Origin of the sequence: Pseudomonas putida (assembly GCF_026625125.1) — a bacterium.
GTDB lineage: Bacteria > Pseudomonadota > Gammaproteobacteria > Pseudomonadales > Pseudomonadaceae > Aquipseudomonas > Aquipseudomonas putida_X.
Window position 1 is genome coordinate 4,740,866 of record NZ_CP113097.1, and the last position, 230,686, is coordinate 4,971,551.

Sequence of the window (230,686 nt, forward strand, 5' to 3'; positions counted from 1 at the left end):
AGCCGAACAGCTCGCGCCCGCAGCCCAGGTCGTTGCCCTGGGGCGGCGGAGGCAGGTCGCGGCTGGCCAGTTCCTCGGCCGACACCTTGAGCTGCAGCGTGCCTTCGACACCATCCACCCGCACGATATCACCATCGCGCACCCGTGCCAGCGGCCCACCATCGAAGGCTTCAGGGCAGACATGGATAGCGGCCGGGATCTTGCCGGATGCACCCGACATGCGCCCATCGGTGACCAGTGCGACTTTATAGCCGCGGTCCTGCAGCACACCGAGGAACGGCGTCAGCTTGTGCAGCTCCGGCATGCCGTTGCAACGCGGCCCCTGGAAGCGCACCACAGCCACGAAGTCGCACTCCAGTTCGCCGGCCTTGAACGCGTCAGCCAGCGCATGTTGGTCCTGGAACACCCGTGCCGGGGCCTCGACCACCTGATGCTCGGGGGCCACCGCAGACACCTTCATCACGCCGCGCCCAAGGTTGCCTTCCATCACCCGCAGCCCGCCTTCGGCCGAGAACGGCCGCGCCACCGGCCGCAGGATGCTCTCGTCCAGGCTCTGCTGCGGGCCTTCGCGCCAGACCAGCTTGCCGTTGTCGAGGAACGGTTCCTGCGTGTAGCGGCGCAACCCATGGCCGGCGACGGTGTTGACGTCTTCGTGCAGCAAGCCGGCATCGAGCAGCTCGCGGATCAGGAACGACATGCCGCCGGCAGCCTGGAAGTGATTGATGTCGGCCTTGCCGTTGGGGTAGACGTGGGACAGGGTCGGCACCACCTCGGACAGGTCGGCCATGTCCTGCCAGGTGAGCTGGATACCTGCCGCCTGGGCGATCGCCGGCATGTGCAGGGTGTGGTTGGTAGACCCGCCGGTGGCATGCAGGGCCACGATGGAGTTGACCAGCGATTTTTCATCGACGATCTCGCCCAAGGGCATGAAGCTGCCACTGGCCTTGGTCATGCGCGTCACTTGCTGCGCGGCCTCGGCGGTCAGCGCGTCGCGAAGTGGCGTGTACGGGTTGACGAAGGAGGCGCCCGGCAGGTGCAGCCCCATCACCTCCATCACCAACTGGTTGGTGTTGGCGGTGCCGTAGAAGGTGCACGTGCCCGGGCTGTGGTAGGACTTCATCTCCGACTCCAGCAGCTCCTCGCGGCTGGCCTTGCCCTCGGCATAGCGCTGGCGCACATCGGCCTTCTGCTTGTTGGAGATACCGGAAACCATTGGCCCACCCGGCACGAAAATGGTCGGCAGATGGCCGAAGCGCAGCGCGCCCATCATCAAGCCGGGAACAATCTTGTCGCAAATGCCCAGCATCAGCGCAGCGTCGAACATGTTGTGCGACAGTGCCACTGCAGTGGACATGGCGATCACCTCACGGCTGGCGATGGCCAGTTCCATGCCAGGCTCACCCTGGGTCACGCCATCGCACATGGCCGGCACACCACCGGCGAACTGGCCGACGGAGCCAACCTCGCGCAGGGCCTTCTTGATCTGTTCGGGGAAATGCACGTACGGCTGGTGCGCTGAGAGCATGTCGTTGTAGGCCGAGACGATGGCCACGTTGGCAGCGTTCATCAGGCGCAGGCTCTGCTTGTCGTCGGCGCCACACCCGGCCACGCCATGGGCGAAGTTGGCGCACTGCAGGCTGGCCCGCATGGGTCCGTCACTGGCCGCGCCGCGAATCAGCTGCAGGTAGCGTTCACGGGTGGCACGGCTGCGTTCGGTCAGCCGTTGGGTGACCTCAAGGATGCGCGGGTGCATGTACTGGACTCCAGGCTAGCGGTAAGGGCGGTTTACCAGGCATTTCCCCTCCAAACGATTGCGGCCTAGGCTCCTGTGTAAGAGACCCTGCGCATCGAGACGGCGGCATGCCCGACCACTCGTTGTATATTTAAACAAAATACTGCCAGTAAAAAGGCTTGTTTTCTATCGCTCAGTGAATAATCTTGTAATTCCAACAACAAAACCGTTTCAGTGAAGCTGCTTCGTGCCAAAGGTTTCACTCGAACTGCCAGAGGTACTGCCATGACACTACGTATCGCCATAAACGGATTCGGCCGCATCGGTCGCAATGTCCTGCGCGCACTGTATACCCAAGGCTACCGCCACGACCTGCAGGTCGTCGCCATCAACGACCTGGGCGACAGCAGCATGAACGCCCACCTGCTCAAGTACGACAGCGTACACGGTACATTCGATGCGTCGGTGCAAGCCGATCACGAGAGCCTGACGGTCAATGGTGACCGTATCGCGGTAAGCGCCATCCGTAATCCGGCCGAGCTGCCCTGGAAGGCGGAGGCGATCGACGTGGTGTTCGAGTGCACCGGGCTGTTCACCGACCGCGCCAAGGCCGCAGCGCACCTGGCAGCGGGGGCTGGCAAGGTGATCGTCTCGGCACCGGCCAAGGGCGCCGACGCCACCGTGGTGTACGGCGTCAACCACGACATTCTGCGTGCCTCGCACCAGGTCATTTCCAACGCCTCCTGCACCACCAACTGCCTGGCGCCGATCGCCCAGGTACTGGACCGCGAGTTCGGCATCGAGCAGGGGCTGATGACCACCATCCATGCCTACACCAACGACCAGGTGCTGACCGACGTCTACCACAGCGACCCGTACCGGGCGCGCTCGGCCACCCAATCGATGATCCCGAGCAAGACCGGCGCCGCCGAAGCCGTGGGCCTGGTCTTGCCAGAACTGGCCGGCAAGCTCACCGGCATGGCGGTACGGGTGCCGGTGATCAACGTGTCGCTGGTCGACCTGACCGTCAACCTCAAGCGCGAGGCCACGGCCGAGCAGGTGAACCAGCTGTTCCTCGAAGCCAGCCGGCACTCCAAGGTGCTCGGCTACAATGCCCTGCCGCTGGTCTCCTGCGATTTCAATCACAACCCGTTGTCATCGATCTTCGATGCCAACCATACCCGCGCCAACGGCAGGATGCTCAAGGTGCTGGCCTGGTATGACAACGAGTGGGGCTTCTCCAACCGCATGCTGGATAACTGCCTGGCGTTGTGCAGCGCCCGCTGAGCACGCCCGCTGCGCCAGGAACGACGTTGGGGCTGCTCAGCAGCCCTTACGCGCCTTTACGCCGCGCCCTCAGACAATCTTTACCTTTTCCTAACAATTCCAGGCTTGACCTCCAGGCAAGATGATAAGCATTATCATTAACCTTTCGTCGGCCAGGTCCCCCTGTGAGTCAGTCCCGGTTCAATTCTGTCTTCCTCGTTCAGCGCCTCCCCCTACTGCGAACCTTGCAACGCATGGTGGGCAACCCCAGCACCGCCGAGGACCTGCTTCAGGAAACCTACCTGCGGGTGTCCCGCGCCTTGGGGGAGCGGCCCATCGAACACCTTGAGCCTTTCGTCTTCCAGACCGCGCGCAACCTGGCCCTGGACCATCTGCGCGCACGCCGGGTGCAGGCGCGCATGCTGGTGGACGATGTGCCCGAAGAAATCCTCCACAACGTCGCCGCGCCGCTGAGCAGCAGCGAAGATGCCGCACACGCCGAGCAACTGCTCAAACACCTGAGCGTCAGCCTCAACCAGTTGAGTGAACGTCAGCAGCGTATTTTCATCCTCAGCCGCCTGCACGGTGCCAGCTACCTGGAAATTGCCGAGCAACTGAATGTCTCGGCCAGCACGGTCCAGAAGGAACTGAAGCTGATCATGGCAATCTGCATGGGTGTGGCCGAACGCTTGAAGTGAGGCGACCGCTGGCCACCCTACTTCGGCGAAGCGCTTGCCACGCCCCGCCTAAGCCTTGATCATTCGGGAAAATCATTTCAAGGATTCACCGTGACCGACAGCTGCGCCCCTCGCCCGCCCACCAACGGGCCCAATGCCCGTGCCCGAGCGATGGACGAAGCGCTGGACTGGCTGGTACGCCTGCAATGCGCCACAGAAGCCGACACCCTGGCCTTCGAGCAGTGGCTCAGTGCTGCGCCGGAAAACGCCGAAGCCTACGTCGAAGCCGAAGCCCTGTGGAACGGTTCCCCCCTGCGTCAGGCTGCCATGAAGATGGACCAGGGCCGGCGACGCTCGGTAGGCGGGCGCCTGCGCGCCCACTGGAAACCCCTGGCCACTGCCGCAGTGCTGCTGGTCGGCCTGTTCACGGTCGGCAACCTGCCGATGCGCCTGCAAGCTGATCATCTGACCGTGGTGGGCGAGCGTCAGCGCCTGCAACTCGATGACGGCGCCAAGGTGCTGCTCAATACCGACTCGGCCTTCGCCAGCGACCTGCGCGACGGCCGTCAGGTGGCCCGGCTGCTACAAGGCGAGGCGTATTTCCAGGTACCCGGTGGCAGCCACCCCCCCCTGGAAGTTCAGGCCGGCCCGCTACGGGCACAGGTGCGCGACACGGATTTTGCCGTGCGCTACCTCGATGGCGAAGCACAGGTCCGGGTACAGCGCGGCGATGTCGACCTGCAGGCCGCCAGCGACCAGCGGATCCGCCTGAGCGCCGGCGACAGTATCAGCGTCGGCCCGAAAGGCTTCGGCCAGCGCCAGCGCCCGGACATGCACAAGGACCTCGCCTGGGTCGATGGGCGCCTGGTGTTCGAAAACTGCCCACTTAGCCAGGTGCTGGCCGAGGTGCGGCGCTATTACCCTGGCTGGATCATCAACCGCAACGCCCACCTGGGCGATATCGCGGTCACCGGCAACTACCGCCTCGACCAGCCGCTGGAGACCTTGCGGGCGCTGGCCCATATCACCTCGGCACAGCTGCACGAATACCCCGCCGTGGTCATCCTCAACTGACCTGAAGATTATTTTTACGCGATCGCCCAGGCCCGCCCGTCTCGTTATAGCCAATGCAACTGATTCTTGTTTGAAAACAGGAACGGTAATCACCTATAACAGTTCGCGCGTCAGGGAGCGCTTTCGATGTCCACAGGTCCAACTCGCCCGTCCCACCTTCCCCGCCGTACCGGCCAACTGTCCCTGCTGACCCTGGCCCTGCTCGCCAGTGGCGCCTGCAGCCTGCCGGCGCTGGCCGCGGACCCTGCGCAGGCAACAACCCCGCGCATGGGCGGCTACCGCTTCAGCATCGCCCAGCAGCCCCTGGTCGAGGCCGTCAACGCCTTCAGCCAGGTGACCGGCTGGCAGGTAGGCTTCAGCGCCGAACTGGCCGAGGGTGTGGATTCGCCAGGCGTCCGCGGCTCGCTGCCTCCGGAAGCAGCGCTGAAACAACTGCTGCAAGGTACCGGCCTGGGCTATCGCAAGATCAGCAACGGTAATGTGGTGCTGGAGCGTCAGGCGGGCAACGCCATTGCCCTGCAGCAAATGACCGTCAGCGCGACCCGCAGCGCTCAGGATGTCAGCCAGGTACCCAGCACCGTGAGCGTGCAGACCCGCGAACAGCTGGACCGGCAGAACGTCAATGACATCCAGGAACTGGTGCGCTACGAGCCTGGCGTGTCGGTCGGCGGCGTGGGCCAGCGCAGCGGCCTGAACGGCTACAACATCCGCGGTATCGACGGCGAGCGCATCCTCACCCAGATCGACGGTGTGTCGATCCCCGACAGCTTCTTCTACGGCCCCTACGCCCAGACGCAGCGCAACTACGTCGACCCGGAAATCGTCAAGCGCGTGGAGATCCTGCGCGGCCCGGCCTCGGTGCTGTATGGCAGCAACGCCATCGGTGGCGCGGTGAGCTACTTCACCCTCGACCCGGACGACATCATCAAGCCCGGCAGGGATGTGGGCGCGCGCCTGAAGACCGGCTACAGCTCGGCCGACGATAGTTGGCTGACCTCTGCCACCGTGGCCGGCCGCCAGGGCGACTTCGACGGCCTGCTGCATGTGAGCCAGCGCAATGGCCACGAAACCGAATCGTATGGCGAACACGGCGGCACCGGGCTGTCACGCACCGAAGCCAACCCGGAAGATGTGCGCACCACCAACGTGCTGGCCAAGCTGGGCTGGAACTATGCCGACGACGCACGCTTTGGCTTGACCTATGAGCGCTACAAGGACGACCGCGACCAGAACATCCTCAGCGCCGTGGGAGGGCCGTTCATTCCAGGCTTTGGTGCCATGAACTCCTACCGCACGCGCCAGGGCAACGACACCGTCACCCGCGAGCGCTTCGGCATCAACCACGAGTTCGGCCTCGACAGCCTGGTCGCCGACCACGTGAAATGGAGCCTGAACTACCAGATCGCCAAGACCGACCAGCGTACCGATGAGCTGTATGTCGCGTCGGGGCGGCAGGTGCTGCGCGACCGCCAGACCACCTACAAGGACCGCCAATGGGTGTTCGATGCCCAGCTGGACAAAGCTTTCAGCATCGGCCAGACCGATCACCTGCTGACCTACGGCACCACCATAAAGCATGAAGAAGTGACCGGCTCACGCAGCGGCTCCGGCACCTGTGTGGCCATTGGCGGTACCTGCACCGCCATCGGCCAGGACAGCTCGCGCGACGGCCAGGCCCTGGTCAGCGATTTCCCGGACCCGACCATCAACACCTACAGCCTGTTCGTGCAGGATGAGATCCGCTGGAACAACTGGACCTTCCTGCCCGGTGCCCGCTACGACTACACGCGCATGGAGCCGAAATTCACCGACGAATTCCTGCGGGGCATCCAAGGCTCCGGAGCCGCACCTGGCAGCCTCGATGATTCGGACAAGAAGTGGCACCGCTTGTCGCCCAAGTTCGGCCTGACCTACGCCTTCAACGAAAACTACACCTGGTACGGCCAATACGCCGAAGGCTTCCGCACACCGACTGCCAAGTCGATGTACGGCCGCTTCGAGAACCCGACACTGGGCTACAGCGTGCAGGGCAACCCCGGGCTTGAGCCGGAGAAGAGCAAGAGCTACGAGACCGGCCTGCGCGGCAACTTCGACGCCGGTAACTTCAGCGCTGCGGTGTTCTACAACAAGTACCGCGACTTCATCGACGAAGACGCCGTGCAGTCGGCCAACCTGGAAACCACCTTCCAGGCCAACAACATCAAGCACGCCACCATCAAGGGCGCAGAGGTCAAAGGCCGCCTCAACCTCGACCATTTCGGTGCTCCGGAGGGGCTCTACACCCAAGGCTCGATCGCCTACGCCCACGGCCGCAACGACGACAACGGCCAGCCGCTGAACAGCGTCAACCCACTGACCGGCGTGTTCGGCCTGGGGTATGAGCAGCCCAATTACGGTGGTCTGTTGAGCTGGACCCTGGTCAAGCGCAAGACCCGCGTCGACGACACTACGTTCTTCGCCCCGGACGGACAGAGCTCGCAGTTCCGTACCCCTGGCTACGGCGTGCTGGACCTGAGCGGTTTCTACAAGGTGACCGACGACGTAACGGTCAACGCTGGGCTGTACAACCTGACCGACAAGAAATACTGGCAGTGGGATTCGGTGCGCGGCTACGACGGCCAGGGTGAGGCGGGCGTGACCCAGCCGGCCAACCTCGACCGCCTGACCATGCCAGGGCGCAACTTCGCCATCAATGTGGTGTGGGATATCTGACTGAGCTGATCGGTACTGGCCCTATCGCCGGCAAGCCCCCACAGCTACGCCACTGAACCTGAGGGCAGTGGCTACCCTGTGGGAGCCGGCTTGCCGGCGACAGGGCCGTTACTGACAACACGAAAAACCAGTTTTTTTACTCTCCCCACGCCGCTGTTTCGTCTTGTCCCTAGACGCCACCCATTCCCAAGGAAACACCATGACCGACCGCCCAGCCCTGCGCTCGCAACGTCTCAACCAGGTCACCCACGCACCGCACACCGAGCTCGATGCGCTGGTCAAATCGCATGCGCCGTTCGACAGCCGCGAGAGTTTCGCCCGCTTCGTCGTCGCCCAGTACCTGTTCCAATCCGAACTGCAGGCCCTGTACAACGACCCGAAACTGATCGCCATCGTGCCTGACCTGGCCCAGCGCTGCCGCGCCGAACAAGCCCGCCTGGACCTGGCAGACCTCAACACCGAAGTACCGGCTGCAGTACCCGGCGCCTTGCGCGACCCAAGCCTGGCAGAGGCGTTGGGCTGGATCTTCGTCTCCGAAGGCTCCAAACTGGGCGCCGCATTTCTGATCAAACGGGCCGTGGCCCTGGGGCTGTCCGACAGCTTTGGCGCACGCCACCTGGGCGAACCGGCCGGAGGCCGCGCCGAAGGCTGGAAGCAGTTCACCCGAACCCTCGATGGCCTGGCGCTGTCTGCCGAAGACGACGCTGCAGCCGAGCGCGGCGCTGTGGCCGCCTTCGAGCGCTTCACCGAACTGCTCAAACATGCCTACGCCGCCGACCGCGCGCTGGCCTGATATGCTCTACCCGGCCGCCCTTCCGGTGGCCGGACCGTTTTCTGCAGTGAGACCATGACCCGACCTGCCCGCTCGAAACTTTCGCGCCTGCTCTATGGCATTCTGGCTTACGTGAGCCTGGGTATCGGCCTGGTCGCCATCGTCATTCCTGGCCTGCCGACCACCGAGTTCATCCTCCTGGCTGCCTGGGCAGCGACACGCAGCTCGCCGCGCCTGTCGGCATGGCTGGAGAACCACAGGCTGTTCGGCCCCATCCTGTTCAACTGGCGCAATGGCAAGGTCATCCAACGCCGAGCGAAGGTCAGCGCAACCCTCAGCATGCTGCTGTGCGCTGGCCTGATGCTGGCGTTCCTCGACCATCACTGGCCGGTGTTTCTGGCCATCGCCGGCATGGCCCTGGGCAACCTGTGGATCTGGTCACGGCCAGAGCAGGCATGCCCGCCTGCGTCACAGGCTCAGTAGCCCTGAATACAGCGCATAAGCGGCCAGGGCCGCGCCAATCAGCACCGCGGCAAAGATCACCTTCTCCCACGTGGTGAACAGCACCTGGCCTTGCTCACGCTTGGCCCGGGCGAACAGGATCACCCCTGGCGCGTACAGCAATGCCGAGAGCAGCAGGTACTTGAGCCCACCGGCATACAGCAGCCACACCGCATAAACCAGCGCCACCAACGCCACCAACAGGTCCTTGCGGCGCAGCGCCTCCTGCCCGGCATAACTGTCCCCGCGCAGCGCCAACAGCACCGCATAGGCAGCCGACCATAAGTACGGCACCAGGATCATCGACGACGCCAGGTAGATCAGGCTGGTGTAGGTACCCGCCGAAACCAGGGTGATCAGCAAGAACCCCTGGATCATGCAGTTGGTCAGCCACAGGGCATTGGCCGGCACATGGTTGGCATTTTCCTTGGCCAAAAAGCGCGGCATGGTCTTGTCCCGGGCCGTGGCGAAGAGGATTTCTGCGCACAGCAGCGCCCAGGAGAGCAAGGCGCCGAGCAGCGAAACTGCCAGGCCGATGCTGATCAGCAACGCGCCCCATGGCCCGACGATGTGCTCAAGCACCGAGGCCAGTGAGGGGTTCTGCAAGCCGGCCAGTTCCGGCTGGGTCATCACCCCCAGCGACAGCACGTTGACCAGCACCAGCAGCGCCAGTACCCCGAGAAAACCGATCACCGTGGCCTTGCCCACATCCGTCCGGCGCAGCGCCCGCCCCGAATAGACGCTGGCGCCTTCGATGCCGATGAACACGAATACGGTGACCAGCATCATGTTGCGCACCTGGTCCAGCACATTGCCGAACTGCGGGTTGCTCACGCCCCAGATATCCCGAGTGAAGATGTCGGCGCGGAAGGCGAAGGCGGCAATGACGATGAAGATCAGCAGCGGCACCACCTTGGCCACGGTGGTCACCTGGTTGATGAACGCCGCCTCCTTGATGCCACGCAGCACCAGAAAGTGCACCGACCACAGCAGCAACGAGGCACAGCCGATGGCAATGGGCGTATTGCCCTCACCGAACACCGGAAAATAGAAGCCAAGGGTACTGAACAGCAGCACGAAGTACCCCACGTTGCCCAGCCAGGCGCTGATCCAGTACCCCCACGCTGACGAAAAGCCCATGTAATCGCCAAACCCTGCCTTGGCATAGGCATACACCCCTGAATCCAGCTCAGGCTTGCGGTTGGCCAAGGTCTGGAACACGAAGGCCAGCGCCAGCATGCCCACCGCCGTGATACCCCAACCAATCAGCACGGCACCGACATCCGCGCGCGCGGCCATGTTCTGTGGCAACGAGAATATACCGCCGCCGATCATCGAACCGACCACCAGTGCTATCAACGCGCCTAAGCGCAGTTTCTGTCCTGGTTCGCCCATGCGATTCCCCGTCTGTCGTTCGTGTTGTCATACCGCTGAAACAGCTTTATCAGTATATGAATAAGGCTGCTTATAATAGACAAAGCCATTAAAGCTATAGCACTCATAACTCTTTTGTCTATACCAGCTATCCCAGATAAACGCTTGTCCGACGTGCAACTTTAATCCCTCGATCACCCCTGGGATTTGTTGAGAAAAGTTTGCGAAAACTGCAAAAGCGACTAGCGTCAGAGTTCGCAGGCTGAACACGGCGTTTGTTTTGGTTGTGCATGGAGGTGCCAGGGTACAGGGCCTGCAACAGGGCTGTCGGCACGCTCCAGGAGTCAAGTGAAGGAAATTTCCTACTTCACAACGCCATGAACTGATCCATGTCAGATCATGGCCACGGCGACGGATTTATTCTGTCGTCAACGTTCTCCTGGTATGGAGTTGTTAAATGTCTGATTCTTCCGGAAAATTAAAACTTGGCGCACTCGTTGCCCTCGTCGTCGGTTCGATGATTGGTGGCGGTATATTCTCGTTGCCACAAAACATGGCCGCGAGCGCAGGCGTCGGCGCCGTACTGATCGGCTGGGCAATCACCGCAGTGGGCATGCTGACCCTGGCCTTCGTGTTCCAGACCCTGGCCAATCGCAAGCCTGATCTGGACGGCGGGGTATACGCCTACGCCAAGGCCGGCTTCGGTGACTACATGGGTTTCTCCTCGGCCTGGGGCTACTGGATCAGTGCCTGGCTGGGCAACGTCGGTTACTTCGTGCTGCTGTTCAGCACCCTAGGCTACTTCTTCCCCATCTTCGGCGAAGGCAACACCCCGGCCGCCATCATCGGCGCATCGGTGCTGCTGTGGGCAGTGCACTTCCTGGTCCTGCGCGGCATCAAGGAAGCGGCGTTCATCAACCTGGTCACCACCGTTGCCAAGGTGGTACCACTGGTGCTGTTCGCGCTGATCTGCCTGTTCGCCTTCCGGCTCGACATCTTCACCGCTGACATCTGGGCCACCGGTACGCCGGAACTGGGCAGCGTGATGAACCAGGTGCGCAACATGATGCTGGTCACCGTCTGGGTGTTCATCGGCATCGAGGGGGCGAGCATTTTCTCCTCGCGAGCGGAAAAACGCGCCGACGTCGGCAAGGCCACGGTCATCGGCTTCATCACCGTGTTGCTGTTCCTGGTGCTGGTCAACGTGTTGTCGCTGGGTGTGATGACTCAACCGGAACTGGCCAAACTGCAAAACCCGTCGATGGCGGCCGTGCTGGAGCACGTGGTTGGCCATTGGGGCGCGGTGCTGATCAGCGTCGGCCTGATCATCTCGCTGCTCGGCGCACTGCTGTCGTGGGTGCTCCTGTGCGCCGAGATCATGTTCGCCGCAGCCAAAGACCACACCATGCCGGAGTTCCTGCGCCGCGAAAATGCCAACCAGGTGCCGGCCAACGCCCTGTGGCTGACCAATGCCATGGTGCAGATCTTCCTGGTGATCACACTGTTCTCCGCCAGCACCTACCTGTCACTGATCTACCTCGCCACCTCGATGATTCTGGTGCCCTACCTGTGGTCGGCAGCCTATGGCTTCTTGCTGGCCATGCGCGGTGAAACCTACGAGCAGGCCGCCAGCGAACGCAATAAAGACCTGCTCATCGGCGCCATCGCACTGATCTACGCCATCTGGCTGTTGTATGCAGGCGGCATGAAGTACCTGCTGCTCTCGGCCTTGCTGTATGCCCCTGGGGTCATCCTGTTCGCCAAGGCCAAGCGTGAAATTGGCCAACCGATCTTCACCAACGTGGAAAAACTGATCTTCGCGGCTGTGGTCACCGGCGCCCTGGTGGCGGCCTATGGCCTGTATGACGGCTTCCTGACCCTGTGACCCACGTCATCGCTCAATTGGAGGAAAGAACCATGTCCGCTGAAAAACAGAAGTACGGTGTGCACTCCGAAGCCGGCAAACTGCGCAAGGTAATGGTGTGCGCCCCAGGGCTTGCGCACAAGCGCCTGACCCCGAGCAACTGCGACGAACTGCTGTTCGATGATGTGATCTGGGTCGACCAGGCCAAACGCGACCATTTCGACTTCGTCACCAAGATGCGCGAGCGCGGCGTGGATGTGTTGGAGATGCACAACCTGCTGACCGATATCGTGCAGAACAAAGACGCGCTGAAGTGGATCCTTGACCGCAAGATCACCCCTGACACCGTAGGTGTGGGGCTGACCAACGAAGTGCGCAGCTGGCTCGAAGGCCTGGAGCCGCGCCACCTCGCCGAGTTCCTGATCGGCGGTGTGGCCGGCCAGGACCTGCCGCAGAGCGAGGGCGCCGACGTGGTCAAGATGTACAACGACTACCTGGGCCACTCCAGCTTCATTCTGCCACCGTTGCCGAACACCCAGTTCACCCGCGACACCACCTGCTGGATCTACGGCGGGGTTACGCTGAACCCGATGTACTGGCCGGCACGACGCCAAGAAACGCTGCTGACGACCGCCATCTACAAATTCCACCCGCAGTTCACCGGTGCCGACTTCCAGGTCTGGTACGGCGACCCGGACAAAGAACACGGCAACGCCACCCTTGAAGGCGGTGACGTGATGCCGATCGGCAAAGGCATCGTGCTGATCGGCATGGGCGAGCGCACTTCACGCCAGGCCATAGGGCAACTGGCGCAGAACCTGTTCGCCAAGGGCGCAGTGGAGAAGGTCATCGTTGCCGGCCTGCCGAAATCGCGCGCGGCGATGCACCTGGACACCGTCTTCAGCTTCTGCGACCGCGACCTGGTGACAATCTTCCCCGAGGTGGTGAAAGAAATCGTGCCGTTCATCATCCGGCCGGACGAAAGCAAGCCCTACGGCATGGACGTGCGCCGCGAGAACAAGTCGTTCATCGAAGTGGTGGGCGAGCAACTGGGGGTCAAGCTGCGCGTGGTCGAGACCGGCGGCAACAGCTTCGCCGCCGAGCGCGAACAGTGGGATGACGGCAACAACGTGGTGGCGATGGAGCCTGGCGTGGTCATCGGCTACGACCGCAACACCTACACCAACACCCTGCTGCGCAAGGCTGGCATCGAGGTCATCACCATCAGTGCCGGCGAGCTTGGCCGGGGCCGTGGCGGCGGCCACTGCATGACCTGCCCGATCGTGCGTGACCCCATCGATTACTAACGACCATTTTCCCGGCTGCCCCCACAAGGCGGTGGCCGGGCCGATTACCGAACTCAAGGAGAATCACCATGGCGTTCAACATTCACAACCGCAACCTGCTCAGCCTCGAACACCACACCACCCGCGAGCTGAAGTACCTGCTGGACCTGTCCCGCGACCTCAAGCGTGCCAAGTACACCGGGACCGAGCAGCAGCACCTGAAGGGCAACAACATCGCCCTGATCTTCGAGAAAACCTCGACCCGCACCCGCTGCGCCTTCGAAGTGGCCGCTTATGACCAAGGTGCCAACGTCACCTACATCGATCCCAACTCTTCGCAGATCGGCCACAAAGAAAGCATGAAGGACACCGCCCGGGTACTGGGGCGCATGTACGATGCCATCGAGTATCGCGGCTTCAAGCAGGAAATCGTCGAAGAGCTGGCCAAGTTCGCTGGGGTGCCGGTGTTCAATGGCCTGACCGACGAGTACCACCCGACCCAGATGATCGCCGATGTGCTGACCATGCGTGAGCACAGCGACAAGCCGCTGCACGACATCAGCTATGCCTACCTGGGCGACGCCCGCAACAACATGGGCAACTCGCTGCTGCTGATCGGCGCCAAGCTCGGTATGGACGTGCGTATCGCTGCGCCAAAAGCGCTGTGGCCTCATGACGACCTGGTCGAGCGCTGCAAGAAATACGCGGAGGAAAGCGGTGCACGCATCACCCTGACCGAGGACCCGAAAGCCGCGGTCAAAGGTGTGGACTTCGTGCACACCGACGTCTGGGTGTCGATGGGTGAGCCGATCGAAGCCTGGGGCGAGCGCATCAAGCAGCTCAAACCCTATCAGGTGAACACGGAACTGATGAAATCCACCGGCAATCCGCGGACCAAGTTCATGCACTGCCTGCCGGCCTTCCACAATTCCGAGACCAAGGTCGGCAAGCAGATCGCCGAACAGTACCCGGACCTGGCCAATGGCATCGAAGTGACCGACGACGTGTTCGAGTCGCCCGCCTGCATCGCTTTCGAACAGGCGGAAAACCGCATGCACACGATCAAGGCGATCCTGGTGTCGACCCTGGCTGATCTTTAAACGCTGAATAGCTGCAAGCCTCAAGCTCCAAGTTACAAGAACAGCGGCACATGACTGCAGCCCGCCTCATCTTGAGCTTGTAGCTTGGCGCTTGAAGCTGCCCACACAAGGACATTCCCATGCGTATCGTTGTAGCATTGGGCGGCAACGCCCTGCTGCGTCGCGGCGAGCCCATGACCGCTGACAACCAGCGCGCCAATATCCGCACCGCCACCGAGCAGATCGCCAAGATTCACCCTGGCAACGAGCTGGTCATCGCCCACGGTAACGGTCCCCAGGTTGGCTTGCTGTCATTGCAGGCCCTGTCGTACAAACCTGATGAAGCCTACCCGCTGGACGTGCTTGGCGCCGAAACCGAAGGCATGATCGGCTACATGATCGAACAGGAGCTGGGTAACCTGCTGGCGTTCGAAGTGCCGTTCGCCACCCTGCTGACCCAAGTCGAAGTCGATGCCAACGATCCGGCCTTCAAGGACCCTACCAAGTTCATCGGCCCGGTCTACAGCAAGGAAGAAGCCGAACGCCTGGCCAAGGAAAAAGGCTGGGTAGTCAAGGCCGACGGCGACAAGTACCGCCGCGTGGTGGCCAGCCCCAAACCCAAGCGCATCTTCGAGATCCGCCCGATCAAGTGGCTGCTGGAAAAAAACAGCATCGTGATCTGCGCCGGCGGTGGCGGCATCCCCACCATGTACGATGAAAACCGCAAGCTCAAAGGCATCGAAGCGGTCATCGACAAGGACCTGTGCTCGGCGCTGCTGGCCGAGCAACTGGAAGCCGACCTGCTGATAATCGCCACTGACGTCGATGCGGCTTACATCGACTGGGGCAAGCCCACGCAAAAAGCCATTGCCCAGGCCCACCCCGACGAACTCGAACGCCTGGGCTTCGCCGCCGGCTCCATGGGGCCGAAGGTGCAGGCCGCCAGCGATTTCGCCCGCGCCACCGGCAAGGTCGCGGTGATCAGCTCGCTGGAGAATATCGAGGATATCGTCAAGGGCACCGCCGGCACCCGTGTTTCAACCGCCAAGCCAGGCATCAGCTACCGTTGACTGCAGTAGGCGGGCGCCGGCCGCCCGCCATTTTCGACCCTTCGGAGGATTCCGCCATGGCCCAGTTCGAACCTGGTCACGTGCATATCGAGCGCACTGCGCTGAATACCAATGACCACAGCTACGACCTCAACATCGAGTACGAAGCGACCCAGGATCCCAAGGAAGGCCGAGGTGTGCAGTTTCGCCTGCATGGAAGCATCGAGGGCAAACCGGTGGATGAAACGTTCTTCCTGGCCAAAGACCAGGTCTTGCCGAGCTTTTTGATGGTGCTCAGCCGCAAGGCGCAGAATCACCTCACACCACCCAAGAAATTTGAAACGCTCAGTTCACCGCACAAGATCTACGACCAGATGTTCGAGGACATCCGCGCCAAACTGGATGTGAAGTCCGGCGATCCGATCAAGCCTGAACATTTAGAGTGAAGCCAATCGCCGGCAAGCCGGCCCCCACAGGCACCCCGCCGAGCCTCAGGCAAGCGGGGTATCTGTGAGAGCCGGCGTGCCGGCGATTGGGTTCAACCCTGCTCCCAAGGCATACTACCGCCCTCCCCGGCCATGACCCCCGCCTCCCCATGCGCATCCACGTCAGCTTCATCGACCGCGTCGGCATCACCCAGGAAGTCCTCGCCCTGCTCGGTGCCCGTAACCTCAACCTGGACGCCGTGGAGATGGTCCCACCGAACGTCTACATCGACGCCCCAACCCTGAGCCCAGCCGTGCTCGAAGAACTGCACGACGCGCTGTTCGAGGTACATGGCGTGCAGTCGGTAGACGTGGTCGACATCCTCCCCGGCCAGCGCCGCCACCTGCAGCTCGATGCCCTGCTGGCCGCCATGAGTGACCCGGTGTTGGCCGTCGACAGCGCAGGCCTGGTGCTGCTGGCCAACCCCGCGTTGATAGCCTTGTGCGGGCGTGAGTCAGCGGGGCGGTCTGTTGGCGAGCTGTTCGGTGACCCCGGCCTGCTGCAGGCCCTGCTGGACAACAACTTCCATCTGCCGATGCGCGAGATGCAGCTCAACGGCCAGAGCCTGCTGCTGGACGCTACGCCCATCACCAACGCCGGTGGCCTGTTGACCCTGTACCCGCCCAACCGCATGGGCGAACGCCTGTCGGCCCTGCACCACGACCATGCAGAGGGCTTTGATGGGTTGCTCGGCGAGTCCCCGGCGATCCGCACCCTCAAGGCCCGCGCCCTGCGGGTAGCGGCCCTGGATGCGCCCCTGCTGGTCAATGGCGAGACCGGCACCGGCAAGGAGCTGGTGGCCCGTGCCTGCCATGCCATCAGCAGCCGCCAAGCGGCGCCTTTCCTGGCCCTAAACTGCGCCGCGCTGCCCGAAAGCCTGGCCGAGAGCGAGCTGTTCGGCTATGCCCCCGGCGCCTTCACCGGCGCCCAACGGGGTGGCAAGCCCGGGCTGATGGAGCTGGCCAACCAGGGCACGGTGTTTCTCGACGAGATTGGCGAGATGTCGCCGTACCTGCAGGCCAAACTGCTGCGGTTTCTCAGCGATGGCAGCTTCCGCCGCGTGGGCGGCGACCGCGAGGTAAAGGTCGATGTGCGCATCATCAGCGCCACCCACCGCGACCTGGAACGCATGGTTGCCGAGGGCACGTTCCGCGAAGACCTGTTCTACCGCCTCAACGTGCTCAACCTGCAGGTGCCGCCACTGCGTGACCGCGGCCAGGACATCCTCATGCTCGCGCATTACTTCATGCAGCAAGCCTGCACACAGATCCAGCGCCCCGCCTGCCGCCTGACCCCTGCCACCCACTCGGCTCTGCTGGCCAACCCTTGGCCGGGCAACGTGCGCCAGCTGCAGAACGTGATTTTTCGGGCGGCGGCCATCTGTGAAAGCAACCTGGTGGACATCGGCGACTTGGACATCGCCGGCACCTCGGTGGCGCGTGGGCAGGATGGCGAAGTAGCGAGCCTGGAACAGGCCGTGGGTGATTTCGAACGCCAGCTACTGCAGCGGCTATATGCCAGTTACCCTTCGACGCGGCAGCTGGCGGGACGCCTGCAGACATCGCATACCGCGATTGCCCAGCGCCTGCGCAAGTACGGCATTCCAAACAAACTCTGAAGGGTTCGCCACCCGCCCCTGTATTTTCGGCGTAAATTCCGAGTGTTTATCAGGTTTTTCCTACCCGCATAACGCAGGCACTGCACCTACACTCGCTCCCCTCAGGCGCACCAAGGACTGTTCGCCGCTAAACAGAGCAGAGAGTACCTTGCATGCTTGCACTCGATTTCTACGGCACACTGGCGGCCGCTTCGCTGGTGCTCCTACTGGGGCGCGTCCTGGTAAAACGCGTCGGTTTTCTGCGCACTTACAATATTCCCGAACCGGTAGCCGGCGGTTTGCTGGTTGCCCTGCTGCTTCTGGGCCTGCGCGCCATGGACATCCAAGTGCAGTTCGATACGTCCTTGCAAACGCCCTTGATGCTGGCATTTTTTTCCACCATCGGTTTGAGTGCCGACATCGCCAGCCTGAAAAAAGGCGGGCGAATTGTCGGTGTCTTTCTGATGGCGGTCACCGGGCTGCTGGTGGTGCAGAATGCCCTGGGCATTGGCCTGGCCAAGGCGCTGGGGCTCGACCCGCTGATGGGTTTGCTGTCCGGTTCGATTTCCCTGTCGGGCGGCCACGGCACGGGCGCTGCCTGGGGCGCCACCTTCAGCGAGAAATACGGCCTGGTTTCCGCCACCGAGCTGGCACTGGCCGCTGCCACGTTTGGCCTGGTGCTGGGTGGGCTGATTGGCGGGCCTGTCGCCCGCCTGCTCATCAGCCGTGTGCAGACACCGGAGTTGGAACAGGAAATACCCCGTGCACCCAAGGGTTTCGAGCAACCGAACCAAGAACGCTTGATCACGCCATTTTCAATGATCGAAACCCTTACGCTGATCGCCGTCAGCTTGATGGCGGGCACCCTGTTGAACAAGCAGCTGCATGAGACCGCATTCGAATTACCGACATTCGTATGTGTCTTGTTCGTCGGTGTCATGCTGCGCAATGGGCTTTCAGCATTCGGCCGCTATCAGGTCTTCGAGCGCGAAGTATCGGTACTGGGCAATGTCAGCTTGTCGCTGTTCCTGGCGATCGCGCTGATGTCGCTGAAACTCTGGGATCTGGCGGCACTGGCTTTGCCATTCTTCGCGCTGCTGGCAGCGCAGACCTTGCTCATGGCGCTTTTTGCCATATCCGTGACATTCCGGATCATGGGCAGCAACTACGATGCAGCCGTACTGGCGGCAGGACATTGCGGTTTCGGGCTGGGCGCAACGCCAACGGCCATTGCCAACATGCAAGCGGTCACGCAACGCTTCGGGCCTTCGCAAATTGCCTTCCTGGTGGTGCCGATGGTCGGGGCGTTCTTTATCGACATCATCAATGTGGTGGTGATCAAGCTGTACCTGGCGCTGCCGTTTTTTGGCGCAAGCTGATAACGCTAGGTCACGATGCTTACGTCGAAAGTAGAAATACTATGAGTCGGAATCTCCCGGCCTGAGGCGACCGGGAATTCCTTGCTGCAATTATGAATGTTTGAAGCCCGGCAAACCTTGCTCAGCTCGCCACCTCTTCACTTCATCGACCACACTTTGAGGGGAATCTTTAATGCCTACTTTTGAAGGGTAAAAAATCAGATCAGAACCCAATGGGTGCTCAGACAGCCGCTCAAATTTCATCATACCGTCTGTGTGTTTTCGATCCGTGGGGTAAAGAACCGGATCTCCATGGTAGATCCCATAAACAAGCCGGAAAAATGCTTCTTCCGTGTAATCAGATATTGTCTCTTTCATAGCTCTTTTTTCTCCACATGTGCTTCAATGTGAAACTTTGGCGACAGGATAGTCATGTTCTCCACATCATAAACCGCGCCCCCATCAACAATTCGCTTTATGTGATGGATCTCAAATTTCCACCGTTGCCCTACCCGCTCATTTTTCCGTACAGGAGGTGCCAAACCACGACGCATAATCAAGAGTTCACCTAAATCAAACTGCCCCTCAAACAACGGGCTGCGCCCAATCAGCTGCCATAGCCGCCTGCGAAATGCACCGAAACTGCTGAATTTCTTCCCTCGCAGTTTACTGGCTATCTGAGCAGGAATCGGAGCCCCCTCTCGATTCCCTTCATACAGAAATTGACCCTGTATCAGCCGCCCTTTACCTGTCACCACCCCTGGCATGTTCCGGGGGCTTTTGAACATCACATAGAGCGGCGGCAACCCGGAGTCGGCCGGGAAGATGATGACATAGTCATCGAACCCAATATCTGGCAGGTCAGGATAGATGTCGAGCCGGCCTTCAAGCGGCTCCAGCATCGGCCCAACCAGCGCCGTTATGGGAGGCGGTAGGGCCGGCAAGGCTGTGGAACTGTCAGTCGGCTCGACTGCAGGCGTCCAAACCAGCGTTCTGGGTGGCACGTCATCAGTGGTGACGATGTACTGACCGTTTTGCGCGTCGTACTGCGCCGCCAGGACCGGTACGGCGCAAGAGATGACGGCGCCATCAGTACGGGCGGCGAACAGTTCGGTTGGCCCGATCTGCTCGCGCTTGTCGCCCATCCGTATCGGCAGGTCGACCGCACCTCGCTCGATGGCCGCAGCCTGAGCAGCAGCATCGAGTTCGACCGTGAGGTCAGTCAGCGGCGCGCTCAGAACGTAGTTGTGTTGCAACTCCCCATTGCCCAGCTTGGGGGAATACAGCAACGCAAAAGTCCCCACCAGGAACGGCCCCACCACCGCTTCGATCGATGCAGCGCCCAGCGATGCAACTGCAGCGCGTATCGCTGTGCCCAGCGTCAAACCGGCGTCAAGCACTGGCGCGGCGCCTCGGGCCATGACGACCGCCGGATTTACCGCAAGCCCAGTGAGCAGGACTTCGTAAGTGTTGGCCTCACGAATGGCCTTCTCTGCCAACGTCCGCTCGACCGCTGCCTTGGCAGCGACCTCACGCGCTCTGGCTTGTGCTTCAGCAATGGCGCGTACCCGCGCCAAAGCCTCTTCATGGTCTCTCTTCAGCGCCTCTTCATGGGCTCGGGCCATCGCTTCGGTATGGGCCTGTCGCTGAGCTTCGGCTTGCACTTCAGCGTTCGCAACAGCCTGTTCTAACGTCGCGATCTGAGCGTGAAGTATTTGAATTTCTGCTTCACGTAGCTGAACGGTATAGGCCGCCTTGTACGCGTTTTTCAATGCTTGTTTCAGCGCTGGGGGCCCTAAGCGCGACTGTTGGATAAGTCGATGCGTCGCCATTGCGTAGTCGACGGGGCTTTTGCCGAAAGGACTGGAACCGAAATAACTGTTGGCTGCGACGCGTTGCGCATTTAAGTCATTGACCTTCCTTTCAATAAGCACGTGACGTGCGGCAATGTCACCTCTCAGCGCATCAATAGGGGATGAAGGGTGCCCTCCCAACGTCTGGCGAATCGTCCGTGCATCGGAATCGATGTGCTGAGCGGCCACGGACAAATTTACCAGGTATTCATTTCTGGCATCACCATCGGCGCCCTTCATTGCATAAGGCGCTTTGTGATAGAACTCAATTTTCTGCCGCCCATCCTTACTGCGTACATCCAGCCCTCTGAACCAATCTTCTTGGTGACCCTTAACGAACGGCGGCAATGGCCCTGAGTGCCCAGGCGGTATTACAGAACCGCCCACCGGAGGCTTTCCCCCTATAAACGTATAATCCAACTCAATTTGCCTGCGCTTTCTCGACATGCATCCTTCCTTGAAAACTCATTTTTACAATATTCAACTGCGTGCTTTGGCGTGCGTATCGACCCAAGCACTTGCGCAATCACGCAAATTAGCACCAACACTTACAGCCAGCTGTTAAGCTGCATTAAATGAGCGAATCCATTACAGCAGGTAAAAATTCCGAGCCAATAATAACTGACGTCAAACGGCTTTTGGACTTGAACGCGGCGAGGTACAAAAAAATAGAAATAGCCTACACATTTTTATACTTACAAAGTTATGAGGGCATCGACCCTGTGTCTCTTTATACGTATTGAGCTGAGTACTGCCGCGCTGATTCAAACATCAACACGAGACCCGCTCGTAACGAAAAAAATACACTGTATCTAAATCATTACAGACACATTTCAAGGAGTAAACGTAAGGGTTTGATCTGCTGTTTTTTTTCTGTGCCACGCGAAGCGGAACGATTTCGCTCCAGCTCCATGTTGAAGACAGGTGCAAACCTCAATTAAGTATTTGATATATATATGAATTTTAAAATTGGCCGCATTTTTGCTTAGGTAAATCCAACCCAAGAGCGCGAACCGACCGCGCCCAACGCCCTGCTTCCCGAGGATTCCCCATGAGCGAGTTGCGTTTCACTGAAGATCACGAATGGCTGCGCGTCGAAGCCGACGGTAGCGTCACCGTAGGCATCACCGCCTACGCCCAGAACGCTCTCGGCGATGTGGTCTACGTGCAACTGCCGGAGCTGCAGCACTACGACAAAGGCGCCGAAGCCTCCACCGTCGAGTCGGTCAAAGCCGCCAGCGGCGTATACATGCCCCTGAGCGGTGAAGTGGTCGCCGTCAACGACGGCCTGAACGACAACCCTGAACGGGTCAACGAAGACCCGCTGGGCGAAGGCTGGTTCTTCCGCTTCAAGCCTGCCGACATGAGCGAAGTCGGAGCCCTGCTCGACCAGGACGCCTACGACCGCCTGATCAAAGCCAACGACGACGCCTGAGGAGCCCGACCATGACCATCAACCTCGGCACCGCCAACGAATTCATCGCCCGCCACATCGGCCCGCGCGCCGCAGATGAGCAGGCCATGCTGGCCACCTTGGGTTTCGACTCGCTGGAGGCAATGACCGCCGCAGTCATCCCCGACACCATCAAGGGCACCAGTGTACTGGGCGCCGAAGACGGCCAGAGCGAGGCCGATGCCCTCGCCGCGCTGAAAGCTATCGCCGGTAAAAACCAGCTGTTCAAGAACTACATCGGCCAGGGCTACTACAACACCCACACCCCAGCGCCGATCCTGCGCAACCTGCTGGAAAACCCGGCCTGGTACACCGCTTACACGCCTTACCAGCCAGAAATCTCCCAAGGCCGCCTGGAAGCCTTGCTCAATTTCCAGACCCTGGTCAGCGACCTGACCGGCCTGCCGATCGCCAACGCCTCATTGCTCGACGAAGCGACCGCCGCCGCCGAAGCCATGACCTTCTGCAAGCGGCTGTCGAAGAACAAGGCCAGCCATGCCTTCTTCGCGTCCGTGCACTGCCACCCGCAGACCCTCGACGTGCTGCGCACCCGTGCCGAGCCGCTGGGTATCGAGATCGTGGTGGGCGACGAGCGTGAGCTGGGCGATGTCAGCGCCTTCTTCGGCGCTTTGCTGCAGTACCCGGCCAGCACCGGCGAAGTGTTCGATTACCGTGAAGTCGTCGAGCGCTTCCACGCCGCCAACGCCCTGGTCGCCGTGGCCGCCGACCTGCTGGCGCTGACGCTGCTGACCCCACCAGGCGAGTTCGAAGCGGACGTGGCCATCGGCAGCGCCCAGCGCTTTGGCGTACCCCTGGGCTTTGGCGGGCCGCACGCGGCTTACTTCGCCACTCGCGACGCCTTCAAGCGTGACATGCCGGGCCGCCTGGTCGGTGTGTCGATCGACCGCTTCGGCAAGACCGCCCTGCGTTTGGCCATGCAAACCCGCGAGCAGCATATCCGCCGCGAAAAGGCCACCAGCAACATCTGCACCGCCCAGGTGCTGCTGGCCAACATTGCCAGCATGTTCGCCGTGTACCACGGCCCTGCGGGCCTCAAGCGCATCGCCGAACGCACCCACGCGCTGACCGCGATCCTCGCTGCCGGCCTGAAAACCCTCGGCGTGCAAGTGGTCGGCGAGACCGCCTTCGACACCCTGACCCTGGCTACCGGCGGCGCTACCGCCAGCCTGCACGACAAGGCACGCGCCCAGCGCATCAACCTGCGCCAGATCGACGCCGCGCACCTGGGCCTGTCGCTCGACGAGACCAGCACCCAGGCTGACGTCGAGGCGCTGTGGCAGCTGTTCGGTGGCCAGCAGGCCCAACCGGACTTCGCCGCCCTGGCCGCCAGTACCGGCTCGCGTCTGCCTGCCGCCCTGCTGCGCCAGTCGGCCATCCTCGAACACCCGGTGTTCAACCGCTACCACAGCGAAACCGAGCTGATGCGCTACCTGCGCCGCCTGGCCGACAAGGACCTGGCGCTGGACCGCAGCATGATCCCGCTGGGCTCGTGCACCATGAAGCTCAACGCCGCCAGTGAAATGATCCCAGTGACCTGGGCCGAGTTCGGTAACTTGCACCCGTTCGCCCCGGCCGAGCAAAGCCAGGGTTACCTGCAGATGACCACCGAGCTGGAAGCCATGCTCTGCGCCGCCACCGGCTATGACGCCGTATCGCTGCAACCCAATGCCGGCTCGCAGGGTGAATATGCGGGCCTGCTGGCCATCCGCGCCTACCACCGCAGCCGCGGCGAAAGCCATCGCGACATCTGCCTGATCCCGTCCTCGGCTCATGGCACCAACCCGGCAACCGCACACATGGCCGGTATGCGCGTCGTGGTCACCGCGTGTGACGCGCGTGGCAACGTCGATGTCGAGGACCTGCGTGCCAAGGCGATCGAGCACCGCGAGCGCCTTGCCGCGATCATGATCACCTACCCGTCGACCCACGGCGTGTTCGAAGAAGCGATCGGCGAGATCTGCGCGATCATTCACGACAACGGCGGCCAGGTGTACATCGACGGCGCCAACATGAACGCCATGGTGGGCCTGTGCGCACCGGGCAAGTTCGGCGGCGACGTCTCGCACCTGAACCTGCACAAGACCTTCTGCATTCCGCACGGCGGTGGTGGCCCAGGCGTCGGCCCGATCGGCGTCAAGTCGCACCTGGCGCCATTCATGCCCGGCCACGCGCAACTGGACAACCGTGACGGCGCGGTATGCGCCGCACCGTTCGGCAGCGCCAGCATTCTGCCGATCACCTGGATGTACATCCGCATGATGGGCGGTGCCGGCCTCAAGCGTGCCTCGCAGATGGCGATCCTCAATGCCAACTACATCGCCCGCCGCCTGGAAGAGCACTATCCTGTTCTGTACACCGGCGGCAATGGCCTGGTCGCCCACGAGTGCATCCTCGACCTGCGCCCGCTCAAGGACACCAGCGGCATCAGCGTCGACGACGTGGCCAAGCGCCTGATCGACTTCGGTTTCCATGCCCCGACCATGTCCTTCCCTGTGGCCGGCACGCTGATGATCGAGCCGACCGAAAGCGAGGCCAAGGAAGAACTGGATCGCTTCTGCGATGCGATGATCCAGATCCGCGAAGAGATTCGCGCGGTGGAGAACGGTAGCCTGGACAAGGATGACAACCCGCTGAAGAACGCGCCGCACACCGCTGCCGAGCTGGCTGGCGAGTGGGCCCATGGTTACAGCCGCGAACAGGCGGTGTACCCGCTGCCAAGCCTGGTGGAAGGCAAGTACTGGCCGCCTGTGGGCCGGGTCGACAATGTGTTCGGCGACCGCAACCTGGTGTGCGCCTGCCCGTCGATCGAGAGCTACCAGGACGCCTGACCGCGTGGGGCCGCTGCGCGGCCCATCGCCAGCAAGCCGGCTCTCACAGGTTACGCGGCAGGTTGCAGCACCTGTGGCAGCTGGCTTGCCGGCGATGGGCTGCGCAGCAGCCCCAATGGGATAACCGGATACCTCTGGAGCAAGCACCATGTCACTGAGCGTCTTCGACCTGTTCAAGATCGGCATCGGCCCCTCCAGCTCACACACGGTCGGCCCGATGCGCGCTGCCGCGCGGTTCGCCGAAGGCTTGCGCCGCGACGGCCTGCTGGCCAGCACCGCCAGCGTCAAGGCCGAACTGTATGGCTCGCTGGGGGCCACGGGCAAAGGCCATGGCAGCGACAAGGCGGTATTGCTTGGCCTGGAAGGCGAGCACCCCGATACCGTCGACACCGAAGCCATTCCCGCCCGCCTGCAGGCAATCCGTGAAAGCGGCCACCTGCGCCTGCTGGGTGAACACAGCATCGCCTTCGTCGAGAAGCAGCACCTGGCGCTGATCCGCAAGCCTTTGGCCTACCACCCCAACGGCATGATCTTTCGCGCCTTCGACGCGGCCGGCCTGCAAATCCGCAGCCGGGAGTACTACTCGGTAGGCGGCGGTTTCGTGGTCGATGAAGAGGCCGCCGGGCTGGACCGTATCGTCGAAGACAGCACCGTTCTCACCTACCCGTTCAAGACCGCCAAGCAACTGCTCGGGCATTGCACCGCCCATCATCTCTCGGTGAGCCAGGTGATGCTGGCCAACGAGGCGGCCTGGCGCCCCGAGGCCGAAACCCGTGCAGGTCTGCTGCGGATCTGGCAGGTGATGCAGGATTGCGTCGCCGCCGGTTACCGGCACGAGGGCATCCTGCCGGGCGGGCTCAAGGTCAAACGCCGGGCACCAGCACTGTACCGCCAACTCAGCCAGCACCCGGAAGCCAACCTTCGCGATGCGTTGTCGGTACTTGACTGGGTCAACCTCTATGCCTTGGCGGTCAACGAGGAAAACGCCTACGGCGGGCGCGTGGTCACTGCCCCGACCAACGGTGCAGCGGGCATCGTACCGGCGGTACTGCACTACTACATGCGCTTCGTCCCCGGCGCCAGTGAAGACGGCGTGGTGCGTTTTCTACTGACTGCCGCGGCCATCGGCATCCTGTACAAGGAAAACGCCTCGATCTCCGGGGCCGAGGTCGGCTGCCAGGGCGAAGTCGGCGTGGCCTGCTCGATGGCAGCCGGCGCCTTGTGCGAGGTGATGGGCGGTAGCGTGCAACAGGTGGAAAACGCCGCCGAGATCGGAATGGAGCACAACCTGGGCCTGACCTGCGACCCGATCGGTGGGCTGGTACAGGTGCCCTGTATCGAGCGCAACGCCATGGGCTCGGTCAAGGCCATCAATGCGGTGCGCATGGCCCTGCGTGGCGACGGGCAGCACTACGTCTCGCTCGACAAGGTCATCCGTACCATGCGCCAGACCGGCGCCGACATGAAAAGCAAATACAAGGAGACCGCCCGCGGCGGTCTGGCCGTCAACATCATCGAATGTTGACCCGACAACAAAACCCAAGGAGTCACCGATGTCCGAAACACTGCACAAGACCCCGCTGCACGCCCTGCACCTGGAACTGGGCGCGCGCATGGTGCCATTCGCCGGCTTCGACATGCCGGTGCAGTACCCGCTGGGCGTGCTCAAGGAGCACCTGCACACCCGTGAGCAGGCCGGGCTGTTCGATGTCTCGCACATGGGCCAGATCATGCTGCGCGGCAAGGATGCCGCCCAGGCCCTGGAAAGCCTGGTGCCAGTGGATATCATCGACCTGCCGGTGGGCATGCAGCGCTATGCGATGTTCACCAACGAGCAAGGTGGCATCCTCGACGACCTGATGGTTGCCAACCTGGGCGACGACACGCTGTTCCTGGTGGTCAATGCCGCCTGCAAGGCGCAGGACCTGGCCCACCTGCAGCAGCATATCGGTGACCGTTGCCAGATTCAGCCACTGTTCGAGGAGCGTGCCCTGCTCGCCCTGCAAGGCCCGGCCGCAGTCACCGTGCTCGCGCGCCTGGCCCCGGAAGTGGCCGGCATGACCTTCATGCAGGTACGCCCCGTCACCCTGCTGGGCGAAGACTGCTACGTCAGCCGCTCTGGCTACACCGGCGAAGACGGGTATGAGATTTCGGTGCCGGCCAAGGCCGCCGAAGCCCTGGCCCGCCACCTGCTGGCCGATCCGCAGGTGCAGCCGATCGGCTTGGGCGCGCGCGACTCTCTGCGCCTGGAAGCTGGCCTGTGCCTGTATGGCCACGACATGGATACCGCCACCACGCCGGTCGAGGCCAGCCTGCTCTGGGCCATGTCCAAGGTTCGCCGTGCCGAAGGGGCGCGTGCCGGCGGCTTCCCAGGCGCCGAGGTGATCTTTGCCCAGCAGCAAGCAGGCGTGGCCCGCAAGCGTGTGGGCCTGCTGCCACAGGAACGTACACCGGTGCGCGAAGGCGCAGAGATTGTCGATGCCGCTGACAAGCCTGTGGGCAACGTCAGCAGTGGCGGCTTCGGCCCGACACTTGGCGCGCCGGTGGCCATGGGTTATGTCGATATCGAACATGGCGCGCTGGACACGCCACTGTTTGCCTTGGTGCGCGGCAAGAAGGTTGCCCTGAAAGTCAGCAAAACGCCTTTTGTGGCGCAACGTTACTATCGCGGTTGAACGCGGTACATGAGGTTTGCGGGCAGGTCGACTTATTCGTTTTCGAACCTGCTCCATAACTTATGAACATGGCGCCAGGCCAGGCGTCATGCCGTTTGCGACGAATTTTCCAGTTATCGAAAAAAGCCCGATTTTCCAGCTGACCAAGGGCTTGTTTTTTTCTTGGGAGTTGGCGTAGAGTCAATGCACTGTGTTTGCATGGGTCGCAACAGTTCGTGACCTGGGCCAGTAGCCGCAATCTGCTACAACCCGTTCGACGTGACTTACTTTCCTGCAACCCAGCCCAGTACTCTTTCACTTTCGATAACGTGAAAGTAACTGTCATTCAAATTTAAGCTTCATAGGAAATAAGACAATGGCTGAGCGTCAGAACGGTACCGTCAAGTGGTTCAATGACGAGAAAGGTTACGGCTTCATCACCCCAGAAAGCGGTGCTGATCTGTTCGTGCACTTCCGTGCCATCGAGGGCAACGGCTTCAAGAGCCTGAAAGAAGGCCAGAAGGTCACCTTCGAAGCAGTTCAGGGCCAAAAAGGCCTGCAGGCTGACAAGGTTCAAGTCCTCGGCTAAGCCGGTCGCGACTTCGAAGAAAGCCCCTGCCCTGTGCAGGGGCTTTTTTTTGCCCGTAGAATGACGGCTTCATCCTTCGGAGCTGTCCTGCATGCCCAAGCCTCTGCTTTCACCCCAAGGTGATTTCCCGCCGGTCGGCCTGGGCCGGCGCCTGGCGGCGATGTTCTACGATTTCCTGCTGTGTACGGCCCTGCTGATCGTCACCGCAGGGGCTTACAAGATGATCCAGATGGCGATCATCGGCGAGGCGCGTATGCGCGAACTGACCGAGGCTGGTGCCCTGGACGGCGACCCGCTGCTGTCGACGATCCTGCTGTTTGCGCTGTTCGGTTTCTTTGCCAAGTTCTGGACCCACGGCGGGCAGACTCTGGGCATGCAGGTATGGGGCGTGCGCGTGCAAAACCCTGATGGCAGCGCAATCAGCCTGTGGCAGGCGCTGCTGCGCTTTATCGTGTCGATCGCCTCATGGCTGTGCCTGGGGCTGGGGTTTCTCTGGTCGCTGATCGACAAGCGAAAGCGCGGCTGGCATGACATTTATTCGCAAACCGAGTTGGTGCGGGTGCCAAAACAGACGAAATGACAGCCAAGCAATTAAGGGACCGCTTTGCGGCCCATCGCCGGCAAGCCGGCTCCCACAAGTACCGCGCCTCGCTTGAGGGCTGCGCTGTACCGGTGGGAGCCGGCTTGCCGGCGATGGGCTGCATAGCAGCCCTGCTAACGCTACCTGACCGGCATCAACCTCAAGGTCGGCTTTCTCACCTCAGCAGGCCATCATCCCGCCCGGCGCAGTAACCATACGCCGGCCAGCGCACACACACCGGCCGGGATCACCACCGCCAACAGCGGCGGGAAGCCGAACACCTGGCTCGAAGGGCCAAGCAGGTCGCCGGCAATACGGAACACAAAACCCACCAGTACGCCAGTGAACACGCGTTGGCCGAGGGTCACCGAACGCAGCGGCCCGAAGATGAACGAAATCGCCATCAACACCAACGCCGCTGTCACCGCCGGCTGCAGCACCTTGGTCCAGAACGCCAGCCAGTAACGGGCATTGTTCAGGCCTTGCTCGGACAGGTAGTGGATGTAATCCCAAAGCCCGGTGATCGACAACGACTCCGGGGCCAGCACCACGGTATTGAGCAATTGTGGGGTCACTGAGACATCCCAGCGTTCTTCCGGGCTCTTCACCACTTCGGTGTGATCGCCACGGAAGTAGGTGGTACTGACATCGCTGAGTATCCAATGATCGGTCTCGTAACGTGCCCGGCGCGCGAAACTCGAGGTGACGATCTTGCGCGCTTCGTCGAAGCGGTAGCGGGTCACGCCCAGCAGCAGGCCATTGGGCTGCACCGAGTTGATATGCACGAACTCATCACCCTGACGGTGCCACATACCGCGCTTGGAGCTCTGCGCCTCACCGCCGCCCTGGGCCAGGGAACGGTCGGCCTGGGCCTTGTTCTCGCTGATCGGCGCCACGTACTCACCAATCAGCAGGCCGACCAGCATCAGCACCAGCATGGGCTTCATCACCGCCCATACGATACGCCCGATGGACACCCCGGCGGCACGCATGATGGTCAGTTCGCTGCTGCTGGCCAGGCTGCCCAGGCCGATCAGGCAGCCGATCAATGCCGCCATCGGCAACATGTCATACAGCCGGCGGGGGGCCGTGAGCAGTGTGAACCAGCCCGCATCCATGACGGTATAGGTATCGCTCAGGTCGCTCATCTCATCGATGAATGCGAACAACGAAGCCAGGCCCAGGATGATGCCCAGCACTGCCAGGATGGCCAGCAACACGCTCTGGCCGATGTAGCGGTCGAGCTTAACCATGCGCCACCTCCGCACGACGGGCGGCACGCTTGAGGCGCAGCGGCTCCCAGTACATCAGCCCCAGACCGATGAGCAGGAACAGGGCATGCACCCACCACATGCCCAGGGCGATCGGCAGCTTGCCTTTCTCCAGAGCGCCACGTACGGAAATCAGCATCGTCAGGTAGGCCATGTACAGAAGGATCGCCGGCAGCAGCTTGAGGAAGCGGCCCTGGCGTGGATTGACCCGGGACAGCGGCACTGCCAGCAGGGTCACGATGAATACCAGGATCGGCAACGAGATGCGCCATTGCAGCTCGGCACGTTCCCGTAGCCCGGCATTGCCGATCAGTTGGGAGGTAGGAATGGCTTCACGCTCGGTCACTTCCTCGCTGACTTCAGGCTTGGGCAACAGCACGCCATAAGTGTCGTACTTGATCGCCCGGTAATTGGCCTGGCCAGGGTTGCCGTCATAGCGGTAGCCATTCTGCAGCACCAGATAGCGATTGCCGTCGGCCTGTACTTCCTGGTGGCCCTTCTCGGCTACCAGCACCGACGGTGCACGGTCCTTGGTCTTGTCCTGGCTGAAGCGCTTCTCGGAGATGAACACACCGGTGAGGTTGCTGCGGTCATCGGTCAACTGCTCGGTGTAGGTCACCCGCGAACCGTCGCGCAGGGTCTGGAAGCGGCCCGGCACCAAGGTATCGAATTCGGTCAGGGCATCCTGCTGGCCAATGATCTGCTGCACCTGGGCAACGCCCAGTGGCGCCAGGCTCAGGCTCAGCCAGGCGACTACCAAGGCGACCAGCGCCGCGGGTGCCAGGGTAAGGCCGAGCAGGCGCTGCTGGCTCATGCCAGTGGCCGACAGCACGGTCATCTCGCTTTCCAGATACAGCCGGCCATAGGCCAGAAGGATGCCGAGGAACAGCCCCAATGGCAGGATCAGTTGCAAGAAACCGGGCAGGCGGAAGCCCATGATCAGGAACAGCACGCTCGGGTCGAGCACGCCCTGGGCCGCCTGGGCCAGGTACTTGATGAAACGCCCGCTCATGATGATCACCAGCAGCACTGCGCTGACGGCGCTCAAGGTCACCAGGACCTCGCGGGAGAGATAACGAAAGACGATCAAACCAGACACTCCTGGGTTGTCAGGGGCGGACTGCCAAACAAAGGCTTACGACAGCCAAGACCAATGCCGGTTCGCCAGGGGCGAACCTCCTTGTAAAGTGCGCGCATTATCCTGTGATTGACCGCGCCTGTCACTTGGCCGCGCATCCAGGCTGACAACGGGGTTGTCAGCACGCTTGCCGCAGGCTCAAACTGGCAGCTTTTCCACTGGCGCGCGACCACGCGGCCAGGCCCGCCCAGAGCGCAAGTACACAAAGCGCCAACTGCACAGATCATTCGGGGACCCTGACATGGAACTGGTTGTAAAAAGCGTAGCTGCTGCATCCGTAAAAACTGCCACCCTGGTCGTACCGGTCGGCGAAGGGCGCAAGCTCGGCGCCGTTGCCAAAGCTGTAGACCTGGCCACCGACGGCGCCATCAGTGCCATACTCAAGCGTGGCGACCTGGCAGGCAAGCCTGGCCAGACGCTGCTGCTGCAAAGCCTGCCTGGCCTGAAGGCCGAGCGCGTACTGCTGGTGGGCAGCGGCAAGGACGACGCCCTCGGTGACCGCGCCTGGCGCAAACTGGTCACCAGCGTTGCCGGCGTACTGAAAGGCCTCAACGGCAGCGACGCGGTGCTGGCACTGGACGACATCGCCGTCAGCAACCGTGATGCCCACTACGGCAAATATCGCCTGCTGGCCGAAACCCTGCTCGATGGCGAGTACGTGTTCGACCGCTTCAAGAGCCAGAAAGCCGAGCCACGCGCGCTGAAAAAGGTCACCCTGCTGACCGACAAGGCCGGCCTGGCCGAAGTGGAGCGGGCGGCAAGCCACGCCACCGCCATCGCCACCGGCATGGCCTTCACCCGCGACCTGGGCAACCTGCCGCCAAACCTCTGCCACCCAAGCTACCTGGCCGAGCAGGCCAAGGAGCTGGGCAAGGCTCACAAAGGCCTCAAGGTCGAAATCTTCGACGAAAAGAAGATCAAGGACCTGGGCATGGGCGCGTTCTACGCGGTCGGCCAGGGCAGCGAGCAGCCGCCACGCCTGATCGTCCTGCAATACCAGGGCGCCAAGAAGAGCGACAAACCCTTCGTGCTGGTCGGTAAAGGCATCACCTTCGACACCGGCGGCATCAGCCTCAAGCCCGGCGCCGGCATGGACGAAATGAAGTACGACATGTGTGGCGCCGCCAGCGTGTTCGGCACCCTGCGCGCCGTGCTCGAACTGAAGCTACCGATCAACCTGGTGTGCATCCTGGCCTGCGCCGAGAACATGCCGAGCGGCAACGCCACCCGGCCTGGCGACATCGTCACCACCATGAGCGGGCAGACCGTTGAAATCCTCAACACCGACGCTGAAGGCCGCCTGGTGCTGTGCGATGCACTGACCTACGCCGAACGCTTCAAGCCACAAGCGGTGATCGACATCGCCACCCTGACCGGCGCGTGCATCGTGGCCCTCGGCAGCCACACTGCTGGCCTGCTGGGCAACAACGACGAGCTGATCGGCCAGTTGCTCGATGCCGGCAAGCGTGCCGACGACCGCGCCTGGCAGCTGCCGCTGTTCGATGAGTACCAGGAGCAACTGGACAGCCCGTTCGCCGACATCGCCAACATCGGTGGGCCGAAGGCCGGCACCATCACCGCAGCCTGCTTCCTGTCGCGCTTCGCCAAGGCCTACAACTGGGCGCACCTGGACATCGCCGGCACCGCCTGGGTCAGCGGGGGCAAGGACAAGGGCGCCACTGGCCGGCCGGTGCCGCTGCTGACCCAGTACCTGCTCGACCGCGCCAGCGCCTGATGCCGTGAGGCCGGTGATGCCCCAAGGCGTCACCGGCCGACGGAGCGAACCATGAGTAAAGTCGATTTCTACATCCTGCCTACCGACTCGCTGTCGGCACGGCTGGATTTCGCCTGCAAGCTGTGCGAGAAGGCATGGCGCCTCGGGCACCGGGTCTACCTGCATTGCCAGGATGCCGAACAGCGCAGCGAGCTGGACCAACGCCTGTGGCAGTTCAAAGGCGAAGCGTTCGTACCCCACGACCTGGCAGAGGCCCACGCTGACGCCACCGTGGCCTTGGGTTTGGCCGACAACGCCGGCGAGCACCGGGATCTGCTGATAAACCTGGGCGCTGCTGTCCCCGGCTTTGTCGGGCAATTCGAGCGGGTTGCCGAAATCGTCGTCGAGCAAGCGGATATCCGCCAATCGGCCCGCGAACGATTCCGTTTCTACCGCGAACAGGGCTATGCTCTGCAAGACCACCGCTTACAGCGACTTTGACGACGATGGACAAGCCTTCCGCCCTACCCGATTCCGCCCATCTGCTTGACGACCTCGAGTCGATCCGCCAGCTGCTGGGCGACGCCGACCTGCAACCACCGCTGCTCACCGAGACGGTGGAGCAGATTCCGCTGCTGCTCGATACCCCGGCCGGCAACACCCTGCCAGCACCTGAGGCGGCTGCCGCACCGGCCGAAGCGGAGCCCGAAGAAAACCCGCAGACCCGCCGCCAGGACACCCTGCTGCACCTGGAAGCCGAGCTGCGCGCCGCAGCGCAATTGATCATGCAGGACGTGATCAACGACTTCACCCCGCATATCGAAACCGAGATCAAGCGCCGGCTCGATGCGCGTATCGAGCGGCTGATCAAGCGCTCTGAGTAAGCCTTGCCAAACGCGGCGGATTCTTCGCGGGTTTACCCCGTGAAGAGTGCCCATAGGTCTTGCAGCTTGTCGCTTGAAGCTCGCAGCTCCGTTATACTTCCCGGCTTTCCCGAATTAATGCACAGGGTCCCGCCGCGCATGGATAAGACCTACCAGCCGCACGCCATCGAAACTTCCTGGTACAACACCTGGGAGTCCGAGAACTATTTCGCTCCACAAGGTGCAGGTGAGTCCTACACCATCATGATCCCGCCACCGAACGTGACGGGCAGCCTGCACATGGGCCACGGTTTCAACAACGCGATCATGGACGCTCTGATCCGTTTCCGTCGCATGCAAGGCCGCGACACCCTGTGGCAGCCAGGTACCGACCACGCCGGTATCGCCACCCAGATGCTGGTCGAGCGCCAGCTCGAAGCCAAGGGCCAGAACCGTCACGACCTCGGCCGTGAAGCCTTCCTGGACAAGGTCTGGGAATGGAAAGAGCAGTCCGGCGGCAATATCAGCCGGCAGATCCGTCGCCTGGGCTCGTCGGTGGACTGGAGCCGCGAACGCTTCACCATGGATGACGGCCTGTCCGAAGCGGTCAAGGAAGCCTTCGTTCGCCTGCATGAAGACGGCCTGATCTACCGTGGCAAGCGCCTGGTCAACTGGGACACCAAGCTGCACACGGCCATCTCCGACCTCGAAGTGGAAAACCATGACGAGAAAGGCCACCTGTGGAACCTGCGTTACCCGCTGGCCGACGGCGCCAGAACTGCCGATGGCCAGGATTACCTGGTGGTTGCCACCACTCGCCCGGAAACCCTGCTGGGCGATGCGGCGGTAGCGGTCAACCCGAACGATGAGCGCTACCAGGCCCTGATCGGCAAATTCGTCGAATTGCCGCTGGTCGGCCGCCGCATCCCGATCATCGCCGATGACTACTGCGACCCCGAGTTCGGCACAGGCTGCGTGAAGATCACCCCGGCCCACGACTTCAATGACTATGAAGTCGGCAAGCGCCACAACCTGCCGCTGCTCAACATCTTCGACAAGAACGCCCTGGTGCTGCCCGCCGCCCAGGCATTCAACCTCGATGGCAGCGTCAATGAGCAGGCGGACACCCGCCTGCCCGCCCAGTACGCAGGCCTGGACCGGTTCGTTGCGCGCAAGCAGATCGTCGCCGACCTGGACGCTCAGGGCCTGCTGGTCAGCATCGACGACCATGCACTGAAAGTACCGAAAGGCGACCGCTCCGGCACCATCATCGAGCCGTGGCTGACCGACCAGTGGTACGTTTCCACCAAGCCGCTGGCCGAACCTGCGATTGCCGCCGTTGAAGATGGCCGCATCCAGTTCGTGCCCAAGCAGTACGAAAACATGTATTTCTCCTGGATGCGCGACATCCAGGATTGGTGCATCAGTCGTCAGCTGTGGTGGGGCCACCGGATCCCGGCGTGGTACGACGAGGCCGGCCAGGTCTATGTCGGCCGCAACGAAGCCGAAGTGCGCACCAAGCACAACCTGGGCGCCGACGTGGTACTGCGCCAGGACGACGACGTGCTCGACACCTGGTTCAGCTCGGGCCTGTGGACCTTCTCCACCCTGGGCTGGCCGGAACAGACCGAATTCCTCAAGAAATTCCACTCCACCGACGTGCTGGTCACTGGCTTTGACATCATCTTCTTCTGGGTTGCCCGGATGATCATGCTGACCATGCACCTGATCAAGAACGAGGATGGCACCCCGCAGGTCCCGTTCAAGACCGTGTATGTGCACGGCCTGGTACGTGACGGCCAGGGCCAGAAGATGTCCAAGTCCAAGGGCAACGTGCTCGACCCACTGGACATCGTTGACGGCATCACCCTGGACGCCCTGCTGGAAAAACGCACCAGCGGCATGATGCAGCCCAAGCTGGCCGAGAAGATCGCCAAGCAGACCAAAGCCGAGTTCCCAGAAGGCATCGCCAGCTACGGCACCGACGCCCTGCGCTTCACCTTCTGCTCGCTGGCCTCCACTGGCCGCGACATCAAGTTCGACATGGGCCGCGTCGAAGGCTATCGCAACTTCTGCAACAAGATCTGGAACGCTGCCCGCTATGTGCTGGACAAGGGCGAGGACTGCGGGCAGAACGGCGAAGCCTGCGAGCTGTCGCTTGCCGACCGCTGGATCATCTCGCAGCTGCAACGCACCGAAGCCGAAGTGACCCGCCAGCTCGAGCAGTTCCGTTTCGACCTGGCCAGCCAAGCCCTGTACGAGTTCATCTGGAACCAGTACTGCGACTGGTACCTGGAACTGTCCAAGCCGGTACTGTGGGACGAAAACGCTCCGGTAGAGCGCGCGCGCGGCACCCGTCGCACCTTGGTGCGCGTGCTGGAAGTGGCGCTGCGCCTGGCTCATCCGTTCATGCCGTTCATCACCGAAGAAATCTGGCAGCGCATCGCGCCGCTGGCAGGCATCAACGGCAAGACCATCATGCTGCAGCCGTGGCCAGTGGCCAATGAAAGCCGCATCGATGCCGCCGCCGAAGGCGATATCGAATGGCTCAAGGAACTGATGGTCGGCCTGCGTAACATCCGCGCCGAAATGAACATCGGCCCGGGCAAGCCCCTGCCACTGTTCCTGAAGAACGCCAACGCCGACGACCAGCGCCGCCTGCAGGAAAACGAAGCCCTGCTCAAGAAGCTGGCCAAGGTCGAGTCGTTCACCGTGCTCGGCGAGGCCGAAGAAGCGCCGCTGTCGGCCACCGCACTGGTGGGCGATCTGCAGGTGCTGGTACCGATGGCTGGCCTGATCGACAAGGACGCCGAGCTGGCTCGCCTGAACAAGGAAATCCAGCGCCTGCAAGGTGAAGTGCAACGCGTCGGCGGCAAGCTGTCGAATGCTGCCTTCGTCGACAAGGCACCGCCTGCGGTGATCGAGAAGGAGCGCGCCAAGCTGGCAGAGGCCGAGCAGGCCCTGGCCAACTTCACCGAACAGCATGCGCGGATCGCTGCGCTGTAACCTAAAGTGAAGCCATCGCGGGCTGCTTTGGCAGCCCATCGCCGGCATGCCGGCTCCAACACGTACAGTGGTGTACCTGGGGGAGCCGGCTTGCCGGCGATGCTTTTTCAGGACACCCACCATGACCCAGAAACCCACCCTGCACCCGCGCAACCGCCATCAGGGGCGCTACGACTTCCCCAGCCTGATCAAGGCCCACCCGGACCTGGCTCGTTTCACCATCACCAACCCTCACGGTAAACCCAGCATCGACTTCGCCAACCCCGAAGCCGTGCGGGTGTTCAACCGCGCCTTGCTCAAGGCCCAGTACGGCATCCAGCACTGGGACATTCCCGCCGATTACCTGTGCCCGCCGATACCGGGCCGCGCCGACTACATTCACGTCGCCGCCGACCTGCTGGCCGAAGACAACGCAGGTGAAGTGCCCAAAGGCGCTCAGGTGCGCGCCCTGGACATTGGCGTGGGTGCCAACTGCATCTACCCGCTGCTCGGCCACAGCGATTACCGCTGGCGCTTCCTTGGCTCGGACATCGACCCTGTGGCACTGGCCTCGGCCAAGGCCATCGTTCAGGCCAACACGCTGAGCAAGGCCATCGCACTGCGCCAACAGAACGATCCCAAGCTCATTCTCGGTGGCCTGCTGGAGGAAGACGAACGCTTCGACCTGACCTTGTGCAACCCGCCCTTCCACGCCTCCCGCGATGAAGCCACCCGCGGTAGCCAGCGCAAGTGGAAGAACCTCGGTAAACAGGACCCCAAGCGCAAGCTGCCCGTGCTCAACTTCGGCGGGCAGAACAACGAGCTGTGGTGTGAAGGTGGCGAGATCCGCTTCGTCAGCCAGCTGGTTGGCGAAAGCGTGCAGTACGCCTTGCAGGTATTGTGGTTCACCAGCCTGGTGTCCAAGGCCAGCAACCTGCCGGGCATCGAAGCGGCGCTGAAAAAAGCCGGGGCCAAGGCCGTACGCATCGTTGAGATGGGCCAGGGGCAGAAACAAAGCCGTATGGTTGCGTGGAGCTTCCACGACCATGGCCAACGCCAGGCCTGGAACGCCCGACGCAAATCACAGGCATGAAAAAACCGCGCCCGGGCAAGCCGGGCGCGGTTTCGTCAATGCATCAACGAATTACTTGTTGATAGCGTCGGTCAGCGACTTGGCCGGCACGAACTTGACGACTTTCTTGGCAGCGATTTCGATGGCGGCGCCAGTCGAAGGGTTGCGGCCGGTACGGGCAGGACGCTCGGAGACTTTCAGCTTGCCGATGCCTGGCAGAGTGATTTCAGCGCCGTTTTCCAGCTGGTCGGCAACGATCTGGCCCAGTTGCTCCAGAGCGTTTTTGGCGGTGGCTTTCGGCTGAGCGATCGACTCGGCGATATCGGCAATCAGTTGGTCTTTGGTCAATGCCATGGTGGTGTTCCTTCCCTATCAAATTCAGTGGTTATGCAGCGCTCTACGACGTTATCGGGCCAGCCCCTGAAGTCTGGAGGGCCGCGCCAATCGGGCATGTAGATGCACAAATCGGCGTTTGGTTCGACACGGCGCAAGTGCGCTGCCAGCAATGCGCCACCCGAGGTGCGCAAGACCGCGCAAAGCTACCACAGGAATGGATAAATATCCGCTGCTCGCTTCAATTTAGTGCAGGTTTTTCGGGGGTTTTAGCCAAATTCGCTAAAAATTGAACAAAAAAACAACAACCGGCATTTCTGCCAACATCCGGCCACTGCATCACCTGCCGTCTGCGGTAAACTTCCCCACTTTTGCAGCGCGGCGCCTGGCCGCCCACGACTGACCGAGAATTCCATGCCAATCCGTCATTGCATCGTTCACCTGATCGACAAGAAGCCCGATGGCAGCCCCGCCGTGCTCCACGCACGGGATACCGAGCTGGGTGCATCGGACGCTATCGAAAACCTGCTGGCCGACCTCAACGACAGCTACAACGCCAAGCAGGGCAAAGCCTGGGGCTTCTTCCACGGTGAATCCGGCGCCTACCCGCTGAGCGGCTGGCTCAAGCAGTACCTGGAAGAAGAAAAGGACTTTGCCGCCTTCAGCCGCGTTGCCGTTGAGCATCTGCAAAAACTGATGGAAGAATCCAACCTGTCCACTGGCGGCCACATCCTGTTTGCCCACTACCAGCAAGGCATGACCGACTACCTGGCCATCGCTCTGCTGCACCACAGCGAAGGCGTGGCGGTGAACGCCGAGCTGGATGTGACGCCTTCGCGGCACCTGGACCTGGGCCAGTTGCACCTGGCGGCACGTATCAACTTGTCGGAGTGGAAGAACAACCAGAACTCCAAGCAGTACATCTCGTTCATCAAGGGCAAGAATGGCAAGAAGGTTTCGGACTACTTCCGTGACTTCATCGGCTGCCAGGAAGGCGTCGACGGCCCAGGCGAAACCCGTACCCTGCTCAAGGCGTTCAGCGACTTCGTTGAAAGCGAGGACCTGCCGGAAGAAGCCGCACGCGAAAAGACCCAGACCCTGGTCGACTACGCCACCACCCAGACCAAACTGGGCGAGCCGGTAACCTTGGAAGAGCTGTCCAGCCTGATCGACGAAGACCGCCCCAAGGCCTTCTACGACCATATCCGCAACAAGGACTACGGCCTGTCGCCAGAGATCCCGGCGGACAAACGTACCCTCAACCAGTTTCGCCGCTTCACCGGGCGTGCCGAAGGCCTGTCGATCAGCTTCGAAGCGCATCTGCTGGGGGACAAGGTGGAGTATGACGAGGCGGCGGGTACACTGATCATCAAAGGCCTGCCGACGCAGCTGGTGGACCAGCTCAAGCGCCGCAAGGACTGATCAACCGTTGGCATAGGAGGCGACCAACGCCTCCTTGGCTGCTTTGCGCAACTTCTTCACCAGGCGCTCCTGGCGCAATGCCTCGCCCTTGTCCGGCCATTGCTCGACGTAGACCAGCGCCTGCGCCGGGCTGGTCTTGAAATACCGCGCCCCCTGCCCTTTCTGATGCGCCACGAAACGCCGCTGCGGATCATCACTGATGCCGCAGTACAGCGATCCATTGGCAGCGCGCACCAGGTAGACATACCAAGGTTTGCAGATGGGTTTTTCCGATACGTCGCTCACGATGCTTGTGCCTGGCTGCGAAGCGCACAGCTTAACCGCTCACTTCGCCTGCTGAAACGCACGCAGCCCTTTGAATGCCTGCTGGCGCACTTTGTTCTGCAGCATGGGCGACCACCCCAGCAACACACCGGGGGCACCCAACGCCTGACGCGACCAGCGCCACAGGTCGAAGCTGTCATCGTGCTGGCAGATCAACCCGTCGCGGATGACGAAGCGCGCCTGAATATCGTTGACCACGGTACGGCCGGTCTGGCTGAACAGGTACGTCGCCACCCAATGTGCGCAGGCGCTGCGCTCGTCTGCGCGGACATGGTCGAATGTCAGAGAGAAATCCTTGGCCCGTGTGGTGAGCATCCGCCACATGTCACCGGCATCACGGCCGCGCAGGGTACCGAAAACCGGGTCACTGAAGACGATGTCCTCGCTGTAGCAAGCCACCATCGCTTCAGCGTCCAGGCGCTGGAAAGCTTGATAGAAGCGGGTGATCAGGTCACGGTTGGCATCGCTCATGGGCAGGCCCGTCCTGGGAATGGAAAGCTGCACGATAATCTGTGGGCAGCGGCAATGCCATGCCCATTTGCAACGTGAATGCAGGCTGGATCACTGCACGCCTCAAAGCCTTTCGCTGCTCACGTTGACATGCCGCGCCCGCCCCGCCCCAAGGCCGAACACAATGGCTCCCACGCCCAGCACGGCAAAGATCCAGCCCACGGCGGCCCAGCCGCCCGTCATGTCATGCACCAACCCCACGGCAAAGGGGCCCATCGAGGCAAGGGTGTAGCCCACGCCCTGGGCCATGCTCGACAGGTTGGCCGCCACGTGGGCGTCTTTGGAGCGCAGCACGATCAGCGTCAGCGCCAAGGCAAACGTACCGCCCTGCCCCAGCCCCAGCAGCACCGCCCAGCCCCACAGACCAGACAGCGGCGCATACAGGCAACCGAACAGGCCGGCGAGGGTGATGAGCATGACCAGCACGATTGCCAACCGCTGGTCTTTGCCCCGTGTGGCCAGCCAGGGCGCACTCAGCGAGCTGACCAGTTGCACGATCACCGAACCGGAGAGCACCAGGCCCGCCTCGGTCGGGCTCAGGCCACGGCCGATGAGGATAGACGGCAACCAGCCGAACACGATGTAGGCCAGCGATGACTGCAGGCCCATGTACAGGGTTACCTGCCAGGCCAGCGGATCACGCCACAGCCCTTTCACCCGGTAAGCCACCTTGTGCATGCCGTGCCCTTGGTGCGCCTGGGGCGACCAGACCAGCATGGCCAGCAATGCCGGGATCATCCAGAACCCCAGGCCCAAGGCCCAACTGCCGTGCAAGTGCTCGGTCAGCGGCACCGTGGCGCCTGCCGCCATGGCTGCGCCCAGGCAAAGGGCCATGGTGTAGACCCCCGTCAAGGTGCCGGCGTGGCTGGGAAAATCACGCTTGACGATACCAGGCAACAGCACGCCGATGATGCCAATGCTGGCGCCGGCCATGATGCTGCCAAGAAATACCCCGGTGGTACCCAACGCACTGCGCAGCACGATGCCCAGCGCCAGCGTCAGCAAGATGCCGAGGATCACCCGCTCGCTGCCCCAACGCCGCGCAAGCAGCGGTGCAAGGGGCGCGAACAGCCCCAGGCAGAGCACTGGCAAGGTCGTCAGCAGCCCCGCTTCAGAGGCACTGAGGCCAAGGCTTTCACTGACCAGGCCAAGTACCGGGGCCATGCTGGACAGCGCCGGGCGCAGGTTCAAGGCAACCAGTACCAGGCCCAACAACAGCAACCAGGGCCGCTGCAGCACCACAGGCCGGCCCTGCACTTGCGCATCATCGGCTTCGGCATCGATCAGCAGTTCATCCAGCTCGCGCTCGCGGGCAGGTGTGTCACGGGTCATTGGTTCAGCCATGGCCTTCTCGTGGTCAGGATTCGATGAGGGTCCGGCTCAGGCTCTTGGCCCGCTCCGGATCGCGTTGTTCGATGGCGTCGAGGATCTGACCATGCAGATCGAAGGTGGCCTGGCAGCGCGGGACAGTGGCCATGTTGTGCTGCAACGCGGCAGCCACGACACCCGAGAAATAGCGGTACAACTCGCTTAGCGCCGGGTTGTGAGCAGCGTCGATAAGGCGTTGGTGAAACGCCAGGTCGCAACTGACGTAAGCATCCACATCACCATGAAAATGTTCGGCGCTGCCCTGCAACGCGATGCGCAGGGCACGCAAGTCGTCGTCGGTGCGGCGCAGTGCTGCCAAGCCTATCGCCTCGGTTTCCAGGATGTGCCGCGTTTCCCTCGCCTGTTCCAGCGTGCAGCGCGACATTGCCTGGACCGCCTGCAGTGGGTCCAGGCAAGTACGCAGGTAGCTGCCATCGCCCTGGCGGATTTCCACCAGGCCACTGAAGGCGAGCACGCGCATGGCCTCACGCACGGTATTGCGGCTGATGCCCAATTCCAGGGCCAGCTCCGGCTCGGTGGGCAAGCGCTGCCCTACCCGCCAGTCACCTTGGAGAATGCGCTCACGCATGCGCTCCACCGCGAGCTCGACCAAGGATCGCTTGGCCAATTCATTGCCCATGCCTATTCAACCAATCATCCGACGAATTTGCGTATGTTAAGCCAGCGTGGATAGCAGATCAAATCAGCGTGCCGGCCAAACCAAAGGGGCCGCAGTGCGGCCCCTTTGGGTATCAGTTCAACGCGTCGATCAGCGCCTGGTTCATGTCTGGCGTACCAATGGTGATACGCAGGAACTGAGCAATCCGCTGTTGCTTGAAGTGGCGCACAATCACACCTTGCTCACGCAGGCGCGCCGCCAGCTGCGCCGCATCCTCCTGCGGGTGGCGGGCGAAGATGAAGTTGGCCGCCGATGGCAGCACCTCGAAGCCCTTGGCAGTCAACTGTTCAACCAGTGCCTCACGGCTTTCGATCACCTTGCAGCAGGTGTCTTCGAAGTACGCCTGGTCCTCGAACGCTGCAGCAGCGCCGACGATCGCCATGCGGTCCAGCGGGTAGGAGTTGAAGCTGTTCTTGATCCGCTCCAGCGCCTCGATGAGGTCCGGGTGCCCTACCGCCAGGCCGACCCGCAGGCCGGCCAGCGAGCGCGACTTGGACAAGGTCTGGGTCACCAGCAGGTTGTCGTAGCGGTTAACCAGGCTGATCGCCGTCTGGCCACCAAAGTCGATATAGGCTTCATCCACCACCACCACCGAGTCGCGGTTGGCCTGCAACAGCTGCTCGATCGCCTGCAGCGGCAACAGGCAACCGGTCGGCGCGTTCGGGTTGGGGAAGATGATCCCGGCATTGGGCTTGTGGTAGTCCTCGACACGGATCTGGAACTGGTCATCCAGCGCCACCGGCTCGAACGGGATGCCATACAGGCCGCAGTACACGGGGTAAAAGCTGTAGCTGATGTCCGGGAACAACAGCGGGCCACCGTGCTGGAACAGGCCGTGGAAAATGTGCGCCAGCACTTCGTCCGAGCCGTTGCCCACGAACACCTGCCCAGTGGTAACGCCGTAATACTCGGCCACCGCCTGCTTGAGCCGGTCACCGTTAGGGTCCGGGTACAAACGCAGGTTGTCGTTCAGCTCGCCGCGCATGGCTTCCAGGGCCTTGGGCGACGGGCCATAGGGGTTTTCGTTGGTGTTGAGCTTGACCAACCGGGCCAGCTTGGGCTGTTCACCGGGGACGTAAGGCACCAGGTCCTTGACGAAGGGGCTCCAGAATCGACTCATGCTCAGTTCCCCTTGTCTTGGGTCAGGATACGGTATTCGGCGCTGCGGGCGTGGGCGGTCAGGGACTCGCCACGGGCCAGGACCGAGGCGGTGTGGCCCAGCTCGGAGGCCCCCTGCTCGGAGCAGAAGATGATCGACGAACGCTTCTGGAAGTCATAAACCCCCAGTGGCGACGAGAAACGCGCGGTACCGGACGTCGGCAGCACATGGTTGGGGCCGGCGCAGTAGTCGCCGAGCGCCTCGCTGGTGTGACGGCCCATGAAGATAGCGCCGGCGTGCCGGATCTGCCCCAGCCAGGCCTGCGGATCGGCGACCGACAGTTCCAGGTGTTCAGGGGCAATACGGTTGGCCACCTCGATGGCTTGCTGCATGTCGCGCACCTGGATCAACGCGCCCCGGCCATTGATCGATTTCTCGATGATCTCGGCGCGCTCCATGGTTGGCATCAGCTTGTCGATACTGGCGGCCACACGGTCGAGGAACCCGGCATCCGGGCTGACCAGGATGGCCTGGGCGTCTTCGTCGTGTTCGGCCTGGGAGAACAGGTCCATGGCGATCCAGTCGGGGTCCGTCTGGCCGTCACACACCACGAGGATTTCCGAAGGGCCGGCGATCATGTCGATACCGACCTGGCCAAACACATGACGCTTGGCGGTGGCCACGTAGATGTTGCCTGGGCCGACGATCTTGTCCACCTGCGGCACGCTCTCGGTGCCATAGGCCAGGGCCGCGACTGCTTGAGCACCACCCACGGTGAACACGCGGTCGACACCCGCAATGCAGGCAGCAGCCAGTACCAGCTCGTTGACTTCACCGCGCGGCGTCGGCACCACCATGACCACTTCAGCCACACCCGCGACCTTGGCCGGGATGGCGTTCATCAGTACCGACGACGGGTAGGACGCTTTACCGCCAGGTACATACAAGCCGGCGCGATCGAGCGGGGTCACCTTCTGGCCCAATACGGTACCGTCGGCCTCGGTGTACTGCCAGGAGTCCTGCTTCTGCCGCTCGTGGTAGATACGCACGCGCTCGGCGGCTTTCTCAAGGGCTGTACGCTGGGCGTCGGTGATGCGGGTCAGGGCCAGTTCCAGGCGCTCGCGACCCAGGATCAGGTCTTCGATGCTGTTGGCGGCAACGCCGTCGAAACGCTGGGTGAATTCCACCAGCGCCGCATCGCCGCGCTCACGCACGGCCTTGATGATGTCGAGCACGCGCTGGTTGACCGCGTCATCGGACACACTTTCCCAGCTCAGCAGATGATCCAGATGTCGGGCGAAATCCGGATCAGCGGCGTTGAGACGGGCAATTGCAGTAGACACGGTCATGACGAGGGCCTCGATTATTAGCGAATGCTCAGGCGCCCTAGGCTACCAGTCCATCCGCGCGGGCACCCGAGAAAAGTGGCTATGACGCGGATAGACGGGCGCGACAGCAGAGGTCGCGCGTTCGAGTCAGCCGCGGTGTCGCGATTCGACAGCTTGACGCAGGGTGTCGATCAGGCTCTGGATGCGGGCGTGCTGCATCTTCATGGACGCCTTGTTGACCACCAGGCGCGAGCTGATCGTGGCGATCAGGTCCTGGGGCTCCAGGCCGTTGGCGCGCAGCGTGTTGCCGGTGTCGACGACGTCGATGATCTTGTCGGCGAGATTGATCAGCGGCGCCAGTTCCATCGAACCGTACAGCTTGATGATGTCGACCTGGCGACCTTGCTCGGCGTAATAGCGCTTGGCTACGTTGACGAACTTGGTTGCAACGCGCAGGCGGCCCTTGGGCTCGGGCGCACCGACCACGCCTGCGGTCATCAGCTTGCAGCGGGCGATCTGCAGGTCCAGCGGCTCATACAAGCCCTGGCCGCCGTACTCCATCAGCACGTCCTTGCCCGCCACACCGAGGTCGGCGGCACCATGCTCGACGTAAGTCGGCACGTCGGTGGCGCGCACGATCAGCAGCCGTACGTCGTCCTGGGTGGTGGGAATGATCAGCTTGCGGCTCTTGTCCGGATTCTCGGTCGGCACGATACCGGCCTCGGCCAGCAACGGCAGGGTATCGTCGAGGATGCGGCCTTTGGAAAGCGCGATGGTCAACATTGGAACGTCGGTCCTTAAGCGGCTACAACCGGCCCGGTCATCGACCCGGCCGTGTTCAATTCAATGGGCGCATCCTTGCGCCGACGAGGCATTAGCCCGGTACGCGACGGATCTTCGCACCCAGCATCTGCAGTTTCTCTTCGATGCACTCGTAACCACGGTCGATGTGATAAATGCGATCGATCAGGGTATCGCCTTCGGCGACCAGCGCTGACAGCACGAGGCTGGCGGAAGCCCGCAGGTCGGTGGCCATGACCGGGGCACCCTTGAGTGCCGGCACGCCGGTCACGATGGCGGTATTGCCCTCGACCTGGATCTGCGCGCCCATGCGGTGCATTTCGTACACGTGCATGAAGCGGTTCTCGAAGATCGTCTCGATGACCGCGCCGGTGCCTTCGGCGATGGCGTTGAGCGAGATGAACTGCGCCTGCATGTCGGTCGGGAACGCCGGGTACGGGGCGGTACGCAGGTTGACGGCTTTGGGCCGCTTGCCATGCATGTTGAGCTCGATCCAGTCCTCGCCGGTGGTCAGGTCGGCACCGGCTTCCTTGAGCTTTTCCAGCACGGCTTCAAGGATGGTCGGATCGGTGTCCTTGACCTTGACACGGCCACCGGTGACGGCCGCAGCGACCAGGTAAGTACCGGTCTCGATACGGTCGGGCATCACGCGGTAGTTGGCCGAATGCAAACGCTCGACGCCATCGATGGTGATGGTGTCGGTGCCAGCGCCTTGCACTTTGCCGCCCATGGCGTTGATGAAGTTGGCCAGGTCGACCACCTCCGGCTCGCGTGCGGCGTTCTGCAGCACACTGCGGCCCTTGGCCAGGGCAGCAGCCATCATGATGTTTTCGGTACCGGTCACGCTGACGGTATCGAAGAAGAAGTGCGCGCCGCGCAGGCCACCTTCAGGCGCCTTGGCCTTGATGTAGCCGCCTTCGACTTCGATCTTGGCACCCATGGCCTCCAGGCCGCGGATGTGCAGGTCGACCGGCCGCGAACCAATAGCGCAACCGCCTGGCAGGGCTACTTCGGCCTCGCCGAACCGGGCAACCATCGGGCCAAGCACCAGGATCGAGGCGCGCATGGTCTTGACCAGCTCGTACGGCGCGACCAGGGTCTTGATGGTACGTGGGTCGATTTCCACCGCCAGCTTTTCGTCGATCACAGGCTCGATGCCCATGCGGCCGAACAGCTCGATCATGGTGGTGATGTCGTGCAGGTGTGGCAGGTTGCCCACGGTGACCGGGCCGTCAGCCAGCAGAGTCGCCGCCAGAATCGGCAGGGCCGCGTTCTTCGCGCCCGAAATGCGGATCTCGCCGTCAAGGCGAGCGCCGCCAGTAATAATCAGTTTGTCCATTGGAGTCTCGCCGCCAAGTTGGCTCAGGTGCGCTCAGCCCAGGCTGCGCTGCTGAAAAATTTCATGGTTACTGCATGGATGCTACCGTTGGCGATCCAGGGATTAAGGTGAGCATAGATCGCCTGCTGACGCTTGACCGGGCTCAGGCCAGCCAACTCGTCGCTGATCACGTTCAACTGGAAGTTGCAGCCTTCGCCTTCAACTTCGACCCGGGATCCCGGCAATTTTTCTTCAAGGAAGCTCTTAACTTCTACGGCCTGCATGCTCAACCTCAATCGGCGCCCGATGCGCACGGGTCAGCCATCATACAAAAAAGCCCCTCGCCTGCGAAGCCCACCGAGGGCGTGCGCTGACCGAGGGGCCTCCAATCAGTGGCAAGCCATCAGCTCGCCAGCACTTCATCGAGGTCATAGACCTCGGCGATTTCCCGCATGTCGTCGGGCATCCCGCGTACCTCACAGGCCTTGCCGCCGGCTTGGCCATCGCGGATGAACGCCAGGAGCAGCGACAGACCGACACTGGAAGATTTTTCCACCGCGGTGCAGTCGATGATAAGGCGTGGCTCGCGGGAAGCCTCGATCAACGCCTTGCCTTGCTTGCGCAAGGCGGGGCCGCTGCGGTAATCCAGTACACCGACCAGGCGCAACACGCCCGGCTCGGCCATGCTCACGCCACCCTCACTCATTTAACGGCCTTTTCGGGCGAAGAGTCGGCGGCTTCCTTGGCCTTGGCCACTTCGCCGGCCCAGCCGTCGATGGTCTTGTCCAGGTCGTTGCCGTTGCGCTGCATGGCGTCGGCGAACTGGTCGCGGAACAGCTTGCCGATGTTGATACCGTTGACGATGACGTTACGTACCTTCCACTCGCCACCGTGGTTTTCCAGAGTGTACTGCACCGGGTACACGGCGCCGTTGTTGCCAGTCACCTTCATGCCAACGCTGGCGCGCTTGCCGTCATTAGCCTGGGCCGGGTCGACGGTAATGCCCTGGTTGTTGTACTCCAGCAGGGCGTTGCCATAGAACTGCATCAGGCTGCGCTTGAAGTTTTCCTGAAAGCGCTGCATCTGCTCAGGCGTGGCCTTGCGCGAGTACTTCACGGTCATGATGCTTTTCGAGATGCCGTCGGCATCGACCACCGGGCCCAGGATGCGATTGAGCGCATCGTAGAAGGCCTGCGGGTTGGACTTGTACTGCTCCTTGTTGGATTTGAGGTCACCCAGCAATTCGTTGGTCGTGCCCTGCACCACCTCGTGCGGAGACTGCCCGGGCGCTGCCAATGCCAGCAGAGGGAAGGCCGCCAGCAGGACCAGCAGGCCACGTCGCAGGATCGAAATCATGGAAACTCCTTAATTAGCCGGTTGTGCTTCTTTCGGTTCCTTGCTCACGGTGTTGAGCAGGAACTTGCCAATCAGATCTTCCAGCACCAGCGCCGACTGGGTGTCATGGATGGTTGCGCCATCCTTGAGCACCTCTTCCTCGCCGCCGACACTGATACCGATGTATTTCTCGCCAAGCAGACCGGCGGTCAGGATCGAAGCAGTGGAGTCTGTCGGCAGGTTGTCGACTTTGCTGTCCAACTGCAGGGTCACCCGGCCAGTGTAGGAATCACGGTCCAGATCGATGGCGGTGACCTTGCCGATCGTCACACCCGCCATGGTCACTTTAGCTCTGACCGTCAAACCGGCGATATTGTCGAAGTAGGCGTAAACTTTGTAGGTATCGCTGCTCGGGCTGGCCGATAGCCCGCTGACACGCAGGGCCAGCAGCAGCAACGCCAGGATCCCGGCCAAAAGGAACAGGCCGACACCGATTTCCAGGGTGCGGTTTTGCATCAGAAATCTCCAAACATCAAGGCGGTCAGAATAAAGTCCAGACCCAGGACAGCCAACGAGGCATAAACCACGGTCTTGGTGGTGGCACGGCTGATCCCTTCTGAGGTGGGCTCGCAGTCATACCCTTGGAATACGGCGATCCAGGTCGTGACGAAGGCGAACACCAGGCTCTTGACCAGCCCGTTGAGCACGTCATCGGTAAAGGAAACGCTGTTCTGCATGTTGGCCCAGAACGAGCCTTCGTAGACGCCCAGCCAGTCCACGGCGACCCACGAGCCGCCCCAGATGCCGACCACGCTGAAGATCAGCGCCAGCAGCGGCAACGAGATGAAACCGGCCCAAAGGCGCGGCGCAACGATGTACTTGAGCGGGTCGACACCGATCATTTCGAGGCTCGACAGCTGCTCGGTAGACTTCATGTTGCCGATTTCGGCGGTCAGCGCCGAACCTGCCCGGCCGGCGAACAGCAAGGCAGTGACCACCGGCCCCAGCTCGCGCAGCAGGGTCAGGGCGACCATCTGCCCCACCGCCTGCTCCGAACCGTACTTGGTCAGAATGCTGTACCCCTGCAGTGCCAGCACCATGCCGATGAACACACCGGACACCGCGACGATCGCCAGCGACAGCACGCCCACCGAATACAGCTGCTTGGTCAGCAGCTGGAAGCCGCCGCCGATGCCGCCACGACCGACCAGTGCATGGAACAGGAACAGGCAGGAACGCCCGAGCACGGCCAACACGTCGATCGCCGAGCGGCCGAACAGGCGGATACGTTCAAGCAAGGATTTTCTGCGCATCAACGCGCCCCCAACAAATCGGCGCGGTAGTCTGGCGCAGGGAAATGGAATGGCACAGGGCCGTCCGGATCGCCCTTCATGAACTGGCGAATGCGTGGATTGTCCGAGCCCATCAGCTCATCGGGCGTACCCTGGCCCAGCACCTGGCCGTCACCGACCACGTAGATGTAGTCGGCGATGCTGGCGGTTTCGGCCAGGTCGTGGGATACCACGATGCTGGTGATACCCAGCGCATCATTGAGCAATCGGATCAGGCGCACCAGTACCCCCATGGCGATCGGGTCCTGGCCGACGAACGGCTCGTCATACATCAGTATCTGCGGATCGAGCGCAATCGCCCGGGCCAGCGCCACGCGCCGCTTCATGCCGCCGGACAGTTCGTCGGGCATCAGATCGATGGCACCGCGCAAACCCACGGCCTGCAATTTCATCAACACGATGTCGCGGATCATCTCGTCCGACAACTGGGTGTGCACGCGCAGCGGGAAAGCGACGTTCTCGAACACATCGAGGTCGGTGAACAGGGCACCGCTCTGGAACAGTACGCCCATCTGCTTGCGCGCATCGAACAGGTCGCTGCGCGACAGGCTCGGCAGGTTCTGCCCGGCGACCCAGACTTCACCAACGGACGGACGCAACTGCGCGCCCATCAGGCGCAGCAGCGTGGTCTTGCCGCACCCGGACGGCCCCATGATGCCGGTGACCTTGCCACGCGGAATGCGTATGTCGACATTGCTGAAAATGCTGCGCGAACCGCGCTTGAAGGTGACGCCCTTCAACTCGACCGCGTAGGCGCTATCCACACTCATCTAGACTCCTTGCTAGTACAGCCATGTCCTAATGGACGCCGGCCCTCATCGTGAAGACACACGCGCCCCTGGCGGGCCGAATAGCGGCGAACTATAGCACCGCTGACAGGGTGGCCCCAAGGCCATGGCGCGAGTCGTTCAGGCCAGCGACAGGCTACGACTTCTTTTCATTGCACAATCGAAAGGGTGAGGCTTTTTTCCATTGCGGCTATAATCGCCGCCTTTTCATCAGGCATTGCTTTTCGACATGAGCCAATCCAGTGAGCTGATCCAGTCCGCCCAGCGCACCCTGCGCCTGGAAATCGAGGCCGTACAAGGTTTGACGGCCAGCATCGATGCCAACTTCGTCAAGGCCTGCGAGCTGATCCTGGCGAGCAAGGGCCGCGTCGTTGTGGTCGGCATGGGCAAGTCTGGGCACATCGGCAACAAGATCGCCGCGACCCTGGCCAGCACCGGCACGCCGGCGTTTTTCGTGCATCCGGCCGAAGCCAGCCATGGCGACATGGGCATGATCACCCGTGGCGACGTCATCCTGGCCCTGTCCAACTCCGGCAGCACCGCCGAAATCGTCACCTTGCTGCCGCTGATCAAGCGCCTGGGCATCCAGCTGATCAGCATGACCGGCAACCCCGACTCGCCACTGGCCCAGGCCGCCGAGGTCAACCTCGACGCCCGTGTCGCCCATGAGGCGTGCCCGCTGAACCTGGCGCCCACCTCATCGACCACCGCAGCACTGGTGCTGGGCGACGCCCTGGCCATCGCCCTGCTCGAAGCGCGCGGGTTTACCGCAGAAGATTTCGCCTTCTCGCACCCCGGTGGCGCGCTGGGCCGCCGCCTGCTGCTCAAGGTCGAGAACGTCATGCACGCGGGCGCCGACCTGCCTCAGGTACAACGTGGCACGCTGCTCAAGGACGCGCTCCTCGAAATGTCCCGCAAAGGCCTGGGCATGACCGTGGTCGCCGAAGCGAACGGCAAGCTGGCCGGCATCTTCACCGACGGTGACCTGCGCCGCAGCCTGGACCGCAACATCGACGTGCACACCACCCTGATCGACCAGGTCATGACCGTGCACGGCAAGACAGCCCGCGCCGAGATGCTCGCCGCCGAAGCCCTGAAGATCATGGAAGACCACAAGATCAGCGCCCTGGTGGTGGTGGACAAGGACGACCGCCCGGTCGGTGCCCTGAACATGCACGACCTGCTGCGCGCAGGCGTGATGTAAATGAGAACGACGCAAATGACCCAGAACCTGATGCAGCGCGGCAAGGCCATCAAGCTTGCCGTGTTCGATGTGGACGGCGTGCTCACCGATGGCCGCCTTTATTTCCTCGAAGATGGCAGCGAATTCAAGACGTTCAACACGCTCGACGGCCAAGGCATCAAGATGCTGATGGCGTCGGGGGTGACCACGGCGATCATCAGCGGACGCAAGACCCCGGTGGTCGAGCGTCGCGCGAAAAACCTCGGCATTCCCCACCTGTTCCAGGGCCGCGAGGACAAACTGGTGGTACTCGACGGCCTGCTCGCGGAACTGGGCCTAAGCTATGAGCAGGTCGCGTACCTGGGCGATGACCTGCCAGACCTGCCAGTCATTCGCAAGGTCGGCCTGGGTATCGCCGTGGCCAACGCCGCACCCTTCGTTCGCCAGCACGCCGACGGCGTGACCCAGGCACGCGGTGGCGAGGGTGCCGCTCGCGAGTTCTGCGAGCTTATCATGCAGGCCCAGGGCACCCTGGACGCTGCCAACGCCAACTACCTGTAGGTTGCCCATGTTCAGCAAGAAAGCCCGCAATATTGCGCTGCTCGCGGTGATCGCCGCCCTGCTGGCGGCAATAGGCTACTGGAATGTCAGCCCCGAGAGCTTCCTCGACAAGCCGGTAGCTCAGGTCGACGAAAGCGCGATCGACTATTATGCGATCAACGCCCACAGCGTACAGTTCTTGCCAGATGGCAAGCTGCAGTACGAAATGACCGCCGACAAGGTCGAACACCTCAAGGCCACCGAGGTCACACTGGTGACCACGCCCGACCTGCACATGTACCGGGGCACCGAATACCCCTGGCACATCCAGAGCGTGCGCGCCGAGGTCAACCCGGACGGCACCGAGGTCGAGCTGATCGACAAGGTGCGCGTGGCCCGCACCGATGAGAAGCAGCGTGAAACCATCATTACCAGCTCACGCATGACCGTGTTCCCGCAGAAGCAATATGCGCAGACCGAGCAAGCCGTTAGAATCGACGGCGCCGGTGGCACAACTACGGGCAAAGGAATGAAAGCGTATTTGAAAGAAGGCAGGATGGACCTGCTCTCTAACGTAAGAGGACAGTATGAGGCTCGTTAAAACCCTCCCCCTTTTGCTCAGCCTGAGCGCAGCACTGGGAAGCGCGAGCGCCTTCGCCCTGCCGACCGACCGTGACCAGCCTATCCGCATCCAGGCCGACAACGCGCACCTGGACGACAAGCAAGGCGTAGCCACCTACACCGGTGACGTGATCATCACTCAGGGCTCGATGATGATCAAAGGCAATACCGTGACCATGACTCGCGCCGCCAACGGTGACATCGACGTGGTCACTTCGGTGGGCAACCTGGCTTATTTCGAGCAGCAACAGAGCGCTGCAAAGCCTGACAAGATGAAAGGCTGGGCTGTGACCATCCAGTATCAGGCGCAGAAGGACACAGTGATCCTCACCGACCGCGCCAAGGTCGAAAACGAAGGCAACACCACCGAAGGCGAAAAGATCGTCTACAACACCAAGTCCCAGGTTGCGACCGCCGGTCGCGGCGGCAACGTGACCCAGCCACGTCAGCGCATCGACATGGTGATCCAGCCGAAGAAGAAGGCCGAGTAAATGGCAACCCTCAAAGCCCAGCACCTGGCCAAGAGCTACAAAGGGCGTCAAGTCGTGCGTGACGTCAGCCTGTCGATCGACAGCGGCCAGATCGTCGGCCTGCTCGGCCCCAACGGCGCCGGCAAGACCACCTGCTTCTACATGATCGTCGGCCTGGTACAGGCCGACCAGGGGCGCGTCCTCATCGACAACCTGGATGTCAGCCACCAGCCCATGCATGGCCGTGCACGCGCCGGCATCGGCTACCTGCCGCAGGAAGCCTCGATCTTCCGCAAGCTGTCGGTGGCCGACAACATCATGGCCATCCTCGAGACCCGCAAGGAACTCGACCGCGAGGGTCGTCGCAAGGAGCTGGAGAGTCTGCTGCAGGAGTTCCACATCAGCCACATCCGCGACAACCTCGGCATGAGCCTTTCCGGCGGCGAGCGTCGCCGTGTCGAGATCGCACGCGCCCTGGCGACAGCCCCCAAGTTCATCCTGCTGGACGAACCCTTCGCTGGCGTCGACCCGATTTCGGTCGGTGACATCAAGCAGATCATCCACCACCTCAAGGCCAAGGGTATCGGTGTACTGATCACCGACCACAACGTGCGTGAAACCCTGGATATCTGTGAAACCGCCTACATCGTCAACGACGGGCAACTGATCGCCGAGGGCGACGCGCAGACCATCCTGGCCAACGAACTGGTCAAGGAAGTTTACCTGGGTCACGAGTTCCGGCTCTGATTCAGGACGCGCCTGGAGCACTGATTTAGCGCCTTGAATGGGCTTAAGTTGTTACAGTACTCTAGGCAAACGCTACAATTTAAGGCATAAAACTTGCTTGAAATTGGCGCTCCGGCGCCCTCGTGTAGTGGATGGCGCATGCGCGCCGGCGAACAAGGTATTAGCCCCTGCCATGAAACCATCGCTCGTCCTAAAAATGGGCCAGCAACTGACGATGACCCCGCAGTTGCAACAGGCCATCCGCCTACTCCAGCTCTCTACCCTGGACCTTCAGCAGGAAATCCAGGAAGCGCTGGAGTCCAATCCGATGCTCGAACGCCAGGAAGACGGCGAAGACTTCGACAACAGCGACCCGATGGCGGATAACGCCGAGAGCAAACCGGCCGCCGAAGCCCAGGACAACAGCTTTCAGGAAAGCACCGCCAGTGCCGAGAACCTGGAGGACGGTGAGTGGAACGAGCGCATCCCCAACGAGCTTCCGGTCGATACGGCCTGGGAAGACATCTACCAGACCAGCGCGAGCAGCCTGCCGAGCAACGATGACGACGAGTGGGACTTCACCACGCGCACATCCGCCGGCGAAAGCCTGCAAAGCCACCTGCTGTGGCAACTGAACCTGGCACCGATGTCCGATACCGACCGCCTGATCGCCGTCACCCTTATCGACAGCATCAACGGCCAGGGTTACCTGGAAGACACGATCGAAGAGATCTGCGCCGGTTTCGATCCGGAGCTGGACATCGAACTGGACGAAGTCGAAGCGGTACTGCACCGTATCCAGCAGTTCGAGCCAGCAGGTGTCGGCGCACGCAACCTGGGCGAGTGCCTGTTGCTGCAACTGCGCCAACTCCCGGCCAACACACCGTGGATGGCCGAGGCCAAACGCCTGGTCAGCGAGTTCATCGACCTGTTGGGCGGGCGCGACTACAGCCAGCTGATGCGCCGCATGAAGCTCAAGGAAGACGAACTGCGCCAGGTGATCGAGCTGGTTCAGAGCCTCAACCCGCGCCCAGGTTCGCAAATCGAGTCCAGTGAGCCGGAATACGTGGTGCCCGATGTAATCGTCCGCAAGGACAGTCATCGCTGGCTGGTCGAGCTGAACCAGGAAGCGATCCCGCGCCTGCGGGTCAATCCGCAATACGCCGGCTTCGTCCGCCGGGCCGACACCAGCGCCGACAACACCTTCATGCGCAATCAGTTGCAGGAAGCACGCTGGTTCATCAAGAGCCTGCAAAGCCGCAACGAAACGCTGATGAAAGTCGCCACGCAGATCGTCGAGCATCAGCGCGGCTTCCTCGACCACGGTGACGAGGCCATGAAACCGTTGGTGTTGCATGACATCGCCGAAGCCGTGGGCATGCACGAGTCGACCATCTCGCGGGTGACCACCCAGAAGTTCATGCACACCCCACGCGGCATCTACGAACTGAAATACTTTTTCTCCAGCCACGTCAGCACCTCCGAAGGCGGAGAATGCTCGTCCACGGCAATCCGCGCGATCATCAAGAAACTGGTTGCGGCGGAAAATCAGAAAAAGCCATTGAGTGACAGCAAGATCGCTGGTTTACTGGAGGCACAAGGCATCCAGGTAGCCCGTCGCACCGTCGCCAAGTACCGCGAGTCCCTCGGCATCGCACCGTCGAGTGAGCGCAAGCGACTGATGTAGCGCCTGAGATATGCCACAGCGTTTGTGGGGCAGGTGCAAGACCTGCCTCTTTATGCACGGGCAACAAAGGAGAAGCTGTATGCAAGTCAATATCAGTGGACAGCATGTAGAAGTCACCCAGCCGCTGCGCGATTACGTGCTTGAAAAGCTCGCCCGGGTGGAAAGTCACTTCGACAAGATCACTAACGTGCAGGTCATCATGAAGGTCGAGAAGCTGCAGCAGAAGGTCGAAGCGACCCTGCAGATTCCTGGCTCAGAAGTGGTTGCCAACGCCGAACACGAAGACATGTATGCAGCGATCGATGCCTTGGCCGACAAGCTCGACCGCCAACTGAAAAAACACAAGGAAAAACAGCAAAGTCTGCTGCAAGGTGCAGCTGCCCGCTGATCCCCTCATCCATGATCCGACTTGAAACCATCCTGACCCCCGACCGTTCCTTGGTGAACGTGTCGGGTGGCAGTAAGAAGCGCGCTTTGGAAAAAGTCGCCAACCTGATTGCCAATCAAAAAACCGAGCTGAAGATGCCCGAGCTGGAGATGCAAGACGTCTTCGAAAAGCTGATCGCTCGTGAAAAGCTCGGCTCCACAGGCTTCGGCAATGGGATCGCCATACCTCACTGCCGCCTCGCAGGCTGCACTTCGCCCGTTAGCGCACTGCTGCACCTGGATGCTCCGATCGACTATGACGCCATCGATGGCGCGCCTGTCGACCTGCTGTTCGTCCTGCTGGTGCCGGAGGCTGCCACCGACGCCCATCTGGAACTGCTGCGCCAGATCGCCAGCATGCTGGATCGCAAGGAAGTTCGCGAGCGCCTGCGTGCCGCCAACAGCAGCGAGGCCCTGTACCAGGTAGTCCTGGACGCACAGAACGAGCACTGAACATGCGCCTGATCATCGTCAGCGGCCGGTCCGGCTCCGGCAAGAGTACCGCCCTCGACGTGCTGGAAGACAACGGCTTTTACTGTATCGATAACCTCCCTGCCGGCTTGCTGCCGCAGTTGGCGGAAAACGCGTTGATCCATACAGAATTGCTGCAGCCGAAAGTGGCAGTGTCCATCGATGCCCGCAACCTGCCAAGCCACCTGTCACGCTTCCCCGAATTGCTCGCCGAAGCGCGTGGCCGGCATATCCAGTGCGATGTGCTGTTTCTCGATGCCGACGAGGACACGCTGCTCAAGCGCTTCTCCGAAACACGCCGGCGCCATCCGCTGACGAATGCGGATCGCTCACTGGCCGAAGCGATCCGCGTTGAAAGCGAATTGCTGGGGCCAATCTCCGATCTTGCCGACCTGAAGATCGACACCACCAGCCTCAACCTTTACCAGCTGCGCGACTCGATCAAGTTGCGCCTGCTCAATCAGCCTGAGCCGGGCACCGCATTCCTGGTCGAATCGTTCGGCTTCAAGCGTGGCATGCCGGTCGATGCAGACCTGGTTTTCGATGTGCGCTGCCTGCCGAACCCATACTGGAAGCCCGAACTGCGTGAGCATTCCGGCCTGGATCAGCCGGTTATCGATTACCTTGCCGCGCAGCCGGATGTCGAAGAGATGTTTACCGACATCTCGACCTACCTGCTCAAGTGGCTGCCCCGCTTCGCTGCCAGCAACCGCGCCTATGTCACCATCGCCATTGGCTGCACAGGCGGCCACCACCGCTCGGTGTACCTCACCGAGCGCCTCGGCCAACTGTTGCAACAGTCCCTGAAAAACGTCCAGGTCCGCCACCGCGACCTCTAGCCCACAGGATCAGCACCACGATGCCCGCCCGCGAAATCACCATCATCAACAAGCTGGGCCTGCATGCCCGGGCGGCCGCCAAGTTCGTCGGCGTGGCCGGGCGCTTCCCCTGCCAGGTGCGGGTGGGCCGCGCACCAGACAAGCTGGTGGACGGCAAGAGCATCATGGCCGTGATGATGTTGGCGGCAGGCAAAGGCACCCAGGTGCACCTGCACACTGAAGGCGAGCAGGACGACGACGCGCTGGAAGCGCTGGTAGCCCTGATCAACAACTACTTCGACGAAGGCGAATAAGCCGCTAACTCCAGGCTGGCCTCATCGCTGGCAAGCCGACGCCCTCATCGTGGACTGCCGATTCGGGGGGCCGGCTTACCGGTGACAGAGCAGTTGATGCCAATTCAAGACATCGCCGTGTCCATCACCATCATCAAGCAAAAACCGACGCACAGGCCGACGCTGGCCAAACGGTGATGCCCATTGCTGCGCGACTCGGGGATGATTTCCTGGGTCACCACCAGCAGCATGGCCCCGGCCGCACAGGCCAGGCCCAACGGTAACAGCAGCTCGGCGACATTCACCAGCCAGGCACAGACCACCGCTGCCAGTGGTTCCACCAACCCCGACGCCGCACCGATCAGAAACGCCTTGAACCGAGGCATCCCCGCCCCCGCCAGCACCAGCGCAATGACCAACCCTTCGGGAACATCCTGCAAGGCAATGCCCATGGCGAGGCTGTCAGCATCGGTCATGCCGCCACCGGCCGACACGCCGATGGCCATGCCTTCGGGGATGTTGTGAGCGATGATCGCGATCACGAACAGCCAGATCCGCGCTGCAATCACCGGTTGGTTCCCGGTGCCGACCAACGCCTCGGGCGAAGCACCGGACACTTTCAGATCGACGACGAACAGGCACATCGCACCGAACAACAGGCCGAAGCTGACCAGGCCACCCGCCCCCCAGGGGCTGAATCCGATGGACTGAGCGGCATCCAGGCCAGGAATGATCAGCGAGAACGCCGTCGCCGCCAGCATCACACCGGCACCGAAACCCAACAAGGTATCGGCCAGGGCCACCGGCATATTACGAATCACCAGCACCGGCACTGCGCCCAGCGCTGTTCCCAGCGCGCACACTGCGCCGCCCTCGAGGGCGCGCAACATGCGCGGATCCAGGTCCAGCCAGGCGATGCCCCGGGCCACCAGCAGGGCCGTGCCAACCAGGAGCAGCACAGTACCCAGTGCCAGCCGGAACAGGCGCACACTACTGACAGACATCACCTCTGAACGCATACCGGTCCGACTCATTGGCTGGCTTCGATATAACGACGTTCCACTTCGGCCCAGTCAATTACGTTGTAGAAAGCCCCAATGTATTCCGGGCGACGGTTCTGGTACTTCAAGTAGTAGGCATGCTCCCACACATCCAGGCCGAGGATCGGTGTGTTGCCATGCATCAGCGGGCTGTCCTGGTTGCCGCTGCTCTCCACCACGAGTTTCTGTTCACCATTCACGCTGAGCCAGGCCCAGCCGCTGCCGAAGCGGGTCAGCGCGGCTTTGGTGAAGGCCTCCTTGAACGCCTCGAAACCACCCAGCTCAGCCTCGATGGCCTTGGCCACCAAGCCCTGTGGCTGGCCGCCGCCCTTGGGCGACATGACTTTCCAGAACAGCGAATGGTTGGCGTGACCACCGCCATGGTTGGTCACCGCCCCTCGCAGGTTTTCCGGTAGCTGTTTGACCGCAGCAACCAGCTTCTCAACCGGCCAGTCAGCCCACTGGGTACCTTCGACCGCAGCATTGAGGCCGTTGACGTAAGTCTGGTGGTGCTTGGTGTGGTGTATCTCCATGGTCTGGGTATCGATATGCGGTTCCAGCGCATCGTAGGCATAGGGCAAAGCAGGCAAGGTATGAGACATATCAATGGATTCCGTAAGCGGGGGTTGGGGGCGGCAGGTCCGTCTGGGCAGCCAGTCCACTGGCCAAGGGCGAACGGCGATAGAGCAGGCGCTCGGCGCGCGGGTACTGCCCGTACTCGGCAATGAAGCTCAGCAATTGGGTGTAGGTGCGCCCGCTGTGGCGCAGCGCGGCATCACGCAGCGCCTGCGGCAGGCGCGCTTCCTGGCTGGCCTGGAGCAGACGCTGGTGAATGGCGCACAGGTAGTCGGCGCTCTCATGCGGCTGGTTCAGGCGCAGGTGCAGGTCGGCCAGGTTGTGGTGGGCAATGACCAAAGCGGCCACTGCTTCGTCGACGTCATGCCAGCGCTCGAACAGCACCTGGGCCAGCGCCAGGGCTTGCAGGTACAGTTCCCGGGCATCGACCAGCTCGCCCTGGTCGAACAGCCGGTTGGCGGCCTCGGTGGTTCGTTTCCAGTGCTGCATGACAGGCCTCCTGGGCGCTGACGCGGGTCAGATGCCCCCAGCGGTGAGTTTTTCCGGGTCCAGCAGCGCTTCGAGCTGATCGCGCGACAGGTCGGTATGCTCCAGCGCCACGTCGATGATCGGCCGGCCCTGCTTGTACGCGGTCTTGGCGATCTCGGCGGCCTTGAGGTAGCCGATGATCGGGTTCAGGGCGGTGACCAGGATCGGGTTGCGTGCCAGGGCTTCCTTGAGCTTGCCCTCATTGACCTTGAAGCTGGCGATGGCCTGGTCGGCCAGCAGGCGGCTGGCGTTGGCCATCAGCTCGATGCTCTCCAGCAGGTTGCGGGCTATCACCGGCAGCATCACGTTGAGTTCGAAGTTGCCCGACTGGCCGGCAATGGCGATGGTCGCGTCGTTGCCGATCACCTGGGCGGCGACCATGGCGGTGGCTTCCGGGATAACCGGGTTGACCTTGCCCGGCATGATCGAGGAGCCAGGCTGCAGGGCTTGGAGTTCGATCTCACCGAGGCCTGCGAGCGGCCCGGAATTCATCCAGCGCAGGTCGTTGGCGATTTTCATCAGTGCCACGGCAGTGGTTTTGAGCTGGCCGGACAGCGCCACCGCGGTGTCCTGGGAGCCGATCAGGGCGAACAGGTTCTGGCCGGGGGTGAACTCGACCTGGGTGAGGCCGCTCAGCTGGCGAGCGAAGCCTACGGCGAATTGCGGGTGGGCGTTGATCCCGGTGCCCACGGCAGTGCCACCCTGGGCCAGGGCCTGCAGGCACGGCAGGGTCGCTTCGATATGCGCCTTGGCGCCATTGATCTGGGCCGCCCAGCCATCGAGCACCTGGCTCATGCGCACCGGCATGGCATCCATCAGGTGGGTACGGCCAGTCTTCACGTACTGATGCACTTGCACCGACTTGGCCTCGATCACCTGAACCAGGTGAGCCAGGGCGGGCAGCAACTGCTCATGCAGCGCCAGTGCAGCGCTGACGTGAATGGTGGTCGGGATGATGTCGTTGCTGCTCTGGCCGCAGTTGACATGGTCGTTGGCATTGACCGGCTCACCGAGCAGGCGGCTGGCCAGCGTGGCGATCACCTCGTTGGCATTCATGTTCGAGCTGGTGCCGGAGCCGGTCTGGTACACGTCCACCGGGAAGTGCTGGATGAAGTCTTCGGCGAGCAGTTGCTCGACCGCCTTGACGATGGCTTGGCCCTGGGCGGCAGAAATCTGCTCCAGCTCGATGTTGGCCTTGGCGGCAGCCGCCTTGGCCAACAGCAGGGCACGAATGAACTGGGCCGGCATACGCTGGCCGCTGATCGGGAAGTTGTCGACCGCGCGCTGGGTCTGGGCGCCATACAGGGCCTGGGCCGGCACCTGCAATTCACCCATGCTGTCACGCTCGATACGGGTATCACTCATCATCAGATCCTTGCATCAGTTCATCGGGGGAAATGGACGGCAGCAACCGGCAGTTGGCCAGTTGCAGGGCGTAGGGTTGCCAGCGCTGGTTCTGTTCGCGGCGGTCGAGCTTGCGCAGCTCAAGCAGGGGGCGCCAGGCCTGATCCAGGCACTGGCAACGCCAATGCCATGGCAACATGCGATCGCAGGCGGTATCCAGCAGCAGGCGGAACGAGGTCAGCGCTACGGTCCATGGCGAGGTGTCCGTGCAGCACGCCAGGTAGCGGCCTTCGGCCAGATAGTGCTCGATCAGGCGCGGCTCGTCGGGCTCGAGCGCGCAGCGGATGCGCCGGCTGAGCCAGCGCCAGTTTTCCAGGTAAGGCAATTCGCGCAGGACGGGTTTCATGAACATCATCACCGGAGCTCTTGGGTAATGATATTCATTATTAAATGATAAACGTAATCACTTCAAGCACGGATTGAGCAAATAAAAAACCCGGCGCAGGGCCGGGTTTCGAGGTTATCGCTCAGCGCTTCAGGGTTTCAGCTACCCGCAACGGTCATCCTCTCGATCAACACCGAGCCCGTATGAATATTGCTGCGGGTTTCAAGATCACTGCCAATCGCGACAATCTGCTGGAACATGTCCTTCATGTTGCCGGCAATCGTCACTTCCTGCACCGCATGCTGAATCTCGCCATTCTCGACCCAGAAGCCTGCAGCACCCCGCGAGTAGTCGCCTGTGACCATGTTCAGGCCATGGCCCATCAGCTCGGTCACCAGCAAACCGCGCCCCATGCGGCGGATCAGGGCCGCCTGGTCTTCGATGCCATGGGTGACGTACAGGTTGTGCACACCCCCGGAGTTGGCCGTACTTGGCAAGCCGAGCTTGCGACCGGAATAGGTACCCAGCAGGTAAGACACCAGCTCCCCTTTGTCGACGAACGGCTTGGCATAGGTCGCCAGGCCATCACCGTCGAACGCCGCGCTGCCAAGGGCACGCGGAATATGCGGGCGCTCATCCAGCGTCAGCCAGCTGGGGAACAGCCGCTGGCCAAGGGCACCATCGAGGAACGACGACTTGCGGTACAGGTTGCCACCCGAGATGGCCGACAGAAAGCTGCCGAACAGGCCACCGGCCAGCTCGGCGGAGAACAGCACCGGCACTTCGCATGTCTTGACCGGACGCGCACCGAGCCGGCTGGCTGCGCGCTGTGCAGCGCGCTGGCCAATGCTGCGCGGGTCGGCCAACAGGTGGCCCTGGCGGTTGACGTCGTACCAGTAATCACGCTGCATCTGGCCTTCACCTTCAGCGATCATCACGCAGCTCAGGCTGTGCCGGGTCGATGCGTAACCGCCGATGAAGCCATGGCTGTTGCCATAGACACGGCAGCCCTGGTGGGTATTGAGGGTGGTGCCATCGGCGTTGAGAATGCGCGGATCAGCGTCGAATGCCGCCGCCTCGCAGGCCAGGGCCATCTCGATGGCTTTCTCGGGCTCCAGATCCCAGTCATGGTAAAGGTCCAGGTCCGGAATCTCGCGCGCCATCAATGCCGCATCAGCCAGCCCCGAGCAATCGTCTTCGGAGGTGTGCCTGGCAATGGCCAGGGCGGCGGCAACGGTTTCGCGAATGGCCTCAGGGCCACTGGCCGAGGTGCTGGCCGAGCCCTTGCGCTGGCCGACATAGAGGGTGATGCCAAAGCCCTGGTCGCGGTTGAACTCTACCGTCTCGACCTCACGCTGGCGCACCGTGGTGGACAAGCCCTGCTCCAGCGATACCGCCACTTCACAGGCGCTGGCACCCTGCCGGCGCGCCTCGGCGATGATCGCTTCGACCTGCTCCTGCAATGCTGGCAGGTCCTTGGGGCCTACGCTCTGGACTGCACTCATGGTTTTCTCCACTCAAATTCTGCATTCGGCGAGGGTCATTCTACGACCGGGCCGGACAAGCGGCCCCCGGGTGGTTATCATGGCGGCAATTTCTATGCCTTCTACGAAAAGTGCCTGCGCGGCGACTTTTCATACAACTCAAGCGGACTGCGCACCATGGTTGATTCATACGACGACGCCTTCGACGGCGAAAAAAGCAAAACCCAGATCAAGCGCGAGTTGCATGCGCTGGTCGAACTCGGCGAACGCCTGACTACGGTCAAGGCCGATACCCTGGCGCGCCTGCCGTTGACCGATGAGCTGCGCAAAGCCTTGGCCGAAGCCTGCAAGCACACCGCTCATGGCGCACGCAAACGGCATATGTCGTTCGTCGGCAAACTGATGCGCGACCAGGACCTGGACGCCATCCACGCGGTGCTCGAGCAGATCGACAGCTCCAGCCGCCAGTACAACGAACGCTTCCACAACCTGGAGCGCTGGCGGGACCGCCTGATCGACGGTAATGACGAGGACCTTGAACGCTTCGTCAACGAATACCCCGACACCGACCGTCAGCAGCTGCGTTCGCTTATCCGTCATGCCCAGCACGAGAAGGCGCGTAACAAGCCGCCTGCCGCTGCGCGCAAGGTCTTCAAATACATCCGCGACCTCGACGAACTGCAGCGCGGCCTGCGCTGATCCCCGCCACCTGGGGCTGCCCTGCAGCCCCGGGGCATGCATCACGCGCCGGTACCACCGACGGTGATCGCGTCCAGCTTCAAGGTTGGCTGGCCTACCCCTACCGGCACCGATTGCCCATCCTTGCCGCACGTCCCCACGCCGCTGTCCAACGCAAGGTCGTTACCGACCATCGACACTCGGCTCATGGCCTCGGGCCCGTTGCCGATCAGTGTCGCGCCTTTGACCGGTGCGGTGATCTTGCCGTCTTCGATCAGATAGGCTTCGCTGGTCGAGAACACGAACTTGCCGCTGGTGATGTCCACCTGGCCACCGCCCAGGTTGGCGCAATAGATCCCTTTCTTCACCGAAGCGATGATTTCCTGTGGGTCGCTTTCGCCGGCACGCATGTAGGTGTTGGTCATGCGCGGCATCGGCAGGTGGGCATAGGATTCGCGGCGGCCGTTACCGGTCACGGCCATCCCCATCAGGCGTGCATTGAGTTTGTCTTGCATGTAGCCCTTGAGCACGCCGTTCTCGATCAGCGTCGTGCATTCGGTCGGCGTGCCCTCGTCGTCGACGCTCAGCGAGCCGCGACGGCCCTCGAGGGTGCCATCGTCTACGATAGTGCACAGGCTCGAAGCCACCTTCTCGCCGATCCGGCCACTGAACGCCGAGCTGCCCTTACGGTTGAAATCGCCTTCCAGGCCGTGGCCGACCGCTTCGTGCAACAGCACACCCGACCAGCCGGAACCCAACACCACCGGCAAGGTGCCCGCTGGCGCAGGAATGGCCTCCAGGTTCACCAGGGCCTGGCGCAGCGCCTCACGGGCATAACCCATAACCCGTTCCTCGGTGAAGAAGCGGTAGTCGGTACGCCCGCCGCCGCCCTGCCCGCCCCGTTCACGCCGACCATTGTGCTCGACGATGACACTGACGTTGAAGCGCACCAGCGGCCGCACGTCAGCGGCCAGGCTGCCGTCGGCCGCAGCGATCAGAATGCGCTCCCACACCCCGGCCATGCTCACGCTGACCTGCTGGATACGCGGGTCGAGCGCCCGCGTGGCGGCATCGACACGTTTGAGCAGCTCGACCTTTTCAGCACGGCTCAGCACGTCCAGCGGGTTATCCGGGGCATACAGGGCCGTCACGTCCTGGCTGCGGAACGCCTGAACGGTGCCGTTCTGCCCGGCGCGGGAAATCGACCGCGCCGCCCGGGCTGCCGAAGTCAGAGCCTCGAGGTTGATCGCGTTGCTGTAGGCGAAACCGGTTTTCTCACCCGACTGGGCACGCACGCCCACGCCTTGGTCAAGGTTGAAGCTGCCCTCTTTGACAATGCCGTCCTCCAGCGCCCAGGTTTCCGAGATCTGGCCCTGGAAGTACAGGTCGGCGGCGTCGATGCCCGGCCCGGCCAACTCGCCCAGTACAGCCTGCAGGCTGTCCAGGGTCAATCCGCCTGGGGCCAGGAGCTGCTCGCTGACGGTGGATAACATCTGGCTCATAGTCACTCCGAGGTGTGCGCAGGCCGCAAGGCGTCCTGCGAAAAAAAGCGCCGGTGCAAAGCGACCGGCATACGCGCCCGAATGGACGCTTGTTCATCACTGTCGCGCTCGGCAAGCAATACCGCTTCGCCTTGCGCCTGTTCGGCGACGATCCGCCCCCAGGGGTCGACGATCGCCGCGTGCCCATGGGTCTCCCGTGGGCCTGGATGGGTGCCGCCCTGGGCTGCGGCCAGCACATAGCACTGTGTTTCGATGGCCCGGGCACGAATCAGCACTTCCCAGTGCGCCGCGCCTGTGACCGCCGTGAACGCCGCAGGTGCCGTAATCAGTTGCGCGCCGGCACTGCGCAGCGCGCTGTAAAGTTCCGGAAAACGAAGGTCGTAGCAGACGCTCAAACCCAGGCGCCCTACCGGCGTGTCGGCCACCACGACTTGCGCGCCATGGGCGTAGTCGTCGGACTCACGGTAACGGCCACGGGTATCGGCCACGTCCACGTCGAACAGGTGCAGCTTGTCGTAGCGCGCCACCACCTCGCCATGCTCATCGACCAGAAGCGAGCAGGCATGCGCCTTGGCATCAGGCTGATCGGCAGGTGGCAGCGGCAAGGTGCCGGCAACAATCCATAATCTGAGGTCGCGGGCGGTGCGTTTCAACCAGGGCAGTATCGGCCCCTCACCCAAAGCCTCGGCCCGGCCGATCGCAGCGGCATCCCTGCGCCCCATGGCGGCAAAATTTTCTGGCAGCACCGCCAGCCTCGCGCCGCCGAATGCCGCCTGTTCCAGCAAGGCACCCGCACGCTGCAAGTTGGCCAACACATCGTCCTGGCTGACCATCTGGATGACCGCTACTTTCATCGGCACTCCTGGCACTACTTGTTGAACGGTTTCACAAAGGTGATTCTAGGCTCTTTCCACGGCCCTTCGATGCGATAGTGCACGCTGGCGAAGCGCGATACGCGATCACCGATCAGCTGGTCGACCAGGAACAGCGCCCCACCGACCGCCGGTGCGCCTACGATCAGCGCGGCCAGGGGCAGGTTGTTGGTCACTGGCAGGGAGACCTGAAGGTTGGCGTCCACCCGGTCGCGAACGAGGTCCAGCGTACCGTCGAGCTCGAAGTTGCTCGAAGGCCCGGTCACGCTGATCGGCTCGCGGGTCACGTAGACGCCGTCACTGGCTACCAGCAAGCCTTTTACCCGATCATAGGCCAGGCCCTTTTCAAACAGGTCGGAGAAGTCCAGGCGCAGACGCCGGCCGATGGAGTTGAAGTTGAGCAGGCCAAACACCCGCAAGGCTTGAGCGCCGCCCTCCACTTCCACGAACTGCCCTGTGCGCAATGCCGCATCCATGCTGCCCGAGAAGCGCTTGAGGCCAACCCAGGCTGGCGAGCCGGGCCAGCGGCCATCCACATCCAGACGAAAGTCGCGACTGGTCACGGTAGGCGCGAAGCCCCAGGCCTTGAGCACGTCGGCCAGGTTCTTGCCATCCAGGCGGCCCTTGTACCAGCTGCTGGTGGCACCGCTGTCACCTTCCCAGCCGCCGCGGCCGTCGATGTGCAGGCCTTTGAAGACCAGGTCGATATCCTGAGCGGATACGCCTCGGGCGGTCGGGCGCAACTTCAGCGCCAGGTTGCCATACAGGTCATCGCCGCGGTACAGCTTGTCGATGGTCAGGTCCAGTGCCGGTACCTTGCGTGGATCGAACGAGGCCAGCGGATCCGGGCCTTCCTCGGCCTGTGCTTGGACCGGGTCCGCTGCTGGCAGGCGCAAGGTCTGCAGGCGCACGGTCATCGGTGCGCCCTTGGCATCGGGTAACCGTGCATTGCCGATGACTTCCTTGCTATCCAGGCGCAGATCCCACGCAGGGCCGCCCCTGGCCAGACGCACGACAGCCTGGTTCAGCTCCATGCCAAGGGCCTTCAACTGGCCGATGCTCAGGTCTACGCTCTGAAGCGTCTGGCGGGCACTGGCGCCTGGGTCGTCGCCACTGATCTGCGTCATCTTGGCCTGCCAGGGCGCCAGGTCCAGGCTCTCGAGCCGCCCCCGTACGCGCAGGCCCTGCTCAGCTGGCACCTGCGCCTGCCCTGCCCCCAGCAGCAGCTCGCCGCGGCCTTGCCCAAGGTTGTTGCTGGGCGCTGCATAGGCAAAGCGGGCAAGGTCGGCATAGGCAGCATCCAGGCGCCGCTCCGGCCCTTGCAGGCTCATGCTGAATCGGCTATCACGAGTCTCTGCTGCGGCCTTGCCGAACGGTGCCGGCAAATCGATCACCAGGCCTTTGAGCGACGAATTCACGCTCAGGCTGTTGTCGCGGCTGCCAAGGTTGAGTTGCAACTGGTAGGGCAGCTCACCAGACGCCGGCAAGGGCTGCTTGAACTGCAGCCAGTCGGTCAAGGCCGCAAGCGCCACCTGGCCATTCGCGCTGATACGCGTCTGCATCTGCCCAGGCTGGCCCTCGGCGGTGATCTGCGCGGTCACCGGTTTGCCAAAAGCCTGCAGGGCGATGTTCTTCCCACTCAGGCCCTTGTCGAGGTCGAAACTGAAGTCGCCCTTGAGTCGGCTCAGCTCCAGGGTCGGCGGCGCAACCTTCAGGCGTGCATCGGCGGTGGCAAAGTCGACCTGTACCTTCGGGCGTTGCCCGTGGGCCAAGGGGATGTCGAGCTTGAGCTTGCCCTTGAGCGGCCCCTCGCCCTCCCATCCTGCGAACATTTCGCCGGTGCCGATGGGCGCCTCTTTGAGAATCCTCAGACCATCGCCGAGGCTACCGTCGAACTTGCCATCAAGGTACAGGTGGCTGTGCTCGTCGCCCTCGACATGGGGAATGTTGACACTGACGTCGCTTACCTGTGTGTCGAGCAACCGGCCTTGATTGGCCTTGATGCGCACGCCACTGTCCTCGATCAGCACATCGCCAGCGACGTTCTGCACCTGTGGCCAGCCAGGCTGGAAGTCCAGCGCAGCGTCGTGCACCTTGAAGAACAGACTGATACTGCGCGATTCGGGGCTGGCACCGTGGTTCAGCGAACCTTGGTACTGGAAGTAGCCTTCATCGACGCTGCCCTTGACGATGGCACTGCGCAGCCATTCATCGAGCGCCGGGCTGAGCACCTCAGGCAGGTATTTGGCAGTGTAGCGCCCATCGCCTTCGGTCAGGCCGACGCGCAGGTCCATATAGCTCTCGCTGCCTTCTTCAAACAGCAGGCGAATCAGGAAATCCCCGGCGATCTTGCCCTCCTCACCCAGCACTTTCAGGTAGGGCGCAGCCAGGGTGAATCCTGCTTTGTCGAGGGTGTAGGTCAGGCGGGCGTTGGCTTTCTGATAATGCCAAGGTTTGGCGAAGATCGGATAAAGATGCAACATGAAGGCCTCGGTATCCAGGCGTAGTTCGCCATGGCCGAGGTCTCCACTGATGCTCCCGCTGACGTTACCGGCAGCCGGTGCGCCGTGGTAGGCGTCAAAGCCCACTTTTTCCAGATTGGCAGCGAATTGAAGCCGTTGATCACCGTCGGCCTTGGGCCGCACGTCCAGGCGCAGATTGCGCACGGCACCGGTCACCTTAAGCCCATCGACTACCGTCATGAGCTTTTCCGGCAGCGGCGCCAGTGCATCTATCAAAGGCGTCAGCGGCGTAAGATCAAGGCGATCCGCCTGCACCTGCCAGGTTTCTCCGGCAGGCTCCTCGCCTGCCCGCTGACGCAGCTGCAGCTTCGACTCCCAGCGGGTCTTGCCAAGGTCGGCTGCCAGTGAATCGACCACCACATCGAACCCCTGCGCGTTGCGCTGGAACCAGGCCGACACCGCCAGGTTATCCAGTGTCACCGCCTGGCGCTCGGCATAGCCACCGCGCAACTGAGGGGCATTGAGCCGGACCACTGCCTGCTGCAACCGGCCCTCACCCCAGTCAACCCAGAACTCACCACCGGCGCGCAAGGCCTGGGCTTGCCACTGGCCGAGCAGACTTGGCGGCAGCCAACGCGCCCAGTCGCTCTGCGGCAGGCTCAGGTAAGCCTCTGCCTTACCGTCGCGCCAGGCCTTGGCATTTACCCGGCTGCGAAGGTTCAGTGCCAACGGCTGGCCGTCAGGCAGGGTCGCACGCAGGTCCAGCGCCTGGCGTGAAGCGCCGGCCTGCAGGCCAAGGCTGACATAGGTAAGCGTCAACGGGTCACGCTGCCAGGGCTGCAGGGTGACTTGGCTGTCGAATGCATCGATACGGCCCAACTGCTGCAAACGCTGCAACACTTCGGCCGGGTCCAGCGGCGCATCATCCTTTTTCGGTAAGCCTTCCAGCGCCCAAACGCCCTGCTCGTTCTCACGCAGGATCAGTTGCAGGCCCGCCAGCTGGACACGCGCCAGGCGTACTTCGCGTGCAGTGAGGCTGGCCCACAGGTCGGGCACCAGCTTGACGTCATCCAGACGCAACGCCGAAGCCCCCTCGCCCAACTGCAGGTCGCGCACTTGCAGCACCGGCGCCAGGCCACTCCAGCGCCCTTCCAGGCTGCCCACATGCACCGGCATCCCCAACGCCTGCTCGGCCTTGCTTTCGAGGTCGGCGCGGTATTCGGCCACCAGTGGCACCAGGTACCGGCCGAGGCTGACGTAGAGCGCCACCAACACCGCCAGCAGGGCGCAGATGCCCAGCCCCCAACGGGTCAAGGCGACAAGAACGCGGGTCAGACGTCCCATGGCCATGGCCCTCCAGGTCGTTTATCCATGATGGCTCGAAGCAGCGGTTTTGCCAGCCCGGGCACCCTGGACTGGGTATCAGAACGCCTCAGAGCAGCACCACATCGTATTGTTCCTGCGAGTACATCGACTCGACCTGGAAGCGAATGGTTCGACCGATGAAGGTTTCCAGCTCGGCCACGTTGCCGGATTCTTCGTCGAGCAGGCGGTCGACCACTTTCTGGTTGGCCAACACCCGATAGCCTTCTGCCTGATAGGCGCGGGCTTCACGAAGAATCTCGCGGAAAATTTCGTAACAGATAGTTTCTGGGGTTTTCAGCTTGCCACGCCCCTGGCAGGCGGAGCAGGGTTCGCACAGCACCTGCTCCAGGCTCTCGCGCGTGCGCTTGCGGGTCATCTGCACCAGGCCCAGCTCGGTGATGCCGATGATGTTGGTCTTGGCATGATCACGTTCGAGCTGCTTTTCCAGCGTACGCAGCACCTGCCGTTGATGGTCCTCATCCTCCATGTCGATGAAGTCTATGATGATGATCCCGCCAATGTTGCGCAGGCGCAGTTGCCGGGCGATTGCCGTGGCCGCTTCCAGGTTGGTCTTGAAGATGGTTTCTTCAAGGTTGCGGTGGCCGACGAAGGCGCCGGTGTTCACATCGATGGTAGTCATTGCCTCGGCCGGGTCGACCACAAGATAGCCGCCGGACTTGAGCGGCACCTTGCGATCGAGTGCGCGCTGGATTTCGTCCTCTACGCCATACAGGTCGAAAATCGGCCGCTCGCCCGGGTAGTGCTCCAGGCGGTCGGCGATCTCCGGCATCAGTTCGGCAACGAACTGTGTGGTCTTCTGGAAGGTTTCCCGGGAGTCGATGCGGATCTTCTCGATCTTCGGGTTGACCAGGTCGCGCAGTGTGCGCAAGGCCAGGCCAAGATCCTCGTAGATGACCGTCGGGGCGCCGCAGGTCTGGATCTGGCTGCCAATCTGCTCCCACAGGCGGCGCAGGTAGCGGATGTCCTGCAGGATCTCTTCGGCCCGCGCGCCCTCGGCGGCCGTGCGCAGGATGAAACCGCCGGCGTTCTTGATGTCTTCGCTGTCCATGCAGTCACTGACCACCTGTTTGAGGCGATCACGTTCGGCTTCGTCCTCGATCTTCAGCGAAATGCCGACATGGCTGCTACGCGGCATGTACACCAGGTAACGCGACGGTATCGACAGCTGAGTGGTCAGCCGTGCGCCTTTGCTGCCGATGGGGTCTTTGGTCACCTGCACCACCAGGGCCTGGCCCTCGTGTACCAGTGCGGTGATGGTCTCCACGGCAGAACCTTCGCGCTGGGAAATCTCCGAGGCATGGATGAACGCGGCGCGCTCCAGGCCGATATCGACGAACGCGGCCTGCATGCCGGGCAGCACCCGTACGACTTTGCCCTTGTAGATATTACCGACGATGCCGCGACGCTGGGTGCGCTCGACGTGCACTTCCTGCAGCACCCCGTTTTCCACCACCGCCACACGCGACTCCATCGGGGTGATGTTGATCAGGATCTCTTCACTCATGGCAGGCTCTCGTCAAAGGTCTTCGGTCATCATGGATCGCGGGCGCCGGGCTGGCTACTGCTGCTTTGTTACCTCTGGAGAAAGCGCCGGCACCTGCCAGCAGGCGATACCGAATTGGGCGAGCAGTTCGGCCGTCTCGCTCAGGGGCAGGCCGACCACCGCCGAATAGCTGCCCTGAAGGCCGGTCACGAATACCGCCCCCAAGCCCTGGATGGCATAACCGCCTGCTTTATCCACCGGCTCGCCACTGGCCCAATAGCGCTGTGCTTCTTCCGGGCCGATGGCACGGAAACGCACATTGCTGGTGACACAGACGCTCAGGCAGCACTGGCCATCGCTCAGTGCCACTGCCGTCAACACCTGATGTTCGCGCCCTGCCAGGTCCGCCAGCATGGCCAAGGCATCTTCACGGTTTTCCGGCTTGCCGAGAATTCGCCCGTCGAGCACCACCGCAGTGTCTGCGCCAAGGACTACGGCCGGGCCGGCGAGACTGGCAAGGCCAGCCTCAGCCTTGCTCCTGGCCAGGCGTTCGACGTAAGCCACGGCGCTTTCATCTGGCAGTGCGCTTTCATCGATGGGGGCGCTGATAACGGTGAACGGCACACCGATCTGGGCCAGCAGTTCACGACGACGGGGCGAGCCTGAGGCCAGGTAAAGTGGTTTCATGCAGACATCTCCCTGTCGGTGACGGCGGTGCCGTCAGTTGATATGCAAACGCCGGCGCAGATCACGCAAGGCGAAGCTGATCCACGGCCAGAGCAAGGCACTGATGACTGCCGACCAGACCAGCGCAAGCGTGGGCAGCCGGTTGCCGGTGAGCGCGCTGAGCCACAACTGGACCAGTTGGGCGATACCGAAGATCACCAGGATTACCAGGCTCTGCTGCCACATCGGGAACATGCGCAGACGCTGCTGCAGCGACAGCACCAGGAAGGTGATCAGGGTCAGGACCAGGGCGTTCTGCCCGAGCAACGTGCCATACAGCACATCCTCGGCCAGGCCCAGTACGAACGCAGTGGTCATGCCAACCTTGTTCGGGACCATGAGCGTCCAGAACGATACCAGCATCGCCAGCCACATTGGCCGGAACATCTCGAGAAACGGCGGCATGGGCGAGACGCTGAGTAGCAGGCCAATGGCGAAGGTCAGCCAAATGACCCACCCGTGGTTACGGCGCGTTTTGGCCATCATTGCCTCCGAGGCTGGGCAGGTGCCGCAGGCGCTGCGGCAGGGCTGGCGGGGGCTGCAGCCGGTGCAGCGGCCGGGGCCGGTACTGCACCGGCTGGGGCGGCGGGCGCGGCCGGGGCAGGCGCTGCCGTTGCAGGCGCGCCGGGGGTGGCCTGTTCGCCATTGGTACCAGGCTCTGCGGGGGCGGCTGCGCCCTTGCGGTCTGCCTCTTCCTGGGCCAGCGCCGCATCGGTGGCGCGCTGCTCCGGCGAACGCCGGTCGCTGAACACCAGCAGCATGTAGCGGCTGCGGTTGAGCGCGGCGGTAGGAATGGCACGAACGATTGCGAACGGCTGGCCGGAGTCATGGATCACTTCGTTGACCGTGGCCACCGGGTAGCCGGCCGGGAAGCGCTGGCCCATGCCGGAGCTCACCAGCAAGTCGCCTTCCTTGATGTCGGCCGTGTCGGCGACATGGCGCAGCTCCAGGCGCTCAGGGTTGCCTGTACCGCTGGCAATCGCGCGCAGGCCGTTACGATTGACCTGTACCGGGATGCTATGGGTGGTATCGGTCAGCAGCAGCACCCGTGAGGTGTAGGGCATCAGCTCGACCACCTGGCCCATCAGGCCGCGGGCGTCGAGTACCGGCTGGCCAAGGAACACCCCATCGCGCTCGCCTTTGTTGATCAGGATACGGTGGGTGAACGGGTTGGGGTCGACGCCGATCAGCTCGGCCACCTCGACCTTCTCGTTGACCAGTGCGGAGGAGTTGAGCAACTCGCGCAGGCGCACGTTCTGCTCGGTCAGGGCCGCCAGCTTCTGCAAGCGCCCCTGCAACAGCAGGGCTTCGGTCTTGAGCTTCTCGTTTTCCGCGATCAGTTCGTTACGGCTGCCGAACTGGCCCGCCACACCTTGCCACATCCGCTGAGGCAAGTCGGTGATCCAGTACGATTCCATCAGAACCAGGCCCATCTGACTACGCACGGGCTTGAGCAGGTCAAAGCGTGCATCGACCACCATCAGCGCGACCGAAAGCACCACTAACACGAGCAGGCGAACGCCCAGCGAAGGGCCCTTGGAGAAAAGCGGTTTAATGGGCCGTTCCTCGTGGACGACTCAGGAGGTCATTGGACATGGGACAACGCACCAGCCTGGTTGCGGGTTGACAGAAGCGGCGCCGCAACGGACGCCAGCCCAACGCATACAGGTAGCACTGCGCGCGCCACCTGTAAACCGGGCGCTCGATCACTCGCTGGAGAGCAGGTCCATCGCGTGCTTGTCCATCATCTCCAGGGCGCGACCGCCGCCACGGGCCACACAGGTCAGCGGGTCCTCGGCAACGATCACCGGCAAGCCGGTTTCCTGGGCCAGCAGCTTGTCGAGGTCACGCAGCAGCGCGCCACCACCGGTCAGCACCAGGCCACGCTCGGCGATGTCAGAGGCCAGCTCCGGCGGAGACTGCTCCAGGGCGCTCTTGACGGCCTGAACGATGGTCGCCAGCGACTCCTGCAGGGCTTCGAGCACTTCATTGGAGTTCAGGGTGAAGGCACGTGGCACGCCTTCGGCCAGGTTGCGGCCGCGCACGTCGACTTCACGCACTTCGCCGCCCGGGTAGGCGGTACCGATTTCCTGCTTGATGCGTTCGGCAGTGGATTCGCCGATCAGGCTGCCGTAGTTGCGGCGCACATAGGTGACGATGGCCTCGTCGAAGCGGTCGCCGCCAACGCGGACAGACTCGGCGTAGACCACGCCATTGAGCGAAATCAGGGCGATTTCAGTGGTACCACCACCGATATCGACGACCATCGAACCACGGGCTTCTTCGACCGGCAGGCCGGCACCGATGGCCGCGGCCATGGGTTCTTCGATCAGGAACACTTCACGGGCACCGGCACCCAGAGCCGACTCGCGAATGGCGCGGCGCTCTACCTGGGTCGACTTGCACGGCACGCAGATCAGCACACGAGGGCTTGGCTGCAGGAAGCTGTTCTCGTGAACCTTGTTGATGAAGTACTGCAACATTTTTTCACAAACGCTGAAGTCGGCAATCACGCCGTCCTTCATCGGACGAATGGCAGCAATGTTGCCGGGCGTACGGCCCAGCATGCGTTTGGCTTCGGTACCGACGGCGACGACGCTTTTCTGGTTGCCGTGGGTACGGATGGCAACTACCGAGGGCTCATTCAGGACGATACCGCGCTCACGCACGTAGATAAGGGTGTTGGCAGTACCCAGGTCGATGGAGAGATCGCTGGAAAACATGCCACGCAGTTTCTTGAACATGGGAAAGGGACCCTGGGGAAAGCGTGGGTAAAAAAGTGCGGCAAACTCTAACAATGGCAGGGATTTTGGGCAAGGAGCCAATATGTTAAATTGGTCGTTTTTCCGAGCACGCCAGCAGATGATCGCGGCCGTATGACCGCCAGAATGCCGACATGTTCCTCATCACGGACCTTATTCCGTTCTTTGTTTCCCCTGGAGATACCCATGGCGCTTGAACGCTGCGACGTGGAAAAGATCGCCCATCTGGCCCGTCTGGGCCTGAATGAAGGCGAACTGCCACGCACTACCGATGCACTGAACAGCATTCTCGGGCTGGTCGACCAGATGCAAGCGGTCGACACCACCGGCATCGAACCCCTGGCCCACCCCCTGGAGGCCAGCCAGCGCCTGCGTCCCGACCAGGTCACCGAAAGCAACCAGCGCGATGCCTACCAAGCCATCGCACCGAAGACCGAAAGCGGTCTGTACCTGGTTCCCAAAGTCATCGAGTAAGGGATAGTGCCTGCCATGCATCAATTGACCCTGGCCGAGATCGCCCGCGGGCTCGCCGACAAGTCGTTTTCTTCCGAAGAGCTGACCGACGCCCTGCTGGCGCGCATTCAGCAACTCGACCCGCAACTCAACAGTTTCATCAGCGTCACCGAGGAGCTGGCCCTGAGCCAGGCTCGTGCCGCCGACGCCCGTCGCGCCGCCGGTGAGACCGGCGCACTGCTGGGCGCCCCCATCGCCCACAAAGACCTGTTCTGCACCCACGGCGTACGTACCAGCTGCGGCTCGAAGATGCTCGACAACTTCAAAGCGCCGTACGACGCCACCGTGGTCGCCAAGCTGGCCGAGGCCGGCATGGTCACCCTGGGCAAGACCAACATGGACGAATTCGCCATGGGGTCTGCCAACGAATCCAGCCACTACGGCGCGGTGAAGAACCCCTGGAACCTCGAACACGTGCCTGGCGGCTCGTCCGGTGGCTCCGCTGCGGCCGTGGCCGCCCGCCTGCTGCCGGCGACCACCGGCACCGATACCGGCGGCTCTATCCGACAGCCGGCGGCACTGACCAACCTCACAGGCCTCAAGCCGACGTACGGTCGTGTTTCGCGCTGGGGCATGATCGCCTATGCCTCCAGCCTCGACCAGGGTGGCCCGCTGGCCCGCACTGCTGAAGACTGCGCGCTGCTGCTGCAGGGCATGGCCGGTTTCGACGCCAAGGACTCCACCAGCATCGACGAGCCGGTGCCGGACTACAGCGCCAACCTCAATGCCTCGCTGCAAGGCCTGCGCATCGGCCTGCCAAAAGAATACTTCGGCGCCGGCCTCGACCCGCGCATCGCCGAATTGGTACACGCCAGCGTCAAGGAGCTGGAAAAGCTCGGCGCAGTGGTCAAGGAAATCAGCCTGCCGAACATGCAGCACGCAATCCCTGCGTACTACGTGATCGCGCCGGCCGAAGCCTCTTCCAACCTGTCACGCTTCGACGGTGTGCGCTTCGGCTACCGCTGCGACGCGCCCAAAGACCTGACCGACCTGTACAAGCGCTCCCGTGGCGAAGGCTTCGGTGCCGAAGTGCAGCGCCGCATCATGGTCGGCACCTACGCCCTGTCGGCAGGCTACTACGACGCCTACTACGTCAAGGCGCAGCAGATTCGTCGCCTGATCAAGAACGACTTCATGACCGCCTTCGAAGGCGTCGACCTGATCCTTGGCCCGACCACGCCGAACCCGGCCTGGAAGCTCGGCGCCAAGAGCAGCGACCCGGTCGCGGCATACCTTGAAGACGTCTACACCATCACCGCCAACCTGGCGGGCCTGCCGGGCCTGTCGATGCCAGCCGGCTTCGTCGATGGCCTGCCGGTCGGCGTGCAGCTGCTGGCTCCGTACTTCCAGGAAGGCCGCCTGCTCAATGTCGCGCACCGCTACCAGCAGGTCACCGACTGGCACACCCGCGCCCCCAACGGCTTCTGAGGAATTCACACATGCAATGGGAAGTTGTGATCGGGCTGGAAATCCACACCCAGCTGGCCACCCAGTCGAAGATCTTTTCCGGCAGCGCCACCACCTTCGGCTCCGAGCCGAACACCCAGGCGAGCCTGGTTGACCTTGGCATGCCTGGGGTATTGCCGGTACTGAACCAGGAAGCCGTGCGCATGGCCTGCATGTTCGGCCTGGCGATCGATGCCCAGATCGGCAAGCGCAACGTGTTCGCGCGCAAGAACTACTTCTACCCCGACCTGCCCAAGGGCTACCAGATCAGCCAGATGGACCTGCCGATCGTCGGCAAGGGCCACCTGGACATCGCCCTGGAAGACGGCACCATCAAGCGCATCGGCGTAACCCGCGCGCACCTGGAAGAAGACGCAGGCAAGAGCCTGCACGAAGACTTCAGCGGCTTTACCGGTATCGACCTGAACCGGGCCGGCACGCCGCTGCTGGAAATCGTCTCCGAACCGGACATGCGCAGCGCCAAGGAGGCCGTCGCCTACGTCAAGGCGATCCACGCGCTGGTGCGCTACCTGGGCATCTGCGACGGCAACATGGCCGAAGGTTCGCTGCGCTGCGACTGCAACGTCTCGATCCGGCCCAAGGGCCAGGCCGAGTTCGGTACCCGCTGCGAGATCAAGAACGTCAACTCGTTCCGCTTCATCGAGCGTGCGATCAACAGTGAGATCCAGCGCCAGATCGACCTGATCGAAGATGGCGGCAAGGTGGTTCAGGAAACCCGGCTGTACGACCCGAACAAGGACGAGACCCGCTCCATGCGCAGCAAGGAGGAAGCCAACGACTACCGTTACTTCCCCGACCCGGACCTGCTGCCGGTGGTGATCGAGGACAGCTTCCTCGAGACCATCCGTGCCGGCTTGCCGGAGCTGCCACCGCAGAAGGTAGAGCGCTTCCAGAGCCAGTATGGCCTGTCGGCCTACGACGCCAACGTGCTGGCCTCCAGCCGTGAACAGGCAGACTACTTCGAGCAGGTGGTGAAGATTGGCGGTGACGCCAAACTGGCAGCCAACTGGGTCATGGTCGAACTGGGCAGCCTGCTGAACAAGCTGGGCATCGAGATCGACCAGGCACCGGTCAGCGCCGAGCAACTCGGTGGCATGCTGCTGCGCATCCGCGACAACACCATCAGCGGCAAGATCGCCAAGACCGTGTTCGAGGCCATGGCCGCCGGTGAAGGCGATGCCGACAGCATCATCGAGAGCAAAGGGCTGAAACAGGTCACCGACACCGGCGCGATCGACAAGATGCTCGACGAAGTGCTTGCCGCCAACGCCGAGCAGGTCGAACAGTACCGCGCTGCCGACGAAGCCAAGCGCGGCAAGATGTTCGGCTTCTTCGTCGGCCAGGCGATGAAGGCCTCCAAGGGCAAGGCCAACCCGGGGCAAGTGAACCAATTGCTCAAGGCCAAGCTCGAAGGGTGAGCTGAAACCAGCGGCGAGGGCTTTGCCCTCGATCGCCGACAAGCCGGCGCCCACCTGTTCAACGCCGCCCCATGGGACGGCGTCTTGCCTGTGGAAGCCGGCTTGCCGGCGACGGGCCGCACAGCGGCCCCACTGGCAGCACCGGAGCTCCTGATTTGCTAAAACGATCCCTCGGCACCCTGGCCCTGTTTTCCCTGTTGGCCGGCTGCGCCAGCCACGACATCGATCCCCGAGGCTACAACCAGACCGGCACCGCCTCCTATTACGGCGCCCGCCACCACGGCAAACGCACCGCCAGCGGCGAAGCCTTCAACCAGCATGGCTTGACCGCCGCGCATCGCAGCCTGCCCTTCGGCAGCCGGGTATTGGTCACCAACCTCGCCAACCAACGCAGCGTGGTGGTCCGCATCAATGATCGCGGCCCGCACACGCGCGGCCGGCTCATCGACCTGTCGCGCGCTGCAGCAGAAAAAATCGGCATGATCCGTAGCGGAACGGCGCGCGTGCGGGTACAAGGTCTAAGCGACTGACGCAACGGAGTTACAACCATTTTCGACCTGGCCACCCTCCCCACCTTCAGCCTCCTGCAACTGGGCATCGCCTTGCTGTTGCTGGTGGCCGGCGCCGAACTCCTGGTGCGTGCCGCCCTTCGCCTGGCCCAGCGCGTGCACGTACGCCCGCTGATCATCGGCCTGAGCCTGGTGGCATTCGGCAGTACCGCGCCACAGCTGACCGTCAGCCTGCAGGCCGCCTATCAGGGCGCGCCCGATGTCGCCGTGGGCAGCGTGATCGGCAGTAATATCTTCAATGTTCTGGTGATTCTTGGCCTGGCGGCTTTGATCATCCCGCTCCGCGTCTCGCGCCAACTGGTGCGCCTGGACATCCCCCTGATGATCGTCGCCAGCGTACTGGTCTACGCGCTGGCCGCGAACGGCCACCTGGGGCGGGTGGAAGGGTTGGTGCTGCTCTCGGGCCTGGTGGGCTATCTGGTCATGCTCTGGCACCAGTCGCGCCACTATGCCCGCACCTACCCGGCACCACGTGCGCTGGCCAGCAGCGCCGGGCGCTTCTGGACCGGTACGCTGCTGCAAGTGGCGTTCGGCTTCGGCCTGCTCAGCCTGGCCGGCCACTTGCTACTGGAAGCGGCGGTCGACGTCGCGACGGACCTCGGTTTGTCTGAACGCATCATCGGCCTAACCGTTGTCGCGGTGTGCACGTCCCTGCCCGAGCTGGCTGCGGCGCTGATTGCCGCCCTGCGAGGAGAACGGGAGATCGCTGTGGGCACGGTGATCGGCAGCAACCTGTTCAACCTGCTGGCAGTGCTCGGCCTGACCGCACTGACCGCACCCGAGCCGCTGACCATATCGCCAAACGCACTGGGCTTCGACCTTCCGGTGATGCTCGGCGTCGCGGCGCTGAGCCTGCCGGTGTTCTACTCCGGGTACCGGATTACCCGCGCCGAAGGGTTGGTATTCCTTTGCCTGTACCTTGCCTACGGGCTGCACGTGGTGGCGTTCACCACCGGCATGCCGCTGGCCGGCCGCCTGGAACGGCTGATGCTGTTCTATGTATTGCCAGTGCTTGGCCTGGTGCTGCTGTACACCACTGTAAGGGCATGGCAGCGACAGCACTAATGGCGGCAAGGTCGTGGCGCGGCGAAGGGCATGTTGCGGGTAGCGCGCCTGGCCACCCACGACAGGCCCCATGACTCAAGCCTGCCGAGCTTTCTTCAAGCGGAACGCCACCCACAGCAGCGCAATCCAGCCGGGGATCAGCATCACTGAAATACGGATCGGCGGGGTCAGGTACATCACCACCAGAATCAGCACGATGAATGCCAGGCACAGGTAGTTGGTGAACGGGTGCCCCCAGCTTTGATAGAACGGGGTAATACCTGCCGCCAGCTTGGCCTTGCGGAACTTCAGGTGGGTGATGCTGATGCTCGCCCAGTTGATCACCAAGGCCGAGACCGCCAGCGCCATCAGCAGGCCGAATGCCTCACCGGGCATCAGGTAGTTGATCACCACGCACATGCCCGTAGCGAATGCCGACACGCCCAACGCAGTCAATGGCACGCCGCTGCGGCTGACCTTGAGCAGCTGGCGTGGTGCATCGCCCTGGCTCGCCAGGCCGAACAACATGCGGCTGTTGGCGTACACGCAACTGTTGTAGACCGACAGCGCAGCCGTGAGCACCACGATATTGAGGATGGTCGCCACCAGATCGCTGTCCAGTTCGTGGAAGATCATCACGAACGGGCTGCCACCCTGAACGACCTTCTGCCACGGGTACAGCGACAACAGCACGGCCAGCGCGCCGATGTAGAAAATCAGGATGCGGTAAACCACCTGGTTGGTAGCCTTGGGAATGCTCTGGCGCGGGTTGTCCGCTTCGGCGGCCGTGATACCCACCAGCTCCAGGCCACCAAAGGAGAACATGATCACCGCCAGGGCCATCACCAGCCCGGTGACGCCATTGGGGAAGAACCCACCGTATTGCCACAGGTTGGCCACACTGGCGTCCGGGCCGCCATGACCGCTGCTCAGCAGCCAGGCGCCGAAGCCGATCATGCTGACGATGGCCACTACCTTGACCAGCGCGAACCAGAACTCCATCTCACCATAGACCTTCACCTGGGTCAGGTTGATGAGGTTGATCACCACGAAGAAGATCGCCGCCGTGGCCCAGGTCGGAAACTCCGGCCACCAGTACTGCACGTAGATGCCCACGGCGGTAAGCTCGGCCATGCCCACGAGCACATAGACCACCCAGTAGTTCCAGCCCGAGACGAAGCCTGCGAACTCACTCCAGTACTGGTGTGCGAAGTGGCTGAAACTGCCGGCTACCGGCTCTTCGACCACCATTTCGCCCAACTGGCGCATGATGAAGAAAGCCATCAGGCCAGCGATGGCATAGCCCAGCAAAACGGAGGGGCCCGCCAGCTGGATGGTCTGGGCGATGCCCAGGAACAACCCGGTACCGATGGCACCCCCCAGCGCGATCAGCTGGATATGGCGATTCTTCAGCCCGCGCTGCAACCGCTCGGGCGTGCTCTGGTCTTGCATGAAGTGTCCTTAAGCTCAGTGAGGCAGTGTTTTTGTGATGTATGCAGTCAAGGATCTAGATCCATCCGCCCCACTGCAAGATGAAAATACCAATATTGGTGGTGATCGCCGCCATTAGCGTAGTAATCACGATGATCGAGGCCGCCAGTTCGTGGTTGCCGTTGGCTGCCCGTGCCATGACATAACTGGCCGCCGCCGTTGGGCTGCCGATGTACAAGAACAGAATGCCCAACTCGGCCCCGCGAAAACCGCAGAGCCAGGCACCGAGCGTGCCGAACAGCGGCAACCAGAGCATCTTCACCAGGCTGACGTCGATGGCCAGCTTGCCACTGTCGCGCAGGGCGTTGAGCGACAAGGTGCCACCGATACAGATCAGCGCCAGCGGCAGGGTCATCTGCGCGAGGTAGTCACCCGAGGTGAGTAACCAGTTGGGCAGCGGTACCTGGCCGTAGGCCATGGGCGTGGCCAGCAGCACGCTGATGATCAGCGGGTTGCTGATAATGCTCTTGCAGATGCTCCACGGGTCGGATTTCAGGTCCGGGCTGTATACCGCCAGCACCACGGCTGAAAGTGAGTTGTACAGCAGGATCACCAGGCCGGCGAGCACTGCCCCCAGGGAGATACCGTAGTCCCCGTAAAGGCTCGCGGCCAGGGCCAGGCCGATTACGCCATTGTTGCCGCGGAACGCCCCCTGGGTGTAGATGCCGCGGTCGGCCAGCGGGCTGCGCCAGATGGCCAAGCCCCAGGCCACGGCGAAACCGACCAGGGTGGCAGCGACGAAATAGAGGATGACCCCTGGTTTGACCGCCGCTGCCAGGTCGGCATGGTAGATGCCGAGGAACAGCAGCGCAGGCATGCAGACGTTGAACACCAGTTGCGAGGCAACACGGTTGAAATTGTCGTCGATCAGGTGAATGCGTTTGAGCAGCACGCCCAGGAACAGCATGGCGAAGACGGGCGCCGTGATGTTCAGCGTCTGGATAAGAAGGGCGAGCATGCGCTAGCGATCCTGAAGAGGTTGCCGTTAGGGGGCTAATGATACGCCAACAGGCCAGGAGTTGCGGGGATCAGCTGCAATATAAAGAAATTTCTGCAAGGCCCTATCGCCGGCAAGCCGGCCCACCATGGACTGCCCCCAGGAAGTTGAACACCAATCCACTAGCTTGGGGCAGCTCACTGTGTTGAAGCCTGCGCCCGCACCTGGGGGAGCAGGCTTGCCGGCGATAGGGCCAGCACTGCCAGGAATAAGCTCAGCGCCGCACAGGCCGCTTCTGCAGTTTGCGCTGCAATGTGCGCCGGTGCATGCCCAGCGCCCGCGCGGTCGCGGAGATATTGCCCTCGTGCTCGCTGAGCACGCGCTGGATGTGCTCCCACTGCAAGCGGTCCACCGACATGGGGTTTTCCGGCACCAACGTGTCCAGGTCCGTATGCTCCGAGAGCAGTGCGGCCAACACATCATCGGCATCGGCGGGTTTGCACAGGTAGTTGCACGCCCCGCGCTTGACCGCCTCGACCGCCGTGGCAATGCTCGAATAGCCGGTGAGGATCACCACGCGCATTTCAGGGTCCAGTTCCAGCAGCTTTGGCAGCAGTACCAGGCCGGAGTCGCCTTCCATCTTCAAGTCCAGCGTGGCGTAGTCCGGCAGGTCGTTCTGCGCCAGGGCCAAGCCTTCCTCGGCGGAGCCTGCAGTGCTCACACGGAAACCGCGTCGGCTCATGGCACGGGCCATGACCCGCGTGAAGGTGGCATCGTCATCCACCAGCAGCAGGTGCGGCAGCTCTTCGCTTTCGACCTGGTTTTCTTCGCTCATCATTCATCTCCTCGCTTGCCATGGGGCAGGCGCAGTTCGGTCAGGGTGCCACCCTGCTCATGACTATAGAGTTTCACCGAACCGCCCGCACGGGTCACGCTGGCTTTGCTCAAGAACAGGCCCAGGCCGAAGCCTTTGCCTTTGGTGGTAATGAAGGGTTTGCCGATCGCTTCGGCAATGGCCGGCGGCACGCCGGGGCCATGGTCGCGGATGCTGATGACGATATCCTGGGCGTCCCAGTCCAGGCGCACCTCCAGATCGTCAGGGCACGCATCGGCGGCATTGTTCAACAAGTTCAGCAGTGCCTGGGTCAGGTCCGGTGGCGGGGTCAGGCGCGGTACCTGGCCATCGCGCAGACGCTGGAAGCGATAGCTGGCTTCGGGGCGCATCAGGTGCCAACGGTTCAGCGCCTCATCCAGCCATTCGGTCACGTCCTGCTCCACCACCGCAAGGCGGCGGTTGGCTTCGGCGGCACGCACCAGCTGCTGCAGGGTTTCCTTGCACAGCTTGACCTGGTCCTGAAGGATCTGCAGGTCTTCCTGCAACAATGGGTCGGCGTGGTCCTGGCGCATTTCGTTGAGCAACACGCTCATGGTCGCAAGCGGCGTGCCCAGCTCATGGGCCGCACCGGCGGCCTGGGTGGCCACGGCCAACAGTTGTTCGTCGCGCAGGCTTTCTTCGCGCCGTTCAGAGCGCAGTTTTTCCTGGCGGCGCAGCTCTTCGGCCATGCGCGCGGCAAAGAAGGTGATCACCGCAGCCGCCAGCGCGATGCTCAACCACATGCCGTAGACCTGCATCTTGTCCCGCGCCATCGGCAGCCCCTCGAGCGGGTAGAACTGGACCAGCAACAGGCTGTAGGCGGTCAGGGCGATACCCGAAAGGATCAGCGAGTAGAGCCAGGGCAAGGTTACGGCGGCGATGGCCAGCGGCACCAGGTAATAGGAAACGAAAGGGTTGGTCGAGCCGCCCGAGTAATACAGCAGCGCGCTGTGGATCAGCAGGTCGCAGGCCAGCTGCAGCGCGTATTCCAGTTCGGTGACCGGCAGCGACAGGCGCAAGCGCAAGGCGGTGAAGGCGCACAGCAGGGACGACAGGGCCAGGGTCGCAGCCAGGGAAAACCACGGCAGCGGCAGCAGTTCGGTCCAGTAGGCGACGCCCACCGAGCCTGCCTGAGCGGCCAGGACCAGAACGCGAATGACAGTCAGGCGCCAGAGGTTCTGGCGGGTAGCGGACAGCGGTTGTGCGGCGGCGAGCATGAGCTCTCCTGATGAGTGCTCCAGGACAATCGGCTGGAGTATACCGAAGCCAGGCGCCGAGCTGCAGCGATGCGGCAAAGCGCCACAGTTTGTCACAGGTTCATGATGGCACTTTTGAACCCACTACACTGATCCCGGTCTCATGGGCCATGCGTGGGATGGATGGCCAGGACCCACGCCTTTCATTGCCAAGGAGTATCACATGCCTAACCCTCGTCGCGGCGCTGCCCTGATCCTTTCCTGCGGCCTGCTTGCCAGCCTGCCGGCGCTGGCGGCTGATGAGCCGCGCTACAACCAGGTATCGCTGCGTGCCGAAGTCAGCAAGGAAGTGCCGCGCGACCTGATGGTCGTGACCCTTTATAGCGAAGCGCAAAACACCGACCCGGGCAAGCTTGCCAAACAGATCACCGAAACCATGAACAAGGCCGTGCAGCAGGCCCGCCAGGTCAAGGACGTGAAGATCAGCCAGGGCAGCCGTAACAGCTACCCGGTCTATGACAGCAAGGGGCAGAAGATCACCGGCTGGCGCGAGCGTGCCGAAGTGCGCCTGGAAAGCGCCGACTTCCCGGCCCTCTCCCAGCTCAGCGCCGACCTGCTGCAGGACCTGAAGATGGGCGGCATGGACTTCTCTATCGCCCCGGCCACGCGCAAGGCCAGCGAAGACGCCTTGCTCAAGGATGCGGTCAACGCCTTCAAGGCGCGCGCGCAACTGGCCACCGAAGCCTTGGGTGGCAAGGGCTATAAGGTGGTCAGCCTGAACCTCAACAGCAGTGGCTACCCACGCCCCTATCTGCGCAGTGCGCCGATGGCCATGAAAGCCATGGGTGCCGACGAAGCAGCACCGGCGCCGGATATCGAGGCAGGTACCAGCGAAGTCAGCATGAACGCTGACGGCCTGATCGAAGTGCAGATGCCTTGATCGAGGCTGGCGATTCACGGGGCGCTTGGCGCCCCAGCAGCACCATTAGAGACATTTCCTACGCACTGAAATAGTGCCTCCTACAAATTCCCTCCCGCGAAACATCCTGCAAAAAGCCATCATTTTGCCCTCGCAAACGTTCAACTTCTCCGAAAGTTATACAAATGCGACATCCATGTACGCTCGTACTACTTTTCTGACGCCAACTATCCTTAGCAGTGTTGCATTGGGAACACCCCCTGCATAAGTATCCGCAGGTCGGCTCACGAGGCCACCTCGAATCAGAAAAATGACAACAATGAGGCCACCATGCTCAAACACGCAGTCATTCCGTTCCTGCTCGGCGCAGGCTTGCTGACCGGCGCTCCGCTCGCCCACGCCGCGTCCAACCTGGTGTTCTGCTCCGAAGGCAGCCCCGCCGGCTTCGACCCGGGGCAATACACCACCGGAACCGACTTCGACGCCTCGGCCGAGACCGTGTTCAACCGCCTGACCCAGTTCGAACGTGGCGGTACCGCTGTCATCCCGGGCCTGGCAACCAAATGGGAAGTGTCCGACGACGGCAAGACCTACACCTTCCACCTGCGCGAAGGGGTCAAATTCCACACCACCGACTACTTCAAGCCAAGCCGCGAATTCAACGCAGACGACGTGCTGTTCACCTTCAACCGCATGCTCGACAAGAACCACCCCTTCCGTAAGGCCTACCCCACTGAATTCCCCTACTTCACCGACATGGGCATGGACAACAACATCGCCAAGGTGGAGAAACTCGATGAACACACCGTCAAGTTCACCCTCAACCAGGTGGACGCCGCGTTCATCCAGAACCTGGCCATGAGCTTCGCCTCCGTGCAGTCGGCCGAGTACGCCGACCAGTTGCTCAAAGAAGGCAAGGCTGCAGACATCAACCAGAAACCGATCGGCACCGGCCCCTTCGTGTTCAGCAAGTACCAGAAAGACGCCCAGATCCGCTTCAAGGGCAACAAGGACTATTGGAAACCAGAAGATGTGAAGATCGACAACCTGATCTTCGCCATCACCACCGACGCCTCGGTGCGCATGCAGAAGCTGAAGAAGAACGAGTGCCAGGTTACCTTGTTCCCACGCCCTGCCGACATCGAGCCGCTCAAGGCCAACGATAAGCTGCAGATGCCGCACCAGGCCGGGTTCAACCTGGGGTACATCGCCTACAACGTGATGGACAAGCTCAAGGGCAGTGACCAACCCAACCCGCTGGCTCAACTGAAGGTGCGCCAGGCACTGGACATGGCCGTCGACAAGCAGAAGATCATCGAGTCGGTGTACCAGGGCGCCGGTCAGCTCGCCGTCAATGCCATGCCGCCGACCCAGTGGTCCTACGACGACAGCATCAAAGACGTACCGTACGACCCGGAAAAGGCCAAGCAACTGCTCAAGGAAGCCGGGATCAAGGAAGGTACCGAAATCAGCCTGTGGGCCATGCCGGTGCAGCGCCCGTACAACCCCAACGCCAAGCTGATGGCCGAGATGCTGCAGGCTGACTGGAGCAAGGTCGGCATCAAGGCGAAAATCGTCAGTTACGAATGGGGCGAGTACATCAAGCGCTCCAAAGGCGGCGAACAAGGCGCCATGCTGATCGGCTGGAGCGGCGACAACGGTGACCCAGACAACTGGCTAGGCACCCTGTATGGCTGCGATGCGGTCGACGGCAACAACTTCTCCAAGTGGTGCTACAAGCCCTACGACGACCTGATCAAGCAGGCCAAGGCCACGCCTGACCAGGCCAAGCGCACCGAGCTGTATCAAAAAGCGCAACATATCCTCAAAGAGCAGGTGCCGATCACGCCGATCGCCCACTCCACGGTCTACCAGCCGATGAGTGCCAAGGTTAAGGACTTCAAGATCAGCCCGTTCGCACTGAACTCCTTCTACGGCGTCAGCGTGGAGAAATAGCGCCGGGCACTCGCAGCACCCTCGCCCACTTCTACTGTTCACACTCACCCCGGCGCTACCCGCGCCGGGGCTGGGGGGCCTGTTGCCGCATTTCGTATCCCGAAGCGGCAAAAACAGACGGAAAAAAGGATTTGCCATGCGCCATACCTCACTGGTTTCCACACTGCTCGCCTTGGGCCTGCTAAGCCAGGCGCCGGCCCTTCAGGCCGCTAACCTGGTGTTCTGCTCCGAGGGCAGCCCGGCTGGGTTCGACACCGCTCAATACACCACTGCCACCGACAACGATGCGGCAGAACCGATCTACAACCGCCTGGTGGAATTCGAACGCGGCGGTACCGCTGTGCACCCCGCTTTGGCAACGAAGTGGGAAGTATCCGATGACGGCCTGCGCTACACCTTCCACCTGCGCGAAGGGGTGAAATTCCACGCCAACAAGGCATTCACACCCAGCCGCGACTTCAACGCCGATGACGTGCTGTTCACCTTCAACCGCATGCTCGACCGCGAGCACCCGTTCCGCCAGGCCTACCCCACCGAGTTCCCCTACTTCGTCAGCATGGGCCTGGACAAGAACATCGCGGGCATCGAAAAGACCGGCCCGATGACCGTGGTGTTCACCCTGAACAAGGTCGATGCCGCTTTCGTGCAGAACCTGGCGATGAGCTTCGCGTCGGTGCTTTCGGCTGAATATGCCGAGTATCTTTTGGCGAGCGGGCGCCCCAGCGACATCAACCAGCAGCCCATCGGCACCGGCCCATTCGTGTTCCAGCGTTACCAGAAGGATTCGCAGATCCGTTTCAAAGGCAACAAGCACTACTGGGCCCCGGATGAGGTGAAGCTCGACAACCTGGTGTTTTCGATCAACACCGACCCCTCGGTGCGCATCCAGAAGCTGCGCCGCGGCGAATGCCAGGTCACCCTGCACCCACGCCCGGCCGACCTGCCAGCACTCAAGCACGACAGCAAGCTGCAGGTGCTGCAACAACCAGGTTTCAACCTCGGCTATATCGCTTACAACACCCAGCACCCACCGTTCGATCGCCTGGAGGTACGCCAGGCCCTGGACATGGCAGTGAACAAGCAAGAGATCCTGCAAGCGGTGTATCAGGAGTCCGGCCAACGCGCAGTCAATGCCATGCCACCGACCCAATGGTCTTACGACGACAGCGTCAAGGACGCCCCCTACGACCCTGAAAAAGCCCGCCAGTTGCTCAAGCAGGCCGGGGTCAAGGAAGGCACCGAAGTCACCCTGTGGGCCATGCCTGTGCAGCGCCCGTACAACCCCAACGCCAAGCTCATGGCCGAGATGCTTCAGGCCGACTGGAGCAAGCTCGGCTTGAAGGTGCGCATCGTCAGTTATGAATGGGGCGAGTACATCAAGCGCATGAAAAGCGGCGAGCACGACATCGCCCTGATCGGCTGGACCGGTGACAACGGCGACCCGGATAACTGGCTGGGCACCCTCTACAGCTGCGATGCCATCGGCAGCAACAACTACTCGCAGTGGTGCGACCCGCAGTACGACAGCCTGGTCAGGCAGGCCAAGCAGGTAACCGACCGTGAGCAGCGCACGGTGCTGTACCAGCAAGCCCAGCAACGCCTCAAACAGCAGGTGCCGATCACCCCGGTGGCGCACTCCACCGTGAACCAGCCGCTGAGCGTCAAGGTGGCCGGGTTCAAGGTCAGCCCCTTTGGCCGCAACGACTTTTCCGGAGTGAGCGTCGATTGAACGCTAGCCCGTAACGGCCCTTTCGCCGGCAAGTCGGCTCCCACACACCTTGCACCAGGCCGGGGATCTCTAGCGATCCCCGTGGGATCCGGCTTGCCGGCTTACGGGCCAGCACTGGCCACACAGCTCCACCCGATTGGCCCGGCAACCCCGGGCAACCCAGGCAACACCGTAACAACCCGGCCCACAAGGCCAGGCAATAACTAAAAGAACAGAAAGGGAGCTTTCAACTTGAGACTATTCACGCTTACCGCACTGGCGTTATCCATCGCCACCTTCAGCGCCGTGGCCCAGGCCGACACCCAAAGCCAGGACTACGTACCGTTCAGCTTCAAAGGCACCAGCGAACAGGATGAGGCCAAAGGTTTCATCGACGGCCAGAGCCTGTCCGGCAATACCCGCAACTGGTACGCCCGCGAACGCGCCACCCGCGCACCGTTGTTCAAGTACTACAAAAGCGACGGCACACGCCACGACAGCCACAGCCGCGACAACTGGCTGCAGGGCACCATCCTCAACTACAGCTCGGGCTTCACCCAAGGCACCGTAGGCTTTGCCGTGGAAGCAGCCGGCTACAACGCCATCGCCCTGGAGCAAGGCCGTGCCGCAGTCGCCGGGCCGAACAACCGTACCCTGACCCATAGCGATGGCGACCCCATCGGGCAGTGGAGCAAGATGGGCCTGGCCAACGTCAAGGCCCGGGTGTCCAACACCACCCTCACCGTCGGCCGCCAGTCGGTGGACACGCCCATGATCGCCTACATCGGCAACCGCGCCCTGCCCTCAAGCTTCCAGGGCGCATTCCTGCACAGTGCCGAGTTCGACAACCTGTCATTCGACCTGGGCACCTTCGACCGCGTCTCGCCGCGTACCGAACAGAGCCTGAGCAAGTTCCGCAGCGAGTATGGCGCCGCTGGCGTGGAAACCGACCGTGCCAGTACCGCGGGGGTCAACTACCAGCCGCTCAAGAGCCTGACCACCAGCCTGTACGCCACCAAGGTCGACGACTTCTGGAACCAGTACTACTTCGGCGCCAGCCACGTGCTGGGCGATAGCGCGGTGCTCAGCCTGACCACCGGCCTGAACTACTACAAGACCGTGGACGCAGGCAGCCAGAAGATGGGCGATATCGACAACGACACCTACAGCCTGTCGTTCGGCCTGACCCACCAGGCCCACACCCTCAGCGCTTCGTGGCAGCAGGTCAACGGTAACGAGTACTTCGACTACCTGCACGAAACCAACGGCATCTACCTGGCCAACTCCCTGCTCTCGGACTTCAACGGCCCGAACGAGAAATCCCTGCAGATTTCCTACGTGCTGAACATGGCGCCGTACGGCGTGCCGGGCCTGAAGTTCAACCTGTACAACGCCCGCGGCTGGGGCATCGATGGCACCCACTACCGCGGCACGGCCTATGACGTGAACGGCCTGGATGGCGAAACCCACTATGAGTGGGGTATCGGCACCAGCTACGCGGTGCAGAGCGGGCCGCTGAAAGACACCAGCATCCGCGCTACCTACACCGCGCATCGCGCCAGCAAGGCACAGGCCGATGGCAGCCTGGACGAGTTGCGCGTGGTGACCACCATTCCGTTCAACATTCTCTGACCACGTGCGCCCAGGCCCGCTTCATCGCGGGCCTGGGCGGCTACGCTGGAATCATTGCAAGCAAGGAGGACACATGACATCGCTACCGCTCCGCGCTGCCCTGGCAGCAGTCATCCTGGGCGCCGCCAGCAACCTGGCGGCCAAACCGCTGGTGGTGTGCACCGAAGCCAGCCCGGAAGGCTTCGACATCGTTCAATACACCACGGCGGTCACTGCCGATGCCTCGGCTGAGACGGTGTTCAACCGCCTGGTCGACTTCAAGCCCGGCACCACCGACATCCAGCCAGCCCTGGCCGAACGCTGGGACATCTCGGCCGATGGCCTGACCTACACCTTCCACCTGCGCCAAGGGGTGAAGTTCCACACCACCGACTACTTCAAGCCTACCCGCGATTTCAATGCCGACGACGTGCTGTGGAGCCTGCGCCGTCAGCTCGACCCCAACCACCCGTGGCACGACAAGACCAGCGTCGGCTACCCGTATTTCGAGAGCATGGCCTTCAAGGACCTGCTCAAATCGGTGGACAAGACCGACGACCACACTGTGGTCATCACCCTGACCCGCCCGCAAGCACCGTTCCTGCGTGACATGGCCATGGCCTTCACCTCGATCTACTCCGCCGAATACGGCGACCAGTTGCTCCAGGCCGGCAAGACCGGCGACCTCAACAGCAAGCCGGTTGGCACGGGCGCGTTCATCTTCCAGCGCTACAACAAGGACGCCCAGGTGCGCTTCAAGGCCAACCCGGACTACTTCCGCGGCAAACCGCCGGCCGACACGCTGATCTTCGCCATCGCCACCGACAACAACGTGCGCCTGCAGAAGCTGCGCGCCAACGAATGCCAGGTGGCCCTGTACCCGAAGCCGGACGACGTGCCATCGATCAAGGCGGACCCCGCGCTGAAGGTCGCCGAGATCGAGGCCCTGGTCACCGGCTACATCGCCATGAACACCGAGCACAAATACCTCAGCGACGTGCGCGTGCGCAAAGCCATCAACATGGCCTTCGACCGCCAGACCCACGTCGACCAGCTGTTCGGCAAGGGCAATGCGCTGGTGGGCGTAAACCCTTACCCACCGACCATGATCGGCTACAACAATGACAACCAGAACCCACCCCGTGACCTGGCCAAGGCCCGTGAGTTGCTCCAGCAAGCCGGCGTGCCGCAAGGCACGGTCATCACCCTGTTCACCCGCAACGGCGGCGGCCCGACCAACCCCAACCCGCGGCTGTCGGCGGAAATGCTCCAGTCCGACCTCGCCAAAATCGGCCTGAAGCTGGACATCCGTGTGATGGAGTGGGCCGAGATGCTGCGCCGTGCGAAAAACGGCGAGGCCGACCTGGTCTCCACTGGCTGGGCCGGTGACAACGGCGACCCGGACAATTTCCTCAGCCCCCTGCTCAGCTGCGAGGCTGCCAAAAGTGGCGAGAACTACGCCCGCTGGTGCAACTCGAAGTTTCAGGACCTGATCACCCGTGCCCGTGAGGTGATCGACAATGACGAGCGTGCCAGGCTCTATGCCGAGGCATTGAAGGTGTACGATGACGATCAGCCCTGGATCAGCATGGCGCACCCGAAGATGTTCACTGCCATGCGTGACAACGTGGAGGGTTATGTGATCAACCCTCTGACCAACAACAACTTCGCCACCACCAAGGTGAAGTAGAACAACAACGACCGCCGGCAACCCACACGGGCACCGGCGGCACCGCCGTACAACGGCTGATGAGGTAACCCTGACAATGTTGAGTTTTATTGCCCGGCGCCTGGGCCTGCTGATACCGACGTTTTTCGGCATCACCTTGCTGACCTTCGCGCTCATACGCCTGATCCCCGGCGACCCGGTGGAAGTGATGATGGGCGAGCGCAGAGTCGACCCCGAAATGCATGCCCAGGCCATGGAGCGCCTGGGCCTGAACAAGCCACTGCCAGCACAGTACCTGGATTACGTGGGCAAGCTCGCCCAGGGGGACCTTGGCGAGTCGCTGCGCACCCGTGAAAGCGTGTGGCGCGAGTTCCTCACCCTGTTCCCCGCCACCCTGGAACTGGCCCTCGCCGCGCTGCTGTTCGCCGGCATCGTCGGCCTGCTGGCCGGCGTGATCGCTGCGCTCAAGCGGGGCTCGCTGTTCGATCATGGGGTCATGGGTATCTCCCTGGCCGGCTATTCGATGCCGATTTTCTGGTGGGGCCTGATCCTGATCATGTTCTTCTCGGTGAGCCTGGGCTGGACGCCGGTCTCCGGGCGTATCGACCTGCTGTACGACATCGAGCCGAAAACTGGCTTCATGCTCATCGATACCCTGCTCAGTGACGAAGAAGGCGCGTTCAAGGATGCGGTGATGCACCTGATCCTGCCAGCCATCGTCCTCGGCACCATCCCCTTGGCGGTGATCGCCCGCATGACCCGCTCGTCCATGCTCGAAGTGCTGCGCGAAGACTACATCCGCACCGCGCGCGCCAAAGGCCTGTCGCCAGCCCGGGTGGTGTTCGTGCACGGCCTGCGCAATGCGCTGATCCCGGTGCTGACCGTGTTCGGCCTGCAGGTGGGCACGCTGCTGGCCGGTGCGGTGCTGACCGAAACCATCTTTTCCTGGCCGGGCATCGGCAAGTGGCTGATCGAAGCCATCGGCGCCCGTGACTATCCCGTGGTCCAGAACGGCATCTTGTTGATCGCCTGCCTGGTGATCCTGGTCAACTTCGTCGTGGACATCCTCTACGGCCTGGCCAACCCACGCATCCGTCATCAGCGCTGAGGCCTTCGTCATGACTAGCCCGATTCCCAATTCCGTGACACCGGCCAGCCCGGTGGACCAAAGCCTGCTCTACCCCTCGCCCTACAAAGAATTCTGGCATGCCTTCTCGCGCAACAAAGGTGCGGTGATGGGCCTGGCCTTCATGTGTGTGGTGGTGTTCTGCGCGCTGTTCGCGCCGTGGGTAGCGCCGCATGACCCGAGCGAACAGTACCGTGACTTCCTGCTGACCCCGCCGGTATGGCTGGAAGGCGGTACCTGGCAATTCATCCTCGGCACCGACGAACTGGGCCGTGACATGCTCTCGCGGCTGATCCAGGGCGCCCGGCTGTCGTTGCTGATCGGCCTGTCGTCGGTGGTGATGTCGCTGATCCCGGGCATTCTGCTGGGCCTGTTTGCCGGCTTCTTCCCGCGCTTGCTCGGCCCGTCGATCATGCGCCTGATGGACGTGATGCTGGCCCTGCCGTCGCTGCTGCTGGCCGTGGCGATCGTCGCCATCCTCGGCCCTGGCCTGATCAACACCGTGATCGCCATCGCCATCGTCTCGCTGCCGTCCTACGTGCGCCTGACCCGTGCTGCCGTGATGGGCGAACTGAACCGCGACTACGTGACCGCCGCGCGCCTGGCTGGCGCAGGGTTGCCACGGCTGATGTTCGTCACCGTGCTGCCCAACTGCATGGCGCCGCTGATCGTGCAGGCGACCTTGAGCTTCTCCTCGGCCATCCTCGACGCCGCTGCGCTGGGCTTTCTGGGCCTGGGTGTACAACCCCCGACCCCGGAGTGGGGCACCATGCTGGCTTCGGCCCGGGACTACATCGAGCGCGCCTGGTGGGTAGTGAGCCTGCCTGGCCTGACCATCCTGCTCAGTGTGCTGGCAATCAACCTGATGGGCGACGGCCTGCGCGATGCGCTGGACCCGAAACTCAAGAACGCCGCCTGAGGAGAACGCCATGCCACTTCTACAAATCGACAACCTCAACGTGCGCTTCGGCGATGCCAATGCGGTGCCCGTGGTGGACGGCCTTGACCTGATGGTCGACGCCGGCGAAATCCTGGCGATCGTCGGTGAGTCCGGCTCGGGCAAATCGGTCACCATGATGGCCCTGATGGGCCTGATCGATGCCCCTGGGCGCATCACCGCCGACGCCCTGACATTCGACGGCACCGACATGCTCAAGCTCAGCGGCCGTCAGCGGCGCAAGGTGGTGGGCAAGGACATCGCCATGGTCTTCCAGGACCCGATGACCGCGCTCAACCCCAGCTACACCGTAGGCTTCCAGATCGAGGAAGTGCTGCGACAGCACCTGGGCCTGAAGGGCAAGGCTGCGCGCCAGCGTGCCCTGGAGCTTTTGAAGAAGGTCGAGATCCCGGCCGCCGAAAGCCGCCTGGACGCTTACCCGCACCAACTGTCCGGTGGCATGAGCCAGCGGGTGGCGATTGCCATGGCCATTGCCGGCGAACCCAAGCTGCTGATCGCCGACGAGCCGACCACGGCGCTGGACGTGACCATCCAGGCGCAGATCATGGAACTGCTGGTCAACCTGCAGAAGGAGCGCAACATGGCGCTCATCCTGATCACCCATGACCTGGCCGTGGTCGCCGAAACCGCCAAGCGCGTCTGCGTCATGTACGCCGGCCAAGCCGTGGAAGTGGGCCAGGTGCCTGAGCTGTTCGACGTGCCCGCGCACCCGTACAGCGAAGCGCTGCTGGCGGCGATCCCTGAACACAGCATCGGCGCCGAACGCCTGGCCACGCTGCCCGGCATCGTCCCCGGCCGTTACGACCGCCCGGCCGGCTGCCTGCTGTCGCCACGCTGCCCATACGTGCAGGACAACTGCCGGCGCCAACGCCCGCCCCTTGTCCCTCAGGCCCATAGCCTGGTGCGTTGCTTCTACCCGCTGAACCAGGAGGTGGCGTGATGAGCGTCGTTCTAACCGCTCGGGAGCTGACCCGGCATTACGAAGTGTCCCGCGGGCTGTTCAAGGGCCACGCCCTGGTACGCGCACTCAATGGCGTGTCATTCGAACTGGAAGCCGGCAAGACGCTGGCCGTGGTGGGTGAGTCCGGTTGTGGCAAGTCCACGCTGGCGCGCGCACTGACATTGATCGAAGAGCCCTCCTCCGGCTCCTTGCAGATCGACGGCACCGAGGTCAAAGGCGCCAGCAAAAGCGAGCGAAAGCAGCTACGCCGCGACGTCCAGATGGTGTTCCAGAGCCCCTATGCCTCGCTCAACCCACGGCAGAAAGTCGGCGATCAGTTGGCCGAGCCGCTGCTGATCAACACCTCGTTGAGCAAGGCCGAGCGCCGCGAAAAAGTGCAGAAGATGATGGAGCAGGTGGGCTTGCGGCCTGAGCACTACCAGCGCTACCCGCACATGTTCTCGGGCGGCCAGCGCCAGCGCATCGCCCTGGCCCGGGCGATGATGCTGCAACCCAAGGTGCTGGTGGCCGACGAACCGACCTCTGCGCTGGACGTTTCGATCCAGGCGCAGGTGTTGAACTTGTTCATGGACCTGCAGAAGGAGTTCAACACCGCCTACGTCTTCATCTCGCACAACCTGGCGGTGGTGCGGCATGTGGCGGACCAGGTGCTGGTGATGTACCTGGGGCGGCCGGCAGAGATGGGGCCGAAGGAAGATATCTACGAAAAGCCGCTGCACCCGTACACCCAGGCACTGCTTTCCGCGACACCGGCGATTCACCCGGACCCGTTGAAGCCGAAGATCCGCATTGCCGGTGAGCTGCCCAATCCGCTCAATCCCCCGGATGGGTGCGCATTTCACAAACGCTGCCCGTATGCGACCGAGCGGTGTGGCAAGGAAGAGCCAGCGTTTCGGCAAGTGGGGAGCCGGCAGGTGGCGTGTCATTATGCCGAGCAGTTTCTTTAAAGGGGCTTAGCCTCCATCGCCGGCAAGCCAGCTCCAGATAGTGCACTGCTTCGTCAACAGCACTGAACCTGGAGCTGGCTTGCCGGCGATGGGCCGCACTGCGGCCCCTAATGCCTCAATGCATGAATATCGCGATCAGAATGATCACCGGAATCGGTACCCCAAGCATCCACAGCAGTATCGAGCGCATGGTAATTCTCCTTGTTTAACGTTGAACGGTGCGGTGTGGAACGTAGTCGCCCTCAACCCACTGCACCCGGTCGCGCAGACGACCGCCATACAAGGCAGCCAAGCTGGCGAAGAAGGCCCCACACAGCAACGCGACGAAGGTCCACAGCGCTGTCCAGGCAGCGACCTTGGCAGCGGTGTCGGCTGCTTGTTTGGCATCGGTCTTCAGTTGTTGTACCTGGGCCATCACCTGGTCCACGCGCGCTTCAGCTTCGGCCTGGCTCAGGCGGGTACGCTGTGCGACCAACTGCGCCAGGTAAGCGCGGTCCTCGGCGGGCAACGCGCCGTCTCCTGCAATACCCTTAGCCAGAATGCGGGCCGCTACACCATTCGCAGCATCCTCGCTGACCGGCGCCGGGCCGTCGCCACGGAACAGGCTATCGACGAAGTAGCCCATCGAGTCATTGTCACTACTGGTGGCCGACGAAGCACCTGCGGCAGCAGATACGGTGGCCGCCTGGGAAGCCGCACTGGCACCTGCGCCCACCAGGTTACCGGCAGCACCCAGTATCAGCATCGCTGCTACCAAAGTGGCCACCGCCCAGGATAGGAAGCCATGCGCGGTATCACGAAAGTACACTTCATCGCCGTGCAAGTTTGCCCACTTCACACGCAGCCGACCCGCGATGTAACCGCCGAGGCCTGAAGCAATGATCTGGGTCACCAGCAGCCAGACGATGGTCGAAACGCCCAGCGCTTTTGCACTCGCGCCTTCGTCAGCCCACGGCGAGGTGGCCGCAAAGCCAAGGCCGGCGCCCAGTACCACAAGTATCAGGGACACCGACGCAGCGGCGGCCGCGCCAGCGAAGATCGCCGCCCAGGAAACACCTGAGCGGCTTTGCGTATCTACAACGGGATAGTCGGCAGGGGTGATCATGATGTGTGCGCCTTTATGTTGTTAGCGAAAATTCCATTCGCGCATTAACCATTGCAGCGGCTGTGCCAGTTGTGTCAAAAAATGACATGTAGCCAAATCAATGGCTTAGCTCAATCGCGCGTCCTAGGACCGTGCAAAACACCCGAATCGAGGCACGCGACTCAGGGTTTATGCAACGCTCGCGAAGGCCGCCCCACGCATCCCAGGGCCCACAGACTTGCCTGCTTGCCCCCTCCCCGGCACTATCAACCCATGACCCCAATCCTCCTTGCCGACGGCCCTGAGCAAACGCCCATCACCGCCGAAACCGTCCTGCGCTACCACCTGTGCTGGAAGCACCGCGACCTCGACGGGGTGATTGCGCTGTATCACCCGGACGTGCAGTACCATGACTTTTTCCAGAACCGCGTACTCGGTTACGACGCGTTGCGTGACTACGTCCGCGCCAGCCTGCCCCACGAGGCTGGCGAGGACATCGTCCATGGTGACCGCATCCGCGTAGATGGCAGCACGGCATTCATCCAATACCAGGTCACGGTGCAGGGCGGTGAAGGCTTGGTGGCCTTTCAGTCCAGCGAAGCGATCACGGTCAAGGACGGGCTGATCTGGCGGGTCAACGAGTACGCCACCCTGGTGCGCCATGGCACCGCTGCCACGGTCAGCCATGGCCCGCGCCCGGCGACCAGCCGCCTGGGCCTGTCACCGCGGCAGCTGTCGACCATGGCCCAGGACCTGGAGCACTACTTCCAGCGCCAGCGCCCCTACCTTGACCCGGACCTGGACCTGCAACAGGTCGCCGACGCCAGCGGCTACAGCCGCAACCAGATCTCCTACCTGCTCAACCAGGTGCTGGGGCAGAGCTTCTACCGCTACGTCAACCAGGCCCGGCTGCAGCACCTGATGGCCAGCCTGGATGACGCAAGCGTCGAGGCGCCGATCGACGACCTGGCGTTCAGCGCGGGCTTCAACTCCCTGTCGGCGTTCTACAAGTGCTTCCGCGAACATACCGGGCTTACGCCCAAGGCCTATCTGAAGCAAATTTCCCTGCGTGCACGCACGTAAGACAGCCATCCCCCAACGCCACTAGGATCGCCCACAGACCTTGACGGATGTGGAGCCGAACCCGATGCAACCTTTGCGCACGCTCAGCCTGTGGATGGACCAGCTCGAAGAGCCGCTGTGCGCCCGCCCCGCCCTGCGCGAAGACCTCGACGTCGATGTGTGCATCATCGGCGCTGGCTACACCGGGCTGTGGACCGCCTACTACCTCAAGCGCCAGGCGCCACAGCTGAACATCGCCGTGATCGAGGCCAACATTGCCGGCTTTGGCGCCTCTGGGCGCAATGGCGGCTGGCTGATGGGCAACATGCTCGGTGAAGACCGCCTGCTCGCCACCCTGTCGCCGCAACAACGCCGCGCCAGCATCGACCTGCTGCATGGCATCCCCGACGAAGTCCACAGCGTGCTGCAACGCGAAGGCATCGATTGCGACTACCGCAAAGGCGGCGTGCTGTATTGTGCGGCGCGCTACCCGGAACAGGAGCGCAGCCTGCGTGCGTACCTCGATGACCTTTACCGCCAAGGCATGACCGAGGATGACTACCGCTGGCTGCGCCCCGAGCAACTGGACCTGCAGCTGCGCGTGAGCAACGCCTACGGCGCGATCTACAGCCCGCATACCGCGACCATCCAACCGGCCAAGCTGGTGCGTGGCCTGGCCCGGGCGGTGGAAGCGCTGGGCGTGCCGATCTACGAAAACACCCCCGCCGTCGACTGGCAGCCCGGTGAGGTCCGTGCCCCCCTGGCGCGCATCCGCTGCCAGTGGATGGTCCCTGCTGTAGAGGGCTACGCTGCCAGCCTACCACCGCTGGGCAAGCATCAACTGCCGGTGCAGAGCCTGCTGGTAGCCACCGAGCCCTTGCCCGAATCGACCTGGGAGCAGATCGGCCTGTCACAGGGCCAGGCCTTCAGCGAAAGCAGCCGCCAGGTCACCTACGGCCAGCGTACCGCCGACAATCGCCTGGTATTCGGCGCCCGCGGTGGCTACCGCCTCGGCGGCAGGCTGCGTGAAGACTTCACCCTGACAGAGGCCGAAGTCGAACTGCGCCGCTACCTGTTCAGCGAGCTGTTCCCACAACTCAAGCATGTGCGTATCACCCATTCGTGGGGTGGCAACCTGGGCATGGCCCGGCGCTTCCGCCCGCACATGCTGTGTGACCGCCAGCGCGGCATTGCCCTGTCCGGCGGTTATGGCGGAGAAGGTGTCGGCGCCACCAACCTCGGTGGGCGCACCTTGGCCGCGCTGATCCTCAACCAGCACAACGAGCTGACCGCACAACCCTGGGTACTCGACAACCGCCCGCTGTCAAGCCTGGCCAGTTGGCCGCCCGAACCCTGCCGCTGGCTGGGCTACAACGCAATCATCCAGAGCTTCGTGCACGAAGACCGAACCCTCGCCAACCCCGCCACAGTGCCATGGCGGCGGCGCCTGGCCAGCTCGCTGGCGGACTTCATGGAAGGCTTCATGCGCTGACTTTCCTTTCACCCACACAGGATCCAACGGTAATGAGCATCACCCAGTTCAAACACACCGAAAGCGCCGTGCTGGACAGCTCCAACCCGGTTGCGGTGCCGCTTGGCGAACCCGTGGCAGTGACCTCGGTCACCTGCGTGGAGCGCAGCGATGGCGTGGAAACCGGCATCTGGGAATGCACGCCCGGGCGCTGGCGGCGGCAGATCGCGCAACAGGAGTTCTGCCACTTCATCAAGGGCCGCTGCACGTTCACCCCCGACGGCGGCCAACCCCTTCACATAGAAGCCGGAGACGCACTGATGCTACCGGCCAACAGCATGGGCATCTGGGATATCCAGGAAACCGTGCGCAAGACCTACGTACTCATCTTCTGATCCGCTGATCGCCTGCCTTCGAAAACAACAGACAAAGCAAGGTACTCCCGACATGCGCACCCTTCTCCTCGCTCCACTGATGCTGGCCGCCAGCGTGGCCAATGCCGCCGACTCGGTAAAAATCTACAACTGGTCCAGCTATGTGGCCCCCGACACCTTGCAGAAATTCCAGCAAACCACCGGCATCACCCCGACCTACGACGTGTACGACAGCAACGAAACCCTCGACGGCAAGCTGATGACCGGCAACTCCGGCTACGACGTGGTGTTTCCTTCCAACCACTTCATGGCCCGACAGATTCAGGGCAAGGCGCTGAAGAAGCTGGACAAGTCGCAGCTCCCTGACTGGAAAAACCTCAACCCGGTGCTGCTCAAGGCGCTGGAGGTCAACGACCCTGGCAACCAGTACGGTTTTCCATACCTGTGGGGCAGTACCGGGATCGGCTACAACATCGACAAGGTCAAAGCCGTGCTCGGTGACAACGCCCCGGTGGATTCGTGGGACCTGATCTTCAAGCCCGAGTACATGAGCAAGCTCAAGAGCTGTGGGGTTGCCGTGCTCGACAACGGCCCTGAACTGCTACCCATCGCCCTGCACTACCTGGGGCTGCCGCACCACAGCAAAGACCCGAAGGACTACCAGAAGGCCAAGGACCTGCTGATGACGGTGCGCCCGTACATCAGCTACTTCCATTCCTCCAAGTACACCGGTGACCTGGCCAATGGCGATATCTGCGTGGTTGTAGGGTTCTCGGGTGATGTGCTGCAGGCGAAGAACCGCGCCGATGAAGCCAAGAATGGGGTGAAAGTCGGCTATTCGATCCCCAAGGAGGGCGCGCCGATGTGGTTCGACATGGTTGCCATGCCAGCCGATGCACCGGATGAGAAGGCGGGCTATGCCTACATGAATTACCTGTTGCAGCCGCAGGTGATGGCCAACATCAGTAACCATGTGCAGTACGCCAACGGCAACCTCAAGGCCGACGCCCTGGTGGACCCGAGCCTCAAGGGCAATACCATGATTTATCCGAGCGAAGAGATGATGGGCAAGCTGTACGCGCTGGAGGCGATGCCGGCAAAGATCGACCGCATTCGTACGCGGATCTGGACCAGCATCAAGGCAGGGAACTGACGGCAGCGGCAAGCGGCAAGCTACAAGCGGCAAGCTGCAAGAAAAGCGGGCCAACGCAGGCTCGCTTCCTCTTGCAGCTTGAAGCTTGAAGCTTGCCGCTGCCCTTAGTGGTGCTCGCGAGTGGCGCGGAACTTGACGTCCGGCCAGCGCTCTTCCATCAGCGACAGGTTGACCCGGGTCGGGGCCAGGTAGGTCAGGTGACCGCCACCGTCGATCGCCAGGTTTTCCATGGCCTTGACCTGGAAGTCTTCGAGCTTCTTCTTGTCGTCGCAGCTGATCCAGCGTGCCGACCACACGGTGATAGGCTCGTAGGCGCACTCGACCTTGTACTCTTCCTTCAGGCGGCTGGCGACCACGTCGAACTGCAGCACACCCACCGCACCGAGGATGATGTCGTTGCTGCGCTCAGGGAAGAACACCTGGGTCGCACCTTCTTCGGCCAGCTGTTGCAGGCCCTGGCGCAGCTGCTTGGATTTCAGCGGGTCCTTCAGGCGCACGCGGCGGAACAGTTCCGGGGCGAAGTGCGGGATACCGGTGAAGCCCAGCGCCTCGCCTTCGGTGAAGGTGTCGCCGATCTGGATGGTGCCATGGTTGTGCAAGCCGATGATGTCGCCGGCATAGGCTTCTTCGAGCTGCTCGCGCTCGGACGAGAAGAAGGTCAGCGCGTCACCGATACGCAAGTCCTTGCCGGTACGCACGTGACGCATCTTCATGCCCTTCTCGTACTTGCCCGAGCAAATGCGCATGAAGGCGATACGGTCGCGGTGTTTCGGGTCCATGTTCGCCTGGATCTTGAACACGAAGCCAGTGAACTTCTCCTCGACCGGCTCCACGGTACGCTCGTGGGCTACACGGGCCAGCGGGCGCGGCGCCCAATCGACAACGGCGTCAAGTACATGGTCGACACCGAAGTTACCCAGTGCGGTACCGAAGAACACCGGCGTCAGCTGGCCACTGATGAACTCGTCCTGATCGAACTCATGGCAGGCGCCCTGCACCAACTCGAGCTGCTCCAGGAAGCGGTCATACTCGTCACCCAGGTGAGCACGGGCTTCATCAGAGTCGAGTTTCTCGATGATCTTCGCCTCGGTACGCTCATGGCCGTGGCCCGGGGTGTAGACAATGATGTAGTCGCCGGCAAGGTGGTACACACCCTTGAAGTCGCGATAGCAACCGATCGGCCAGGTGATCGGCGCCGCCTTGATCTTCAGAACTGCTTCGATCTCGTCGAGCAGTTCGATCGGGTCGCGGATGTCACGGTCGAGTTTGTTGATGAAGCTGACGATGGGCGTGTCGCGCAGGCGGCAGACATCCATCAAGGCGATGGTCCGCGGCTCTACACCTTTACCGCCGTCGAGCACCATCAGCGCCGAGTCCACTGCCGTCAGCGTGCGGTAGGTGTCTTCCGAGAAGTCTTCGTGGCCGGGGGTGTCGAGCAGGTTGATCATGTGCTCGCGGTACGGGAACTGCATCACCGAGGTGGTGATGGAAATACCGCGCTGCTTCTCCATTTCCATCCAGTCGGAGGTGGCGTGGCGGTCGGACTTGCGCGACTTCACGGTACCGGCGACGGCAATGGCCTTGCCCATCAGCAGGAGTTTCTCGGTGATGGTGGTCTTACCGGCGTCGGGGTGGGAAATGATTGCGAAAGTGCGGCGCTTCGCGACTTCGGCGGCCTGGTTGGTCATGGGAAATCGCCTGACTGGGGGATTCAAAAAGGGGCGATATCATACCTGATGTTGGGCAGGGACCAAAATCTGATCCCCGCCGTTGGTCAACGATGCTCGATCGGGCACGATTCGCCTGCTGCTCAGAAAAGTTGTCCAGCGTCACAGGTGGGGCAGATAGCAGGTAAACCAACGCCTTTAGGCAAGATTCACGTTGTTTTTTAGTACGAAAAAACACTCGCCCCAGTGATTAACACTGGCCAAATGCCGCCCCAGATGGGAACCTTTACGCCCTCGGAGACGTCCACTCCCCTGCAACCCGCTTCGCTTGGGGACTGGTTTGATCAGCATTTTCGGGCCCGACGGGGTTCGGCTCATGGTCTGATTGCTGCCTTGCGCAAGCGTCACGCTGCTAATCGCGAACACACCACTCGCCGCCAGCCATGGCCGGCCATAAAAAGAGTGTGCTCGCCGACAACACAAGGAGTCCACCTGTGGCTACACGCTACGGAAAAGGGCTGTTGGGATGGGCCGCCGTGCTCGTCATCCTGGCCCTGCTGATCCACTGGATCGGCATCGACACGATCGCGCGTTATCGCGATGATCTTGGGTTCTACCTGCAAGCGCACCTGGTATTGGTGCTGGCTTCGATGGCGGCGGCGTTGGCCGTGGGCATCCCCGCCGGCATTGCCTTGAGTCGACCGCACCGGGTCGACAAAGCCGAGCGCTTCATGCAGTTCTTCAACGTTGGCAACACCATTCCCCCTCTGGCCGTTCTGGCCATCGCGCTCAGTGTCCTGGGCATCGGCGCCGGGCCCGCGATCTTCGCGCTGTTCCTCGCCTCCCTCCTGCCAATCGTACGCAACACCTACGAAGGCCTGAAAAACGTCCCCGCCTCGCTCAAGGAAGCCGCCACCGGCATCGGCATGACCCCGCGCCAGCGACTCTGGCAAGTGGAACTGCCCAATGCGGTACCGATCATCGTCGGTGGAGTGCGTGTGGCTCTGGCGCTGAACGTGGGCACTGCGCCCCTGGCGTTCCTGATCGGTGCCAACAGCCTCGGCAGCCTGATCTTCCCCGGCATTGCCCTGAACAACCAGCCACAGCTGCTGCTTGGCGCGGCCTGCACGGCGTTGCTGGCCCTGGCGCTGGATGCCGCGGTGAGTTTCTCCAGCAAGCGCTGGCTGGAACGTGGCCTGGCCCAATAAAAAGAGGGAACGTATGAAGAAGAGAATCGCCTTGCTGCTGGGCGCGGCCCTGCTGTTCGCAGGCTTTGCCCAGGCGGCGGAAAAACCCGTGGTGCGCATCGGCGCACGGGTGTTCACCGAACAGACCGTACTCGCCGAAATCACCGCCCAATACCTGCGCGCCAATGGCTTCGATGTGCGCGTCACCGGTGGCCTTGGCAGCAGCCTCGCTCGGCAGGCCCAAGAGACTGGCCAGCTGGACTTGATGTGGGAGTACACCGGCGTGTCGCTGGTGTCCTACAACCACATCGAGGAGCGCATGCCCAGTGCCGAAGCCACCTACGCCAAGGTCAAGGCGCTGGACGCCAAGAAAGACCTGATCTGGCTGACCCCGACCAAGTTCAGCAACACCTACGCCCTGGGCCTGCCTGAACAGGTCGCTGAGGCCTACCCACAAATCAACACGATCAGTGACCTCAATCAGGTGCTGCGCGACGAACGCGAGCGCAACCACCTGATCGCCCTGGACACCGAGTTCGCCAACCGCCCCGACGGCCTGGTCGGCCTGAAGGAGATGTACGACCTGCAAGTCGGCCGTGCCAACATCAGGCAGATGGACGCCGGCCTGGTCTATACCGCCATGCACAACAACCAGGTGTTCGCAGGCCTGGTCTACACCACGGACGGCCGCCTGAGTGCGTTCAACCTCAAGCTGCTGGAAGACGACAAGCACTACTTCCCCGACTACACCGCTGCCCCGGTGGTGCGCAAGGCCGTGCTCGACGCCAACCCGCAACTGGTCGCCCTGCTCAAGCCCCTGGCCGAGCAGCTCGATGACCAGACCATGCGCCAGCTCAATGCCAAGGTCGACGTCGAACACCAGAGCCCGACTGCCGTGGCGGCAGCATTCCTGCGTGAGCACCCACTCAAGGAGGTGCAGCCATGAGCCTGCTCGATACGTTCGCCCACCTCGACTGGGCCCTGGTGCTGCAACTGACCTGGCAGCACATCATGCTGGTCGGCATTGCCGTTGGCCTGGCAATCCTGGTCGGCGTGCCGCTGGGCATCCTGATGACCCGCTTCCCGGTGGTGGCCGGCCCACTGCAGGCCAGCGCCACAGTGCTGCTGACCATCCCGTCGATTGCCCTGTTCGGCCTGCTGCTGCCGTTCTACTCCAAGTTCGGCCAGGGCCTGGGGCCATTGCCTGCGATCACCGCGGTGTTCCTTTATTCACTGCTGCCCATCCTGCGCAACACCTATCTGGCCCTGACCAACGTCGAGCCCGGCATCCGTGAAGCCGCACGCGGTATCGGCATGACCTTCGGCCAGCGCCTGCGCATGGTCGAGCTACCGATTGCCGTGCCTGTCATCCTCGCCGGCGTGCGCACTGCCGTGGTGATGAACATCGGCGTGATGACCATCGCCGCGACCATCGGTGCCGGTGGCCTGGGCGTGCTCATCCTCACCTCCATCAGCCGCAGCGACATGTCGATGCTGCTGGTTGGCGCCGTACTGGTCAGCCTGCTGGCAATCATCGCCGACCTGCTCCTGCAAACCCTGCAACGTGCCCTGACTCCAGAAGGACTGCGCTCATGATCGAACTCAAGAACCTCAGCAAAACCTTCAACGTCAACGGCAAGGACGTCAAAGCCGTCGATGCGGTCAGCCTGACCGTCAACGAAGGCGAAATCTGCGTGTTCCTCGGCCCCTCGGGCTGTGGCAAGAGCACCACGCTGAAGATGATCAACCGCCTGATCACGCCAACCTCCGGGCAGGTGTTCATCAATGGCGAAGACACCAGCGGCCTGGACGAAGTGACCTTGCGCCGCCACATCGGCTATGTGATCCAGCAGATCGGCCTGTTCCCCAACATGACCATCGAGGAAAACATCACTGTGGTCCCGCGCCTGCTCGGCTGGGACAAGCAAAAGTGCCACGACCGCGCCCGCGAGCTGATGCACATGATCAAGCTCGAGCCCAAGCAGTATCTGCAACGCTACCCGCGTGAACTGTCCGGTGGCCAGCAACAGCGCATCGGGGTGATCCGTGCGCTGGCCGCAGACGCGCCGGTGCTGTTGATGGACGAGCCGTTCGGCGCCGTCGACCCGATCAACCGCGAAATGATCCAGAACGAGTTCTTCGAGATGCAGCGGGCGCTGAACAAGACCGTGATCATGGTCAGCCACGACATCGACGAAGCGATCAAGCTGGCCGACAAGATTGCCATCTTCCGCGCCGGCAAGTTGCTGCAGCTGGACCACCCGGACACCTTGCTGGCCCACCCGGTCGATGACTTCGTCAGCAACTTCGTGGGCCAGGACAGCACCTTGAAACGCCTGTTGCTGGTGCGCGCCGAAGATGCGGCGGACAACGCCCCTTCGGTAAGCCCACAAACGCCGGTGGGCGATGCGCTGGAGCTGCTGGACGAGCACGATCGCCGCTATGTGGTGGTCACCGATGCGCAGAACAAGGCGCTGGGGTATGTACGCCGGCGCGACATGCACCGCCAGCAAGGTACCTGTGCAGACTTCCTGCGCCAGTTCAATGCAACGGCTTCGCACGATGAGCACCTGCGCATCCTGCTGTCGCGGATGTACGAGTTCAACCGCGCGTGGTTGCCGGTGCTGGATGCCGAGCAGGTGTTCCTGGGCGAGGTGACGCAGGAGTCGATCGCGGCTTACCTGAGCTCGGGGAGATCGCGCGGGGCCAAGACCAGTATCGTGTCACCGGCCGAGGCGGCGGTTTCCTGATCAACGGGGGCGCTTCGCGCCCCAATCGCCGGCAAGCCGGCTCCCACCCTGACCGCGCAATTCTTCAGGGCTGTGCTTTACCTGTGCAAGCAACCGTCTTGCCCATTTTCTAAAAGCCGGCGCAATCCATGTGTGAGCCGGCTTGCCGGCGATTGGGGCGATGGGGATATCGGAACCCTAAACCGGCCTGCCCAAAGGCTCGTCAAAGAAGTGCTTCACCCCCGCCGCCAATCTCAGGTTGACCATCGTCGGTCCGTAGTCAATGGCGAAAATTAGCAGTGCTCCTCATAAAACGCAGGAAATCCGCCAGTCGGTAACAAAAAATTTATGTGGTATTTCAGGCACTGCAGTGGCCATGACCGTGGCCATTAATATGAACACCTGCGCTTTTTTTTGCAGGCCAGGCCACTTTGCAGAAAGCCCGCCAAGCCTATGGAAACGGGCTTGCCCGAAATGGGCCAAAGACGGTCTATTCCACAATTTTTTACGCCTGCCAGGGTTCAGGGAACATCTGCTGGTCACACGAGTCGGTTATTCAAGTGGCAGCGCGTCGATCGTGGGCCGACACGCCCTGATTGCCTGTTGATCTTGGGTTCTTCACGCCCTAAAGTGCGCGCCGAACGTCCATGCTGGAAACGATCCATCCGGCTCAAGTACTGAGTAGGCGAACCAAAGTGGGGATACGGAGGACGTTCAGTTTGCAGCCACTTATCTTTTCAGTTTGCCCATGGAGTCCCTGAGCATGTCGATCCAGGTCGAAGACTATTTCGCGCGTGACACCTTCCAGAAAATGAAGGCGTTCGCCGACAAGCAGGAAACCCCGTTCGTACTCATCGATACCCAGATGATCAGCCAGGCCTACGACGACCTGCGCGCCGGTTTCGAGTTCGCCAAGGTCTACTACGCGGTCAAGGCCAACCCGGCGGTCGAGATCATCGACCTGCTCAAAGAGAAAGGCTCGAGCTTCGACATCGCCTCGATCTATGAGCTGGACAAGGTCATGGGCCGTGGCGTCAGCGCCGACCGCATCAGCTACGGCAACACCATCAAGAAGTCCAAGGACATCCGTTACTTCTTTGAAAAAGGTGTGCGCCTGTACGCCACCGATTCAGAAGCCGACCTGCGCAACATCGCCAAGGCCGCCCCGGGCTCCAAGGTCTACGTACGCATCCTGACCGAAGGCTCCACCACCGCCGACTGGCCGCTGTCGCGCAAGTTCGGCTGCCAGACCGACATGGCCATGGACCTGCTGATCCTGGCCCGCGACCTGGGCCTGGTGCCATACGGCATTTCCTTCCACGTGGGTTCGCAACAGCGCGACATCAGTGTGTGGGACGCCGCGATCGCCAAGGTCAAAGTGATCTTCGAGCGCCTGAAGGAAGAAGACGGCATCGAGCTGAAGCTGATCAACATGGGTGGCGGCTTCCCGGCCAACTACATCACCCGCACCAACAGCCTGGAAACCTACGCTGAAGAGATCATCCGCTTCCTGAAGGAAGACTTCGGTGACGACCTGCCGGAAATCATCCTTGAGCCAGGCCGCTCGCTGATCGCCAACGCCGGTATCCTAGTCAGCGAAGTCGTGCTGGTTGCGCGCAAATCGCGTACCGCTGTCGAGCGCTGGGTGTACACCGATGTGGGCAAATTCTCCGGCCTGATCGAAACCATGGACGAGTCCATCAAGTTCCCGATCTGGACCGAAAAGAAAGGCGAGATGGAAGAAGTGGTCATCGCCGGCCCGACCTGTGACAGCGCCGACATCATGTACGAGCACTACAAGTACGGCCTGCCGCTGAACCTGGCGATCGGTGACCGCCTCTACTGGCTATCGACCGGTGCCTACACCACCAGCTACAGCGCAGTGGAATTCAACGGCTTCCCGCCGCTGAAGGCCTACTACCTATAATGCAGAACGGGGCCGAAAGGCCCCGTTTTCATTGGTGCCTGGCTTGGCCCCATCGCCGGCAAGCCGGCTCCCACCCCGACCGCGCAGTTCTTCAGGCCTGCGCTTTGTCTGTGGAAGCAATTCCTAATGGCCGGCGCAAATCCATGTGGAAGCAATTTCTAAAGACCAGCGCAAATCCATGTGGAAGCAATTTCTAAAGACCAGCGCAAATCCATGTGGAAGCAATTTCTAAGGGCCGGCGCAAATCCGTGGGAGCCGGCTTGCCGGAGATGGGGCCAGTGCCGACACCATCACACCTGGCGCTGTTCTATCTCAGCGGCATACCGCGCCGCAAAGGCCATCAACCCTGGCCCAGCCCCCTGCAAGGTCACCAACGCACTGCGCAAAAAATTCAGGTTGCCCTCAACCCGCGCCCGCTCCAGCCACGGCCCCACTTCGGCCATCTGGCCACGCTCGGCCAGCACCATCGCCAAACTGAACATTCCACGAAAATCCCCCGCCTCGGCCGATCGCCGATACCAGCGCACCGCCCGCACCGGACTTGGCGCCGTAGCGATACCCTGCTCCAGGTAACGCCCATACAGGTTCATCGACTTGGCATGCCCCAGCTGCGCAGCCTTCTGGTAGCACATCAATGCCTGCGCCTGATTGGCCGGCACCCCACGCCCGGTAGCCAGCAGGTTGCCCAGGTTATACAACCCCCAGTCCAGCCCGGCATCGGCCGCGCGGGCATAGTGAACCGCAGCCTGTGCCACATTCACCTCGCCACCCCAACCATGCTCCAGGCACCGCCCGAGCATATTGTGCGCCATGGCACTGCCACCCTGGGCGGCAATACCGAACCAGCGCCGGGCCACTCCGGCATCCGCTTCGATGCCGCGGCCGTCGAGCAGGATCTGCCCGAGCAGCAACTGCGCCTCGATCACGCCCTGCCCTGCCGCCGCGAGAATGGCCTGGGCGGCTTTGCCCGGGCTATCTTCGAGCATGGCCTTCAGGCCGGCGACATCCACCACTTCTTCACGGCGCAACGGATAGGACACGGCTCAGACCTCTGCCCAGCGGCGCAGCAGGTTATGGTAGGTGCCAGTCAATTGCAGCAACGAGGGGTGCTCCGGCACATCGGCAGTGAGTTGCTGGATGGCATTGTCCATCTCGAACAGCAACGCACGCTGGCTGTCCTCCCGCACCAGGCTCTGGGTCCAGAAGAACGCCGCATAACGCACGCCGCGCGTCACCGGGTTGACCTTGTGCAGGCTCGTGCCCGGGTACAGCACCAGGTCACCGGCCGCCAGCTTGACCTGTTGCTCGCCATAGGTGTGTTGGATCACCAACTCGCCACCGTCGTAGCTGTCCGGATCGCTGAGAAAAAGCGTAGAGGAAAGGTCAGTGCGCACCCGCTCCGGGCTGCCTTTGGGCTGGCGCAGGGCATTGTCGATGTGGAAGCCGAAGTTGCCACCCTCACGGTAGCAGTTGATCAGCGGCGGGAAGACTTTGTGCGGCAGCGCCGCCGACATGAACCGCGGCGTTTTCCACAGGCGGTCGATCAGCGCGCTACCGATTTCCTTCGCCAGCGCGTGGCCTTCTGGCAGCTGCAAGTTGTGCTTGGCCTTGGCCGACTGATAGCCGGCCGTGACCTTGCCATCGGCCCAGTCAGCCTGCTCCAGTGCCGCGCGAATGCGGGCAAGCTCGTCGGCGTCGAACAGGCCGGGAATATGAAGCAGCATGGCGGCAGCACCGTAACGAATTGTAAAGAAGCCAATGATATTGATTCCCTTTTACGCCGCACAAGCCCTTTCTGCACCCGAGACGTTTCAGCTTCCTTTGACCGTAAAGAAAATTTGTAAAGATTGTAAATTCGCAGTGAATGGTAACGACTCTCAATTGTGACCTACAATCACTTGCATTATGATCCGCGGCCTTCACACCTTGGGGAAGGTCCATAACAATGCGTCAATACGTGCCATCTGCAGTGAGTTCGCCACGCCTGGTCGTGTCCGCCATCGGCGTCGCCCTGAGCGCTTCGTCCGCCTACGCCGCCGATCCCGCTACCAGCAGTGCCATTACCCTCGATGCCACCAGCGTCAACGGCAAGGCCGAGCAGGCCAGCACCGATTACAAGGTCGAGAAGGCCTCCTCGCAGAAGTACACCGCACCGTTGGTGGACACCCCGCGCTCGGTTACCGTCATCCCCCAGCAAGTCATCAAGGACACCAACGCCCTGAGCCTGCAGGATGCCCTGCGCACCGTACCGGGCATTACCTTTGGTGCAGGCGAAGGCGGCAACCCGCAAGGCGACCGCCCGTTCATTCGTGGTTTCGACGCCCAGGGTGACACCTACCTGGACGGTGTCCGCGATACCGGCGCGCAAACCCGTGAAATCTTCGCCATCGAATCGGTGGAAGTGGCCAAAGGCCCCAACTCGGCCATCGGTGGCCGCGGCGCGGCAGGCGGCACCATCAACCTGGTGAGCAAGCGTGCACACCTGGGCAACTCCCTGGACGGTGCCTGGACCTGGGGCAGCGACCAGACCCAACGCTACACCTTCGACGGCAACTACCAGTTCAGCGACACCGCTGCCGGCCGGCTCAACCTGATGACCCACGAGAGCAACGTCGCCGGCCGTGACAAGGTCAACTATGACCGCTGGGGTATCGCCCCCTCCCTGGCCTTCGGCCTGGGCACGCCAACCCGCGTCAACCTCGACTATTACCACCTGGAAAGCGACGACCTGCCGGATTCGGGCATCCCGTACAGCATCCCGACCGGAGGCAGCGGCGCACGTACCTCGGCGCACCCGAGCAAGCCGATCGACGGCGGCGACAGCGACAACTTCTATGGCCTGACCGGTCGCGACTTCCGCAAGACCCGTGTGGACATCGCCACTATCGCCGTGGAACACGACCTGAGCGAATCGTTGACCATCAAGAACACCCTGCGTCATGGCAACAGCATGCAGGACTATATCCTGACCCAGCCAGACGACAGCATTGGCAACGTCAACAACAACGGCGTATGGCGGCGTGCCAACACCCGTGTGGGCAACACGGCCACCACCACCAACCAGACCGACCTGTTCGGTGAGTTCTTCGTGGGCGGTTTCAAGAACAGCTTCTCCACAGGGGTCGAGTTCAGCAAGGAGGACTCGGACCGCCAGAGCTACACAGTGTCGCCAAACAGCAAGCTCACCTGCACCGGCCCGAGCAATGGTGGCAGCTGTACATCGCTGAGCGACCCGAACCCCGACGATGTCTGGGATGGCACTATCTCGCGCAACTACGCCGGCACCAAAACCAGCAGCAAGACCCGTGCAATCTACGCCTTCGACACGCTGGAGCTGACGCCTGAGTGGTTGTTGAACATGGGCCTGCGTTACGACCACTTTGACACGAAGTTCCGCACGTACGATGCCTCGGGCGCGACAGTGGTGAACAAGAACGGCGTTCAGACCAAAGGCCGCGACACCAGCGAGTTCTTCACCGGCCAGCTGGGCCTGGTCTGGAAACCGGCTGAGAACGGCAGCATCTACGTTTCCTATGCCACTTCCGCCACCCCGCCCGGGGCGATGCTCGGCGAGGGAACCGAAGGCAACCCGCTGTCGGGCACCACCGACCGTGGTGGCAACATCCTGGCCAGCGACATGGAGCCGGAAGAAACCACCAACTACGAAATCGGCACCAAGTGGGATCTGCTCGACGAGCGCCTGTCCCTGGCCGCCGCGTTGTTCCGCACCGAAAAGGAAAACGCCCGTGTGCAGGTGGACACCACCACCTACGAAAACGTCGGCGAAACCCGCGTGCAAGGCATCGAACTGTCGGCCAGCGGCAAGCTTACCGACAAGTGGCAAGTGTTCGCCGGCTACACCTACCTGCAGGCCCGCCAGGTCGACGGCGGCCCGCTGGGCAAGGCCAACGACGGCAACCAGTTGCCGAACACGCCGAACAACAGCGCCAGCCTGTGGACCACGTACTCGATCACCCCGAAACTGACGGTCGGCGGCGGCGCGTTCTATGTGGATGACGTCTACGGCAACGTGGCCAACACCACCATGGTCGACAGCTATGTACGTTACGACGCCATGGCCGCCTACAAGCTGACCAAGAACATCGACCTGCAACTGAACGTGCAGAACCTCACCAATGAGGTGTACTACGACAAGGCGTTTTCCACCCACTTCGCCAACCAGGCGGCGGGCCGGACCGCATTGCTGACCACCAGCGTCCACTTCTGAAGCAACAGCCCGGAGCCCCGTTCATTCCTGTGAGCGGGGCTTTTGCGTATCAAGGCATAATGCACGCCGCGCCAGGCGCGGCAGCAATACAAGGTGATCGATGTGGTGAAGAAGACACTGTTCCAATTGCACTGGTTCTTTGGCATCACCGCCGGCCTGGTGCTGGCCTTGATGGGCATTACCGGGGCGCTCTATTCGTTCCAGGAAGAACTCCTGCGTGCCTTCAACGCCGATGTCTTGAACGTCGAGGTCCGCGCCGAGGGTGTGCTGCCTCCGGCTGAGCTGGTGCGCCGGGTCGAGGCCGCTCAAGGCGACAAAGTGTCGATGCTGTGGGTAGATGTACGCGAAGGCAACGCCGCACGGGTGTTCTTCACACCACCACCGGGCGAGCGCCGCGGTGAGCTGCGCTATGCCGACCCCTATACCGGTGAGCTCAAGGGCCAGGCCGCAGGGCAAGACTTCTTCAAACTGATGCTCACCCTGCACCAGTTCCTTGCCATGGGTGACACGGGCCGGCAAATCACGGGGGCCTGCACCCTGATGCTGGTGTTTTTCTGCCTTTCCGGCCTGTACCTGCGCTGGCCGCGCAAAGCCCTGAACTGGCGCACCTGGCTGACCTTTGACTGGGCAAAAAAAGGCCGCGCCTTCAATTGGGACCTGCACGCCGTTGCAGGCACCTGGTGCCTGCTGTTCTACCTTCTGTTCGCGCTGACCGGGCTGTTCTGGTCCTACGAATGGTACCGCGAAGGCCTGAACAGGCTGCTGGCCGACGCCCCTGCCGCAGGGCAGCAGCACAAGCGCGGCGAAGGCCGTGGCCGCCATGGGCCGCAGAAGGTGGACAAGAACGCGCCGCCGCTGGTGGTCGACTACGACGCCATCTGGGCCAGCCTGAAAAACGCTGCCGGCCCACGCCTTGCCATGTACAACCTGCGTCTTCCCCCTGCCGGGGGCCAGCCCGCCAGCCTGTTCTACCTGCTCGACAGCGCTGCGCACCCACGCGCCTTCGATACCCTGACCCTGGACCCGGCCACCGGCCAGGTGAAAAGCCACGACCGCTACAGCGAAAAATCCTTCAAGGCCCAGCTGTTGCAAAGTGTCTATGCCTTGCACGTGGGTGAATACTTCGGCCTGCCGGGGCGGATCATCGTCACCCTCGCCAGCCTGACCATGCCGCTGTTCTTCGTCACCGGTTGGCTGCTGTACCTCGATCGCCGCCGCAAAAAACGCCAGGTCCGCGCGGCCCGTGGCAGCGTCGACAGCACTGCCGGCACCGGCGACAGCTGGTTGATCGGCTTTGCCAGCCAGAGCGGTTTCGCCGAGCAACTGGCCTGGCAGAGCGCCGGCCAGCTGCAGGCGGCAGGGTTGCCGGTGCAAGTACGTGCGCTTGCCGATCTGGGCGAAGAGGACCTGCGCCAGACGCGCCGCGCGCTGTTCGTCGTCAGTACGTTCGGTGACGGCGAGGCGCCTGACAGCGCCCGAGCCTTCGAGCGCAAGGTGCTGGGCCAGCCTTGGGCGCTGAGCGGCCTCAGCTATGCCGTGCTGGCGCTCGGTGATCGCCAGTACCCGCACTTCTGCGGCTTTGCCCGGCGCTTACAGGCATGGCTCGGCGAGCGCGGTGCCAGCACGGCGTTCAGCCCGGTGGAGGTGGACAACGCCGACCAGGCGGCCCTGCAGCAATGGCAACAGGAGCTGGCACAGCTGACTGGCGCCCAGCCCGTCGCTGCCTGGCAACCGCCAAGTTTCGGCAACTGGACCTTGGTCAGCCGCGAACGGCTCAACCCTGGCAGCCAAGGGCAAGCGGTCTACCTGATCGGTCTGCGCTGCGAAGCGCCCGCCAGCTGGGAGGCCGGTGACCTGGTTGAAATTCTGCCGCTCAATGGCCAGCCACGCGTGGAGGCATTCCTCAGCGGCCTGGCCGTCGACGCCAACGCTACGGTGCAGCTTCACGGCCTGAACGAGACCCTCGCCCAGGCCCTGGCAGGCCGCCAGCTACCCACCCAGCGGGAGCACCTGATCGGCTTGCAACCACAAGCCCTGATCGATGCGCTGGTTCCGATCGGCAGCCGCGAATATTCCATCGCCTCGATCGCCAGCGATGGTGTGCTGGAACTGATCGTACGCCAGGAGCGTCACCCCGATGGCACCCTTGGCCTGGGCTCTGGCTGGCTGACTGAATACCTGCCAGTCGCTGGCACCCTTGGCCTGCGCCTGCGCCGCAACAGTGGTTTCCATTTGCCCGAAAGCGCCGCGCCGATGATCCTGATCGGCAACGGCACAGGCATTGCGGGCCTGCGCAGCCTGCTGCGGGCGCGGGTCAATGCCGGCGAGCAGCGCAACTGGCTGTTGTTCGGCGAGCGTAACCGCGCGCATGACCTGCTGTGTGGCGATGAGCTGCAAGGCTGGCTGGCTAACGGCGACCTGGCGCGGCTGGACCTGGCGTTCTCGCGCGATCAGGCCGAGAAGGTGTATGTGCAGGATGTATTGCTGCAGCAGGCCGAAGCGTTCAAGCGCTGGGTTGCCGATGGGGCTTATGTGTATGTCTGCGGCAGCCTGCAAGGGATGGCGGCCGGTGTCGATGCGGCGCTCAAAGGCATGCTCGGCGAAGCGGTTGTCGAGCAGTTGATCGAAGATGGGCGTTATCGGCGGGATGTTTACTGATCAGGGGTTGATGCAGCCAGCACCGGCACCATCGCCGGCAAGCCGGCTCCCACTCTAATGTGGACTGCCCCCAAGAAGTTGGACAGCAATCCAATGTCTTGGGGCAGTCCGCTATCTTGAGCCTGCGCCGCACCGGTGGGAGCCGGCTTGCCGGCGATTGGCCGGTGCAGACTCAGTGCAGCTCGAAGGTATCGGCATCCAGGTTGGCCGGGAAGCGGGTGCGGTAGTTGGCGAGCTCCGCTGCCCGCAGCACCACCGTGAACACGCCATCAGCCTCACCCGCGCTGAGCAGGCTTTCACCCTGAAAATCCAGCACCTGGCTGTCGCCTGAATACGCGAAACCCTTGCCATCGGTGCCCACCCGGTTCACCGCGGCCACAAAGCACAGGTTTTCGATACCCCGCGCCGGCAGCAGCCGGTTCCAGTGCTGGCGGCGTGCTGCCGGCCAGTTCGCGGTGTACAACAGCAGGTCGGTATCCTGGGCATCGCGGCTCCACACCGGGAACCGCAGGTCGTAGCAGATCAGCGGGCGTACCCGCCAGCCCTTGATCTCGAACTGCACCTGACGCTCACCCGGGGTGTAATGCTTGTGTTCACCGGCCATGCGGAACAGGTGGCGCTTGTCGTAGAACAGGATCTCGCCGTCCGGCCGCGCCCACAGCAAGCGGTTGCGGTGGCTGCCATCGGCGGCCTGGATGATCACGCTGCCGGTAACCACAGCGTTGATGCGCTTGGCCTGCGCCTTGAGCCATTTGTACGTCGGGCCGTTCTCAGGCTCGGCCAGGCTTTCCGATTCCATGGAAAAACCCGTGGTGAACATCTCGGGGAGGATCACCAGGTCGGCGTCTCCAGCCTGGTCGAGCAAAACCTCGAAATGAGCGTAATTGGCCTCGCGGTCGTGCCAGGCCAGGGCCGTTTGCACCAAGGCGATTTTCAGGTTGGGCAGTGCACTCAGATCGCGCATAGTTTTTCCGCTGCCTGACGCAGCGTCTCCTCACGTTTGGCAAAGCACAGGCGTATCAGGCGTTGCTCGGGGATGGGTCGCTGGTAGAACACCGACACCGGAATGGTCGCAACGCCGTGTTCACGGGTGAGCCAAAGGGCCATTTCGACGTCGTTCAGGTCTGGCCGGATCTGCGAATAGTCCACCAGCTGGAAATAAGTGCCCGCCGTGCGGGTAAAGTTGAAACGCGAACCCTCCAGCAAACCGCAGAACACGTCACGCTTGCCCTGGTAGAAGGCCGGCAACTCGTCGATATGCTCGGGGTGCTCGGCCATGAAGTCGGCCAGGGCGCACTGCAGCGGCGTCACGCCACAGAAGTTGACGTACTGGTGCACCTTGCGCAGCTCTGCACTCAACGCCGCAGGCGCGATCACGTAGCCGGTCTTCCAGCCAGTGACGTGGTACGTCTTGCCGAACGAGCTGACCACAAAGGCACGTTGATACAGCTGTTCGTGGGCCAGCACGCTGGCGTGGCGGACGCCGTCGTAAACCAGGTGCTCGTAGACTTCGTCGCTGATCAGGTAGATATCGCGGTCGGCAACGAGCGTTGCCAACTGCTCAAGGTCTTCGCGGGTGATCAGCGCGCCACTGGGGTTGTGCGGCGAATTGAGGATGACCATGCGGGTGCGCGGGCTCAGGGCATCGCTGAACTTCTGCCAGTCGATACGGAAGTCGCCGTCGCTCAGTTGCACATGCACGCAGCGACCACCGGCCAGCTCCACCGAAGGCTCATAGCTGTCGTAACACGGGTCGAAGACAATCACCTCGTCACCCGCATGCACCACTGCCTGGATGGCACAGAAAATCGCCTCGGTGGCACCGGGGGTGATGGTCACTTCCTGGTCGGCATCCACCTGTGCGCCGTACAGCCGCGCCACTTTGGCAGCCACCTGCTGGCGCAAGGCCGGCAGGCCGGTCATTGGCGAATACTGGTTATGCCCGGCAGCCACGTGCCGGCCCACTGCATCGAGCAGGGCCTGCGGGCCATTGAAGTCAGGGAAGCCCTGGGACAGGTTGAGCGCGCCCGTCTGCACAGCGAGCTGGGACATGGTGGTGAAGATGGTCGTGCCGACGTTCGGCAATTTGCTGCGGATCATGGAGCCCTCTTTCCTGCGGGACGGAGAGCTATAAGCTACAAGCTCCAAGCCACAAGAAAAAGCGACATGTATCAGCGTCCGCTCATTCTTGTGGCTTGCGACTTGAAGTCTGCCGCTTGTCAGCGCTTGTCGCGGCGCTTCTTCTCGGCCTTCTTGTGGTGCGACATCAAGCGGCGCTTCTTGTTGACCTGGCGGTCGGTGAGGGTGTTCTTCTTGCCCTCGTACGGGTTCTCACCGCCCTTGTACTCGATACGGATCGGCGTACCGACCAGTTTGAGCACGCGGCGGTAGGTGTTTTCCAGGTAACGCGAGTAGGACTTGGGGATCTTCTCGGTCTGGTTGCCGTGGATCACGATCAGCGGCGGGTTGGCACCCCCGAGGTGGGCATAGCGCAGCTTGATGCGGCGGCCATTGACCAGCGGAGGCTGGTGCTCACTGACGGCGTCTTCGAGGATCTGCGTCAGACGGCTGGTTGGCCAGCGGGTGACCGCCGATTTGAACGCGGCCTGCACCGACTTGTACAGGTGACCCACGCCGGTGCCGTGCAGCGCCGAGATGAAGTGGATGTCGGCAAAGTCGACGAAGAACAGCCGGCGCTCCAGTTCGGTCTTGACGTAGTCGCGCTCACCCGGCTCCATGCCGTCCCACTTGTTCAGGGCGATGACGATGGCGCGGCCCGCTTCCAGGGCGAAGCCCAGCAGGTTGAGGTCGTGGTCGACCACGCCCTCGCGAGCGTCCATGACGAAGATCACCACGTTGGCGTCCTTGATCGCCTGCAGCGTCTTCACCACCGAGAACTTTTCGACTTCCTCGTGAATCTTGCCGCGCTTGCGCACACCCGCGGTGTCGATGAAGGTGTACTTCTCGTTATCGCGCTCGAACGGGATGTAGATACTGTCACGGGTGGTACCCGGCTGGTCGTAGACCACCACGCGCTCTTCGCCGAGCATGCGGTTGACCAGGGTCGACTTGCCCACGTTGGGGCGGCCGATGATGGCGATCTTGATGCCATCCTTTTCGCTCGGGCCGGGGATGCGTACCGCTTCCTCGCCTTCGGCAACCTCCTGGTCGAGGGCTTCTTCCTCGGCATCGCGAGGAATGTGACCCAGCACCGACTCCATCAACTGATTGATGCCACGGCCCTGGGAGCCTGCCACCGGAATGGCATTACCCATACCCAGCGGCGAAAACTCGGCGCGGGCGACGTCGGCGTCGATGTTGTCGATCTTGTTGGCCACCAGAATGGCCGACTTGTTCCGCTTGCGCAGGTGCTCGGCGATCATCTGGTCGGCGGCAGTCATGCCGGCGCGGGCGTCGACCAGGAACAGCACGTAGTCGGCTTCTTCGATAGCCATCAACGACTGCTCGGCCATCTTCTCGTCCATGCCCACTTCGTCACCGGTGATACCACCGGTGTCGATCAGGATGAAGGAGCGACCCTGCCAGCTGGCATCACCATACTGGCGGTCACGGGTCAGACCCGACAGGTCACCCACGATGGCATCGCGGGTTTTGGTCAGGCGGTTGAACATGGTGGATTTGCCGACGTTCGGCCGTCCCACCAGGGCGATTACGGGAACCATGCGGCTCTCCACTCTTGAATTCTTGAAAATGCAAAGGCCGCTGCAAGGCAGCGGCCGGAGTTCGGGCGGCGTGTCCTACGCCGCAACTCAAGACCTGTCGTGGTCTTGAGCATAGCTTCAGCGGATGGTCAGTGCCTCGAGCTTGCCGCTGTTGCCAAAGACATAGATGGTGTCGCCGACCACCAGGGGCCGGGCGCGCAGGCCATCGCTGTCGATACGCTCACGTCCGACGAAACGGCCGTCGACCTGGCTGAGCAGGTGCAGGTAACCTTCGAAGTCACCTACAGCCACGTAACTGGAGAACACTTCCGGCGCCGACAATTGACGGCGGGCCATCGAGTCGTTGGTCCACAGGGCGCTGGAAGAGCGCTCGTCGACACCTTCGACACTGCCTGAGGCCTCGCTGACATAGACGTTGCCGAAACCTTGGGCGACACCCACGTAGCTCGACGCATCACGCTGCCACAGCACACGGCCGCTCTCCAGGTCCAGGCCCGCTACGCGGCCCTGGTAGGTGCTGACGTACAGCGTGCCACCGGACAGCAGCAGGCCGCCGTCGATGTCGACCACACGGTCCAGCTCGGAACGGCCCTGCGGGATGGCCACACGGCTCTCCCACACTGGCACGCCATTGTTGATGTCGACCGCCACCACCTTACCGGTGGAAAGGCCGGCGACGGCCAGGCGGTTGGTGACAATCGGCGCACCGGTGCCCCGCAGGGTCAGGACAGCCGGAGTGCTCTCGTAGATCCAGCGGCGGTCGCCGGTAGCGGCATCGAGCCCGATCAGGCGGTCGTCCTGGGTCTGCACCACCACAACGTCACCGTTGTTGGCAGGCGGCGCCAGCACTTCGCTGGTGACGCGGGAACGCCAGCGCTCTTCACCGGTGCTGGAGTCCAGGGCAATCACTTCACCCTTGAGCGTGCCGAGCATGACCAGGCCATAGCCAACGCCGACGGCGCCGGAAACCGGCAGCTCCAGGTCCTTCTTCCACACGACGTCGCCAGTGATGCGGTCGAGGGCGAAGACTTCGCCATTGACGTCGCTGGCGTAGATGCGGTCGTTCTCGATGGCGGGTACCAGGGTATTGTAAGTCTCGCCCTGGCCGTCACCGATCGAACGGCTCCACTGTTTTTTCAGTACCACTTCTTCGGTGAACTTGGTCAGCTCGGCCGGAGGCAGTTCCTTCTTGCTGTTGCTGCTGCACCCTGCGGCCAGTACGGCCAGGGTCAGCACTGCTGCTTGTTTCCAACCGATCACGTCACGCGTCCCCTTTGGCCAAGTCATCCAGCTTCAGTTGCAAGCCACCGACCGCCGCCTCATCGGACAGCGCGGCCTTGGCTTTTTCATAAGCGCTGTGAGCATCGTCGGCACGACCCAACTGCACCAGCAGGTCGCCCTTCAATTCTTCACGGCTGGCCAGAAACGCCTTATCAGCGTCACCGTCGAGCAGCTTGAGCGCATCTTCGGCCTTGTTCTGAGCCGCGAGCACGCGTGCCAGGCGCTGGCGCGAAATTTCGCCCAGGGTGTCGTCAGCAGGCTTGTCGAGCACATTCTTCAGCTCGGCAGCGGCGTCGTCGAGCTTGCCGCTCTCGACCGCGACCTTGGCCACGAACAGGCTGCCGTACTGGGCGTAGGCGGTACCACCAAACTCGCTCTTGAGCTTGCCGGACAACTCAGCGACCTTGGCCGCGTCCGGCTGCCCGCTCGGCGTCAGGCTGGTTTCAAGCAGGGCCTGATACAGCTGCGATGCGCCTTGCGACTGGTTGTCCTGGTACTTGTGCCAAGTGTTCCAACCCAAAACCACCACGCCCGCCAGCAGCGCACCGGTCAGCAGTGGCTTGCCGTTACGGTTCCACCAGTCCTTGACCCCTGCCAGGTCATCATCATCGGTACTCGACACCCCAATACTCCTTTTCGCCTATTCGCTTGTTGAACCGCGTTACGCCTGAGCGATCGCGGTTTCCAGGTGCTCAGCCAGAGCATCCCAGGCAATGTTCTGTTGTTCGCCCTGACCACGCAGGGGCTTGAGACCAATCTCTTGCTTGGCCAACTCGTCGTCACCCAGGATCAGGGCGAACAACGCGCCGCTCTTGTCGGCTTTCTTGAACTGGCTCTTGAAGCTGCCGCCACCGGCATTGACCGCCAGGCGCAGGCCCGGCAGACGGTCGCGCAGGCTTTCGGACAAGCGCAGGCCAGCCAGCTCCGCCTGTTCGCCAAAGGCGCACAGGTACACATCGATCTGGCGGTTGATGGATTCCGGGACCTGGCCCAGGGTCTCCAGCAGCAGGATCAGGCGCTCGATACCCATGGCGAAACCAACGCCGGTGGTCGGCTTCCCACCCATCTGCTCTACCAGGCCATCGTAGCGGCCGCCTGCGCAGACAGTGCCCTGGGCGCCAAGCTTGTCGGTGACCCACTCGAACACGGTCTTGCTGTAGTAGTCCAGGCCACGCACCAGCTTGGTGTTGATCACGAACGGAATACCGGCAGCATCCAGACGGGCTTTGAGGCCCTCGAAGTGCACCCGGGAGTCTTCGTCGAGGTAGTCTTCCAGCTTCGGCGCGCCGACCAGCACCGCCTGAGTATCAGGGTTTTTGCTGTCGAGGATGCGCAGCGGATTGCTCTTGAGGCGGCGCTGGCTGTCTTCGTCGAGTTGCTCCAGGCGCGCCGAGAGGAACTCGACCAGCGCGTCACGGTAGCGGGCGCGGGCCTCGCTGGTGCCCAGGCTGTTCAGCTCGAGCTTGACCGCATCCTGGATGCCCAGCAGGCCCCACAAACGCCAGGTCAGCATGATCAGCTCGGCATCGATGTCCGGGCCGTCCAGGTTGAACACCTCGACGCCAATCTGGTGGAACTGGCGGTAGCGGCCCTTCTGCGGGCGCTCGTGGCGGAACATCTGGCCGATGTACCACAGTTTCTGCACCTGGCCGTTGCCGGTGATGCCGTGCTCGAGCACGGCACGTACGCAGGCAGCCGTGCCTTCGGGGCGCAGGGTCAGCGAATCGCCGTTGCGGTCCTCGAAGGTGTACATCTCTTTTTCGACGATGTCGGTGACTTCACCGATGGAGCGCTTGAACAGCTCGGTGAACTCGACGATCGGCGTGCGGATCTGGCTGTACCCATAGGTGTCCAGCAGCCCGGCGACGGTGCCTTCGAAGTAGCGCCACAGCGGCGACTGCTCTGGCAGGATGTCGTTCATGCCACGGATGGCTTGCAGCGATTTGCTCACGAAAAGTCCTTACGAATCTGTGTGTCAGCCGCGGGCGATCAGCGCCGCGTCGGCCTCGACCTTTTCGGCCGCTTTCTGGCGGATGAGCTTTTCCAGCTCATCGACCAGGTTGTCATTGGTCAGCTTCTGCGCCGGCTTGCCATCGATGTAAATCAGGTTCGGCGTGCCGCCGGTCAGGCCCACGTGGGCTTCCTTCGCTTCGCCAGGGCCGTTGACCACACAACCGATCACCGCCACATCCAGCGGTACCAGCAGGTCTTCCAGGCGCCCTTCCAGTTCGTTCATGGTCTTGACCACATCGAAATTCTGCCGCGAGCAGCTCGGGCAGGCGATGAAGTTGATGCCACGCGAACGCAGGTGCAGCGACTTGAGGATGTCGTAGCCGACCTTCACTTCCTCGACCGGGTCGGCCGCCAGCGAAATGCGGATGGTATCGCCGATGCCTTCGGCCAGCAGCATACCGAGGCCGACGGCGGATTTCACCGTGCCGGAGCGCAGCCCACCAGCCTCGGTGATGCCCAGGTGCAGCGGCTGGATGATCTGCTTGGCCAGCAAGCGATAGGCTTCGACGGCCATGAACACGTCGGAGGCCTTGACGCTGACCTTGAAGTCCTGGAAATCCAGGCGATCGAGGTGCTCGACATGGCGCAGGGCCGATTCGACCAACGCCGCCGGGGTCGGCTCGCCATATTTCTTCTGCAGGTCCTTTTCCAGGGAGCCTGCGTTGACACCGATACGGATCGGAATACCACGGTCACGAGCGGCATCGACCACAGCACGAACACGGTCCTCACGGCCGATGTTGCCCGGGTTGATACGCAGGCAGTCGACGCCCAGTTCGGCCACGCGCAACGCGATCTTGTAGTCGAAGTGGATGTCAGCGACCAGCGGTACGCTGACCAGTTGCTTGATTTTGCCGAACGCCTCGGCGGCGTCCATGTCCGGCACCGAAACCCGGACGATGTCGACACCGGCATCGACCAGGCGCTGGATCTGGCCCACTGTGGCGGCGACATCATTGGTGTCGGTGTTGGTCATGCTCTGCACCGCAATGGGGGCATCACCACCCACCGGTACATTGCCGACCCAGATTTTGCGGGATTCGCGACGTTTGATCGGAGATTCGCCGTGCATGACTTACTGTCCCAACTTCAGGCGAGCGGTTTCGCCACTGGTGAACGGGGCGACATCGACGGCTTGGCCGTTGTAGCTGACCTGGGCGCCGCGGGCAAAGCCCAGGCGTACCGCGAACGGCGGCTTGCCGGTCAACTCGAGGTTGTCGCCCTTGCGCTTGATGGCGCTGAACAGCACCTTGCCGTTGCCATCGGACACCTGGGTCCAGCAATCGGCGGTGAACTGGATGGCTACCTTGGCGCTGCCGGCAGGTGCGGCGGCAGGCTCGGCGGTACTGGCCGGCACGCTGGCCTCGGGCGCAACGGGGGCGGCCTGGGCTACGGGTGCGGTTGGCGAGGCCGATGCAGCCGGTGCGGCTGCCGTTGTCGGCGCGGGCGCTGCAGCTTGGGCAGGTGCCTGCTGGGCCGGTGCGGGCGCTGCGGCGTCAGGGGCGGCGGCACTGGCGGCCTCGGGGGCGGCCCCGGCGACCGGCTCGGCAGGTGCCTGCTCCAGCGGCAGCGGCGCGCTTTCGCCCTGCTGGCCCAAGGTAACGGCCTGGTCTTCAGGCTCGTCCAGCGGGTGGATCTGGGTGGTACCGTCGGCGCTTTCGACCTCGACGTGCTCCAGGGCGATCTTGGCCAGGTCCTTGCCGCGCAGGCTGCCCTGGTCCTGCCACCACAGGAAGCTGCCACCGACCACCACAAGCAGCAGCAACAGGCTGACGCCGCGCAGAATGTTGTGCGAAAGGCGCACCGGCTCTTCGATGCGGCCCAGTGAATGCACGTCGCTGCCCTTGGCATGGGTGCCGGTGTACTGGTCGAAGGCCTCGACCAGCGGCGCCTGGTCCATGTCCATCAGCTTGGCGTAGGCACGGATATAGCCACGGGCGAAGGTATGCCCTGGCAACTTGTCGAAGGCACCGGTTTCCACGTGGTTCAGCGAACTGACGGTGAGGTTGAGCTTGCGGGCCACCTCGGCTTGCGACCACTCCCGTCTTTCGCGGGCCTGGCGCAACAATTCACCGGGGTTCTGGCCAGTCGCTGCTGCTACTTCGGGATGCGCGGCTTTCATCGTTGCTCCGACAGGTATTGCTGATATTCCGGCGTACCGGGATAAAGTCGTTGTAGTTGCTGGCCCAATTCGGCCTGTGTGCCCTGCTCGTCGAACACCCGGGCAAGACGGCTGCCCAGCAGGAGACTACGGGCATTGTGATCGCTCAACTGGCTGAAACGATCGTAGAAACCCCGGGCCGGCACATAATGCCTGTTTTCGTAGGACAACTCAGCCATTTCCAGCAACGCCCTGGGTTGCCGCTGATTGAGTTGCAGAGCCTTGCCCAGGTACGCCTGCGCCTGGTCACGGTCGCCGAGCTTCAGGGCTGTCAGGCCGAGGTTCTCGTAAACGCGCGAACGTTCAGGATACAGGGTATCGGCGCTGGCGAGGCGAAACATCTGCTCGGCTTCGGCGAAACGCTGCTGAGCATATAGGAAACTGCCGTAATTGTTGCGAATTCGCGTGTCACCGGGGCGTGCCGACAACGCTTTCTGGAAGTGTTGCTCGGCCAGCGCAGCTTCACCTTGGGCCTGAAACACCAGCGCCAAAGCCGCGTGCGCATCGGCATCCTTGGCATCCAGCGCCAGTGCCCTGGCCAACGGCGCCTTGGCCTGCTCGGTCAAACCTTGTTGCAGATAGCCAAGCCCGAGCTGCACGTAAGCGCGCCCCGCCTCCACTCGCCCCTGGTGCGTGGCCAGTGGGTCGCTTGCACCACCCGACACGCAGCCGGCCAGCAGCGAAAGTGCAAGGATCGACAGCGCGGCGCGCAGGCTCATGGCGGGCCCGGACTCAGTGGCGCACAGCGCTGTCTTGCAGCTCGGCGTCGGCAGACAGCTGACGTACGGCGATGTAGCGCTCGCTGCGGCGGGTACGGTCATTGACCTGGCCGACCAGCTGGCCACAGGCGGCATCGATGTCATCGCCACGGGTGGTACGGGTGGTGACGTTGAAGCCACCATGGTGCAGCAGGTCCTGGAAGCGGCGGATAGCGTTGTTGCTAGGGCGCTCGTAACCGGAATGGGGGAACGGGTTGAACGGGATCAGGTTGATCTTGCACGGTACATCGCGCAGCAGTTCGATCATCTGCGCGGCATGCTCTGGCTGGTCGTTGACGTCCTTGAGCAGGGTGTACTCGACCGTCAGCACGCGCTTGCCACCCAAGGTGGCCATGTAGCCCATGCACGACTCCAGCAGCATCTTCAACGGGTACTTCTTGTTGATCGGCACCAGCTGGTTGCGCAGCGCATCGTTAGGCGCATGCAGCGACAGGGCCAGGGACACGTCGATGTGCTTGGCCAGTTCGTCGATCATCGGTACCACGCCGGAGGTGGACAAGGTGACGCGACGCTTGGAAATGCCATAGCCCAGATCATCCATCATGATCTTCATGGCAGCGATGACATTGTCGAAATTCAGCAGAGGCTCGCCCATGCCCATCATGACCACGTTGGTAATCGCGCGGTCGATCTTGGCCGGGACGGTCCCGAAGGATTTGTTGGCAAGCCACACCTGGCCGATCACTTCGGCGGCGGTGAGGTTGCTGTTGAAGCCTTGCTTGCCGGTGGAGCAGAAACTGCAGTCCAGGGCACAGCCGGCTTGCGACGACACGCAGAGGGTGCCGCGATCGTCGGTTGGGATGTAGACGGTCTCGACGCAGCTGCCGGAGGCAACGCGGATCACCCATTTACGGGTGCCGTCTGCGGAAATGTCTTCACTGACCACTTCCGGAGGACGAATTTCGGCAACGGCCTCGAGCTTTTCGCGCAAGGCCTTGCCGACGTTCGTCATGGCGGCGAAATCATCGACGCCAAAATGGTGAATCCATTTCATCACCTGGCCGGCACGGAAGCGTTTCTCCCCGATAGAGTCGAAGAATTGTTCCATTTCCGGCTGGGTCAGGCCCAACAGGTTGATTTTGCCAGTAGATGTCGTCATGGATTCACCCTCACCCGTAAGCTTTCGCTTAGCGAGTGGTTACCTCGGTAGCAGCGAAGAAGTAAGCGATTTCGCGAGCAGCAGCAGCTTCGGAGTCCGAACCGTGAACGGCGTTGGCGTCGATCGACTCGGCGAAGTCAGCACGGATGGTGCCGGCAGCCGCTTCTTTAGGGTTGGTAGCGCCCATCAGCTCACGGTTCAGAGCGATGGCGTTTTCGCCTTCCAGAACCTGAACGACAACCGGGCCGGAAGTCATGAAGGCAACCAGGTCACCGAAGAAGCCGCGCTCGCGGTGCTCAGCGTAGAAACCTTCGGCTTCGGCTTTGGACAGTTGCTTGATTTTCGAAGCAACGATTTTCAGGCCGGCTTCTTCAAAGCGAGTGGTGATCTTGCCGATGACGTTTTTGGCAACTGCGTCAGGCTTGATGATCGAGAAAGTACGTTGAACAGCCATGGAAAACTCCAGAATATGAGTGTTGCGAAAAATTAAACCCGCGAATTATACGCGGGTTCCAGGGGATTGCCTAACCTGCAGCGTCACGCTTAGTCGGCTTCGTCTATCCAGGCCGCCTGGATGGCCTCGAGCACTTTCTCACCGCCGCGTGACGGATCGTCGCTGAACTCCGGCAAGGCCAGCACCCAGCGATGCAGATCGACGAAATTCACATAACGAGGATCGACGTCCGGCTTGCTTTCTGCAAGCTGGATAGCGATCTCAAGTACATCAACCCATTTCAGACTCATTGAAAAATCCTCAGTGGGGCGCTTCGGCAGCGTGGTTGAGCGAATATTTCGGGATCTCGATGGTCAGGTCCTGATCACCGACGACCACCTGGCAGCCGAGACGCGATTGCGCCTCCAGGCCCCAGGCCTTGTCCAGCATGTCCTCTTCGAGTTCGTCGGCTTCTTCAAGCGAATCGAAACCCTTGCGCACGATGCAGTGGCAGGTGGTGCAGGCCTTCACGCCACCGCAAGCGCTTTCCATCTCGATGTGATGGTCGTGGGCCAGCTCCAGGATATTGGTCCCGGGCTCGACCTCCACGCTCAGCCCCTCTGGGCAGAACTTCTCATGCGGCAGGAATGTCACCAGCGGCATCGGTTACTCCTCGATCTCATTCAGGTTGCGCCCGGCCAGTGCGGCTTTGACCGTCGAATCAAGGCGACGGGCGGCAAATGCATCGGTCACCTGCGACAGACGCTTGGTCTGTTGCTCGATGGCAGGGCCATCGGTGCCGTTCAGCAAATCACGTAGTTCTTGCATCTGGAATTCGATGGCTTCGCGCTCTTCACTGCTGAGCAGTCGCTCGCCATCAGCGTCCAGGGCGCCCTGCACAGCTTCAAGCAGGCGCTCGCCGTCAACCTGGTGTTCACGAAGCTGACGCGCCTGCTTGTCGGAGCCGGCATGCTCGAAGGAGTCCTTGAGCATGCGCGCGATCTCGCCGTCGGTCAGGCCGTAGGATGGTTTGACCTGGATGCTTGCCTCTACGCCAGAGCCCAGCTCACGCGCCGCGACGCTGAGCAAACCATCGGCATCGACCTGGAAGGTCACGCGGATTTTCGCGGCGCCGGCAACCATGGCCGGAATACCACGCAGCTCGAAGCGCGCCAGCGAACGGCAGTCGCTGATCAGCTCGCGCTCACCCTGCAGAACGTGAATCATCATGGCCGACTGGCCATCTTTGTACGTCGTGAATTCCTGCGCGCGGGCCACTGGGATGGTGGTATTGCGCGGGATCACCTTTTCCATCAGCCCGCCCATGGTCTCAAGACCAAGGGACAGCGGAATGACGTCGAGCAGCAGCAGCTCACCGCCTTCGCGGCGGTTGCCGGCCAGGGTGTCAGCCTGAATGGCGGCGCCGATGGCGACCACCTGGTCGGGGTCGATCGAGGTCAGCGGGGTACGGCCGAACAGCGTGCCGACCGCTTCACGGACACGCGGTACGCGGGTCGAACCACCGACCATGACCACCGCACCCACCTCCTCCAGTTCGACGCCACTGTCGCGCACGGCGCGGCGGCAGGCCTTGAGGCTACGGGCAATCAACGGTTCGATCATGGCTTCGAAAGCGGCGCGGCTGAGCTCGCCCTGCCAGGCGCCATGGCTGACGCTGACCAGGTCGGCGTCGGTCAGGGCTTCCTTGGCGGCGCAGGCAGCCTGAAGCAGCTGGCGCTGGGTAGCCGGGTCGAGGTCGGCGGACAGCCCGGCCTGCTCGATGATCCAGCTGGCAATGGCGTGATCGAAGTCGTCCCCGCCAAGGGCCGTGTCACCACCGGTGGCAAGCACTTCGAACACACCTGCGGTCAGGCGCAGGATGGAAATATCGAACGTACCGCCGCCCAAGTCATAGATGGCCACCAGGCCTTCGGCATTCTGGTCAAGGCCATAGGCAACGGCAGCGGCGGTTGGCTCATTGAGCAGGCGCAGCACGTTGAGGCCAGCCAGTTTGGCGGCATCCTTGGTCGCCTGGCGTTGGGCGTCGTCGAAATAAGCCGGCACGGTGATCACCGCGCCCACCAACTCGCCGCCCAAGGTCGCTTCGGCGCGCTCGCGCAGCACCTTGAGGATATCGGCGGACACTTCCACCGGGCTCTTGGGCCCCTGGACAGTCTCGATGAACGGCATGTGCGACTCGCCGCCAATGAAGCGATACGGCAGCTGCTCACCCAGTTGCTTGACGTCGGCCAGGCCACGCCCCATCAGGCGCTTGACCGAAAGCACGGTGTTCAGTGGGTCGCTGGCGGCAGCTTCTCGCGCTGCCAGGCCGACCTCATTGTGGCCAGCCAGATAGCGCACTGCGGAGGGCAGAATGACGTTGCCCTGCGCATCGGGCAGGGGTTCGCTGCGACCGCTGCGCACGGCAGCGACCAGAGAATTGGTAGTACCCAGGTCAATGCCCACCGCCAGACGACGCTGGTGCGGCTGGGGGGTTTGACCGGGTTCGGCGATCTGCAGTAGGGCCATGCTTATCTGAATACCTTAGGCGTCATCACGGGCAACGCCGGGTTAATCGTCGAGGCGCTCTTCTAGTTGGCGCACTTCCTGGGCGAGCTTGTCGAGGAACTGCATGCGGCGCATCAGGCGCTCGGCCTTGTCGCGCTCGGCAGGCACATCCCAGCAGGCGGCGAAATCCTCGTTGAGCGTGTCCTGGGCAGCCTTCAGGCGCTTCTTGAACACGGCGACACCGTCGAGGTCGGCTTCGTCCTGCAGCTCTTCGAGTTCCTCGCGCCACTGCATCTGCTGCAGCAGGAAGTCAGGGTCGTGGACCGTGACTTCCTGAGGCACCTCGTGGCCACCGATGGCCAGCAAATAGCGGGCACGGCGCGGGGCACTGCGCAACGTCTGGTAGGCGTCGTTGAGGGCGGCGGATTTTTCCAGCGATACCCGCTGCTCCCGCTCGGAAGCGTCGGCGAAGCGGTCAGGATGAACCTCGCGGGCCAGCTCGCGATAGCGAGTGGCCAGCTTGTCGAGGTCCAACCGGAAGCACGGCTGGAGGTCGAACAGAGCGAAATGACAAGGAGTACCCACAGCCAGCCTCAGACGTTGAAGCTTTCGCCGCAGCCACACTCACCGCGTACGTTGGGGTTGTTGAACTTGAAGCCTTCGTTCAACCCTTCCTTGACGAAGTCCAGCTCAGTGCCGTCAAGGTAAACCAGGCTCTTGGGATCGATGATCACCTTGACGCCATGGTTTTCGAACACGGTGTCTTCGTCCGCCAGTTCATCGACGAACTCCAGCACGTAGGCCAGGCCCGAGCAACCGGTGGTGCGCACGCCCAGGCGGATGCCCTCGCCCTTGCCGCGCCCTTCGAGGGAACGCCGCACGTGGTTGGCGGCGGCTTCTGTCATGCTGATAGCCATCGGTACTTATTCCTCAACGTCGGTACTTCGCAACAGGCGACTTAGATCAAGCCTTTCTTCTGCTTGTAATCGCGAACGGCTGCCTTGATGGCATCTTCGGCGAGTACCGAGCAGTGGATCTTGACCGGCGGCAACGCCAGTTCTTCCGCCAGCTGGGTGTTCTTGATGGTTTCGGCTTCGTCCAGGGTCTTGCCCTTCATCCACTCGGTGGCGAGGGAGCTGGAAGCGATGGCCGAACCGCAGCCGTAAGTCTTGAACTTGGCATCTTCGATGATGCCTTGCTCGTTGACCTTGATCTGCAGACGCATCACGTCACCGCACGCCGGGGCGCCGACCATGCCGGTACCGACATCCGGGTCCTCGGCATTCATCTTGCCGACGTTACGTGGGTTTTCGTAGTGGTCGATGACCTTTTCACTGTATGCCATGGTGCAATTCCTTCCTCATCAGGGAGCCGCTCTTGCTGGCGACTGCTTAGTGGGCGGCCCACTCGATCTTGGAGATGTCAACGCCGTCTTTGTACATGTCCCACAGCGGCGACAGCTCACGCAGTTTGTTTACAGCCTCGCAGACTTTCTGCGCGGCGTAGTCGACTTCTTCCTCGGTGGTGAAGCGGCCGAAGGAGAAGCGGATCGAGCTGTGCGCCAGCTCGTCGTTGCGGCCCAGAGCGCGCAGTACATACGACGGCTCGAGCGAAGCGGAGGTGCAAGCCGAACCGGACGATACCGCGATGTCCTTGAGCGACATCAGCAGCGACTCGCCTTCGACATAGTTGAAGCTCAGGTTCAGGTTGTGCGGTACGCGGGCAGTCTGGCTGCCGTTGACATACAGCTCTTCGAGGTCCGAGACCTGCTTGAAGAAGCGGTCGCTCAGGGCCTTGATGCGCTGGTTTTCCGCGGCCATTTCCTGCTTGGCGATGGCGAATGCTTCGCCCATGCCGACGATCTGGTGGGTCGGCAGGGTGCCCGAACGCATGCCGCGCTCATGGCCACCGCCGTGAATGATCGCTTCCAGACGCACGCGAGGCTTGCGGCTGACATACAGCGCGCCAATGCCCTTCGGGCCGTAGACCTTGTGCGCGGAGAACGACATCAGGTCGACTTTCAGCTTCTGCAGGTCGATTTCGACCTTGCCGGCCGACTGGGCGGCGTCAACGTGGAACAGCACGCCGCGCGAGCGGGTCAGTTCACCGATGGCGGCGATGTCGTTGATCGAGCCGACTTCGTTGTTGACGTGCATCAGCGAGACCAGAATGGTGTCGTCGCGCAGCACCGCTTCGACCTGGGCCGGGGTGACGATGCCGTCTTCACCGGGCTCCAGATAGGTGACTTCGAAACCTTCACGCTCGAGCTGGCGAGCGGTGTCCAGGACCGCCTTGTGCTCGATCTTGGAGGTGATGAGGTGCTTGCCCTTGGTCTGATAGAAGTGCGCCACGCCTTTGAGGGCGAGGTTGTCGGACTCGGTTGCACCGCTGGTCCAGACGATCTCGCGGGGGTCGGCGTTGATCAGCTCGGCAACCTGGCGACGGCCGTTTTCGACCGCTTCCTCGGCTTTCCAGCCGAACACGTGGGAGCGCGAAGCCGGGTTACCGAAGTTACCGTCGACCAGCAGGCAGTCGGCCATCTTCTGGGCGACACGGGGATCGACCGGTGTGGTCGCGGAGTAATCGAGGTAGATCGGCAACTTCATTGAGTATCTCCTATCAGGCGGTGGCGTCGCTCGTCACTGTAAAAGGTCAGTCGACGGCGGACGTCTCAATCTTGTCCAGCTGGGCAGAACGGCCTGCGACACGACGCAGGTCCTGGCGCTGGGCGACTTCCTGCACCTCACGGCGCATGACGAGGTCAGCCAGGCTGATGCCGCTGAGGAATTCGTGGATCTGCTGGCTGAGGTCGCACCACAAGTGGTGGGTCAGGCAGGTGTCACCGGCATGACAATCCCCAAGGCCCTGGCAGCGGGTGGCATCGACCGATTCGTTGACCGCGTCGATAACCTGGGCCACCTGGATGGTTTCCATGCCACGAGACAGCTGGTAACCACCGCCCGGGCCGCGCACGCTGGATACCAGGCTGCTGCGGCGCAGCTTGGCGAACAGCTGTTCCAGATAAGAGAGGGAAATGCCCTGGCGCTCGGAAATGTCGGCCAAAGACACAGGCCCATGCTGCGCGTGCAACGCCAGGTCAAGCATGGCTGTCACGGCGTATCGGCCTTTGGTAGTCAGTCGCATGGCTAAATGGATACCACGAGAGTTACAGGATGTGAGCGAGTATGCGATTCCCGAGCATTTAAGTCAACTATTAGACCTACTGCTTTAGTCGGGTTTGCATCTGGGAGGCGGGCGCGATTGTAGCAGCAAAGGGGCGTGAGCACACGCCCCCTATGCCAACCTGCCGTCACTGTGGCGCGATCAATGCGACCGAGCGTCGCGTGGGGCCGCTGCCGCGGTCTCGCTGAAGTCGTCTTCAGGAAGGGCCGGCAGCTCCTTGGCGCAGTAGTCACTGCCCATCTTGGTCAGTGCGCCGCACATGCCTTCCAGGCGCTCGTCGACAGCCTGCAGGTGGTCGAGCATCTGGCCGATGGCGCGCGCCACCGGGTCAGGCATGTCGCCACTGACACCGTAGGCATCGAAGCCGATCTTTTCCGCCATGGCCTTGCGCTTGGCCTCGACTTCGCTGTCTTCGCGCTTGACGATGATGCGCCCCGGGATACCGACCGCCGTGGCACCTGCCGGCACCGCCTTGGTCACCACCGCGTTGGAGCCGATCTTGGCCCCGGCACCGACGGTGAACGGGCCGAGCACCTTGGCCCCAGCACCCACCACCACGCCGTTTTCCAAGGTCGGATGGCGCTTGCCTTTGTTCCAGCTGGTGCCACCCAGGGTCACGCCCTGGTAAAGCGTCACGTCGTCACCGATCTCGGCGGTTTCGCCGATCACGATACCCATGCCGTGATCGATGAAGAAGCGCCGGCCGATGGTGGCGCCGGGATGGATCTCGATACCGGTCATCCAGCGGCCGAAATTCGACACCAGGCGAGCCAGCCACTTGAAATCGCGCCTCCACAAGGCATTGCCCAGGCGATGCAGCCAGATGGCATGCATACCCGGGTAGCAGGTCAGCACCTCGAAGGCGTTGCGCGCCGCCGGGTCCCGATGGAAAACGCTTTGAATATCTTCACGCAGACGTTCGAACATCTGTCAGTCCTTTCTTTTATGCGGCTCGCCCCGCGCGACCTTCTGGGTCTCGGTGAGGATACCGCGCAAAATGCTCATCTCCGGACGCTCCACCGAGCTGCGCCCATATAGCCGGCGCAGGCGCGCCATCAGGTGCTTGGGCTTCGCGGGGTCAAGGAAGCCGATGTCCACCAGGGTTTTCTCCAGGTGTTCATAGAACAGCTCCATTTCGTCCATGGTCGCCAGCTCGCTGGCGTCGACCTTTTCGACTTTCTGCGCCGTGCCTTCAACCGCCAGCCAGGCCATGCGCACCTCATAAGAGAGCACCTGGACCGCTGCGGCCAGATTCAGCGAGCTGAAGTCGGGGTTCGAGGGAATGTGCACGTGGAAGTGACATCGCTGCAGTTCTTCGTTGGTCAGGCCGGCGTGCTCGCGCCCGAACACCAGGGCGATCTCCTCTCCCCCGACGGCATGCTCCACGGCCTTGGCCCCGCATTCACGGGGGTCGATCAACGGCCAGGGGATACTGCGCTCTCGGGCGCTGGTGCCCATGACCAGGCTGCAGCCGACCAGTGCCTGCTCGAGGCTGTCGACCACCTGGGCACCGGCCAGCACATCGTCGGCACCGGAGGCCCGCGCACTGGCGTCCGCGGCGGGGAATTCTTTTGGCTGCACCAGCACCAGACGCGACAAGCCCATGTTTTTCATGGCTCGCGCAGCGCCGCCGATGTTGCCGGGGTGGCTGGTATTGACCAGAACAACACGAATATTTTGCAGCAAGGTGTTGTGCTCACAGATGCGGGTTTTGGGGGATCCGATCTTACAGAACCGACCAGCGTAACGCCATGAAAGCAAATGTGACACTTCTGCCGCCAAACTTTTCTGCTAGAATGTTCGGCTTTCTTCTTTAACATCTCCAGGTGACCCGCCCATGCAGCCTATGCTGAATATCGCCCTGCGCGCCGCTCGCAGCGCCAGTGAACTGATTTTCCGCTCCATCGAACGCCTGGATAGCATCAAGGTGGACGAGAAAGAGGCTAAGGACTACGTTTCCGAGGTTGATCGCGCCGCCGAGCAGAGCATCGTCAACGCCCTGCGCAAGGCTTATCCGAACCACTCCATCCAAGGTGAGGAAACCGGCCTGCACGCGGGCTCCGGTGAAGAAGGCAAAGACTACCTTTGGGTCATCGACCCACTGGACGGCACCACCAACTTCCTGCGTGGCATCCCGCACTTCGCCGTCAGCATCGCCTGCAAATACCGTGGCCGCCTCGAGCACGCCGTGATCGTCGACCCGGTACGCCAGGAAGAATTCACCGCCAGCCGTGGCCGTGGCGCCCAGCTCAATGGCCGCCGCCTGCGCGTCAGCTCGCGCACCAGCCTGGACGGCGCCCTGCTGGGCACCGGCTTCCCGTTCCGTGACAACCAGATGGCTGACATGGACAACTACCTGGGCATGTTCCGCGCCCTGACTGGCCAGACCGCCGGCATCCGCCGCGCCGGCTCCGCCAGCCTGGACCTGGCCTACGTGGCGGCCGGCCGCTTCGACGCCTTCTGGGAGTCGGGCCTGTCCGAGTGGGACATGGCAGCAGGCGTGCTGCTGATCCAGGAAGCGGGCGGCCTGGTGAGCGACTTCAACGGTGGCCACGACTTCCTCGACAAAGGCCACATCGTTGCCGGCAACATCAAGTGCTTCAAGGCCGTGCTGACCGCTATCCAGCCGCACCTGCCAGAGCACATGAAGCGCTAAGCGCAGATTGCAGGCACAAAAAAAGCACCTCGCGGTGCTTTTTTTGTGCCTGCAATCTCATTGCTGCCCGGCGTCACTCAGGATCAGCTTGCCATTCTTGTCCAGCGGGATGGTCGAGCCCGGCTCGCGATCCATCTTCACCTTGCCCACCTGGCCATCGATTGAATAGGTCACGGTGTACCCAACGACCTTCTCACTGACATCATTGACCGTGTTGCAACGGGTTTGCGTGGTGGTATAGGTGTCACGCTGCTGCATGCCCTCCTGCACCTTGTTACCGGCATAGCCACCACCGACAGCACCGGCCACGGTGGCGATCTTCTTGCCGGTGCCGCCACCGATCTGATTGCCCAGCAAGCCGCCCGCCAGGGCGCCTACCACGGTACCGGCGATCTGATGCTGATCCTTGACCGGCGCCTGACGCGTCACGGCCACGTCCTTGCACACTTCGCGAGGGGTTTTCACCTGCTGCTTGATCGGCTGCACGTCGGTGACCTGGGCGTATTCGGGGCCTTTGTTCACCAAGCTGTAGGTCGCCACAGCACCTCCGGCAGTCACACCGACAGCACCCAGTACCGCACCCACCAGCATTGATTTGTTCACATTGAACCTCCTGATTCATACCCGCGGGGTAAACCCGCCTGCTCCCAGCCTTGGAGCAAAAAAAAAGGCGCGAGTTCAACACTCGCGCCTTTTCGATCGCCGAACGGCGTAGGGCTAAGCCTTAAGGGCGGTCATCCACACCGTCGGTCTTGGCCGGCGGAATGAGGTCTTCGCTGTTCAGGTTCAGCCAGATCAGCACCACGTTGGCGATGTAGATCGAGGAGTAGGTACCCGCCATGACGCCGATGAACAGGGCCAGGGAGAAGCCGAACAGGTTGTCACCGCCGAAGAACAGCAGCGCAGCGATTGCCAGCAGGGTCGAAACGGAAGTGGCCACCGTGCGCAGCAAGGTTTGCGTGGTCGAGATATTGATGTTCTCGATCAGCGAGGCCTTGCGCATCACGCGGAAGTTCTCACGCACCCGGTCGAACACCACGATGGTGTCGTTGAGCGAGTAACCAATGATCGCCAGCACCGCCGCCAATACAGTCAGGTCGAAGGTGATCTGGAAGAACGACAGGATACCCAGGGTCACCACCACGTCGTGGATCAGCGAGATGATCGCGCCCACGGCGAACTTCCACTGGAAGCGGAAAGCCAGGTAGATGAGGATGCCGCCCAGCGCCAGGAGCATGCCGAGGCCACCCTGGTCGCGCAGCTCTTCACCCACTTGCGGGCCAACGAACTCGACGCGCTTGACCGTCGCCGGGTTGTCACCGCCAACCTTCTGCAGGGCTTCGGCCACCTTGTTACCCAGCATCGGGTCATCGCCAGGCATACGCACCAGCAGGTCAGTGGTAGCGCCGAAGCTCTGCACCACAGCCTCGTGGAAACCGGATTCGACCAGCTCGGCACGCACTGCCTTGAGGTCGGCCGGGCGCTCGTAGGTCAACTCGATCAGCGTACCGCCGGTGAAGTCCAGGCCGAAGTTCAGGCCCTTCTGCCACCAGCTGAACAGTGCCAGCACGGTAAGGAGCACGGTTACGGCGAACGCAACATTGCGCACGCCCATGAAGTTGATGGTTTTCATCGTCGCTCCCTCAAACCCACAGCTTCTTGATGTCACGCCCGCCACAGGTCAGGTTGACCAGCGCACGGGTCATCATGATGGCGGTGAACATCGAGGTGAAAATCCCGAGGGACATGGTGACCGCAAAGCCCTTGACCGGGCCGGTACCCATGGCAAAGAGGATGCCGCCGACCAGCAATGTGGTCAGGTTGGCATCGACGATCGCCGAATACGCCCGGTTGAAGCCTTCATGAATCGCGCGCTGCACCGACATGCCGGCAGCGAGCTCTTCACGGATACGCGAGAAGATCAGTACGTTGGCGTCGACGGCCATACCCATGGTCAGCACGATCCCGGCGATGCCTGGCAAGGTCAGGGTAGCCCCCAACAGCGACATCAACGCCAGCAGCAAGACCATGTTGCCCGCCAGGGCGATGGTCGCCAGCACGCCGAACGCGCGGTAGATGGCGATGATGAACAGCGAGACGAACAGCATGCCCCACAGCGACGCATCGATACCTTTGGTGATGTTGTCGGCACCCAGGCTCGGGCCGATGGTACGTTCTTCAGCGAAGTACATCGGCGCGGCCAGGCCACCAGCACGCAGCAGCAGAGCCAGTTCGGACGATTCGCCCTGCCCGTTCAGGCCGGTGATGCGGAACTGGCTGCCCAGCGGCGACTGGATGGTCGCCAGGCTGATGATCTTCTTCTCTTCCACGAAGCTCTGTACCGGCACGTCCTTCTCGACGCCGTTGACAGTCTGCTTGACGTAGCGGGTAATCGGCTTCTGCTCGATGAAGATCACCGCCATGCTGCGCCCGACATTGCTGCGGGTCGCGCGGCTCATCAGCTCGCCACCATGGCCGTCCAGGCGAATGTTCACCTGCGGCCGGCCATGCTCGTCGAAGCTCGCCTGGGCGTCGGTAACCTGGTCACCGGTGATGATCAGGCCACGCTCGACCTGGGCGGAACGGCCGCCCTCACGGAACTCGAAGACCTCGGTAGTGGCCCTGGACGCACCCGGCTCGGCACCGAAGCGGAACTCCAGGTTGGCCGTCTTGCCGAGGATACGTTTGGCTTCGGCAGTGTCCTGCACACCTGGCAGTTCGACCACGATGCGGTTGGCGCCCTGGCGCTGAACCAGCGGCTCGGCGACGCCCAGCTCGTTGACGCGGTTGCGCACGGTGGTGAGGTTCTGCTTGATCGAGTACTCGCGGATCTCGGCGACTTTCGCCTGAGTCAGCGCCAGACGCAGCACAGCGGTTTCATTACGTTCGCTGGTGGTCAGGTCGAAATCACTGAAATTCTTGCGGATCAGGGCACGTGCCTGTTCGCGGGTGGCATCGTCGGCGAAGCCCAGCATGATCCCGCCATCCTGCTGAGGCAGGCTGCGGTAGCGGACGCGCTCTTTGCGCAGCAAGGTCTTGACCTCGCCTTCGTAGACTTTCAGGCGGGCGCTCATGGCCTTGTCCATGTCCACTTCCAGCAGGAAGTGCACACCACCGGACAGGTCCAGGCCCAGCTTCATCGGGCTTGCACCCAGGTTACGCAGCCATTGCGGAGTGGTTTGGGCCAGGTTCAGGGCCACGACATAATCATCGCCCAGTGCCTTGCGCACTACATCCTTGGCTGGCAACTGGTCTTCCTGGTTGCTCAGGCGCACCAGCGCACTGCCCTTCTCACCCAGGCTCGCACCTTTGACGGTGATACCGGCTTCGGTCAGCGCCTTGCTGACGCGGTCGAGGTCGGCCTGGTTAACCTGCAGCGCCGAGCTGGCACCGCTGATCTGCACCGCCGGGTCATCCGGGTAGAGGTTGGGAGCGGAATAAATAAAACCGATCGCCAGTACCATCACGATCAGTGCGTATTTCCACAGAGGGTATTTGTTCAGCATCACGCCGCCCGTTCAAGACGCGGGGCGCGTTGCGCGCCCCGACTGGAAAAAAAACCGGTAACTCAGATAGCCTTGAGCGTACCTTTTGGCAGGGTCGCGGCAATGGCGCCCTTCTGGAACTTCAGCTCGACCGTGTCGGACACTTCCAGCACCACGAAATCATCGGAAACCTTGACGATCTTGCCAGCGATGCCGCCGTTGGTGACAACTTCATCACCTTTTTGCAAGTTGCTCAGCAGGTTCTTCTGCTCTTTGGCACGCTTGGCCTGCGGGCGCCAGATCATCAGGTAGAAGATGACCAGGAAACCGACCAGGAAAATCCACTCGAAGCCGGTGCCGGCTGGGCCAGCGGCGGGTGCAGCAGCGTCCGCATAGGCGGCGGGGATCAAGAAGCTCATTGGGCACTCCAGTTGCGTAAGTTTTAATTAGATGGTGCGAACAATCAGTCCAAAGGCGGCACAGGTAGCCCGCGCTTGGCATAGAAGGCGTCGACGAAGGCGGCCAATTTACCCTGTTGAATAGCCTCGCGTAAACCGGCCATCAAGCGCTGGTAATGGCGCAAGTTGTGGATGGTATTCAGCATGCTGCTCAACATTTCGCCGCACTTGTCCAGATGATGGAGATAGGCGCGGGAGAAGTTTGTGCAGGTGTAGCAATCACAGGTCGGATCCAGCGGCGAATCATCGTGGCGATGGAACGCGTTGCGGATCTTGATCACCCCTGTATCGACGAACAGATGGCCGTTGCGCGCATTACGCGTCGGCATCACGCAGTCGAACATGTCGACGCCGCGGCGCACACCCTCAACGAGATCTTCAGGTTTGCCTACCCCCATAAGGTAACGAGGTTTGTCAGCAGGCATCTGATCCGGCAGGTAATCCAGCACCTTGATCATTTCGTGCTTGGGCTCGCCCACCGACAGACCACCGATGGCCAGGCCGTCGAAGTCGATATTGACCAGCGCTTCCAGCGACCGCATGCGCAAGTCCTGGTACATGCCGCCCTGAACGATGCCGAACAGCGCCGCGGTGTTGTCCCCGTGGGCGTTCTTCGAGCGTTGCGCCCAACGCAGCGACAGCTCCATGGAGGTGCGCGCCACGTCGTGCTCTGCAGGGTACGGTGTGCACTCGTCGAAGATCATCACGATGTCCGAACCCAGGTCGCGCTGCACCTGCATGGACTCTTCAGGGCCCATGAACACCTTGGAGCCGTCCACTGGGGAGGCGAAGGTCACGCCCTCCTCCTTGATCTTGCGCATGGCGCCCAGGCTGAACACCTGGAAACCACCCGAATCGGTCAGGATCGGGCCTTTCCACTGCATGAAATCGTGCAGGCCGTTGTGCTTCTTGATCACCTCGGTGCCCGGGCGCAGCCACAGGTGGAAGGTGTTGCCGAGGATGATCTCGGCACCAATGGCCTCGATGTCACGTGGCAGCATGCCCTTGACCGTGCCATAGGTGCCCACCGGCATGAACGCCGGGGTCTCGACCGTGCCACGGGGGAACGTCAGGCGGCCACGACGGGCCTTGCCGTCGGTGGCCAGCAGTTCGAAGGACATTCGACAGGTGCGACTCATGCTTGATCCTCTGGGCCGCGTGGCGCCGGATTGCGGGTGATGAACATGGCATCACCGTAACTGAAGAAGCGGTACCCCTGCTCGACCGCCGCCGTGTAGGCAGCCATGGTCTCGGGGTAACCGGCGAATGCCGAGACCAGCATCAGCAGCGTGGACTCCGGCAGGTGGAAGTTGGTGACCAGAGCATCGACCACATGGAACGGCCGGCCCGGGTAGATGAAAATATCGGTATCGCCGCTGAAGGCCTTGAGCACGCCATCGCGCGCAGCGCTTTCCAGCGAGCGCACGCTGGTGGTGCCGACCGCAACCACACGGCCACCCCGGGCCCGGCAGGCCTCGATGGCATCGACCACATCCTGGCTCACTTCGAGCCACTCTTTATGCATGTGGTGGTCTTCGATCTTGTCGACCCGCACCGGCTGGAAAGTGCCCGCGCCGACATGCAGGGTGACGAAGGCACGTTCCACGCCCATGGCGGCGATCTTGTCCAGCAGCGCTTCGTCGAAGTGCAGGCCCGCGGTCGGTGCGGCTACGGCACCAGCGCGTTCGGCGTACACGGTCTGGTAGCGCTCACGGTCGGCGCCCTCGTCCGGGCGGTCGATGTAAGGCGGCAGCGGCATGTGCCCGACACGTTCGAGCAACGGCAGCACCTCTTCGGTGAAGCGCAGCTCGAACAGCGTGTCGTGGCGGGCAACCATCTCGGCCTCGCCACCGCCGTCGATGAGGATCACCGCCCCTTCTTTGGGGGCCTTGCTGGCGCGCACATGGGCGAGCACGCGGTGGCTGTCCAGTACCCGCTCGACCAGCATTTCCAGCTTGCCGCCGGAGGCTTTCTGGCCAAACAGCCGCGCCGGGATGACCCGGGTGTTGTTGAACACCATCAGGTCGCCGGGGCGCAGGTAGTCGAGCAGATCGGTGAATTGTTTGTGCGCCAGCGCCCCGCTCGGCCCATCGAGGACCAGCAGTCGGCTGCCATGGCGCTCGGCCAGCGGGTGGCGGGCGATCAGGGAATCGGGGAGTTCGAAGGAAAAATCGGCGACGCGCATGATGATGTTCGGGTTCGGCAGGGCCGGGAAGTTTAGCCCAATGTGTGAAAATTGACCATGAAAGCCGATTGACCGACCAGAGGTAGCTCTCTATACTGCGCGCCACACGCCCTGATGGCGGAATTGGTAGACGCGGCGGATTCAAAATCCGTTTTCGAAAGGAGTGGGAGTTCGAGTCTCCCTCGGGGCACCAAAATCCGGAAAAAACCGACCTTATGGTCGGTTTTTTTATGCCTGCGGTTTGACCAGCAAGCTCCTGGGCCAGTGCATCGTCATGCGCCCAAGCAAACGCCGAGTATCGCTACACAGGCAAATGCCTCGGCGCAGCACACTGCGCGCCCGTTACCATCTTGCAGGCACGGGGCATAGGTTCACTAAGCAGCCCCGTGAAATCATGAGGGTCTCCCGGCCTTGATCCATTCCGTTACCTGCCTCATGGTCAGCCGATACCTGGCGCAGTTGTGCAGCGCCAGGATATCCAGTTCAGCCTGCAACAGAGGCTGAAACTGCCTTTTCTCGTCCTCTGAAAAAGGCAGCCCGGCTACCACCGAGCGGACAGTGAGCCTGTCGCGTACGACGGCACCAATCGTCTCGTTCAACACCTCTCGATACTGCAGGCGCACGGGGTCTGGAACCCCCATTGCTTCAAGCATCACGCCATACTTGCTGATCGACCTGCGATAGACCCAGACAAACAGATCCGCTGCCATCGCCATATCACGCTGCTCATACACCCCCATCATCGCCAGCGCATAGTCCTGCGGGTTTACGTCCAGGAACGACAAAGGCGAGCAGTTATAGAGCATCAGCGGTATGTTCGCCGCCAAACGACTTGTGCGCTTGTTGCCATCTTCGAAGGGTTGCAGGTAGGCCAGGTTTATCCACAAGAAGAATGCCGCCTCGATGGGATTCTTGATCTGCCGCGCCTTGTCGAGTATCAAGTCGAACATCTCTTCCAGCAGTGAGGGCACTTGGGTTGGGAAGTAGGTAGTCCCGCTGATGTTCACGACTGTCTGGCGAATACTGCCCAAGGCATTGCTGTCTGCTAGCAGATCCTGCATCAGCAAGCCATGCAGGTTGCGGATGACGGCTGAGTTGAGCCCGTATTCAGGTACTGCATCGACCATGAATTCGATGGCCGCCTTGTGATTGAGCAGCATCACCGCATCGAGATCTCCCTGCGTCACACCACTTTCGAACAGCTTCTTGGTGTCGAGCAGCGTATAGCGGTTGCCTTCCAGACGTGAAGACGACCATGACAGGTCAATCAACAAAGGTTCGAGTACTTTGCGCGCGTAGGTGCCGGCTGGCTGCTGCCCCCTCATCCGGCCTTCAGCCTCTAGCGCAGCCGTCAAGCTGGGTGGCAGCCAGGCAGTCTGGTTCGGCTCGTAGCTGTCTACAAGGTCGCGCTGATAGGTGACGACTTCGCGCATTGCCAATGGACGGGTCAACGACTTGCGCAGGGCGAGGCTCGCAGGCGACCAAGGCAGATCAGCGGAAGGAGACTGCGCAGACGCACTGTCTGGCAATCGAGCATCTGCCGTGACCAGCCGGTAACGCGTGATGCGTCCGTCCTTCTCGCGCTGAACCTGGCCCGCCTCCAACAATGCATCGAGGTGACGCTTGACTGTGGCCCAACTTGCATCGAGACGCTCGGCGATCTCACGCGATCTTAGGCTCCGATCCTCCTGAAGCAGTTTCAGAATCTTGTTCAGCAATGTCATGGCGTCTCCGGATGCAGCTCAATACAGCTCAATGCAGCTCAATATAGCTCAATACAGCTCAATCCAGCTCAATCCAGCTCAATCCAGCTCAATCCAGCTCAATCCAGCTCAATCCAGCTCAATCCAGCTCAATCCAGCTCAATCCAGCTCAATCCAGCTCAATCCAGCTCAACGAGCTGAGGCCATTTCACTTTTGAATGCAAGCCCTTTTCAACCCGCAGTTTTTGACGCCACCCCAATGGCCACGGGCTCTCCAGCCATGCCTGGAATCTATTGGCCAGCACCTTTGCCCCCACCTAAGATGTCATTCGTCGGATATACACAGAAAGTATTGATGGCGTAATAGCACTTCGCCATAGTCGCGCTCCCATTTCTCGATATCTGTGCCAATCATGAAATCAACTGTGCCTTGCCTGGCAGCAATGATGCTGCTCAGTGGGTGCAATGGAGTGCCAACGTCCTACGTGTCGGACCCAGTCTACGATCAGGCGTTCGTGGTCACCTCCGGTGCACCGCTGCCGATGTTGCTGATGGCCACCGCCATCCAGTGGAACGAAGACTACGCAGTAACCGCCAAGCACACCCCCTTCCTGCGCAACGTGGTCCATGAAGGCCTGGGTGATGTGGTGTTCTTCAAGCACAAGGCGGCGCAGGTGCCGCTCTGGCGGCAGTACGTGCCAGGCGAGTCTGTGACAGCGGTCGGCTTCAACAGCCTGATGATGCCCGTGCAGGGCAAGGGCCACACCCTGGCTTCGCTGGTACGCCTGCAGGGCACGCCAGGCAGCGTGTTCTATTCGGTGCACGACGGCCCGATGGTCAAAGGCATGTCCGGTGGCCCGGTGTTCGCCGACGACGGCAAGGTCGTGGGGATCAATGTCGCTTTCATCGCCAAAGATGAAATCGATGCGCGCAGCCGGCCGGACCTGGCCGACAAAGAGCGTGTCAGCGTGTTCATGTCGTATAGCGAAATCGACAAGGAATGGCGCCGCTTCCAGTACCTGGCCGATAAAACCAAGCCCAAGGCCGCGCCTGCCGCGATCAAAGGGTATGTCGCTGTGGCCGCCAAACCTTGAATTGAACCTGGGCTCAGGCCAGCACGACTCATGCAAACGGGCCTGCCACGGCAGGCGCAGAAGGGCAAGAGGGTCGCGCTGGCGAGATCAAAACGTCTTGCAACAACCACCCGCGAACCTTCTTCGACCCTCGACGTCCGATCCTGCATCCCCCTTTCGAGGTTCCCCGCGTGAAAGAAATCATCGCCCGCAAGTATCGCCTGGTGGTGAAGACCTTCGGCTACATCGGCTGGTCGCTGTTCTGGCTGCTGATCTGGGACGTGCTGGTCACCATCGATTTCATGCTGTTCTTGAACAGCAAATTCACCCTGCCATTGATCCCGCTGACACTGCTGGGTTCGGCGCTGGTAGTGCTGGTGAGTTTTCGCAACAGCAGCGCCTACAACCGCTGGTGGGAGGCGCGTACCTTATGGGGCGCGCTGGTGAACAGTTCACGCAGCTTCGCCCGGCAGACGCTGACGCTGATCGACGACACCGACGACGGCCTGAACCCGGTCAAGGCCACCTTGTTGCGCCGGCATATCGCTTATGTGAACTGCCTGGCAGCACACCTCAAAGGCGAAGCCTGCCCAGACGAGCTGATGGCGTTCATTCCCCCAGGAGAGTTCGAGCGGCGCAACCGTTCGAACAATTTCGCCAACGATATCCTCAGTGGCTCGGCGGCCCTGCTTGCCCGCGAATACAAGGCCGGGCGGCTGGACAGCATCCGCCTGGCGCGGCTGGAATCGACGCTGGTGGACCTGTCCAACGCCCAAGGCGGCATGGAGCGTATCGCCAACACGCCGCTGCCCTACCCTTACGTGTACTTTCCGCGGCTGTTCATCTCGTTGTTCTGCCTGATCGTGCCTGTGGGCCTGGTCGAGTCGCTGGGCTGGTTCACGCCACTGGCGTCTACCGTGGTGGGGTTCATGCTACTCGCCATCGAGCGGATCGGCACCGACCTGCAGAGCCCGTTCCGCTTCAGTGAACACCAGATCCAGATGGACGCCATTTGCGAGACCATCGAGCGCAACCTGGAGTCGATGCAGCGTGAAGCGCAGTGCGGGGAGTTAGGCGCCGAGGCGTTCAGGCCCGCACATAACGCTGGCGCATGACATCACTGAATACGTCCACCAGCAGCACCAGGACCAGCATGGCCAGGATCACCGTGCTGGCCTGGGCCTCCTGGAACAGGCTCAGCGTGGTATAGAGCATCTGCCCCAGCCCCCCTGCGCCAACGAGGCCAAGCACACTGGCCATACGGATGTTGTTTTCCCAGCGGTACAGGCTGTAAGCCAGCAACTGCGGCCACAGGTTGGGCAAGGTGCCGAAGCAGAACGCCGCCAGTTGCCCGCCACCTTGCAGGCGAATCGCCGCCGCCGGCTCGGCCGGGGTATTTTCCAATGCCTCGGCGTACAACCGGCCAAGCACACCTGCCGTGTGCAGAGCCAGTGCAAGCGTCCCGGCATTGGGGCCAAGCCCTGCGGCCAGTACCATCAGCGCCGCCCATACCAGCTCGGGGATGGCCCGCAGGGCATTGAGCAGCAGGCGCGCCGAAGCCTGCAGCGGCCAACCGAAACGCCCCGCTGCGGGCAATGCCAACAGCATGCCCAGCACCATTGCCAGCAGCGTACCCAGCCCGGACATGGCCAGGGTTTCCAGGGCACCGCGCGCCACCGCTTGCAGATGTTCGGGGGTAACGTCCGGGTGCAGAAAACGCCCGGCATACTCGGCCATCTGTCCCAGCCCGCCGTTACCCACCAGCGCCTGCAGGTCCAGGTCCAGGTAGCTGAACGAGGCGACTACCGCGCCAACCAGGGCAGCCATCACCAGCAGATTGATCACGCGGCCCATGCCAATCGCCCCCGCAGGAAGCGGCTGAGCAGGTCGGCCAGCAGCACCAGGCCAAAGAAGGCGAGCAGCATGCTCGCCACCTCACCGCCTGCGAACATGCGCATCGACAGGTCGATCTGCTGGCCCAGCCCCCCAGCACCCACGAAACCCATCACCACCGAGGCGCGCACCGCGCACTCCCAGCGGTAGACGGTGTACGACACAAGCTCGGTGCCAGCACTGGGCAGGATGCCGTAGAAGAAGGCGGTCAGCCGGCCACTGCCCGCTTGCAGCAGGGCATGCGCCGGGCGCTGGTCGACCGACTCGAAAATTTCCGCATAGACCTTACCGAGCATACCGCTGTAGGTGATGGCGATGGCCAGCACCCCCGCCGTTGGCCCCAGCCCTACCGCGCGCACGAACAGCAACGCCCAGACGACCTCGGGGACACTGCGCAGGAAAATCAACAGCCCCCGCACCGGCATCCTGAGCAGGCGGGACCAAGCCCCGGAACGGCCGCCGCGAGAGGCTGCGCGCAACGACAAGGCGCGGCTGGCCAGCAAGCTGGCCGGGATTGCCAGCAGCAGCGCAAGCACCATGCCGGCAGTGGCCACCGCCAATGTCTGCAGGGTCGCCTCGTAGAGCAATTTGAGGAACTCGCCATCATGCGCCGGCGGCCAGAAGGCGCTGGTGAAGCTGGCGATCTGCTGGCGGTTTTCCGCTTGCAGCAGCACACCCGGGTTCAGCTCGCTCAACTGCGCCCCAGGCCACAGCAGGGCCAGCGCAACCAGGGCGACGAACAGGCGCGGTACAAACGCCGGATCCCGGGCGCTGGCTTTCAGCATCGCGGAATCTGCACAGCCAAGGTCGGCGCCTGGGGCAGTGGTGACCCCAACTGCTCGTTGGCGTAAAGCGCATCGAGCATCTGCTCGGTCACAGCCTCGGCAGAGCAGTCGAACGCCACCCTGCCCTCTCGAATGCCGATAACCCGCGGGAAATGCGCCAAGGCCAGGTCCACTGCATGCAGGCTGGCTACCAGCGTCACGCCGTGAGCTTGAGCATGGCGGTTGAGCAGGGCCAGACTGTGCTCGGCCAGCACGGGGTCCATCGCTGACACCGGCTCATCGGTCAGCAGTACCTCGGGCCGCTGATACAGCGCGCGCGCAATGCCGACGCGCTGCAACTGGCCCCCGGAAAGCTGCCCGCACTGGACGAACAGCTTTTCCGCCAAGCCCAGCTCGGCCAGCACCTGGCGTGCCCCCTGCACATCGGTGGGGTACACGAGGTTGAGCAGCGAACGCAACGTACCCCACTGGCCCAGACGCCCGGCCAGCACGGCAGTCACCACCCGCTGGCGAGGCGGCAAGGGCGGCGCCTGATGTACCAGGCCGACCCTGGCGCGCAGCCGCTGGCGAGCCTTTGCCGACAACGCCCAAGGCTGCTCACCCAACAAATCCAGGCGCCCTGCGCTGGGCTGTACGGCAGTGGCCATCAGGTGCAGCAGGCTGGATTTGCCGGCCCCTGAAGGGCCGATGATCGCAACACGCTCACCCTGGGTGATACGCACAGACACCGAGTCAAGCGCGCGAACCTGGCCGTGGCGCAGCCCCGCGTCGAGCAGCGTGATAGTCACTTGAGCAGGCCGGCCTCACGTGCCGCCTGCTCGGTGCCCTGGTAGTTCTCAGGCTTGGTTTCGATGAAACGGCTGGCGGCCTGCAGGTCGAGGATCTTCTTGTGCTCCGGGTTCGAAGGGTCCAGGGCGAGGAAGGCTTGCTTGATCTTGTCTTTGAGCGCTGGGTCCATGTTGCCGCGCACGGTCCAGTTGTAGTCATAGTAGGTCGGGGTGGTCGCAAACACCTTGACCTTGCTGGTATCGACCTTGCCGGCATCGACCAGCTTCTGCCAGACGCTGGCGTTGAGCACGCCACCATCGACCTTGCCGGACTGGACCCAGGCCACGGTTGCGTCGTGGGCTCCGGAGTAGGCGACGCGGCTGAAGTAGCCCTCAGGCTTGATGTTGTCTTGCTTGAGCATGAAGTAGCGCGGCATCAGGCTGCCAGAGGTGGACGAAATCGAACCGAAGGCGAAGGACTTGCCCTTGAGGTCGGCCAGGCTCTTCACCTGCGGGTTGGCGGTGATGAACTTGGAGGTGAACTGGGCATCCTGCTCACGCTGCACCAGCGGCGTGGCGGTCGGGTCTTTGAGGTGCACCTGAACGAAGGTGAAACCACCCAGCCAGGCCAGGTCCAGACGGTCGCTGGCCAGCGATTCAACCACTGCCGGGTAGTCGGCCACCGGCACGAACTTCACCTGCATGCCCAGTTGCTGGGACAGGTATTTGCCCAGCGGCTCGAACTTGCGCAGCAGCTCGGTCGGCGCTTCGTCGGGAATGGCACTGACCCGCAAGGTGTCAGCGGCCTGCGCTACAACGGCACAGCAGGACATCACGAGGCCGGCGGCGAGCGCCAGAGGGCGTTTGAGCATGGGATTCTCCGGTTCAATAGCGGGGAAAGTGTCAGCGATAGGCAGACGGAGATGGATTATAAGTGGCACGGACGCAAAGGCCAGCTTTGCTACAATCGCCCATCACGAAAAATGAGGTGCGTAATGAGCGAGCCGATTCGCCTGACCCAATACAGCCATGGTGCTGGCTGTGGCTGCAAGATCTCCCCCAAGGTGCTGGATGTGATCCTGGCCGAAAGTGGCGTCCAGGCCCATGACCAGAACCTGTGGGTCGGCAACGCATCGCGCGATGATGCCGCCGTGTACGCCCTGGATGATGAGCGCGGCGTGGTTTCCACCACCGACTTTTTCATGCCCATCGTCGATGACCCCTACGACTTCGGCCGCATCGCCGCCACCAACGCCATCAGCGATATCTACGCCATGGGCGGCGACCCGTTGATGGCCATCGCCATCCTCGGCTGGCCGGTCAACGTGCTGCCGCCCGAAGTGGCCCGTGAAGTTATTCGCGGTGGCCGCGCCGTGTGCGCCGAAGCCGGCATCCCCCTGGCCGGCGGGCATTCGATCGATGCCCCCGAGCCGATCTTCGGCCTGGCTGTCACCGGCGTGGTCAGCAAGCGCCACCTCAAGCGCAATGACACCGCGACAGAGGGTTGCCGCCTGTACCTGACCAAGCCCTTGGGCATCGGCATCCTCACCACCGCCGAGAAAAAGGCCAAGCTGCGCGACCAGGACCAGGGCCTGGCCCGCGACTGGATGTGCACGCTCAACACCCCCGGCAGCCGCTTTGGCAAGCTCGACGGTGTCAAGGCGATGACCGACGTGACCGGTTTCGGCCTGCTCGGCCACCTGGTCGAGTTGGCAGAGGGCAGCGGGCTGACCGCACACCTGGACTACGCCGCCGTTCCGCGCCTGCCGGGCATCGAGCACTACATGGCCGAGGGCTGCATCCCCGGCGGTACTCTGCGCAACTTCGACAGCTACGGGCACAAAATCGGTGCGCTGACCGACGATCAGAAGCACCTGCTGTGCGACCCGCAAACCAGTGGCGGCCTGCTGGTAGCGGTCACCCCCGAAGGCGAGCAGGCGTTTCTTGCCGTCGCCGCCGAACTTGGCCTGGACCTTGCGCCGATCGGCCTGCTGGCTGAGCGACAGAGCCACGCAGTCGAGGTGAACTGATGCGCCACGACTGCACCGACTTCCGCCAGTTGTTCCTCGACGATGTGCCGATGATGGACATGCGTGCGCCCGTCGAATTTGCCAAGGGCGCCTTCCCCGGCGTGGTCAATCTGCCGCTGATGACCGACCAGGAGCGGCAAAAGGTCGGTACCTGCTACAAGCAGCAGGGCCAGGCCGCCGCCATCACCCTTGGCCATCAACTGGTCAGCGGCACCATTAAGCGCGAGCGACTGCACGCCTGGGCCAGCTTTGCCAAGGCCCACCCCGATGGCTACCTGTACTGCGCCCGCGGCGGCCTGCGCTCGCTGATCGTTCAGCAGTGGCTGCGCGACGAAGCCGGCATCGCCTACCCGCGTATCAAGGGTGGCTATAAAGCCATGCGCACGTTCCTGTTGGAAACAACCCAGCAGGCCGTGGAGCAATGCGATTTCGTTCTGCTCGGCGGCCTGACCGGCACTGGCAAGACCGATGTGCTGCACCAACTGAGCAACGTGATCGACCTTGAAGGGCATGCCAACCATCGAGGTTCGAGCTTCGGCAAACGTGCCACCGGGCAGCCGGCGCAGATCGATTTCGAGAACAAGCTGGCCATCGACGTGCTGAAAAAACGCGCCCGCGGTATCGAGCAATTCGTGCTGGAGGACGAGGGCCGTATCGTCGGGAGCTGCACCGTGCCGCTGGAGCTGTACCAGGGTATGCAGCAGTACCCATTGGTATGGCTGGAGGACAGCTTCGAAAACCGTGTGGAACGCATTCTGCGTGACTACGTGGTTAACCTGTGCGCCGAATTCGTCGCGCTCCATGGCGAAGAGCTCGGGCGCCGGCTGTTCGCTGAGCGCCTGTTACAGAGCATGAGCAACATCCACAAGCGCCTGGGCGGCGAGCGCTGTCAGCGCCTGTCAGAGATCATGCGCCTGGCGCTGGATGAGCAGCAGCGCACCGGGGGTATCGATTTACACCGGGGGTGGATCGAGGGGTTGCTGAAGGAATACTACGACCCGATGTATGCCTACCAGCGTGATGCCAAGGCGGACCGTATCGAGTTTGCAGGGGATGCTGTGGAGGTGCGCGAGTACCTCAAGGCTCGCCATCGCTAGGGCCGCTTTGCGGCCCATCGCCGGCAAGCCGGCTCCCACAGGGACCGCGTCAGCTTCTAGGCATTTCTAAAAGCCGGCGCAATCCATGTGGGAGCTGGCTTGCCAGCGATGGGGCCCGCAGGAGCAACATCATTGCCCGGGGCTTAGCACCCGCTCCAGTTCTGCCGCCCGCTCGCGGGTCATGTCCATCATGCACATCCCGCCCTCCAGCTGGGCCATCGTGCCGCCGCTGGCTTGCACGTGGAATTTGCAGTTGCCATCCCGGTAAGCGATCCACTGGCGCTGAACATCGCGCAAGCTCTTCTTAGGCCCCGCCTCGAGCTTGCCCATCAGTTGTTTGTAAGCCCGGTTCAACCGCGCGTCCTGCAGCTGGGTCTCGGCCTGGATGCAACTGCTCATCGCCACCGTACTGGAAGCCTTGTCCATGCACTGGGTGTAGCTCGGCGAGGTGTCCTCGGCCATCGCCACAGGCATGCAGCAAGCCAAGCCCAACCCCATCAAAAACTGCTTGTTCATCACCCTCTCCTGGTCAATTTCAAAACGCCTGCGGCTGCTCGGGAGGCATCAGTACCTTGCCCGGCACAAAACGCAGCGACGGCATTTGCGTGGCGGCATACACCGCCAGTGCCAGTGCTGCAATCAACGCAACGTCCAGCCAGCGCCAACCCGGCATGTCTTGTGCGCCTTGCGCCTTCCAGACATGCCATGCCTGCCCCGCGCAGAACACCACGATAGATGCCAGCCAAAGGTAAAAACCAACACCAAAGCCAATGCGGTCCTGAAACGCATAGCTGATGTTATCCGGCAGCCGTTCGATGCCAAAACTGCTGGCCGCCAGGTACAGCGCGGCCAACCCGGCGACCAGCGCCAAACGCCGAAAACGCCGGTGGGCAAGGACTGCGATGGCCAGCAGCGGGTTGGCAAACCACTGGAACAGACCGAACGGAACACCCCAAGGCCCGTACAGCAACATCTGCAAGGCCGGCATGTGCCTGCCGGCGCTCATCAGCGCGCCATCGAAACACAGGCCGAGCAAATACAGGGCAAGGCTGAAGGTGACGTAGAAAGCCGTCATGCAACAGGTGGCTCGAGCAACAACCCGTAAATGCCCGAGTCAGACAACTCACCCGCCACGCACCAGCGTGCGCGCAATGTGCCTTCAAGGACGAACCCCTGACGCTCCAGCGTGCGTGCCGAACCATTGTTGCGGGGGTCGATCTCTGCCTCCAGGCGACGCATGTGCAGGGTATGGGCGAGGTAGTCGATGAAGCAGGTCAGCGCCTCGTCCATGTAGCCCCTGCCCTGCACCGCGCTGGCCAGGCAGTAGCCAATCTCGCCACGACGGGAGGTGTCGTCGATGTTGAACAGCTGGACCATGCCAATCAGCTCGCCAGTGTCACGGCGGTACATGCCCAGCTTGAGCTGGTCACCATTGGCATAGGCCTCCCGGTCGGCAGCCAAGGCGCTTTGTGCCTCGGCCAGGTCCTGCCAGGGGGCATGGTGCCAGTAACGCATGACCTCGGGGTCGGCCATGATCGTCAGCCATTGCTGGGCATCGGCGTGGCGCATCGGGCGCAGCTGCAGACGCGGGCTGTCGAGGCAGAGGTCGGTGGGGAAACTTCGGGGTGGGGTCACGCCGCATCTCCTGTCCATTGCTGGGGAGATGACAGTTTAACGTCATGTGCGAGGGCTGGGGCATGCCTGGCGTATCAGGCTGTGCCGGAGACTGAGCGCCGCGCGGGCGGCGCCCACTCTCAAGAGCGCTGCAGCACCCTTGGCCAACACGCTTCAGGCACCTCGGTTCAACCCTACCTCCATGTCATTGATCAGCGCCTTGGCCATGGCACTCAGGATGCGCGCGGCGCTGCCGGCAACGAGGTTTCCCTCCATCTCCGCTTCCTCACTCAAATGCCGAATGCAGCCTAGCAGAACAGAAAGTTCGTCAAACGCGTGATCGAGCGGCACGCCCGGCTGGATGGCATACAGCCCGAGAAAGGTCTCTCGACCCGCCGTGGTTCGCGCTTTGAGGTCATCACTCATGCTCCCTCTCCAGCGTGGTCATGTGGCTGAAAAGGGCCCGCAGAAGATCGGTGAGGATGCCCATGTTGTCCAGCACCACCCTGCGTTGGTCTTCGCCCACGGTGCTGAGGTAGAGCTCGATGGTGCTCGAAAGGCTATCCATGAGCGCGGCGGCGTGAGCCTTGGCGTCTTCAAGGGAAAGGTCGGCGATTATCGTGATGTAGTGAATGGGGCAGCTGTCAGGTGGATCGGGAACGAGCTTTTTCATAGTCACTTCTCTCGGTAGAGGTTTCAGAAGCAACCACTCACATCCTTCTCACAGATTGGGTGGCAGCCATGCGCGAGGTGAGAAGACCGTGTCCGAGATCACCACGGCCAGACCGAAGCCTGCACGCGCACAGCTGCCATATCTGGCAAGCGATCTCAAACTACAGGCTTCTCACACCCGGTCGCCAAACCACAGCGACCGCGAAAAGTTACCTATGAGGTACAGGCTTGCCTATCAGACGGCATCCGACAGGGCTCGTAAGATAATTCGCCAAGCCCGTCTTTCTGAAGCATTTGGTTTCAGGTTCAGAAACTTCTTACAACGGCCTGCGGCAGTTACGCCGCAGGCCGCCGCAAAGGGCTCAAGCCACCTCGGCCCCATCATCCGGCCAATGCGGCTCATTGGCCCCCGGTGGCGTCAGCGGTGGCAGGCCATAAGCAGCACGCGCATCGTCGCAACTGGGGTTGTGCACGCCGCCCTCCCACGATGCTTCGAACTCACGGCAAGGGCTGGAACGGTTGGCGTAGATGGTGCACGCCACTTCGCTGCCGATTTCGCCCTTGAGGCTGACGCAACGGCAGGGTTTGGCATCGGTGCCGATCATGGCTACCCGGGTTGGGTTGATCTGCACCACCAGGTCATCGGGCACAAGGCCACCGGCTGACTGGCATTCGCCCCAGAAGAAGGACACACGGAAGTACCCGCAGCAGGCGCCGCAGTCAAGGCAAGGGTTGTATTCGGACATGATGGCACGGAAGGGGAAGGTTATTGTTATCGGGGCTGGCCCGCGGCGCCATTTGTAATCGAAGCCAGGTCGGCTGAGAAGAGGGGCAATGAAAAATAGTTTGCCGCCGATCCGGCAAACATCAGGGGCCGCATCGCGGCCCCTGAAACTGCGCTATTTACGGCTCAGGCCATCAGCCCGGAACATCTGCCGGATGCCCCGGATCGCCTGGCGAATCCGGTCCTGGTTCTCGATCAGGGCGAAGCGCACGTGGTCATCACCGTAATCGCCAAAACCGATGCCCGGCGAAACACACACCTTGGCTTCAGCCAGCAGCTTCTTGGCAAACTCCAGCGACCCCAGGTGGGCGTACTGCTCGGGGATCTTGGCCCAGACATACATCGACGCCTTGGGGTTCTCGACCATCCAGCCCAGCTCGTGCAGGCCTTTGACCAGCAGGTTGCGGCGCTGGCGGTACTGTTCGGCGATGTCGCGCACGCATTGCTGGTCGCCTTCCAGCGCGGCGATGGCCGCCACCTGCAGCGGGGTGAAGGTGCCGTAGTCGTGGTAGCTCTTGATCCGCGCCAGGGCGCTGACCAACTCAGGGTTGCCCACCATGAAGCCGATCCGCCAGCCAGCCATGTTGTAGCTCTTGGACAAGGTGAAGAATTCCACCGCAATGTCCTTGGCCCCCGGCACCTGCATGATCGAGGGCGCCTTCCAGCCGTCGTAGACGATATCGGCGTAGGCCAGGTCGTGTACCACTAGCACGTCGTACTGCTTGGCCAAGGCCACCACGCGCTCGAAGAAGTCCAGCTCCACGCACTGGGCAGTGGGGTTGGACGGGAAGCCCAGGATCATCATCTTCGGCTTGGGGATGGACTCGCGGATCGCCCGCTCCAGCTCGTTGAAGAAGTCGACACCGGGCACCAGCGGCACCGAACGCACCTGGGCACCGGCGATCACTGCGCCGTAGATGTGGATCGGGTAGCTCGGGTTGGGTACCAGCACCGTGTCGCCTTGATCGAGCGTGGCGAGCATCAGGTGGGCCAGGCCTTCCTTGGAGCCGATGGTGACGATGGCTTCGCTGTCCGGGTCGATGTCGACCTCGTAGCGCTGCTTGTACCAGTTGGAAATGGCCCGACGCAGGCGCGGGATGCCGCGCGAGGTGGAATAGCCGTGGGTGTCTTCACGCTGGGCAACCTGCACCAGCTTCTCGACGATGTGCGGCGGCGTCGCGCCATCAGGGTTGCCCATGCTCAGGTCGATGATGTCCTCACCACGGCGGCGGGCAGCCATCTTGAGCTCGGCAGTGATGTTGAAGACATACGGGGGGAGACGATCGATGCGCGCGAAGCGGCGCGGCGAACCTTGGTCGGCCATGGTTTCCTCTACGAAACGTAAGCGCCCGGAACCGTCCGAGCGACGCTGGCCGCTGCGGCGGCCTGATTCAGAAGATAGTGCCGATCAGGCGTACGTGTAAAGGATAATTTCCTGATTACTTAGAACTTTTCAGGCTTATTTTTTGAATTACCAGGATTTTCATTGTTTGCACTGCCCTCTTCCACGCTAAAGCCATTCACACGGTTGCCGTTTGCGCCCCGAAGAAGCCAGCACTGAATGACCCCCATAAAAAAACCCTGGCACCAAGGCCAGGGTTTTCGATGTTGCAGGCGACTGTATCAGCGCGCGTAGGTCATCAGCACGTCCGCGGCAGTCTGGCTGTCCACCGACATCATCACGCTCAGGGCGGTGACGGTGAGGATGGAGAAGCCAAATACCTTGCGGGCCCACTTGCTGTCGTCCTCGGCCTTGTAACCACCCCAGGCCATGTACAGCCAGTACAGGCCCATGGCTGCTGCCACGGCCAGGTAGCCGAGGCCGGCGTAACCGCCGAGGGTGAGCATCAGGGTTGCGAGCACGAATGCCAGCACGTACAGCACGATCTGCTTCTTGGCCGCAAGAATACCGCGCGCCACCGGCAGGACCGGAATGTTGGCGGCGCTGTAATCCTTGAAGCGGAAGATTGCGATCGCGAAGCTGTGCGGCATCTGCCACAGGCTGAACATCACCAGCAGGGTCACTGCCGCCAGGTCGAAGCTGTTGCTGACGGCGCAATAGCCGATCACCGGAGGCATGGCACCGGACAGGCTGCCGACCAAGGTGCCGTGCACCGATTTGCGCTTCAGCCAGAGGCTGTAGAAACCGACGTAGACGATGAACCCGATCAGCGCGCAGAACGCCGACAGCGGGTTGGCCTGGACATACAGCAGGCTGAAGCCCGCCATCCCGAGGAGGGTGGCGTAGACCAGCGCGAGGGTCAGCGACATGCCGCCCTGGACCATGACGCGGTTCTTGGTGCGTTCCATCTTGATATCGATGTCGCGGTCGATGCAGTTGTTGAACACGCAACCGGACGCAACCACCAGGGACGTACCTATTACCACCGCCAGGAACAGGGCGAAGTCTACATGGCCCTTCGAGGCAAGGAAGAAACCGCCTGCCACGGAAAGCACGTTACCGAAAATGATCCCCGGTTTGGTGATTTGGATAAAGTGCTTAACGGACATGCAGTCTTACCTCACTTGGCCATCATTTCGTAGTGGATGCTGAACATGATCCACAGCGACAGGCCGACCAGCAGTGCAATCACCATGGTGGTGAACAGGAACGTCGACACGTTGGAACGCTGCTCTTTCGAGCGGTCCATGTGCAGGAAGTACACGAGGTGCACAACCACCTGGATGACGGCCATGGCCACCACGATCAGGACGGTCAGGTTCTTCGGCAAGCTCGGGTACATCACCAGGCCGAACGGGATCGCGGTCAGGATGATCGACAGTACAAAGCCGATCATGTAGGACTTCACGCTACCGTGGTTACCTTCGTGATGAGTGTCGTGTGCGTTAGCCATTACAGAACCCCCAGCAGGTAGACGACGGTGAATACGCAGATCCAGACCACGTCCAGGAAGTGCCAGAACAGGCTCAGGCAGCTCATGCGGGTCTTGGCGGTCGGCGTGATGCCGTGCTTGTTGATCTGGTACATCATGATTGCCATCCAGATCAGGCCGGCGGTCACGTGCAGGCCGTGGGTGCCTACCAGGGCGAAGAAGCCCGACAGGAAGCCACTGCGCTGCGGGCCGTAGCCCTCAACGATCAGGTGATGGAACTCGTAGATTTCCATCGCGATGAACGCAGCACCGAACAGGAAGGTCACTGCCAACCAGCCCAGCACGCCTGCTTTCTTGCCGTCGAACATCTTCAGCATGGCGAAGCCGAAGGTGATCGAGGACAGCAGCAGGAACAGTGTTTCTACAGCTACGAAATCGAGCTGGAAGATGTCATGACCCGACGGGCCGCCGGCAAAACTGCCGGACAGCACCGCGTAGGTGGCGAAGAGCGACGCAAACAGGATGCAGTCGGTCATCAGGTACAGCCAGAAACCGAGTACGGTCATCTGGCCCGAGTCGTGGTGGTGATCGTCGTGCCCATGGTCGTGACCATGAGCATCGCCGTGGATTACTTGACTGGACATTGATTACACCCGCTCAAACGATTCGACACGTGCGCCGGCAGGCAGAGCACCTGCTTTGGCCAGCGCTTTCATGCGCTCGCCTTCGATGCGCGCCACTTCTTCGGCCGGAACCATGTAGCCCTGGTCGTCACGCGCAGCGTGGCGAACGAAGACAGCGATGGTCGCAACCAGGCTCGCACCCACCAGCCACCAGATGTGCCAGATGAAGGCGAAGCCGAAGACGGTCAGGAACAGGCCCATGAACAGACCGGTAGCAGTGTTGCTCGGCATGTGGATGGCTTCGTACTTGGCCGGAGCCTTGTACGCAACACCGGCTTCCTTGGCTTCGTGCCAGCAGTCCAGACCAACTTTCTCAGGCATGTGAGCGAAGTTGTAGAACGGAGGTGGCGACGAAGTCGACCATTCCAGGGTACGGCCGCCCCATGGGTCGCCGGTCACGTCCAGGTTCTGGTTGCGGTCGCGGACCGAAACGTAGATCTGGATCAGCTGGCAAGCGATACCGAACAGGATCAGCACGGCGCCGGCGACGGCAACGTACAGGTAGGGTTCCCACAGCGGGTTGTCGGAGTGGTTCAGACGACGGGTCATGCCCATGAAGCCCAGGGCGTACAGCGGCATGAACGCTACGTAGAAGCCCGAGATCCAGAACCAGAAGGCAGCTTTGCCCCACTTCTCGTTCAGGGTGAAGCCGAAGGCTTTCGGGAACCAGAAGGCGAAGCCGGCAATGTAGCCGAACACCGCACCACCGATGATCACGTTGTGGAAGTGGGCGATAACGAACAGGCTGTTGTGCAGCACGAAGTCAGCACCTGGAACAGCCAGCAGAACGCCGGTCATGCCACCGATGGAGAAGGTGATCATGAAGCCCAGGGTCCACATCATCGGTGCGGTGAAGCGCACACGGCCCTGGTACATGGTGAACAGCCAGTTGAACAACTTCACACCGGTCGGAATGGAGATCAGCATCGTCGCCAGGCCGAAGAAGGTGTTGACGCTGGCGCCGGCACCCATGGTGAAGAAGTGGTGCAGCCATACGGCGAAGCCCAGGATGGCGATCGCGCCCGATGCGTAGATCATCGAGTGGTGGCCGAACAGACGCTTGCCGGAGAAGGTCGAAGTCACTTCCGAGAACACGCCGAAGGCCGGCAGGATCAGGATGTAAACCTCAGGGTGACCCCACGCCCAGAACAGGTTGACGTACATCATCGGGTTCCCACCAAGCTCGTTGGTGAAGATGTGGAAGTCCAGATAACGGTCAACAGTCAGCAGTGCCAGTGCAGCGGTCAGGATCGGGAAGGAAGCGACGATCAGCACGTTGGCCCAGGTGCAGGTCCAGGTGAAGATCGGCATGTCCATCAGTTTCATGCCAGGTGCGCGCATCTTCATCACGGTGACGAGGAAGTTCACACCGGTAAGCGTCGTACCCAATCCGGATAGCTGTAGCGCCCAGATATAGTAATCGACACCCACCCCAGGGCTGTACTGAATGCCCGCGAGTGGCGGATAGGCAACCCAGCCGGTCTTGGCGAATTCACCAACGCCCAGCGAGATGTTGACCAGCAGCACGCCTGCCAGCAGCAGGTAGAAGCTCAGGGAGTTCAGGAACGGGAAGGCAACGTCACGTGCACCGATCTGCAGAGGAACCGCCAGGTTCATCAGGCCGGTGAAGAACGGCATCGCCATGAAGATGATCATGATCACACCGTGCGCGGTGAAGATCTGGTCATAGTGTTCAGGCGGCAGGTAGCCTTCGGAGCCGCCGGTAGCAGCAGCCAGCTGGGTACGCATCATGATGGCGTCGGCAAAGCCGCGCAGCAGCATGACCATCGCGACGATGATGTACATCACCCCGATTTTCTTGTGGTCGACCGTGGTCAGCCACTCGGTCCACAAGTAGGTCCACTTGCGGAAATAGGTGATAAGACCGACGACAGCGATACCACCGAGCGCGATCATGGCAAGCGTCACCATGACTATCGGCTCGTGATAGGGTATCGCCTCCAGGCTTAATTTACCGAACATCTCTTACTCCTCTGCACCGGCAGCTGGTTGCATACTCGATTCCACACCCTTGGTAGTGGCCAGATCTTTGCTGCCTGCTTCTTCGTGGCTCGGACGACCGCGGTTCATGCCTTCGTACTTGTCGACGATGATCTGGAACTGGTCAGGCGAGGCCTCGCTATACAGCGCGACTGGGTTGTTTTCGCTTGGTTTGGCCAAGGCGTCGTATTCGGCCTTGTCCAGCTTCTTCGGCGACTGCTTGACCTCGGCGACCCACTTGTCGAAGTCTTCCTGGGAGGTTGCAGTGGCCTTGAATTTCATGCCGGTGAAGCCAGCACCGCTGTAGTTGGCGCTGATACCGTCAAACACGCCGTTTTCGTTGGCGATCAGGTGCAGCTTGGTGGTCATGCCGGCCATGGCGTAGATCTGGCCGCCCAGGCCCGGGATGAAGAATGAGTTCATCACGGCGTCGGAGGTGACGCGGAAGTTGACCGGGGTGTTAGCCGGGAAGACGATCTTGTTGACCGTGGCGATGCCTTGTTCCGGGTAGATGAACAGCCACTTCCAGTCCAGTGCAACCACGTCGATCTGAATCGGCTTCACGTCCGAATCCAGTGGACGGTAGGGGTCCAGCTTGTGGGTGGACTTGTAGGTGACATAACCCAGGGCAATGATGATCAGGATCGGGATGATCCACACCGCAGCCTCGATCTTGGTCGAGTGCGACCAATCTGGGGTGTAGGTGGCCGCCTTGTTGGAAGCACGGTACTTCCAGGCGAACGCCACGGTCATGATGATGACCGGGATCACCACCAGCAGCATCAGGCCGGTAGCAATGAGGATGAGGTTCTTTTGCTCAATGCCGACCTGACCTTTCGGGTCGAGCAGGGTCCAGTTGCACCCGCTGAGTAAAAGCATGCCTAAAAAGGGCAATATGCCAAACAGTCTGGGGTAACGCTTTTTACTCATCTCACGACCTCTAGATCAGCTTGCTTCAATGCAATTTGTGTTTTGGTAGCCAACACTTCGTCCTGCCAAGTGAGGCATTTCGCGCCCGAATACGCTCCTGCCTGGGGCCCGACTGCAGGACCTTGGCTCAAGCGTGTTAGCGGTGCTTATGGTTTCGTAGGCAACAGGCCTGTACTTCAGACCAAGTCCGTTTGGTGCGGGAAAACGCGGAGGGGTATCCGCCCGGTATCGCCGCTGGGCGAAACTTGACGAAGTCAGCAAAAGAAAGCGCTGGGGCTTCCTTCAATCCTGCGACTCGCAAGCAGTGCCGAACGGAAATTGGGGGCGATTGTAGTGAGGTCGCCAACCCTTGACTATGACTTATTGAGCAACAGTCTTTTACAGAATGCGTAACAATAGTGGTTGGAAATTCAACTTCGCGACAGTTTGTCGCACCCCGCTTGATAGGCCTCAAACCCGCGTCCTGCAAGGCTTTGTGGTTGATCTGGATCAAGCGGCGGGCGACTTTTCCCTCTTCTCTGTAGGTGCAAAAGACCACAGCAAAATCGGGACTTATGTCTAAGGCTGGCGCCTGTTGCGATAGATGCCCAGCGGTACCAGGATGGCCGTCAGCACGAACGCCATCAATGCCCATTGCGCCAGGGACAAGCCGAGGATCGGCGGGTATGGCGTGCTGCAGAACCCGTCGACCTGGAAGGCGAGCGGCCAGAGCTTGGCCAGCGGCAGGTCGTCGACGATCGGCTGCAGGGTGTCGATACCGCAACTGACCATGGGGTTGGCGAGTATATACACATGGTTGCCGGCCGCAACGATTCCGCCAATTGCGCTAAGCACCACCAGCCCCTCGAACAGCGTGAGGCTGCGCCGCCCGGGCATCGCGGCGGCGATGAAGGCAAACACGGCGATGAACAGCAGGGCATAGCGTTGCAGGATGCACAGCGGGCAGGGCGCTTCGCCGAGCACCACCTGCATGTACAAAGCGCCACCGATCAGGGCGAGACAGATCACCCCCAGTAGCACCAGAAAGCGCCGTTCCCGATTCAGGCGCGATGTTTGTTCGTTCATTGCCGGTTCCTTCGATGGATAGGGGCAGCGTGGTCCACCTGCCTGGCGCGATTCTACACGCAGGTCTGACCGTTAGCGTGTCGAGGAAGCGGCAAGACAGCACTGCGAGGGCTATCCGGAGTGGGCTTGAGACCGGCGGGCGTGCCGTCGGTTCAACGCCGGCCGGTAAAAAAGCAGCTGCCCGGATGCCGCGCAGAGGCAAGCCCCTCGACACCCGGGAGTGAAGGATACAGTGATTAAAGGACGATTAAGGATGAAAGATGGCCGGCGCGGTTCATCTTTCCTTTATATGAGCAATCGACGATACGCCGCCGGCCCTGAGACCGGCAGCGTGCCTGGGGGGAGGTTTGTAGCGGGGATGACCTTTGTGGGGGTTCATTTGAGCCTTGCATCGGATGTACCGGCCCCATCGCCGGCAAGCCGGCTCCCACAAAGTGGACTGCCCTCAAGCTCAGCGCAGGCCTTTGAAGGCACCCCCCTGCCCCAAAGCCAACCGCGATCCTGGTGGGAGCCGGCTTGCCGGCGATGGGGGCAGCCCGGTCAATACATCATTCCAAGGCTGCCGCTGGCCCGAAGAACTCATAGCGGCTCTGCTCCGGCGGCACGCCCAGCGCTTCCAGGTAGCGCTTGATCACCGCCATGAAGCCCTTGGGCCCGAGGAAATACGCCTCCACATCACGCTCACTCGGCATCCATTCAGCCAACAGCTCCTGGCTCAACAGCCCAACCGCATTGGCATCGCGCGACCCATCATCCTCGGCATAGCAATAGAAGCGCTTGAGTTGAGGATGCTGCTTGGCCAGCCCATCCACCCAGTCGCTGAAGGCATGCACCGCACCATTGCGTGCACAGTGGATGAAGTGCACCGGGCGCTGGGTCTGAAGGGCCGCCTCCAGCATCGCCAGGGTCGGCGTGATGCCCACCCCACCACTGATCAGCACCAGCGGCTTGTCACTGCTGGCAAGGGTGAAGTCGCCGGACGGCGGAAACAGTTGCAGTGTGTCACCGACCATCATTTCATGATGCAGGTAATTGGACACCTTGCCGCCCGCCTCACGCTTGACGCTGATACGGTATTGCTTGCCATCGCACAACGCCGACAGCGAATAATTGCGACGCTGCTCGGCGCCGTCGATGAACAGCTGCAAGCCGATGTACTGGCCCGGTTCAGCCTTGAGCACCGGTTTGCCGTCCACGGGAGCGAAGTAGAACGAAACGATCTCGCTGCTTTCCTGCTCGCGGCGCACCAAGCGGAATTCGCGGGTACCGCGCCAGCCACCGACGGCCGCTTCCTTCTGTTTGTAGAGGCCTTCCTCGGCGCCGATGAGGATCTCGGCCAACTGCCCGTAGGCCGCGCCCCAGGCAGCGATCACCTCGGCAGTGGCGATGTCCTTACCGAGTACTTCCTCGATGGCCCGCAACAGGCAGCTGCCAACGATCGGATAGTGCTCCGGCAGGATCTGCAAGGCGACGTGCTTGTTGATGATCTGGCCGACCAGGCCGCCGAGCTGTTCCAGCTGGTCGATGTGCCGGGCGTACATCAGCACGCCATTGGCCAGGGCGCGCGGCTGGTCGCCACTGGCCTGATGGGCCTGGTTGAACAGTGGGCGCACCTGCGGGTACTCGCTGAGCATCAACTGGTAGAAGTGGGTGGTCAGCGCTTCTCCACCGGTTTCCAGCAGCGGGACGGTGGCTTTGATGATTGCACGTTGTTCGGCATTGAGCATTTGCAACGACTCCTGAACCAGGGGCTTGGAAAGGTTGCATGTGCAGTATCAGTATTCGTGCCAAACTTTAATACCATCAAAATCAAGCACTTATACTGTTTGATGTCAAAAAGACCAGCCACGGAGTATAGTCATTTAGACCAACAGGAGTCCTTATGACCGCAAAGCCGTTGCTCACCGCCCTGCTCCCCTTGGTCAGCGACCTGTCCCGCGACCTGCCCGACCAGGAACGCTACCGCCGCCTGCTGCAAGCCATGCGCGGCCTGCTACCCTGCGATGCCGCTGCGCTGTTGCGGCTGGATGGCGAATGGCTGGTGCCACTGGCTGTCGACGGGCTGTCTGCCGATACCCTGGGCCGGCGCTTCAAAGTGAGCGAGCATCCGCGCTTCCAGGTGCTGCTCAGCCGCGCCGAGCCTACGCGCTTCCCCAGCGATTCCCAGTTGCCCGACCCCTATGACGGGCTGGTCAATGCCCACGACGTCGACCTTCACGTGCATGACTGCATGGGCTGCCCGCTGATGGTCGACGAGCGCCCCTGGGGCCTGGTGACGCTCGATGCCCTCACCCCTGGCCAGTTCCAGAGCCTGGAGCTCGATGCCCTGCAGGCTTTCGCCAGCCTGGCAGCGGCCACGGTCACGGTGGCCGAACGCATCGAACACCTGGCCCTGCGCGCCGAGGATGAGCACCAGCGCGCCGAGATCTACCGCCAGGCCAGCGGCCAGGGCAAAGAGCTGATTGGCCAAAGCCCGGCGCACAAGCGCCTGCTGGATGAAATACGCCTGGTCGGCGGCAGCGACCTGACGGTGCTGATCACCGGTGAAACCGGGGTGGGCAAGGAACTGGTAGCCCAGGCCCTGCACCAGGCCAGCCACCGTGCCCACAAGCCACTGATCAGCCTCAACTGCGCCGCGCTGCCCGACACGCTGGTGGAAAGCGAACTGTTCGGCCATGTACGCGGGGCCTTCACCGGCGCCCACGGTGAGCGGCGCGGCAAGTTCGAACTGGCCAATGGCGGCACGCTGTTTCTCGACGAAGTGGGCGAACTGCCGCTGGCGGTTCAAGCGAAGCTGCTGCGGGTACTGCAAAGCGGGCAACTGCAGCGTCTGGGCTCAGACCGCGAACACACCGTCGATGTGCGCCTGATCGCAGCGACCAATCGCGACCTTGCCGCCGAGGTGCGCAATGGCAACTACCGCGCCGACTTCTACCACCGCCTGAGCGTGTACCCGCTGCAGGTTCCGCCCCTGCGCGAGCGTGGGCGTGATGTGCTGCTGTTGGCGGGGTACTTCCTCGAACAGAATCGATCACGCCTGGGCCTGAACAGCCTGCGCCTGAGCAACGACGCGCAATCGTCGCTCCTGGCTTACGGCTGGCCCGGCAACGTGCGCGAACTGGAACACCTGATCGGCCGCTCAGCCCTCAAGGCACTGGGCCAGCACCCGGACCGGCCACGCATTCTCACACTGCAAGCCAGTGACCTGGACCTGCGTACCGAGGCGGGCGTGGTACAGGCACCCGCGCCCTTGCCGGCGCCGGCGCTGGCCGAAGGTGGCTTGCGCGAGGCTGTCGACGGCTACCAACGCCAGGTGATCGATGCCTGCCTGCAGCGCCATCAGGACAACTGGGCCGCCGCCGCCCGCGAGCTCGGCCTGGACCGCGCCAACTTGAACCGCCTGGCGCGGCGCTTGGGCCTGCGCTAGACGCGTTTCGTACAAAAGGATTAACCCAGAAAGCCTCTGGTTGCTTTCCGTTGGGCTGCTATATCTCCCTTACCACCGGTAACAGGACCGTTAGACGACCGGGCTGCGTGCTACTGCACAAGCGGTTGCACCAGCAGGATCGCTTACGCCGACCCTGTGCACCGCACATCAGCAGGGAGCCTCCATGGACAATATCGTCGTTGCCGACAAGCAAACCACCGTCGCCACCCAGAATGCCTGGGGCAATATCACGCTCAACAGCCCAGGCGTGGTGCAGATGCCCGTTGCGCCGGACCAGGTGGCAACCGTGACCCGGCGCGGTCAGGACCTGATCGTCACCCTCAAGTCTGGGGAAAAGGTCACCGTCGGCAACTTCTTTGCCGTGGACCAGGCAGGTGTGGGCAGTGACATGGTCTTCGTCGGTGAAGACGGCACCCTGTGGTACGCCAACTACGATGCCGAAGCCTTCACCGGTTTCACCTTCCAGGAAGTCGACTCGCTCGATGACCTGGTCGCCGGCATCGGCGTCGCGGGCAGCGAAACCCCAACCTGGGCGATTGCCGGGTTGAGCCTGCTGGGTGTTGGTGGCGCTGCCGCCGCCGCAGGCAGCGGCGGTGGTGGCGGTAGCAGCGGCGGCTCCGCCCCAGGTGACACCACGCCACCCGCCACACCGATCGACCTGCTGGTATCGCCCGATGGCTTGCGCCTCACCGGCCGCGGCGAAGCAGGCGCCACGGTGAACGTGCGTGATGCCGCTGGCAACCTGTTGGGCACCGGTACCGTGGGCGCCGACGGCACCTTCACCGTCACCTTGAACCCACCCCAGGTCAATGGCGAAAACCTGGACGTCAGTTTGACCGACGCGGCTGGCAACATCTCGCAGCCTGGCAACGTGACCGCGCCGGATGCAACCGCCCCCGTGGCGCCCACCGAACTGGCCGTGAACGAGCAGGGAACCACACTCACCGGCCGTGCCGAACCTGGGTCCACCGTGCAAGCGCGGGCCGCCGACGGCACCGTGCTGGGTACCGCGGTGGCAGGCGCCGACGGCGCGTTCAGCATCACCCTGCAACCCCCACAAACCGATGGGCAGGCGCTGCAAGTCACTGCCAGTGACGCTGCCGGGAACACCTCACCTGCCGCAGCCATCAACGCACCCGATGACGGGGTTGGCAACCCGCCCGACACCACCCCGCCCGCGCCACCGACCGACCTGGCGGTCAGCGCTGACGGTAGAGTCGTCAGCGGCCGTGCCGAGCCCGGGTCCACCGTGCAAGTGCGTGCCGCCGACGGCACCGTGCTGGGTACCGCCGTGGCAGGTGCCGACGGCCTGTTCAACGTCACCCTGCAACCCCCACAAACCGATGGGCAGGCGCTGCAAGTCACTGCCAGTGACGCTGCCGGCAACACCTCACCTGCCGCAGCCATCAACGCACCCGATGACGGGACTGGCAACCCGCCTGACACTACCCCGCCCGCGCAGCCGGCCGACCTGGCTGTCAGCGCCGACGGCAGGATCGTCAGCGGCCGTGCCGAACCCGGGTCCACCGTGCAAGTGCGTGCCGCTGATGGCACCCTGCTGGGTACCGCCGTGGCAGGTGCCGACGGCCTGTTCAACGTCACCCTTCAACCCCCACAAACCGATGGGCAGGCGCTGCAAGTCACTGCCAGTGACGCCGCTGGCAACACCTCACCGGCCGCCGCCATCAACGCACCCGATGACGGGACTGGCAACCCGCCTGACACCACCCCGCCCGCGCCACCGACCGACCTGGCTGTCAGCGCTGACGGTAGAGTCGTCAGCGGCCGTGCCGAGCCCGGCTCCACCGTGCAAGTGCGTGCCGCCGACGGCACCGTGCTGGGTACCGCCGTGGCAGGTGCCGACGGCCTGTTCAACGTCACCCTGCAACCCCCACAAACCGATGGGCAGGCGCTGCGAGTCACTGCCAGTGACGCCGCCGGCAACACCTCCACTGCCGGCACCGTCAACGCGCCGGACATCGATACCGGCGGGGGTGACACCACTGCGCCGGCGCCCGCCACTGACCTGATCATCAGCGGCGATGGCCGTACCGTATCGGGGCGCGGTGAAGCAGGTGCAACGGTAACCGTAACGAACGACCAGGGGCAGGTCGTGGGCACTGGGACGGTGCAGCCTGACGGCACCTTCACCCTGCAGCTGACCACGCCCGTGACCGATGGCTCGTCGCTGCAAGTGACCTTGACCGATGCCGCTGGCAACGTATCACCGACAAGCCCGCTGACGGCACCGGACCTGGTAGCTCCCGGGCAACCGACCGGGCTGACGCTCACCGATGGCCAGACGCTGACCGGCAGCGCCGAACCCGGTGCACGGGTAGAAGTGCGCGACAGCTCCGGCGACCTGATCGGCAGCGCTATCGCCGGGCCGGATGGCCGCTTCAGCCTCACCCTCGACCCTGCTCAGGCCAACGGCCAACCCTTGGCCATCACGGTCACAGATGCCGCTGGCAACAGTTCCGCACCACTGGCGTATACCGCGCCGGACATCACGCCCCCGGCACTGATCACCGGCGTGATAGTGGGCGCCGGCAGTGCCGTGATCGCGGGCCGCGGTGAAGCGGGTGCCACCGTGCAAGTGCTGGATGCCGACGGCAATGTGATCGGCAGTGGCACGGTGGCAGCCAACGGCACGTTCCTGGTCGAACTGGATGCTCCGGTGGTGGCGGGCGAAAGCATCGTGCTGGTGCAAACCGACGCTGCCGGCAATGCATCGCCTGAGCTGAGCATCACCGTGCCGCAGACGCCCGTACCGGAAGGCCCTGCCGGGCTGGTGGTGGCCCCCGATGGCTCGTCCGTCAGCGGCACGGCGCCTGCAGGCAGCTTTGTGGAAGTGCGCGATGCCCAAGGCAATGTGCTGGGCAGCGTGCAAGTGGGCAATGACGGCACCTTCACCGTCGGCCTGAACCCCCCTCAAGCCAATGGCGAACTGCTCGATGTGGTGGCCCTGGACGCAGACGGCAACAGCTCGCTGCCGACCCAGGTCGGCGCACCGGACATCACCGCGCCCAACCTTGCCAGTGACCTGGCCCTGAGCGCCGATGGCGTCACCCTCACCGGCCGCGGTGAACCCGGGGCCACCGTGCAGGTCAGCGATGCCCAGGGCACAGTGCTCGGTACGGCAGTGGTGGGTGCGAACGGCGTCTTCACCGTCACCCTGACACCGGCCCAGACCAATGGCCAGATGCTCGACGTGGCGCTGAGTGACGCTGCCGGCAACACATCGACCGCAACCCTGACCGCGCCGGATCTGGACGGCCCGTTGCAACCTTCCGCGCTGGCCATCGACAGCACAGGCCTGCACCTCACCGGCCAGGGCCAGAGCGGCTCGATCGTCACGGTGCGCGCGGAGGACGGCACCGTACTGGGCACCGCGAGAGTCGGCGCCGACGGGCGCTTCGATGTCACCCTCGACTCGCCACAGCGCAACGGCCAGAGCCTGACCGTAGAGGCCACCGACAATCTGGGCAACAGTGCCGGGCCGGTCGACTTCACCGCTCCCGACAGTACCCCACCGCAAGTCGTCGGCAACCCGAGCATCGACGACAGCGGCACCACCGTCAGCGGCACTGGCGAACCGGGTGCCACCGTGATCGTGCGCAGCCCCGACGGTACTGTACTGGGCAGCGTCGAGGTGGCCGGCGACGGTACCTTCGAGCTCACCCTTGCCCCACCGCAGACCAATGGCCAGGCCTTGACCGTGGAGCAACGCGACCCAACCGGTAACGTGTCTGCAGCGGTCGACCTGCCAGCCCCGGACAATCAGGCGCCCGACACCCCCACCGGCCTGGCCCTTTCCGCCGATGGCAGCGTGCTCACCGGTAGCGGCGAGCCCGGCGCGCAGGTGCGCGTCATCGGCACCGGCGGCGCAGTAGTGGGCACCGCCGTGGTGGAGGCCGACGGTAGCTTCCGGGTGACCCTCGACCCACCGCAGCTCAACGGCCAGACGCTGTCCGTCACCCAGGCGGACGCGGCGGGCAACACCTCCACTGCCGACACCGTCACCGCCAACGACCTCGAAGCACCGCAACCTGCACAAGGCCTGGGGCTGAGCGCCGATGGCAGTGTGTTGAGCGGGCAAGGTGAGCCAGGCGCCACCGTAGAAGTGCGCGATGCTGGCGGGCAATTGCTGGGCGATGCCCAAGTGCAACCCGACGGCAGCTTCACCGTCACCCTCGCCCCTGCCCAGACCAACGGCGAAGTCCTGTCGGTGGTGCTTGTCGACGAGCAGGGCAATGCCTCGCCATCGGCCACCTTCACCGCCGACGATTCAACCGGCCCTGCCACCCCGACCGGCGTGCAAGTCAGTGCCGATGGCACAACCCTGCAGGGCAACGGGGAGGTCGGCTCCACCGTTGAAGTGCGCAATGCCAACGGCGACCTGCTGGGCACGGTCGTGGTGCCAGTGGGCGGCAACTTCAGCGTGCCGCTGTCGCCAGCGCAACTGGATGGGCAGAGCCTCGAGGTGACCCTCACCGATGCAGCCGGCAACACCTCCCTCGCTGCCCAGGCCACTGCGCCGGACCTCACGCCGCCTGCGCTGCCGACCGATGTAGACGTCAGCCCGGATGGCACCACGGTGACCGGCAACGCCCCCGGGGCCAGTACGGTCACGGTAACCGACCCCAGTGGCAATACCACCACCGTTGCAGTGAACGGCGACGGCAGCTTCAGCGTGCCGCTTGATACCCCGCTCACCAATGGCGAGACCCTGACCGTGGTGGTCAGCGACGGGGCCGGCAATGACTCTGGCGCATCGACCGTCACCGCGCCGGACACCACACCGCCTGATGCGGCCACCGACATCACGATCAGCCCGGATGGCGGGACCATCGGGGGTACTGCCGAACCCGGCGCCACCATCATCGTTCGCGACGGCACCACTGAACTGGGCACCGCAACCGCCGGGCCGGACGGCACCTTCGTGGTCGAAGTCGACCCACCCCTGGTTGCCGGCGACACCGTGCAGGTGGTGGTCCGGGACGACGCTGGCAACGAGACCCCAGTAAACGTGGACGGGCCAGACGGCACCGAGGTCGCCACACCAACGGCGCTGACCATCAGTGCCGACGGCTTCCTCCTGACCGGCCAAGGCACCGTGGGCTCGCTGATCACCGTGACCTCCGGCGGCACCACGCTGGGCACCGCGACGGTCGGCAGCGACGGCATCTTCCGCGTGTTCTTCAGCGACGCCCAGCTCAATGCCCAGACCCTGCAGGTCAGCGCACGCCTTTCAGCCGGCGGTAAACCTTCCGTACCGGCCACAATCGTGGCCGAAGACAATACCGCCCCGGATGCCCCCACCCAGCTTGCCCTCAACGGCAGCGGCAGTACCCTCACCGGCCAGGGCGAGGTGGGCGCGACCGTGCGCGTGGTCGATGCCCAAGGCACCGAACTGGGCACCGCCATCGTTGGCAGCAACGGCTTGTTCAGCGTCACACTGACACCCCAGCAAGCCAACGGCCAGAACCTCACCGTCACCCAGAGCGACGCGGCGGGCAATAGCTCGCTGGCCGCAACCTTGCAGGCGCCTGACCTGCAAGCGCCTGATGCGCCCGCCGGCCTGAGCCTGAACAGCGCGGCAACCGTCGTCAGCGGCCAGGGTGAGGCCGGCGCCACCGTTACTGTGCGCGATGCCAGTGGCGCAGTACTGGCCACCGGCACTGTCAACCAGAGCGGCGAGTTCCAGGTCACCCTGCCAAGTGCGCAAACCACCGGCAGCGCCCTGCAGGTGACCCTCAGCGATGCCGCTGGCAATATCTCTGGCCCGGCGAGCCTGGCGACACCGGACCGCACGCCACCGGCGGCGGTCGGCAACCCCGTGCTCAGCGCCGATGGCAGGCAGCTATCAGGCAGTGGCGAAGCCGGCGCCACCGTGCAGGTGCGCAACGCCGCCGGCACCGTGGTCGGCACCACGACCGTGGGCGCCGATGGGCGGTTCACGGTTACATTCGATACGCCACAGGCAACTGGCCAGGCGATCGGTGTGAGCCAGCTGGATGCAGCTGGCAACACCTCGCCTGCTGTCACCCTCAGTACACCCGACCTCACCGCACCAGCCCCGCTGACCAATGTGGTGCTCAACAACAACGGCCTGACCCTCACCGGCCTGGGTGAAGCGGGTGCCAGCGTGACGGTACGCGGCCCCGATGGCACCATCATTGGCACCGGCCAGGTGGCCGCCAACGGCAGCTTCACCCTCACCCTGACCAGCGCGCAACTCAACGCCCAGAACTTGAGCGTGACCCAGACCGACGCGGGCAACAACACCTCGCCGCCCGTTGCGGTAACAGCGCCGGACCTCACCCCACCCGCGGCGCCAACCGACCTCGCCCTGGCCAGTAGCGGCGTGCAACTGAGCGGCAGCGCCGAAGCAGGCAGCACCGTTACCGTGCGTGATGCCGCAGGCAATATCCTGGGTACCGCCGTGGCCAGCAGCAATGGCACCTTCCAGGTCACCCTGAGCAGCGCCCAAACCAACGGCCAGACCTTGCAGGTTACGGCCACCGATGCCGCAGGCAACGTGTCGCCTGCCGCGCCTTACACCGCAGCCGATACCACACCACCCACCGCCGTCGCCAACCTGGCCGTCGCTGCCGACGGCGCCAGCCTGACCGGTACCGGCGAAGCCGGCGCCACGGTCACCGTGCGCGCGCCCGACGGCACCTCGCTGGGGACCGCCACGGTCGGCAGCGATGGCCGGTTCACCGTCGCGCTCAGCCCTGCAGCGATAGCCGGCGAAAACCTCAGCGTGACCCAGGCCGATGCCGCGCAGAACACCTCGCCGGCACAGACCGTGACCGCGCCGGGCGACCTGGCACCGGACATTCCGGACAACCTGACGCTCTCAGCCGATGGCCTGGTGGTTACCGGCAATGGATCCCCCGGCAGCACCGTCAGTGTGTATGGCCCTGACGGCGTGCTGTTGGGCACTGCGCCAGTGGGCAATGACGGCAGCTTCACGGTCAACCTCGACAGCGTTCAGGCCAACGGCGAAGTCTTGCTGGTCAGTGCCGTGGGCACCGATGGCAGTGCTTCGTTGCCTGCGACCCTGCAGGCGCCGGACACCACCGCTCCACAAGCGCTGACCAACCTGGTGCTGAGCGCCGATGGCCTGACGCTCACCGGCCGAGGTGAGCCGGGCGCCACGGTGACCGTGCTCGGCGAAGGCGGTGTCGACCTGGGCACCGCTGTGGTCGGTGCCGATGGTAATTTCAGCATTGGCCTGAGTACCGCCCAGATCAATGGCGAGCAGCTCAGTGCACAGCAGACCGACGCCGCGGGCAATGAGTCCGACAGTGTCAGCCTGACTGCGCCCGACCGCGTGGCGCCCGAGGCTGCTGGCAACCTGGCATTCGCCGGCGGCGGCAGCGTGCTCAACGGTACCGGCGAGGCCGGCAGCACCGTCAAAGTGCTGGCTGCCGATGGCAGTACACTGGGCAGCGCAGTGGTCCGCGCCGACGGTACCTTCCAGGTCACGCTCAGCGCGCCACAAGCCAACGGCCAGCAGGTGCAGGTGGTACTGACCGATGCCGCCGGCAACCAGTCCGACCCCAGCCCCATCACCGCAGCCGATACCACCCCTCCAGCCGCCCCCACCGAGCTTGCGATTTCCAGCGACGGGGTTACCCTCACCGGCCGCGGCGAGCCCGGCGCACAGGTGAGTGTGACCAACGCCCAGGGCGACGAAATCGGCACGGCAGTGGTCGATGCCAGCGGTAATTTCACCGTCACGCTCAACCCGGCGCTGGGCAACGCCGAACTGCTCAGCCTCAGCCAGGCCGACGCAGCCGGCAACGTGTCGGCGGTCGCCACCTTGCAAACGCCCGACTTCACGCCGCCGGCCATCCTCACACAGGTGGCGATCAATGCCGATGGCAGCGTGGTCACCGGCCAGGGTGAACCAGGCGCCACCGTCACGGTGACCAATGCCGCAGGCGTAGTGCTCGGTACGACCATTGTGCTCACCGACGGCAGCTTCTCAGTAGAACTGTCGCCCGCCCAGATCAACCAGCAAGTGCTGTCGGTACAGCAGGCCGACCCACCCGGCAACATCAGCGCGCCGGTCACCGTCGATGCCCCCGACCTCACGCCCCCTGCAGCGGCGACCGAATTGCGCTTCAATGCTGCAGGCGATCAGCTAAGCGGCGTCGGCGAAGCGGGCACCACGGTACGCGTGTACCTGGGCACCACTGAAATCGGCACCGCCACCGTGGAGGCCGACGGTACCTTCGTGGTCGATCTGAGCTCGGCGCAGCTCAACGGCCAGACGCTTCAGGTAACCCTGACAGACGACAGCGACAACGTATCGCCCATCAGCTCGGCCACCGCAGCCGACACCACGCCGCCGGCCACGGTGGTCGCGGTGCTCAACGCCAGCGGCACCCAGCTCACCGGTAGCGGCGAAGCAGGGGCGCGCATCACCGTGATGAACGACCGTGGCGACATGGTCGGCCAGGGGGTGATCGACCCTGATGGCACTTTCGTGCTTGACCTCACCACCCCACAGATCGACGGCCAGGTACTGACCGTGGTCGCTCAGGACGCCACCGGCAACCCCAGCGCGCCACTCGAAGTGACCGCCCCGGACCTGGTGCCACCGGGGCAACCCACCGGCCTGGCGCTGGACGCGACGGGCACGCTGCTGACCGGTAGTGCCGAACCCGACAGCATCATCACCGTGCGTGGCCCGGACAACACCATTCTCGGCACCATCCAGGCCAACCAAGACGGCACCTTCAGCGTGACGTTGAGCCCGGCACAGGACAACGGCCAATTGCTGACCGTGGTCGCCCTTGATGAGGCGGGCAACGCTTCGCTGCCAGCCACTTACCAGGCTGGCGACACGTCGCCGCCTGCACCGGTGACCAATCTGGCCATCAATGCCGACTACGACGTGCTGACCGGGCGCGGCGAGCCCAACGCTACAGTGACGGTCAGCCTGGGAGGCGCTGTAATCGGCACCGGCGTGGTCGATGCCAATGGCAACTTCTCCATCGACCTCGCCCCCGCACCTGGCGCAGACGTCACATTGGAAGTGATCCAAAACGACGGTACCAACCCCTCGCCAGTACAGACCTACCTCACCCCGGATGTTCCACCCTCAGCGCCCCCGACCAACGTGGTGCTGGACCCTGACGGCCTGACCCTCACGGGTAACGCCACCAGCGGGGCGTCCATCACTGTCTATGACAGTGAGGGCAATGTGATCGGTACTGGTACAGCGGACGGCAACGGCGACTTCAGTCTGCAGCTCGACAGCGCCCAGTTGAATGGCCAATCGCTGTCGGTCACTGCCGAGGCGGTGGCGGGCACTGAGTCGCAACCCGTGTTCGTGCAGGCGGCCGATACCACGCCGCCGGCCAACCCGGTGGTCACTGCGCTGTCCGCCAATGGCCTGGTGCTGACCGGCACCGGTGAAGCCAATGCCACAGTCACCGTGCGCGATGCCAACGGCAATGTGCTCGGTACCGGCGTGGTCAACGCGGGCGGCGTGTTCAGCATCAACCTGGCCAGCGCGCAGCTCAACGGCCAGGTACTCGGTGTGACGCAGGTCGACGCGGCACAGAATGCCTCGGGCAGCACCAGCTATACCGCGCCGGACACTCAGGCGCCGGCGGCACCGACCAACCTGGCCGTGGGCGGCGCAGGCACCGTGCTGACCGGTGTCGGCGAGCCCGGCGCGACAGTCACCGTCACCGGCCCGGGCGGGCCGCTGGGCAGCGCCGTGGTGCAACCCAATGGCAGCTTCACCGTCAACCTCTCCACCACGCAGAACGACGGGCAGTTGCTCACCGTGCGCCAGTCCGATGCCGCCGGCAACCAGTCCGGCAGCGCCAGCGTCACAGCACCCGACACCACGCCACCCGCGGCGCCAGTGGCCGCCATCAACGCCAACGGCACCACGGTCAGCGGCTCTGGCCAGATCGGCAGCACCGTCACCGTGCGCGACGCGGCAGGCACCGTGCTCGGCACCGCCACAGTCGGCAGCAACGGCCTGTTCGTGGTCAGCCTGGCGGCGGCGCAGATCGACAACCAGGCCCTGACGGTCACCTTGACCGACGCCAGCGGCAACGCTTCGACCGGCACCGCACTGACCGCTCCAGACCTCACCCCGCCAGCGCTGGCCAGCAACCTGGTGATCAGCGCCGACGGCAGCACGCTGACCGGCAGCGGCGAGGCTGGCGCCACGGTCACGGTGCGTAGCGCCAACGGCACCGTCCTGCAAACCGGCACGGTGCAGCCCGACGGCACCTTCTCCGTCACCCTGACACCTGCCCAGGACAACGGCCAGAGCCTGTCGGTGTCGCTCACCGACCCCCGCAACAACGTATCCGGCAACGTCACCATCACCGCGCCGGACGTCGACGCCAATGCACCGGTGATCGCCAGCGACAACCTGGCAACCGCCACCGTCAACTTGGCACCGGTTGTCGCCACGCAGACCTACACCGACAGTTTCACCACCCTGCTGGCGGGCTTCAGCAAGACCTACACCTGGACGGTCGGGGCCGGCACCACGGTTGACCCTACCTTGACGCTGACCACAAGCAGTGCCCTGGCCCTGCTCGACAACACCACCTTCACCTTGCAGGTAAAAAATGCTGCCGGGGCCTGGGTCACGTTAGCGACCGGTAACAGCCAGGGCCTGCTGGACTTGATCCTGTTGCCGTTGGGCCAAGGGGTGCGCGTCGACATCGGCGAGCTGCAAGCCGGTGAGTACCGGCTGACCGTCGGCAGCGGCGGGATCGGCCTGGTGACCAACGTGACCACCACGCTGGACATCGAAACCACCAGCCTGACCCAGTTCACCGGCACCGGTACCCCCACTACCGGCAACGTCATCACCGACCCCGGGGTCGACGGCACCACCGATGCCCGTGGCCCGGACAGCAGTGCCGTGCTGCAAGTGCTCAAGAACGGCAGCTACGTCACCGCCGGCAGCGCCACCGAAGTGCAGGGCCTGTATGGCACCCTGGTGATCCGCGCCGATGGCAGCTACACCTACACGCCCAACGGCACCCCCGCCAGCGTCGGCAAGGTGGACGTGTTCAGCTATCAACTGGTGCACGGCAACGGCCTGACCGATGTCGCCAACCTCTATGTGCGGATCGACAGCCCGCAAGCCACGGAGGTCTGGAGCGACAGCAACCTCAGCGCGCCCGCCACGGTGGTCGATGCCGTCAACGACATCGACAGCACCAACATCAGCCTGGCGAACCGGGTGGACACCGCCAGCGCCACACTGGGCACACTGTCCCTGCCGCTGATCGGCTCGCGGCAAGCGGCCTACACCACCACCGTTGCCGCTGACACCACCGCCAACCTGCAAGTGGTACTCAACTCCGCCAACCTGCTGGGCCTGCTCAACGGCACCACCCTCGGCCTTTACAAACTCAACACGGCTACCGGCCAGTACGTCCTCGTGCAGTCTGTGCCCGGTGGGTCGCTGGTCAGCCTGCTCGGCGGCGGTTCGGCCTACACCTTCCAGAACCAGGGCGCCGGTACCTACGAGATCCGTGTCAGCGCAGGTGGCATTGGCCTGGCCAGCTCGATCACCACCAGCCTCAACACCACCACCACGCACACCAACGAGTTCGTGGTCAGCGGCTACACCCCCGTGACCGGCAACCTGCTGACCGACACCGCCGGGGGCGGTGCCGACAACCTCGGTTCGACGCTGACCGTGCTCAGCGTGCTGGTAGCGGCCAACACTTACGCCATCCCCGGTTACAACGGCGTCAGCGTGGCCGGCACCTACGGTACGCTTCTGGTGAACGCTGACGGCAGCTACACCTATACCCTCAAGGAGGGCCTGACCTCGGCAGTGATCGGCCAACAGGACACCTTCACCTACGAACTGACGCACCCCAACGGCACCACCGATACCGCAACGCTGACCATCAACCTGGACAACGCTGCCGGGTTTACCGCGACCACTTCGCTGCTGGCTGAAAGCGGTGACGAGGGGGCGACCTTGGCTAGTGTGGCCGCGGCCGCATCGACCGAGGTGATCGCCGGCAGCGATGGCAATGACCACCTCGATGGCAGCCAGGGCGGGCACATCAGCCTGCAAGGCGGGGCGGGCGACGACACCCTCGTGGTGGTCGACCAGGCCTTTGCCAGCGTCGACGGCGGCAGTGGTACCGACACCCTGCTGTGGGGCGGCGGCGATGCCAGCATCGACCTGGGCTCCCTGGCTGAGCGTGTCCACGACATCGAAATCATCGACCTCAACGACACCAGCGCAGTGGCCCTGACGCTGAGCCTGGCGGATGTGGTGGCCGTCACCGAAAGCGGCAGCAGCACGCTGCTGATCAAAGGTGACGACAAGGATTCGGTGCACATGACCGATAACTGGAGCCTGACCGGCAGCCAGAGCGCCGACGGCATCGACTATAACCAATACACGGCCCAGGAGGATCCGAGCCACCACCTGTGGGTGCAGAACGGCATCCATGTCGTCTGAGGCCGCAGTAACCCGCCGGGCGCCATGCCCGGCGGCAAGGACGATCAGCAGTAAGGGAATTATGTGAAGCGAAGCAGTCCGCTGTCACCGCTGTTGCCGGGAGCCGTCGCGCTCCTGGCATTGATTTGGAACCCGGTTGCGCAGGCAGCCGATGACATAGACCCCTCGCTACGCACCATCGGCCCGTCACTGCTACGCGATGCCCCCGATGCCATCCCTGCCCGCCCCGCGGCAGGCCAGGCCGCCACCCATGGCGATCGGCTCGGGCTGGCCGAGGCAGTGCTGGCCGCTGCGCAGTGGCACCCCAGCATCGCTGAAGCCGTCGGCAACCTGTACAAGCAAGGCGAAGGCATCAACGTGGCGCGCGCCGGTTACTACCCGCAGGTGTCCGGCGGTATCCGCACCGGCTATGACAGCGGGTATGGCGGCGACCGCAGCAGCCAGGCGCTGAACCTGTCGCTCAAGCAGATGCTCTACGATTTCGGCAAGGTCGACAGCGCCGTCGACGCCGCCAAGGCCGCTGCCGCCCGGGCCCAGGCCAACATCTTGCTGGTCATCGACGACCTGGCCCGCGATACCGCCTACGCCTGGATCGAAACCCGCCGCTACGAGCAGCTGATGGTGATTGCCCGTGAGCAGATCAACGGCGTCAATGCTATTGCCGGCATGGCGCGCCAGCGCAGCGACATGGGCGCCAGCACGCGCTCCGACGTGGTCCAGGCCGAGTCCCGGGTGGAAGGCGCCCGCGCGACCCTCGAGGAATATCAGGCCCAGTACCAGCGCTGGCGCTCTACCCTCGCCGCCCTGCTCGGCCGCGTTTCACCGCCGGCCCTGGCCGAAGAAACGCCCCCCGAACTCGACCAGGCCTGCAAGCGCCCACCACAGGGCGACGACCGCCTGCCTGCAGTGCTCATGGCCCTGGCCCTGCGCGCACAATCCCAAGCCGAACTGGCACAGGCCAAGGCCGAGGCCTACCCGACGCTGTCGCTGCAGCCGCAGGTCAACCACTACCTGGACAACGACTACGACCGCGACAACAACCGCCTCGACCGCACCCAGGCGGGCATTTACCTGAACCTCGAGGTGCCGATCTACCAAGGCGGTGCCATCAGCGCCCGCAGCCGCGCGGCCGGGTATGCCCTGACCGCTGCCGACTCCGCCGAAGACGCTGCACGCCTGCAGGCCCGCCGCGGCCTGGCCGAAGCCATGGCGCAAACCTCGGGGCTGGGCCGCCGGCTGAGTTCGCTCCAGGCGCGCCAGGCCAGCATCAAGGAAGCACGCATGCTCTACGGCCGGCAATACCTGGACCTGGGCACACGGCCGCTGCTCGACCTGCTCAATGCCGAGCAGGAAATCTACCAGTCGCGCTTCGAACTTGCCGGCACCCGTTCCGACCTGCTGCGCCTGGATGTCGACTGCCTGTACAACACCGGCGCCCTGCGCATGGCCTTGGGCCTCGAAGGGCGCAACCTGCAAGGGGTGGAGATCGAGCCATGAACGATACGGTCAACCTGAGCCAAGCCACGCAGCAGCAAAACCCGGAGCCAGCTGTCGTCCATCGGCCGGACCTTGGCCCTTGGCTTGAAGTCATGCTGCAGGTCGCCCACCACTACCGGTTGGATGTATCGCCCCAGCGCATCCGCCTGGCGGCGGTCGAAGATGCCCGGCCGCTGGATGAAATTCTGCGCCACATGGCGCGCCAGGCCGGCCTGTCCCTGCGCTTCGTGCGCTTCGATGCCAAAGCCCTGCGGCAATGGCGTACCCCCCTGGTGCTCGAACTCAACGATGGCCAGCTGGCTGTGGTCGAAGCCGTGACCGAGGACAACCAGCTGGCCGTGGTGTTCGCCGGCGACCAGGGCCTCACCTCGCGCCTGCCCCGCGAAGCGCTCGAAGGGCGCATCAACCGCGTGGCACTGATGCGCCCGGCACGGCCATTGCGCGACGTGCGTACCGACGACTACACCGCCCCGTACGACCGCCATTGGTTCGCCCGCATCGTGCTGCGCGACCTGCGCCCGTACGGGCAGGTGATGGTCGCCTCGCTGGTGGCCAACGTGCTGGCCCTGGCCGGCGTGCTGTTCTCGATGCAGGTGTATGACCGGGTGATCCCCGCCGAATCGCTGCCCACCCTGTACGTGCTGTTCGGCGGTGTGGTGCTGGCGCTGGTGTTCGATTTCAGCATGCGCCTGCTGCGCCTGAAGGTTACCGACCTGCTCGGCAAACGCGCCGACCTGCGCGTCTCGGACCTGGTCTACGGCCATGCCCTGCGCCTGCGCAACTCGGCGCGGCCGAAATCCACCGGCTCGTTCATTTCGCAACTGCGCGAGCTGGAGTCGATCCGCGACCTGATCACCTCCAGCACCGCCACCGCGCTGGCCGACCTGCCGTTCTTCCTGTTGTTCCTGTTCGTGTTCTGGCTGATCGGCGGCGTGCTGGTGTTCATCCCGCTGCTGGCGCTGCTGGCCATGCTCCTGCCTGGTTTGCTGGCGCAGCGCCGGCTGGCACGCCTGGCCAATGCCTCGATGCGCGAATCGTCCCTGCGCAACGCCATGCTGGTGGAAAGCGTTCAGGGCCTGGATGAAATCAAGGCACTGCAGGCCGAAGCGCGCTTCGAACACCAGTGGAACCAGTACAACGCAGCCTGCGCGCACACCAACCTGCATCTGCGCACCCTGACCAACGGCCTGGTGACCTGGACCCAGAACGTGCAAGGCGCGGTGTTTGCCGTGGTCATCGTCATCGGCGCGCCGATGGTGATTGCCGGCGACCTCACCACCGGTAGCCTGGTGGCCGCCTCGATGCTGTCCTCGCGGATGATGGCGCCGCTGGCGCAGCTGACCCATGTGCTGACCCGCTGGCAACAAGCCAAGGTGGCGCTACAGGGCCTGGACAAACTGATGCAGGCGCCGGTCGATCACCCCGAAGGCGAAGCCCGGGTACACCTGCCGGCCATCCGCGGGGAGTACCGGCTGCGCCAGGCCAACTTCCGCTACGACCCCGAGGCACCACCGGTGCTGAACATCGGCCAGCTGGACATCCGGCCGGGCGAACGCATCGCCGTGCTGGGGCGCAATGGCGCCGGCAAGTCGACGCTGCTGCAGGCGCTGGGCGGTGCCATGGACCTGGTGCAAGGCGAGGTCACGCTCGACGGCATTGCCCTGGCCCACCTGGACCCGGCCGACCTGCGCCGGGACGTCGGCTTGCTGGCGCAGTATGCGCGGCTGTTCCACGGCACCCTGCGTGAGAACCTCACCCTCGGCGCCGGCCAGGCCAGTGACCAGGAGCTGGTGGCCGCGCTGGCCGCCACGGGCGCCTTGGAGTTCGTGCGCCGCCTGCCCAAAGGTATGGACCACCTGATTCTGGAAGGCGGCCTGGGCCTGTCCGGCGGGCAGCGTCAGGCATTGGTGCTGGCACGTTTGCTGGTGCGCCAGCCGCAGGTACTGCTGCTGGATGAACCCACCGCCTCGCTGGACGACACGACCGAACGCAAGCTGCTCGATAACCTCGACCGCTTCTGCCAAGGCCGCACTTTGGTGATCGCCACCCACCGGTTGAGTGTGCTGCAACGGGTGGAGCGGATCATCGTGCTCGAAGGCGGGCGCATCGTCATCGACGACAGCCGTGACGCCGCCCTGGCCAAACTGCAAGGAGCGCAGGCATGAGCAACCATGAACTCCCCGCGTCCTACCTCGATGGCCAGGACGATCAGGCCGTGCTGCGCGCCGGCCGCGTGATCACCGTGTGCGCACTGATGCTGGCCGCGTTCCTGGCCTGGGCTGCCTGGTTCGAGGTCACCGAAGTCTCTACCGGCACCGGCAAGGTGATCCCCAGCTCGCGCGAGCAAGTGATCCAGTCGTTCGAAGGCGGCATCGTCGCCGAGATGAACGTGGCCGAAGGCGATCTGGTCGAGCGCGGCCAGGTGCTGGCCCAGCTCGACCCGACCAAGACGGCCTCCAGTGTCGGTGAAAGTGAGGCCAAGTACCGTGCGGCCACCGCCAGCGTTGCCCGCTTGCGCGCCGAGGTCACCGGCAAGCCGCTGGTTTTCCCTGACAGCCTGCGCGACTCGCCGGAGCTGATCGACGCCGAAACCGCGCTGTACCAGACCCGCCGCCGCGGCCTGGAGCAGACCCTGGCGGGTATCGAGGACTCGCTGCGGCTGGTGCGCAGCGAACTGCAGATTACCGAGAACCTCGCCAAGATGGGGGCCTCCAGCCGGGTCGAAGTGATCCGCCTCAACCGCCAGCGCTCGGAACTCGAGCTCAAGGCCAACGAAGCGCGCTCCGATTATCTGGTACGCGCCCGCGAAGAACTGGCCAAGGCCAGCGCCGAAGCCGACAGCCTCTCGGAAGTGATCCGCGGGCGCAGCGATTCGCTGTCACGCCTGACCTTGCGCTCGCCGGTGCGGGGCATCGTCAAGGACATCGAGGTCAACACCCTGGGCGGGGTGGTACAGCCTGGTGGGCAGGTGATGAAGATCGTGCCGATGGACGAACGCTTGCTGATCGAGACACGCATCGCCCCCCGCGACATCGCCTTCATCCACCCCGACCAGGCGGCCAAGGTGAAGATAAGTGCCTATGACTATTCGGTATATGGTGGGTTGGAAGGCAAGGTGGTGGGCATCTCGCCGGACACCCTGCAGGATGAGGTGAAACCGGAAATCTATTACTACCGGGTGTTCATCCGTACCGAGCAGGACAGCCTGCAGAACAAGGCCGGCAAGCGCTTTTCGATCGTGCCGGGGATGATTGCCACGGTGGATATCCGCACCGGTGAGAAAACCATTCTCGATTACCTGATCAAGCCGCTGAACCGGGCCAAGGAAGCCTTGCGCGAGCGCTAGGGGCCGCTGCGCGGCCATCGCCGGCAAGCCGGCTCCCACCGGGACCGTGTCAGCTTCCAAGTCTTGGGTAAGGCAGCTCCGAACTGTCCCCAGGAAGTTGGACACCAACCCAATGTATTGTGGAGGTCCACTTTGTGGGAGCCGGCTTGCCGGCGATAGGGCCAGTGAAGGCTACCGCCAAGTTAAAGCCTGGCCCGAACAGGCCGATAACCGGTTATCCCCTGTCTTCCATGAAGGTCACCATGGCCACGCAAAATGCCCGCGCGGACGCGTTGTCCCTGCTGCTGTTCACCCTGCGCAGCGGCAAGCTGATGGCAATCAACCTGCTCAAGGTCAGCGAGATCATCCCTTGCCCGTCGCTGACCAAGTTGCCCGAATCGCACCCCCACGTGAAAGGCGTGGCGACCCTGCGCGGCAACCCGCTGTCGGTGATCGACCTGTCGCGGGCCATCGGTGAACGCCCACTGGCCGACCCCGACGGTGGCTGCCTGATCGTCACCGAGATCAGCCGCTCGCGCCAGGGCCTGCATGTGCAGGCAGTGAGCCGCATCGTCCACTGCCTGAGCACCGACATCAAACCGCCGCCCTTTGGCTCGGGCAACCGCTCGTTCATCACCGGCGTGACCCGCGTCGACAACACCTTGGTGCAGGTGCTGGACATCGAAAAGGTGATCCACGCCATCGCCCCGCCGGAGCCGGAGCCTGCTCCGGGCAAACTGAACGAAGAAGACGCCAGCCTGCTGGCCGCCGCCAACATTCTGGTGGTGGACGACAGCCAAGTGGCGCTGCAGCAGTCGGTGCACACCCTGCGTAACCTGGGCATCGACTGCCACACAGCCCGCAGTGCCAAGGATGCGATCAACGTGCTGCTGGAGCTGCAAGGTACTGCGCAGGAGATAAACATCATCGTGTCCGACATCGAGATGTCGGAGATGGACGGCTATGCCTTCACCCGCACGCTGCGCGAAACACCGGACTTCCAGCACCTTTACGTGCTGCTGCACACCTCGCTGGACAGCGCGATGAGTGCCGAGAAGGCCAGGCTGGCCGGGGCCAATGCCATCCTCACCAAGTTCTCCTCCCCGGAGCTGACCGATTGCCTGGTGGTGGCGGCGCGCACGGTAGTGTTTGCCGAACGATGAAGGCCGTGCTGTCATATCCAGCGACAAACTCCCTGGCCTGTTGCCAGGGATGAGTCGGTCATACTTCGCCACCCTCGAACGTTTCACGGTATAGCGTATGAAGTTTTTCAGCTCTCTCCTGATCGCCTGCGCCGTTTTCAGCGGTGTTGCCCAGGCCTCCAGCAGCCAGGCCTGGAACGAACAACGCCAGCAGATGCTCAAGGCCTGCCTGGCTGCCAGCCAGTTCAAGGATGCCCACGCCCGCGGCAAACCTGCGGAGTTCGATGACCAGGTGGGCTTCAGCGCCCTGGTCATCGAAGGGGTGTATCCACAAAAGCACATGCAGCGACGCACCGGCTCCGAGCTGTGCCTGTACGACCGCCAGCAGCAGCGGGCCTTCGTCAGCGAATGGAACCTGGGCGCCAAGTGAACGACTCTTTGCGTTTTGCCTGTACCGGCTGTGGCAAGTGCTGCACCGGCCACCATGTGCCACTGACCTTGGCCGAGGCGCGCCAGTGGGCGGCCTCCGGCGGCCAGGTGGTGGTGCTGATCGAAGCCTTTGTGGAGGACGGCCCAGGGATGCCGGCAGACCAGCGTGAGCATGTGCTGCGCCGCTCGCACCCGGTGCCTTGTGGCGACAGCGAGGTGCGGGTTTCGGTGACCTTTGCCGCGTTCAACCCTGGGCGCTGCCGCAACCTGGACGAAAACGACCTGTGCACCATCTACGAGAGCCGGCCGCTGGTTTGCCGCATCTACCCGGTGGAAATCAACCCGCACATTCCACTTCGGCCAGAGAACAAGGACTGCCCGCCCGAGGCTTGGGAGCAAGGGCCTGAGCTGATTCATGGTTCATTGCCGGTGGACCCGGCGCTGCAGGCACTGGTGCAGGCGTCCCGGCAGGCAGATCGCGATGACATCGCGGCCAAGGTTGCCGTGTGCCAGGCCTTGGGCATGACCATCAGCGCGCTCAAGGGCAATGGCTTCACGGCCTACCTTCCAGATATGGGGGCCTTGGCTGCAGCGCTGGCGGATATACCGGCACCGCACGGTGCGCCGTGGGCCTTGCACGTCCAGGACGCAGCCCTGCTGGCCAGCCTGCAGGCGCAGGGTTTGCAGGCCGGCGACACGCCTTCGCAGTACTACGCCTTCATCGGCTTCTGACAAGCCTGCGCTTTAGCTGTGCAAGCAACCGTCCTGCCCAATTTCTAGAGGCCAGCGCAATCCAAGTGGGCCGGGCTTGCCGGCGATGGGCCGCAAAGCGGCCCCAAGTGCTCGCTGGTCCCGTCGAGCGCTCGGGCTATTACAGCTCTGCTAGGGGGCTGCTGCGCAGCCCATCGCCGGCAAGCCGGCTCCCACCACGACCGCGCAGTTCCTTAGACCTGCGCTGTGCCTGTGGCAGTAACTGTCTTGCCCAATCTCTAAAAGCCGGCGCAATCCAAGTGGGAACCGGGCTTGCCGGCGATGGGCCGCAAAGCGGCCCCAAGTGCTCGCTGGTCCAGTCGAGCGCTCGGGCTATTACAGCTCTGCTAGGGGGCTGCTGCGCAGCCCATCGCCGGCAAGCCGGCTCCCACCACAACCGCGCAGTTCTTTAGACCTGCGCTGTGCCTGTGGCAGTAACTGTCTTGCCCAATCTCTAAAAGCCGGCGCAATCCAAGTGGGAGCCGGGCTTGCCGGCGATGGGCCGCAAAGCGGCCCCAAGTGCTCGCTGGTCCCGTCGAGCGCTCGGGCTATTACAGCTCTGCTAGGGGGCTGCTGCGCAGCCCATCGCCGGCAAGCTGGCTCCCACCACGACCGCGCAGTTCCTTAGACCTGCGCTGTGCCTGTGGCAGTAACTGTCTTGCCCAATTTCTAGAGGCCAGCGCAATCCAAGTGGGAGCCGGGCTTGCCGGCGATGGGCCGCAAAGCGGCGCCACAACCGCTTAGGCGCTGCGGTTCATGCCCATTTCCATGTCGTTGATCAGGGCTTTGGCCATGGCACTGAGAATGCGTGCCGCACTGCCAGCGATCATGTTGCCCTCCATCTCGGCTTCCTCGCTCAAATGCCGGATACAACCGAGCAAGACCGACAGCTCATCGAACGCATGATTGAGCGGTATGCCCGGCTGGATGGCGTACAAGCCGAGGAATGTTTCCTTACCGGCTGTGCTGCGCAGTCTCAGTTCATCACTCACGGTTGATCTCCTGCATCGCCATATGGGCGACAAGGACACGCAGCAGTTCAGTGAGGATGCCGAGGTTTTCCAGCAGCGCGTAGCGATGGTCTTCGGCTTCGGTGTCGAGGTAGAGCTGGCTGGTTTTGCAGAAGCAGTCCATCAGCGTGGCAGCGTGAGCCTTGGCGTCCTCGGCGGAGAGGCCGGCGATTATTGTGATGTAAGGGATAGGGAATGAGGTCGGTGGATCGGGAACGATCTTCTTCATGACTAAATCTCTTAGGGATTTACCTGAATAGCGACCACCTTCTCTTTCTCACGGATAGGGTGGCAGCCGTACGCGAGGTGAGAAAACCGCTCCCCATCTGCGGCCAGACCGAAGTCTCACGCGCACGGCCGCCATGACATGAAGCCATGACGAGGGGAAGACCGCAGCTTCTCACAGCCGCTCGCCGTTGTGGCGAACCGCGAAGTTATCGCTGAAGCATTTCCCCGACTATCAGACGCCATCCGACAGAGCGCGTAGGATAATTCCTCATGGCCGCACTCTTGAAGCATCTGGTTTCAGATTCAGAATCTTCTTACGCGCTAAGGACTGCCAGCTAAGCCGCCCAACCTGTCAGCGCTGTCAGCCAGCTGTCACGCTGCCGACCCGGTCACAGCGCTATAAGCTTCAATACAACCTCCCTCTTGGCCAAGGTGCCCGCGCCGATGCGACGTCCTACCTGCCCTCTCCTGCTGGCTACCACCGCCCTGCTCGCCCTCGCAGCCTTGGGCATCTGGTATGGCCAGCGCCAGGAGGCGCCGGTTGCGCGCGCGCAAAGCGCCATCCCGGTGCGCGTGGTCAGCGTTGCCCAGCAGGACGTGCCGCGCTACGCCAGCGCCATCGGCTCAGTGCTGTCGCTGCACAGCGTCGAAGTAAAACCGCAGGTCGAAGGGGTGCTGACCCGGGTACTTGTCAAAGAGGGCCAGTGGGTAAAGCAAGGCGACCTGCTGGCAACCCTTGACGACCGCAGCATCCGCGCCAGCCTGGACCAGGCCCGCGCTCAGCTCGGCCAGAGCCAGGCGCAAATCCAGGTCGCCGGTGTAGACCTCAAGCGTTACCGCCTGCTCAGCAGCGATGACGGCGTGTCCAAGCAGACCCTCGACCAGCAACAGGCGCTGGTCAACCAGCTGCAGGCCACCGTAAAAGGCAACCAGGCCGCCATCGCCAATGCCGAAGTGCAACTCTCCTACACGCAGATTCGCTCCCCCGTCACCGGACGCGTTGGCATCCGCAACATCGACCCCGGCAACCTGGTGCGCGCCAGCGATACGCAGGGCCTGTTCAGCGTGACCCAAATCGACCCCATCGCGGTCGAGTTCTCCTTGCCGCAACAGATGCTGCCAACCCTGCAAGGCCTGCTCAAGGCGTCGGCCCCTGCATTGGTGCAGGCCTACATGGACGCCGATGGCGAACGCACCCTGCTGGGTGAGGGCCACCTGGCCTTGATCGACAACCAGATTTCAGCCAACACCGGGACGGTGCGGGTCAAGGCTGAATTCGACAACAAGGACGGCCGGCTGTGGCCAGGGCAACTGGTGACCATCCGTTTACGCACCGCGGTGCAGGAGAACGCCCTGGTGGTGCCACCGCCGGTGGTGCAGCGCGGCGCCGATGGCCACTTCGTCTACCGCCTGGACGGTGACAAGGTCACCAGTGTGCCAGTCAAAGTGCTGTACCAGGACAGCGTGCTGAACATCATTGCCGGGGTCAAACCGGGCGAGCGTCTGGTGCTCGATGGCCAGTCGCGGCTCAAGCCCGGCTCGCGCGTGGAGGTCGCCCCGGACGCACCGCCACCGTCGGAAATGGCCGACGGCCGGGGCCAGCCATGAATAGCCGCAACAGCGTATCGGCCTGGTGCATCGACCACCCCATCGCCACATTGCTGTTGACCTTCGCCCTTGTACTGCTCGGCGCCATCGCCTTTCCACGGCTGCCCGTGGCGCCCTTGCCGGAAGCCGACTTCCCGACCATACAAGTCACCGCCCAGTTGCCTGGGGCCAGCCCGGAAACCATGGCCTCTTCGGTGGCCACGCCGCTGGAGGTGCAGTTCAGCGCCATCCCCGGCATGACCCAGATGACCAGCAGCAGCGCACTGGGCTCCACCACCCTGATCCTGCAGTTCACCCTGGACAAGAACATCGACACTGCCGCCCAGGAAGTCCAGGCGGCCATCAACACGGCTACCGCGCGCCTGCCCCAGGACCTGCCCAACCCACCGACCTGGCGCAAGGTCAACCCAGCCGACAGCCCGGTGCTGGTACTCACCGTCAGCTCCGCGCAGATGCCTGGCAATGACCTCAGCGACTATGCCGAGACGTTGCTGGCACGCCAGCTGAGCCAGATCGAAGGCGTCGGCCTGATCAACATCACCGGCCAGTTGCGCCCGGCCATCCGTGTGCAGGCGCAGCCGGAAAAGCTCGCTGCCATGGGCCTTACGCTCGCCGACCTGCGCCAGGCCATCCAGCAGACCAGCCTGAACCTGGCAAAGGGCGCCCTGTATGGCGAGCACAGCGTGTCGACCATCGCCGCCAACGACCAGCTGTTCCACCCCGAGGACTACGCCAGGCTGATCGTCTCTTACCGCGACGGCGCCCCCGTGCACCTGCAGGACGTGGCCAAGGTGATCGACGGTGCCGAAAACGCCTACGTCAAAGCCTGGTCCGGCAACCAGCCGGGGCTGAACCTTGTGGTGTTCCGCCAGCCTGGCGCCAACATCGTCGAAACCGTGGACCGCGTGCTCGGCGCCTTGCCCAAGCTGCAGGAGATGCTGCCGGCCTCGGTCGAGGTGTCGGTGCTGCAGGACCGTACCCAGACCATCCGCGCGTCGCTGCATGAGGTGGAACTGACGCTGATGATCGCCGTGGCCCTGGTGATCGGGGTGATGGCGCTGTTCCTGCGCCAATGGTCGGCCACCCTGGTTGTCTCCAGTGTGCTGGCCGTGTCGTTGATCGCCACGTGCGCACTGATGTACGTGTTCGGTTTCAGCCTGAATAACCTGACCTTGGTGGCCATCGTCATTGCTGTCGGCTTCGTGGTGGACGACGCCATCGTCGTGGTGGAAAACATCCACCGCCATCTGGAAGCCGGCGAAGACAGCCGCACGGCAGCGCTCAAAGGGGCAGGCGAGATCGGCTTCACCGTGGTGTCGATCAGCTTCTCGCTGGTTGCCGCGTTCATTCCGCTGCTGTTCATGGGCGGGGTAGTTGGCCGGCTGTTCAAGGAGTTCGCCCTGACCGCCACCGCTACCATCCTGATTTCGGTGGTCGTGTCGCTGACCCTGGCACCGACCCTGTGCGCCTTGTTAATGCGTCGCCCGCCCTCGGCACATCAAGGTGGCTTCGGCGAGCGGCTGGTGAAGTGGTACGAAAAGGGCCTGGACCGGGCCCTGGCCCACCAGCGCCTGACCCTCGGCGTGTTCGGCCTGACCCTGGCCCTGGCTGTGGTGGGTTACGTGGCCATCCCCAAGGGCTTTTTCCCCCTGCAGGACACCGGTTTCATTCTTGGCACCACTGAAGCGGCGGCGGATGTGTCATACCCGTCGATGATCGACAAGCACCTGGCACTGGCGAAAATCATCGAAACCGACCCCGCCGTGAGGGCCTTCTCCCATTCGGTGGGCGTTACCGGGAGCAACCAGACCATCGCCAACGGCCGTTTCTGGATCGCCCTCAAGCCCCGCGGCGAGCGCGATGTTTCGGCCAGCGAGCTGATCGACCGGCTGCGCCCAAAGCTTGCGCAGGTGCCTGGCGTGGTGCTGTACATGCGTGCCGGCCAGGACATCAACCTCAGCTCCGGCCCGTCACGCACCCAATACCAGTACGTGCTCAAGAGCAACGACGGCGTCGCCCTCAACCTGTGGACCCAACGCCTGACCGAGCGCCTGCGCGAAAACCCGGCGTTGCGTGACCTGTCCAACGACCTGCAACTGGGCGCCAGCGTTACCCGCATCGACATCGACCGCCAGGCGGCGGCCCGTTTCGGCCTGACCACCACCGACGTCGACCAGGCGCTGTACGACGCCTTTGGCCAGCGACAGATCAGCGAATTCCAGACCGAGACCAACCAGTACAAGGTGATCCTGGAACTGGACGCACAACAGCGCGGCAAGGCCGAAAGCCTGAATTTCTTCTACCTGCGCTCGCCGCTGACCAACGAAATGGTGCCGCTGTCAGCCTTGGCGCATGTCGCCGCGCCCAGCACCGGGCCGCTGTCGATCAGCCATGACGGTCTGTTCCCGGCCGCCAACCTGTCGTTCAACCTGGCCCCCGGCGTGGCCTTGGGCGATGCGGTGGCGATCCTGGAGCGCACCCAGCGCGAGCTGGGCATGCCCGATTCGATCAGCGGCAACTTCCAGGGCGCGGCGCAGGCGTTCCAAAGTTCGCTGTCGAGCCAGCCGTGGCTGATCCTCGCCGCACTGGTGGCGGTGTACATCATCCTTGGCGTGCTCTACGAGAGCCTGGTGCACCCGCTGACCATCATCTCGACCCTGCCGTCGGCGGGCCTGGGCGCGTTGATACTGCTGTGGGCGATGGGCCAGGACTTCAGCATCATGGGCCTGATCGGGGTGGTGCTGCTGATCGGCATCGTCAAGAAGAACGGCATCCTGCTCATCGATTTTGCCCTGGAAGCTCAGCGCCAGCGTGGCCTGACGCCGGAGCAGGCCATCCACCAGGCATGCCTGACGCGCTTTCGGCCCATCATCATGACCACCCTGGCCGCCCTGCTCGGCGCGCTGCCGCTGATGTTCGGCTTTGGCGCCGGTGCCGAGCTGCGCCAGCCGCTGGGTATCGCTGTGGTCGGCGGCCTGCTGGTCAGCCAGGCCCTGACGCTGTTCACCACCCCGGTCATATACTTGGCGCTGGAGCGCCTGTTCCATCGCCCCAAGGCCGCCAGCGCGGTCGCGCCGAGTACCCACTGAGACAAGACCATGCGTGTGCTGATCATCGAAGACGAAGAGAAAACCGCGGACTACCTGCATCGCGGCCTGAGCGAGCAAGGCTTCACTGTCGACCTCGCGCGGGACGGCATCGATGGCCTGCACCTGGCGCTTGAAGGTGACTATGCGGTGATCGTACTCGATGTGATGCTGCCGGGCCTGGATGGCTATGGCGTGCTGCGTGCCTTGCGTGCACGCAAGCAGACGCCGGTGATCATGCTCACCGCACGCGAGCGCGTCGAGGACCGCATCCACGGCCTGCGCGAGGGCGCCGACGATTACCTGGGCAAGCCGTTCTCCTTCCTTGAACTGGTCGCCCGTCTGCAGGCCCTGACCCGTCGCAGCAGCAGCCATGAACCGCTGCAGGTGCAGGTCGGCGACCTGTGGATCGACCTGATGGCGCGCAAGGCCAGCCGTGCCGGCCAACGCCTGGACCTGACCGCCAAGGAATTCTCGCTGCTCAGCGTGCTGGCCAGGCGTCAGGGCGAAATCCTCTCCAAGACCGCCATCGCCGAACTGGTCTGGGACATCAATTTCGACAGCGACGCCAATGTCGTCGAAGTGGCCATCAAGCGCCTGCGCGCCAAGCTCGACGGGCCATTTGACAACAAGCTGCTGCATACCATTCGAGGCATGGGCTATGTCCTGGAAAACCGTGCCGGTTAACTCCCTCGCATTGCGCTTGTCGGCGCTGTTCATTCTGGTGGCGATGGGCGTGTTTCTGGTTATCGGCTCGGCCCTTTACCGCCAGGTCGACCATAGCCTGGACATGCTCCCAGCGGCCGAGCTGGACGCCCGCTTCAGCGTGCTCGAATCCACCCTCAATCGCTACGGTACCCGCGAGCACTGGGCCAAGATCAGTAACAAGCTCAACCTGCTGAGCGAGGAAGACAAACGTATCCGCTTCTGGGTGGTCGGCAGCGACCCCGCGTTCGAATATGGCCAGCCCAGCGAACAGGTCCGCGCATTCGCCCAAGGCCCTGAAGGGATGCGCGACCTGCGCCTGCCTGACAGGCCTTACCCTTACAAGGTGCTGGTCAGCGAGTTGCCGGCCCTGGCAGGCCGCCCGCCCCTGCGGTTTCTGATCGCCATCGATACCGAGACCTTCTGGCAGGCCCAACACAGCCTGCTGGTGGCCATCATCGGGCTGGCGGTGCTCGGCGTGCTGCTGGCCTCGCTACTGGGCTACTGGGTAGCACGCATCGGCCTGCGCCCGCTGCTGGCGCTGTCCAACGAGGCCCAGGCCTTGGCCCCCCCGCGCCTGGATGGCCGCTTGCAAACCGTCAACCTGGCCCCGGAACTGGCGCAATTCGCCGGCGCATTCAATGCCGCGCTCGACCGGGTCAGCCAGGCCTATTCGCAGCTGGAAGCGTTCAACGCCGACGTTGCCCACGAACTGCGCTCGCCGCTGACCAACCTGATCGGCCAGACCCAGGTCGCCCTCACCCGGGGGCGCAGCGCCGAACACTACTTCGAGGTGCTGCAATCGAACCTGGAAGAGCTCGAACGCTTGCGCAACATCATCAACGACATGCTGTTCCTGGCCAGCGCCGACCAGGGCAGCAAAGCCACCGCCCTGACCGAGGTATCGCTGGCCGAAGAAGTGGCCACCACCCTCGATTACCTCGACTACATCCTCGAAGACGCCCAGGTCAGCGTCACCGTCAGCGGCGATGCCCAGGCCCCCATCGAAAAAGCCCACTTGCGCCGGGCATTGATCAACCTGCTGAACAACGCCGTGCAGCACACCGCGCCGCATCAGGTGATCGGCGTGCATATCGATGCCGGGCTGGAGCAGGTCAGCATTGCCGTGAGCAACCCCGGGCCGGCTATCGACGATGATCACCTGCCACTGCTGTTCGAGCGGTTCTATCGGGTGGATGCGGCACGCAGCAACAGTGGCGGGGGCAACCATGGGTTGGGGTTGGCCATCGTCAAGGCGATTGCCTTGATGCATGGGGGCGAAGTTTTCGTGCGCAGCGAGGCAGGTGCCAACACCTTCGGCATTCGCCTGCCAAACGCTCAACTGCAGGGTTTTGCGCCGAAGGGGTGACGGGTTTTGCAGGGATAGTTACCTTTTGCGCAACAGTGCTTATCGCGCCAGGCGCTGTTTCCAAGGCCATCAAGCGACTAACTTTAGCCCTGTCTCCATTAGCACTTGCAGCGCAAGAAGGTAGTTTCAACATGTCCAACAGTATGGGTATTGCCAGCGTTTTCGTTCTGTCTTCCCTGTTGTTGTCGCCCCTGGCCATGGCCGAAGAATCCCCGGCTTTCGTCGCCCGTAATGCAGAGCTGGCCGCTGTGCACCAGCAAGCCCAAGGGGCTGTCGCGCACAAGGTCGACGCAGGCAAAGATGCAGAACAGACAGCCTCCCGAGTCCATAGCGACGCCAATGCCGAAGGCTGATCGCGCACCACTACCGCTCCCGTTTCCCCCCGGCTACACCATGGGCACCCCCGGCGCCGATATGTTAGCCTTTTAAAGCCGCTGCCGATCAGCGGCTTTTTTTATGTGCGTTGACGATCAGCCCGGCCGTTATTTCTCTAACAAGAAAGTTGCACATTCAAAAATAAAAACTGCCCCACCGTCAGACCAAAGGAGCTAGTACCGGTGCCTTCCGCGTTTCGTTTTACCCCGTTGTTCATTGCATTGACTGCAACGATTCCCTTCGCCGCCCAGGCAGATGAAGACAAGGCTGATGGCTTCATCGAAGGTTCGTCATTCAACCTGCATTTTCGCAATGCCTACTTCAACCGCGACAACCACAACCGCGGCGTGCGCGACACCCGCGAGTGGGGCCAGGGCGCGGTTGCCCGCTTCGAATCGGGCTACACGCCCGGCGTAGTCGGCTTTGGCCTCGATGCGCACGCTATGCTGGGCCTTAAGCTCGATGGCGGTGGCGGCCATGCCGGCACCAGCATCCTGCCCAAGCACGTGAAGGACAACGGTGAACTGGGCGCTGCCCCCCACGCGTTCTCCACCGCAGGCGCGGCGGTCAAGCTCAAGGCCTTCGACACAGAACTCAAAGCCGGTGACCTGTTCCTGACCAACCCGGTGATCGCCGGTGGCGAAACCCGCATGCTGCCGCAAACCTTCCGTGGCGTCAGCCTGACCAACACCAGCGTCGACGGCCTGCTGCTCGAAGGCGGCCAGGTCAGTTTCACCAAGCCGTACAACCAGAGCGGCCACCGCCGCATCGACACTTACTACGGTTTGCTGGATGAGCAGGACAAAAGCAAGCATCTGAACTGGGCGGGCGCGTCGTGGAGCGGCACCGAGAACATCACGGCCAACCTTTATGCCGCCGAGCTGAAGGACATCTGGAACCAGTACTACGCTGATTTCGACTACATCTATGTGGTCAACGACCTGGTCAGCCTCAACCCGGGCGTGCACTTCTACCACACCCAGGACACCGGCCAGGCGCTGCTGGGCAAGATCGACAACAACACCTACAGCGTGCACTTCACCGTCAACGCCGGCTACCACAGCGTCACTGCTGCCTACCAGCGGGTCAATGGCGACACGCCGTTCGACTACATCAACCTGGGCGATAGTGTGTACCTGGACAACTCGCGCATGTACTCGGACTTCAACGCGCCCAACGAGCGTTCGTGGAAGCTGCAGTACGGTTATGATTTCACCGGCCTTGGCATGCCTGGCCTGACCACTAGCGTGTCGTACTCGCGCGGCGAGGCGGACCTGTCCAAGGCTGACCAGAACAACACCCACTACGACTACTACCGCGCCGACGGCAAGAACGCCCAGCACTGGGAACGTGACCTGGATGTGAAGTACGTGTTCCAGGAAGGCGACTTCAAGGACCTGTCGGTACTGGTGCGCTACGCCGTACATCGCGGCGGCCAGGGCTATGCGTCGATCGACAGCAACAGCGATAACGACGAACTGCGGGTGATCGTCGATTATCCGTTGAACGTGTTCTGACCTGAGGCCGGCGATAGCCTGGGGCCGCTTCGCGACCCATCGCCGGCAAGCCGGCTCCCACCGGGACCGCGCCAGCTTTTAGACGTTGAGCATCACAGTTCCTGCCACAGGACGGGCGTCTACTTCTGGAAATTGGCGAAGCGCAGACCTGAAGAGCTGCGCGGTCGCGGTGGGAGCCGGCTTGCCGGCGATGGGCTGCGCAGCAGCCCCCTGCTCGATTCCGTCGGACAAATCTTGTCCGACAATCACCACTTCCCTAGAATATCGCCCGCCGCAACCGGCCCTGCCTCAGCAGTAGCGCGAATGCCCACTCGATTACCGCGTCTCGCCCTCTACAGGTCGCACCCCGAACTGATCCTCAATCTGGGCAGTTGCATCGCCGTGCTCGCCATCGTGGGCATCGTCGGTTACCTGCTGGGGCGTGAGCGTGAGAGTGTCGAACAATCGGCCGTGCGCTCCTCCAGCAATATCGTCCAACTGATCGAAAGCGACATTCTGCGCAACGTCGAACTTTATGACCAATCCCTGCGCGGGCTGATCTGGGCCGTGCAGCACCCCGAACTGCTGCAGGTCACGCCCAGCCTGCGCCAGCAGATCCTTTTCAACCAGACCTTCGCGGCCCCGGTGCGCGGCGATATTCTGTGGCTCGATGCCAATGGCGACGTCGTGGCCGACTCCACCAGCGTGACCCCGCGCCAAGCCAATTTCGCCGATACCTTCGACTTCCGGGCCCATCGCCGCGACCCTGACCTGGGGTTGTTGATCAGCCCGCCATTCAAGGCGCGGCTCGGCGACCTTGACTGGTGCATCAGTTTCAGCCGGCGCATCCCCGCAGCCGATGGCAGCTTTGCCGGGCTGGCCGCCGGCGCCCTGCGCCTCTCCTATTTCAACGAACTGTTCCAGCGCCTTGATATCGGCCATGAAAGCAGCATCAACCTGCTCAACGTCGATGGCCAACTGCTCGCCCGCCAGCCACAACGCGACCAAGACCCGTTGATCGGCACCAGCTTCGCCGACCGGCCCAACTTCAAGCGCATCCTCGGCGAGCGCAGCGGCAGCTTTACAGCCCGCTCCAGTTTCTATGGCACCCAGCGCATGTACACCTTCGCCCGGGTCTCCGACCTGCCGTTGATCGTACTGGTGGTGCACTCAAGCGATGAGGTGTTCCAGTCATGGCGCCGCACGGCGTTGGTGGTCAGTATCGCCACCGGCGTGCTGTGCATCGGTATTCTCTGGCTTACCCTGCTGCTGGGTCGCGAATTGCGCCGCAGGCATGAGGCTGAACAGGGCCTGGCCACATTGGCGGCAACCGATAGCCTGACCGGCCTGGCCAACCGCCGCCGTCTGGATCAGGTGCTGCGCCAGGAATGGGCGCGCGCCCAGCGCAACCGTAAACCGTTGGCCGTGCTGATGGTGGATGTGGATCACTTCAAGGCATTCAACCAGCGCCACGGGCACGCCGGGGGCGATCATGCGTTACGAGAAGTGGCCAAGACGATCGAACAGTGCATACGACGCCCGGCAGACTTGGCGGCGCGATACGGGGGGGAGGAATTTCAAGTGGTTTTGCCGGAAACCGAACTGTCCGGTGCCCGTCTGCTGGCGGAGAGGATCCGTACCCATGTCGAGGCACTGGCACCTTTTGCCGATGATGCACACGCGGTGACGGTGAGCATCGGCATCAGCGTCCACACCCCCGGCACCCAGCAAGATCTGGCGACCATGCTGGGTGCCGCGGATGAGGCGCTCTACCGGGCCAAAGCCAAGGGCCGAAACCGGGTAGAGGGCCCTGAGGATTAGGAGCGGGCGCGTGCGGCGTTGCGCAGTGCCTTCACCTGGTCATGGTTACGCTGTACGCCCTGCAGTTGCTTTTCAACGAGCATATAGCTCTGGTCGGTGGCAGAACGGCCCAGCTTGACCAGTTTCTCACGGGCTTCCTTGTAGGCTTTGAGGGCATGGTCTTCGCCGCGTTCTACTTCGTTGAGCACGGCCTCGTCATCCTTACCGGTAACCATCGACTTCAGGTTCACCCAGCCGCGGTGCAGGTCGCCGCTGATGCTGGTGGAGGTTTCCGGGTCGCCGCCCAGGCGACGCACTTCACTCTGCAGTTCGCTTGCTGCATTGCCGCACTCGCCAGCGCGTTGGGCGAAGAAGGATTTCAGCTCCGGGTTTTTCACATCCTCAGCCGAAGTTCTGAAGCCTTTCTCGCCGTCCTTGCTGTACTCGATCAGGTCGTTAAGCACGTTGATTACGTCTTTGTTGAGGTCGCTCATGGCTGTAACTCCTTGGCAGGTAATAGTCATGTAAACAGGAGCAGCCTTCGTGCCAAACCGACCATTAAATAAAAATTCTTAAAAAACAATAAGTTGCTTGAAGAGTGGAAACCATGGAAAACGGCGTTATGCATGATTGCCGCTTGGGTGCTCGTGCAGATTGCAGTATGGTCGGCGCACGTCTACTGCCAGGTCTTACCGATGAAACCGGAAACCCTCGAACTGCTGGTAATCCGCACCATGCCCTTTGGCAAATACCAAGGCCGGATCATCGCCGACTTGCCGGGTGACTACCTGGCATGGTTTGCGCGCAAGGGGTTTCCGGCGGGTGAGCTGGGCGGGTTGCTGGCGTTGATGCACGAGGTCGATCACAACGGCCTGGGGGATCTGCTGGTGCCGCTGCGGCAAAAGCACCGGCGCTGAGCCTGTTGCGGACCCAGATGCGCGTGGGTCCCGTTGAGCTATATCTGCGCTATGGGGGCTGCTGCGCAGCCCATCGCCGGCAAGCCGGCTCCCACCCCGACCGCGCAGCGCTTCAGACCTGCGTTGTACCTGTGCAAGCAACTGTCTTGCTCAACGTCTAAAAGCTGGCGCGATTGGACTGCCCCCAAGAAGGTGGCCACCGATCCAACCCTTGCCCTCGGGAGGCCTGGTGAACCTAGGGGGCCGGCGTGCCAGCGCTGAGGCCAGTGATGGTCGAACCACCTAGCCCTTGGCCGGCGCCACGACCATTTCCACCCGCTCGCTCTTTTTAATCAGCGCATACACCACCGCTGTCAGCAGGCTACCCGCGACGATGGCCAGCAGGTACAGCAGCGCATGGTTGATCGCGTTGGGAATCAGCAGCACGAACAGCCCGCCATGGGGCGCCATCAGCTTGCAACCGAAGTACATCGACAGTGCGCCGGTCAACGCGCCGCCGGCAATACTTGCCGGGATGACCCGCAGCGGGTCTTTGGCAGCGAAAGGGATGGCGCCTTCGGAAATGAAGCACAAACCCAGCACCAGAGCGGCCTTGCCGGCCTCGCGCTCGGTTTGGGCGAACTTGCGCCGGGCCAGGAACGTGGCGATACCGAGGCCGATCGGCGGCACCATGCCCGCCGCCATGGTCGCCGCCATCGGCGCGTAGCTCGAGGATGCCAGCAGCCCTACCGAAAAGGCATAGGCCGCTTTGTTGATCGGCCCGCCCAGGTCGATGCACATCATCCCGCCAAGCAGCAGCCCCAGGAGGATGGCGTTGGTGGTGCCCATGCTGTCGAGAAACTGCGTCAGGCCTTCGAGCATGGCAGCCACCGGCTGGCCGACCACATAGATCATCACCAGGCCTGTGAACAGGCTCGCCAGCAGCGGAATGATCAGGATCGGTTTGAGTGCATCGAGGCTGCTCGGCAGGCGTGCCCAGCGGGCAATGGCTTTGGCGCTGTAACCGGCGAGAAAACCCGCGACGATACCGCCGATGAAACCGGCCCCCAGGGTGCTGGCCAGCAGGCCGCCGATCATGCCGGGCGCAAGGCCCGGGCGGTCGGCGATGGACCAGGCGATGTACCCCGCCAGCAACGGCACCATCAGCTTGAATGCAGCCTCGCCGCCGATCTGCATCAATGCCGCCGGCAGGGTGCCCGGCTCCTTGTAGGCCTCGATACCGAAGACGAACGACAGAGCGATCAGCAAGCCGCCAGCCACCACCATCGGCAGCATGAACGAAACACCTGTCAGCAGGTGTTTATAAACACCGGTTTTCTCGCCTTTGCCGGCACTTGCAGCGGCTGCAGTGTCACCTGCGCTTTCCACCTTGGCTTCGGCCAGGGCCTTGTCCAGCGTGGCACGGGCCTGCTTGAGGGCGATGCCGGTTCCGCAACGGTAGATACGCTTACCGGCAAAACGCGCGGTGGGCACTTCGATATCGGCAGCCAGCAGCACCACGTCGGCTTCGGCGATGGCCTGGGCCGACAGCGGGTTACGCGCACCGACCGAACCTTGGGTTTCTACGGTGAGTTGATAGCCAAGCTGTTGCGCTGCCTGCTGCAACGCTTCGGCTGCCATGAACGTATGCGCCACGCCAGTCGGGCAGGCAGTGACCGCAACGACCTTGGCCCCAGCAGTGGCCATCGGCTGTTCGGCCTGATGAGTAACGGCCTGTACCTGGGCCTTCGCCGCCGCCTCGTCGAGGAAACCTTCACGGTCGGCCAGCGCTTGCGCCGGTGTGCTCTGGAACAAACGCTTGCCGGCGAAGCGGGCCAGGTCGACCGGCCCGGTGCTGACAACCAGCACCCAGTCAGCATCCGCGATCTGCGCGGCGCTCAGTTGGCGGTCGGGATGTTCGGCATCCTGCACTTCCACGCAGGTTTTCCAACCGCGGCGCTGGGCGGCAGCGGCCAGCAGGCGCGCACTCAGCACGCTGGACACCTGGCCGTTCGGGCAGGCGGTGACAATGGCAATGTTCATCGGCGAGCCTCTTGTTGTTCTGTCAGTTGCACGGCGGCCTCCAGGCGCGCCAGTTGCTCGCGGTCACGGATACCGAAACCGACCTGGGTCACGGCCTGGGCGGCGATGGCCGTGGCGCGGCGCAGGGTCTGCAAAGGCGCCTCAGCCAGCAGCAAGCCGTGAACCATGCCGGCTACCAGCGAGTCGCCCGCGCCGACCGTGCTGGCAACACGCACTTGCGGTGGCTGGGCGTGCAGCGTGCGGCCAGCCGTGAACCAGCTGACGCCCTGCTCCCCTGCCGACACCACTACATGCTCGACACCCGTGGCCAGCAGCCGTTGGGCGGCAGCCTGCTGTTCGGCGGCGCTGTGCACGTCAAGGCCGAGCACTTCGCCCAGTTCTTCGGTGTTGGGTTTGACCAGCCAAGGGGCGCTGTCCAGGCCGGCGCGCAGGGCCGCACCGCTGCTGTCGAGGGCAACCTTCAGGCCTTGGCCCTTGAGCTGTTCGAGCAACCGGGCGAACCAATCAGGGCTGATACCGCGTGGCAGGCTCCCCGCCACCACCACGGCGTCATGTTGGGGAGCCACCTGCTCAAGCAGGCGCAGCAGGGCCTCGCAAGCAGCCTCATCGACCTGCGGGCCTTGGCCATTGATATCGGTCACACGGCCATCGGCTTCGACCAGTTTGAGGTTGCTGCGTGTCTCGCCCGGCACACGCACGAAGCAATCGGCAAAGCCGCGCCATCGGATCAACGCCTCGAACGGTTGCAGGTTGTCCTGGCCCAGGAAACCACCGACGGTCACGCTGTGCCCAAGGTCGGCCAGTACCTGGGCCACGTTCAACCCTTTACCCGCGGCATGGCTGTGCTGGTCCTGGGCGCGGTTGACGTGCCCGGGGCGCAGCGCATCGAGGCTTACGGTGATGTCCAGCGCCGGGTTCAGGGTCAGGGTAAGGATCTTGGCCATTCAGTAACGCTCCACCAGCGCGCGAACCGCTGCGGCGCTGTCCTGTTGCAGGGCCTCGCGCGCCAGGGCGCGGGCCGTCTGGTGATCGGCCTGGCGAACCAGTGCCTTGACTTCGGCAACGCTGCGCGCGGCCACGCTCAGTTCGTCCACGTCCAGGCCCAGCAGCACCGCCACCGCCTGCGGGTCGGCGGCCAGTTCACCGCACACGCCTACCCACTTGCCCTCGGCATGGGCGGCGCGCACGGTCATGTCGATCAGGCTCAGCACCGCCGGGTGCAGGCCGTCGGCCTGGGCCGATAGGCTGGGGTGGCCACGGTCGATGGCCAAGGTGTACTGGGTCAGGTCGTTGGTGCCAATACTGAAAAAGTCCACTTCGCGGGCCAGTTGTGGCGCCAGCAACGCGGCGGACGGCACTTCGACCATGATGCCCAGTTGCAGGTCGGCTACCGGGATTTCTTCACGCAGGCGCTCGACCATGGCCCTCGCCTCACGCCATTCGTGCACCTGGCCGACCATCGGGAACATGATGCGCAACGGGCGCTGATCAGCGGCGCGCAGCAGGGCTCTGAGCTGGTCTTCCATGATCTGCGGGCGCTGCAAGGTCAGGCGCACGCCGCGCACACCGAGAAACGGGTTTTCCTCGGCAGCGATCGGCCAATAGGGCATCGGTTTGTCCCCGCCCACATCGAGGGTGCGCACGACCAGGGGTCGCCCGCCCAGCCCATCCAGCACACGGCGGTACTCGGCTTCCTGGGTGGCGACATCCGGCGCCTGCGAGTGGGCCATGAAGATCAGCTCGGTGCGCAGTAGGCCGATACCTTCGGCGCCCTGCTCCACCACCTTGTCGATGCCGCCGCTCTGGCCGATGTTGGCGAACACCTCGACGGCATGGCCATCGCGGGTTACCGCGGGCTCATGACGGTTGGCCCAGGCAGCTTGCAGACGCTGTTCGCGCAGGTCGCGCTCGGCCAGCGCACGTTGCAGCTCATCGGCTGGCGGGGCGACGCTGACCACGCCGCGCTGGCCATCGAGCAACAGCGGCGTACCGGGTTCGAGCAGCAGAAGCGCCGCCCCCGCGCCGACCACCGCCGGGATGCCCAGGGCCCGCGCGACGATCGCACTGTGTGCGGTTGCGCCGCCATGGGCGGTGACGATACCGGCAACCCGCGCCGGGTCCAGGCGGGCAACATCCGAGGGGCCGACTTCGCCCATCACCAGCACATAAGGTTGATCAGGCTCGGCCTGCGTCTGCACACCGCACAGCTGCGCCAACACCCGGCGGCCGATGTCTCGCAGGTCGGCGGCACGCTCGGCGAGCAGCGCATCATGCAGCGCCTCCTGTTCGCGGGCCGCCGCTTCGATAACGGCCATCCACGCGGCGGCGGCGCTCTCACCCTGGGCCAGACGCAGCTCGACATCGTCGGCCAGTGCAGGGTCGGCGAGCATTTCCTGATGGGTGACGAAGATCTCGCCAACGGCCTTGTCGCTACGCTGCACCAAGGCCTGCAACTCGGCGTTCACTGTCTCCAGTGCCCGGCGTAGCTTGGCCCGCTCCTGCGCCGGCGATTCGCCACGCAGGGGGTAATCGATGTCGCGCTCGACGCAGACGTGGGCGGGCCCACTGGCAATGCCCGGGGCCGCAGCCACCGCCTGGATACGGCTACCGGCAGCCGGCGCCTGCAACACCTCGACAGGCGCGGGGCTCACCGCAGCGGTGGTTTTCGGCAAAGGCTCGACATCCTCACCCAAGCCCTGCTCGATTGCCGCCAGCAGTGCTGGCAAAGCATCAGCGGCAATGGACGGCTCGGCCAGCAGCTCCAGTTCCTGGCCACGGCGTGCGCCGAGGCTGAGCAGCTTGCTCAGGCTCTTGACCGACACCGCAGGTTGCGCGCTGTCCAGCACTCGCAGGCGGATTTCGCCCTCGAAACCCTTGGCCAACTGCGCGAGGATTTTTGCCGGGCGGGCGTGCAGGCCATGTGGATTGGCCAGCACGATACGGGCGCTGGGCCAGTCAGGCGCGGTCTCGCCACCGAGCACCTCCAGTACCGCGCGGCTGCTGGTGGCCTGGTAAAGCGTTTGCCCACGCCCCTCGATCAGTACCTCGCACAGGCGCTCGAGCAGCGCCTGGTGGGCTGCGCCGAGGCTGGCCAGGCAAAACAGGCCATTCAGTGGCTGGTCGCGGTAGCGCAGCGGCTGCTGGGGAGTGACGAAGGCCAGGCCTGGCTGACGGACCTGCCGCTCGCTGTGCAGCCACCAGAGCCCCTCGCCCAGGGGCAGAGGCTCGGCCTGCTGCAGCACAGCGGCAAAACCATTGTCGACACACCCGGCACGTTGCAACAGGCGGGCACCGCGCCAGGCCAACTCGTCGAAGTCTTCGGCGGGCAGGTTCAGGCTGACCAGTTGCGCATCCAGCGCCAGCGCCTGGGGTGCGCCCTGCAGCAGCTTGAGCAACGCTTCGGCGGAACTGGCACGGCGCAGGGCTTCGGCCAGGTCGGTTTCGCCCAGGGCGCGGGTCAGCAATTGCAGCAAACGCAGGTGTTCGTCGGAGCGTGCGGCAATGCCGATGGCCAGGTAGACGATCTGCCCGTCCCCCCAGTCCACGCCGTCAGGAAACTGCAGCAAGCGCACGCCAGTGGCGTACACCAGGTCGCGGGTCTGCGGCGTGCCGTGGGGGATGGCGATACCTTGGCCCAGGAATGTGGACCCTTGCGCTTCACGCGCCTGCAGGCCCTGCAAATACCCTTCGGCGACCAGGCCGTCAGCGACCAGTCGATCCGCCAGCAGGCGCAGGGCCTGGCCTTTATCGGTAGCCGTCTGGCCCATGGCTATCTGCTCTTTGGCGAGCTCGAGCATGACCTTCTCCTTTTGCAGCCCCTGCGCGCACTTTTGCACCGGGTACTGAGGTATTGTTGTGAAATTCACGTATTCAGCCAGTCAAAGGCCTTGCACGAGCGGCAGGCAAGGCAGAAAAATGAATAGCTGAAACGTTTAATCTGACCAAGCGGCCACGTTACTCGATAATCTTCCGGGGAAAAAGCCCCATCCTGTCGGACAATTGCGACAATGGTCGTCTGCGCGTGGCGACCAGCCCGGGTCAAACTGCTCGGTCTGGTGGTATAGCCCGCCCCGGTAATAACAAGGAAAATTCGGTGAAACTCAGCGATATCGCCCGTCTGGCTGGTGTGTCCGTGACCACTGCCAGCTACGTCATCAATGGCAAGGCCGAACAGCAGCGCATCAGCAACAGCACCGTCGAGCGGGTGCGTGCGGTGGTCGAGGCCCACGGCTTCACGCCCAACCCCCAGGCTGCGGGCCTGCGCAGCCGGCACACCCGTACCTTGGGCTTCATTCTGCCGGACCTGGAAAACCCCAGCTACGCTCGCATTGCCAAGCAGCTGGAGCAAGGCGCCCGCGCCCGTGGCTATCAACTGCTGATCGCCAGCAGCGATGACCGGCCCGACAGTGAGCGCCAACTGCAGCAACTGTTCCGTGCCCGGCGTTGCGATGCCTTGTTCGTCGCCAGTTGCCTGCCCCCGGAAGATGACAGCTACCGTGAACTGCAGGACAAGGGCCTGCCGGTGATCGCCATCGACCGGCGCCTGAACCCGGCACACTTCTGTTCGGTCATCAGCGATGATCGCGATGCCAGCCGCCAGTTGGCCGATAGCCTGCTGGCCACGGCACCGCGCAGCATCGCGCTGATCGGCGCGCGCCCGGAGCTGTCGGTCAGCCAGGCCCGTGCGGGCGGCTTCGACGAAGCGATGCAGGGTTTTAGCGGGGACGTGCGCCGTTATCAGGGCGAGGCATTCAGCCGCGAATGCGGCCAGCGCTTGATGCAGCAGCTGATCGACGAGCTGGGCGGCCTGCCGGATGCCTTGGTCACGACGTCCTACGTGCTGCTGCAAGGCGTGTTCGACACTCTGCAGGCGCGCCCGGCCGATTCGCGCCTGCTGCACCTGGGCACCTTCGGTGACAACCAGTTGCTCGATTTCCTGCCGCTGCCGGTCAATGCCATGGCCCAGCAACATGGCCTGATCGCCGCCACCGCCCTGGAGCTTGCCTTGGCGGCCATCGAGGACAAACGCTACGAACCCGGCGTGCATGCCGTCGCCAGAACCTTCAAGCAACGTATCACTGTGGCCTGAACATGCGCCTGATCGACACGCACACCCACCTTGACTTCCCCGACTTCGATGCCGACCGCACGCGTTTGCTGGCCAGTGCGCAGGGGCGTGGGGTGGAGCGCATGGTCGTGCTGGGGGTTGATCAGGCCAATTTCCAGCGGGTGTGGGACCTGGCCTGCAGCGATGAGCGCGTGCGCGCAGCGCTTGGGTTGCATCCGGTCTACCTGGAGCAGCATCGCCCCGAGCACCTGGTGCAGTTGCGTCAATGGCTTGAACGTCTGGATGGCGATCCGCGGCTATGCGCCGTGGGCGAATTCGGCCTGGACTACTACATCGAAACGCTGGACAAGGCGCGCCAGCAAGCGCTGTTCGAAGCCCAATTGCAGATGGCCTGTGACTTCGAACTGCCCGCCCTGCTCCACGTGCGCCGCAGCCATGCTCAGGTGATCGCCACGCTCAAGCGCTACAAGCCGGCGCGGGCAGGGATCATCCACGCCTTCGCCGGCAGTTACGAAGAAGCGCGCGAATACATCAAGCTGGGTTTCCGCCTGGGGCTGGGTGGCGCCGCAACCTGGCCGCAGGCTGTGCGCTTGCGCAAGACCCTGCCGCGCCTGCCGCTGGAGAGCATCGTGCTGGAGACCGACGCCCCGGACATGGCCCCGGCGATGTTTGCCGGTGAGCGAAACAGCCCGGAGCATCTGCCAGAGATCGCCCAGGCTTTGGCCGAGGTGATCGGCATTGATGTGCAGTTGCTGGCCGAGGCCAGCAGCACAAATGCCTGTGAGTTGTTTGGCTGGTAGTCCTGGCACAGGCTTGGCCCGTGCACAGGCCGGCACTGGCTAAACCCTGAACGCGCCGATCAAGCGTTTCAACTCCACCACCTGCTCCGACAATGCCCGGCTGGCATCCTCGGTCTGGCAAGCGCCCAACGAGGTGTCCTGCGCCGCCTGGTTGATCGCCACGATGTTCTGGTCAATGTCATGGGCCACCGCCGTCTGCTGCTCTACCGCCGCCGCTATCTGCTGGTTCTGCTCGACGATGCCGCCCACCGCGCCAAGGATGTTGCCAAGCGCCTGTTGCACCTGGCGTGCCTCCTCGACCGTGCCCGCAGCCATCTGATGGCTGCTGCCCATGGCGCGAACCGCTGCCCCGACACCGTCCTGCAAACGCTGGATCATCTGCGCTATCTGCGCAGTGGAGTCCTGGGTACGTTTGGCCAAGGTACGCACTTCATCAGCGACCACGGCAAACCCGCGCCCTTGCTCACCGGCCCGAGCCGCCTCGATAGCAGCGTTGAGTGCCAGCAGGTTGGTCTGCTCAGCGATACTGCGGATCACTTCAAGGACCTGGCTGATCGCCTGGCTGTCGTCAGCCAGCTGATTGATCGCCAACACGGTCTGGTCGATTTCGGCAGCCAGCCGGCCAATGCTGCCTTGCTGCTCTTGCACCAAGGTGCGGCCATTGGCACTTTCGTGATTGACCTGCTGCGCACCATCGGCGGCCAAGGCAGCACTGCGCGCCACCTCCTGGGCAGTGGCGCTCATCTGGTTCATCGCCGTAGCCACCTGCTCGATCTGTTCACGCTGGCCGCTGACGGACTGGCTGCTGCGTGCCGATACCGCCAATACCTGCCCGGCCTGCGCTTCGACCGCCACAACGGTGTGGCCAACCTGCTCGATCAGGCAACGGATCCGGCGCACGGTTTCGCTGAAGCCCTGCGCCAGTTCGCCCAGTTCATCGCGGCTGTGGGCGTTGAAACTGACCGTCATGTCACCGGCCGCCACCTTGTCCATCGCGCCACCCAGCTTGCGCAGCGTCGTGCGGGTCGACACATAAAAGCCGCCGTAGAGGTAGAGGATCAGCGCGAAGACGCCTGCCAGCACCGCCAGCAGGGCGACCATGCGCAGGCGCTGCTGGCCAAGACGCTCCTGCAACTGCAGCTGCAGATGCCCAAGCACTTGTTCGTTCAGTTGGTAGGTGTGAGCCATCAGCTCACTCACCTGTTGATAGAAGGGGAGCCAGGGCGCATCCAGGGTTTCAGCGACCACCACACGCTCTTCGAACAACGCGGCGGCTTGTTTGACGGAAGCTTTGCTGGCCTGCGCAGCGGCGCTCATGGCCGCGGGGACGCCGGGGTCACTGGCCAGGGCTTCATCCACCCGCATGCCATAGTCCGCCGCCAAACGCTCCAGGCGCTGCAGCAAGTCTTCGAAGCGCACGCTGCCGGACGAGTCGATGAACCCTCGGCCAAGCGCAATGGCGCCCATCGCCCTGCCCTCGCCCAGGGCCAGGGTCACCTGTGCGGTGGCGGTGCCGAGCAATTCGCTCAACTGGCGCACCGAAACCTGGCTGTCCTGGCTCAGGCCGGACTGGCTGGCCACCAATTTGCTCAGCACCTGTACTTGGCCCAGCAACTTGTCGAAGAGGGCGACCTTGGCCTGCAGAGAGGTTTCGGCCTGGGCACTGGCAAAAGCGCCGGCCAGCTCGTCGAGCTTTGCCTGAGGAACCGACTCATGGCCTTGCAGGGCCTGCACCTGTGCCTGGACCTTGTCCTGCAAGGCAGCGATGCGCGACTCCAGGTCGCCGGCCTGGCCCGACTGCCCGAGCACGGCATTGATCTGCAGGAGGTTGCCGAGGGTTTCCATGTCGGCGCGCAATACCAGGCTGCCACTCAATGGGGTGATGCCTTGCAATTGAGCACGGGTTGCCTGGAACTGCTGATAGGCGTCGCGCACCAGGTAGCTGCTGGTGGCGAGCATGGGCAGGAAGAACAGGGCGCTGATGAGGCTGAACTTCTGGCCGAAGCTCAGCCGGTTCATCAGTGCGATTGCCGGGTAGAGCAGACGCTTCACGGGGCACCTCCTTGAATTCTTGTTGTTCTGCGAGGGGTAGCACTAGGCCACCTGTATAACGCAGATCGAACCGGAGGTTTGTAACTTAAGGTTAACCGGCGCTCAGGCCAGCACCGTCCACAGCGCAAAGCCCGCGTACCACAGCACCGCACAGCGCAGCAGCAGCTCCCACAGGCTATCGAGCCGGGCCACACCAGGCTGGCTGTCCTCTTGCTCGGGAATGTCATCGGCAACCCGCCCGACCCTGGCCACCAGGTGCCCGGCGCTGATATGCCAGTTGAGCAGTTCGTGGAGCATCACGCGGGTCACTGCGACGAAATTGCCAACCAGGGCAAAACTCAGGGCCAGCACGCGCACTGGAAGCCAGTCCATGATGTGCCGCAGCTGCTCGGCACGGGCCTTCAGCGCAGGTTGGCTACTGTTATCGCCCGTCAGCGCCAGCAAGCGATAGGCCAACGCCGCCCCGGGGCCGAGCACGAAGTACCAGAAGATCACAGCGAAGAAACTCTGATAGGCCTGCCACAACAGGTAGCCTTGCACGCGCACCAGCAACACCTGGGCTTCATCAGCCTCCAGGCCCAGGTCGCGCTCGGCCACATGCAGCGCGGCCTGGTCGTCGCCGCGCCGCCAGGCATCGCGAAGCGGCCCCAAGGCAGCCTTGGCATCGCCGCGGCCCAGGCTGTAGATCAGCACCAGCAGGTGCACTGGCAGCGCCAGCAACCCATAGGCCACCGGGTCGAGCACGTGCAGCAGCAACACCAGCACCGCCACGGGTGCAAGCACCAGGATGGCCAGGCTCCACCAGGGATGCACCCGCCCGCTGCGTTCCAGGCGCACCAGCTCGCCCAGGAAGAAGCCATCGCGCTGTACCTGATGGCGCAGCGCCGAGAACTTCTCGACCCACAACGCCAGTATCAACACCAGAAAACTCATGCCTTGTCCTCGTTGTGCTGCACGGCGGCGCGGTAACGCTGCCAGTCGAATGCCGGGCCGGGATCGGTCTTGCGCTGCGGGGCAATGTCGCTATGGCCACGGATCCGGCCCAGGTCGATAGCTGGCCAGGCCGCCTGAATCTGCCGGGTGAGTTGCTCCAGCGCCCTGTACTGGGCATCGCTGTAAGGCAGGTCGTCGGTACCTTCCAGCTCGATACCGATGGAAAAGTCGTTACAGCCTTCTCGGCCGTCAAAACACGACACCCCCGCATGCCAGGCACGGTCCAGCAACGACACGAACTGGGTCACCGCACCGTCGCGCTCCACGAACAGGTGCGCCGATACGGTCAGGTGGCTGATGCTGGCAAAGTAGGGATGTTCGTTGGGGTCCAGGCGGTTCTGGAAGAACTGTTGGACTTTGCCGCTGCCGAAGCAGGCCGGCGGCAGGCTGATGTTGTGGATCACCAGCAGGGAAATCGATTCGCCCTCGGGTCGCGCGTTGAAGTTCGGCGAAGGGCAGTGGGTGATTCCGTTTCCGTGGAACCAGCCGGTGGCACGGTCCAATTGCATGGGGCAGTTCCTGAAGAACGCTAGGTACAGAGGCGCAGTATGCCCTGCCAGTATCGCGCTTTGCATGTGAATCTGCAGCAGCAGGTCAATGAACCTGCTGCTGGCGCAAGCTTTCCAGCACGCTCTCCAGTGCCCGCTCGAACAGCAGGCCGTCGTCCAGTAGCCGCACCTCACCAAGGCGCAGTGCTTGAGCGAGGCCCAGCAGGTTCCACTCGCGTACCTTCATGCCGGTGCGGTTGGCGAATACCAGGCGGTCACTGCTGTCGATACGCGCCACCAGTTTGCAGCGCAACGGCTCGTCATCGTCGAGCACTTCTATCCACGCGCCGATGCGCAGGCGCTGTACCGCACGCAGCTGCGCGGTGTGCTCGTCGTGCGGGTGCAGCGGCGTACAAGCGGGCTCTTCGGCCATTGCCAGCACGATGTCCTCAGCCACCAGCACTTCGGCCAGGGCCTGATCGTCTGGGGTAGGCGGCAGTTCGGCCCCGGCGCAGGCACGCAGGTGCAATTGCTCGAGCTGTTGGAAAAAGTCGCGGGTCGACTGCGAGTCCAGCGCCACGCCGGCCAACCCCTCGCGCAATGCCTTGAGCAGGCCGGGCACTTGCTGCAGCAGGGCCTGCGGATCACGCCGGGGCAGGATGCTGGCGAGCAAGGTGTCCATCGTCGCAAGGGCGTTGATCCACGCCGAGGAGCCCTCACCTTGTTTGAGCCATGCCAGCAGCAGCACCTGGCTCCAGGCGTGCACCAGCATCTGCACGACCGCTTGAGGCAGCACCTTACCGCGCAAGCGCTGATTGAGTACCTGTTGCACCTGCTGGCGAGCCTGCACCGCCCGCGCACGCCCTTCTTCGGCATCGCGGGTGCGCTGCTCGAGCAGTTCGTTGCGCCGCCGTTCATCCTGGCTGAAGGCCATGAAGTCCTCCAGCAGTTCGGCGAACACCGCCGCGTCCTCGGTGAAGTCGTTGAGCAGACGCTGGACGACGCGCTCTACCCGCAGGTGCAGGCTGTCACGCAGGCCTTCGCTGCCGGTCTCCCAGCCGATCGAGGCGGCAGCGATCTCATTGAGCAAGCGCCGGGCAGGGTGGCTGGCGCGGCTGAACAGCCCTTTGTCGAGCAGTGCCACCTTGAGCATCGGGATATGCAGGCGTGCAATCAGCGCCCGCAGGCTCTGCGGCAGGTTGTCATCGGCCTGGATGTAATCGAACAGCAGGCCGACCAGGTTGATCATGTCTATGTCGGCCGTGGCAATGCGCCTGCGGGTGCCACTGCGCACACTGACCCGCAACAGCAACTGTTCGAGCTGCTGGCCAAGGTCGAAATCGTCTTCGTCGATGGTGGCCGGCACGTAGTGCTGCAAGTGCGTGAGCAGGCGCAGCAGGTCGGCAGTGCTTATCGGCTGAGCGGTGGCAATCGATTGCAAGCGTGGCGCGATCCTCCCGCGCGCCGGTGCCAGCAGCCCCTGCAACGAGGTGAAGAAAGCCTGCCCGGCACTGTCTGCGCCGATGGCCCCGTCAGGCCTGAGGCTGGCAGGCGCCCGCCGCGAACTCAGGCGACGGTCCTCGGCACGCCGGCGCGGCGCAGGCGGCAGCTCAGCCAGCACGCCGGCAGCGGCCAGCAACTGGTTGGCTTCGCCGTAGAGCACGTCGGTATCACGCAGCACATAGCGTTCGAACAGCTTCAGCAAGACCAGTTTGACCCGCAGGCCAACACCCAGATTACGCCCGGCTTCGAGGAAGTAGCCACATAATGCGCCAGGTGCGAGCGGGTTCTTTTGCGCGTCCAGGGTACAGTCGAGCAGGGCCTGCAAACGCAGGCTCAACTGATCCAGGGCAAGCCCGTCACGCGACAGCACCTGCGCGACCATGTTGTCGATGGTCGCGGCCCGCTCCTGCTGAGCCTTGTTCCGCGGGTGATCGGCAACGGCTGCAAAACCCAGCGGCTCGGGCTGCCCGAGGCGGGCGAAAGTCTCGTAGAAGGTGTCGAGAAAGCCGCGCTCGATGCTCTTGCGCTTGAGGCGCAGGTCGCGCATGGCTTCGAAGTAGAGGTTCTGATCGAAACGGTCGGCAGCCTTCTCGGCCATTTCGAAGAGGGTATCGTCAGCGTTGTCGAACAAGGCCTGCAAGCCTTGGCGCAATTGCAGCGCCGCCTTGTCGCGCACCTGCAGCAACAGCATCGGCAGACAAGGCAAGGGCGTGCGCGCACCTCGATCGATGGCGGCCGCCAAGGGCACCACCTTGCCTTCTTTATGCATCCCGAACTCCTTGCTGGGCGACGTGTTCGATAAATATGAAAATCGTCAAAGCTATGACGCCAAATACTGGGCGCTATTATCGGTAAAAAAGCCGATCCCTGCCAGCGCCGCTTCACTCGCCGGTAAATGACTGTATTTTTTGCCAAATGCTCACTTGGCCTGACCAAAGGTCAGCTGCAAGGCGGCTGTAAACAGCGGCCCCCTGCCCTATAATCGCCGGCAACTTGCTTGTGGAGCCGACCATGCCGAACCTACGCCTTGCCGACCTGACCGCCGAGATCGAAGCCAACGTGCGCCGCGCGCTGCTGGAGGACATCGGCAGCGGCGACATCACCGCGCAGCTGATTCCGGCCGAGCGCCTGGCCAAGGCCACCATCATCACCCGCGAAGATTGCGTGATTGCCGGCACCGCCTGGGTCGATGCCGTGTTCCGTCAACTCGATCCGCGTGTTGCGGTGCACTGGCAGGTGGCCGATGGTGACCGTGCCACGGCCAACCAGGCGCTGTTCCACCTCGAAGGCCCGGCACGTTCACTGCTCAGCGGCGAGCGAAGTGCGCTGAACTTCCTGCAGATGCTGTCGGGCGTGGCCACGCGGGCCCGTGCGCTCGCCGACCTGGTCGAAGGCACCCAGGTGCAACTGCTCGACACCCGCAAGACCCTGCCCGGCCTGCGCCTGGCGCAAAAATATGCGGTGACCTGCGGCGGCTGCCACAACCACCGCATCGGCCTGTTCGATGCGTTCCTGATCAAGGAAAACCATATTGCCGCCAGCGGCGGTGTGCCCGAGGCAGTAGCGGCAGCCCACCGCATTGCGCCGGGCAAGCCGGTGGAAATCGAAGTGGAAAGCCTGGATGAACTGCGCCAGGCGTTGAGCGCCGGTGCTGACATCATCATGCTCGATGAGCTGAGCCTGGACGAAATGGGCGAAGCGGTACGCATTACCGCTGGCAAAGCCAAGCTGGAGGCCAGTGGCGGGGTGACTGAAAGCACCCTGCGGGTGATTGCCGAGACTGGGGTGGACTACATCTCCATTGGTGCGATGACCAAGGATGTGAAGGCTGTCGACCTGTCGATGCGCCTGAGCCTCTGAAGGGGACTGTAGCGGTACTAAAGAAAACACCGGCCAGATGGCGCGGTGTCTTCGGATCTGGGGCCGCTGTGCGGCCCATCGCCGGCAAGCCGGCTCCCACCGGTATAGCGCAAAGCTTACGGCCTGCGCGGTCCCTGTGGGAGCCGGCTTGCCGGCGATGGGCTGCGTAGCAGCCCTGAAACGCTAAAAACCGGCAACAGATCAGAACGAGGCGTTGGCCAGGCCGTCCAGGTAACGCTCGACATCCAGCGCCGCCATGCAGCCGGCACCAGCAGAGGTGATCGCCTGGCGGTAAACGTGGTCAGCCACGTCGCCTGCGGCAAACACACCTTCGACATTGGTGGCGGTAGCGTTGCCTTCACGGCCGCCATTGACCACCAGGTAGCCGTCCTTCAGGGTGAGCTGGCCTTCGAACAGCGAGGTGTTCGGCGTGTGACCGATAGCGATGAACACGCCGTCGACCTTGATTTCGTCGCTGCTGCCATCGTTGTTCTTCAAGCGCGCACCGGTCACGCCCATGTTGTCACCCAGCACTTCATCCAAGGTAGCGTTGAGCTTGAGCTCGATCTTGCCTTCGGCGACGCGGGCGTTGAGCTTGTCGACCAGGATCTTTTCGGCGCGGAACGTTTCGCGGCGGTGCACCAGGGTTACCTTGCTGGCGATGTTGGCCAGGTACAACGCCTCTTCCACGGCGGTGTTACCACCGCCAACCACTGCCACCGGCTTGTTGCGGTAGAAGAAGCCGTCGCAGGTAGCGCAAGCCGAAACACCCTTGCCCATGAAGGTTTCTTCCGACGGCAGGCCCAGGTAGCGCGCGCTGGCACCCGTGGCGATGATCAGCGCGTCGCAGGTGTACTTGCCGCTGTCACCCTGCAGGGTGAAGGGCTTGTTGGCCAGGTCCACGGCGTTGATGTGGTCGAAGACGATCTCGGTCTCGAAACGCTCGGCGTGTTCCTGCATGCGCTGCATCAGCGCCGGGCCGGTCAGGCCATGGGGGTCGCCTGGCCAGTTGTCGACTTCGGTAGTGGTGGTCAGTTGGCCGCCAGCCTGCATGCCGGTGATCAGCAGCGGCTTGAGGTTGGCGCGGGCGGCGTACACCGCCGCACTGTAACCGGCAGGGCCGGAACCGAGGATGATGACGCGCGAATGACGTACTTCAGACATGTCGAACTCCTGTCGAGCGGGCCTCAGGGGCCGGCATCGGTATACCGGCTGCGCCAGCTGGAAATTAAAAAGGACCCACGCAGCACTTGGGGAAGGCTACAACGCGCAGGTCCGAAACCTGAAAGTTGAGCGCACTGTAGCGAGGTGGCAGAGATTAAGGAAATATCCTTCGACAATCCACCTCATAGGCACCCTCTATACGTCAATTTCACCTACGAAAAAGGCCCTGGCGCTTTTGTTACAGGCAGTTTCCCGCACGCTGCCCGCCTTTCGTCGGCGCGGCAAAGCCGGTAAGGTCAGCGCGTTTTCCCTTCTCTGCGGAGCGTCTCGATGCAAGCCCCTGTCCTCTCCGGCCCCCAGTACCTGCGCGAAGGCCTGAAACTGGTGCTCAGCCCCAATCTGCGGTTGTTCGTGCTGCTGCCGTTGGCGATCAACCTGCTGCTGTTCGGCGGCATGATCTACTTCGCCGGCCACCAGTTCGGCCTTTGGCTCGATGCCCTGTTGCCAACCCTGCCCGACTGGCTGAGCTTTCTCAGCTACATCCTCTGGCCGCTTTTCGTCGCCTTGCTGGTGCTGATGGTGTTCTTCACCTTCACCCTGGTGGCCAACATCATCGCCGCGCCTTTCAATGGTTTTCTGGCCGAAAAGGTCGAGGTGGTGGTGCGTGGCGAGGATAACTTCCCAGCCTTCAGCTGGGGCGAACTGGTGGCGATGGTGCCACGCACCTTCGGCCGCGAAATGCGCAAGCTCGGTTACTTTCTGCCACGGGCCATCGCGCTGTTCATCCTCTCGTTCATCCCGGTGGTCAACGTGATCGCCGCGCCGCTGTGGCTGATCTTCGGTGTGTGGATGATGGCCATCCAGTACATCGACTACCCGGCGGACAACAACAAGATGAGCTGGCAGGACATGCTGGCCTGGTTGCGCGAGAAGCGCTGGCAGTCGATGGGCTTCGGTGGCATCACGTACCTGGCGTTGCTTATACCAGGCGTAAACGTGCTGATGATGCCGGCTGCGGTGGCCGGGGCGACGCTGTTCTGGGTGAGAGAGCGCTAGCGAGACATATGTACGGCTAGCCGCATTACCCGCCATTGTCTACTGATTATCGGGCCGCACCTTCGCAGCCCGATAATCAGGAGTTGAACACTATGAACGATGATAAAGACTATTTGGACCTGTCTGGCATTCCTGAGCACCTGCAAGGCTTCGAGATTCTCAAGCACAAGGCCAACTGGCGGCTAAATGAAGCGTTGCAGGCCCAAGGCATCGATTTTCCGGCCTCCGCGCTGTTCGTCAACAGCGTCAATGCCCCAAATGAGCAGGTGGTGACTCACAGCGCCTCGCTGGTAATCCTGCTGGTCGAGGCTGTGCAAAACAATGAGCATCCGGTCATCAGGGGTGAGACCAGCGGCGTCTTCGGTGTCGCGCATTCGTTCGCTGACGAGCACCGCATCGATGGCAAGTACGCCAGTATCGAAACCTTCGCTACCATTGCCAGTGACGTCTACGAGCAACTGACTGCCTGACCCATGACGGCGTACCCGGCGCCTATCTGCTCCGGGTATTTGGCGTTGTCATGCGGCAACCGTCTCAATGGCTCAGCTGGCTGGAAAACTGCCCCACCGCATCCACCACTTTCTTCGCCCCCTCCTGAATTTCGACGATCACGCCTCCGGTATCCGCCGCCAGCGCAAGCCCCTGTTCGGCCTGGCGCTTGCTGGTATCGATGATGTCCACCGCCGCCTGGGCCAATTGCTCATTCTGCTGCACGACCTTGGCGATCTCTTCAGTAGCGGTACTCGTACGTGAAGCCAACTGGCGCACTTCGTCGGCGACCACCGCGAAGCCACGCCCCTGCTCCCCGGCACGCGCGGCCTCGATGGCGGCGTTGAGCGCCAGCAGGTTGGTCTGGCCGGCAATATCGCTGATGGTCTTGATGATCGCGCCGATCACCTTGGACTGCTTGTCCAACGCCTGGATACCTTCCGCGGCGTCCTGCATCGAGCCCTCCAAGCCGCGCATCACCTCGACGGTCTGGGTCACCACATCGGTAGCCTTGCGCGCGCTGCTGTCGGTTTCGAGCGAGGTGGTGTAGGCGATGTCCGCTGCCTGCGCCACGGCTTGCTCCTGATTGACCTGGTCGGTGATCACGGTGGCGAACTTCACTACCTTGTACAGCACATCATGAGCATCGATGATCGGGTTGTAGGAAGCCTCCAGCCACACGGTACGGCCATGGGCATCGATCCGCTTGAAGCGGTCGGCCACGTACTCACCGCGGCGCAGCTTGTCCCAGAACGCCTGATAGCCCGCCGAGTTGGCTTCTTCCGGCTCGCAGAACATGCGGTGATGCTTGCCGCGAACCTGCTCCAGGCTGTAGCCCACCGTTTGCAGAAAGCGGTCATTGGCAGTCAGCACCAGGCCGTCAAGATTGAATTCGATCACCGCAGTGGAGCGCATCAATGCCTTGATGAGGCTTTCGTGTTCGCGCGAGGTCTCGATGGTGCGGGTCAGGTCGCTGGAGTGCATGGAGAAATGCCTGATGCGCCCATCACTGCCCTTGACCGGTTGCAGGATCGAGCGCAGCCAGGCTTCTTCGCCGTTGCCACGCAGCAAGCGGAAGGCCCCATTGAGGTGTTCGCCGCGGTGGATAGCGCTTTTCATGCGCTGGTAGAGGTCGAGCTTCTTCACATGTTCCGGCACGATTTCTTCGATACTGCGCCCGATCAGTTGCTCGCTACGGTACAGCATCTCTTTCTCGAAGTTGCCGTTAACCAGCTCGATACGCCCTTGTGGGTCGAGCTGGAGCACCAGCATTTCGCTGTCCAGGCTGTTCTTGATCTGCTCGATGGAATGAAGCTCCTCGCGCAGTTGCTGGATTTCTTTTTTGAGCTTGCTGTTGAACATCACCGCTCCCGGAGCGCGTCACCTGATCAGATGCATCTTCATCGGCTGCCTATCAGGGCTCTTGAGTGCTGCTCAAGGAAATATTCATCCCACTGAAACGGCCGGCGATCAGGCGTCACGGGCGCGTCACAAGGCTGTCACATGGGCGCAACGCGGCGAGCGGAAACTTTTTTCATGAACACACCAGCCCTGCGCATCACCCTCGTCAGCGAAACCTTCCCACCCGAAATCAACGGCGTGGCCAATACCCTTGGCCAACTTGGCGATGGCCTGCGACAGCGTGGCCACCAGGTCGAGATCGTACGGCCACGCCAGGCCGGCGAATTGCCTGCAGGCGACGATCAGCACCTGTTGCTGTGCCGCGGCTGGGGCCTGCCGGGATACCCGGGGCTGCAATGGGGCGAAGTGTCGATGCACACGCTATTGCGGCGCTGGCGCCGGCAGCGCCCGGATGTGCTGTACATTGCCACGCAAGGGCCTCTGGGGCTCAGCGCATTACGGGCGGCCCGGCGCTTGGGCGTCCCGGTGGTCAGCGGTTTCCATACCAATTTCCCGCAGTATTGCGGCCGGTATGGCCTTGGCCTGCTGGCGCGGCTGCTCACCCATTACTTGCGTTGGTTCCACCGACGCACCGGTGCCACCTTGGTACCCAGCGCCAGCCAGAAACTGGAACTGGAGCGGCGTGGCTTCGAACGCCTGGCGTTGATGGCCCGTGGGGTGGACGCCTGCCTGTTCAACCCGACCAGGCGCAGTCAGCCGATGCGTGATACCTGGGAGTTGGGCCCTGAAGACATCGCCGTACTGCACGTTGGGCGCCTGGCGGCAGAAAAGAATCTGGGCCTGCTACGCCCCTGTATGGACGCCCTGAAGAAGACTTATCCACACAAGCGGCTGCGCCTGATCGTGGTCGGTGACGGCCCGCAGCGCGCGGCGCTCGAACAGCAGTTGCCCGATGCCGTGTTCTGTGGCGCCCAGCGGGGTGAATCACTGGCCGAGCACTATGCCAGCGGCGACCTGTTTCTGTTCCCCAGCCTGACCGAGACTTTTGGCAATGTAGTGCTCGAAGCCATGGCCTCGGGGCTGGCGGTGGTGGCCTATGATGAAGCCGCCGCCGCCCAGCATATCCGCCAGGGGCACAGTGGCGCCCTGGCCATGCCCGGGGATCAGGTGGCGTTCATCGATGCCGCCTGCTGGCTGCTCGAAGAAAGCGAAACCCTGCGCCGGGTCCGTCTGAATGCCCGCCAGCACGCCAGCCGCCAAGGCTGGCCGGCGATCGTCGAGCAATTCGAGACGCACCTGTACAACGCTTGCCTGCTAGCGCGCGCGGGTAGCGAGCCCGCAGGCACCGCCCTGGCGGTCAAGCCAGGGTCGCCAGCGCCTCGCGGCTGAACGGCAGCACCTGTGCTTCGCGGCCTTCGCGAACCTTCTGCGCCCATTCGGCATCCACCAGCAAAGCCCGGCCTACGGCCACCAGGTCAAATTCCTCATCACCCAGGCGGCGCAGCAAACCTTCGAGGCTCGCAGGCTTGGCCACCTTGTCGGTATCGACCATGAACTGCAGGAACTCGCCGTCGAGCCCGACGCTACCCACGGTAATGGTCGGTTTGCCAGTCAGCTTGCGCGTCCAACCGGCGAGGTTCAGCTCGGAACCTTCGAACTCCGGCTCCCAGAACCGTCGCGTCGAACAATGAAAGATATCCACACCCGCGTCGGACAGGGGCTTGAGGAACGCGGCCAGGGCCTCAGGTGTTTCAACCAGGCGGGCGCTGTAATCCTGCTGCTTCCATTGCGAGAAGCGGAAGATGATCGGGAAGTCAGGGCCCACAGCTGCCCGCACGGCCTGGATCAGCTCGATGGCAAAGCGCGAGCGGCCGGCCAGGTCGCCGCCGTACTCATCCTCGCGGCGGTTGCTGGCTGCCCAGAAGAACTGGTCGATCAGATAGCCGTGGGCGCCATGGATTTCCACGCCGTCCATGCCGATGGCCTGGGCATCGCGTGCTGCAGCGGCGAACGCGGCGATCACCTCACGGATATCATCGTGTGTCATGCCATGCACCAGCACCTGGCCATCCTTGGCCTTTTCGCTTGGCCCATAGCCCGGCACTTCCGGGTCCGGCTCGGTGCCCAGGCGGCGAACCGCACCCACATGCCACAACTGCGGCACGATACGCCCACCTTCGGCATGGACAGCATCGACTACGCGCGCCCAACCGGCCAAGGCATCTTCGCCATGAAAACGCGGGACATGGGCATAACCGTTGGCAGCCTTGTGTTCGACCGTGGTGCCTTCAGTGATGATCAGGCCCACACCTGCAGCGGCGCGACGGCGGTAGTACTCGACCACGCCGTCGTGCGGTACGCCGCCAGGGCAGAAGGTACGGGTCATCGGCGCCATCACGACACGGGTCGGCAACTGGAGCGCGCCGAGGGTGAATGGCTGGAACAGGGGGTTGGTGGACATTGGGCGCTTCCGTCTGGGTGAGGAAATACGCCTGAGGTTAGGGCCAGTGGAAGGCATGGCCCAGCATTATTGATCGGGGTGATTCTGCGGTATCGCTGGGGGCGCGAAGCGGCCCCAGGGATCGTCAGCCCAACGCTTTCTCGATGGCTTGCACCACGGTCGGATCATCCGGCGCCGTACGCGGTGCGAAACGCGCCAACACCCGCCCGTCCTTGCCCACCAGAAACTTTTCGAAGTTCCAGCTGATATCGCCAGGAAACTCCGCGCCCTCACCCGCCAGCAGGCGGTACAGCGAATGACGCTGCGGCCCGTTGACCTCGAGCTTGGCCCCCAACGGGAAGCTCACGCCATAGTTGAGGCTGCAGAACTCCTGGATTTCCTTCTCGCTGCCCGGCTCCTGGCCGGCGAACTGGTTACAGGGCAAGCCAAGCACGTTGAAGCCCTTACCCTTGAACTGCTGCTGCAGCTTTTCCAGCGAAGCGTATTGCGGCGTCAGGCCACACTTGGAGGCGACATTGACCACCAGCACTACCTGGCCCTTGAACGGTGCCAAAGGCAGGTCCTGGCCGTTAAGCGCCTTTAACGTCAGGTCGTGAAATGCACTCATGATGAATCCCCTCTCAGGTTCCCGGTTGCCGCTGGGGCGAACAGCGCCCACTAAAAAGGCGCTCATCCAAGCCGTGCACCTCGCGGGGAGGTATGTCGGCTTGTCCGAGCGCCTGGCGACTTTCTGAGCTTAGCGCAGAAAATCAGTGGTGATGGCCACCTTCACCGTGGACGTGACGGTGAGCGATTTCTTCTTCGCTGGCATCACGCACGTTGACGACCTTGACCTGGAAGTTCAGACGCTGGCCGGCCAGCGGGTGGTTGCCGTCGACAGTCACGTCGTCGCCGTCCACGTCACGGATGGTGACGATCTGCATCTGGCCGTCCGGTGCCGAGGCATGGAACTGCATGCCCACTTCCACTTGGTCGACACCTTCGAACATGCTGCGGTTCAGGGTGCTGACCAGTTCGGCCAGGTATTCGCCGTAAGCGTCTTCAGGCTCGACGCTGACGTTCAGTTCGTCGCCAGCCTGTTTGCCTTCCAGGGCTTTTTCCAGGCCCGGGATGATGTTGGAGTGGCCGTGCAGGTAGACCAGCGGCGCGCCACCGGCGGAGCTGTCGATGGTCTCCCCGGCGTCGTTGGTCAGGGTATAGTCGATGGAGACTGCCTTGTTGGCGGCGATCAGCATGGGGCAAGACCTTTTGCAAAAGAATGTAGAGCGCACAAGTGTAACCAACGCATCGCCCGATTGCGAACGCAGCGCGGCGGCTGGGAGATCCATCAGTCGGATCATGGGCTTTCACCAGGACCACGAAGGCCACTGGGTGGTCGAGCTGTCCTGCGGCCACACCCAGCACCTGCGCCATCAGCCACCGTGGCAGGCACGCCCGTGGGTGCTCGACCCCCAGCAACGTGCACTGCGCATTGGCCAGGCTTTCGCCTGTGGCTGGTGTGCACAAGAGGCCGATAGCGATACCCTTGGCCGTTGATTCCTTGCAACGCTTATTCCGAGAAGCACGCATGCAGACATTTTTCATTGCGCCGACCGACTTTGGTGTCGGCCTGACATCCATCAGCCTCGGCCTGGTGCGCACGTTGGAACGCGCCGGGCTCAAGGTCGGTTTTTTCAAGCCGATCGCCCAGCCCCACCCTGGGGATACCGGCCCGGAACGCTCCAGCGAACTGGTCGCACGCACCCACGGTATCAAGCCGCCAATGCCGCTGAGCCTCGCTCAGGTCGAGCGTATGCTCGGCGATGGCCAGCTCGACGAGCTGCTCGAAGAAATCATCCGCCTTTACCAGCAGGCTTGCGTGGGCAACGACGTGGTGGTGGTCGAAGGCATGGTGCCGACCCGCCACGCCAGCTACGCAGCACGGGTCAACCTGCACCTTGCCAAGAGCCTGGATGCCGAAGTGATCCTGGTGTCGGCGCCAGAAAACGAAGTGCTCAGCGAACTGTCCGGGCGGGTCGAGTTGCAGGCCCAACTGTTCGGTGGCCCGCGCGACCCGAAAGTGCTCGGGGTGATCCTCAACAAGGTCCGCACCGACGAAAGCATGGCCGAGTTCGCCGCACGCCTGCGCGAGCACTCGCCGCTGCTGCGCGGCAACGATTTCAGGCTGCTCGGCTGCATCCCCTACCAACCCGAACTCAACGCCCCGCGCACCCGTGATGTGGCCGACCTGCTTGGCGCCCAGGTGATCAATGCCGGTGACTACGAGCAACGGCGCATGAACAAGATCATCATCTGTGCACGCACCGTGGCCAATACCGTGCCGTTGCTTACGCCAGGCACCCTGGTGGTGACCCCGGGCGACCGCGACGACATCATTCTGGCGGTGAGCCTGGCCGCGATCAACGGCGTGCCCCTGGCCGGCCTGCTGCTGACCAGCGACAGCAAGCCCGATGCACGCATCCTCGGCCTGTGCCGCGGCGCGCTGCAGGCTGGCTTGCCGATCCTCTCGGTCAGCACCGGTTCGTACGACACGGCCAACCAGCTCAACTCGCTCAACCGCGAGATCCCGGTGGACGACCGTGAGCGCGCCGAGTTCATCACCGATTTCGTCGCCAGCCACCTCGACGCTGCCTGGCTGCACCAGCGCTGTGGTACTCCACGTGAGCTGCGCCTGTCACCTGCAGTGTTCCGCTACCAGCTGATACAGCGGGCGCAGCAGGCCAACAAACGTATTGTCCTGCCCGAAGGCGCCGAACCCTTGTTGGTACAGGCCGCTGCGATCTGCCAGGCGCGGGGCATCGCCCGCTGCGTGCTGCTGGCCAAGCCCGAGGACGTCGAAGCGGTGGCCCGTGCGCAGGGGATCACACTGCCCGCGGACCTGGAAATCCTTGACCCTGAGTTGGTTCGCGGGCGCTATGTCGAGCCGATGGTCGACCTGCGCAAAAGCAAGAACCTCAATGCGCCGATGGCTGAGCAACAGCTGGAAGACCCGGTGGTGATCGGCACCATGATGCTTGCGCTGGAGGAGGTCGACGGCCTGGTGTCCGGCCTGGTGCATTCCACCGCCAACACCATCCGCCCTGCCCTGCAGCTGATCAAGACCGCACCCGGGGCCAGCCTGGTGTCTTCGGTCTTTTTCATGCTGTTCCCCGAGCAGGTACTGGTGTACGGCGACTGCGTGATGAACCCGCACCCCAGCGCCAGCGAGCTAGCTGAAATCGCGCGGCAGAGCGCTGAATCGGCGCAAGCCTTCGGCATTGCGCCACGGGTGGCGATGATCAGCTATTCAAGTGACTCGGCGAGCGACGAGGAAGTCGAGAAGGTGCGCGAAGCAACGCGCCTGGCACAAGAGGCCGAGCGGGGCCTTGTGATCGACGGCCCGCTGCAGTACGACGCTGCCGCCAACCCGGCCATCGCCCGCCAGTTGGCGCCGAACAGCCAAGTGGCAGGGCGCGCCACCGTGTTCGTGTTCCCAGACCTGAACACTGGTAACACCACCCACAAGGCGGTGCAACGCAGTACCGATGGCGTTAGCCTGGGGCCAATGCTGCAAGGGCTGCGCAAACCGGTGAACGACCTGCCGCGGGGCGCTCAGGTGGACGATATCGTGCACACGATCGCGCTGACAGCCATTCAGGCCAGCGTGGTGCGTTGAAACCGGGGGCTGCTTTGCAGCCCAATCGCCGGCAAGCCGGCTCCCACACGGGTCCGTGGCGCATTCAGATTGGACTGTGGGAGGCGGTGCAACGCAGTACTGATGGCGCTAGCCTGGGCTGCTCTGCAGCCCAATCGCCGGCAAGCCGGCCACACGGGTCCGTGGCGCTTGCGATCCCGGTGGGAGCCGGCTTGCCGGCGATTGGGCCGCACAGCGGCCCTGCTGGTTCAAGGGTACTGCTGCACCTGCCCCTGCTGATCGTACTGTTGGCCAGGGATAGGCTTGAGGTTGACCTCGACGCGGCGGTTCTGCGCACGGCCATTGGCATCGGCGTTGCTCGCGATCGGCTGGTCCGGGCCCATGCCACGCACCGACACGCGCGATGCGTCCACGCCTTGCGAGGTCAGATAGGTGCTCACTGCCTGGGCACGGCGCTGCGACAGGTCCATGTTGTGCTGGCGACTGCCGGTGCTGTCAGTGAAACCAACCACTTCGATGGTGTTCTGGTTGAACTGCTTGAACGAGGTAGCCAGGTTGTTCAGCGGCGAGTAGAAGCTTGGTGCGATGTTCGCCGAATCGGTGGCGAACGTGATGTTGCCCGGCATGATCAGCTTGATCTGATCGCCCTGGCGCTGCACTTCGACGCCGGTGTTGGCCATCTGCGCACGCAGTTCGGCTTCTTGCTTGTCAGCGTAGTAACCGTAACCCGCGGCGGCAGCACCTACCGCAGCGGCGCCGATCAGCGCGCCCTTGCCACGGTTGTCATGGTCGATGGCGGCACCGGCGATGGCGCCGGCCAGCGCGCCCAGGCCGCCGTACTTGGCGGTCTTGCTCATCCCGGTCGAACCACCTTGCGCCTGACCTTGGCTGTCGTAGGGGTTCTGGCCGGCACAGCCGGTCATCAGGGCTGCAGCGGTTGCGACGATAATCAGGCGACGCATGGTGAACATGGACAAGCTCCTACAATAATTCGTGTGTGCGGCACATCGTGAATGCATCTATGCCAGCCTTGGATCGCGCCTGGGCAAAAAAATTCCATGACGAACTGTTCATGCTGGCTCAGGCCCGCACGAACGGGTTCTCACGCATCTCGTCACCCAGCCGGGTATCAGGGCCGTGGCCGGTGACCACGATTGCATCTTCATCCAGACGATACAGCCGCTCCTTGATCGAGCGAACGATAGCCCGCTGATCGCCGCCCCACAAATCGGTACGGCCGATGCCACGCCGGAACAGGGTGTCCCCGGCCACCAACAGCTTGGCGTCAGCGAACCAGAAACTCATCGAACCCGGCGTATGCCCGGGCGTGTGCAACGCCACGCCACAGCCGCAGGCCAGCGCTTCATCGTCACCCAGCCAGCGGTCTGGCGAGGGCACCGGGGTATAAGGGACACCGAACATCTGGCACTGCATCTCCAGGTTGTCCCACAGCACTTGGTCGTCCTTGTGCAGGTGCAAGGAGGCACCGGTCAGCTCCTTGAGCTTGCCCGAGGCGAGGAAATGATCGAAGTGCGCATGGGTGTGGATGATGCTCACCAGGGTCAGGCCGTGGGCCTGCAGGCGGGCGAGGATCTTCTCCGGGTCACCACCGGGGTCGACGACGATGGCCTTTTTGGTCAGCGGATCGCCGATCAGGGTGCAATTGCACTGCAATGGCCCGACGGGGAAGGTTTCGCGGATGAGGGTAGTTGGGGCAGTGTTCATGGGGGCTCCTGACGACTGCCTGGATGTTATCGTTGCCCGCCCCAGAGAGGCAATTATGCGGTTTTGTCGAGGATCGAACGCCTGCCTGGAAATCTTCAGGGCCTGTGAAATCGCGCCTAAGGCAGATACAACCTGAACAAGCCCCCGCCAAGCGCGCCACCATTGGCGATCTCGATCCGCCCCCGCACGCCATCGCGCTCATGCAGCGCAGCGATGCGCGCGGCGAAATACAGGCCTAGCCCGGTACTGCCGCTTCGAGCATCGATGCCCTGTACATAATCCTGCTGCCGCTCAAGCATGCGGGCCGGATAGCCAGGGCCGTCATCGTTGACGCTGATCACCAATTGCTCGTTTTCTTCCGCGATGCTGATCAATAGCGCATGGCCAGCATAGCGAGTGGCATTGGTGATCACATTGGCAATCACCGAAGCGACCAGTTCCCGGTCGAAGAAACCCAGCGGATTTTCGCTGTCGATGCGCCAGGTGGCGAGAATATCGTTGTGCTCCAGCACTTGCTGATGAGCCGCCAGCTGCGCTTCGATGAAGTCGTCCAGCTCGTGATAGTCCGGGCACACCGGCAGCTGGTTGACGCCCAGTTTGTACAAGCCCAGCATTTGTACCAGCATGCCATTGAGGTGGCGGAATTCGTGCTCGATCACGCCCTGCTCGGTTCCCCCGCGCAGCTCCTCGGGCAGGCGCGCCAGCCACTGGTCGTGGGACTGGATCAGCGCAGACAACGAGTTTTTCAGGTCGTGCACGGTGGAGGCGATCACCGTGGAAAAATCCAGCCCCTGATTGTCCTGGCTCATGCGCCGAACACCTTGATGTGCAGTTTGCGGTAACGGTCATACCGGCTGTCGCTGGCAGGGATACCCGCGACGCTGGTCAGGCAATTGCGACACTCCTGCATGATTGCCGGCGGTGTGGCTTCGCCACCGATGCGCAACAGCGCCTGGGCAGTGTTCAGGGCGATGCTGATGTTCTTCGGTTGCAGTGACAGGGCCTTGCGGAACATCTGCAGGGCTTCATTGAGCTGCCCGGCCTGATAGCTGCGTACACCCTGGCGGTTGAGGTCCACCGCTTCGGTAACCGCCCCGAGCACAGTGGGGTCATCCGTCAGCTTGGCCACACTCTGCATGACCTTGGGGTCATCGCCGTAGGTTTCCACACAGCCCTTGAGGATCGTACCGCCGGCGTCTTCCTGGCCCAGCGCCTGCAGCTGTTTGGCCACGGTGAGGGCGGCTTCGACCGAGAAGAACTGGTCCATCTTGTCCAGCCGCTGCAGGGCCTGCTCGGTCAGCTTGGCGGCGGTCTCTGCATCACCGGCCTGCTGCAGGCTGGCAGCCTTCATCAAGCGCGCACGCACTTGCAGGCCCTGATCCTCGACGTTGTCCTTGGCCACCTCGCTGAGCACGGTGTTGATCTCGACCCGGGTACGTGCATCCAGGCCGAAGCCGGCGTTCTTGTTCATCAATGCCTGCACCAGCCCAAGGTTGCTTTCTGCATCCTTGTAGCGCGAGCTCTGGCCTTGGTTCACCGCATGGCGAAACGCCTTCGAGGCGCTTTCGAAGTCTTCGTTGTCCAGCGCCAGTTTGCCCAGCGCGGCCTGGCGGCGTACTGCCAGGGGCGACAGGCGCACGGCTTCTTCAAGCATGTTCTGCGCGCGCTTGGTCTCGCCTTGGGCCACCAGAACATCCGCCATGCCGTCGTAAAGCCCGGGCATGATCGGGAAGGCCTTGAGCGCCTGCTCATAAACGCCCTGGGCCTGGGCATGCTGGCCACGCTTGTGCATCAGGCTGCCCAATGCCGCATACACCCACGGCTGCGGACGGCTGGCGAGAATGCCCTTGAGGAATTTTTCCAGCTCGTCGAAGCGGTTCAGATCGCGCAAAGCATCAGCCCGGTAACGCAGGCACAGGGGCGCGAAACGCGGGTCCTTCTTGCACAACTCGGCGCACGCTGCCAGCACTTCGGCCGGGCGGCCACGGTCCAGGGCCTGCAGGATCGGCTTGAGCAAGGTCTTGCGCTGCGTCAGCTTGTCCAGGCGCTGAGCCAGGCCTACCCGGTTGAACGGTTTGGTCAGGTAGGCATCGGGCTCGTGCTCCAGGGCGCTGAGCACGATGGCCTGGCTACTCTCGGCGGTCACCATGATGAACACGCACTCATGGCTGATCAGCTTGTCGAGGATCATGTCCTCCAGCACTTGCTGGCCGTTCTTCTTGCCATCCCCAAGGTGGAAATCCTGAAGAATGTAGTCATAGCGCTTTTGCCCGCACATGCGCAGGGCCTGCTCACCGCTGTCGGCAGTGTCGACGTCACGCACGCCCAGCTCGCGCAGCATGGAGCGCGTCGACGTGCGAAAGTCGGTGAAGTCATCGACGATCAGAAAGCTCTTTTGCCCGTACTGCAGCATCAACACGACCTGTATTGGATGATGGGAGGGTGGCGTGCGGCGATGCATACCGCCGAAACGTGTATCGGCAGGCAGGCGCAAAAGATGAGGGCAGGCCGTGCAGCAGCCAGAGGCTGGCCTGGGCGGTCGTTTATCCGGCCAGGCTGTCAACGGCCGGCGTCAGGCCAGCAGGCCCAACGACTTGGCCCGTGCCACCGCCTGGGTACGCCGCTCTACCCCGAGTTTGCTGTTGATATGGCTGGCGTGGGTCTTGACCGTGTGCAAGGAGATGAACAGGCGCTCGCTGATCTGCTGGTTCGAGCAGCCTTGGGCGATCAACTCCAGCACTGCCAGCTCACGACCACTCAGCGCCTCGCACGTGCCGCTACTCGGCGCCGCCAGCTCGGGCAGACGAGCCAGCAGCTCCACCTGAACCTTGCAGGCGGGCCGTGCGAGCAGTTGCTCGCGAAGCCACAGCGGATGCTGCTCGATCAACCACTGAAACGGCTGCATCACCCCGCCTTGGGCTGCTGCCAGGGCCACGGGCAAACGCTCGGCAGCCTGCGCCTCGGCCCCCTGCTCCAACGACAAGGCGATCCATTGGCACAGCGCGCTGAGGGTCAGCATCATGCCGCCGCTGACCTGCCCGCGCTCGACCAGGCCGCGCAGGCGCCCAGCGGCATCCTCACTGCGGCCTTGGATGCGTTCGAGCAAGGCCTGCTGCAGCTCGATGTGCAGCGGTAACAACGGGTGGAACTCCGGCGCCGCCGCCGGCTGTTCGCCACCGTACGTCTGGCCCAGGCGCAGCAGCCAGGACTCGGCCAGGTCGATACGCCCCTGCGCCAGCCACAACTCGCACTTCACCAGCGTGATCATGGCCAGGTAGAAGATCGGCGGCACATCCCAGATATGCATCAGCCTCTCGGCTTCGGCCAACTCGGCGAAGGCGTCGGCGTAGCGCCCTTCACGGCCGTCGAGGGTTGCGATCACGCAGTGGCCTATCAGCACGCTGATGTCGCGGCAGGCGCGCGCCTCGCCCAGCCCCGCACGCAAGCGCGCACGCCCTTGCGCAGGTTGCAGGCGCGTCACCAGCAGGTAACCCTCGTACAACGTCAGCCGCGCGCGCACGGCATACAGCCGCTGCGCCGAGAGGCCCTGAAGGCGTTGCAGCCCTTGCCGTACTTCATCCAGCGCGCGCAGTGCCTCGCCCCTGGCATGCAGCACCCGGGCACGGTCATAGTGCGCCAAGGCTTCGAACAAAGGGTTGCCAACCCGCTGGGCCAGCTCCAGCGCCTCGCGGTTCCAACCACGCGCTCGCCAGAAGTCGCCATCGGCAATGGCCAGGTTGGACAGCGTCGACAGGCACACCAGACGCTGCCCGTAACGTTTGCAAGGCAGGCTTTGCAGCGCCTCACCACAATAGGCCAGGGTGCGTTCGCGATCACCGCGGCCACGTGCGATCACCCCGCTCAAGGCCAGCCACTGGGCCAGCATGGAGCGTTGCGCGGTGGCTGAAGGCGCTGGCAAAAAGCGGCTGAGGTAGCTTGCCAGCTCTTCGGCGGCGTCCAACTGGCACGCCAGGCCCAGCGCCCAGCTGTACAGCACGATCAGCCGGGGCGTACTGATCAGCAGGCTGTCGGGCAAGTCCATCTTCCAGCGCAGCAGCATGCCGACGTTCTGCTCGGCCAGCAGTTGCTCCTCCGACAGGCTCTGCACCAGGTCAGCGGCAACGTCCAGATGGCCAGCCCGCAGGGCTTGCTCCACCGCTTCGTCAAGCAGCCCCTGAGCCTGGAACCAACGGCAGGCACGCAGGTGCAGGTGCGCCTGCGGTTCGTTGGACTGGCGGCTGCGTAACAGGTCGGAGAACAGGTGATGGTAGCGATACCAGAGGCCATGCTCGTCCAGCGGCACCAGAAAAACCTGGTGCGCCTGCAGGTAATGCAGGATGGCCGCGCTGTCGTCGCGCTCGCGCAGGGCATCGCACAACGCCGCGCAAAAGCGCTCCTGGCACGCCGTGTCGAACAGAAACGCCTGCACGTCTTCCGGCAGGATTTCGATGACTTCTTCCAGCAGATAATCGCGGATCAGCCCTTCGCCGCCGTGCAGAGCCTGGGGCAGCGCATGCTCGTCGCCGGACTCGCTGGCTGCCAGTTGCCAGAACCGCAATCCGGCAACCCAGCCGTCGCTGCGCTGGATCAGGTTGTCCAAGGCCTGGCCGCGCAGGCCTGTAGGCTGGCGACCGATAACGGCCAGGGCCTCGTCGGGCGTCAGGCGCAGCTCCTGCTCGTTGATCTCGACCAATTGCCGCGAGAGCCGCAGCCGCGCCAGGTGCCAGTCTGGCCGCTGGCGGCTGGTGACCAGTAATACCAGGCCACCTGGCAAGTGGTTGAGAAAAAACTGCAGGCAGCGATCGAGCACTGGCCCTTGGGCCAGGTGATAGTCGTCCAGTACCAGCAGCAGCGGTGTGTCGGCGTGCAGGTACATCGCCAACTCGTCGAGCAGGCCGTCGATCCATTCCTCGAAGGCGAAGGGTTGGTGGCGCTGGCGCATTTTCAGCAGGCCCATGGCCTGGCCGCCCAACGCCGGGCAGTACTGCTGCAGGCCCTCTAGCAAGCGTTCGAGAAAACGGCCCGGGTCGGCATCGCGCTGGCTCAGCCCCAGCCAGAGACTGCGCCAATGGTCGGGCAGCGCCTCGCAGAATTCCATGGCCAAGGAGCTCTTGCCAAAGCCTGCTGGTGCATTGACCAGCAACAAACGGCCGCCGAGACCAGCCTGCAAGCGCTGGCACAGGCGCGCACGCGGCACGTGGCCGTGCGGCAGCGGCGGCCGGAAGAAACGCCCGTCCAGCAGGCCCACGGCCTGGCTGGCGACTCCATGCGTACGGGACAAATCAGTCATGGCCGGCTCGTTCTGATTGGAAGACTACGGCAGTACGGATTGTTCCGAGACTAGCGGGTAATGCGGAGCATTTGAAGATGATGGGCGCAAATGGCCCGTAAAAGACTACGACAAAAAAAGACGGGGCTGATTGACAGAGGGCTGGCGCCCGGTTTAGCGAGATATTCACCCGCTTTATGACTGCGCCGGCGACTCAATGGCGGGGCCGTAACAGAAACGCCCCGGCAAGCCGGGGCGTTCTGGGAGTATCACAAGGGGTGAAACACTAGCGGGTCAGCGAATACCCGACTGGCGCAGCGCAGCTGGCTGGAAATCTGCCTTGCTGGCGCTGAAGCCGAAGTCGTAGGCGCGCTTCTCCTCGTTCTTCATGCCCAAGGCCAGGTAACGGCCCGATTGCAGGTCGTAGATGGCCTCCAGGGTGTACCACGGTACCTGCACGTTGTAGTAATCCTGGGCGTGCGCCTCGGAAACCCGCCACAGCTGGCCGCGGCCGTCATACTGGTCGATCACCGCTGCCTGCCAGGTGTCCTCGTCGATATAGAAGTCGCGCTTGGCATAGATGTGGCGCTGGCCCGGCTTGAGCGTCGCGACCACATGCCAGACCCGGCGCAGCTCGTAACGGGTCAGGTCCTGATTGATGTGACCGGCCTTGAGGATGTCGGCGTACTTGAGCTTCGGATCGTCGAGCTTGTAAGCGTTGGAGGCGATGTACATCTCCTTCTTGCCTTCAAGCTTCCAGTCGTAGCGGTCTGGCGCACCGTTGTACATGTCCAGGTTGTCCGAGGTACGCAGGCCGTCGGCTGCGGTACCTGGCCCGTCATACGACACCTGCGGTGCCTGGCGCACGCGACGCTGGCCGGCGTTGTAGATCCAGGCCTTGCGTGGCTCTTTCACCTGGTCGAGGGTTTCGTGCACCAGCAGCACGGTACCGGCCAGGCGTGCCGGTGCGGTCACCTCCTGCTTGAAGTAGAAAAGGACGTTGCCCGGGTTGTTCGGATCGAAGTCCTTCATCTTGTCGCGAAAGACGAACTGGTCGGCGAAGTACACCAGGCTGTAGGAGCCGTTCTGCTGCGGCGTGGCCTGGGTTACCAAACGGCTGACGCTGCCGCCACGGTAGCGGGTGATGTGGTTCCAGATAACCTCGATGCCACTCTTGGGAATCGGGAATGGCACGGCGGTCTGGAAGTCGTTCAGGCCGTTGCCGCCTTCGACCAGCGTGGTCGCAGTGGCATTCTTCTTGATGGCGGCGAACACATCGTCAGGTACCGTGGAACCGCGGTGGGTCTTGTACACCGGGATCTTGAAGGTTTCCGGGTAGCG

At 63.0% G+C, this 230,686-nt stretch carries 201 protein-coding genes, 1 tRNA gene and 1 pseudogene (2 of these 203 cut by a window edge); 92 read left to right on the forward strand and 111 right to left on the reverse strand.

The genetic code is table 11. The features are described from left to right. Positions 1–1,753 carry the 5' portion of a phosphogluconate dehydratase gene (edd, locus tag OSW16_RS21830; protein WP_267818433.1) on the reverse strand. The gene continues 74 nt to the left of window position 1, outside the view, so the window shows 1,753 of its 1,827 coding nt (coding positions 1–1,753); the start codon lies at positions 1,751–1,753; its stop codon lies off the left edge, out of view. A gap of 264 nt (positions 1,754–2,017) precedes the next feature. Between edd and gap the strand changes: the two genes are divergently transcribed. From gap to OSW16_RS21860, 6 genes are all read left to right on the forward strand, one after another. Next, positions 2,018–3,019, forward strand: coding sequence for a type I glyceraldehyde-3-phosphate dehydrogenase (gene gap, locus OSW16_RS21835; protein ID WP_241804279.1), 1,002 nt, complete (start codon positions 2,018–2,020; stop codon positions 3,017–3,019). Between the two features lie 164 nt (positions 3,020–3,183). Further along, positions 3,184–3,696: an RNA polymerase sigma factor gene (locus OSW16_RS21840; protein WP_241804278.1), complete on the forward strand. Its 513-nt coding sequence runs from the start codon at positions 3,184–3,186 to the stop codon at positions 3,694–3,696. Positions 3,697–3,786: 90 nt separating this feature from the next. Continuing rightward, a complete protein-coding gene (locus tag OSW16_RS21845) occupies positions 3,787–4,749 on the forward strand; it encodes a FecR family protein (RefSeq protein ID WP_267818434.1) in 963 nt (320 codons plus the stop codon). A gap of 126 nt (positions 4,750–4,875) precedes the next feature. Continuing rightward, positions 4,876–7,461 (forward strand): TonB-dependent receptor, encoded by a 2,586-nt coding sequence (locus OSW16_RS21850; RefSeq protein WP_267818435.1) that lies wholly within the window; start codon positions 4,876–4,878, stop codon positions 7,459–7,461. A gap of 199 nt (positions 7,462–7,660) precedes the next feature. Further along, positions 7,661–8,254, forward strand: coding sequence for a biliverdin-producing heme oxygenase (locus tag OSW16_RS21855; RefSeq protein ID WP_267818436.1), 594 nt, complete (start codon positions 7,661–7,663; stop codon positions 8,252–8,254). A 54-nt stretch (positions 8,255–8,308) separates the two neighbouring features. Then, on the forward strand, positions 8,309–8,716 hold the full coding sequence (locus tag OSW16_RS21860) for a YbaN family protein (RefSeq protein ID WP_241804274.1): 408 nt from the start codon (positions 8,309–8,311) through the stop codon (positions 8,714–8,716). On the opposite strand, the gene arcD (OSW16_RS21865) is transcribed toward OSW16_RS21860, so the two are convergent. Then, positions 8,702–10,129: an arginine-ornithine antiporter gene (gene arcD, locus OSW16_RS21865; protein WP_267818437.1), complete on the reverse strand. Its 1,428-nt coding sequence runs from the start codon at positions 10,127–10,129 to the stop codon at positions 8,702–8,704. The genes OSW16_RS21860 and arcD (OSW16_RS21865) overlap by 15 nt on opposite strands. A 436-nt stretch (positions 10,130–10,565) precedes the next feature. Here arcD (OSW16_RS21865) and arcD (OSW16_RS21870) point away from each other — a divergent pair, with 436 nt between their 5' ends. The 7 genes from arcD (OSW16_RS21870) to gltS all read left to right on the forward strand — a co-directional run bounded on the left by arcD (OSW16_RS21870) (position 10,566) and on the right by gltS (position 18,848). Further along, positions 10,566–11,993 (forward strand): arginine-ornithine antiporter, encoded by a 1,428-nt coding sequence (gene arcD / locus OSW16_RS21870; RefSeq protein WP_267818439.1) that lies wholly within the window; start codon positions 10,566–10,568, stop codon positions 11,991–11,993. Between the two features lie 32 nt (positions 11,994–12,025). After that, positions 12,026–13,279 carry an arginine deiminase gene (gene arcA, locus OSW16_RS21875; protein WP_241804271.1) on the forward strand — a complete coding sequence of 418 codons (1,254 nt, stop codon included), beginning with the start codon at positions 12,026–12,028 and terminating at the stop codon, positions 13,277–13,279. A gap of 68 nt (positions 13,280–13,347) precedes the next feature. Further along, the gene (locus OSW16_RS21880) at positions 13,348–14,358 is read left to right on the forward strand and encodes an ornithine carbamoyltransferase (protein WP_241804270.1); all 1,011 of its coding nucleotides are present in this window, start codon (positions 13,348–13,350) and stop codon (positions 14,356–14,358) included. A 119-nt stretch (positions 14,359–14,477) separates the two neighbouring features. Further along, positions 14,478–15,407, forward strand: a complete 930-nt coding sequence (gene arcC, locus OSW16_RS21885; protein WP_115273960.1) for a carbamate kinase — start codon at positions 14,478–14,480, stop codon at positions 15,405–15,407. A 56-nt stretch (positions 15,408–15,463) separates the two neighbouring features. After that, positions 15,464–15,832, forward strand: a complete 369-nt coding sequence (locus tag OSW16_RS21890) for a DUF5064 family protein (protein WP_267818444.1) — start codon at positions 15,464–15,466, stop codon at positions 15,830–15,832. Between the two features lie 149 nt (positions 15,833–15,981). After that, on the forward strand, positions 15,982–17,490 hold the full coding sequence (locus tag OSW16_RS21895; RefSeq protein ID WP_267818446.1) for a sigma-54-dependent transcriptional regulator: 1,509 nt from the start codon (positions 15,982–15,984) through the stop codon (positions 17,488–17,490). A 152-nt stretch (positions 17,491–17,642) separates the two neighbouring features. Continuing rightward, the gene (gene gltS / locus OSW16_RS21900) at positions 17,643–18,848 is read left to right on the forward strand and encodes a sodium/glutamate symporter (protein ID WP_267818448.1); all 1,206 of its coding nucleotides are present in this window, start codon (positions 17,643–17,645) and stop codon (positions 18,846–18,848) included. 90 nt (positions 18,849–18,938) lie between these two features. Here the strand turns inward: gltS and OSW16_RS21905 are convergent, their stop codons facing one another. Both OSW16_RS21905 and OSW16_RS21910 read right to left on the reverse strand, forming a co-directional pair. Then, positions 18,939–19,205, reverse strand: a complete 267-nt coding sequence (locus OSW16_RS21905) for a bacteriocin immunity protein (RefSeq protein ID WP_267818450.1) — start codon at positions 19,203–19,205, stop codon at positions 18,939–18,941. Continuing rightward, on the reverse strand, positions 19,202–21,127 hold the full coding sequence (locus OSW16_RS21910; RefSeq protein WP_267818452.1) for an S-type pyocin domain-containing protein: 1,926 nt from the start codon (positions 21,125–21,127) through the stop codon (positions 19,202–19,204). The genes OSW16_RS21905 and OSW16_RS21910 overlap by 4 nt, the downstream gene beginning before the upstream one ends. 604 nt (positions 21,128–21,731) lie before the next feature. On the opposite strand from OSW16_RS21910, the gene gcvH reads away from it, so the two are divergent. From gcvH to OSW16_RS21940, 6 genes are all read left to right on the forward strand, one after another. Next, a complete protein-coding gene (gene gcvH / locus OSW16_RS21915; RefSeq protein ID WP_267818454.1) occupies positions 21,732–22,115 on the forward strand; it encodes a glycine cleavage system protein GcvH in 384 nt (127 codons plus the stop codon). Between the two features lie 11 nt (positions 22,116–22,126). Beyond that, positions 22,127–24,982, forward strand: a complete 2,856-nt coding sequence (gcvP, locus tag OSW16_RS21920) for an aminomethyl-transferring glycine dehydrogenase (RefSeq protein ID WP_267818457.1) — start codon at positions 22,127–22,129, stop codon at positions 24,980–24,982. 148 nt (positions 24,983–25,130) lie between these two features. Next, positions 25,131–26,507, forward strand: a complete 1,377-nt coding sequence (locus OSW16_RS21925; protein WP_267818459.1) for an L-serine ammonia-lyase — start codon at positions 25,131–25,133, stop codon at positions 26,505–26,507. A gap of 28 nt (positions 26,508–26,535) precedes the next feature. Beyond that, on the forward strand, positions 26,536–27,657 hold the full coding sequence (gene gcvT / locus OSW16_RS21930; protein WP_267818461.1) for a glycine cleavage system aminomethyltransferase GcvT: 1,122 nt from the start codon (positions 26,536–26,538) through the stop codon (positions 27,655–27,657). A 355-nt stretch (positions 27,658–28,012) separates the two neighbouring features. Further along, positions 28,013–28,225, forward strand: a complete 213-nt coding sequence (locus tag OSW16_RS21935; RefSeq protein WP_012316046.1) for a cold-shock protein — start codon at positions 28,013–28,015, stop codon at positions 28,223–28,225. Between the two features lie 91 nt (positions 28,226–28,316). After that, positions 28,317–28,805: an RDD family protein gene (locus OSW16_RS21940; protein ID WP_267818464.1), complete on the forward strand. Its 489-nt coding sequence runs from the start codon at positions 28,317–28,319 to the stop codon at positions 28,803–28,805. A 191-nt stretch (positions 28,806–28,996) separates the two neighbouring features. On the opposite strand, the gene lptG is transcribed toward OSW16_RS21940, so the two are convergent. Together lptG and lptF are read right to left on the reverse strand one after the other, a co-directional pair. Continuing rightward, the gene (lptG, locus tag OSW16_RS21945; protein WP_267818466.1) at positions 28,997–30,058 is read right to left on the reverse strand and encodes an LPS export ABC transporter permease LptG; all 1,062 of its coding nucleotides are present in this window, start codon (positions 30,056–30,058) and stop codon (positions 28,997–28,999) included. Then, positions 30,051–31,166 (reverse strand): LPS export ABC transporter permease LptF, encoded by a 1,116-nt coding sequence (gene lptF / locus OSW16_RS21950; RefSeq protein ID WP_267818468.1) that lies wholly within the window; start codon positions 31,164–31,166, stop codon positions 30,051–30,053. The genes lptG and lptF overlap by 8 nt, the downstream gene beginning before the upstream one ends. Before the next feature lie 289 nt (positions 31,167–31,455). Here lptF and OSW16_RS21955 point away from each other — a divergent pair, with 289 nt between their 5' ends. The 5 genes from OSW16_RS21955 to rlmF all read left to right on the forward strand — a co-directional run bounded on the left by OSW16_RS21955 (position 31,456) and on the right by rlmF (position 37,869). Then, positions 31,456–32,949 (forward strand): leucyl aminopeptidase, encoded by a 1,494-nt coding sequence (locus tag OSW16_RS21955; RefSeq protein ID WP_267818470.1) that lies wholly within the window; start codon positions 31,456–31,458, stop codon positions 32,947–32,949. A gap of 51 nt (positions 32,950–33,000) precedes the next feature. After that, positions 33,001–33,429, forward strand: a complete 429-nt coding sequence (locus OSW16_RS21960) for a DNA polymerase III subunit chi (RefSeq protein ID WP_241804255.1) — start codon at positions 33,001–33,003, stop codon at positions 33,427–33,429. Positions 33,430–33,434: 5 nt separating this feature from the next. Next, a complete protein-coding gene (locus OSW16_RS21965; RefSeq protein ID WP_267818473.1) occupies positions 33,435–33,812 on the forward strand; it encodes a DNA polymerase III subunit chi in 378 nt (125 codons plus the stop codon). A gap of 138 nt (positions 33,813–33,950) precedes the next feature. Further along, positions 33,951–36,797: a valine--tRNA ligase gene (locus OSW16_RS21970; RefSeq protein ID WP_267818475.1), complete on the forward strand. Its 2,847-nt coding sequence runs from the start codon at positions 33,951–33,953 to the stop codon at positions 36,795–36,797. Between the two features lie 121 nt (positions 36,798–36,918). Further along, positions 36,919–37,869, forward strand: a complete 951-nt coding sequence (rlmF, locus tag OSW16_RS21975) for a 23S rRNA (adenine(1618)-N(6))-methyltransferase RlmF (RefSeq protein WP_267818477.1) — start codon at positions 36,919–36,921, stop codon at positions 37,867–37,869. A gap of 51 nt (positions 37,870–37,920) precedes the next feature. Here the strand turns inward: rlmF and OSW16_RS21980 are convergent, their stop codons facing one another. Then, entirely contained in the window at positions 37,921–38,202 is a 282-nt protein-coding gene (locus OSW16_RS21980) for an HU family DNA-binding protein (protein WP_012316055.1), read from the reverse strand. Between the two features lie 393 nt (positions 38,203–38,595). Here OSW16_RS21980 and yejK point away from each other — a divergent pair, with 393 nt between their 5' ends. Further along, a complete protein-coding gene (gene yejK, locus OSW16_RS21985) occupies positions 38,596–39,603 on the forward strand; it encodes a nucleoid-associated protein YejK (protein ID WP_267818479.1) in 1,008 nt (335 codons plus the stop codon). Here yejK and OSW16_RS21990 read toward each other — a convergent pair whose 3' ends face one another. From OSW16_RS21990 to OSW16_RS22055, 14 genes are all read right to left on the reverse strand, one after another. Continuing rightward, positions 39,604–39,891 (reverse strand): GIY-YIG nuclease family protein, encoded by a 288-nt coding sequence (locus tag OSW16_RS21990; protein ID WP_372490506.1) that lies wholly within the window; start codon positions 39,889–39,891, stop codon positions 39,604–39,606. Between the two features lie 36 nt (positions 39,892–39,927). Next, on the reverse strand, positions 39,928–40,398 hold the full coding sequence (locus OSW16_RS21995; RefSeq protein ID WP_267818482.1) for a nuclear transport factor 2 family protein: 471 nt from the start codon (positions 40,396–40,398) through the stop codon (positions 39,928–39,930). A 102-nt stretch (positions 40,399–40,500) separates the two neighbouring features. Continuing rightward, a complete protein-coding gene (locus OSW16_RS22000; protein ID WP_267818484.1) occupies positions 40,501–41,781 on the reverse strand; it encodes a CynX/NimT family MFS transporter in 1,281 nt (426 codons plus the stop codon). A gap of 13 nt (positions 41,782–41,794) precedes the next feature. Next, on the reverse strand, positions 41,795–42,445 hold the full coding sequence (locus OSW16_RS22005; protein ID WP_267818486.1) for a FadR/GntR family transcriptional regulator: 651 nt from the start codon (positions 42,443–42,445) through the stop codon (positions 41,795–41,797). A 112-nt stretch (positions 42,446–42,557) separates the two neighbouring features. Next, positions 42,558–43,604, reverse strand: a complete 1,047-nt coding sequence (hisC, locus tag OSW16_RS22010) for a histidinol-phosphate transaminase (protein ID WP_267818488.1) — start codon at positions 43,602–43,604, stop codon at positions 42,558–42,560. 2 nt (positions 43,605–43,606) lie between these two features. Beyond that, complete coding sequence (gene hisD, locus OSW16_RS22015; protein ID WP_267818490.1) at positions 43,607–44,932, reverse strand: histidinol dehydrogenase; 1,326 nt, start codon at positions 44,930–44,932, stop codon at positions 43,607–43,609. Positions 44,933–45,058: 126 nt separating this feature from the next. Beyond that, complete coding sequence (gene hisG / locus OSW16_RS22020; protein WP_012316063.1) at positions 45,059–45,694, reverse strand: ATP phosphoribosyltransferase; 636 nt, start codon at positions 45,692–45,694, stop codon at positions 45,059–45,061. A 91-nt stretch (positions 45,695–45,785) separates the two neighbouring features. After that, entirely contained in the window at positions 45,786–47,051 is a 1,266-nt protein-coding gene (gene murA / locus OSW16_RS22025; RefSeq protein WP_241804244.1) for a UDP-N-acetylglucosamine 1-carboxyvinyltransferase, read from the reverse strand. A gap of 23 nt (positions 47,052–47,074) precedes the next feature. Further along, a complete protein-coding gene (locus OSW16_RS22030; protein ID WP_003255121.1) occupies positions 47,075–47,314 on the reverse strand; it encodes a BolA family protein in 240 nt (79 codons plus the stop codon). Between the two features lie 119 nt (positions 47,315–47,433). Further along, positions 47,434–47,736 carry an STAS domain-containing protein gene (locus tag OSW16_RS22035; protein ID WP_267818493.1) on the reverse strand — a complete coding sequence of 101 codons (303 nt, stop codon included), beginning with the start codon at positions 47,734–47,736 and terminating at the stop codon, positions 47,434–47,436. After that, the gene (locus OSW16_RS22040) at positions 47,733–48,386 is read right to left on the reverse strand and encodes an MlaC/ttg2D family ABC transporter substrate-binding protein (protein WP_267818495.1); all 654 of its coding nucleotides are present in this window, start codon (positions 48,384–48,386) and stop codon (positions 47,733–47,735) included. The genes OSW16_RS22035 and OSW16_RS22040 overlap by 4 nt, the downstream gene beginning before the upstream one ends. Positions 48,387–48,395: 9 nt before the next feature. Continuing rightward, entirely contained in the window at positions 48,396–48,881 is a 486-nt protein-coding gene (gene mlaD / locus OSW16_RS22045) for an outer membrane lipid asymmetry maintenance protein MlaD (RefSeq protein WP_241804241.1), read from the reverse strand. Then, positions 48,881–49,678, reverse strand: a complete 798-nt coding sequence (gene mlaE / locus OSW16_RS22050; protein WP_012316068.1) for a lipid asymmetry maintenance ABC transporter permease subunit MlaE — start codon at positions 49,676–49,678, stop codon at positions 48,881–48,883. Before mlaE ends, mlaD begins: the two co-directional genes overlap by 1 nt. Further along, positions 49,678–50,487 (reverse strand): ATP-binding cassette domain-containing protein, encoded by an 810-nt coding sequence (locus OSW16_RS22055; protein WP_241804240.1) that lies wholly within the window; start codon positions 50,485–50,487, stop codon positions 49,678–49,680. Before OSW16_RS22055 ends, mlaE begins: the two co-directional genes overlap by 1 nt. A 247-nt stretch (positions 50,488–50,734) precedes the next feature. Here OSW16_RS22055 and OSW16_RS22060 point away from each other — a divergent pair, with 247 nt between their 5' ends. From OSW16_RS22060 to OSW16_RS22105, 10 genes are all read left to right on the forward strand, one after another. After that, the gene (locus tag OSW16_RS22060) at positions 50,735–51,709 is read left to right on the forward strand and encodes a KpsF/GutQ family sugar-phosphate isomerase (RefSeq protein WP_267818498.1); all 975 of its coding nucleotides are present in this window, start codon (positions 50,735–50,737) and stop codon (positions 51,707–51,709) included. A 15-nt stretch (positions 51,710–51,724) separates the two neighbouring features. Further along, positions 51,725–52,249: a KdsC family phosphatase gene (locus tag OSW16_RS22065; protein WP_039604821.1), complete on the forward strand. Its 525-nt coding sequence runs from the start codon at positions 51,725–51,727 to the stop codon at positions 52,247–52,249. A gap of 7 nt (positions 52,250–52,256) precedes the next feature. Then, positions 52,257–52,829 (forward strand): LPS export ABC transporter periplasmic protein LptC, encoded by a 573-nt coding sequence (lptC, locus tag OSW16_RS22070; RefSeq protein WP_039604820.1) that lies wholly within the window; start codon positions 52,257–52,259, stop codon positions 52,827–52,829. After that, positions 52,816–53,340 carry a lipopolysaccharide transport periplasmic protein LptA gene (lptA, locus tag OSW16_RS22075; RefSeq protein ID WP_012316073.1) on the forward strand — a complete coding sequence of 175 codons (525 nt, stop codon included), beginning with the start codon at positions 52,816–52,818 and terminating at the stop codon, positions 53,338–53,340. Before lptC ends, lptA begins: the two co-directional genes overlap by 14 nt. Further along, positions 53,341–54,066, forward strand: coding sequence for an LPS export ABC transporter ATP-binding protein (gene lptB, locus OSW16_RS22080; protein ID WP_046784445.1), 726 nt, complete (start codon positions 53,341–53,343; stop codon positions 54,064–54,066). A gap of 172 nt (positions 54,067–54,238) precedes the next feature. After that, positions 54,239–55,732 carry an RNA polymerase factor sigma-54 gene (locus tag OSW16_RS22085; protein WP_267818502.1) on the forward strand — a complete coding sequence of 498 codons (1,494 nt, stop codon included), beginning with the start codon at positions 54,239–54,241 and terminating at the stop codon, positions 55,730–55,732. A gap of 79 nt (positions 55,733–55,811) precedes the next feature. Beyond that, entirely contained in the window at positions 55,812–56,120 is a 309-nt protein-coding gene (gene hpf, locus OSW16_RS22090) for a ribosome hibernation-promoting factor, HPF/YfiA family (RefSeq protein WP_241804237.1), read from the forward strand. An 11-nt stretch (positions 56,121–56,131) separates the two neighbouring features. Further along, positions 56,132–56,611 (forward strand): PTS IIA-like nitrogen regulatory protein PtsN, encoded by a 480-nt coding sequence (ptsN, locus tag OSW16_RS22095; RefSeq protein ID WP_267818504.1) that lies wholly within the window; start codon positions 56,132–56,134, stop codon positions 56,609–56,611. A 2-nt stretch (positions 56,612–56,613) separates the two neighbouring features. Further along, positions 56,614–57,468, forward strand: a complete 855-nt coding sequence (rapZ, locus tag OSW16_RS22100; protein ID WP_241804236.1) for an RNase adapter RapZ — start codon at positions 56,614–56,616, stop codon at positions 57,466–57,468. Between the two features lie 20 nt (positions 57,469–57,488). Further along, positions 57,489–57,761 carry an HPr family phosphocarrier protein gene (locus OSW16_RS22105; RefSeq protein WP_267818507.1) on the forward strand — a complete coding sequence of 91 codons (273 nt, stop codon included), beginning with the start codon at positions 57,489–57,491 and terminating at the stop codon, positions 57,759–57,761. Between the two features lie 104 nt (positions 57,762–57,865). Here OSW16_RS22105 and OSW16_RS22110 read toward each other — a convergent pair whose 3' ends face one another. The 6 genes from OSW16_RS22110 to pmbA all read right to left on the reverse strand — a co-directional run bounded on the left by OSW16_RS22110 (position 57,866) and on the right by pmbA (position 63,118). Beyond that, on the reverse strand, positions 57,866–58,759 hold the full coding sequence (locus OSW16_RS22110; protein ID WP_267824089.1) for a ZIP family metal transporter: 894 nt from the start codon (positions 58,757–58,759) through the stop codon (positions 57,866–57,868). 11 nt (positions 58,760–58,770) lie between these two features. Beyond that, complete coding sequence (locus OSW16_RS22115; protein WP_267818509.1) at positions 58,771–59,382, reverse strand: superoxide dismutase; 612 nt, start codon at positions 59,380–59,382, stop codon at positions 58,771–58,773. A gap of 1 nt (position 59,383) precedes the next feature. Beyond that, complete coding sequence (locus OSW16_RS22120; RefSeq protein WP_267818511.1) at positions 59,384–59,845, reverse strand: hypothetical protein; 462 nt, start codon at positions 59,843–59,845, stop codon at positions 59,384–59,386. A gap of 27 nt (positions 59,846–59,872) precedes the next feature. After that, on the reverse strand, positions 59,873–61,249 hold the full coding sequence (locus tag OSW16_RS22125; protein WP_267818513.1) for a class II fumarate hydratase: 1,377 nt from the start codon (positions 61,247–61,249) through the stop codon (positions 59,873–59,875). Continuing rightward, entirely contained in the window at positions 61,242–61,643 is a 402-nt protein-coding gene (locus OSW16_RS22130; protein WP_267818515.1) for a FagA protein, read from the reverse strand. Before OSW16_RS22130 ends, OSW16_RS22125 begins: the two co-directional genes overlap by 8 nt. Before the next feature lie 128 nt (positions 61,644–61,771). Beyond that, positions 61,772–63,118: a metalloprotease PmbA gene (pmbA, locus tag OSW16_RS22135; RefSeq protein WP_267818517.1), complete on the reverse strand. Its 1,347-nt coding sequence runs from the start codon at positions 63,116–63,118 to the stop codon at positions 61,772–61,774. A 156-nt stretch (positions 63,119–63,274) separates the two neighbouring features. On the opposite strand from pmbA, the gene yjgA reads away from it, so the two are divergent. After that, complete coding sequence (gene yjgA / locus OSW16_RS22140) at positions 63,275–63,796, forward strand: ribosome biogenesis factor YjgA (protein WP_012316086.1); 522 nt, start codon at positions 63,275–63,277, stop codon at positions 63,794–63,796. 41 nt (positions 63,797–63,837) lie between these two features. Here the strand turns inward: yjgA and tldD are convergent, their stop codons facing one another. From tldD to mreB, 8 genes are all read right to left on the reverse strand, one after another. Next, the gene (tldD, locus tag OSW16_RS22145; RefSeq protein ID WP_241804229.1) at positions 63,838–65,277 is read right to left on the reverse strand and encodes a metalloprotease TldD; all 1,440 of its coding nucleotides are present in this window, start codon (positions 65,275–65,277) and stop codon (positions 63,838–63,840) included. A gap of 2 nt (positions 65,278–65,279) precedes the next feature. Beyond that, complete coding sequence (locus OSW16_RS22150) at positions 65,280–66,131, reverse strand: carbon-nitrogen hydrolase family protein (protein ID WP_267818519.1); 852 nt, start codon at positions 66,129–66,131, stop codon at positions 65,280–65,282. Positions 66,132–66,145: 14 nt separating this feature from the next. After that, the gene (locus tag OSW16_RS22155; RefSeq protein WP_267818522.1) at positions 66,146–69,961 is read right to left on the reverse strand and encodes a YhdP family protein; all 3,816 of its coding nucleotides are present in this window, start codon (positions 69,959–69,961) and stop codon (positions 66,146–66,148) included. A gap of 82 nt (positions 69,962–70,043) precedes the next feature. Beyond that, positions 70,044–71,501: a ribonuclease G gene (rng, locus tag OSW16_RS22160; RefSeq protein WP_241804226.1), complete on the reverse strand. Its 1,458-nt coding sequence runs from the start codon at positions 71,499–71,501 to the stop codon at positions 70,044–70,046. Positions 71,502–71,555: 54 nt separating this feature from the next. Beyond that, the gene (locus OSW16_RS22165) at positions 71,556–72,167 is read right to left on the reverse strand and encodes a Maf family protein (protein WP_267818526.1); all 612 of its coding nucleotides are present in this window, start codon (positions 72,165–72,167) and stop codon (positions 71,556–71,558) included. A gap of 33 nt (positions 72,168–72,200) precedes the next feature. Beyond that, positions 72,201–72,689 carry a rod shape-determining protein MreD gene (mreD, locus tag OSW16_RS22170; RefSeq protein WP_267818528.1) on the reverse strand — a complete coding sequence of 163 codons (489 nt, stop codon included), beginning with the start codon at positions 72,687–72,689 and terminating at the stop codon, positions 72,201–72,203. After that, positions 72,689–73,714, reverse strand: a complete 1,026-nt coding sequence (mreC, locus tag OSW16_RS22175) for a rod shape-determining protein MreC (RefSeq protein ID WP_372490350.1) — start codon at positions 73,712–73,714, stop codon at positions 72,689–72,691. Before mreC ends, mreD begins: the two co-directional genes overlap by 1 nt. 198 nt (positions 73,715–73,912) lie before the next feature. Then, positions 73,913–74,950, reverse strand: a complete 1,038-nt coding sequence (gene mreB / locus OSW16_RS22180; protein ID WP_003255163.1) for a rod shape-determining protein MreB — start codon at positions 74,948–74,950, stop codon at positions 73,913–73,915. A gap of 204 nt (positions 74,951–75,154) precedes the next feature. Between mreB and gatC the strand changes: the two genes are divergently transcribed. The 5 genes from gatC (at position 75,155) to OSW16_RS22205 (ending at position 80,000) form a co-directional block, all read left to right on the forward strand. After that, positions 75,155–75,442 carry an Asp-tRNA(Asn)/Glu-tRNA(Gln) amidotransferase subunit GatC gene (gene gatC, locus OSW16_RS22185; protein WP_241804222.1) on the forward strand — a complete coding sequence of 96 codons (288 nt, stop codon included), beginning with the start codon at positions 75,155–75,157 and terminating at the stop codon, positions 75,440–75,442. Between the two features lie 15 nt (positions 75,443–75,457). Beyond that, positions 75,458–76,909: an Asp-tRNA(Asn)/Glu-tRNA(Gln) amidotransferase subunit GatA gene (gene gatA, locus OSW16_RS22190; protein ID WP_267818531.1), complete on the forward strand. Its 1,452-nt coding sequence runs from the start codon at positions 75,458–75,460 to the stop codon at positions 76,907–76,909. A gap of 11 nt (positions 76,910–76,920) precedes the next feature. Next, a complete protein-coding gene (gene gatB / locus OSW16_RS22195) occupies positions 76,921–78,366 on the forward strand; it encodes an Asp-tRNA(Asn)/Glu-tRNA(Gln) amidotransferase subunit GatB (protein ID WP_241804220.1) in 1,446 nt (481 codons plus the stop codon). Between the two features lie 155 nt (positions 78,367–78,521). Beyond that, positions 78,522–78,896, forward strand: a complete 375-nt coding sequence (locus OSW16_RS22200; RefSeq protein ID WP_241804219.1) for a septal ring lytic transglycosylase RlpA family protein — start codon at positions 78,522–78,524, stop codon at positions 78,894–78,896. 60 nt (positions 78,897–78,956) lie between these two features. Then, complete coding sequence (locus OSW16_RS22205; RefSeq protein ID WP_267824093.1) at positions 78,957–80,000, forward strand: calcium/sodium antiporter; 1,044 nt, start codon at positions 78,957–78,959, stop codon at positions 79,998–80,000. 75 nt (positions 80,001–80,075) lie between these two features. On the opposite strand, the gene OSW16_RS22210 is transcribed toward OSW16_RS22205, so the two are convergent. From OSW16_RS22210 to OSW16_RS22225, 4 genes are all read right to left on the reverse strand, one after another. Further along, positions 80,076–81,431 (reverse strand): amino acid permease, encoded by a 1,356-nt coding sequence (locus OSW16_RS22210; protein WP_241804218.1) that lies wholly within the window; start codon positions 81,429–81,431, stop codon positions 80,076–80,078. 55 nt (positions 81,432–81,486) lie between these two features. Then, on the reverse strand, positions 81,487–82,428 hold the full coding sequence (locus tag OSW16_RS22215; protein ID WP_267818535.1) for an AEC family transporter: 942 nt from the start codon (positions 82,426–82,428) through the stop codon (positions 81,487–81,489). Positions 82,429–82,681: 253 nt separating this feature from the next. Then, positions 82,682–83,242, reverse strand: a complete 561-nt coding sequence (locus OSW16_RS22220; RefSeq protein ID WP_241804216.1) for a response regulator transcription factor — start codon at positions 83,240–83,242, stop codon at positions 82,682–82,684. Beyond that, positions 83,242–84,498 (reverse strand): ATP-binding protein, encoded by a 1,257-nt coding sequence (locus tag OSW16_RS22225; protein WP_012316102.1) that lies wholly within the window; start codon positions 84,496–84,498, stop codon positions 83,242–83,244. Before OSW16_RS22225 ends, OSW16_RS22220 begins: the two co-directional genes overlap by 1 nt. A 202-nt stretch (positions 84,499–84,700) precedes the next feature. Here OSW16_RS22225 and OSW16_RS22230 point away from each other — a divergent pair, with 202 nt between their 5' ends. From OSW16_RS22230 to OSW16_RS22270, 9 genes are all read left to right on the forward strand, one after another. Continuing rightward, on the forward strand, positions 84,701–85,417 hold the full coding sequence (locus tag OSW16_RS22230; RefSeq protein WP_241804214.1) for an SIMPL domain-containing protein: 717 nt from the start codon (positions 84,701–84,703) through the stop codon (positions 85,415–85,417). A gap of 309 nt (positions 85,418–85,726) precedes the next feature. After that, positions 85,727–87,352, forward strand: coding sequence for an ABC transporter substrate-binding protein (locus tag OSW16_RS22235; protein ID WP_267818539.1), 1,626 nt, complete (start codon positions 85,727–85,729; stop codon positions 87,350–87,352). A 136-nt stretch (positions 87,353–87,488) separates the two neighbouring features. Further along, positions 87,489–89,081, forward strand: a complete 1,593-nt coding sequence (locus OSW16_RS22240; RefSeq protein WP_241804212.1) for an ABC transporter substrate-binding protein — start codon at positions 87,489–87,491, stop codon at positions 89,079–89,081. 231 nt (positions 89,082–89,312) lie between these two features. Further along, a complete protein-coding gene (locus OSW16_RS22245; RefSeq protein WP_267818542.1) occupies positions 89,313–90,692 on the forward strand; it encodes an OprD family porin in 1,380 nt (459 codons plus the stop codon). 73 nt (positions 90,693–90,765) lie between these two features. After that, positions 90,766–92,361 carry an ABC transporter substrate-binding protein gene (locus OSW16_RS22250; RefSeq protein ID WP_267818544.1) on the forward strand — a complete coding sequence of 532 codons (1,596 nt, stop codon included), beginning with the start codon at positions 90,766–90,768 and terminating at the stop codon, positions 92,359–92,361. Between the two features lie 76 nt (positions 92,362–92,437). Then, the gene (locus tag OSW16_RS22255) at positions 92,438–93,448 is read left to right on the forward strand and encodes an ABC transporter permease subunit (protein ID WP_060480376.1); all 1,011 of its coding nucleotides are present in this window, start codon (positions 92,438–92,440) and stop codon (positions 93,446–93,448) included. A gap of 10 nt (positions 93,449–93,458) precedes the next feature. Beyond that, positions 93,459–94,385 (forward strand): ABC transporter permease subunit, encoded by a 927-nt coding sequence (locus OSW16_RS22260; protein ID WP_241804208.1) that lies wholly within the window; start codon positions 93,459–93,461, stop codon positions 94,383–94,385. A gap of 10 nt (positions 94,386–94,395) precedes the next feature. After that, a complete protein-coding gene (locus OSW16_RS22265) occupies positions 94,396–95,364 on the forward strand; it encodes an ABC transporter ATP-binding protein (RefSeq protein WP_267818548.1) in 969 nt (322 codons plus the stop codon). Next, positions 95,364–96,332, forward strand: coding sequence for a peptide ABC transporter ATP-binding protein (locus OSW16_RS22270; protein WP_267818550.1), 969 nt, complete (start codon positions 95,364–95,366; stop codon positions 96,330–96,332). Before OSW16_RS22265 ends, OSW16_RS22270 begins: the two co-directional genes overlap by 1 nt. A 205-nt stretch (positions 96,333–96,537) precedes the next feature. Here the strand turns inward: OSW16_RS22270 and OSW16_RS22275 are convergent, their stop codons facing one another. After that, a complete protein-coding gene (locus OSW16_RS22275; protein ID WP_267818552.1) occupies positions 96,538–97,437 on the reverse strand; it encodes a hypothetical protein in 900 nt (299 codons plus the stop codon). A 252-nt stretch (positions 97,438–97,689) separates the two neighbouring features. Between OSW16_RS22275 and OSW16_RS22280 the strand changes: the two genes are divergently transcribed. From OSW16_RS22280 to OSW16_RS22295, 4 genes are all read left to right on the forward strand, one after another. Beyond that, positions 97,690–98,499: an AraC family transcriptional regulator gene (locus OSW16_RS22280; RefSeq protein WP_267818554.1), complete on the forward strand. Its 810-nt coding sequence runs from the start codon at positions 97,690–97,692 to the stop codon at positions 98,497–98,499. Positions 98,500–98,563: 64 nt separating this feature from the next. Beyond that, the gene (locus OSW16_RS22285) at positions 98,564–99,970 is read left to right on the forward strand and encodes an NAD(P)/FAD-dependent oxidoreductase (RefSeq protein WP_267818556.1); all 1,407 of its coding nucleotides are present in this window, start codon (positions 98,564–98,566) and stop codon (positions 99,968–99,970) included. Positions 99,971–100,002: 32 nt separating this feature from the next. Next, positions 100,003–100,344, forward strand: a complete 342-nt coding sequence (locus tag OSW16_RS22290; RefSeq protein WP_115273930.1) for a cupin domain-containing protein — start codon at positions 100,003–100,005, stop codon at positions 100,342–100,344. A gap of 52 nt (positions 100,345–100,396) precedes the next feature. Continuing rightward, the gene (locus tag OSW16_RS22295; protein ID WP_241804202.1) at positions 100,397–101,476 is read left to right on the forward strand and encodes a polyamine ABC transporter substrate-binding protein; all 1,080 of its coding nucleotides are present in this window, start codon (positions 100,397–100,399) and stop codon (positions 101,474–101,476) included. Between the two features lie 104 nt (positions 101,477–101,580). Here OSW16_RS22295 and OSW16_RS22300 read toward each other — a convergent pair whose 3' ends face one another. Next, positions 101,581–103,164: a peptide chain release factor 3 gene (locus OSW16_RS22300; protein ID WP_267818559.1), complete on the reverse strand. Its 1,584-nt coding sequence runs from the start codon at positions 103,162–103,164 to the stop codon at positions 101,581–101,583. Between the two features lie 473 nt (positions 103,165–103,637). Between OSW16_RS22300 and OSW16_RS22305 the strand changes: the two genes are divergently transcribed. The 5 genes from OSW16_RS22305 to OSW16_RS22325 all read left to right on the forward strand — a co-directional run bounded on the left by OSW16_RS22305 (position 103,638) and on the right by OSW16_RS22325 (position 108,986). After that, on the forward strand, positions 103,638–104,351 hold the full coding sequence (locus OSW16_RS22305; protein ID WP_241804200.1) for an ABC transporter permease: 714 nt from the start codon (positions 103,638–103,640) through the stop codon (positions 104,349–104,351). A 13-nt stretch (positions 104,352–104,364) separates the two neighbouring features. After that, the gene (locus tag OSW16_RS22310; RefSeq protein ID WP_241804199.1) at positions 104,365–105,276 is read left to right on the forward strand and encodes a glycine betaine ABC transporter substrate-binding protein; all 912 of its coding nucleotides are present in this window, start codon (positions 104,365–104,367) and stop codon (positions 105,274–105,276) included. Further along, positions 105,273–105,926, forward strand: coding sequence for an ABC transporter permease (locus OSW16_RS22315; RefSeq protein ID WP_012316120.1), 654 nt, complete (start codon positions 105,273–105,275; stop codon positions 105,924–105,926). Before OSW16_RS22310 ends, OSW16_RS22315 begins: the two co-directional genes overlap by 4 nt. Then, complete coding sequence (locus tag OSW16_RS22320) at positions 105,923–107,080, forward strand: betaine/proline/choline family ABC transporter ATP-binding protein (protein ID WP_267818563.1); 1,158 nt, start codon at positions 105,923–105,925, stop codon at positions 107,078–107,080. Before OSW16_RS22315 ends, OSW16_RS22320 begins: the two co-directional genes overlap by 4 nt. A 742-nt stretch (positions 107,081–107,822) precedes the next feature. Further along, on the forward strand, positions 107,823–108,986 hold the full coding sequence (locus OSW16_RS22325) for a type III PLP-dependent enzyme (protein WP_012316125.1): 1,164 nt from the start codon (positions 107,823–107,825) through the stop codon (positions 108,984–108,986). Positions 108,987–109,276: 290 nt separating this feature from the next. Here the strand turns inward: OSW16_RS22325 and OSW16_RS22330 are convergent, their stop codons facing one another. Then, entirely contained in the window at positions 109,277–110,026 is a 750-nt protein-coding gene (locus OSW16_RS22330) for a tetratricopeptide repeat protein (RefSeq protein WP_267818566.1), read from the reverse strand. 3 nt (positions 110,027–110,029) lie between these two features. Then, positions 110,030–110,710, reverse strand: coding sequence for a Fe2+-dependent dioxygenase (locus tag OSW16_RS22335; RefSeq protein ID WP_241804196.1), 681 nt, complete (start codon positions 110,708–110,710; stop codon positions 110,030–110,032). A 221-nt stretch (positions 110,711–110,931) separates the two neighbouring features. Between OSW16_RS22335 and OSW16_RS22340 the strand changes: the two genes are divergently transcribed. Both OSW16_RS22340 and OSW16_RS22345 read left to right on the forward strand, forming a co-directional pair. Continuing rightward, positions 110,932–113,214, forward strand: a complete 2,283-nt coding sequence (locus tag OSW16_RS22340) for a TonB-dependent receptor (protein ID WP_267818568.1) — start codon at positions 110,932–110,934, stop codon at positions 113,212–113,214. A 102-nt stretch (positions 113,215–113,316) separates the two neighbouring features. Beyond that, complete coding sequence (locus OSW16_RS22345; RefSeq protein ID WP_267818570.1) at positions 113,317–115,872, forward strand: sulfite reductase flavoprotein subunit alpha; 2,556 nt, start codon at positions 113,317–113,319, stop codon at positions 115,870–115,872. 172 nt (positions 115,873–116,044) lie between these two features. Here the strand turns inward: OSW16_RS22345 and OSW16_RS22350 are convergent, their stop codons facing one another. From OSW16_RS22350 to trmJ, 21 genes are all read right to left on the reverse strand, one after another. Continuing rightward, positions 116,045–116,836 carry an amidohydrolase gene (locus OSW16_RS22350; RefSeq protein ID WP_267818572.1) on the reverse strand — a complete coding sequence of 264 codons (792 nt, stop codon included), beginning with the start codon at positions 116,834–116,836 and terminating at the stop codon, positions 116,045–116,047. Beyond that, the gene (locus tag OSW16_RS22355) at positions 116,824–117,972 is read right to left on the reverse strand and encodes a pyridoxal phosphate-dependent aminotransferase (protein ID WP_267818574.1); all 1,149 of its coding nucleotides are present in this window, start codon (positions 117,970–117,972) and stop codon (positions 116,824–116,826) included. Before OSW16_RS22355 ends, OSW16_RS22350 begins: the two co-directional genes overlap by 13 nt. A gap of 119 nt (positions 117,973–118,091) precedes the next feature. Further along, positions 118,092–119,555: a ribosome biogenesis GTPase Der gene (der, locus tag OSW16_RS22360; RefSeq protein ID WP_241804191.1), complete on the reverse strand. Its 1,464-nt coding sequence runs from the start codon at positions 119,553–119,555 to the stop codon at positions 118,092–118,094. A 117-nt stretch (positions 119,556–119,672) separates the two neighbouring features. Continuing rightward, positions 119,673–120,815, reverse strand: coding sequence for an outer membrane protein assembly factor BamB (gene bamB, locus OSW16_RS22365; RefSeq protein ID WP_241804190.1), 1,143 nt, complete (start codon positions 120,813–120,815; stop codon positions 119,673–119,675). Position 120,816: 1 nt separating this feature from the next. Beyond that, positions 120,817–121,458 (reverse strand): tetratricopeptide repeat protein, encoded by a 642-nt coding sequence (locus OSW16_RS22370; protein WP_267818577.1) that lies wholly within the window; start codon positions 121,456–121,458, stop codon positions 120,817–120,819. A 39-nt stretch (positions 121,459–121,497) separates the two neighbouring features. Continuing rightward, a complete protein-coding gene (hisS, locus tag OSW16_RS22375; RefSeq protein WP_267818578.1) occupies positions 121,498–122,787 on the reverse strand; it encodes a histidine--tRNA ligase in 1,290 nt (429 codons plus the stop codon). A 24-nt stretch (positions 122,788–122,811) separates the two neighbouring features. Then, positions 122,812–123,921, reverse strand: coding sequence for a flavodoxin-dependent (E)-4-hydroxy-3-methylbut-2-enyl-diphosphate synthase (ispG, locus tag OSW16_RS22380; RefSeq protein WP_012316136.1), 1,110 nt, complete (start codon positions 123,919–123,921; stop codon positions 122,812–122,814). A 3-nt stretch (positions 123,922–123,924) separates the two neighbouring features. Next, a complete protein-coding gene (locus OSW16_RS22385; protein WP_267818580.1) occupies positions 123,925–124,971 on the reverse strand; it encodes a RodZ domain-containing protein in 1,047 nt (348 codons plus the stop codon). After that, positions 124,968–125,729 (reverse strand): type IV pilus biogenesis/stability protein PilW, encoded by a 762-nt coding sequence (pilW, locus tag OSW16_RS22390; RefSeq protein ID WP_267818582.1) that lies wholly within the window; start codon positions 125,727–125,729, stop codon positions 124,968–124,970. The genes OSW16_RS22385 and pilW overlap by 4 nt, the downstream gene beginning before the upstream one ends. Before the next feature lie 13 nt (positions 125,730–125,742). Then, positions 125,743–126,888 carry a 23S rRNA (adenine(2503)-C(2))-methyltransferase RlmN gene (rlmN, locus tag OSW16_RS22395; RefSeq protein ID WP_241804184.1) on the reverse strand — a complete coding sequence of 382 codons (1,146 nt, stop codon included), beginning with the start codon at positions 126,886–126,888 and terminating at the stop codon, positions 125,743–125,745. A 28-nt stretch (positions 126,889–126,916) separates the two neighbouring features. Further along, positions 126,917–127,342: a nucleoside-diphosphate kinase gene (gene ndk, locus OSW16_RS22400; protein WP_241804183.1), complete on the reverse strand. Its 426-nt coding sequence runs from the start codon at positions 127,340–127,342 to the stop codon at positions 126,917–126,919. Positions 127,343–127,431: 89 nt separating this feature from the next. Further along, positions 127,432–127,632 (reverse strand): Fe-S cluster assembly protein IscX, encoded by a 201-nt coding sequence (gene iscX / locus OSW16_RS22405; protein WP_024762959.1) that lies wholly within the window; start codon positions 127,630–127,632, stop codon positions 127,432–127,434. Between the two features lie 10 nt (positions 127,633–127,642). Then, entirely contained in the window at positions 127,643–127,984 is a 342-nt protein-coding gene (fdx, locus tag OSW16_RS22410) for an ISC system 2Fe-2S type ferredoxin (RefSeq protein ID WP_039604293.1), read from the reverse strand. A 3-nt stretch (positions 127,985–127,987) separates the two neighbouring features. After that, the gene (gene hscA / locus OSW16_RS22415; RefSeq protein WP_267818590.1) at positions 127,988–129,850 is read right to left on the reverse strand and encodes a Fe-S protein assembly chaperone HscA; all 1,863 of its coding nucleotides are present in this window, start codon (positions 129,848–129,850) and stop codon (positions 127,988–127,990) included. Positions 129,851–129,892: 42 nt separating this feature from the next. After that, positions 129,893–130,414, reverse strand: coding sequence for a co-chaperone HscB (gene hscB, locus OSW16_RS22420; RefSeq protein WP_267818592.1), 522 nt, complete (start codon positions 130,412–130,414; stop codon positions 129,893–129,895). Between the two features lie 8 nt (positions 130,415–130,422). Then, positions 130,423–130,746: an iron-sulfur cluster assembly protein IscA gene (gene iscA / locus OSW16_RS22425; RefSeq protein WP_008092567.1), complete on the reverse strand. Its 324-nt coding sequence runs from the start codon at positions 130,744–130,746 to the stop codon at positions 130,423–130,425. A 41-nt stretch (positions 130,747–130,787) separates the two neighbouring features. Beyond that, positions 130,788–131,174: a Fe-S cluster assembly scaffold IscU gene (gene iscU, locus OSW16_RS22430; RefSeq protein WP_007929523.1), complete on the reverse strand. Its 387-nt coding sequence runs from the start codon at positions 131,172–131,174 to the stop codon at positions 130,788–130,790. 46 nt (positions 131,175–131,220) lie between these two features. Then, positions 131,221–132,435, reverse strand: a complete 1,215-nt coding sequence (locus tag OSW16_RS22435; RefSeq protein WP_267818594.1) for an IscS subfamily cysteine desulfurase — start codon at positions 132,433–132,435, stop codon at positions 131,221–131,223. A gap of 46 nt (positions 132,436–132,481) precedes the next feature. Beyond that, positions 132,482–132,973, reverse strand: a complete 492-nt coding sequence (iscR, locus tag OSW16_RS22440; protein ID WP_042111731.1) for a Fe-S cluster assembly transcriptional regulator IscR — start codon at positions 132,971–132,973, stop codon at positions 132,482–132,484. Between the two features lie 180 nt (positions 132,974–133,153). Beyond that, complete coding sequence (gene cysE, locus OSW16_RS22445) at positions 133,154–133,939, reverse strand: serine O-acetyltransferase (RefSeq protein ID WP_241804180.1); 786 nt, start codon at positions 133,937–133,939, stop codon at positions 133,154–133,156. Between the two features lie 3 nt (positions 133,940–133,942). Beyond that, entirely contained in the window at positions 133,943–134,698 is a 756-nt protein-coding gene (gene trmJ / locus OSW16_RS22450) for a tRNA (cytosine(32)/uridine(32)-2'-O)-methyltransferase TrmJ (RefSeq protein ID WP_267818598.1), read from the reverse strand. Between the two features lie 151 nt (positions 134,699–134,849). Between trmJ and suhB the strand changes: the two genes are divergently transcribed. Further along, positions 134,850–135,668, forward strand: a complete 819-nt coding sequence (gene suhB, locus OSW16_RS22455) for an inositol monophosphatase family protein (RefSeq protein ID WP_241804178.1) — start codon at positions 134,850–134,852, stop codon at positions 135,666–135,668. Positions 135,669–135,725: 57 nt separating this feature from the next. On the opposite strand, the gene OSW16_RS22460 is transcribed toward suhB, so the two are convergent. The 6 genes from OSW16_RS22460 to queA form a co-directional block, all read right to left on the reverse strand. Then, positions 135,726–136,271: a glycine zipper 2TM domain-containing protein gene (locus OSW16_RS22460; RefSeq protein WP_267818600.1), complete on the reverse strand. Its 546-nt coding sequence runs from the start codon at positions 136,269–136,271 to the stop codon at positions 135,726–135,728. Between the two features lie 121 nt (positions 136,272–136,392). Next, complete coding sequence (gene secF / locus OSW16_RS22465) at positions 136,393–137,301, reverse strand: protein translocase subunit SecF (RefSeq protein ID WP_267818603.1); 909 nt, start codon at positions 137,299–137,301, stop codon at positions 136,393–136,395. A gap of 10 nt (positions 137,302–137,311) precedes the next feature. Next, positions 137,312–139,174 (reverse strand): protein translocase subunit SecD, encoded by a 1,863-nt coding sequence (gene secD, locus OSW16_RS22470; protein ID WP_267818605.1) that lies wholly within the window; start codon positions 139,172–139,174, stop codon positions 137,312–137,314. Between the two features lie 62 nt (positions 139,175–139,236). After that, complete coding sequence (gene yajC / locus OSW16_RS22475; RefSeq protein ID WP_008092587.1) at positions 139,237–139,572, reverse strand: preprotein translocase subunit YajC; 336 nt, start codon at positions 139,570–139,572, stop codon at positions 139,237–139,239. 44 nt (positions 139,573–139,616) lie between these two features. Further along, positions 139,617–140,732, reverse strand: coding sequence for a tRNA guanosine(34) transglycosylase Tgt (gene tgt, locus OSW16_RS22480; RefSeq protein ID WP_241804434.1), 1,116 nt, complete (start codon positions 140,730–140,732; stop codon positions 139,617–139,619). A gap of 14 nt (positions 140,733–140,746) precedes the next feature. Next, positions 140,747–141,796 (reverse strand): tRNA preQ1(34) S-adenosylmethionine ribosyltransferase-isomerase QueA, encoded by a 1,050-nt coding sequence (queA, locus tag OSW16_RS22485; protein ID WP_241804174.1) that lies wholly within the window; start codon positions 141,794–141,796, stop codon positions 140,747–140,749. 108 nt (positions 141,797–141,904) lie between these two features. Between queA and OSW16_RS22490 the strand changes: the two genes are divergently transcribed. After that, positions 141,905–141,989, forward strand: a tRNA-Leu gene (locus OSW16_RS22490). A gap of 199 nt (positions 141,990–142,188) precedes the next feature. Here the strand turns inward: OSW16_RS22490 and OSW16_RS22495 are convergent. Continuing rightward, a complete protein-coding gene (locus OSW16_RS22495) occupies positions 142,189–143,520 on the reverse strand; it encodes a Fic family protein (protein ID WP_267818610.1) in 1,332 nt (443 codons plus the stop codon). Between OSW16_RS22495 and OSW16_RS22500 the strand changes: the two genes are divergently transcribed. From OSW16_RS22500 to OSW16_RS22510, 3 genes are all read left to right on the forward strand, one after another. Further along, complete coding sequence (locus tag OSW16_RS22500) at positions 143,504–143,863, forward strand: hypothetical protein (protein WP_267818612.1); 360 nt, start codon at positions 143,504–143,506, stop codon at positions 143,861–143,863. The two genes, OSW16_RS22495 and OSW16_RS22500, sit on opposite strands and share 17 nt — an antisense overlap. 82 nt (positions 143,864–143,945) lie before the next feature. Beyond that, entirely contained in the window at positions 143,946–144,593 is a 648-nt protein-coding gene (locus tag OSW16_RS22505) for a trypsin-like peptidase domain-containing protein (RefSeq protein ID WP_267824095.1), read from the forward strand. A gap of 170 nt (positions 144,594–144,763) precedes the next feature. Beyond that, positions 144,764–145,687 carry a bestrophin family protein gene (locus tag OSW16_RS22510; RefSeq protein ID WP_267818614.1) on the forward strand — a complete coding sequence of 308 codons (924 nt, stop codon included), beginning with the start codon at positions 144,764–144,766 and terminating at the stop codon, positions 145,685–145,687. Here OSW16_RS22510 and phnE read toward each other — a convergent pair. The 4 genes from phnE to OSW16_RS22530 are packed head-to-tail and all read right to left on the reverse strand — an operon-like array spanning position 145,659 to position 148,889. Next, on the reverse strand, positions 145,659–146,426 hold the full coding sequence (phnE, locus tag OSW16_RS22515) for a phosphonate ABC transporter, permease protein PhnE (protein ID WP_267818616.1): 768 nt from the start codon (positions 146,424–146,426) through the stop codon (positions 145,659–145,661). The two genes, OSW16_RS22510 and phnE, sit on opposite strands and share 29 nt — an antisense overlap. After that, a complete protein-coding gene (locus OSW16_RS22520; RefSeq protein WP_267818618.1) occupies positions 146,414–147,250 on the reverse strand; it encodes a PhnE/PtxC family ABC transporter permease in 837 nt (278 codons plus the stop codon). Before OSW16_RS22520 ends, phnE begins: the two co-directional genes overlap by 13 nt. Then, the gene (locus OSW16_RS22525) at positions 147,244–148,038 is read right to left on the reverse strand and encodes a phosphonate ABC transporter ATP-binding protein (protein WP_241804157.1); all 795 of its coding nucleotides are present in this window, start codon (positions 148,036–148,038) and stop codon (positions 147,244–147,246) included. The genes OSW16_RS22520 and OSW16_RS22525 overlap by 7 nt, the downstream gene beginning before the upstream one ends. After that, the gene (locus tag OSW16_RS22530) at positions 148,035–148,889 is read right to left on the reverse strand and encodes a putative selenate ABC transporter substrate-binding protein (protein ID WP_267818621.1); all 855 of its coding nucleotides are present in this window, start codon (positions 148,887–148,889) and stop codon (positions 148,035–148,037) included. Before OSW16_RS22530 ends, OSW16_RS22525 begins: the two co-directional genes overlap by 4 nt. 123 nt (positions 148,890–149,012) lie before the next feature. Between OSW16_RS22530 and selD the strand changes: the two genes are divergently transcribed. After that, positions 149,013–150,047, forward strand: a complete 1,035-nt coding sequence (gene selD, locus OSW16_RS22535) for a selenide, water dikinase SelD (RefSeq protein WP_267818623.1) — start codon at positions 149,013–149,015, stop codon at positions 150,045–150,047. Continuing rightward, positions 150,047–151,144 carry a tRNA 2-selenouridine(34) synthase MnmH gene (gene mnmH / locus OSW16_RS22540; RefSeq protein ID WP_267818625.1) on the forward strand — a complete coding sequence of 366 codons (1,098 nt, stop codon included), beginning with the start codon at positions 150,047–150,049 and terminating at the stop codon, positions 151,142–151,144. The genes selD and mnmH overlap by 1 nt, the downstream gene beginning before the upstream one ends. A gap of 129 nt (positions 151,145–151,273) precedes the next feature. On the opposite strand, the gene OSW16_RS22545 is transcribed toward mnmH, so the two are convergent. The 14 genes from OSW16_RS22545 to hmpA form a co-directional block, all read right to left on the reverse strand. Then, positions 151,274–151,660 (reverse strand): lysozyme inhibitor LprI family protein, encoded by a 387-nt coding sequence (locus OSW16_RS22545; protein WP_267818627.1) that lies wholly within the window; start codon positions 151,658–151,660, stop codon positions 151,274–151,276. A gap of 19 nt (positions 151,661–151,679) precedes the next feature. Next, positions 151,680–152,219 (reverse strand): hypothetical protein, encoded by a 540-nt coding sequence (locus OSW16_RS22550; RefSeq protein ID WP_267818629.1) that lies wholly within the window; start codon positions 152,217–152,219, stop codon positions 151,680–151,682. Beyond that, on the reverse strand, positions 152,216–152,779 hold the full coding sequence (locus tag OSW16_RS22555; protein WP_012316174.1) for a GNAT family N-acetyltransferase: 564 nt from the start codon (positions 152,777–152,779) through the stop codon (positions 152,216–152,218). Before OSW16_RS22555 ends, OSW16_RS22550 begins: the two co-directional genes overlap by 4 nt. A gap of 153 nt (positions 152,780–152,932) precedes the next feature. Continuing rightward, positions 152,933–153,184, reverse strand: a complete 252-nt coding sequence (locus tag OSW16_RS22560) for a DUF3077 domain-containing protein (protein ID WP_241804151.1) — start codon at positions 153,182–153,184, stop codon at positions 152,933–152,935. Next, the gene (locus OSW16_RS22565; RefSeq protein WP_267818632.1) at positions 153,177–153,431 is read right to left on the reverse strand and encodes a hypothetical protein; all 255 of its coding nucleotides are present in this window, start codon (positions 153,429–153,431) and stop codon (positions 153,177–153,179) included. The genes OSW16_RS22560 and OSW16_RS22565 overlap by 8 nt, the downstream gene beginning before the upstream one ends. 361 nt (positions 153,432–153,792) lie before the next feature. Then, positions 153,793–154,176 carry a YkgJ family cysteine cluster protein gene (locus OSW16_RS22570; RefSeq protein WP_241804149.1) on the reverse strand — a complete coding sequence of 128 codons (384 nt, stop codon included), beginning with the start codon at positions 154,174–154,176 and terminating at the stop codon, positions 153,793–153,795. A gap of 153 nt (positions 154,177–154,329) precedes the next feature. Continuing rightward, a complete protein-coding gene (gene alaC, locus OSW16_RS22575; RefSeq protein ID WP_241804148.1) occupies positions 154,330–155,538 on the reverse strand; it encodes an alanine transaminase in 1,209 nt (402 codons plus the stop codon). A 299-nt stretch (positions 155,539–155,837) separates the two neighbouring features. Further along, on the reverse strand, positions 155,838–156,725 hold the full coding sequence (gene cyoE, locus OSW16_RS22580) for a heme o synthase (protein ID WP_267818635.1): 888 nt from the start codon (positions 156,723–156,725) through the stop codon (positions 155,838–155,840). Positions 156,726–156,736: 11 nt separating this feature from the next. Beyond that, positions 156,737–157,069: a cytochrome o ubiquinol oxidase subunit IV gene (gene cyoD / locus OSW16_RS22585; RefSeq protein ID WP_012316180.1), complete on the reverse strand. Its 333-nt coding sequence runs from the start codon at positions 157,067–157,069 to the stop codon at positions 156,737–156,739. Then, positions 157,069–157,692 (reverse strand): cytochrome o ubiquinol oxidase subunit III, encoded by a 624-nt coding sequence (gene cyoC, locus OSW16_RS22590; protein WP_241804146.1) that lies wholly within the window; start codon positions 157,690–157,692, stop codon positions 157,069–157,071. The genes cyoD and cyoC overlap by 1 nt, the downstream gene beginning before the upstream one ends. Before the next feature lie 3 nt (positions 157,693–157,695). Then, positions 157,696–159,714, reverse strand: a complete 2,019-nt coding sequence (gene cyoB / locus OSW16_RS22595; protein WP_241804145.1) for a cytochrome o ubiquinol oxidase subunit I — start codon at positions 159,712–159,714, stop codon at positions 157,696–157,698. Positions 159,715–159,717: 3 nt separating this feature from the next. Further along, positions 159,718–160,662 (reverse strand): ubiquinol oxidase subunit II, encoded by a 945-nt coding sequence (cyoA, locus tag OSW16_RS22600; protein WP_241804144.1) that lies wholly within the window; start codon positions 160,660–160,662, stop codon positions 159,718–159,720. Positions 160,663–161,220: 558 nt separating this feature from the next. Continuing rightward, complete coding sequence (locus tag OSW16_RS22605) at positions 161,221–161,727, reverse strand: disulfide bond formation protein B (RefSeq protein WP_039601973.1); 507 nt, start codon at positions 161,725–161,727, stop codon at positions 161,221–161,223. Positions 161,728–162,275: 548 nt separating this feature from the next. Continuing rightward, positions 162,276–163,454: an NO-inducible flavohemoprotein gene (gene hmpA / locus OSW16_RS22610; RefSeq protein ID WP_267818638.1), complete on the reverse strand. Its 1,179-nt coding sequence runs from the start codon at positions 163,452–163,454 to the stop codon at positions 162,276–162,278. 155 nt (positions 163,455–163,609) lie between these two features. Here hmpA and norR point away from each other — a divergent pair, with 155 nt between their 5' ends. From norR to OSW16_RS22650, 8 genes are all read left to right on the forward strand, one after another. Continuing rightward, the gene (norR, locus tag OSW16_RS22615) at positions 163,610–165,154 is read left to right on the forward strand and encodes a nitric oxide reductase transcriptional regulator NorR (protein ID WP_267818640.1); all 1,545 of its coding nucleotides are present in this window, start codon (positions 163,610–163,612) and stop codon (positions 165,152–165,154) included. A gap of 184 nt (positions 165,155–165,338) precedes the next feature. After that, entirely contained in the window at positions 165,339–177,662 is a 12,324-nt protein-coding gene (locus OSW16_RS22620) for a BapA/Bap/LapF family large adhesin (RefSeq protein ID WP_418942022.1), read from the forward strand. A 63-nt stretch (positions 177,663–177,725) separates the two neighbouring features. Further along, positions 177,726–179,159: a TolC family outer membrane protein gene (locus OSW16_RS22625; protein WP_267818642.1), complete on the forward strand. Its 1,434-nt coding sequence runs from the start codon at positions 177,726–177,728 to the stop codon at positions 179,157–179,159. Then, complete coding sequence (locus OSW16_RS22630; RefSeq protein ID WP_267818644.1) at positions 179,156–181,324, forward strand: type I secretion system permease/ATPase; 2,169 nt, start codon at positions 179,156–179,158, stop codon at positions 181,322–181,324. Before OSW16_RS22625 ends, OSW16_RS22630 begins: the two co-directional genes overlap by 4 nt. Beyond that, entirely contained in the window at positions 181,321–182,505 is a 1,185-nt protein-coding gene (locus OSW16_RS22635) for an HlyD family type I secretion periplasmic adaptor subunit (RefSeq protein WP_267818647.1), read from the forward strand. Before OSW16_RS22630 ends, OSW16_RS22635 begins: the two co-directional genes overlap by 4 nt. 242 nt (positions 182,506–182,747) lie before the next feature. Beyond that, complete coding sequence (locus OSW16_RS22640; RefSeq protein WP_241804138.1) at positions 182,748–183,647, forward strand: chemotaxis protein; 900 nt, start codon at positions 182,748–182,750, stop codon at positions 183,645–183,647. Between the two features lie 97 nt (positions 183,648–183,744). Next, positions 183,745–184,056: a hypothetical protein gene (locus OSW16_RS22645; protein ID WP_241804137.1), complete on the forward strand. Its 312-nt coding sequence runs from the start codon at positions 183,745–183,747 to the stop codon at positions 184,054–184,056. After that, complete coding sequence (locus OSW16_RS22650) at positions 184,053–184,787, forward strand: YkgJ family cysteine cluster protein (protein ID WP_267818650.1); 735 nt, start codon at positions 184,053–184,055, stop codon at positions 184,785–184,787. Before OSW16_RS22645 ends, OSW16_RS22650 begins: the two co-directional genes overlap by 4 nt. Positions 184,788–185,545: 758 nt before the next feature. Here the strand turns inward: OSW16_RS22650 and OSW16_RS22655 are convergent. Both OSW16_RS22655 and OSW16_RS22660 read right to left on the reverse strand, forming a co-directional pair. Further along, positions 185,546–185,797, reverse strand: coding sequence for a DUF3077 domain-containing protein (locus tag OSW16_RS22655; protein ID WP_267818652.1), 252 nt, complete (start codon positions 185,795–185,797; stop codon positions 185,546–185,548). After that, positions 185,790–186,044, reverse strand: coding sequence for a hypothetical protein (locus tag OSW16_RS22660; protein WP_267818654.1), 255 nt, complete (start codon positions 186,042–186,044; stop codon positions 185,790–185,792). The genes OSW16_RS22655 and OSW16_RS22660 overlap by 8 nt, the downstream gene beginning before the upstream one ends. A gap of 443 nt (positions 186,045–186,487) precedes the next feature. On the opposite strand from OSW16_RS22660, the gene OSW16_RS22665 reads away from it, so the two are divergent. The 7 genes from OSW16_RS22665 (at position 186,488) to OSW16_RS22695 (ending at position 196,503) form a co-directional block, all read left to right on the forward strand. Next, positions 186,488–187,651 carry an efflux RND transporter periplasmic adaptor subunit gene (locus OSW16_RS22665; protein ID WP_267818656.1) on the forward strand — a complete coding sequence of 388 codons (1,164 nt, stop codon included), beginning with the start codon at positions 186,488–186,490 and terminating at the stop codon, positions 187,649–187,651. Further along, a complete protein-coding gene (locus OSW16_RS22670) occupies positions 187,648–190,740 on the forward strand; it encodes a multidrug efflux RND transporter permease subunit (protein ID WP_267818658.1) in 3,093 nt (1,030 codons plus the stop codon). Before OSW16_RS22665 ends, OSW16_RS22670 begins: the two co-directional genes overlap by 4 nt. 9 nt (positions 190,741–190,749) lie before the next feature. Further along, positions 190,750–191,424 carry a heavy metal response regulator transcription factor gene (locus OSW16_RS22675; protein ID WP_267818660.1) on the forward strand — a complete coding sequence of 225 codons (675 nt, stop codon included), beginning with the start codon at positions 190,750–190,752 and terminating at the stop codon, positions 191,422–191,424. After that, complete coding sequence (locus OSW16_RS22680; protein WP_267818662.1) at positions 191,399–192,811, forward strand: heavy metal sensor histidine kinase; 1,413 nt, start codon at positions 191,399–191,401, stop codon at positions 192,809–192,811. Before OSW16_RS22675 ends, OSW16_RS22680 begins: the two co-directional genes overlap by 26 nt. Positions 192,812–192,942: 131 nt before the next feature. Then, a complete protein-coding gene (locus OSW16_RS22685; RefSeq protein WP_267818664.1) occupies positions 192,943–193,164 on the forward strand; it encodes a hypothetical protein in 222 nt (73 codons plus the stop codon). Between the two features lie 204 nt (positions 193,165–193,368). Continuing rightward, positions 193,369–194,703 carry an OprD family porin gene (locus OSW16_RS22690; RefSeq protein WP_267818666.1) on the forward strand — a complete coding sequence of 445 codons (1,335 nt, stop codon included), beginning with the start codon at positions 193,369–193,371 and terminating at the stop codon, positions 194,701–194,703. A 303-nt stretch (positions 194,704–195,006) separates the two neighbouring features. After that, entirely contained in the window at positions 195,007–196,503 is a 1,497-nt protein-coding gene (locus OSW16_RS22695; RefSeq protein WP_267818668.1) for a sensor domain-containing diguanylate cyclase, read from the forward strand. Here the strand turns inward: OSW16_RS22695 and OSW16_RS22700 are convergent. After that, on the reverse strand, positions 196,500–196,976 hold the full coding sequence (locus tag OSW16_RS22700; RefSeq protein WP_267818670.1) for a ferritin-like domain-containing protein: 477 nt from the start codon (positions 196,974–196,976) through the stop codon (positions 196,500–196,502). The two genes, OSW16_RS22695 and OSW16_RS22700, sit on opposite strands and share 4 nt — an antisense overlap. A 201-nt stretch (positions 196,977–197,177) precedes the next feature. Between OSW16_RS22700 and OSW16_RS22705 the strand changes: the two genes are divergently transcribed. Further along, a complete protein-coding gene (locus OSW16_RS22705; protein WP_012316204.1) occupies positions 197,178–197,399 on the forward strand; it encodes a DUF3820 family protein in 222 nt (73 codons plus the stop codon). A gap of 282 nt (positions 197,400–197,681) precedes the next feature. Here OSW16_RS22705 and OSW16_RS22710 read toward each other — a convergent pair whose 3' ends face one another. From OSW16_RS22710 to ptsP, 3 genes are read right to left on the reverse strand one after another with little or no spacing between them, the layout of a single operon-like run. Continuing rightward, a complete protein-coding gene (locus OSW16_RS22710) occupies positions 197,682–199,421 on the reverse strand; it encodes a PTS fructose-like transporter subunit IIB (protein WP_267818673.1) in 1,740 nt (579 codons plus the stop codon). Next, a complete protein-coding gene (gene pfkB / locus OSW16_RS22715) occupies positions 199,418–200,365 on the reverse strand; it encodes a 1-phosphofructokinase (protein ID WP_267818675.1) in 948 nt (315 codons plus the stop codon). Before pfkB ends, OSW16_RS22710 begins: the two co-directional genes overlap by 4 nt. Beyond that, a complete protein-coding gene (gene ptsP, locus OSW16_RS22720; protein ID WP_267818677.1) occupies positions 200,366–203,218 on the reverse strand; it encodes a phosphoenolpyruvate--protein phosphotransferase in 2,853 nt (950 codons plus the stop codon). A 296-nt stretch (positions 203,219–203,514) separates the two neighbouring features. On the opposite strand from ptsP, the gene cra reads away from it, so the two are divergent. Both cra and OSW16_RS22730 read left to right on the forward strand, forming a co-directional pair. Beyond that, entirely contained in the window at positions 203,515–204,510 is a 996-nt protein-coding gene (cra, locus tag OSW16_RS22725) for a catabolite repressor/activator (protein ID WP_241806367.1), read from the forward strand. A gap of 2 nt (positions 204,511–204,512) precedes the next feature. Continuing rightward, positions 204,513–205,289, forward strand: a complete 777-nt coding sequence (locus tag OSW16_RS22730; RefSeq protein ID WP_241806366.1) for a TatD family hydrolase — start codon at positions 204,513–204,515, stop codon at positions 205,287–205,289. 39 nt (positions 205,290–205,328) lie between these two features. On the opposite strand, the gene OSW16_RS27205 is transcribed toward OSW16_RS22730, so the two are convergent. The 5 genes and pseudogenes from OSW16_RS27205 to OSW16_RS22750 form a co-directional block, all read right to left on the reverse strand. Then, the gene (locus OSW16_RS27205; RefSeq protein WP_372490507.1) at positions 205,329–206,258 is read right to left on the reverse strand and encodes a methyl-accepting chemotaxis protein; all 930 of its coding nucleotides are present in this window, start codon (positions 206,256–206,258) and stop codon (positions 205,329–205,331) included. Further along, positions 206,235–207,308 (reverse strand): annotated as a pseudogene (locus tag OSW16_RS27210) (methyl-accepting chemotaxis protein); the annotation flags it as partial. The gene OSW16_RS27205 and the pseudogene OSW16_RS27210, both read right to left, overlap by 24 nt. Before the next feature lie 135 nt (positions 207,309–207,443). After that, on the reverse strand, positions 207,444–208,274 hold the full coding sequence (gene ampE / locus OSW16_RS22740) for a regulatory signaling modulator protein AmpE (protein WP_267818685.1): 831 nt from the start codon (positions 208,272–208,274) through the stop codon (positions 207,444–207,446). Continuing rightward, the gene (gene ampD, locus OSW16_RS22745; RefSeq protein WP_267818687.1) at positions 208,271–208,843 is read right to left on the reverse strand and encodes a 1,6-anhydro-N-acetylmuramyl-L-alanine amidase AmpD; all 573 of its coding nucleotides are present in this window, start codon (positions 208,841–208,843) and stop codon (positions 208,271–208,273) included. Before ampD ends, ampE begins: the two co-directional genes overlap by 4 nt. A gap of 85 nt (positions 208,844–208,928) precedes the next feature. Beyond that, positions 208,929–211,094, reverse strand: coding sequence for a DUF1631 domain-containing protein (locus tag OSW16_RS22750; protein WP_267818689.1), 2,166 nt, complete (start codon positions 211,092–211,094; stop codon positions 208,929–208,931). Between the two features lie 242 nt (positions 211,095–211,336). Here OSW16_RS22750 and nadC point away from each other — a divergent pair, with 242 nt between their 5' ends. Continuing rightward, positions 211,337–212,185 carry a carboxylating nicotinate-nucleotide diphosphorylase gene (gene nadC, locus OSW16_RS22755; protein WP_267818691.1) on the forward strand — a complete coding sequence of 283 codons (849 nt, stop codon included), beginning with the start codon at positions 211,337–211,339 and terminating at the stop codon, positions 212,183–212,185. A gap of 201 nt (positions 212,186–212,386) precedes the next feature. On the opposite strand, the gene trxB is transcribed toward nadC, so the two are convergent. Then, positions 212,387–213,349, reverse strand: coding sequence for a thioredoxin-disulfide reductase (gene trxB, locus OSW16_RS22760; RefSeq protein ID WP_003247318.1), 963 nt, complete (start codon positions 213,347–213,349; stop codon positions 212,387–212,389). 330 nt (positions 213,350–213,679) lie between these two features. Here trxB and cysZ point away from each other — a divergent pair, with 330 nt between their 5' ends. Then, entirely contained in the window at positions 213,680–214,405 is a 726-nt protein-coding gene (gene cysZ / locus OSW16_RS22765) for a sulfate transporter CysZ (protein WP_241806360.1), read from the forward strand. A 92-nt stretch (positions 214,406–214,497) separates the two neighbouring features. Beyond that, positions 214,498–214,875 (forward strand): hypothetical protein, encoded by a 378-nt coding sequence (locus OSW16_RS22770; RefSeq protein ID WP_267818694.1) that lies wholly within the window; start codon positions 214,498–214,500, stop codon positions 214,873–214,875. A 64-nt stretch (positions 214,876–214,939) separates the two neighbouring features. Here OSW16_RS22770 and OSW16_RS26970 read toward each other — a convergent pair whose 3' ends face one another. Further along, positions 214,940–216,256, reverse strand: coding sequence for a PAS domain-containing methyl-accepting chemotaxis protein (locus OSW16_RS26970; RefSeq protein WP_324288793.1), 1,317 nt, complete (start codon positions 216,254–216,256; stop codon positions 214,940–214,942). Between the two features lie 174 nt (positions 216,257–216,430). Here OSW16_RS26970 and OSW16_RS22785 point away from each other — a divergent pair, with 174 nt between their 5' ends. After that, positions 216,431–217,645, forward strand: coding sequence for a glycosyltransferase family 4 protein (locus OSW16_RS22785; protein WP_267818696.1), 1,215 nt, complete (start codon positions 216,431–216,433; stop codon positions 217,643–217,645). On the opposite strand, the gene OSW16_RS22790 is transcribed toward OSW16_RS22785, so the two are convergent. From OSW16_RS22790 to OSW16_RS22800, 3 genes are all read right to left on the reverse strand, one after another. Next, complete coding sequence (locus tag OSW16_RS22790) at positions 217,614–218,717, reverse strand: NADH:flavin oxidoreductase (protein WP_267818697.1); 1,104 nt, start codon at positions 218,715–218,717, stop codon at positions 217,614–217,616. The genes OSW16_RS22785 and OSW16_RS22790 overlap by 32 nt on opposite strands. 124 nt (positions 218,718–218,841) lie before the next feature. Further along, a complete protein-coding gene (locus OSW16_RS22795; RefSeq protein WP_046784531.1) occupies positions 218,842–219,324 on the reverse strand; it encodes a glutathione peroxidase in 483 nt (160 codons plus the stop codon). A gap of 142 nt (positions 219,325–219,466) precedes the next feature. Next, complete coding sequence (locus tag OSW16_RS22800) at positions 219,467–219,952, reverse strand: FKBP-type peptidyl-prolyl cis-trans isomerase (protein ID WP_267818700.1); 486 nt, start codon at positions 219,950–219,952, stop codon at positions 219,467–219,469. On the opposite strand from OSW16_RS22800, the gene OSW16_RS22805 reads away from it, so the two are divergent. Then, complete coding sequence (locus OSW16_RS22805) at positions 219,951–220,253, forward strand: DUF3565 domain-containing protein (protein WP_241806354.1); 303 nt, start codon at positions 219,951–219,953, stop codon at positions 220,251–220,253. The genes OSW16_RS22800 and OSW16_RS22805 overlap by 2 nt on opposite strands. Before the next feature lie 31 nt (positions 220,254–220,284). Beyond that, positions 220,285–222,372: a phosphate acetyltransferase gene (gene pta, locus OSW16_RS22810; RefSeq protein WP_267818702.1), complete on the forward strand. Its 2,088-nt coding sequence runs from the start codon at positions 220,285–220,287 to the stop codon at positions 222,370–222,372. A 227-nt stretch (positions 222,373–222,599) separates the two neighbouring features. Here the strand turns inward: pta and OSW16_RS22815 are convergent, their stop codons facing one another. The 6 genes from OSW16_RS22815 to OSW16_RS22840 all read right to left on the reverse strand — a co-directional run. Further along, positions 222,600–223,322, reverse strand: a complete 723-nt coding sequence (locus tag OSW16_RS22815; RefSeq protein WP_241806352.1) for an OmpA family protein — start codon at positions 223,320–223,322, stop codon at positions 222,600–222,602. 109 nt (positions 223,323–223,431) lie between these two features. Beyond that, on the reverse strand, positions 223,432–224,076 hold the full coding sequence (locus OSW16_RS22820) for an MBL fold metallo-hydrolase (protein WP_267818705.1): 645 nt from the start codon (positions 224,074–224,076) through the stop codon (positions 223,432–223,434). Between the two features lie 116 nt (positions 224,077–224,192). Next, positions 224,193–224,885 (reverse strand): sensor histidine kinase, encoded by a 693-nt coding sequence (locus OSW16_RS22825; protein WP_267818707.1) that lies wholly within the window; start codon positions 224,883–224,885, stop codon positions 224,193–224,195. Continuing rightward, positions 224,882–226,489 carry a tetratricopeptide repeat-containing response regulator gene (locus OSW16_RS22830; protein ID WP_241806349.1) on the reverse strand — a complete coding sequence of 536 codons (1,608 nt, stop codon included), beginning with the start codon at positions 226,487–226,489 and terminating at the stop codon, positions 224,882–224,884. Before OSW16_RS22830 ends, OSW16_RS22825 begins: the two co-directional genes overlap by 4 nt. A gap of 159 nt (positions 226,490–226,648) precedes the next feature. Next, entirely contained in the window at positions 226,649–229,366 is a 2,718-nt protein-coding gene (locus OSW16_RS22835; RefSeq protein WP_267818710.1) for a LuxR C-terminal-related transcriptional regulator, read from the reverse strand. Between the two features lie 273 nt (positions 229,367–229,639). Next, on the reverse strand, positions 229,640–230,686 hold the 3' portion of the coding sequence (locus OSW16_RS22840) for a DUF1329 domain-containing protein (protein WP_267818712.1). The gene runs 318 nt beyond the window's last position; only the last 1,047 of its 1,365 coding nucleotides appear in the window; the start codon falls outside the window, past its right edge; it ends in the stop codon at positions 229,640–229,642.

Excerpts from the sequence above, each read along its gene's own strand:
- gap (WP_241804279.1), top strand. The coding sequence starts at position 2,018 with ATGACACTACGTATCGCCATAAACGGATTCGGCCGCATCGGTCGCAAT.
- OSW16_RS21850 (WP_267818435.1), top strand. The coding sequence starts at position 4,876 with ATGTCCACAGGTCCAACTCGCCCGTCCCACCTTCCCCGCCGTACCGGC.
- OSW16_RS21855 (WP_267818436.1), top strand. The coding sequence starts at position 7,661 with ATGACCGACCGCCCAGCCCTGCGCTCGCAACGTCTCAACCAGGTCACC.
- OSW16_RS21860 (WP_241804274.1), top strand. The coding sequence starts at position 8,309 with ATGACCCGACCTGCCCGCTCGAAACTTTCGCGCCTGCTCTATGGCATT.
- arcD (WP_267818437.1), bottom strand. The coding sequence starts at position 10,129 with ATGGGCGAACCAGGACAGAAACTGCGCTTAGGCGCGTTGATAGCACTG.
- arcD (WP_267818439.1), top strand. The coding sequence starts at position 10,566 with ATGTCTGATTCTTCCGGAAAATTAAAACTTGGCGCACTCGTTGCCCTC.
- arcA (WP_241804271.1), top strand. The coding sequence starts at position 12,026 with ATGTCCGCTGAAAAACAGAAGTACGGTGTGCACTCCGAAGCCGGCAAA.
- OSW16_RS21880 (WP_241804270.1), top strand. The coding sequence starts at position 13,348 with ATGGCGTTCAACATTCACAACCGCAACCTGCTCAGCCTCGAACACCAC.
- arcC (WP_115273960.1), top strand. The coding sequence starts at position 14,478 with ATGCGTATCGTTGTAGCATTGGGCGGCAACGCCCTGCTGCGTCGCGGC.
- OSW16_RS21890 (WP_267818444.1), top strand. The coding sequence starts at position 15,464 with ATGGCCCAGTTCGAACCTGGTCACGTGCATATCGAGCGCACTGCGCTG.
- OSW16_RS21895 (WP_267818446.1), top strand. The coding sequence starts at position 15,982 with ATGCGCATCCACGTCAGCTTCATCGACCGCGTCGGCATCACCCAGGAA.
- gltS (WP_267818448.1), top strand. The coding sequence starts at position 17,643 with ATGCTTGCACTCGATTTCTACGGCACACTGGCGGCCGCTTCGCTGGTG.
- OSW16_RS21905 (WP_267818450.1), bottom strand. The coding sequence starts at position 19,205 with ATGAAAGAGACAATATCTGATTACACGGAAGAAGCATTTTTCCGGCTT.
- OSW16_RS21910 (WP_267818452.1), bottom strand. The coding sequence starts at position 21,127 with ATGTCGAGAAAGCGCAGGCAAATTGAGTTGGATTATACGTTTATAGGG.
- gcvH (WP_267818454.1), top strand. The coding sequence starts at position 21,732 with ATGAGCGAGTTGCGTTTCACTGAAGATCACGAATGGCTGCGCGTCGAA.
- gcvP (WP_267818457.1), top strand. The coding sequence starts at position 22,127 with ATGACCATCAACCTCGGCACCGCCAACGAATTCATCGCCCGCCACATC.
- OSW16_RS21925 (WP_267818459.1), top strand. The coding sequence starts at position 25,131 with ATGTCACTGAGCGTCTTCGACCTGTTCAAGATCGGCATCGGCCCCTCC.
- gcvT (WP_267818461.1), top strand. The coding sequence starts at position 26,536 with ATGTCCGAAACACTGCACAAGACCCCGCTGCACGCCCTGCACCTGGAA.
- OSW16_RS21935 (WP_012316046.1), top strand. The coding sequence starts at position 28,013 with ATGGCTGAGCGTCAGAACGGTACCGTCAAGTGGTTCAATGACGAGAAA.
- OSW16_RS21940 (WP_267818464.1), top strand. The coding sequence starts at position 28,317 with ATGCCCAAGCCTCTGCTTTCACCCCAAGGTGATTTCCCGCCGGTCGGC.
- lptG (WP_267818466.1), bottom strand. The coding sequence starts at position 30,058 with ATGGTTAAGCTCGACCGCTACATCGGCCAGAGCGTGTTGCTGGCCATC.
- OSW16_RS21955 (WP_267818470.1), top strand. The coding sequence starts at position 31,456 with ATGGAACTGGTTGTAAAAAGCGTAGCTGCTGCATCCGTAAAAACTGCC.
- OSW16_RS21960 (WP_241804255.1), top strand. The coding sequence starts at position 33,001 with ATGAGTAAAGTCGATTTCTACATCCTGCCTACCGACTCGCTGTCGGCA.
- OSW16_RS21965 (WP_267818473.1), top strand. The coding sequence starts at position 33,435 with ATGGACAAGCCTTCCGCCCTACCCGATTCCGCCCATCTGCTTGACGAC.
- OSW16_RS21970 (WP_267818475.1), top strand. The coding sequence starts at position 33,951 with ATGGATAAGACCTACCAGCCGCACGCCATCGAAACTTCCTGGTACAAC.
- rlmF (WP_267818477.1), top strand. The coding sequence starts at position 36,919 with ATGACCCAGAAACCCACCCTGCACCCGCGCAACCGCCATCAGGGGCGC.
- OSW16_RS21980 (WP_012316055.1), bottom strand. The coding sequence starts at position 38,202 with ATGGCATTGACCAAAGACCAACTGATTGCCGATATCGCCGAGTCGATC.
- yejK (WP_267818479.1), top strand. The coding sequence starts at position 38,596 with ATGCCAATCCGTCATTGCATCGTTCACCTGATCGACAAGAAGCCCGAT.
- OSW16_RS21995 (WP_267818482.1), bottom strand. The coding sequence starts at position 40,398 with ATGAGCGATGCCAACCGTGACCTGATCACCCGCTTCTATCAAGCTTTC.
- OSW16_RS22000 (WP_267818484.1), bottom strand. The coding sequence starts at position 41,781 with ATGGCTGAACCAATGACCCGTGACACACCTGCCCGCGAGCGCGAGCTG.
- OSW16_RS22005 (WP_267818486.1), bottom strand. The coding sequence starts at position 42,445 with ATGGGCAATGAATTGGCCAAGCGATCCTTGGTCGAGCTCGCGGTGGAG.
- hisC (WP_267818488.1), bottom strand. The coding sequence starts at position 43,604 with ATGAGTCGATTCTGGAGCCCCTTCGTCAAGGACCTGGTGCCTTACGTC.
- hisD (WP_267818490.1), bottom strand. The coding sequence starts at position 44,932 with ATGACCGTGTCTACTGCAATTGCCCGTCTCAACGCCGCTGATCCGGAT.
- hisG (WP_012316063.1), bottom strand. The coding sequence starts at position 45,694 with ATGTTGACCATCGCGCTTTCCAAAGGCCGCATCCTCGACGATACCCTG.
- murA (WP_241804244.1), bottom strand. The coding sequence starts at position 47,051 with ATGGACAAACTGATTATTACTGGCGGCGCTCGCCTTGACGGCGAGATC.
- OSW16_RS22030 (WP_003255121.1), bottom strand. The coding sequence starts at position 47,314 with ATGCAGGCCGTAGAAGTTAAGAGCTTCCTTGAAGAAAAATTGCCGGGA.
- OSW16_RS22035 (WP_267818493.1), bottom strand. The coding sequence starts at position 47,736 with ATGAGTGAGGGTGGCGTGAGCATGGCCGAGCCGGGCGTGTTGCGCCTG.
- OSW16_RS22040 (WP_267818495.1), bottom strand. The coding sequence starts at position 48,386 with ATGATTTCGATCCTGCGACGTGGCCTGCTGGTCCTGCTGGCGGCCTTC.
- mlaD (WP_241804241.1), bottom strand. The coding sequence starts at position 48,881 with ATGCAAAACCGCACCCTGGAAATCGGTGTCGGCCTGTTCCTTTTGGCC.
- mlaE (WP_012316068.1), bottom strand. The coding sequence starts at position 49,678 with ATGCGCAGAAAATCCTTGCTTGAACGTATCCGCCTGTTCGGCCGCTCG.
- OSW16_RS22055 (WP_241804240.1), bottom strand. The coding sequence starts at position 50,487 with ATGAGTGTGGATAGCGCCTACGCGGTCGAGTTGAAGGGCGTCACCTTC.
- OSW16_RS22060 (WP_267818498.1), top strand. The coding sequence starts at position 50,735 with ATGAGCCAATCCAGTGAGCTGATCCAGTCCGCCCAGCGCACCCTGCGC.
- OSW16_RS22065 (WP_039604821.1), top strand. The coding sequence starts at position 51,725 with ATGACCCAGAACCTGATGCAGCGCGGCAAGGCCATCAAGCTTGCCGTG.
- lptC (WP_039604820.1), top strand. The coding sequence starts at position 52,257 with ATGTTCAGCAAGAAAGCCCGCAATATTGCGCTGCTCGCGGTGATCGCC.
- lptA (WP_012316073.1), top strand. The coding sequence starts at position 52,816 with ATGAGGCTCGTTAAAACCCTCCCCCTTTTGCTCAGCCTGAGCGCAGCA.
- lptB (WP_046784445.1), top strand. The coding sequence starts at position 53,341 with ATGGCAACCCTCAAAGCCCAGCACCTGGCCAAGAGCTACAAAGGGCGT.
- OSW16_RS22085 (WP_267818502.1), top strand. The coding sequence starts at position 54,239 with ATGAAACCATCGCTCGTCCTAAAAATGGGCCAGCAACTGACGATGACC.
- hpf (WP_241804237.1), top strand. The coding sequence starts at position 55,812 with ATGCAAGTCAATATCAGTGGACAGCATGTAGAAGTCACCCAGCCGCTG.
- ptsN (WP_267818504.1), top strand. The coding sequence starts at position 56,132 with ATGATCCGACTTGAAACCATCCTGACCCCCGACCGTTCCTTGGTGAAC.
- rapZ (WP_241804236.1), top strand. The coding sequence starts at position 56,614 with ATGCGCCTGATCATCGTCAGCGGCCGGTCCGGCTCCGGCAAGAGTACC.
- OSW16_RS22105 (WP_267818507.1), top strand. The coding sequence starts at position 57,489 with ATGCCCGCCCGCGAAATCACCATCATCAACAAGCTGGGCCTGCATGCC.
- OSW16_RS22110 (WP_267824089.1), bottom strand. The coding sequence starts at position 58,759 with ATGCGTTCAGAGGTGATGTCTGTCAGTAGTGTGCGCCTGTTCCGGCTG.
- OSW16_RS22115 (WP_267818509.1), bottom strand. The coding sequence starts at position 59,382 with ATGTCTCATACCTTGCCTGCTTTGCCCTATGCCTACGATGCGCTGGAA.
- OSW16_RS22120 (WP_267818511.1), bottom strand. The coding sequence starts at position 59,845 with ATGCAGCACTGGAAACGAACCACCGAGGCCGCCAACCGGCTGTTCGAC.
- OSW16_RS22125 (WP_267818513.1), bottom strand. The coding sequence starts at position 61,249 with ATGAGTGATACCCGTATCGAGCGTGACAGCATGGGTGAATTGCAGGTG.
- OSW16_RS22130 (WP_267818515.1), bottom strand. The coding sequence starts at position 61,643 with ATGATGTTCATGAAACCCGTCCTGCGCGAATTGCCTTACCTGGAAAAC.
- pmbA (WP_267818517.1), bottom strand. The coding sequence starts at position 63,118 with ATGAGTGCAGTCCAGAGCGTAGGCCCCAAGGACCTGCCAGCATTGCAG.
- yjgA (WP_012316086.1), top strand. The coding sequence starts at position 63,275 with ATGGTTGATTCATACGACGACGCCTTCGACGGCGAAAAAAGCAAAACC.
- tldD (WP_241804229.1), bottom strand. The coding sequence starts at position 65,277 with ATGAGCCAGATGTTATCCACCGTCAGCGAGCAGCTCCTGGCCCCAGGC.
- OSW16_RS22150 (WP_267818519.1), bottom strand. The coding sequence starts at position 66,131 with ATGAAAGTAGCGGTCATCCAGATGGTCAGCCAGGACGATGTGTTGGCC.
- OSW16_RS22155 (WP_267818522.1), bottom strand. The coding sequence starts at position 69,961 with ATGGCCATGGGACGTCTGACCCGCGTTCTTGTCGCCTTGACCCGTTGG.
- rng (WP_241804226.1), bottom strand. The coding sequence starts at position 71,501 with ATGAGTGAAGAGATCCTGATCAACATCACCCCGATGGAGTCGCGTGTG.
- OSW16_RS22165 (WP_267818526.1), bottom strand. The coding sequence starts at position 72,167 with ATGAAACCACTTTACCTGGCCTCAGGCTCGCCCCGTCGTCGTGAACTG.
- mreD (WP_267818528.1), bottom strand. The coding sequence starts at position 72,689 with ATGGCCAAAACGCGCCGTAACCACGGGTGGGTCATTTGGCTGACCTTC.
- mreB (WP_003255163.1), bottom strand. The coding sequence starts at position 74,950 with ATGTTCAAGAAACTGCGTGGCATGTTTTCCAGCGATCTCTCCATCGAC.
- gatC (WP_241804222.1), top strand. The coding sequence starts at position 75,155 with ATGGCGCTTGAACGCTGCGACGTGGAAAAGATCGCCCATCTGGCCCGT.
- gatA (WP_267818531.1), top strand. The coding sequence starts at position 75,458 with ATGCATCAATTGACCCTGGCCGAGATCGCCCGCGGGCTCGCCGACAAG.
- gatB (WP_241804220.1), top strand. The coding sequence starts at position 76,921 with ATGCAATGGGAAGTTGTGATCGGGCTGGAAATCCACACCCAGCTGGCC.
- OSW16_RS22210 (WP_241804218.1), bottom strand. The coding sequence starts at position 81,431 with ATGCAAGACCAGAGCACGCCCGAGCGGTTGCAGCGCGGGCTGAAGAAT.
- OSW16_RS22215 (WP_267818535.1), bottom strand. The coding sequence starts at position 82,428 with ATGCTCGCCCTTCTTATCCAGACGCTGAACATCACGGCGCCCGTCTTC.
- OSW16_RS22220 (WP_241804216.1), bottom strand. The coding sequence starts at position 83,242 with ATGAGCGAAGAAAACCAGGTCGAAAGCGAAGAGCTGCCGCACCTGCTG.
- OSW16_RS22225 (WP_012316102.1), bottom strand. The coding sequence starts at position 84,498 with ATGCTCGCCGCCGCACAACCGCTGTCCGCTACCCGCCAGAACCTCTGG.
- OSW16_RS22230 (WP_241804214.1), top strand. The coding sequence starts at position 84,701 with ATGCCTAACCCTCGTCGCGGCGCTGCCCTGATCCTTTCCTGCGGCCTG.
- OSW16_RS22235 (WP_267818539.1), top strand. The coding sequence starts at position 85,727 with ATGCTCAAACACGCAGTCATTCCGTTCCTGCTCGGCGCAGGCTTGCTG.
- OSW16_RS22240 (WP_241804212.1), top strand. The coding sequence starts at position 87,489 with ATGCGCCATACCTCACTGGTTTCCACACTGCTCGCCTTGGGCCTGCTA.
- OSW16_RS22250 (WP_267818544.1), top strand. The coding sequence starts at position 90,766 with ATGACATCGCTACCGCTCCGCGCTGCCCTGGCAGCAGTCATCCTGGGC.
- OSW16_RS22255 (WP_060480376.1), top strand. The coding sequence starts at position 92,438 with ATGTTGAGTTTTATTGCCCGGCGCCTGGGCCTGCTGATACCGACGTTT.
- OSW16_RS22260 (WP_241804208.1), top strand. The coding sequence starts at position 93,459 with ATGACTAGCCCGATTCCCAATTCCGTGACACCGGCCAGCCCGGTGGAC.
- OSW16_RS22265 (WP_267818548.1), top strand. The coding sequence starts at position 94,396 with ATGCCACTTCTACAAATCGACAACCTCAACGTGCGCTTCGGCGATGCC.
- OSW16_RS22270 (WP_267818550.1), top strand. The coding sequence starts at position 95,364 with ATGAGCGTCGTTCTAACCGCTCGGGAGCTGACCCGGCATTACGAAGTG.
- OSW16_RS22275 (WP_267818552.1), bottom strand. The coding sequence starts at position 97,437 with ATGATCACCCCTGCCGACTATCCCGTTGTAGATACGCAAAGCCGCTCA.
- OSW16_RS22280 (WP_267818554.1), top strand. The coding sequence starts at position 97,690 with ATGACCCCAATCCTCCTTGCCGACGGCCCTGAGCAAACGCCCATCACC.
- OSW16_RS22285 (WP_267818556.1), top strand. The coding sequence starts at position 98,564 with ATGCAACCTTTGCGCACGCTCAGCCTGTGGATGGACCAGCTCGAAGAG.
- OSW16_RS22290 (WP_115273930.1), top strand. The coding sequence starts at position 100,003 with ATGAGCATCACCCAGTTCAAACACACCGAAAGCGCCGTGCTGGACAGC.
- OSW16_RS22295 (WP_241804202.1), top strand. The coding sequence starts at position 100,397 with ATGCGCACCCTTCTCCTCGCTCCACTGATGCTGGCCGCCAGCGTGGCC.
- OSW16_RS22300 (WP_267818559.1), bottom strand. The coding sequence starts at position 103,164 with ATGACCAACCAGGCCGCCGAAGTCGCGAAGCGCCGCACTTTCGCAATC.
- OSW16_RS22310 (WP_241804199.1), top strand. The coding sequence starts at position 104,365 with ATGAAGAAGAGAATCGCCTTGCTGCTGGGCGCGGCCCTGCTGTTCGCA.
- OSW16_RS22315 (WP_012316120.1), top strand. The coding sequence starts at position 105,273 with ATGAGCCTGCTCGATACGTTCGCCCACCTCGACTGGGCCCTGGTGCTG.
- OSW16_RS22320 (WP_267818563.1), top strand. The coding sequence starts at position 105,923 with ATGATCGAACTCAAGAACCTCAGCAAAACCTTCAACGTCAACGGCAAG.
- OSW16_RS22325 (WP_012316125.1), top strand. The coding sequence starts at position 107,823 with ATGTCGATCCAGGTCGAAGACTATTTCGCGCGTGACACCTTCCAGAAA.
- OSW16_RS22335 (WP_241804196.1), bottom strand. The coding sequence starts at position 110,710 with ATGCTGCTTCATATTCCCGGCCTGTTCGACGCCGACGAGCTTGCCCGC.
- OSW16_RS22340 (WP_267818568.1), top strand. The coding sequence starts at position 110,932 with ATGCGTCAATACGTGCCATCTGCAGTGAGTTCGCCACGCCTGGTCGTG.
- OSW16_RS22350 (WP_267818572.1), bottom strand. The coding sequence starts at position 116,836 with ATGCGCGATCTGAGTGCACTGCCCAACCTGAAAATCGCCTTGGTGCAA.
- OSW16_RS22355 (WP_267818574.1), bottom strand. The coding sequence starts at position 117,972 with ATGATCCGCAGCAAATTGCCGAACGTCGGCACGACCATCTTCACCACC.
- der (WP_241804191.1), bottom strand. The coding sequence starts at position 119,555 with ATGGTTCCCGTAATCGCCCTGGTGGGACGGCCGAACGTCGGCAAATCC.
- ispG (WP_012316136.1), bottom strand. The coding sequence starts at position 123,921 with ATGCACGGCGAATCTCCGATCAAACGTCGCGAATCCCGCAAAATCTGG.
- OSW16_RS22385 (WP_267818580.1), bottom strand. The coding sequence starts at position 124,971 with ATGAAAGCCGCGCATCCCGAAGTAGCAGCAGCGACTGGCCAGAACCCC.
- pilW (WP_267818582.1), bottom strand. The coding sequence starts at position 125,729 with ATGAGCCTGCGCGCCGCGCTGTCGATCCTTGCACTTTCGCTGCTGGCC.
- rlmN (WP_241804184.1), bottom strand. The coding sequence starts at position 126,888 with ATGACGACATCTACTGGCAAAATCAACCTGTTGGGCCTGACCCAGCCG.
- ndk (WP_241804183.1), bottom strand. The coding sequence starts at position 127,342 with ATGGCTGTTCAACGTACTTTCTCGATCATCAAGCCTGACGCAGTTGCC.
- iscX (WP_024762959.1), bottom strand. The coding sequence starts at position 127,632 with ATGAGTCTGAAATGGGTTGATGTACTTGAGATCGCTATCCAGCTTGCA.
- fdx (WP_039604293.1), bottom strand. The coding sequence starts at position 127,984 with ATGCCGCTGGTGACATTCCTGCCGCATGAGAAGTTCTGCCCAGAGGGG.
- hscA (WP_267818590.1), bottom strand. The coding sequence starts at position 129,850 with ATGGCCCTACTGCAGATCGCCGAACCCGGTCAAACCCCCCAGCCGCAC.
- iscA (WP_008092567.1), bottom strand. The coding sequence starts at position 130,746 with ATGGCTATCAGCATGACAGAAGCCGCCGCCAACCACGTGCGGCGTTCC.
- iscU (WP_007929523.1), bottom strand. The coding sequence starts at position 131,174 with ATGGCATACAGTGAAAAGGTCATCGACCACTACGAAAACCCACGTAAC.
- OSW16_RS22435 (WP_267818594.1), bottom strand. The coding sequence starts at position 132,435 with ATGAAGTTGCCGATCTACCTCGATTACTCCGCGACCACACCGGTCGAT.
- iscR (WP_042111731.1), bottom strand. The coding sequence starts at position 132,973 with ATGCGACTGACTACCAAAGGCCGATACGCCGTGACAGCCATGCTTGAC.
- cysE (WP_241804180.1), bottom strand. The coding sequence starts at position 133,939 with ATGTTCGAACGTCTGCGTGAAGATATTCAAAGCGTTTTCCATCGGGAC.
- suhB (WP_241804178.1), top strand. The coding sequence starts at position 134,850 with ATGCAGCCTATGCTGAATATCGCCCTGCGCGCCGCTCGCAGCGCCAGT.
- secF (WP_267818603.1), bottom strand. The coding sequence starts at position 137,301 with ATGAAAACCATCAACTTCATGGGCGTGCGCAATGTTGCGTTCGCCGTA.
- secD (WP_267818605.1), bottom strand. The coding sequence starts at position 139,174 with ATGCTGAACAAATACCCTCTGTGGAAATACGCACTGATCGTGATGGTA.
- yajC (WP_008092587.1), bottom strand. The coding sequence starts at position 139,572 with ATGAGCTTCTTGATCCCCGCCGCCTATGCGGACGCTGCTGCACCCGCC.
- tgt (WP_241804434.1), bottom strand. The coding sequence starts at position 140,732 with ATGTCCTTCGAACTGCTGGCCACCGACGGCAAGGCCCGTCGTGGCCGC.
- queA (WP_241804174.1), bottom strand. The coding sequence starts at position 141,796 with ATGCGCGTCGCCGATTTTTCCTTCGAACTCCCCGATTCCCTGATCGCC.
- OSW16_RS22495 (WP_267818610.1), bottom strand. The coding sequence starts at position 143,520 with ATGACATTGCTGAACAAGATTCTGAAACTGCTTCAGGAGGATCGGAGC.
- OSW16_RS22505 (WP_267824095.1), top strand. The coding sequence starts at position 143,946 with ATGCTGCTCAGTGGGTGCAATGGAGTGCCAACGTCCTACGTGTCGGAC.
- phnE (WP_267818616.1), bottom strand. The coding sequence starts at position 146,426 with ATGGGCCGCGTGATCAATCTGCTGGTGATGGCTGCCCTGGTTGGCGCG.
- OSW16_RS22520 (WP_267818618.1), bottom strand. The coding sequence starts at position 147,250 with ATGCTGAAAGCCAGCGCCCGGGATCCGGCGTTTGTACCGCGCCTGTTC.
- OSW16_RS22530 (WP_267818621.1), bottom strand. The coding sequence starts at position 148,889 with ATGCTCAAACGCCCTCTGGCGCTCGCCGCCGGCCTCGTGATGTCCTGC.
- selD (WP_267818623.1), top strand. The coding sequence starts at position 149,013 with ATGAGCGAGCCGATTCGCCTGACCCAATACAGCCATGGTGCTGGCTGT.
- mnmH (WP_267818625.1), top strand. The coding sequence starts at position 150,047 with ATGCGCCACGACTGCACCGACTTCCGCCAGTTGTTCCTCGACGATGTG.
- OSW16_RS22545 (WP_267818627.1), bottom strand. The coding sequence starts at position 151,660 with ATGAACAAGCAGTTTTTGATGGGGTTGGGCTTGGCTTGCTGCATGCCT.
- OSW16_RS22550 (WP_267818629.1), bottom strand. The coding sequence starts at position 152,219 with ATGACGGCTTTCTACGTCACCTTCAGCCTTGCCCTGTATTTGCTCGGC.
- OSW16_RS22560 (WP_241804151.1), bottom strand. The coding sequence starts at position 153,184 with ATGAGTGATGACCTCAAAGCGCGAACCACGGCGGGTCGAGAGACCTTT.
- OSW16_RS22565 (WP_267818632.1), bottom strand. The coding sequence starts at position 153,431 with ATGAAAAAGCTCGTTCCCGATCCACCTGACAGCTGCCCCATTCACTAC.
- OSW16_RS22570 (WP_241804149.1), bottom strand. The coding sequence starts at position 154,176 with ATGTCCGAATACAACCCTTGCCTTGACTGCGGCGCCTGCTGCGGGTAC.
- alaC (WP_241804148.1), bottom strand. The coding sequence starts at position 155,538 with ATGGCCGACCAAGGTTCGCCGCGCCGCTTCGCGCGCATCGATCGTCTC.
- cyoE (WP_267818635.1), bottom strand. The coding sequence starts at position 156,725 with ATGTCCGTTAAGCACTTTATCCAAATCACCAAACCGGGGATCATTTTC.
- cyoD (WP_012316180.1), bottom strand. The coding sequence starts at position 157,069 with ATGGCTAACGCACACGACACTCATCACGAAGGTAACCACGGTAGCGTG.
- cyoC (WP_241804146.1), bottom strand. The coding sequence starts at position 157,692 with ATGTCCAGTCAAGTAATCCACGGCGATGCTCATGGTCACGACCATGGG.
- cyoB (WP_241804145.1), bottom strand. The coding sequence starts at position 159,714 with ATGTTCGGTAAATTAAGCCTGGAGGCGATACCCTATCACGAGCCGATA.
- cyoA (WP_241804144.1), bottom strand. The coding sequence starts at position 160,662 with ATGAGTAAAAAGCGTTACCCCAGACTGTTTGGCATATTGCCCTTTTTA.
- OSW16_RS22605 (WP_039601973.1), bottom strand. The coding sequence starts at position 161,727 with ATGAACGAACAAACATCGCGCCTGAATCGGGAACGGCGCTTTCTGGTG.
- hmpA (WP_267818638.1), bottom strand. The coding sequence starts at position 163,454 with ATGCTCAATGCCGAACAACGTGCAATCATCAAAGCCACCGTCCCGCTG.
- norR (WP_267818640.1), top strand. The coding sequence starts at position 163,610 with ATGACCGCAAAGCCGTTGCTCACCGCCCTGCTCCCCTTGGTCAGCGAC.
- OSW16_RS22620 (WP_418942022.1), top strand. The coding sequence starts at position 165,339 with ATGGACAATATCGTCGTTGCCGACAAGCAAACCACCGTCGCCACCCAG.
- OSW16_RS22630 (WP_267818644.1), top strand. The coding sequence starts at position 179,156 with ATGAACGATACGGTCAACCTGAGCCAAGCCACGCAGCAGCAAAACCCG.
- OSW16_RS22635 (WP_267818647.1), top strand. The coding sequence starts at position 181,321 with ATGAGCAACCATGAACTCCCCGCGTCCTACCTCGATGGCCAGGACGAT.
- OSW16_RS22640 (WP_241804138.1), top strand. The coding sequence starts at position 182,748 with ATGGCCACGCAAAATGCCCGCGCGGACGCGTTGTCCCTGCTGCTGTTC.
- OSW16_RS22645 (WP_241804137.1), top strand. The coding sequence starts at position 183,745 with ATGAAGTTTTTCAGCTCTCTCCTGATCGCCTGCGCCGTTTTCAGCGGT.
- OSW16_RS22660 (WP_267818654.1), bottom strand. The coding sequence starts at position 186,044 with ATGAAGAAGATCGTTCCCGATCCACCGACCTCATTCCCTATCCCTTAC.
- OSW16_RS22665 (WP_267818656.1), top strand. The coding sequence starts at position 186,488 with ATGCGACGTCCTACCTGCCCTCTCCTGCTGGCTACCACCGCCCTGCTC.
- OSW16_RS22670 (WP_267818658.1), top strand. The coding sequence starts at position 187,648 with ATGAATAGCCGCAACAGCGTATCGGCCTGGTGCATCGACCACCCCATC.
- OSW16_RS22675 (WP_267818660.1), top strand. The coding sequence starts at position 190,750 with ATGCGTGTGCTGATCATCGAAGACGAAGAGAAAACCGCGGACTACCTG.
- OSW16_RS22680 (WP_267818662.1), top strand. The coding sequence starts at position 191,399 with ATGTCCTGGAAAACCGTGCCGGTTAACTCCCTCGCATTGCGCTTGTCG.
- OSW16_RS22685 (WP_267818664.1), top strand. The coding sequence starts at position 192,943 with ATGTCCAACAGTATGGGTATTGCCAGCGTTTTCGTTCTGTCTTCCCTG.
- OSW16_RS22695 (WP_267818668.1), top strand. The coding sequence starts at position 195,007 with ATGCCCACTCGATTACCGCGTCTCGCCCTCTACAGGTCGCACCCCGAA.
- OSW16_RS22700 (WP_267818670.1), bottom strand. The coding sequence starts at position 196,976 with ATGAGCGACCTCAACAAAGACGTAATCAACGTGCTTAACGACCTGATC.
- OSW16_RS22705 (WP_012316204.1), top strand. The coding sequence starts at position 197,178 with ATGAAACCGGAAACCCTCGAACTGCTGGTAATCCGCACCATGCCCTTT.
- OSW16_RS22710 (WP_267818673.1), bottom strand. The coding sequence starts at position 199,421 with ATGAACATTGCCATTGTCACCGCCTGCCCGAACGGCCAGGTGTCCAGC.
- pfkB (WP_267818675.1), bottom strand. The coding sequence starts at position 200,365 with ATGGCCAAGATCCTTACCCTGACCCTGAACCCGGCGCTGGACATCACC.
- ptsP (WP_267818677.1), bottom strand. The coding sequence starts at position 203,218 with ATGCTCGAGCTCGCCAAAGAGCAGATAGCCATGGGCCAGACGGCTACC.
- OSW16_RS22730 (WP_241806366.1), top strand. The coding sequence starts at position 204,513 with ATGCGCCTGATCGACACGCACACCCACCTTGACTTCCCCGACTTCGAT.
- OSW16_RS27205 (WP_372490507.1), bottom strand. The coding sequence starts at position 206,258 with ATGACGGTCAGTTTCAACGCCCACAGCCGCGATGAACTGGGCGAACTG.
- ampE (WP_267818685.1), bottom strand. The coding sequence starts at position 208,274 with ATGAGTTTTCTGGTGTTGATACTGGCGTTGTGGGTCGAGAAGTTCTCG.
- ampD (WP_267818687.1), bottom strand. The coding sequence starts at position 208,843 with ATGCAATTGGACCGTGCCACCGGCTGGTTCCACGGAAACGGAATCACC.
- OSW16_RS22750 (WP_267818689.1), bottom strand. The coding sequence starts at position 211,094 with ATGCATAAAGAAGGCAAGGTGGTGCCCTTGGCGGCCGCCATCGATCGA.
- nadC (WP_267818691.1), top strand. The coding sequence starts at position 211,337 with ATGCCGAACCTACGCCTTGCCGACCTGACCGCCGAGATCGAAGCCAAC.
- trxB (WP_003247318.1), bottom strand. The coding sequence starts at position 213,349 with ATGTCTGAAGTACGTCATTCGCGCGTCATCATCCTCGGTTCCGGCCCT.
- cysZ (WP_241806360.1), top strand. The coding sequence starts at position 213,680 with ATGCAAGCCCCTGTCCTCTCCGGCCCCCAGTACCTGCGCGAAGGCCTG.
- OSW16_RS22770 (WP_267818694.1), top strand. The coding sequence starts at position 214,498 with ATGAACGATGATAAAGACTATTTGGACCTGTCTGGCATTCCTGAGCAC.
- OSW16_RS26970 (WP_324288793.1), bottom strand. The coding sequence starts at position 216,256 with ATGTTCAACAGCAAGCTCAAAAAAGAAATCCAGCAACTGCGCGAGGAG.
- OSW16_RS22785 (WP_267818696.1), top strand. The coding sequence starts at position 216,431 with ATGAACACACCAGCCCTGCGCATCACCCTCGTCAGCGAAACCTTCCCA.
- OSW16_RS22790 (WP_267818697.1), bottom strand. The coding sequence starts at position 218,717 with ATGTCCACCAACCCCCTGTTCCAGCCATTCACCCTCGGCGCGCTCCAG.
- OSW16_RS22795 (WP_046784531.1), bottom strand. The coding sequence starts at position 219,324 with ATGAGTGCATTTCACGACCTGACGTTAAAGGCGCTTAACGGCCAGGAC.
- OSW16_RS22805 (WP_241806354.1), top strand. The coding sequence starts at position 219,951 with ATGGGGCAAGACCTTTTGCAAAAGAATGTAGAGCGCACAAGTGTAACC.
- OSW16_RS22800 (WP_267818700.1), bottom strand. The coding sequence starts at position 219,952 with ATGCTGATCGCCGCCAACAAGGCAGTCTCCATCGACTATACCCTGACC.
- pta (WP_267818702.1), top strand. The coding sequence starts at position 220,285 with ATGCAGACATTTTTCATTGCGCCGACCGACTTTGGTGTCGGCCTGACA.
- OSW16_RS22815 (WP_241806352.1), bottom strand. The coding sequence starts at position 223,322 with ATGTTCACCATGCGTCGCCTGATTATCGTCGCAACCGCTGCAGCCCTG.
- OSW16_RS22820 (WP_267818705.1), bottom strand. The coding sequence starts at position 224,076 with ATGAACACTGCCCCAACTACCCTCATCCGCGAAACCTTCCCCGTCGGG.
- OSW16_RS22825 (WP_267818707.1), bottom strand. The coding sequence starts at position 224,885 with ATGAGCCAGGACAATCAGGGGCTGGATTTTTCCACGGTGATCGCCTCC.
- OSW16_RS22830 (WP_241806349.1), bottom strand. The coding sequence starts at position 226,489 with ATGCTGCAGTACGGGCAAAAGAGCTTTCTGATCGTCGATGACTTCACC.
- OSW16_RS22835 (WP_267818710.1), bottom strand. The coding sequence starts at position 229,366 with ATGACTGATTTGTCCCGTACGCATGGAGTCGCCAGCCAGGCCGTGGGC.